The 230,686-nt window shown below is 40.5% G+C and carries 197 protein-coding genes (2 of these 197 only partly in view); 111 read left to right on the forward strand and 86 right to left on the reverse strand.

Annotated elements, in window-relative coordinates:
* The 5 genes from RIC88_RS04610 to RIC88_RS04630 all read left to right on the forward strand — a co-directional run.
* Positions 1-514, forward strand: partial view of an HD domain-containing protein gene (locus tag RIC88_RS04610; RefSeq protein ID WP_350216314.1) — the 3' portion only. Its footprint begins 719 nt before the window's first position; only the last 514 of its 1,233 coding nucleotides appear in the window; the start codon falls outside the window, past its left edge; it ends in the stop codon at positions 512-514.
* Between the two features lie 126 nt (positions 515-640).
* Positions 641-1,219, forward strand: coding sequence for an ABC transporter ATP-binding protein (locus RIC88_RS04615; RefSeq protein WP_350216315.1), 579 nt, complete (start codon positions 641-643; stop codon positions 1,217-1,219).
* Positions 1,220-1,338: 119 nt separating this feature from the next.
* Positions 1,339-1,803, forward strand: a complete 465-nt coding sequence (locus RIC88_RS04620; RefSeq protein ID WP_350216316.1) for a hypothetical protein — start codon at positions 1,339-1,341, stop codon at positions 1,801-1,803.
* Between the two features lie 49 nt (positions 1,804-1,852).
* The gene (locus RIC88_RS04625; protein WP_350216317.1) at positions 1,853-2,353 is read left to right on the forward strand and encodes a hypothetical protein; all 501 of its coding nucleotides are present in this window, start codon (positions 1,853-1,855) and stop codon (positions 2,351-2,353) included.
* Positions 2,354-2,390: 37 nt separating this feature from the next.
* Positions 2,391-2,519 (forward strand): hypothetical protein, encoded by a 129-nt coding sequence (locus RIC88_RS04630; protein WP_350216318.1) that lies wholly within the window; start codon positions 2,391-2,393, stop codon positions 2,517-2,519.
* Positions 2,520-2,637: 118 nt separating this feature from the next.
* Here RIC88_RS04630 and RIC88_RS04635 read toward each other — a convergent pair whose 3' ends face one another.
* Complete coding sequence (locus tag RIC88_RS04635) at positions 2,638-3,012, reverse strand: hypothetical protein (protein WP_350216319.1); 375 nt, start codon at positions 3,010-3,012, stop codon at positions 2,638-2,640.
* 153 nt (positions 3,013-3,165) lie between these two features.
* Here RIC88_RS04635 and RIC88_RS04640 point away from each other — a divergent pair, with 153 nt between their 5' ends.
* Positions 3,166-3,744: a hypothetical protein gene (locus tag RIC88_RS04640; protein ID WP_350216320.1), complete on the forward strand. Its 579-nt coding sequence runs from the start codon at positions 3,166-3,168 to the stop codon at positions 3,742-3,744.
* Positions 3,745-3,790: 46 nt separating this feature from the next.
* Here the strand turns inward: RIC88_RS04640 and nspC are convergent, their stop codons facing one another.
* The 6 genes from nspC to RIC88_RS04670 all read right to left on the reverse strand — a co-directional run bounded on the left by nspC (position 3,791) and on the right by RIC88_RS04670 (position 11,238).
* Positions 3,791-4,906, reverse strand: a complete 1,116-nt coding sequence (nspC, locus tag RIC88_RS04645; RefSeq protein ID WP_350216321.1) for a carboxynorspermidine decarboxylase — start codon at positions 4,904-4,906, stop codon at positions 3,791-3,793.
* The gene (locus RIC88_RS04650; RefSeq protein ID WP_350216322.1) at positions 4,903-5,409 is read right to left on the reverse strand and encodes a DinB family protein; all 507 of its coding nucleotides are present in this window, start codon (positions 5,407-5,409) and stop codon (positions 4,903-4,905) included. Before RIC88_RS04650 ends, nspC begins: the two co-directional genes overlap by 4 nt.
* 1 nt (position 5,410) lies before the next feature.
* On the reverse strand, positions 5,411-6,616 hold the full coding sequence (locus RIC88_RS04655; RefSeq protein WP_350216323.1) for a saccharopine dehydrogenase family protein: 1,206 nt from the start codon (positions 6,614-6,616) through the stop codon (positions 5,411-5,413).
* Positions 6,617-6,657: 41 nt separating this feature from the next.
* Positions 6,658-9,279: a DUF5916 domain-containing protein gene (locus tag RIC88_RS04660; RefSeq protein WP_350216324.1), complete on the reverse strand. Its 2,622-nt coding sequence runs from the start codon at positions 9,277-9,279 to the stop codon at positions 6,658-6,660.
* 113 nt (positions 9,280-9,392) lie between these two features.
* Complete coding sequence (locus RIC88_RS04665; RefSeq protein ID WP_350216325.1) at positions 9,393-10,700, reverse strand: hypothetical protein; 1,308 nt, start codon at positions 10,698-10,700, stop codon at positions 9,393-9,395.
* Positions 10,681-11,238 carry an RNA polymerase sigma factor gene (locus RIC88_RS04670; protein ID WP_350216326.1) on the reverse strand — a complete coding sequence of 186 codons (558 nt, stop codon included), beginning with the start codon at positions 11,236-11,238 and terminating at the stop codon, positions 10,681-10,683. Before RIC88_RS04670 ends, RIC88_RS04665 begins: the two co-directional genes overlap by 20 nt.
* A gap of 79 nt (positions 11,239-11,317) precedes the next feature.
* Between RIC88_RS04670 and RIC88_RS04675 the strand changes: the two genes are divergently transcribed.
* Positions 11,318-12,610 (forward strand): type IX secretion system plug protein, encoded by a 1,293-nt coding sequence (locus tag RIC88_RS04675; protein WP_350216327.1) that lies wholly within the window; start codon positions 11,318-11,320, stop codon positions 12,608-12,610.
* On the opposite strand, the gene ychF is transcribed toward RIC88_RS04675, so the two are convergent.
* The gene (gene ychF, locus RIC88_RS04680; RefSeq protein WP_350216328.1) at positions 12,611-13,708 is read right to left on the reverse strand and encodes a redox-regulated ATPase YchF; all 1,098 of its coding nucleotides are present in this window, start codon (positions 13,706-13,708) and stop codon (positions 12,611-12,613) included.
* A 131-nt stretch (positions 13,709-13,839) separates the two neighbouring features.
* Positions 13,840-14,193: a DUF3276 family protein gene (locus RIC88_RS04685; RefSeq protein WP_350216330.1), complete on the reverse strand. Its 354-nt coding sequence runs from the start codon at positions 14,191-14,193 to the stop codon at positions 13,840-13,842.
* 111 nt (positions 14,194-14,304) lie between these two features.
* On the opposite strand from RIC88_RS04685, the gene RIC88_RS04690 reads away from it, so the two are divergent.
* Positions 14,305-15,204, forward strand: coding sequence for a DUF58 domain-containing protein (locus tag RIC88_RS04690; RefSeq protein ID WP_350216331.1), 900 nt, complete (start codon positions 14,305-14,307; stop codon positions 15,202-15,204).
* Here the strand turns inward: RIC88_RS04690 and RIC88_RS04695 are convergent, their stop codons facing one another.
* Complete coding sequence (locus tag RIC88_RS04695) at positions 15,205-15,549, reverse strand: 4Fe-4S binding protein (RefSeq protein WP_350216332.1); 345 nt, start codon at positions 15,547-15,549, stop codon at positions 15,205-15,207.
* 99 nt (positions 15,550-15,648) lie between these two features.
* Between RIC88_RS04695 and RIC88_RS04700 the strand changes: the two genes are divergently transcribed.
* Complete coding sequence (locus RIC88_RS04700) at positions 15,649-16,647, forward strand: acyl-CoA reductase (RefSeq protein WP_350216333.1); 999 nt, start codon at positions 15,649-15,651, stop codon at positions 16,645-16,647.
* 6 nt (positions 16,648-16,653) lie between these two features.
* On the forward strand, positions 16,654-17,283 hold the full coding sequence (locus RIC88_RS04705; protein WP_350216334.1) for a septal ring lytic transglycosylase RlpA family protein: 630 nt from the start codon (positions 16,654-16,656) through the stop codon (positions 17,281-17,283).
* Here the strand turns inward: RIC88_RS04705 and RIC88_RS04710 are convergent.
* A complete protein-coding gene (locus RIC88_RS04710) occupies positions 17,280-18,683 on the reverse strand; it encodes a serine hydrolase domain-containing protein (protein ID WP_350216335.1) in 1,404 nt (467 codons plus the stop codon). The two genes, RIC88_RS04705 and RIC88_RS04710, sit on opposite strands and share 4 nt — an antisense overlap.
* 192 nt (positions 18,684-18,875) lie before the next feature.
* Between RIC88_RS04710 and RIC88_RS04715 the strand changes: the two genes are divergently transcribed.
* From RIC88_RS04715 to RIC88_RS04725, 3 genes are all read left to right on the forward strand, one after another.
* The gene (locus RIC88_RS04715) at positions 18,876-21,656 is read left to right on the forward strand and encodes a bifunctional aconitate hydratase 2/2-methylisocitrate dehydratase (RefSeq protein ID WP_350216336.1); all 2,781 of its coding nucleotides are present in this window, start codon (positions 18,876-18,878) and stop codon (positions 21,654-21,656) included.
* A 423-nt stretch (positions 21,657-22,079) separates the two neighbouring features.
* The gene (acnA, locus tag RIC88_RS04720) at positions 22,080-24,815 is read left to right on the forward strand and encodes an aconitate hydratase AcnA (RefSeq protein ID WP_350216337.1); all 2,736 of its coding nucleotides are present in this window, start codon (positions 22,080-22,082) and stop codon (positions 24,813-24,815) included.
* A 105-nt stretch (positions 24,816-24,920) separates the two neighbouring features.
* Positions 24,921-25,718, forward strand: a complete 798-nt coding sequence (locus tag RIC88_RS04725; protein WP_350216338.1) for a phosphopeptide-binding protein — start codon at positions 24,921-24,923, stop codon at positions 25,716-25,718.
* 144 nt (positions 25,719-25,862) lie between these two features.
* On the opposite strand, the gene RIC88_RS04730 is transcribed toward RIC88_RS04725, so the two are convergent.
* Positions 25,863-26,945 (reverse strand): TolB family protein, encoded by a 1,083-nt coding sequence (locus RIC88_RS04730; protein ID WP_350216339.1) that lies wholly within the window; start codon positions 26,943-26,945, stop codon positions 25,863-25,865.
* A gap of 231 nt (positions 26,946-27,176) precedes the next feature.
* Here RIC88_RS04730 and RIC88_RS04735 point away from each other — a divergent pair, with 231 nt between their 5' ends.
* The gene (locus RIC88_RS04735; protein ID WP_350216340.1) at positions 27,177-28,403 is read left to right on the forward strand and encodes a M20/M25/M40 family metallo-hydrolase; all 1,227 of its coding nucleotides are present in this window, start codon (positions 27,177-27,179) and stop codon (positions 28,401-28,403) included.
* A gap of 204 nt (positions 28,404-28,607) precedes the next feature.
* On the opposite strand, the gene RIC88_RS04740 is transcribed toward RIC88_RS04735, so the two are convergent.
* Together RIC88_RS04740 and RIC88_RS04745 are read right to left on the reverse strand one after the other, a co-directional pair.
* Positions 28,608-30,503 (reverse strand): ATP-binding protein, encoded by a 1,896-nt coding sequence (locus RIC88_RS04740; protein WP_350216341.1) that lies wholly within the window; start codon positions 30,501-30,503, stop codon positions 28,608-28,610.
* Between the two features lie 4 nt (positions 30,504-30,507).
* Positions 30,508-30,864 (reverse strand): hypothetical protein, encoded by a 357-nt coding sequence (locus tag RIC88_RS04745; RefSeq protein ID WP_350216342.1) that lies wholly within the window; start codon positions 30,862-30,864, stop codon positions 30,508-30,510.
* Between the two features lie 185 nt (positions 30,865-31,049).
* Here RIC88_RS04745 and RIC88_RS04750 point away from each other — a divergent pair, with 185 nt between their 5' ends.
* The 11 genes from RIC88_RS04750 to RIC88_RS04800 all read left to right on the forward strand — a co-directional run bounded on the left by RIC88_RS04750 (position 31,050) and on the right by RIC88_RS04800 (position 46,729).
* The gene (locus RIC88_RS04750; RefSeq protein ID WP_350216343.1) at positions 31,050-32,294 is read left to right on the forward strand and encodes a TPR end-of-group domain-containing protein; all 1,245 of its coding nucleotides are present in this window, start codon (positions 31,050-31,052) and stop codon (positions 32,292-32,294) included.
* 33 nt (positions 32,295-32,327) lie between these two features.
* Positions 32,328-32,651, forward strand: a complete 324-nt coding sequence (locus RIC88_RS04755; protein ID WP_350216344.1) for a YciI family protein — start codon at positions 32,328-32,330, stop codon at positions 32,649-32,651.
* Between the two features lie 331 nt (positions 32,652-32,982).
* On the forward strand, positions 32,983-34,227 hold the full coding sequence (locus RIC88_RS04760) for a hypothetical protein (protein WP_350216345.1): 1,245 nt from the start codon (positions 32,983-32,985) through the stop codon (positions 34,225-34,227).
* Positions 34,228-34,277: 50 nt separating this feature from the next.
* Complete coding sequence (locus RIC88_RS04765; RefSeq protein ID WP_350216346.1) at positions 34,278-36,716, forward strand: ABC transporter permease; 2,439 nt, start codon at positions 34,278-34,280, stop codon at positions 36,714-36,716.
* A gap of 112 nt (positions 36,717-36,828) precedes the next feature.
* A complete protein-coding gene (locus RIC88_RS04770) occupies positions 36,829-39,261 on the forward strand; it encodes an ABC transporter permease (protein WP_350216347.1) in 2,433 nt (810 codons plus the stop codon).
* Positions 39,262-39,372: 111 nt separating this feature from the next.
* Positions 39,373-39,699 carry a GIY-YIG nuclease family protein gene (locus RIC88_RS04775; RefSeq protein WP_350216348.1) on the forward strand — a complete coding sequence of 109 codons (327 nt, stop codon included), beginning with the start codon at positions 39,373-39,375 and terminating at the stop codon, positions 39,697-39,699.
* A 144-nt stretch (positions 39,700-39,843) separates the two neighbouring features.
* Entirely contained in the window at positions 39,844-44,076 is a 4,233-nt protein-coding gene (gene dnaE, locus RIC88_RS04780) for a DNA polymerase III subunit alpha (RefSeq protein ID WP_350216349.1), read from the forward strand.
* Positions 44,077-44,300: 224 nt separating this feature from the next.
* Positions 44,301-44,624, forward strand: a complete 324-nt coding sequence (trxA, locus tag RIC88_RS04785; RefSeq protein ID WP_350216350.1) for a thioredoxin — start codon at positions 44,301-44,303, stop codon at positions 44,622-44,624.
* Positions 44,625-44,693: 69 nt separating this feature from the next.
* The gene (locus RIC88_RS04790) at positions 44,694-45,053 is read left to right on the forward strand and encodes a VOC family protein (protein ID WP_350216351.1); all 360 of its coding nucleotides are present in this window, start codon (positions 44,694-44,696) and stop codon (positions 45,051-45,053) included.
* 3 nt (positions 45,054-45,056) lie between these two features.
* Entirely contained in the window at positions 45,057-45,773 is a 717-nt protein-coding gene (locus RIC88_RS04795) for a sulfotransferase-like domain-containing protein (RefSeq protein WP_350216352.1), read from the forward strand.
* A 56-nt stretch (positions 45,774-45,829) separates the two neighbouring features.
* Entirely contained in the window at positions 45,830-46,729 is a 900-nt protein-coding gene (locus tag RIC88_RS04800; protein ID WP_350216353.1) for an aminotransferase class IV, read from the forward strand.
* Between the two features lie 60 nt (positions 46,730-46,789).
* On the opposite strand, the gene RIC88_RS04805 is transcribed toward RIC88_RS04800, so the two are convergent.
* Genes RIC88_RS04805 through RIC88_RS04815 form a run of 3 tightly spaced genes read right to left on the reverse strand, consistent with a single transcriptional unit; the run spans position 46,790 to position 55,776 of the window.
* On the reverse strand, positions 46,790-47,203 hold the full coding sequence (locus RIC88_RS04805; protein ID WP_350216354.1) for a hypothetical protein: 414 nt from the start codon (positions 47,201-47,203) through the stop codon (positions 46,790-46,792).
* 56 nt (positions 47,204-47,259) lie between these two features.
* Positions 47,260-55,056: a T9SS type A sorting domain-containing protein gene (locus RIC88_RS04810; protein ID WP_350216355.1), complete on the reverse strand. Its 7,797-nt coding sequence runs from the start codon at positions 55,054-55,056 to the stop codon at positions 47,260-47,262.
* A gap of 15 nt (positions 55,057-55,071) precedes the next feature.
* The gene (locus tag RIC88_RS04815) at positions 55,072-55,776 is read right to left on the reverse strand and encodes a hypothetical protein (protein WP_350216356.1); all 705 of its coding nucleotides are present in this window, start codon (positions 55,774-55,776) and stop codon (positions 55,072-55,074) included.
* Between the two features lie 568 nt (positions 55,777-56,344).
* Here RIC88_RS04815 and RIC88_RS04820 point away from each other — a divergent pair.
* Both RIC88_RS04820 and RIC88_RS04825 read left to right on the forward strand, forming a co-directional pair.
* A complete protein-coding gene (locus RIC88_RS04820) occupies positions 56,345-57,781 on the forward strand; it encodes a hypothetical protein (protein ID WP_350216357.1) in 1,437 nt (478 codons plus the stop codon).
* 167 nt (positions 57,782-57,948) lie between these two features.
* The gene (locus RIC88_RS04825; protein WP_350216358.1) at positions 57,949-58,167 is read left to right on the forward strand and encodes a hypothetical protein; all 219 of its coding nucleotides are present in this window, start codon (positions 57,949-57,951) and stop codon (positions 58,165-58,167) included.
* Here the strand turns inward: RIC88_RS04825 and RIC88_RS04830 are convergent, their stop codons facing one another.
* Both RIC88_RS04830 and RIC88_RS04835 read right to left on the reverse strand, forming a co-directional pair.
* Positions 58,168-58,926, reverse strand: a complete 759-nt coding sequence (locus RIC88_RS04830; RefSeq protein WP_350216359.1) for an MBL fold metallo-hydrolase — start codon at positions 58,924-58,926, stop codon at positions 58,168-58,170.
* A 96-nt stretch (positions 58,927-59,022) separates the two neighbouring features.
* Positions 59,023-59,457 (reverse strand): peptidylprolyl isomerase, encoded by a 435-nt coding sequence (locus RIC88_RS04835; protein WP_350216360.1) that lies wholly within the window; start codon positions 59,455-59,457, stop codon positions 59,023-59,025.
* A 108-nt stretch (positions 59,458-59,565) separates the two neighbouring features.
* Here RIC88_RS04835 and RIC88_RS04840 point away from each other — a divergent pair, with 108 nt between their 5' ends.
* Positions 59,566-61,947 carry an ABC transporter permease gene (locus tag RIC88_RS04840; protein WP_350216361.1) on the forward strand — a complete coding sequence of 794 codons (2,382 nt, stop codon included), beginning with the start codon at positions 59,566-59,568 and terminating at the stop codon, positions 61,945-61,947.
* 51 nt (positions 61,948-61,998) lie between these two features.
* Here the strand turns inward: RIC88_RS04840 and RIC88_RS04845 are convergent, their stop codons facing one another.
* Positions 61,999-64,161 carry a glutamine synthetase III family protein gene (locus RIC88_RS04845; protein WP_350216362.1) on the reverse strand — a complete coding sequence of 721 codons (2,163 nt, stop codon included), beginning with the start codon at positions 64,159-64,161 and terminating at the stop codon, positions 61,999-62,001.
* A 138-nt stretch (positions 64,162-64,299) separates the two neighbouring features.
* On the opposite strand from RIC88_RS04845, the gene RIC88_RS04850 reads away from it, so the two are divergent.
* Positions 64,300-64,998 (forward strand): RsmE family RNA methyltransferase, encoded by a 699-nt coding sequence (locus RIC88_RS04850; RefSeq protein WP_350216363.1) that lies wholly within the window; start codon positions 64,300-64,302, stop codon positions 64,996-64,998.
* 5 nt (positions 64,999-65,003) lie between these two features.
* On the opposite strand, the gene RIC88_RS04855 is transcribed toward RIC88_RS04850, so the two are convergent.
* From RIC88_RS04855 to RIC88_RS04865, 3 genes are all read right to left on the reverse strand, one after another.
* The gene (locus tag RIC88_RS04855) at positions 65,004-74,114 is read right to left on the reverse strand and encodes a T9SS type A sorting domain-containing protein (protein ID WP_350216364.1); all 9,111 of its coding nucleotides are present in this window, start codon (positions 74,112-74,114) and stop codon (positions 65,004-65,006) included.
* A 134-nt stretch (positions 74,115-74,248) separates the two neighbouring features.
* A complete protein-coding gene (locus RIC88_RS04860) occupies positions 74,249-74,680 on the reverse strand; it encodes a hypothetical protein (protein WP_350216366.1) in 432 nt (143 codons plus the stop codon).
* Positions 74,670-76,469, reverse strand: a complete 1,800-nt coding sequence (locus RIC88_RS04865; protein ID WP_350216367.1) for a hypothetical protein — start codon at positions 76,467-76,469, stop codon at positions 74,670-74,672. Before RIC88_RS04865 ends, RIC88_RS04860 begins: the two co-directional genes overlap by 11 nt.
* A gap of 128 nt (positions 76,470-76,597) precedes the next feature.
* Here RIC88_RS04865 and RIC88_RS04870 point away from each other — a divergent pair, with 128 nt between their 5' ends.
* Positions 76,598-77,173, forward strand: a complete 576-nt coding sequence (locus tag RIC88_RS04870; RefSeq protein WP_350216368.1) for a TlpA family protein disulfide reductase — start codon at positions 76,598-76,600, stop codon at positions 77,171-77,173.
* Between the two features lie 14 nt (positions 77,174-77,187).
* Here RIC88_RS04870 and RIC88_RS04875 read toward each other — a convergent pair whose 3' ends face one another.
* The 3 genes from RIC88_RS04875 to RIC88_RS04885 are packed head-to-tail and all read right to left on the reverse strand — an operon-like array spanning position 77,188 to position 79,184.
* Positions 77,188-77,634 carry a hypothetical protein gene (locus tag RIC88_RS04875; RefSeq protein WP_350216369.1) on the reverse strand — a complete coding sequence of 149 codons (447 nt, stop codon included), beginning with the start codon at positions 77,632-77,634 and terminating at the stop codon, positions 77,188-77,190.
* Between the two features lie 51 nt (positions 77,635-77,685).
* Positions 77,686-78,696 (reverse strand): agmatinase family protein, encoded by a 1,011-nt coding sequence (locus RIC88_RS04880; protein ID WP_350216370.1) that lies wholly within the window; start codon positions 78,694-78,696, stop codon positions 77,686-77,688.
* Positions 78,696-79,184 (reverse strand): SixA phosphatase family protein, encoded by a 489-nt coding sequence (locus RIC88_RS04885; protein WP_350216371.1) that lies wholly within the window; start codon positions 79,182-79,184, stop codon positions 78,696-78,698. The genes RIC88_RS04880 and RIC88_RS04885 overlap by 1 nt, the downstream gene beginning before the upstream one ends.
* A 166-nt stretch (positions 79,185-79,350) precedes the next feature.
* Between RIC88_RS04885 and topA the strand changes: the two genes are divergently transcribed.
* The 4 genes from topA (at position 79,351) to RIC88_RS04905 (ending at position 83,050) form a co-directional block, all read left to right on the forward strand.
* Positions 79,351-81,702, forward strand: a complete 2,352-nt coding sequence (gene topA, locus RIC88_RS04890; protein WP_350216372.1) for a type I DNA topoisomerase — start codon at positions 79,351-79,353, stop codon at positions 81,700-81,702.
* Between the two features lie 41 nt (positions 81,703-81,743).
* Positions 81,744-82,244, forward strand: a complete 501-nt coding sequence (locus RIC88_RS04895) for a GNAT family N-acetyltransferase (RefSeq protein WP_350216373.1) — start codon at positions 81,744-81,746, stop codon at positions 82,242-82,244.
* A 142-nt stretch (positions 82,245-82,386) separates the two neighbouring features.
* Positions 82,387-82,635: a DUF6364 family protein gene (locus RIC88_RS04900; protein WP_350216374.1), complete on the forward strand. Its 249-nt coding sequence runs from the start codon at positions 82,387-82,389 to the stop codon at positions 82,633-82,635.
* Positions 82,625-83,050 carry a type II toxin-antitoxin system VapC family toxin gene (locus RIC88_RS04905; RefSeq protein WP_350216376.1) on the forward strand — a complete coding sequence of 142 codons (426 nt, stop codon included), beginning with the start codon at positions 82,625-82,627 and terminating at the stop codon, positions 83,048-83,050. Before RIC88_RS04900 ends, RIC88_RS04905 begins: the two co-directional genes overlap by 11 nt.
* Positions 83,051-83,090: 40 nt before the next feature.
* Here RIC88_RS04905 and dnaN read toward each other — a convergent pair whose 3' ends face one another.
* From dnaN to gldA, 5 genes are all read right to left on the reverse strand, one after another.
* Positions 83,091-84,215 (reverse strand): DNA polymerase III subunit beta, encoded by a 1,125-nt coding sequence (gene dnaN, locus RIC88_RS04910; protein WP_350216377.1) that lies wholly within the window; start codon positions 84,213-84,215, stop codon positions 83,091-83,093.
* A 91-nt stretch (positions 84,216-84,306) separates the two neighbouring features.
* Positions 84,307-85,200 (reverse strand): DUF4340 domain-containing protein, encoded by an 894-nt coding sequence (locus tag RIC88_RS04915; RefSeq protein WP_350216378.1) that lies wholly within the window; start codon positions 85,198-85,200, stop codon positions 84,307-84,309.
* Positions 85,197-86,876: a gliding motility-associated ABC transporter substrate-binding protein GldG gene (gldG, locus tag RIC88_RS04920; protein WP_350216379.1), complete on the reverse strand. Its 1,680-nt coding sequence runs from the start codon at positions 86,874-86,876 to the stop codon at positions 85,197-85,199. The genes RIC88_RS04915 and gldG overlap by 4 nt, the downstream gene beginning before the upstream one ends.
* Positions 86,873-87,601 (reverse strand): gliding motility-associated ABC transporter permease subunit GldF, encoded by a 729-nt coding sequence (gene gldF, locus RIC88_RS04925; RefSeq protein WP_350216380.1) that lies wholly within the window; start codon positions 87,599-87,601, stop codon positions 86,873-86,875. Before gldF ends, gldG begins: the two co-directional genes overlap by 4 nt.
* Complete coding sequence (gene gldA / locus RIC88_RS04930; RefSeq protein WP_350216381.1) at positions 87,598-88,497, reverse strand: gliding motility-associated ABC transporter ATP-binding subunit GldA; 900 nt, start codon at positions 88,495-88,497, stop codon at positions 87,598-87,600. Before gldA ends, gldF begins: the two co-directional genes overlap by 4 nt.
* Before the next feature lie 133 nt (positions 88,498-88,630).
* On the opposite strand from gldA, the gene RIC88_RS04935 reads away from it, so the two are divergent.
* Positions 88,631-89,155 (forward strand): NADPH-dependent FMN reductase, encoded by a 525-nt coding sequence (locus RIC88_RS04935; protein ID WP_350216382.1) that lies wholly within the window; start codon positions 88,631-88,633, stop codon positions 89,153-89,155.
* Positions 89,156-89,157: 2 nt separating this feature from the next.
* Positions 89,158-89,700 (forward strand): DUF1572 family protein, encoded by a 543-nt coding sequence (locus RIC88_RS04940; RefSeq protein ID WP_350216383.1) that lies wholly within the window; start codon positions 89,158-89,160, stop codon positions 89,698-89,700.
* Between the two features lie 12 nt (positions 89,701-89,712).
* On the opposite strand, the gene RIC88_RS04945 is transcribed toward RIC88_RS04940, so the two are convergent.
* The 3 genes from RIC88_RS04945 to RIC88_RS04955 all read right to left on the reverse strand — a co-directional run bounded on the left by RIC88_RS04945 (position 89,713) and on the right by RIC88_RS04955 (position 94,818).
* Positions 89,713-92,781: a T9SS type A sorting domain-containing protein gene (locus RIC88_RS04945; protein WP_350216385.1), complete on the reverse strand. Its 3,069-nt coding sequence runs from the start codon at positions 92,779-92,781 to the stop codon at positions 89,713-89,715.
* A gap of 2 nt (positions 92,782-92,783) precedes the next feature.
* Complete coding sequence (locus tag RIC88_RS04950) at positions 92,784-93,149, reverse strand: hypothetical protein (RefSeq protein WP_350216386.1); 366 nt, start codon at positions 93,147-93,149, stop codon at positions 92,784-92,786.
* 67 nt (positions 93,150-93,216) lie between these two features.
* Complete coding sequence (locus RIC88_RS04955) at positions 93,217-94,818, reverse strand: NAD(P)/FAD-dependent oxidoreductase (RefSeq protein ID WP_350216387.1); 1,602 nt, start codon at positions 94,816-94,818, stop codon at positions 93,217-93,219.
* A gap of 69 nt (positions 94,819-94,887) precedes the next feature.
* On the opposite strand from RIC88_RS04955, the gene RIC88_RS04960 reads away from it, so the two are divergent.
* The 5 genes from RIC88_RS04960 to RIC88_RS04980 all read left to right on the forward strand — a co-directional run bounded on the left by RIC88_RS04960 (position 94,888) and on the right by RIC88_RS04980 (position 98,184).
* Entirely contained in the window at positions 94,888-95,247 is a 360-nt protein-coding gene (locus RIC88_RS04960) for a cupin domain-containing protein (protein ID WP_350216388.1), read from the forward strand.
* 108 nt (positions 95,248-95,355) lie between these two features.
* The gene (locus tag RIC88_RS04965; protein ID WP_350216389.1) at positions 95,356-95,868 is read left to right on the forward strand and encodes an RNA polymerase sigma factor; all 513 of its coding nucleotides are present in this window, start codon (positions 95,356-95,358) and stop codon (positions 95,866-95,868) included.
* Positions 95,855-96,430: a hypothetical protein gene (locus tag RIC88_RS04970; protein WP_350216390.1), complete on the forward strand. Its 576-nt coding sequence runs from the start codon at positions 95,855-95,857 to the stop codon at positions 96,428-96,430. Before RIC88_RS04965 ends, RIC88_RS04970 begins: the two co-directional genes overlap by 14 nt.
* 222 nt (positions 96,431-96,652) lie before the next feature.
* Entirely contained in the window at positions 96,653-97,186 is a 534-nt protein-coding gene (locus RIC88_RS04975; RefSeq protein ID WP_350216391.1) for a hypothetical protein, read from the forward strand.
* A 176-nt stretch (positions 97,187-97,362) separates the two neighbouring features.
* Positions 97,363-98,184 (forward strand): peptidylprolyl isomerase, encoded by an 822-nt coding sequence (locus tag RIC88_RS04980; RefSeq protein WP_350216392.1) that lies wholly within the window; start codon positions 97,363-97,365, stop codon positions 98,182-98,184.
* 1 nt (position 98,185) lies between these two features.
* Here the strand turns inward: RIC88_RS04980 and yidD are convergent, their stop codons facing one another.
* Positions 98,186-98,404, reverse strand: coding sequence for a membrane protein insertion efficiency factor YidD (gene yidD, locus RIC88_RS04985; protein WP_350216393.1), 219 nt, complete (start codon positions 98,402-98,404; stop codon positions 98,186-98,188).
* A gap of 123 nt (positions 98,405-98,527) precedes the next feature.
* Here yidD and RIC88_RS04990 point away from each other — a divergent pair, with 123 nt between their 5' ends.
* Positions 98,528-99,916: a BamA/TamA family outer membrane protein gene (locus tag RIC88_RS04990; RefSeq protein WP_350216394.1), complete on the forward strand. Its 1,389-nt coding sequence runs from the start codon at positions 98,528-98,530 to the stop codon at positions 99,914-99,916.
* Here the strand turns inward: RIC88_RS04990 and RIC88_RS04995 are convergent.
* Positions 99,913-100,530 (reverse strand): toxin-antitoxin system YwqK family antitoxin, encoded by a 618-nt coding sequence (locus tag RIC88_RS04995; protein ID WP_350216395.1) that lies wholly within the window; start codon positions 100,528-100,530, stop codon positions 99,913-99,915. The two genes, RIC88_RS04990 and RIC88_RS04995, sit on opposite strands and share 4 nt — an antisense overlap.
* 262 nt (positions 100,531-100,792) lie before the next feature.
* Here RIC88_RS04995 and RIC88_RS05000 point away from each other — a divergent pair, with 262 nt between their 5' ends.
* From RIC88_RS05000 to RIC88_RS05010, 3 genes are all read left to right on the forward strand, one after another.
* Positions 100,793-101,602: a PorV/PorQ family protein gene (locus RIC88_RS05000; RefSeq protein WP_350216396.1), complete on the forward strand. Its 810-nt coding sequence runs from the start codon at positions 100,793-100,795 to the stop codon at positions 101,600-101,602.
* Positions 101,599-103,695, forward strand: coding sequence for a ComEA family DNA-binding protein (locus tag RIC88_RS05005; protein WP_350216397.1), 2,097 nt, complete (start codon positions 101,599-101,601; stop codon positions 103,693-103,695). The genes RIC88_RS05000 and RIC88_RS05005 overlap by 4 nt, the downstream gene beginning before the upstream one ends.
* Before the next feature lie 64 nt (positions 103,696-103,759).
* A complete protein-coding gene (locus RIC88_RS05010) occupies positions 103,760-104,659 on the forward strand; it encodes a mechanosensitive ion channel family protein (protein WP_350216398.1) in 900 nt (299 codons plus the stop codon).
* Here RIC88_RS05010 and RIC88_RS05015 read toward each other — a convergent pair.
* From RIC88_RS05015 to RIC88_RS05030, 4 genes are all read right to left on the reverse strand, one after another.
* Complete coding sequence (locus RIC88_RS05015; protein ID WP_350216399.1) at positions 104,643-105,569, reverse strand: sterol desaturase family protein; 927 nt, start codon at positions 105,567-105,569, stop codon at positions 104,643-104,645. The two genes, RIC88_RS05010 and RIC88_RS05015, sit on opposite strands and share 17 nt — an antisense overlap.
* Before the next feature lie 111 nt (positions 105,570-105,680).
* Positions 105,681-106,613: a sterol desaturase family protein gene (locus RIC88_RS05020; RefSeq protein WP_350216400.1), complete on the reverse strand. Its 933-nt coding sequence runs from the start codon at positions 106,611-106,613 to the stop codon at positions 105,681-105,683.
* A gap of 81 nt (positions 106,614-106,694) precedes the next feature.
* Positions 106,695-107,642: a DUF3078 domain-containing protein gene (locus RIC88_RS05025; RefSeq protein ID WP_350216401.1), complete on the reverse strand. Its 948-nt coding sequence runs from the start codon at positions 107,640-107,642 to the stop codon at positions 106,695-106,697.
* A 2-nt stretch (positions 107,643-107,644) separates the two neighbouring features.
* Positions 107,645-109,333, reverse strand: a complete 1,689-nt coding sequence (locus RIC88_RS05030) for an AMP-binding protein (protein WP_350216402.1) — start codon at positions 109,331-109,333, stop codon at positions 107,645-107,647.
* 403 nt (positions 109,334-109,736) lie between these two features.
* On the opposite strand from RIC88_RS05030, the gene RIC88_RS05035 reads away from it, so the two are divergent.
* From RIC88_RS05035 to RIC88_RS05075, 9 genes are all read left to right on the forward strand, one after another.
* A complete protein-coding gene (locus RIC88_RS05035; RefSeq protein WP_350216403.1) occupies positions 109,737-110,216 on the forward strand; it encodes an Lrp/AsnC ligand binding domain-containing protein in 480 nt (159 codons plus the stop codon).
* 103 nt (positions 110,217-110,319) lie between these two features.
* The gene (gene sufB, locus RIC88_RS05040; RefSeq protein ID WP_350216404.1) at positions 110,320-111,765 is read left to right on the forward strand and encodes a Fe-S cluster assembly protein SufB; all 1,446 of its coding nucleotides are present in this window, start codon (positions 110,320-110,322) and stop codon (positions 111,763-111,765) included.
* A 17-nt stretch (positions 111,766-111,782) separates the two neighbouring features.
* A complete protein-coding gene (sufC, locus tag RIC88_RS05045) occupies positions 111,783-112,538 on the forward strand; it encodes a Fe-S cluster assembly ATPase SufC (protein ID WP_350216405.1) in 756 nt (251 codons plus the stop codon).
* On the forward strand, positions 112,508-113,719 hold the full coding sequence (gene sufD, locus RIC88_RS05050) for a Fe-S cluster assembly protein SufD (protein ID WP_350216406.1): 1,212 nt from the start codon (positions 112,508-112,510) through the stop codon (positions 113,717-113,719). Before sufC ends, sufD begins: the two co-directional genes overlap by 31 nt.
* Positions 113,719-114,954: an aminotransferase class V-fold PLP-dependent enzyme gene (locus RIC88_RS05055; protein WP_350216407.1), complete on the forward strand. Its 1,236-nt coding sequence runs from the start codon at positions 113,719-113,721 to the stop codon at positions 114,952-114,954. Before sufD ends, RIC88_RS05055 begins: the two co-directional genes overlap by 1 nt.
* Positions 114,954-115,385, forward strand: coding sequence for a SufE family protein (locus RIC88_RS05060; RefSeq protein WP_350216408.1), 432 nt, complete (start codon positions 114,954-114,956; stop codon positions 115,383-115,385). The genes RIC88_RS05055 and RIC88_RS05060 overlap by 1 nt, the downstream gene beginning before the upstream one ends.
* Positions 115,382-115,714: an iron-sulfur cluster assembly protein gene (locus tag RIC88_RS05065; RefSeq protein WP_350216409.1), complete on the forward strand. Its 333-nt coding sequence runs from the start codon at positions 115,382-115,384 to the stop codon at positions 115,712-115,714. The genes RIC88_RS05060 and RIC88_RS05065 overlap by 4 nt, the downstream gene beginning before the upstream one ends.
* Before the next feature lie 151 nt (positions 115,715-115,865).
* The gene (locus RIC88_RS05070) at positions 115,866-116,282 is read left to right on the forward strand and encodes a BrxA/BrxB family bacilliredoxin (RefSeq protein WP_350216410.1); all 417 of its coding nucleotides are present in this window, start codon (positions 115,866-115,868) and stop codon (positions 116,280-116,282) included.
* 490 nt (positions 116,283-116,772) lie between these two features.
* Positions 116,773-117,261, forward strand: a complete 489-nt coding sequence (locus tag RIC88_RS05075; protein ID WP_350216412.1) for a VOC family protein — start codon at positions 116,773-116,775, stop codon at positions 117,259-117,261.
* Between the two features lie 47 nt (positions 117,262-117,308).
* On the opposite strand, the gene RIC88_RS05080 is transcribed toward RIC88_RS05075, so the two are convergent.
* The 5 genes from RIC88_RS05080 to RIC88_RS05100 all read right to left on the reverse strand — a co-directional run bounded on the left by RIC88_RS05080 (position 117,309) and on the right by RIC88_RS05100 (position 124,006).
* Positions 117,309-118,643 (reverse strand): RagB/SusD family nutrient uptake outer membrane protein, encoded by a 1,335-nt coding sequence (locus tag RIC88_RS05080; RefSeq protein WP_350216413.1) that lies wholly within the window; start codon positions 118,641-118,643, stop codon positions 117,309-117,311.
* Positions 118,644-118,653: 10 nt separating this feature from the next.
* Positions 118,654-121,533: a SusC/RagA family TonB-linked outer membrane protein gene (locus RIC88_RS05085; RefSeq protein WP_350216414.1), complete on the reverse strand. Its 2,880-nt coding sequence runs from the start codon at positions 121,531-121,533 to the stop codon at positions 118,654-118,656.
* 159 nt (positions 121,534-121,692) lie between these two features.
* Positions 121,693-122,670 (reverse strand): NADPH:quinone oxidoreductase family protein, encoded by a 978-nt coding sequence (locus tag RIC88_RS05090; protein WP_350216415.1) that lies wholly within the window; start codon positions 122,668-122,670, stop codon positions 121,693-121,695.
* Positions 122,667-123,008, reverse strand: a complete 342-nt coding sequence (gene arsC, locus RIC88_RS05095; protein ID WP_502879995.1) for an arsenate reductase (glutaredoxin) — start codon at positions 123,006-123,008, stop codon at positions 122,667-122,669. Before arsC ends, RIC88_RS05090 begins: the two co-directional genes overlap by 4 nt.
* Positions 123,005-124,006, reverse strand: a complete 1,002-nt coding sequence (locus tag RIC88_RS05100; protein WP_350216416.1) for an acetamidase/formamidase family protein — start codon at positions 124,004-124,006, stop codon at positions 123,005-123,007. Before RIC88_RS05100 ends, arsC begins: the two co-directional genes overlap by 4 nt.
* A gap of 180 nt (positions 124,007-124,186) precedes the next feature.
* Between RIC88_RS05100 and RIC88_RS05105 the strand changes: the two genes are divergently transcribed.
* The 3 genes from RIC88_RS05105 (at position 124,187) to aac(6') (ending at position 127,892) form a co-directional block, all read left to right on the forward strand.
* Entirely contained in the window at positions 124,187-127,081 is a 2,895-nt protein-coding gene (locus RIC88_RS05105; RefSeq protein WP_350216418.1) for a VPS10 domain-containing protein, read from the forward strand.
* Positions 127,082-127,105: 24 nt separating this feature from the next.
* The gene (locus RIC88_RS05110; RefSeq protein ID WP_350216419.1) at positions 127,106-127,336 is read left to right on the forward strand and encodes a DUF1059 domain-containing protein; all 231 of its coding nucleotides are present in this window, start codon (positions 127,106-127,108) and stop codon (positions 127,334-127,336) included.
* 118 nt (positions 127,337-127,454) lie between these two features.
* Complete coding sequence (aac(6'), locus tag RIC88_RS05115; protein ID WP_350216420.1) at positions 127,455-127,892, forward strand: aminoglycoside 6'-N-acetyltransferase; 438 nt, start codon at positions 127,455-127,457, stop codon at positions 127,890-127,892.
* 2 nt (positions 127,893-127,894) lie between these two features.
* Here the strand turns inward: aac(6') and RIC88_RS05120 are convergent, their stop codons facing one another.
* Together RIC88_RS05120 and aroQ are read right to left on the reverse strand one after the other, a co-directional pair.
* On the reverse strand, positions 127,895-128,437 hold the full coding sequence (locus RIC88_RS05120) for an EF-hand domain-containing protein (protein ID WP_350216421.1): 543 nt from the start codon (positions 128,435-128,437) through the stop codon (positions 127,895-127,897).
* 66 nt (positions 128,438-128,503) lie between these two features.
* On the reverse strand, positions 128,504-128,944 hold the full coding sequence (aroQ, locus tag RIC88_RS05125; RefSeq protein ID WP_350216422.1) for a type II 3-dehydroquinate dehydratase: 441 nt from the start codon (positions 128,942-128,944) through the stop codon (positions 128,504-128,506).
* Positions 128,945-129,067: 123 nt separating this feature from the next.
* On the opposite strand from aroQ, the gene xerD reads away from it, so the two are divergent.
* The 13 genes from xerD (at position 129,068) to RIC88_RS05190 (ending at position 141,276) form a co-directional block, all read left to right on the forward strand.
* Positions 129,068-129,991: a site-specific tyrosine recombinase XerD gene (gene xerD / locus RIC88_RS05130; RefSeq protein ID WP_350216423.1), complete on the forward strand. Its 924-nt coding sequence runs from the start codon at positions 129,068-129,070 to the stop codon at positions 129,989-129,991.
* A complete protein-coding gene (locus RIC88_RS05135; RefSeq protein WP_350216425.1) occupies positions 129,991-131,019 on the forward strand; it encodes a quinone-dependent dihydroorotate dehydrogenase in 1,029 nt (342 codons plus the stop codon). Before xerD ends, RIC88_RS05135 begins: the two co-directional genes overlap by 1 nt.
* Positions 131,020-131,057: 38 nt before the next feature.
* Positions 131,058-133,595, forward strand: coding sequence for a DNA translocase FtsK 4TM domain-containing protein (locus RIC88_RS05140; RefSeq protein ID WP_350216426.1), 2,538 nt, complete (start codon positions 131,058-131,060; stop codon positions 133,593-133,595).
* A gap of 11 nt (positions 133,596-133,606) precedes the next feature.
* A complete protein-coding gene (gene lolA1 / locus RIC88_RS05145) occupies positions 133,607-134,233 on the forward strand; it encodes an outer membrane lipoprotein periplasmic chaperone LolA1 (protein WP_350216427.1) in 627 nt (208 codons plus the stop codon).
* Between the two features lie 78 nt (positions 134,234-134,311).
* Complete coding sequence (gene rbp, locus RIC88_RS05150) at positions 134,312-134,557, forward strand: RNA-binding regulator (RefSeq protein WP_350216428.1); 246 nt, start codon at positions 134,312-134,314, stop codon at positions 134,555-134,557.
* Between the two features lie 108 nt (positions 134,558-134,665).
* A complete protein-coding gene (locus tag RIC88_RS05155; RefSeq protein WP_089357033.1) occupies positions 134,666-134,881 on the forward strand; it encodes a hypothetical protein in 216 nt (71 codons plus the stop codon).
* 100 nt (positions 134,882-134,981) lie between these two features.
* Positions 134,982-135,797: an orotidine-5'-phosphate decarboxylase gene (gene pyrF, locus RIC88_RS05160; protein ID WP_350216429.1), complete on the forward strand. Its 816-nt coding sequence runs from the start codon at positions 134,982-134,984 to the stop codon at positions 135,795-135,797.
* Positions 135,798-135,827: 30 nt separating this feature from the next.
* Positions 135,828-137,096, forward strand: a complete 1,269-nt coding sequence (locus RIC88_RS05165; RefSeq protein WP_350216430.1) for a DUF2851 family protein — start codon at positions 135,828-135,830, stop codon at positions 137,094-137,096.
* Between the two features lie 8 nt (positions 137,097-137,104).
* On the forward strand, positions 137,105-138,259 hold the full coding sequence (locus RIC88_RS05170; RefSeq protein WP_350216431.1) for a hypothetical protein: 1,155 nt from the start codon (positions 137,105-137,107) through the stop codon (positions 138,257-138,259).
* Positions 138,260-138,294: 35 nt separating this feature from the next.
* Positions 138,295-138,933, forward strand: coding sequence for a NeuD/PglB/VioB family sugar acetyltransferase (locus RIC88_RS05175; protein ID WP_350216432.1), 639 nt, complete (start codon positions 138,295-138,297; stop codon positions 138,931-138,933).
* A gap of 19 nt (positions 138,934-138,952) precedes the next feature.
* A complete protein-coding gene (locus tag RIC88_RS05180; protein ID WP_350216434.1) occupies positions 138,953-139,300 on the forward strand; it encodes a four helix bundle protein in 348 nt (115 codons plus the stop codon).
* A gap of 73 nt (positions 139,301-139,373) precedes the next feature.
* A complete protein-coding gene (trhO, locus tag RIC88_RS05185) occupies positions 139,374-140,336 on the forward strand; it encodes an oxygen-dependent tRNA uridine(34) hydroxylase TrhO (protein WP_350216435.1) in 963 nt (320 codons plus the stop codon).
* Positions 140,337-140,415: 79 nt separating this feature from the next.
* Entirely contained in the window at positions 140,416-141,276 is an 861-nt protein-coding gene (locus RIC88_RS05190; protein WP_350216436.1) for a nucleoside phosphorylase, read from the forward strand.
* Here the strand turns inward: RIC88_RS05190 and RIC88_RS05195 are convergent.
* The 3 genes from RIC88_RS05195 to RIC88_RS05205 form a co-directional block, all read right to left on the reverse strand.
* A complete protein-coding gene (locus RIC88_RS05195; protein ID WP_350216437.1) occupies positions 141,273-141,542 on the reverse strand; it encodes a hypothetical protein in 270 nt (89 codons plus the stop codon). The two genes, RIC88_RS05190 and RIC88_RS05195, sit on opposite strands and share 4 nt — an antisense overlap.
* A gap of 179 nt (positions 141,543-141,721) precedes the next feature.
* The gene (locus RIC88_RS05200) at positions 141,722-142,735 is read right to left on the reverse strand and encodes a glycoside hydrolase family 113 (RefSeq protein WP_350216438.1); all 1,014 of its coding nucleotides are present in this window, start codon (positions 142,733-142,735) and stop codon (positions 141,722-141,724) included.
* A 38-nt stretch (positions 142,736-142,773) separates the two neighbouring features.
* Positions 142,774-146,823 (reverse strand): AsmA family protein, encoded by a 4,050-nt coding sequence (locus RIC88_RS05205; protein WP_350216439.1) that lies wholly within the window; start codon positions 146,821-146,823, stop codon positions 142,774-142,776.
* Between the two features lie 287 nt (positions 146,824-147,110).
* On the opposite strand from RIC88_RS05205, the gene RIC88_RS05210 reads away from it, so the two are divergent.
* The 5 genes from RIC88_RS05210 (at position 147,111) to RIC88_RS05230 (ending at position 151,018) form a co-directional block, all read left to right on the forward strand.
* Positions 147,111-148,337: a DMP19 family protein gene (locus RIC88_RS05210; RefSeq protein WP_350216440.1), complete on the forward strand. Its 1,227-nt coding sequence runs from the start codon at positions 147,111-147,113 to the stop codon at positions 148,335-148,337.
* Positions 148,338-148,477: 140 nt separating this feature from the next.
* Positions 148,478-149,014, forward strand: a complete 537-nt coding sequence (locus RIC88_RS05215) for a hypothetical protein (RefSeq protein WP_350216441.1) — start codon at positions 148,478-148,480, stop codon at positions 149,012-149,014.
* A gap of 20 nt (positions 149,015-149,034) precedes the next feature.
* The gene (locus RIC88_RS05220; protein WP_350216442.1) at positions 149,035-150,402 is read left to right on the forward strand and encodes an ApeA N-terminal domain 1-containing protein; all 1,368 of its coding nucleotides are present in this window, start codon (positions 149,035-149,037) and stop codon (positions 150,400-150,402) included.
* A gap of 78 nt (positions 150,403-150,480) precedes the next feature.
* A complete protein-coding gene (locus tag RIC88_RS05225) occupies positions 150,481-150,729 on the forward strand; it encodes a type II toxin-antitoxin system ParD family antitoxin (protein WP_350216443.1) in 249 nt (82 codons plus the stop codon).
* Entirely contained in the window at positions 150,722-151,018 is a 297-nt protein-coding gene (locus tag RIC88_RS05230; protein WP_350216444.1) for a type II toxin-antitoxin system RelE/ParE family toxin, read from the forward strand. The genes RIC88_RS05225 and RIC88_RS05230 overlap by 8 nt, the downstream gene beginning before the upstream one ends.
* Positions 151,019-151,106: 88 nt before the next feature.
* Here RIC88_RS05230 and RIC88_RS05235 read toward each other — a convergent pair whose 3' ends face one another.
* From RIC88_RS05235 to RIC88_RS05250, 4 genes are read right to left on the reverse strand one after another with little or no spacing between them, the layout of a single operon-like run.
* The gene (locus RIC88_RS05235; protein WP_350216445.1) at positions 151,107-151,889 is read right to left on the reverse strand and encodes a queuosine precursor transporter; all 783 of its coding nucleotides are present in this window, start codon (positions 151,887-151,889) and stop codon (positions 151,107-151,109) included.
* Positions 151,879-152,802, reverse strand: a complete 924-nt coding sequence (locus RIC88_RS05240) for a ribonuclease Z (RefSeq protein ID WP_350216446.1) — start codon at positions 152,800-152,802, stop codon at positions 151,879-151,881. Before RIC88_RS05240 ends, RIC88_RS05235 begins: the two co-directional genes overlap by 11 nt.
* Positions 152,803-152,805: 3 nt before the next feature.
* Positions 152,806-153,177 carry an STAS domain-containing protein gene (locus tag RIC88_RS05245; protein ID WP_350216447.1) on the reverse strand — a complete coding sequence of 124 codons (372 nt, stop codon included), beginning with the start codon at positions 153,175-153,177 and terminating at the stop codon, positions 152,806-152,808.
* Positions 153,178-153,183: 6 nt separating this feature from the next.
* The gene (locus RIC88_RS05250; protein ID WP_350216448.1) at positions 153,184-154,143 is read right to left on the reverse strand and encodes a phosphoribosylaminoimidazolesuccinocarboxamide synthase; all 960 of its coding nucleotides are present in this window, start codon (positions 154,141-154,143) and stop codon (positions 153,184-153,186) included.
* Between the two features lie 27 nt (positions 154,144-154,170).
* Here RIC88_RS05250 and RIC88_RS05255 point away from each other — a divergent pair, with 27 nt between their 5' ends.
* Positions 154,171-154,989 carry an alpha/beta fold hydrolase gene (locus RIC88_RS05255; protein WP_350216449.1) on the forward strand — a complete coding sequence of 273 codons (819 nt, stop codon included), beginning with the start codon at positions 154,171-154,173 and terminating at the stop codon, positions 154,987-154,989.
* Between the two features lie 191 nt (positions 154,990-155,180).
* Here the strand turns inward: RIC88_RS05255 and RIC88_RS05260 are convergent, their stop codons facing one another.
* The 4 genes from RIC88_RS05260 to RIC88_RS05275 all read right to left on the reverse strand — a co-directional run bounded on the left by RIC88_RS05260 (position 155,181) and on the right by RIC88_RS05275 (position 158,837).
* Positions 155,181-155,345, reverse strand: a complete 165-nt coding sequence (locus RIC88_RS05260; protein WP_350216450.1) for a hypothetical protein — start codon at positions 155,343-155,345, stop codon at positions 155,181-155,183.
* A gap of 185 nt (positions 155,346-155,530) precedes the next feature.
* Positions 155,531-155,689: a hypothetical protein gene (locus RIC88_RS05265; protein ID WP_350216451.1), complete on the reverse strand. Its 159-nt coding sequence runs from the start codon at positions 155,687-155,689 to the stop codon at positions 155,531-155,533.
* 182 nt (positions 155,690-155,871) lie between these two features.
* Positions 155,872-156,879 carry a 3-oxoacyl-ACP synthase III family protein gene (locus RIC88_RS05270; protein WP_350216453.1) on the reverse strand — a complete coding sequence of 336 codons (1,008 nt, stop codon included), beginning with the start codon at positions 156,877-156,879 and terminating at the stop codon, positions 155,872-155,874.
* A 38-nt stretch (positions 156,880-156,917) separates the two neighbouring features.
* Positions 156,918-158,837, reverse strand: a complete 1,920-nt coding sequence (locus tag RIC88_RS05275) for an OmpA family protein (RefSeq protein ID WP_350216454.1) — start codon at positions 158,835-158,837, stop codon at positions 156,918-156,920.
* A 539-nt stretch (positions 158,838-159,376) separates the two neighbouring features.
* Between RIC88_RS05275 and RIC88_RS05280 the strand changes: the two genes are divergently transcribed.
* The 5 genes from RIC88_RS05280 (at position 159,377) to RIC88_RS05300 (ending at position 164,287) form a co-directional block, all read left to right on the forward strand.
* Positions 159,377-159,931, forward strand: a complete 555-nt coding sequence (locus RIC88_RS05280; protein WP_350216455.1) for an RNA polymerase sigma factor — start codon at positions 159,377-159,379, stop codon at positions 159,929-159,931.
* Positions 159,924-160,439 carry a hypothetical protein gene (locus RIC88_RS05285; RefSeq protein ID WP_350216456.1) on the forward strand — a complete coding sequence of 172 codons (516 nt, stop codon included), beginning with the start codon at positions 159,924-159,926 and terminating at the stop codon, positions 160,437-160,439. Before RIC88_RS05280 ends, RIC88_RS05285 begins: the two co-directional genes overlap by 8 nt.
* Positions 160,411-161,472 carry a DUF4097 family beta strand repeat-containing protein gene (locus tag RIC88_RS05290; protein ID WP_350216457.1) on the forward strand — a complete coding sequence of 354 codons (1,062 nt, stop codon included), beginning with the start codon at positions 160,411-160,413 and terminating at the stop codon, positions 161,470-161,472. Before RIC88_RS05285 ends, RIC88_RS05290 begins: the two co-directional genes overlap by 29 nt.
* A 126-nt stretch (positions 161,473-161,598) precedes the next feature.
* Entirely contained in the window at positions 161,599-163,086 is a 1,488-nt protein-coding gene (locus RIC88_RS05295; RefSeq protein ID WP_350216459.1) for a S10 family peptidase, read from the forward strand.
* Positions 163,087-163,123: 37 nt separating this feature from the next.
* Positions 163,124-164,287 (forward strand): TraB/GumN family protein, encoded by a 1,164-nt coding sequence (locus tag RIC88_RS05300; RefSeq protein ID WP_350216460.1) that lies wholly within the window; start codon positions 163,124-163,126, stop codon positions 164,285-164,287.
* A 71-nt stretch (positions 164,288-164,358) separates the two neighbouring features.
* Here the strand turns inward: RIC88_RS05300 and RIC88_RS05305 are convergent, their stop codons facing one another.
* Positions 164,359-165,309 (reverse strand): L-threonylcarbamoyladenylate synthase, encoded by a 951-nt coding sequence (locus RIC88_RS05305; protein WP_350216461.1) that lies wholly within the window; start codon positions 165,307-165,309, stop codon positions 164,359-164,361.
* A gap of 84 nt (positions 165,310-165,393) precedes the next feature.
* On the opposite strand from RIC88_RS05305, the gene RIC88_RS05310 reads away from it, so the two are divergent.
* A complete protein-coding gene (locus tag RIC88_RS05310; protein WP_350216462.1) occupies positions 165,394-165,549 on the forward strand; it encodes a hypothetical protein in 156 nt (51 codons plus the stop codon).
* On the opposite strand, the gene RIC88_RS05315 is transcribed toward RIC88_RS05310, so the two are convergent.
* From RIC88_RS05315 to RIC88_RS05330, 4 genes are read right to left on the reverse strand one after another with little or no spacing between them, the layout of a single operon-like run.
* The gene (locus RIC88_RS05315; RefSeq protein WP_350216463.1) at positions 165,546-168,317 is read right to left on the reverse strand and encodes a WD40/YVTN/BNR-like repeat-containing protein; all 2,772 of its coding nucleotides are present in this window, start codon (positions 168,315-168,317) and stop codon (positions 165,546-165,548) included. The genes RIC88_RS05310 and RIC88_RS05315 overlap by 4 nt on opposite strands.
* A complete protein-coding gene (locus RIC88_RS05320) occupies positions 168,318-168,671 on the reverse strand; it encodes a peptidase associated/transthyretin-like domain-containing protein (RefSeq protein WP_350216464.1) in 354 nt (117 codons plus the stop codon).
* Positions 168,672-168,679: 8 nt separating this feature from the next.
* Positions 168,680-169,273: a hypothetical protein gene (locus RIC88_RS05325; RefSeq protein WP_350216465.1), complete on the reverse strand. Its 594-nt coding sequence runs from the start codon at positions 169,271-169,273 to the stop codon at positions 168,680-168,682.
* Positions 169,273-174,438 (reverse strand): PKD domain-containing protein, encoded by a 5,166-nt coding sequence (locus RIC88_RS05330; protein ID WP_350216466.1) that lies wholly within the window; start codon positions 174,436-174,438, stop codon positions 169,273-169,275. Before RIC88_RS05330 ends, RIC88_RS05325 begins: the two co-directional genes overlap by 1 nt.
* A 227-nt stretch (positions 174,439-174,665) precedes the next feature.
* Between RIC88_RS05330 and RIC88_RS05335 the strand changes: the two genes are divergently transcribed.
* Both RIC88_RS05335 and RIC88_RS05340 read left to right on the forward strand, forming a co-directional pair.
* Positions 174,666-175,694, forward strand: a complete 1,029-nt coding sequence (locus tag RIC88_RS05335) for a PorP/SprF family type IX secretion system membrane protein (RefSeq protein WP_350216467.1) — start codon at positions 174,666-174,668, stop codon at positions 175,692-175,694.
* A 25-nt stretch (positions 175,695-175,719) separates the two neighbouring features.
* A complete protein-coding gene (locus tag RIC88_RS05340) occupies positions 175,720-176,952 on the forward strand; it encodes a M48 family metallopeptidase (RefSeq protein WP_350216468.1) in 1,233 nt (410 codons plus the stop codon).
* Positions 176,953-176,963: 11 nt separating this feature from the next.
* On the opposite strand, the gene RIC88_RS05345 is transcribed toward RIC88_RS05340, so the two are convergent.
* Complete coding sequence (locus RIC88_RS05345) at positions 176,964-178,046, reverse strand: hypothetical protein (RefSeq protein ID WP_350216469.1); 1,083 nt, start codon at positions 178,044-178,046, stop codon at positions 176,964-176,966.
* A 298-nt stretch (positions 178,047-178,344) separates the two neighbouring features.
* On the opposite strand from RIC88_RS05345, the gene RIC88_RS05350 reads away from it, so the two are divergent.
* Positions 178,345-179,370: a Kelch repeat-containing protein gene (locus RIC88_RS05350; protein WP_350216470.1), complete on the forward strand. Its 1,026-nt coding sequence runs from the start codon at positions 178,345-178,347 to the stop codon at positions 179,368-179,370.
* Complete coding sequence (locus RIC88_RS05355; protein WP_350216471.1) at positions 179,367-180,116, forward strand: glycosyltransferase family 2 protein; 750 nt, start codon at positions 179,367-179,369, stop codon at positions 180,114-180,116. The genes RIC88_RS05350 and RIC88_RS05355 overlap by 4 nt, the downstream gene beginning before the upstream one ends.
* Before the next feature lie 6 nt (positions 180,117-180,122).
* Here RIC88_RS05355 and RIC88_RS05360 read toward each other — a convergent pair whose 3' ends face one another.
* Complete coding sequence (locus RIC88_RS05360) at positions 180,123-181,190, reverse strand: NAD(P)H-dependent glycerol-3-phosphate dehydrogenase (RefSeq protein WP_350216472.1); 1,068 nt, start codon at positions 181,188-181,190, stop codon at positions 180,123-180,125.
* Positions 181,168-182,841, reverse strand: a complete 1,674-nt coding sequence (locus tag RIC88_RS05365; RefSeq protein ID WP_350216473.1) for a 1-acyl-sn-glycerol-3-phosphate acyltransferase — start codon at positions 182,839-182,841, stop codon at positions 181,168-181,170. Before RIC88_RS05365 ends, RIC88_RS05360 begins: the two co-directional genes overlap by 23 nt.
* A 162-nt stretch (positions 182,842-183,003) precedes the next feature.
* Here RIC88_RS05365 and RIC88_RS05370 point away from each other — a divergent pair, with 162 nt between their 5' ends.
* Entirely contained in the window at positions 183,004-183,978 is a 975-nt protein-coding gene (locus RIC88_RS05370; protein ID WP_350216474.1) for a polyprenyl synthetase family protein, read from the forward strand.
* Here RIC88_RS05370 and RIC88_RS05375 read toward each other — a convergent pair whose 3' ends face one another.
* On the reverse strand, positions 183,979-184,719 hold the full coding sequence (locus RIC88_RS05375) for a TspO-related membrane protein (protein ID WP_350216475.1): 741 nt from the start codon (positions 184,717-184,719) through the stop codon (positions 183,979-183,981).
* A 102-nt stretch (positions 184,720-184,821) separates the two neighbouring features.
* Here RIC88_RS05375 and RIC88_RS05380 point away from each other — a divergent pair, with 102 nt between their 5' ends.
* Positions 184,822-186,009, forward strand: a complete 1,188-nt coding sequence (locus RIC88_RS05380) for a phosphoglycerate kinase (RefSeq protein ID WP_350216476.1) — start codon at positions 184,822-184,824, stop codon at positions 186,007-186,009.
* Between the two features lie 105 nt (positions 186,010-186,114).
* Here RIC88_RS05380 and RIC88_RS05385 read toward each other — a convergent pair whose 3' ends face one another.
* Both RIC88_RS05385 and RIC88_RS05390 read right to left on the reverse strand, forming a co-directional pair.
* Positions 186,115-188,001, reverse strand: coding sequence for a RecQ family ATP-dependent DNA helicase (locus RIC88_RS05385; RefSeq protein WP_350216477.1), 1,887 nt, complete (start codon positions 187,999-188,001; stop codon positions 186,115-186,117).
* Between the two features lie 23 nt (positions 188,002-188,024).
* Positions 188,025-189,278 (reverse strand): MFS transporter, encoded by a 1,254-nt coding sequence (locus RIC88_RS05390; protein WP_350216478.1) that lies wholly within the window; start codon positions 189,276-189,278, stop codon positions 188,025-188,027.
* 125 nt (positions 189,279-189,403) lie between these two features.
* On the opposite strand from RIC88_RS05390, the gene RIC88_RS05395 reads away from it, so the two are divergent.
* Positions 189,404-192,676 carry a S41 family peptidase gene (locus RIC88_RS05395; RefSeq protein ID WP_350216479.1) on the forward strand — a complete coding sequence of 1,091 codons (3,273 nt, stop codon included), beginning with the start codon at positions 189,404-189,406 and terminating at the stop codon, positions 192,674-192,676.
* Between the two features lie 290 nt (positions 192,677-192,966).
* Positions 192,967-193,851 carry an amidohydrolase family protein gene (locus tag RIC88_RS05400; RefSeq protein WP_350216480.1) on the forward strand — a complete coding sequence of 295 codons (885 nt, stop codon included), beginning with the start codon at positions 192,967-192,969 and terminating at the stop codon, positions 193,849-193,851.
* A gap of 59 nt (positions 193,852-193,910) precedes the next feature.
* On the opposite strand, the gene RIC88_RS05405 is transcribed toward RIC88_RS05400, so the two are convergent.
* A complete protein-coding gene (locus RIC88_RS05405; RefSeq protein ID WP_350216481.1) occupies positions 193,911-197,354 on the reverse strand; it encodes a pyruvate carboxylase in 3,444 nt (1,147 codons plus the stop codon).
* Positions 197,355-197,452: 98 nt separating this feature from the next.
* On the opposite strand from RIC88_RS05405, the gene RIC88_RS05410 reads away from it, so the two are divergent.
* The 8 genes from RIC88_RS05410 to RIC88_RS05445 all read left to right on the forward strand — a co-directional run bounded on the left by RIC88_RS05410 (position 197,453) and on the right by RIC88_RS05445 (position 203,880).
* Positions 197,453-198,841 (forward strand): serine hydrolase domain-containing protein, encoded by a 1,389-nt coding sequence (locus tag RIC88_RS05410; RefSeq protein ID WP_350216482.1) that lies wholly within the window; start codon positions 197,453-197,455, stop codon positions 198,839-198,841.
* Between the two features lie 72 nt (positions 198,842-198,913).
* The gene (locus RIC88_RS05415) at positions 198,914-199,399 is read left to right on the forward strand and encodes a MarR family winged helix-turn-helix transcriptional regulator (RefSeq protein ID WP_350216483.1); all 486 of its coding nucleotides are present in this window, start codon (positions 198,914-198,916) and stop codon (positions 199,397-199,399) included.
* Complete coding sequence (locus RIC88_RS05420; RefSeq protein WP_350216484.1) at positions 199,392-200,831, forward strand: pyridoxal phosphate-dependent decarboxylase family protein; 1,440 nt, start codon at positions 199,392-199,394, stop codon at positions 200,829-200,831. Before RIC88_RS05415 ends, RIC88_RS05420 begins: the two co-directional genes overlap by 8 nt.
* 9 nt (positions 200,832-200,840) lie before the next feature.
* Positions 200,841-201,359, forward strand: a complete 519-nt coding sequence (locus RIC88_RS05425) for a GNAT family N-acetyltransferase (protein WP_350216485.1) — start codon at positions 200,841-200,843, stop codon at positions 201,357-201,359.
* The gene (locus RIC88_RS05430; RefSeq protein ID WP_350216486.1) at positions 201,356-201,847 is read left to right on the forward strand and encodes a GNAT family N-acetyltransferase; all 492 of its coding nucleotides are present in this window, start codon (positions 201,356-201,358) and stop codon (positions 201,845-201,847) included. The genes RIC88_RS05425 and RIC88_RS05430 overlap by 4 nt, the downstream gene beginning before the upstream one ends.
* A gap of 158 nt (positions 201,848-202,005) precedes the next feature.
* A complete protein-coding gene (locus tag RIC88_RS05435) occupies positions 202,006-202,737 on the forward strand; it encodes an AraC family transcriptional regulator (RefSeq protein ID WP_350216487.1) in 732 nt (243 codons plus the stop codon).
* A gap of 92 nt (positions 202,738-202,829) precedes the next feature.
* Positions 202,830-203,531, forward strand: coding sequence for a DJ-1/PfpI family protein (locus tag RIC88_RS05440; protein ID WP_350216489.1), 702 nt, complete (start codon positions 202,830-202,832; stop codon positions 203,529-203,531).
* Between the two features lies 1 nt (position 203,532).
* Entirely contained in the window at positions 203,533-203,880 is a 348-nt protein-coding gene (locus tag RIC88_RS05445) for a cupin domain-containing protein (RefSeq protein WP_350216490.1), read from the forward strand.
* 263 nt (positions 203,881-204,143) lie between these two features.
* Here the strand turns inward: RIC88_RS05445 and RIC88_RS05450 are convergent, their stop codons facing one another.
* A complete protein-coding gene (locus RIC88_RS05450) occupies positions 204,144-204,311 on the reverse strand; it encodes a hypothetical protein (RefSeq protein WP_350216491.1) in 168 nt (55 codons plus the stop codon).
* Positions 204,312-204,380: 69 nt separating this feature from the next.
* On the opposite strand from RIC88_RS05450, the gene RIC88_RS05455 reads away from it, so the two are divergent.
* The gene (locus RIC88_RS05455) at positions 204,381-205,283 is read left to right on the forward strand and encodes a hypothetical protein (protein ID WP_350216492.1); all 903 of its coding nucleotides are present in this window, start codon (positions 204,381-204,383) and stop codon (positions 205,281-205,283) included.
* A 126-nt stretch (positions 205,284-205,409) separates the two neighbouring features.
* Here the strand turns inward: RIC88_RS05455 and RIC88_RS05460 are convergent, their stop codons facing one another.
* Complete coding sequence (locus RIC88_RS05460) at positions 205,410-206,000, reverse strand: LysE family translocator (protein ID WP_350216493.1); 591 nt, start codon at positions 205,998-206,000, stop codon at positions 205,410-205,412.
* Between the two features lie 255 nt (positions 206,001-206,255).
* Entirely contained in the window at positions 206,256-206,633 is a 378-nt protein-coding gene (locus tag RIC88_RS05465; protein WP_350216494.1) for a DUF2784 family protein, read from the reverse strand.
* Positions 206,634-206,976: 343 nt separating this feature from the next.
* On the opposite strand from RIC88_RS05465, the gene RIC88_RS05470 reads away from it, so the two are divergent.
* Entirely contained in the window at positions 206,977-207,378 is a 402-nt protein-coding gene (locus RIC88_RS05470; protein ID WP_350216495.1) for a DUF6326 family protein, read from the forward strand.
* A 153-nt stretch (positions 207,379-207,531) separates the two neighbouring features.
* On the opposite strand, the gene RIC88_RS05475 is transcribed toward RIC88_RS05470, so the two are convergent.
* The 3 genes from RIC88_RS05475 to RIC88_RS05485 form a co-directional block, all read right to left on the reverse strand.
* Positions 207,532-208,104 carry a hypothetical protein gene (locus RIC88_RS05475; RefSeq protein ID WP_350216496.1) on the reverse strand — a complete coding sequence of 191 codons (573 nt, stop codon included), beginning with the start codon at positions 208,102-208,104 and terminating at the stop codon, positions 207,532-207,534.
* A gap of 96 nt (positions 208,105-208,200) precedes the next feature.
* Positions 208,201-208,740, reverse strand: coding sequence for an ATP-dependent protease subunit HslV (gene hslV, locus RIC88_RS05480; protein WP_350216497.1), 540 nt, complete (start codon positions 208,738-208,740; stop codon positions 208,201-208,203).
* Between the two features lie 129 nt (positions 208,741-208,869).
* On the reverse strand, positions 208,870-210,501 hold the full coding sequence (locus RIC88_RS05485; protein WP_350216498.1) for a pyruvate dehydrogenase complex dihydrolipoamide acetyltransferase: 1,632 nt from the start codon (positions 210,499-210,501) through the stop codon (positions 208,870-208,872).
* 111 nt (positions 210,502-210,612) lie between these two features.
* Between RIC88_RS05485 and RIC88_RS05490 the strand changes: the two genes are divergently transcribed.
* From RIC88_RS05490 to RIC88_RS05510, 5 genes are all read left to right on the forward strand, one after another.
* Positions 210,613-211,296, forward strand: a complete 684-nt coding sequence (locus RIC88_RS05490; RefSeq protein WP_350216499.1) for an SOS response-associated peptidase — start codon at positions 210,613-210,615, stop codon at positions 211,294-211,296.
* 141 nt (positions 211,297-211,437) lie between these two features.
* Positions 211,438-212,007, forward strand: a complete 570-nt coding sequence (locus tag RIC88_RS05495) for an RNA polymerase sigma-70 factor (protein ID WP_350216500.1) — start codon at positions 211,438-211,440, stop codon at positions 212,005-212,007.
* A gap of 55 nt (positions 212,008-212,062) precedes the next feature.
* Positions 212,063-212,947 carry a FecR family protein gene (locus RIC88_RS05500; RefSeq protein WP_350216501.1) on the forward strand — a complete coding sequence of 295 codons (885 nt, stop codon included), beginning with the start codon at positions 212,063-212,065 and terminating at the stop codon, positions 212,945-212,947.
* A gap of 102 nt (positions 212,948-213,049) precedes the next feature.
* Complete coding sequence (locus RIC88_RS05505; RefSeq protein ID WP_350216502.1) at positions 213,050-215,596, forward strand: TonB-dependent receptor; 2,547 nt, start codon at positions 213,050-213,052, stop codon at positions 215,594-215,596.
* On the forward strand, positions 215,597-216,427 hold the full coding sequence (locus tag RIC88_RS05510) for a DUF4249 domain-containing protein (protein WP_350216503.1): 831 nt from the start codon (positions 215,597-215,599) through the stop codon (positions 216,425-216,427).
* A 363-nt stretch (positions 216,428-216,790) separates the two neighbouring features.
* Here RIC88_RS05510 and RIC88_RS05515 read toward each other — a convergent pair whose 3' ends face one another.
* Genes RIC88_RS05515 through RIC88_RS05525 form a run of 3 tightly spaced genes read right to left on the reverse strand, consistent with a single transcriptional unit; the run spans position 216,791 to position 218,942 of the window.
* Positions 216,791-217,231 (reverse strand): DinB family protein, encoded by a 441-nt coding sequence (locus RIC88_RS05515; RefSeq protein WP_350216504.1) that lies wholly within the window; start codon positions 217,229-217,231, stop codon positions 216,791-216,793.
* Between the two features lie 2 nt (positions 217,232-217,233).
* Positions 217,234-217,833 carry an IMPACT family protein gene (locus tag RIC88_RS05520; protein WP_350216505.1) on the reverse strand — a complete coding sequence of 200 codons (600 nt, stop codon included), beginning with the start codon at positions 217,831-217,833 and terminating at the stop codon, positions 217,234-217,236.
* Positions 217,830-218,942, reverse strand: a complete 1,113-nt coding sequence (locus RIC88_RS05525; RefSeq protein ID WP_350216506.1) for a hypothetical protein — start codon at positions 218,940-218,942, stop codon at positions 217,830-217,832. The genes RIC88_RS05520 and RIC88_RS05525 overlap by 4 nt, the downstream gene beginning before the upstream one ends.
* A gap of 98 nt (positions 218,943-219,040) precedes the next feature.
* Here RIC88_RS05525 and RIC88_RS05530 point away from each other — a divergent pair, with 98 nt between their 5' ends.
* Positions 219,041-219,928: a GNAT family N-acetyltransferase gene (locus RIC88_RS05530; protein WP_350216508.1), complete on the forward strand. Its 888-nt coding sequence runs from the start codon at positions 219,041-219,043 to the stop codon at positions 219,926-219,928.
* Here RIC88_RS05530 and RIC88_RS05535 read toward each other — a convergent pair.
* Positions 219,906-221,090 (reverse strand): glycosyltransferase, encoded by a 1,185-nt coding sequence (locus RIC88_RS05535; protein WP_350216509.1) that lies wholly within the window; start codon positions 221,088-221,090, stop codon positions 219,906-219,908. The genes RIC88_RS05530 and RIC88_RS05535 overlap by 23 nt on opposite strands.
* Before the next feature lie 23 nt (positions 221,091-221,113).
* On the opposite strand from RIC88_RS05535, the gene RIC88_RS05540 reads away from it, so the two are divergent.
* Positions 221,114-222,010: a glycosyltransferase gene (locus tag RIC88_RS05540; RefSeq protein ID WP_350216510.1), complete on the forward strand. Its 897-nt coding sequence runs from the start codon at positions 221,114-221,116 to the stop codon at positions 222,008-222,010.
* A gap of 2 nt (positions 222,011-222,012) precedes the next feature.
* Here the strand turns inward: RIC88_RS05540 and RIC88_RS05545 are convergent, their stop codons facing one another.
* The 6 genes from RIC88_RS05545 to RIC88_RS05570 all read right to left on the reverse strand — a co-directional run bounded on the left by RIC88_RS05545 (position 222,013) and on the right by RIC88_RS05570 (position 228,129).
* Positions 222,013-224,640, reverse strand: a complete 2,628-nt coding sequence (locus tag RIC88_RS05545; protein WP_350216511.1) for an FtsX-like permease family protein — start codon at positions 224,638-224,640, stop codon at positions 222,013-222,015.
* On the reverse strand, positions 224,637-224,975 hold the full coding sequence (locus RIC88_RS05550; RefSeq protein WP_350216512.1) for a PadR family transcriptional regulator: 339 nt from the start codon (positions 224,973-224,975) through the stop codon (positions 224,637-224,639). The genes RIC88_RS05545 and RIC88_RS05550 overlap by 4 nt, the downstream gene beginning before the upstream one ends.
* A gap of 207 nt (positions 224,976-225,182) precedes the next feature.
* On the reverse strand, positions 225,183-225,968 hold the full coding sequence (locus RIC88_RS05555) for a DUF4197 domain-containing protein (RefSeq protein WP_350216513.1): 786 nt from the start codon (positions 225,966-225,968) through the stop codon (positions 225,183-225,185).
* Positions 225,969-226,006: 38 nt separating this feature from the next.
* The gene (gene rsgA, locus RIC88_RS05560; RefSeq protein WP_350216514.1) at positions 226,007-226,921 is read right to left on the reverse strand and encodes a ribosome small subunit-dependent GTPase A; all 915 of its coding nucleotides are present in this window, start codon (positions 226,919-226,921) and stop codon (positions 226,007-226,009) included.
* Between the two features lie 105 nt (positions 226,922-227,026).
* Positions 227,027-227,656 carry a peroxiredoxin gene (locus tag RIC88_RS05565; RefSeq protein ID WP_350216515.1) on the reverse strand — a complete coding sequence of 210 codons (630 nt, stop codon included), beginning with the start codon at positions 227,654-227,656 and terminating at the stop codon, positions 227,027-227,029.
* Between the two features lie 29 nt (positions 227,657-227,685).
* Positions 227,686-228,129, reverse strand: coding sequence for a Fur family transcriptional regulator (locus RIC88_RS05570; protein WP_350216516.1), 444 nt, complete (start codon positions 228,127-228,129; stop codon positions 227,686-227,688).
* 147 nt (positions 228,130-228,276) lie between these two features.
* Here RIC88_RS05570 and RIC88_RS05575 point away from each other — a divergent pair, with 147 nt between their 5' ends.
* The 4 genes from RIC88_RS05575 to RIC88_RS05590 all read left to right on the forward strand — a co-directional run.
* Entirely contained in the window at positions 228,277-228,795 is a 519-nt protein-coding gene (locus tag RIC88_RS05575; RefSeq protein WP_350216517.1) for a hypothetical protein, read from the forward strand.
* 22 nt (positions 228,796-228,817) lie between these two features.
* The gene (locus RIC88_RS05580; protein WP_350216519.1) at positions 228,818-229,864 is read left to right on the forward strand and encodes a DUF6588 family protein; all 1,047 of its coding nucleotides are present in this window, start codon (positions 228,818-228,820) and stop codon (positions 229,862-229,864) included.
* Positions 229,865-230,002: 138 nt separating this feature from the next.
* Positions 230,003-230,473, forward strand: a complete 471-nt coding sequence (locus tag RIC88_RS05585) for a low molecular weight protein-tyrosine-phosphatase (protein WP_350216520.1) — start codon at positions 230,003-230,005, stop codon at positions 230,471-230,473.
* On the forward strand, positions 230,470-230,686 hold the 5' end (the start) of the coding sequence (locus tag RIC88_RS05590; RefSeq protein ID WP_350216522.1) for a fructosamine kinase family protein. The gene runs 644 nt beyond the window's last position; the window shows 217 of its 861 coding nt (coding positions 1-217); it begins with the start codon at positions 230,470-230,472; its stop codon lies beyond the right edge, outside the window. The genes RIC88_RS05585 and RIC88_RS05590 overlap by 4 nt, the downstream gene beginning before the upstream one ends.

Raw genomic sequence — 230,686 nt, forward strand, 5'->3', positions numbered from 1 at the left:
GAAAGAACTCACACAAAAAGGTGAAAATGTAATTGCGACTCCTGCACTTTCAATATTTCTGGAGCAAAGCATCACAGCAAAGGATTTCGAAGAAGACAGAGACATCCTCGAAGTATATGCATTGTTGGATGACAATGATATTTGGGGATCTATCAAGTTTTGGCAGGATCATCCGGACTTTGTGCTTCACACACTAAGCAAGATGCTTTTGGAACGCAAGCTTTTAGGAATTTCTTTCTCTAATGATGCCATCGGCAGAATTGTCACAGATGATCTGGTACATAAAGCCATGAAGGAGTATGATATTTCGGACAAAGAAGCAGCCTATTTTGTGAAGACAGGTTCGGTTAGCAATTCGGCATACATTGCATCAGGGCAATCAATTAAAATACTCCGAAAACATGGAGATGTAGTGGATGTAGCTGAAGCATCGGATTTACCAAATATTAAAGCCATGAGTAAAATTGTGACCAAACATTATCTCTGTGCACCTAAAACATTGATAAAGGATTGAAAACACATGGAAAGAACACCCCTATGGTCCAGAATCGTCTGACCGCCTCAAGGGGACAATTGAGAAGAGAAACGCTTTGAGGTTAGGAGGGTTTACTGGAATACATTTTGCGAGTGAACAACATTAATGAAAATAACAGGGAAAGACATAGGGAAAAAATTTGGCCGTAACTGGATATTCAGAAATCAGAATTTTGAAATAGCATCAGGAGAGCCTGTTGCTATAACCGGGAAGAATGGTGCCGGAAAATCAACACTCCTTCAAATCATTGCAGGGTACCTAACCCCCAGTCATGGTGATATCTTTATGGATGGTGTAAAAGTGGATGATAGTACACACTCAAGCGTATTTATAGGGCCATACACGGAAATAATTGAAGAACTCACCCTTAATGAGTTCCTTAACTTTCATAGTAAATTCAAAGATTCCAATTGCTCAATCAAAAAAATGGCTGACTCTGCCTCCCTTCCACTAAATAAGGTTATTGCCGAATTCTCCACAGGCATGAAACAGCGCACAAAACTGCTCACCGCTTTTTTCTTTGAAAACGATGTGATATTTATGGACGAGCCAACTTCTAACCTTGATGATGAAGGATTTCAATGGTGGGAAAGCAATATTAGCCTTTTAAAAAAACGACTGATCATCCTTGCATCCAATGATAATAGAGAGATAGCGGTATGCGAAAAACAGCTAAAACTTTAAAAAAAAAGAGGTTGTAAAATAATTTTCACACGTTTTTGCTGTTAAGTAGGTATAAAAGCCAAAAAGTTCTACTTTTGAAATACTTAAAATCTAATCAAGACTAACATTTAGATCGAATTATGAAAAGATTATCAAACTTACTAGCTGCCTTAGTTTTTGCTTCCTTAGTTATTTTTATGTCATGCGGTGGCGGAAGTGATGATCCACCACCAGATCCATTGGTTGAAGTTGCAGCTAATTTGACTGGTACAGCTTATGCAGAACCGAGCAATGTTCAAACAGATGGAGGTGCTGCTGACGGTGATTGGTCTGGTTTTGGTATCAATTTCAGTGGAAATCAAAACGGTGGAAGCTATACTGTAAGTGGAGTTCCGGATGGATTTGGTGATGTTTGGACAAATGGTACATGGGAATTCGGGAACGCTTCTGGTTCCGTAATAACAAAAACCCATACTGGAAGTACAACATCAACAGACATGACAGCCACAATAGCTTCGGGTAGTTTGACATTAACCTTTGATGTTGACGAACCAAGCGCACGCACGAACGGTATCGCTGGACAATGGACGTTTGTATTTAATTAGTATTTAAAAAATTAAAGTTTAAAGGGTAACTTTGTGTTACCCTTTTTTTATGCTTATCGAAGAAAAATACTTCCCACAGGACAAGAACTATCTACTAAAGTCCGTGCAGGCATTCTCAAAAGCAGCCTTACTGAAAGATTGGCTCCAACAAATTTTAAGTTCTTACAATCTTCAGCACAACCCGATGGGACTGGAGGATGACTTTATCATTGAGTTGAAAAAGAAGATTCATTTTGGTCAGGAATTATTGGAGGATAATTATGACATTCTTGCAGCAGTTTTTCGTCACGATCATTCGGACAATCAACTGGAAATCATGTGGGATGGACGCTCACATATGGAAGCATATGACCATGACTGGAAAGGCATGTATGCCAAGTGGACTGCTGAGCTTTCACTTATTAAAGAAATCCAAAGGCCTATTATCAAGTTTGCAGTGTCAGAAGGAGGTATAAATCATACATTTCTGAAGCTATCCATTCGGCGAGCTATTCTATCCCATTTTGATTTGAGGATGCGATCACAGAACCTGTATCGGGTAAGTGCTTGAGTTTTAACTATATTTATTCTGTTGACGTTATAAGATTATGACAATCGATGAAATCAATAAGAAAGTAGAAGGACTTAGGATGATCACAGATGACAAGTTGAAGTACTTGCGAGATCATTCTAAATTTATGGAACAGGCATTCCAGGAACTGAAGGAGGTAAGTTAGGATGAGTTAGACCTTATTTATAATAAAATCCGAGAGCTGGACAACCGAATGGATAAAAATGGGTTGTCTAAATAGGAATTTTTTCCGAATCACCCCCTAGCCCCCTAAAGGGGGAAATCTAATGTTTCATTTTGCAGACATTGCAAAACTTCTGTTTTCCAGGTGGACGCTTTTTAGGAGGCCGTTTGTGTCCATGAAATTTTTCTCCTTTCTTAGCTTCACGCTTTTTTACCTTTTTTACCTTACGATCAACCTTTGCATTTTCTGCATAAGCTTTACTTACCCTTTTTCTGAAGGCAACCAATTCTTCCTGTGAAGTCTTTAGTTCCTTGCTTTTATCCTTCTTCAGGAAATCGAAAAAACCTTTTTTCTCTTTTTTTACCGACTGATATTGTGGTCTGGGTGGTTTACGAGTCTCAGTACTACGGGTATCCTGGGCATAGGAATATGTAGCAAAACATGCAACCAGTAAAATCAAACAATTTTTTTTCATCACACCTATCTTATCCTCTCAACGATCTTAGATCAAAATATTGTCAAAACTGCCAAAAGATTACCGTCTTTCATAAAATTGGTTAATCTTTTGCATCAATAAGACGGAAGACCGGCAAACCATTTTATTTTTCCGGTCGTTTAGCATTTGCGCATGAAAAAACTATTTCTCTGTCTACTTTTTATTTGGTCTGTTGCAAGTTATGCTCAGATTGTTCGTGAGTCTGAGCTGATAGGAAAAATGGAAAAAGGTGCCGAGTTGATGGCGCTTGGTAAATATGATAGTGCGCAAATACTTTTTCAATTTGTGCTTCAAAATCAAGACAAGCTCCCATCTGAAATGGCTTACTTTTTTGGGCGAAATAGTTTTCACCTTGGTAAATACAAACAAAGCATCAACTGGCTCAATAAATACATTCAGCTTAAGGGAACAAAGGGGATGTATTATGAACCCGCCATTCAGTTTTTGCAGTATGCAGAGGATGAATACTTAAGAATACAACGCTCTCAATCAGAGCAATTTGAGAAAGATTTGCAATCAGCTGAATATGACTGTGGTGGACTGGAAAAAATGCTTTGTCCTGTTTGCCATGGATCAGGAGTAGTGGTTCAGGCAGGAATATTTGATGAGGTATACAAAACATGTCCCTACTCGCTAGGTGAAGGGTACCTTTCATGTGAAGAATATAACCTCTTTATGAGAGGTGATCTGGAACCGAAGTTGAGGGATTGAAATTATATAAAACCCACCCCTGCCCCTCCAAGGAGGGGATTGTAAGCTATGAAAGACGGTTTTTGAAATCCAGGTAACCAAACTCTTTAATCAGGTCAAGATCTCCACTTTCTCTCTTTATGGCTATAGAAGGATGTTTGACACCATTGAATGTACTGGTTTTCACCATCGTATAATGGATCATGTCCTTGAATATGATTGAATCCCCGGCGCTCAGAGGTTTTTCAAACCAATATTCATCAAGAAAATCCCCTGCAAGACAGCTAACACCTCCCAACCGGTGCGGATGCCATCCGCCAACTTCTACATCCGAACCGTTTTCCAATTTAGGACGATAAGGCATCTCCAGGCAGTCTGGCATATGGCATGTGAAAGACCCATCAAAAATGGCAGTCCTTTTTCCACCATTTTCCACAACATCCAGTACGGTAGTGTGCAAATCACCCGTTTGCCAGGCAAAAGCACTTCCTGGTTCCAGTATGACATCTACATCATGTTTCTTTTTGAACGATGTTAGAAGGTCTACCAGATGATTGGTATCATAGCCTTTTTTAGTCATCAGGTGACCTCCCCCCATATTGACCCATTTTACTTGCCGAAGCAATGATCCGAACTTACTTTCAAGAGATTCCAACACCTTTTCGAGCGCAAAGGAGTCAGATTCGCATAGAACATGAAAATGAAGTCCTTCCACACGATCTGGCAGCTTCTGAAGGTTTTTACTTGAAATGCCCAATCTTGAAATAGGACTGGAAGGATTGTAAAGATTCGTTTCTACATCAGACCACTCGGGATTCACTCTTAAGCCAATACTTACATCCTTAGGCACTCTGTCAATAAACTGATGGTATTGATTAAGTGAATTAAAGGTGATGTGAGAAGAGTTTGCAACGATTTCATCAAACTCGTTTTCATCATAGGCAACACAATAAGTATGAGATTTCACACCCATTTCCTCGTTACAAAGCCTGACTTCATTCAGTGAACTAGCGGTTGCCCCTTTCACATATCTTCTCACAACAGGGAAGGCACTCCACATGGAAAAGCCCTTAAATGCGAGAATAATCTCAATTTCTGCTCGCTTTTGTACATCGTCGATCAGCTTCAGATTTTGGATGAGTTTCTTTTCGTCAAGCACAAAACAAGGAGAGGGAATTTTCACTTTGAATAACGTTCGTAAATAATATTTAAATGATGATTGACATGGCCGGATATAATATACCCTAGTGCTTCAACAGACATCTCTACTTTATTGGAAACACCTCTTCTTTGCCTGATATCCTCACTGAATGAGGTGAATAAATCAACCGTGGAAGCTCGTAGATTCGTGAATTCTGTCATCAGACTATGTATCGTTCGTTTATCCGCATAGGATTCAGGCACATAGTCATTTTGCTCAAATCCATGAAGTTCTGTTTTGTCATTTCTGGCAAATCGCATCGCACGATAAGTAAAGACCCGCTCAGCATCTATTACGTGCTGAATAACCTCTTTGATGCTCCACTTTCCTTCTTCGTATCTGTAAAGTCCTTGTGCCTCTGTTAATTTTCGCCCAAATTCAATGAAATCATCTCCGGTTTTAAGGAGCAATGGCACAAGCTCTCCTTCTCCTAATGATAGAACATAGCCTTGATAAAATTCAGGTACTTTCTGAATATCTATCATATCAATCCATCCCTAAGTCCAAATCATGCTTTTCATGCCATGGAAGACCGGATATGGCTAATTTCTCAAGGAATGGGTCTGAATCGAATTCCTCCACATTGAACACCCCGGCTCCTGTCCATTTATCAGTCATCATCATGTAAGCACCTATCATGGCCGGAACCCCGGTAGTGTAAGAAACGCCTTGTGCTCCTGTCTCATCATATGCCGCCTTGTGGCTACAGTTGTTCCAGATGTAATAGGTCTTTTCTTTTCCATCCTTCAGTCCTTTGATTCGACATCCAATAGACGTTTCACCTTCATAATTCTCACCCAAATCACCAGGGTTAGGCAGTACAGCCTTTAAAAACTGAAGTGGTACAATTTCCTTTCCTTCATAGTTGACCGGATGAATAGATGCCATCCCAATGTTTTGGATTACGCGGAGGTGAGTAAGGTATTCATCCCCGAATGTCATCCAAAAGCGCGCTCTCTTAATCGTTGGATAGTTTTTTACCAATGACTCTAATTCTTCATGATAAAGCAGGTAAGACGGTCTTTTACCAATATTAGGATAATCCAGATCTTTTCTAAACTCAAATGGCTTGGTCTCCACCCATTTTCCGTTTTCCCAGTATTTCCCTTTTTGTGTGATCTCCCGGATGTTAATCTCAGGGTTAAAATTGGTAGCAAATGCCTTTCCGTGATCGCCCGCATTACAATCAACGATATCCAAATAGTGTATTTCATCAAAAAAATGCTTAGCTGCCCGTGATGTAAACACTCCAGTTACGCCCGGGTCAAACCCACAACCTAAAACAGCTGTCAATCCTGCTTTTTTGAATTTATCCTGATAGGCCCATTGCCATTTGTATTCGAATTTTGCCTCCTCAGGTGGTTCATAATTAGCCGTATCTAGGTAATGTACTCCGGCTTCTAAACAGGCATCCATAATAGTAAGATCCTGATAAGGAAGTGCCACATTGATGACCATTTTTGGATTGTGCCTTTTAAATAAAGCCACCACCTGATCTACATGATCAGCATCCACTTTATCGGTTTTGACCTTTACTCCATGTGCTTTCTCAATATCCTTCGCGATATCATCGCACTTTGATTGTGTACGAGAAGCCAGAACAATTTCAGAAAATACATCAGTGTTTTGAGCACATTTGAAGGCGGTAACCCGACCTACACCCCCGGCTCCTATTATTATTACTTTGGACATATTGCTTATTTAGATTTAGCCCAAATTTAGTAGGAAGTCAATCAAAGTATAAATCGATAGGTGTATTTAATTAGAAAGGTATTGTTACCTGCTAGTCCGGACAACTGAGAAGATAAATCACTAAAGCTATTTTCCCTGGATTGGCTAAAAGTAGATCCGTTATTCGCCCACACTAAAAATAACGTAGATCCAGGAATGTATTCCCATCGCATGACAAAATTTGATCGGAACTGTACGATATTAAAATTGGGATCATCAAAAGTATAATCCGCTTCAGACCCGCCACTTTCAAACACTTCATAAATACTATTTTCTTCATCAAAGATCACTTCTGATTCAGTGTAGCTGTGGAACCGATTGGAATAACTCTCAGCATTTGGTTGGTTAGTGCGCTTAAACTGGCTGAACTCGCCTGCAGCTATAAAAGGTTGCCCCCAAAATTCAAGTGTAAGGTTCGGAGTGATATTATAGTTAGCACGCACAGACATTCCATACGTCTCCTGTTCAACCCTTCCTAAAATATAACGTGTGTCCCCATTGAACTCTGTTTGAGTTATATATTGCAAGTCATCACGATTCCAATCAACATTTGGTGAAAATGATATTTGCAACGCATCCATTGGTCTCAGATTAATATTTACAGAAATACCTGAGCTTTTAGTGAAATCATTTTGTCCCCAATTGAACCAGTTGTTGAAAGACACCCGCACCTTTTTTCGGCTATTTGTACCGATCCAGTACCAATAATTGATATTACCAGGATACAGGATGGAGGGACCACCTCTTAGATCTGCATTGGACACTCTACTACCACCGAACCACACACCCTGACCAAATCCCCAATAGTTATTAAACTCCCAATTCATGTTGAAATTTATCCCTCTGTTGGTCACTGCTCCACCAAAATCATTGTTATACTCCGCGTAGACATTATAGTTCTGCCAACGAAAAACATTTGTGACCTTATTCACGCGATATTGCGTCCATACCCAATTATTTACATCATCGGTCTGACGTAAAAAGCCAGCATCATTGAGCACCAATTCGGGTGATTTAAAATTGGAACCTATTGTCCATCGCCAATTGCCACTGCGCTTTCCAAATGCTACTGTTCCGGCAGTCCCAACGAGACTAGTCCTTGTGGAATCAACCTCTTTATGGATATTATCAGGTCTTTGAAAGTAGCGCTCTGATGCCCTTTGTGTTCTGTAAATAGCACCTTGAGTTCCTTCAACTTTACTAAACATTGCTCTTACTTCAATTCCATATTTTCGATCTTTAAAATTATGATCGATATCGATCCCTGCACTGGTTGCATTGTCGTGCAAGTATTCCAGTTCATTTCCCCTGTTATCAAATCTTTTTACATTGGTGGCCATTGCCCCAATCACAGTCTTCCCGCCATCAATATCTTGTTGTACCCGAGCTACCAAAAAATTAGTGAATGGTTCAACCACTTCCTTTCCTCGACTATCATCCTCATAAACCACATCTGCTCTCTCCTTATTCGTTACAGATTCTAAAACTCCCCATGAGAATCCTTTCGCATTCTTGCCTGTTACTTTTGCTGCCCCAAGAATCCTGGTATTAGCTGGAAAATCCATGTATTTGACATTGTCGGAGCTACCATGAGGCCTGCCGCCTACTCTTCGTGAATAAAAAAGGTTATTTGGTCCTCCACTAGTTCTAAACGAAAGCAAATTGCTTCCTTCCAGAAAAAACGGTCTTCGCTCTTGAAAAAACAATTGGAACGCTGATAAATTAACCCTTGAAGGATCTGCATCCACCTGACCAAAATCAGGGTTTACAGTTAGATCCAATGTAATATCAGAAGTTATACCAACTTTTGCATCTAAACCTACATTGAGGTTCTGTTCATTACCATCGTCTCTAAACGGATTGCCTTCTTCTTTTGGGTAACTCTGGGTAGATCCAAGAACGTAAGGTTGAATTTCCAATTGTTTTTGAGGCTTAATCCCTTGAATGCCATTCAGCTCTCCAAATAAGTGAACCCACCCCGGTGCGTTGGGGTCTACAGGTTGCCAGGTTGATCGCTCTTCATCTCTAAATATCCTTCTTGTAAACTGTATGCCCCAGGTGTGATTCTCCTTGTTCGCAAATCGAAGTTGGGACAATGGAATCTTAAATTCAGCGATCCAACCTTTATCATCAACACTGGTCCTTAGGTACCAAATCGGATCCCATGTACTATCCCAATCATCTCCATTGTTGGAAACATATTCATCTCCTTTAACACCCGAAACTGAAGCTGAGAAAGAAAATGCTGTGCGTTTATCATTATAACTGTCAATGTTGATCTCCACAAAGTCACCGTCAAATCCGTCCCGACGAGACATGCGTTTAACAATTTTTTCAGGTTCAGTATCCCAGGCTCTGATTCCCACATATAAAAATTTTGCATCGTAAAGAATCTTAAACTGGGTCTGCTGTGATGGTGCTACATTATAATCCGGTCTGTGCCCAATGAAATCGCCTCCCCAATCTACCTGATCCCAGGCAACATCATCAAGTAAGCCATCTATAACAATTTCGCTTGCTAAGCGATCTGTAGTGTACGATTTTTTTGGAGGTAATTCTCCCTGAGAAAATAGGATATAGCATGTACAGGCTAGAAAAAAAGCAAGCGTCCCTTTATATAACATTTTGAGTTAGTTGACAAAAAAACCTGTGAAGGGTTTCTTATACAAAGGAATACTGGATATAGGCCGAACGGTTACATCTTTTATGCGAAATAGGATATTTCAATGATAGAAGGCTACCTAAGTGTGTATCTAAGGCCTGTTTGAACCAGGATTCTTGAAGGTGAATTTGCTGAATTGCTAATTGGAGTAATGGAATGTCTATAGTTTGGTTCTACGGTTATATCAAATTTTTCGAAAATAGCGTACCCTAACTCTAAGCCTCCAATTCCATCAAACGACCAGTCGTTATAAAGACCAAGATCATTGTTGTTCACAATCTTTCTGGAAGGATCAGAGATGCTTCCATCCATAAAATAGTTAGCTGATAGGCCTGCATTTACCCGCATACTAAACCGATTATTAACAATAAAATAGCCAGCCTTAATTGGTATTGAAGCAAACTGAACATTATTGTTAAGTTCTATCTCATGATCAAAATTTTCTTCGATTTCCCTAGACCCCTCCCTTGAAGAAATTCCAGGATTATTGACTTCCCCTACATTCGTCCCATTTCCATTTGCATCCTGACTGATCAAGTTGCCTTTATCGATGGAGTAAATATCTATGACGTTTATTGATGCCGTCCCATTGTTCTCAACAGAGGTATAGGCCAACCCACTTTCCAAAGTCCACTTTTTCCCGAATTGAACTCCAAAATCAAAACCAATGGTTGTAGCAATCGCATCATTCATGTTTTGAGAAACATTGGTTGTTGGATTAACGAAACTACCCGATCCAACAGCAGCAGCTAATCCGAGTGGATTCAATGAATTTGCTAAAGTCCCTGATCCTCCAAAATCCGTATTAAATGTTCCTGCTCCTGCTTCTACTCCTGCCCAAACTTTTTTGTCATCCTCATGACGTGATCTTCTGGCAGAGAGAATCACCCCAGAATGATAAGGGTAAATTTCATTGCTTACTTGTGCCAATGAGGCAGAGGGTCGCTTACTTCTTAAACTCTTTAATTCATTTAATTTAAAGTTGCTACTTTCTTTTCCATCTTCTGTAACCATTTTATGGTTTGTAGGATTGACCCTTTCATCTGGCTGAAACCCCAAATCCATATTTTTAGTACCTCTAAAATTGTGGCTGTAGTAACTATTAAAGTCAATGTCGTTTGACAGCAGGGCGTTGTAGGAAGCAATCTGTCCCTTATCATCTTGAAGCACTGAAGTAGGTAAATAGAGGATTCCGAGTAATAGGACAACCACCAATACAGCAGCGATAGAAATGGCTTTATAAATTGTCTGCTGAGAAGCATACATAGAAACCAAATCAGCATTTAGGGAATTATTTATGTTTTCCCAAATGCCACCTGGAGTCTTTATTGTTTGTCCTTCAAACTTCCTCCGGACCTTATCCTCAAACTTCCCGCGATCCATATCTTATAGTATCTCTCATCCTAATCTTTTCAGCCAGCAGTACTTTAGCTCTAGAATATTGCGATTTTGACGTGCCTTCACTGATATTAAGCTTTTTTGCTATTTCGTGATGTTTATACCCTTCCACAGCAAAGAGGTTAAATATAACCTGGCATCCTGTAGGTAACTCTTGAATCAAAGTCAATAGTTCCTCGTATCCCAACCCCGCAATTATGCTTTCCTTTTCACTCCAATCATCCAAATCAGTTACATCCACCATTGGGTAGAGGTAAAGTTTGCTTCGTTGATGATTAAGCGCCGTATTAACCACAATACGCTTTATCCAATATGCCAGTGAAGAGTCTTTTCTGAACTTATCGATATTCTTAAAAACCTTTATAAAAGCTTCCTGAATGATATCCTCAGCTTCTTGTTGCATCTTGGAGTATCTAAGTGCTACCAGATACATACCGTCACAATACTTATCGTAAAGTGCTTGCTGAAACTCTTTCTTGCCTTTTTGGCAACCTTTGATCAATTTTTCTTCAGAAACCGACATTCACGTTGGCATTTAATTAGACCCAGGGGTGATAATTATAGTTGTAATCTCTAATTTGGACTTTTGTCCTCCTAAAGTTATGAAGAACCTAGCTATAATAACAATTACTTTTTTATTAGTACAATGCGAACCTGTTGTACCCCAACAATCTACATCAAATAAAAAAATAGTTTTTGACAACTTCGATTATGAAGGTTTCATTGGAAATGTGAAGATCGTACCTGTCGAAGGTGGTCAAATCAAGGAGCTGGAAAATCAAATTGTGAGTCTCAATGAAAGTGATCAGCTTTTTCTATCCTTTGATTTGTTAACTGATCAATTCGAAAACCTCAGTGCTAAAATTTACCACTGCAATAAAGACTGGAATAAATCTGTGTTGAGGGATATGGAATTTCTAACACAGATAAACAACTTTCGTATCACAGACTTTGATTATTCTGTAAATACGGTAGTGCCGTATATCAATTACAGGTTCGATATTCCCAAACCATACCTTTCCGGCAATTATATCATTGCTGTTTTTAGGCGAGCCAATCCTGATGACCTTATTCTAACGAGAAAGTTCATGGTGGTAGATAATAAAGCCAGCATCGACCATACTGTGCGTGTAAGCACAACTATTAATATGCGGGAAGAAAATCATCAAATAGAGTTCGGGGTAAGTTATGGTAATCTCCAGGTAAATGCGCCGGCACAAGACATCAGTCCCGTCATACTTCAAAATCATAATTGGAATACAGCTATAAGAAATATCAGACCAACACTTATACGTACAAATGAGGGATTTGTAGAATATCGCCATCTCGACTTAACTACTAACTTTTCAGGTTGGAACGAATTTAGGTTTGCTGACTTGCGGACGCTGAATGTGGCAGGAAGAAATGTGGGTAGAATCACCAATACCGGATCAAAAATCAACGCGCCTTTAAAGTTAGACGGCTCAAGGGGTGGATTGACCTACACCCAAAATTTTCAGGATATAAACGGTAATTATATCATCCAAAATACGGATCCGGGAGAATCCAACTTAAATGCTGACTATGCCCAAGTAACCTTTTCGCTTAAATCAGAACCAATAAATGGAGACGTGTTTGTGATTGGGCGATTTAACAATTGGCGATTAAACGACGATAACCGTATGAAATACAGTGACAATAATGGGCTTGGTCGCTATGAAACAACTTTAGAGTTGAAACAAGGATATTACGAATACCTTTATTTAGTAAAAAGCGATGATCACCCACCCTATTACTATGAGGGTAGCCATTTTCAGGCTGAAAATGAGTATGAAATTCTTGTGTACTATCGCAAGCCAGGAAATGTGAATGATGAATTAATCGGATATAAGCGATTCAGGTCGATCGAGCGCTAACTACACATTGAATCGAAAATGCATCACATCTCCATCTTTTACTACATATTCTTTCCCTTCGATAGCTAGTTTCCCGGCTTCCCTACATCCTGCCTCCGTTTTATATTGCTGATAGTCTGGGATTTTGATCACCTCGGCTTTGATAAACCCTTTTTCAAAATCAGTGTGAATGACACCAGCAGCTTGTGGTGCTTTCCAGCCTTTCTTTATAGTCCATGCTCGAACTTCTGTTTCGCCTGCTGTGAAGTATGTGATGAGATCCAATAATGAATAGGAAGTCTTAATCAGACGGTTAAGTCCAGATTCTTTCAACCCGTACTCTTCCAAAAACATTTGCTTCTCTTCCGGATCATCGAATTCCGCAATTTGCTCCTCCAAACCAGCTGAGACCAAAATCAGCTGTGCGTCTTCGTTTTTGATATTTTCCTCTAACTTCTTGCTCCACTCATTGCCGGTATTGATTGACTCTTCATCCACATTTGCTACATAAATGATGGGCTTATCGGTCAGTAGCTGCAATCCTTTGATCCATTTTCGCAACTCTTTTTCCATCTCCAATGAACGAGCATTTTGCCCACTTTCAAGGTGAGTTTTGAATTTGACCAAAACCTCATATTCAGCTTTTGCATCCTTATCGCCGGACTTTGCAATCTTTTCCACTCGTTGGATTCGCTTGTCCACTGAGTCTAAATCCCTTAGTTGAAGTTCTGTGTCAATAACTTCTTTATCTTCGATCGGGTCTACTTTTCCGGATACATGGACAATGTTATCGTTATCAAAGCATCTAACCACATGAATAATCGCATCTACTTCCCGAATATTCGCCAGAAATTGATTTCCTAACCCCTCTCCTTTACTTGCTCCTTTCACCAGGCCCGCAATGTCCACAAATTCCATCACAGTCGGCAAAACTTTCTTTGGGTTTACCAAATCCGAAAGTATCTGAAGCCGCTCATCCGGAACGGTGATCACACCGACATTTGGTTCTATTGTACAGAATGGAAAATTAGCCGCCTCCGCTTTAGCGTTGGAAAGCGCATTGAAAAGAGTGGATTTACCAACGTTAGGTAACCCAACAATACCGCATTGTAGTCCCATATAATTTAATCTTGCTGTTGAAAGAGTAAAACTCTTTCGGGGCGCAAAACTAGTTTATTTATAAAATAAAAAAGCCTCCCGAAATTAATCAGGAAGCCTCTCTCTTCATACTTAAAAAAAAGTTACTTAGATCAATCCCACTTTAGTTCTGAATCAGATTCTGACACGTCTGCATTTGCGATTTCATGCTCGTCATTATCTCTGTCAAACTGTGTAAAATCAACTTCCGGCATCAATTCATCCTTTACGTGATTTACAGTAGAATTCAGGGCGTTTACAAATTTATTGAAATCTTCTTTGTACAAGAAAATTTTATGTTTCTCATAGAAAAAGCCATCATCCTTAGGCTTTCTTTTACTTTCCGTAATGGTTAAGTAGTAATCATTCGACCGTGTCGCTTTCACATCAAAAAAGTAAGTACGCTTTCCCGCCTTTACTCTCTCAGAATAGATCTCGTCTCTTCCTTTTTCGTTATTATCTTCCACTTGCTTAAAATTTGTGTTAGGTGTTAGTTTTAACTAAAATCGGGGCTAAATATAGTGCTTTATATTTTTTATCTACAAACATGAAGCTGTTTCTCCGTTGAATATCAGAATATGACCACAAACATTTCAGAAATTAATCAGTACGACAACCTTGGTTTAATAGCAAAACAGCTAGTTGATGGATTTATAACCGGGCTGCATAAATCGCCTTATCATGGGTTTTCGGTTGAATTTGCAGAGCACAAGCTTTACAATTATGGAGAAAGTACCCGACACATAGATTGGAAGGTTTTTTCACGTACAGATAGATTATACACTAAACAATACGAAGAGGAGACCAATTTGAGGTGTCGAATATTGGTTGATAATTCTGCATCTATGCACTATCCAGCTCCGGGTAAAGACAAGCTAAAGTTCTCTGTTTTTGCGGCTTCTGCATTAGCTTATCTATTAACCAAGCAAAGAGATGTTGTAGGTCTTTCTGTATTTTCTGATACAATAGAGCAGGAAACAGATTTAAGAAGCACAAAAGCTCATCTCAACACTATTCTGACAAAATTGTCAGAATTGGAAAAATCCAAACCCTCGAAAAAAACAAACATTTCCTCGGTATTACATGAAATGGCTGACAAAATCCACAAAAGATCCTTGGTGGTTATTTTTTCAGACATGTTTCAAAACACCAGAGAAGACGACCTACTAAATGCGATGCAACATCTCAAGCATAACAAACATGAAGTAATTCTATTTCATGTATCAGATTACTCCAGTGAGCTTCACTTTGAATTTGAAGATCGTCCCTATCGTTTTATAGATATGGAGACAGATGAATCCATTAAGGTAAACCCACATGATGTAAAGGATCTTTACCGAAAAGAAATGGCAAAATTTTACCAGAACCTGAAGATAAAATGCGGGATGATGAAAGTAGATTTCGTCCCTGTAAATACGAACGATTCCTTTGATAAAATTTTAGGCGCCTATCTAATCAAGCGAAAGAAGATGAGGTAATTACAGGTGTAACCACTCCTTCTTAGCTGTAAGTTCTTCTTCAGACTCTACATAATCGGGATCAGGAACACAACAATCTACAGGGCAAACAGCCGCACATTGTGGCTCCTCGTGAAATCCGGTACACTCGGTGCACTTCCCGGGCACGATATAATAGAACTCATCTGAAACGGGCTCCTGTACTTCTTTGGCATCTACCTTCGAACCATCTTCCATTTCAATATCCTGAAGATCGGTACCATCTGCCCACTTCCATTCTACTCCACCTTCATATATTGCCGTATTTGGGCATTCTGGTTCGCAGGCACCACAGTTGATGCATTCATCGGTGATCATTATAGCCATAAGAAAAAAACGCTTTTTGTCGTGTTCTAAATGAGGGAACAAAATTAATCGCAATAAGTTTGCAGCCCAACCGGTTATACCGGACAATTTTAATTTTTTATGAATATTCAGGAGAAAATAGCCGCATTTACCCAACTTCAGAAGAAAATAAGCCTCCTTACTGAGGATGAACTCCAAAATCTGGCTGCACAAGCAAAACAAAAAAATGGTTGGTTTTCCTATGACAGTGTGAAGAATGCCCTTGAAGGAATTGCATTCATGTTAGAAAAGGAGAAACTTAAAAAATGGGTGTCGTCTTATGAATTACAAGAAGTATCACCTAAGATTATTGGAATTGTCATGGCCGGCAACATTCCTCTGGTTGGATTTCATGATCTTTTATCTGTCCTTATTTCAGGTCATTTTGCTGCAATAAAACCAAGCTCAGATGATGATTTTCTAACAAGAACGATGGTTAACTGGATCATTCAGGTAGAACCAAGATTCAGGAAGAATATTGAAATTCGAGAGAAATTGACCAATATCGATGCAGTGATTGCCACCGGTAGTGACAATACAGCCAGATATTTTGAATATTATTTCAAAGACATTCCCAGTATTATTCGAAAAAACAGAACCTCAGTAGCAATTTTAAACGGTAAGGAGAGTGAAGTAGAGTTAAAAGCCCTGGGTGAAGATATATTCTCTTATTTCGGACTGGGTTGTAGAAATGTATCCAAAGTGTTCACACCCAAAGGATATGATTTCCGTGATGCATTCCCTCATTTTGAGCCATTTAGTGATGTTGCTAATCATAATAAGTATCGCAACAACTATGACTATTATAAGTCCATCTACCTGGTTAACAAGACGCCTCATTTAGATACCGGTTTTTTATTGATTAACTCCACAGATGATTTAGTATCACCTATTGGCGTACTTTTTCACCAGGTGTATGATTCAATCAAAAAACTGGAATCCATCCTTACTGACCAGAAAGAAAAAATCCAATGCATAGTGGGCAAGGATTATATCCCATTTGGAAAAGCTCAACGACCCGAGTTGTGGGACTATGCAGATGATGTGGATACGCTCGCATTCCTATCTGGACTTAAATAGCGGGTATTGAAAACACACACATTACTGCTTGCCCTTCTGTTGACTTTCAGTTGTAAAGTCAGCAACAATCCCAGAACTTCTAAAACAGAAATATTTTTAGAGGATGGTGTTGCCAGCTGGTATGGGCCCGGCTTTCATGGAAAGCAAACAGCCAATGGAGAAACCTTCAATACTAACCATCTGACAGCCGCTCACCGAACGCTACCTTTCGGAACGAGAGTAAAAGTGGTCAATATTCAAAACCAGATTTCTGTTATCGTACGAATAAATGATCGTGGGCCTTATGCAAATGATCGAATCATTGACCTATCCAAGGCAGCTGCTAAAAGACTTGATATTATTGAGCAAGGTACAGGGCAGGTTAAGCTCTATTTACTGGATCAAAATCCTGAGGATATAGCAATTGATAATATCAAAAAACCAACATACACGATTCAATTGAGCTCATTTTCTGATGAATATTCAGCAAAGAAAGAGGCCAATAAATACAATGATGGATGGATTAAACCATCGAAAGTTGGAGGAAAATTGGTTTATCGTGTTTTTATCGGAAAGTTCTATACGGTTGAATCAGCAAGAAAGCGAAAAAAGGACTTAGGAGATACAATCGGATTCATCAAACAAATAGAGAATTAATTTTCTACACCCATTCCTGTCACTTTTCCATTTTGAATAATCATCAATACGGTCAATGGACCTCTTCCAGATTCGTAAAAAACACTCACCTCATCCAAAGCCGACCCTGCTTCTTTAAAAACAGCATTCTCCAAATCATTTCTCATTCTACCAAGAATTTTTCTGTGCTCAGACATTGGTGCCATGTCTATCATTCCTTTTTCAAAAAATTCATTAACAAAATCATCGATTGTCTGATCATCCGATCCTTCGAGCATCTTCTTAAATCCGTTTACAACCTCCTCCTGCTGAGCCGATAAGGGTCTTAATTCCAAATCATCGGCTGTCGCCTGATATTCCGCATCAAAAATCATTCGAGCTACTTCCCAGGCCACATCTCTATTTTGTGGGCTCACAGAATTGGTCGTATAGTAAATAACAACCTCCTCTTCTGGGTATCTGAGAAAATCAGCTAGAAAAATGCCATTACCTCCATTATGTGTTATCAGATTCGTTCCTCTCGGTGTTGGGAAAATGGCCCAACCATAACCATAATAACTCTGAGCTTCAGGGCCTTCAGCAACGTGCTTGGTATAGTATTTCTTTTTTGCTTCTTCAGACAAAATTTTATTACCCATTAAAGCCTGATGCCATCGATACATATCGGAAGGGGTTGATAAGATTCCCCCATTTCCCTTCAAATGCCAATATGGACCCTCTTCACCCCAATTTTTCTCATTGAGCTTACCCCACTTTTTATCCTTTCTGTACCCAACCGCCATTTTTTTTCCTGTCCACAGCGGTAAAACATACCCGGTATTCCACATTTCAGCGGGTTCAAATAATTCCTTATTGAGAAACTGCTCATACGTCTCCCCGGAAAGTTTTTCAACCAGTATAGCGAGGATCGTATACCCAACATTGCTATACTCATATTGACTCCCCACCTCAAATAGCAAAGGAGTTTTCATGGCCAAGTTCATAAATTCATTGCTTGTGATGGATTCATAATCATCCCCAATAGCCCCGGGGAATCCGGCAGAATGAGTCAGTAAGTGATGAAGTGTCATTTCTGACTTGTCTGAAGGAACATTTTCAAAATGATCAGAAACTAAATCATAAACAGATAGTTTTCCCATCATTTCCAGTTTAAGAATGGCTGCACCGGTAAACTGCTTTGTAATAGAACCTATTCCTGAAATGGTCTCAGGCGTAAACTGTTCTTGTCTTTCTCTATCAGCCATACCATATCCCTTGCTCCACACTTTTCCATTCATGGATACTAGCAATTGCCCGGCATTCCCATTTCTGCTTAAACTAGCAACATAGGATTCTATTTTTGGTGTAACGTTTTCAAGGGTAATCTGAGCGCTCACACTGATTGTAAACAACAGATAAATGGCGGTTAAGGCTGTTTTCATTTTAATAAATATTATGATTCAAACCTAGTGATCTAATTTATTAACTACTGTTAATGTCAGTTAAAAGATGTGAACTCAAATTTTCATTTATCAATCCCTAAATCAATTATCTTTGTTGGCTTTTGATAGCAGCATAATGGTGATATAATTATCGACTTTTTTAGTCTGCCTTAAATACTGAAAAGATTTAGAATGAATACATACAAGGATTACATCAAGGAGATCGAAGAACGAAAAGCTCAGGGTCTACAACCAAAGCCAATCGATGGCAGTGAATTGCTTAGTGAAATCATTGAGCAAATCAAAGATGCAGGTAATACGCATAGAGAAGACTCACTGAAATTCTTCATTTACAATACGCTTCCCGGCACTACACCAGCCGCTGTTGTAAAGGCGAAGTTTTTAAAGGAAATCATTCTTGGTGAATCAGTTGTAGAGGAAATCACTCCTTCTTTCGCCTTTGAATTACTCTCCCATATGAAAGGCGGGCCTTCAATCGAAGTACTGCTTGATCTTGCTTTGGGCGACAATAAATCAATTGCCAAACAAGCTTCAGATGTATTAAAAACGCAGGTATTCTTATACGATGCAGATTATGACCGTTTGAAAGTAGCATTTGAAAACGGAAACACAATTGCGAAGGACCTATTAGAAAGCTATGCCAAAGCTGAATTCTTCACGCAACTCCCGGAGGTGGAAGAGGAAATCGAGATCGTCACCTTCATTGCAGGTACTGGCGATATTTCAACAGATTTACTTTCCCCTGGAGCCGATGCACACTCCAGATCAGATCGGGAGCTTCACGGACAATGCATTTTTGAGCATAACAAAGAAATGCAAGCTGAGCTTTCGGCCCTAAAAGAAAAGCATCCTGATAAGCGTGTGATGTTGATCGCTGAAAAAGGCACCATGGGTGTTGGTTCATCCAGAATGTCAGGGGTAAACAATGTGGCATTGTGGACAGGTATCGAATCCAGCCCATATGTTCCTTTCGTCAACATTGCACCAATCATTGCAGGTACTAACGGCATCTCCCCTATTTTCCTAACTACCGTTGGTGTAACCGGAGGTATTGGAATTGACCTGAAAAACTGGGTGAAGAAGACAGATGCAGATGGTAATGTAATCGTAAATGAAGATGGCGAACCCGTACTTGAAGAAGCTTATTCTGTGAAAACAGGAACGGTTCTTACCATCAACACCAGGAAGAAAAAATTGTACAATGGAGATCAGGAGCTAATAGACATCTCCTCTTCACTAACACCTCAAAAGGTAGAATTCATCAAAGCTGGTGGATCATATGCGGTAGTCTTTGGCAAAAAGCTTCAGACGTTTGCAGCGAAAACCTTAGGCATTGAAGCTCCGACAGTATTCGCTCCGTCGAAAGAGATTTCAAACGAAGGACAAGGGCTTACAGCTGTTGAGAAAATTTTCAACAAAAATGCGGTGGGTACTACTCCTGGTAAGACATTACATGCAGGCTCTGATGTGCGTGTAGAAGTAAACATTGTAGGGTCTCAGGATACAACAGGTTTGATGACTGCTCAGGAATTAGAGTCGATGGCAGCTACCATTATTTCGCCAATCGTGGATGCAGGCTATCAGTCAGGCTGTCACACGGCTTCCGTTTGGGATAGCAAAGCTCAGGCAAACATACCGAAACTGATGAAATTCATGAACGACTTTGGGCTGATCACAGGCCGTGATCCTAAAGGCGTTTATCCAGCGATGACGGATGTTATTCATAAGGTATTAAACGATATCACAGTGGATGACTGGGATATCATTATCGGAGGAGATTCCCACACACGAATGTCAAAAGGTGTTGCATTCGGTGCTGATTCCGGAACGGTTGCACTTGCACTTGCTACCGGTGAAGCTTCCATGCCGATCCCGCAATCCGTAAAGGTGACCTTCAAAGGAGAAATGAAGTCTTACATGGACTTCCGGGATGTTGTTCATGCGACACAACAGCAAATGCTGAAGCAATTCGGCGGTGAAAACGTATTCCAGGGTAGAATTATTGAAGTACACTTAGGCACATTGACTGCAGACCAGGCTTTTACCTTCACCGACTGGACCGCTGAGATGAAAGCTAAAGCTTCCATCTGTATTTCAGAAGATGAGACATTGATAGAATCACTGGAAATCGCCAAAGGCAGAATCCAGATCATGATCGAGAAGGGAATGGATAATAAACTGAATGTTCTCCAGGGACTTGTTGATAAAGCTAACAAGCGAATTGCAGAAATCAGATCAGGTGAAAAACCGGCATTAACTCCGGATTCCAACGCAAAATATCACGCTGAAGTAGTTGTGGACCTTGATGTCATTGGTGAGCCAATGATTGCTGACCCGGATGTAAACAACGATGACGTTTCGAAGCGATATACACACGATACCATCAGACCGCTTTCATTCTACGGTGGTACTAAAAAAGTAGATCTTGGTTTTGTTGGGTCATGTATGGTTCACAAGGGTGACATGAAGATATTGGCTCAGATGCTTAAGAACATCGAACAGCAACATGGTAAAGTTGAATTCAAAGCTCCTCTAGTGGTAGCTCCTCCTACGTACAACATCGTAGATGAGTTGAAAGCTGAAGGCGACTGGGAAGTATTGCAGAAGTATTCAGGTTTTGAGTTTGATGACAACAATCCAAAAGCTGCCGCACGAACAAAATACGAAAAGATGTTGTACCTGGAGCGACCTGGTTGTAACCTTTGTATGGGTAATCAGGAGAAAGCTGAGCCGGGTGACACAGTAATGGCTACATCCACACGATTATTTCAGGGAAGAGTCGTGAAAGATTCAGGAGAGAAGAAAGGTGAATCACTTCTTTCATCCACACCGGTAGTGGTGCTATCAACCATCCTTGGTCGCACTCCTACCATGGATGAATACGAAGCGGCAGTTCAGGGAATCGACCTGACCAAGTTTAAGCCTTCCAGCAAAAAACTAGTAGCGGCCTAGTTTAACTGACACTTGAAATCAGAAGCCCGGGTCATTGACTCGGGCTTTTTTATTCAGCAGTATTCCCTTACAAGACTGAGATTCCCATAACTCGGAAGCTATCGCTTTTCCTCCCAAGAGAATAGGGTAGTTATTATACAGATGATTTTGAGTCGAAATCAAGACTTGGTTTATTCCGTATTCCCTTGTGAGAGAGGCACGAACGAGACTTGGGAATCCCAAAAAACTAAGAAGCTGTACATGAGATTCCTGAATTCCGCTGCGCTGCATCAGGAATGACGAACAAAATAAATATGAAGCGTTTTGTCAATTCGAGTCATGGGAATCCCTAACCACCATAAGCGCAAGGAAATTGTCCCAGAAACTAAACAACGCTAATTCCTGTTTATCTTTAGAATCGTAAACCTTTAAACCAAGAAACGTATGCCTCAGGACTTTTTAGGAATCGAAAAACAACTATCCACTCAACTTGGCAACCACAAATACTTCAGCCTGAAGGATCTTGCCAAAAAGGAAGCAGTAGTGAACAAGCTACCGTATTCCATTCGCATCCTTCTCGAAAATGTCATCAGAAACTACGATGCATTCGCGGTTACAGAAGATCACATTAAAACTGTATTAAACTGGAAGGAAACAGCAGGTAAAAAAGACATTCCTTATAGCCCTGCCAGGGTTCTAATGCAGGATTTCACAGGAGTTCCAGCAGTGGTGGATATTGCTTCCATTCGTGCTGAGGTAGGTAGAAAAGGAAAAGATACAGGTAAAACAAATCCGGTCGTGCCTGCGGATATGGTCATTGACCATTCAGTAGTGGTGGATCACTTTGGTACGGCAGATGCGTACCAGAAAAATGTAGATCTTGAATATGAACGAAACGATGAGCGATATAAGCTTCTAAAATGGGGTCAACAAGCATTCACAAACTTCTCTGTTGTTCCTCCGGGCATGGGTATTTGCCACCAGGTAAACCTGGAGTATCTGGCAAAAGGAGTTATCGAAAGAGATGGATATCTATTTCCTGACACCCTCGTAGGTACAGATTCCCACACACCGATGGTCAATGGCATTGGTGTACTTGGCTGGGGTGTTGGAGGAATTGAAGCAGAAGCGGCCATGCTTGGACAGCCGATATATATGATTCTTCCACAGGTAATTGGTCTGAAGATCACCGGTAAGATGAAAGAAGGAACAACTTCCACTGACCTTGTTTTAACCATTACGAAGTTGCTACGAGACTATGGAGTGGTAGGTAAAATCGTAGAAGTATTCGGGCCTGGCCTTGAAAATCTTGCCGTTACAGACCGAGCAACTATCTCAAATATGTCCCCGGAATTTGGATGTACCGATACCCATTGGCCGATTGACCAACGCACACTTGATTATATGAGAAATACCAGCCGTACCGAGGAGCACATCGATATGGTGGAAGCGTATGCGAAAACTAATATGCTTTGGAGAGATGATAATGCCGAAATTGAATATACTGATGTTGTAGAGTTGGATTTAGGAACAGTAGAACCCACAATCTCCGGACCTAAGCGACCACAGGACAAAATCCTTTTGAGAGACGCTAAGAGCAAAATGGTTGAGCTCCTAAAACAACAGGGAAGAGAATACATCGCCATAAATGAACGAGTGGCTGACTGGGCCAATGAAGGTGGTCAGCCTGCACCTACGGTCAGTAATAAAAATGGAATAAGAAGTGTAGATGTTGAAATTGATGGTCAAACACACTGTATATCAGATGCATCTGTTGTGGTTGCTGCAATCACCTCATGCACCAATACCTCCAACCCTAGTGTGATGATCGGCGCAGGATTGGTTGCTAAAAAAGCCTCCGAATTAGGACTGAAAGTAAAACCATGGGTAAAGACATCTCTGGCACCCGGATCGCGTGTAGTTACCGAATATCTGGAGAAATCTAAACTGCTTCCTTACCTGGAGGACCTTAAATTTTATACCGTTGGATACGGTTGCACAACATGCATTGGTAATTCAGGAGATATGATTCCAACGGTTCAAAAGGCGGTTATAGAAAATGATTTGATTGTAAGTTCTGTGCTTTCCGGCAACAGAAACTTCGAAGCGCGTATTCACCCGAATATTAAGATGAACTTCCTCGCGTCACCTATGCTGGTTGTGGCCTATGCACTTGCCGGGCACACCGACTTTGACATGAACAATGAGCCACTAGGGAAAGATAAGGATGGAAATGAAGTTTATCTAAGGGATCTTTGGCCTACCTCACAGGAAATAGATGAAGTGATGACTTCTGTACTTAGTCCGGAAGACTATAAGAAAAATTACGAAACGATTTTTGCAGGTGATGATACCTGGAAAAATCTGGCCGCTCCAACAGGACAAACCTACGAGTGGGACAGCAAGTCCACCTACATCCAGGAGGCGCCCTTCTTCCAGAATATTTCTGAAGATGTGCCTAATCCTGATGATATCAAAGGCGCTAAAGTGCTGTTACAATTGGGCGACATGGTTACAACCGATCACATCTCCCCTGCTGGTAAATTTTTACCTGAACACCCAGCAGGACAATACCTTGTTGATCACAATGTTGACAAGAAAGACTTCAACTCGTACGGTTCCAGAAGAGGAAACCACGAAGTAATGATGCGTGGAACATTCGCAAACGTACGAATCAAGAACAAGCTGGCTTCCAGAGAAGGAGGCTGGACAACCTATCAGCCAACCGGTGAAGAAATGACAGTTTTCGATGCTTCCATGAAATATCAGAAAGAAGGGACTCCTTTGGTTGTGATTGGTGGAAAAGAATACGGTTCCGGTTCGTCCAGAGATTGGGCAGCTAAAGGAACAACACTTCTGGGCGTGAAAGCGGTGATAACGGAAAGCTATGAACGTATTCACCGTTCCAACCTTGTAGGAATGGGTGTATTGCCTCTACAGTTTCAGGAAGGTGAAACGCAGGATACGTTAGGCCTGACAGGTGAAGAAACTTACGACATCTCAGGCATCTCAGATAACCTAACACCCGGAAAACTGGTGGATGTGACTGCAACGAAGAAAGACGGCTCCAAAGTAGACTTCAAAGCGATGGTGAGACTAGATTCCGGTGTAGATGTAGAATATTACAAGCACGGAGGAATCCTGAACTATGTGCTTAGGAATTTCCTGAAGGATAATTAGGCCATATTTAACAATCTCAAAAAAAACCGGATCAAAAGCCCGGTTTTTTTTGTTGTAGCCCACAGACAGTAACTTTAAACAAACTGAAACAACCTGAATATGAAAATGAACAAGCTTGGATTATTAGCATTTTTTATGATTGCCCTCATCGGGTTTTCATGCACAAACACTAAAAAATCAGAAGAGAGTAGTGATGCCTCTGAGGGAGTAATGGAAGCGAAAGCAGCCGTTACCTTAACGAAGGCTCCTCCATCACCGGAATATCCAGATGCCCGACTGCTTAAAATGGCATCTACTTCCACACCTACGGATAGTGGAAATGTGGTCAATTACACATTTGATGTTCAAAACTATGAATTAGGAGTGCCTACTTCTGATTATGAAACCCGTGGAATCGCGAACTCAGGCAAAGGACAACACATACACTACATCGTAAATAATGGCCCATATGCAGCTCATTACATGCCGGGGGTGAATGACATCCTGGATGATGGTAACTATGTGGTACTGGCATTTCTTTCACGTTCGTATCATGAAAGTGTAAAAAGTGATGAGGCCTATTATGTTGAGAACCTCACCGTAGGAGATGTTGAAGTAAGTGAAGCGGATCTTACAGCTCCGCACCTATTCTACAGCAGGCCAAAAGGAACTTATACCGGAGCAGATGCTAAGAAAGTAATGTTGGATTTCTACCTGCTAAATACGGAGCTTTCTGTTGATGGAAACAAAGTGAGAGCCACCATCAATGGAAATGAATTCATGATCGACGAGTGGGCACCTTACTACATCGAAGGATTGCCAATGGGTAGAAATGAAATCAAACTTGAGCTGTTAAACGCTGAAGGTAACCTCGTTCCCGGACCATTCAATTCAGTAGAGCGAACGGTTACTCTGGAAGAGTAAGATTAGGAGATTATATAAAGTCCCGATCTACAGAAGATCGGGACTTTTTTTATGCTTTTTTGTCATTCCGAGTCACGAGGAATCTTTACGCTCATGGGGATAGATTTCTCCTAGCGTCGAAATGACATATTAAAAAATAATTCCTTAATCCACCCACTCAGCTACAAAGAGATTCGTATCTCTATTGCCGCCATTGTATCTGTTTGAAGCCCAAACCAAATACTTGCCATCTGGACTGAACATTGGGAAAGAATCGAAGGTGTCGTCGAAAGTGACTTGCTCCAATTCGGTTCCATCCAGATTGATCATGAAAAGATTGAAAGGGAATCCTCGCTTGGAAGAATGGTTGGAAGAGAATAAAATCTTCTTTCCATCAGGGGTGAAGAAAGGTGCCCAATTAGCGTTTCCTAAGCTGGTAATCTTCTTCTTATCCGTGCCGTCAGCATTCGCTACATACAGTTCCATTTTGGTTGGCTGAACTAAACCCTGTTCCAATAATCCTTTGTATTCTGCTATTTCATCATCCGTCTGTGGTCGTGAAGCTCTCCATACAATTTTGCTTCCATCCGGTGAAAAGAAAGCTCCCCCATCATAGCCTAGCTCATCAGTCAATTGCACTACATCCGAACCATCCAGATTCATAGTGTACAACTCAAGGTCACCGGAACGGGTTGAAGTAAATATAATTCGATCACCATTAGGTGAGACGGTAGCTTCTGCATCATACCCTTCTTCTGAAGTCAATTGATCCACGATATTTCCTTCAAGATCCGCAACGAAAATGTCGTATCCTTCATAGATTGGCCATACATATTTACCACTGGTTCGCTCAGGAGTAGCTGGACAAAGACTATCTGCTAAATGGGTAGACCCATATACAATTAATGAATCTCCGGGCAGGAAATAAGCGCAGGTAGTTCTCCCAAGGCCAGTACTCACCATGCTCGGTCGCTCACCTTTTTGAGGATCATTGACATCTAAAGTGAAGATTTGATCGCATTCCACACCCCATTCTGAGTAGTCTGATTGGAATACCAGACTTTTTCCGTCAAAACTCCAATACGCCTCTGCATTGTTACCACCCCAGGTTAGCTGACGCACATTTTTAAGATGTACCTCCTGCTCATATCTTAGAGAATCGGTAATCGTTGTTTCTTGTTCAGAATTGGAGGATTGCTGACATGAAATGATGGCCAGCGATAGAAATAAAATCGTAAAGTTCTTCATTCATTGGTATTTTCGAGATGCGAAAGTAATTCCTAAATTGAATTGACATAAATAGAATCAACAAAAACTTAACACGTCACTCAGAGCCTTTCCTAGAAAAGGGAAGAGGTGCAGGAAAAGGCGTGGAGCCTTTTCTATCAAGGAGATTCTTTCAGCTTACACACACAAACCTACCCAATGAAGCTTCAGAATGACGTTTTTGTTGGAAGAATAAACTTAAGATTTCAACCTATGAAAAAGCATTTATCACCTCTTCTACTGACTTTCCTTATTTGTTCTTGTTCACAAACCGAACAATACAATCCAATATCAGCTATTGAAACAGACATTTCCATTCTGGCAAGCGACTCACTTGCTGGTCGGGAAGTAGGAACCGAAGGGGAGAAAATGGCGGCAGATTACATTGCAGCTGAGCTCAAAGCAACTGGTGTCCAGCCCAAAGGAACGGATGGCTTTTACCAGTCCTTTTTTGTGAAAGATGCGGATAACCCGCATGCTCAACCATCTGAAGAGACTGGTGAGGATGGGATCACTGGATATAATGTGGTGGGAATGATCGACAATCCGGGTGATGAGTTGGTTGTTATAGGCGCCCATTATGATCACCTGGGAATGGGCGATTTTTCGTCGCTTCACAGAGGTGAAAAAGCAGTACATAATGGTGCAGATGACAATGCTAGTGGCATTGCCGCAATGCTTCATTTGGCGAGAGTGTTATCAGATCAGGAGTTAAATCGAGATATCCTTTTCATCGGATTTTCCGGTGAGGAAAAAGGGCTTTGGGGTTCGAATTACTACACAAAAAATCCAACGGTTGACTTGACTAAAGTCAATTTCATGATCAATATGGATATGGTGGGGCGATTGGATGAATCCAAAGGGCTGGCTGTAAATGGAACCGGCACCTCTCCTATCTGGAATTGGCTATTGGATGAAGTGAATGCGGATAGCTTGAAACTCATCAAAAGTGAATCGGGTGTCGGTCCATCTGATCATACTTCCTTCTATCTTCAGGATATTCCGGTATTGCATTTCTTCACTGGTCAGCATGAGGACTACCACAAGCCAGGTGACGATCCTGAGAAAATCAATGAAGAAGGCATCCTTAAAGTCGCTTCGATTATAGAACGGATGATCGTGTTGATGGATTACGATGAGAAAATCGCTTTCACGAAAACCAAAGACGAATCTGATAACCCGAGGTTCACGGTGACTCTAGGTGTGGTTCCTGATTACATGTTTGATGGTGAAGGCATGCGCATTGATGGGGTGAGTGAAGATAAGCCGGCCATTAAAGCCGGAATTGAAAAAGGTGATATAGTTGTGCAGCTCGGTGATAGCACAGTCACTGATATGATGAGTTACATGCGTGCGCTCTCCACTTTTGAGAAGGGGGACAAAACAACAGTAGTTGTTGATCGTGGTGGTGAGCAGTTAGAATTTGAGATTGAGTTTTAATCAATACAAATCCCCTCCTCGGAGGGGCTGGGGTGGGTAAACATTCCCAATCCTTATCCCCCTGCCTACCGCAGGCAGGCTTGCGAACGACGCAGGAGTGAGACTTGGGAATCTCAAGAACCTGCATTCACGCTCAAGTGATTCCCTTGACTTGGATTAGGTTCTTAAAATCTTAAGATCGCTTCACTGCGTTCGCGATGATGCTTATTGTTTAGTTACAGACTCACCCACCGCCTCAAACAACGGCAACCACAATGTAAAGGTGGTGCCCTTTCCTTCTTCACTGGTTACTTCGATTTTGCCATTGTTCATCTCCATGAACTCGTGAACGAGTTGAAGGCCAAGACCCAGCCCTTTCTCTCCAGAGGTTCCATAGGTGCTCTTCTTATCCTGTAATTGAAATAGCTTCTTGAGTTTATCCTGTGGCATCCCTACACCGGTATCATAGATCTCGATTTTTGCCATTTCCCCATCTTCATCAGCACGAATTCCTACTTTCCCTCCTTCCGGTGTAAACTTCAGCGCATTGCTGACCAGGTTTCTTAGGATGGTCATCGTGGTGTTCTTATCGCACCATAATTCCAAATTTTCAGGAACATCTGCATCCAACTCAATCGACTTTCCTTGTGCCATGGTAGACAAGGTTTTTACCAGATCTTCAGACATTTCTTTCAGACTGAGTTTCTCCGGCACATTAGGCACATGGCCCTGCTGTTGCATGGCCCAGTTTAGCAGGTTGTCCAGCAACTTTGAAAGCTGATCTACCGAAGAATCAATATGTTCAGTCATTTCCAGAAGCTGATCTGTTTGCTTGGTTTGCACCATCATTTTGATCATCTGGCTGATCCCATTAAAGCCCGCAACCGGACTTCTTAAATCATGAGAAATAATGGAAAAGAATTTGTCTTTTGTACTGTTCAGCCGCTCCAGTTCTGCTTTTTGCTCACCCAGGATACGATTGATTTTCGCCTTGGAGCGGTAGTATTTATAAATGATAGCTGCCAGTACAATGAGAATAAATGCAAAAGCCCCTATAGCAATGGTGATGATGCGTTGCGTTCGCTTTTCAGCAGTTAGGAGATCAACCTCAGCTTGTTTCTGACCAACTTCAAATTCGGTGCGGAGATCAGCCATTTCCTGAACAGTTTCAATATCAGTCAGACTGTCCTTATAAATTAAATAATTCTCATGAAAGCGAAGAGCTTCATTTGAGTTACCTACCTTCTTATAAAGCTCATATAGCTTTAAATTAGCATCACGAATTTGTTGTTTAAGCTTATACTCCTTTGCCATATCAAGGCTTTCGTGAGCATACCTAAGAGCTCTATCATATTGTTTTTTTTCAAAATAGATATCTGCCATGTAGGTGTAAAAAATAGAGATGGCGTAATAATCCTGATAATCGATAAGAATCGTAACAGCCTTTTCTATCGAATTCTCAGCTTTTTCATATTTTCCCAAACCTGCCAAAGCCAAACCGATATTTCCATGAGTATATCCAATAGCCATTTCATTAGAAATAGATTCCCAAATTGCCATGGCTTTTTCAAAGTATTTTAGGGCTGTATCTTGCCTATTTGTTATTAGGTATCCATCACCAGAATTAGTATAGGCAAGTGCAAGTGCCCATTTTTCGCCAGAGTAAAGGCTATCCTTTTCGCCAAATATTTCAATTGCTTTGTCATATTGTTTAAATGCATTTCTATAATCATTGTTCTGCTTGTAAACATCTCCTATAGCTGTATGGATTTCACTTTGGGTCTGAAGGTCATCGGCAAAATCAAGAGCCTCATAAAAAGTTGAGATAGCTTCAGAAAGGTTTCCTAAATGTTTCTCAGCAATTGCTTTATAATAAAGTGCATTATAGAAGAAAATCGGTTGATTAGTTGTTTTTGCAAAAGTGTGAAGTTCTTCTGCATACTTCTTCTGTTCTACTGGATTACTTTCATAGTAGGCCAGTCTACTCAAAACGATACCTTTTAGAGAGTCACTTAATGATTCAGAATCTAATAAATGGAGCAGACTATCCACCTTTTCATTCGATTGTGAAAAGGTGGATCCTGCCAATAATAGCGTTATGATGAAAACGGCCTCCCGCATTGATTTAAGGATTACCTCCTCCTTTAAAATCTGGATCCGCTATGATCGGTTGACCTCCACCATCAGGCATTACCTTTATGCTATAAGCATCTACATCAGATGTGCTGGTAGTATCTATAATTGTCACAATTACAGTATTTGAATCCTCTCCACTTTTTGATTTGATCAATTTTTTACCTGTACCTTTTTCATCAATTTTCTGAATTTTCTTAATTCCAGAGCCTCCATGGAAAGTGACAGTATCAGTTCCATTAACTGTGGTGGAAGGGCTATTAGGTCCTACTGCTGTATAAGATCCTCCATCGGTAGAAGACCATTCTAATGTTGTTCCATTAAGTCTTAAATAAATATCATGATTCATCTTTCATATAGGTTATTGGTGAAAAAATGTTTAAGGCCTCAATATATCAAATGATAATGTGATTATTCCAAATAGCTAATCAAAATCGGCTATCAGATTTCACACATCCGAATATTTCAGCATTTTTACAGACGGTTAATGGTTTCGTTTTAATGTACTGTTGTGGGTTTGTAATCAAGACGACTATGCGAAAGACAATTTATTTACTATTTACACTCACAACTTTTAGCTGCTCGGCTCAAAGTCTCAGTGAAATCTACCAGGAAGGACTAAAGGCGTATGAGGAAAAAAACTATGAAGGCTTCAAAGAAAAGATGTTTACCATTGATACCATGCGACCCAACTACCCTGCCGTAGTTTATAACCTTGCCGGAGGATATGCCCTAACTGGAGAGTTAGCTAAGGCTATTGAAACGTTGGAAAAGTATATTTTGATGGATGCCACCCAAGACTTTTCAGAGGACGCTGACTTTGCTTCCCTTCTTGATTTAGAAAATTTTAAAACCATCAAAAAGAAACAAAATTCGTTAAGTGAAACGATAGAAATTGAACAAACCTATTCCATTCTATTACAGGAGTCACATCCTGAATCAATGGCTTATTCAAAAAAGCAAAAGACCTTCTTCATCGGAGGAGTACGAGATGGAACCATTTGGGAAGTGAAGGAAGGTCGTGAACCAAAACTGTGGGCAGGGTCAGCTAAAAACTCCTGGAGCATAATGGGTTTACAGGTTTCATCTGACGAAAAAACACTTTGGGCCTGCACTTCTTCCATGAACAATTTTCAGGAGTACAATCAAAGTGAAGAGGGATTCGCTAGTGTTCTTAAATATGATATTAAAAACGGGAAGCTATTAGAAACATATGCTCTTCCTGGGGGCCATAATTTCGGCGACCTGATAACAGATAAAGCAGGCAACATCTTCATCTCTGATGGCACAGCCAATAAGCTCTATTGGATCAGCAATAAAAAAGGTGAGCTGGTAGAATTTGCAGATCTTTCACGTGAGGTTTTTAACCTACAGGGCTTGACGTTTGATGATTCAGAAGAATACCTTTATTTAAGTGATTACATTGACGGTATCTATAAGATCGACATCAAAACGAAAAATCTGGAAAAACTAAAAATTGAAGCTGAAGATGTACTTATAAAAGGAATTGACGGATTGTATTTCACGGATAATTCACTCATTGCGCTACACAATGGAACGAACCCCAATCGTGTGGTAAAGTATACACTTTCCGTTGATCAGCGTGCAATCATTGGTAAAGAAGTCCTGGCTCAGGGTGGAGTTTTGGGTGAACCAACTCAGGGTGTTTGGCTGGAGGGTCAGCTTCATTTTATCATGAATAGTCCTTGGGGTGCTTATGACCGAGATGGAAATTTCAATCCTGAGGGTGAATCAGTAATTATTGGGGTAATTGAATAGTCCATTTTAACTATACACATTCGTTAATAATACATGTCAGAATATCTAATCGTAATAGCAGCAGAAAGCAAACGGGGACTCTCAGCATCAGAAGAACAACATTGCATCACCGAATATGGTAAGTGGGCGGAGGCCCTTATTGAGAAACATATTGTTGCAAGACGTCTTTCGCTGGAAAGTGGCGAACTGATTCCAAGCAAAAATGCGGTAACCACCGATGGGCCGTTTGTTGAAGCCAAGGAGCTCATAGCTGGATTCGTTTTGATCGAAGCTGAGAGTCAAACTGAAGCTGCTAAAATTGCCTCATCCTGTCCATTGAATGAATATTTCCATTTGTTTGTGAAAGCGGTTAATTGATTATACCCTCCCTATCCCCTGCCTACCGCAGGCAGGGTACGGTAGAAGAATGAAGTGTCCCTATTCCCTTGCAAGCGAAGAATGAGCGCGACTTGGGAATCTAACATCCTTAATCAAGAGATTCCCATGACTCGAATGACTATCATCATTCTCCCAAGGGAATACGGGCAATCGAGATAGAATTCCTATCAAAAAACAACATTCTGTTTAAGTCTCCGTATGTACTATGCATTAACAAGTACCAATCAATGCAAATAAAAGAAACCTTTGATGCAACCTTTTGTCTTTAGTTGACATCAAATGCCTAAAGAAAACCTAAACTCAAACTACTATGACAGGACTAACTAATTATTTAAAGCCAATGATAGCGGCTTTCACACTCATGATTTTTGTGACAGCCTCTGCCCAGGATGAAGGATTCATCTATGGAAAAGTTACAACCGAAGATGGGGAGGTGTATGAAGGACCACTGCGGTGGGGTAAAGAAGAAGTGTATTGGACAGATATGTTCAATGCATCCAAGCGGGAAAACAAAAATCTGGACTATCTCTCAAGTCGGGAATTGGATCGATTAGAAGATCGATACGATAATAATAGTGATCTAATCTCCCGTTTCATAAACATTTCATGGGACGATGATGACAATCGTTTTGTGCATGAATTTTCAACGGAATTCGGAAACATTGCCGCATTAAGAATGCGATCTGGCAGTCGTGTAGAAGTAAAGCTGAAAAACGGTGATTATGTAGAAGTTGATGGTTCCGGCTATAATGATATCGGAGCTAAAATTACGGTGCTTGATCGTGAACTAGGCAGCATCCGTTTATCATGGAACAATCTGGATGAAATTGAATTTCTTCCTACCCCCTCTTCCCTAAATGAAAAATTCGGCGAACCGCTTTATGGCACAGTAATCTGTGATTTGGGAGAGTTCACAGGTTTCATTCAGTGGGATCATGATGAGCGTGTGGGTACTGATGTCCTGGATGGTGAAGAAGACGGTGATGACTATGAAATCGCGTTTGATAAGATCGAATCGATTGAGCGGGATGGTTACAGCAGCAGCATTGTACGCCTTAAATCAGGAAGGGAACTGGACCTGAGAGGCACCAATGATGTAGACGATGATAACAAGGGAATCATTGTAACTGTGAAAGGACTTGGTAGAGTGGATATCGAATGGGAAGATTTTGATAAGGTCACATTCACTCAGGCACCAAACAGCGGACCATCCTATAGTTCTTTTTCTACACCAAAAAAGATCAGTGGGACTGTTTTGGTTGACAATGGTGATCGTCATTCCGGTGAGATAATCTACGATCTCGATGAGGAATATACGTTTGAGCTTCTTAATGGCGAAAAGGACGACACAAAGTTCATTATCCCTTTTAGCAATATCAGAGCAATAGAACCACTTCGATCTGATGAAGCACGAATCACTTTGATTAGTGATGATGAGCTGACGCTAGAGGATGGTCAGGATGTAAGCGACAAGAATTTAGGTGTTCTTATCAAAACGAATGCAGATCGCGTTTACGTGCCATGGGATCGAATAAAGAAGATCACACTGGACTAAACGTGATCAGGACGAACAAGGACTAACTCAAAGGACAAAAACTCAAAATCATGATAAAGAACTATCTAAATGTTGCACTGCGCAACCTGTTTAAGCATAAGTTTTACTCGCTAATAAACATTTTAGGTCTGTCAATCGGGCTCACCTGCTTTTTGATGATCTCGCTTTATGTAGTGGACGAGCTTAGCTATGATAATTTCCACTCAGATGCCGATCGCATCTATCGAATGGATTTTACCGGAAACATCAATGGATCCGAATTTATAACTGCTCTTGCCAGCGCGCCAGCAGGCCCAACTATGCCGCTTGAATTTCCCGAAGTGGAAGCTGCTACCAGGCTGAGAAGTACTGGTAACTGGATCATCAAGGAGAAAAATACGGAAGATGCTTACAATGAAGATGCTGTAGTTTATGCCGATCATAACTTCTTCCAATTCTGGGATTTCAATTTGACGTCTGGTAATCCGGAAACCTGCCTCGAACGCCCGAATACACTCGTGATAAGTGAATCATTAGCCTCCAAGGTATTTGGTGATGAGAATCCGGTAGGAAAAATGGTCGTTTTGGATAATGATGACGATTGGGAGGTTACAGGAGTCTATGAAGACATGCCTACCAATTCTCATTTCAACTTCGAAATGATGCTCTCCATGGAAAGCAGAGAAGAATCCAAATCTAAAATGTGGATGAGCTTTAATTTCAACACTTACTTGAAATTGCAAGAGGGCTATGATCCAAATGATCTGGAAGTCAAATTTCCGGGATTGATTGAAAAGTACATAGGTCCTGAGATTCAAAACTTTATGGGTGCTTCTCTTGAAGAATTCTATGAAGCAGGAAATGATGCCGGATTCTACCTCTTCCCTCTTTTAGACATTCACCTTAAATCAGATAAGCTCGGTGAACTGACCGTGAATGGTGATATGAAATACGTGCTGATATTTACTGCAATCGCTATGTTCATACTGATACTGGCATGTATCAATTTTATGAATCTATCGACTGCACGCTCAGCAGGACGGGCCAAAGAAGTAGGCGTAAGAAAAGTGATGGGTGCATACAAGAGCCAGTTAAGAAAGCAATTTCTCACAGAGGCTTTCTTAATTACTTTCATCTCAATTTTGATAGCATACGGGCTCTCCTTTTTATTGCTTAATCAATTTAATACACTTGCTGACAAAGCAATGGTATTCAATAGCCTGCTCTCTCCCGCTTTCCTTTTGATCATGCTTGGTGTTTTGATCGTGGTGGGATTTCTCGCAGGAAGCTACCCGGCTTTCTTCCTATCCAAATTTCGTCCGGTTGAAGTCCTTAAAGGCAAGCTAAATCTTGGACTCAGAGGTGGCGGATTGAGAAGTACATTGGTAGTCCTTCAATTCTGCGTGAGTATCATTATGATCATTGGAACGGCGATTGTATATCAACAGCTTTCCTACATTCAGAATAAGAAGTTAGGATATAGTAAGGATCACATTTTGATGATCCATGACCCCTGGTTAATGGACGATAAGGCTGATTCTTATAAAAATGAAGCGTTGCAACATTCGAACATATTGTCCGGAACAATGTCCAGCTTCTTACCCGTGAATACAGCAGATAACAATAATGCCTGGTTTCCGGGATCTAACTCTACTAAAAGTGAGACATATATCTTTCATGAATACCGAGTGGATCATGACTACATGGAAACACTTGGCATTGAATTGAAAAGTGGAAGAAGCTTCTCGAAAGATTTCCCAAGTGATAGCCTCGCAGTAGTGCTCAATGAAGCTGCTATGCACAAAATAGGATGGACACTGGAGGAAACCATTGGAAAAACAATATCCACTTTCGATGGCTTTCAGGATAGCATTTATACTGTCTCATATAAAGTGATAGGTATTGTGAAAGACTTCCATTTCACCTCACTAAGAGATCAAATCGAGCCACTAATTTTCAAACTTGGAAGAAGCAGAGGATTTGTTTCCTTCAAGATCACAAGTGAGAATATTCCTGCTACTATTGGATTTTTAGAAGATAAATGGAATGAGTTTGCACCTAGCCAGCCATTCGCGTATAGCTTCCTTGATGAACGATTTAATGAGATGTATGAGAATGAGCAGAAGCTAGGGAAAATATTTGGAGTTTTTGCCTTCCTGGCCATTTTCATTGCATGTCTTGGTCTTTACGGACTAGCCGCTTTCACAGCAGAGCAGCGTAGAAAAGAAATTGGTGTCAGGAAAGTATTGGGAGCCTCAATAGCAAGCATTATCACATTGCTATCTAAAGAGTTTTTGAAGCTGGTTGGTATTGCTTTTTTAATTGCTGCACCCATCTCCTACTACTTTATGAGTGAGTGGCTTCAGGATTTCGAAAACAGAACAAATATTAACCTTATGGTTTTCTTATTGGCTGGAATTATAGCTCTGGTGATTGCATGGGTCACCATGGGCTTCCAGTCATGGAATGCGGCACGGATCAACCCTGCCAGATCCTTGAAAGATGAATAATTTCACCTACTCTACTATGGAAGCCCTGTCCGCCAATCGGTGGATGGGCTTTTTTACATCAGGCAACCATCAGATAAAATAAGCATCATTACTATAACTAACTCCTACTATCATGCTTAAAAACTATCTCAACGTTGCGCTCCGTAATCTGCTAAAACACAAGTTCTATTCTTTCCTCAACATTTTCGGATTAGCCATCGGGTTAGCCTGTTTCATGCTCATTTCTTTGTTTATCAAAGATGAGATGAGTTATGACACGCATTTATCAGATGCTGATCAGATCTATCGGGTTGATTTTGCAGCAACGCTAAATGGTTCTGATCATATATCCGCAACTGTTGGTGCTCCCACAGGGCAAGCACTCAAAAATGACTATCCGGAGGTAATAGACGCCATGAAGGTGCGCGAATCAGGGAATTGGTTCATCAAAAGAAAAGGACAAACCGAGACCTTCAAAGAGGAGCATGTGCTCATGGCAGACTCTAATTTCTTTTCTTTTTTCGGAATTCCACTGGTGTATGGTAACCCGAAAAATACGTTGGAAAGACCAAACACGCTCGCGTTGGATTTGAGTACATCAAAGAAAATCTTTGGTGACATCAACCCGGTTGGAGAGGTAGTTATATTGGATAACCAGACTGACTATGAAGTGGTGGCTGTGTACAATGATCTACCAGCAAACACTCACTTTCGCCACAATATGTTGTTATCCATGACCTCTTTTGGATGGGCAAACAATCAAAACTGGCTTAGTACGAATTTCAACACCTACATTAAACTAAAGGAAGGGTCTACCAAAGAGGAACTGGAAGCCAAATTTCCTGAAATGATCGAAACGTACTGCGGTCCGCTCATTGAGCAGTTTTTGAATATGAATCTGGAGGAGTTCAGGAACAGCGGCAATTCCCTTGCGTTCCCCTTATTTCCTTTGACTGATATACATCTTCATTCAAATAAGACAGATGAGTTGGGATCCAACGGAGATATAAAATACATCTATATATTTTCAGCTGTAGCGCTTTTCATTCTCATTTTGGCCTGTATCAACTTTATGAATCTGGCGACCGCCAGGTCTGCCAACCGTGCAAAGGAAGTTGGTGTAAGAAAAGCTATGGGAGCGTTTAAAAAGCAGCTTATTAACCAGTTCATTTCGGAAGCCATGGTGATCTGCTTTATTGCTTTTCTGTTCGCATATGTCATCTCTCTATTAGCCATTCCCGGATTCAATGCGCTGGCTGGCAAAGAACTTTCATTTTACAGCCTCCTGGATGAGGGATACATTCTGTTTATGATGGGAATAATGGTACTTGTTGGGCTATTGGCCGGAAGCTATCCTGCATTTTACATGACCATGTTCAAACCGGTGGAAGTGTTGAAAGGAACCATTCGTCAGGGACTAAAGAGTGGCCCCATACGGAGCACGCTGGTGGTCTTTCAATTTTCCATATCCATCATTATGATTATCGGAACAGCAATCGTTTTTGATCAGCTTTCCTTCATTCAAAATAAAAAATTGGGTTACGAAAAAGATCAGGTACTGATGGTCAATGATGCCTGGATTTTACGTGATCAGGCCGAAGCATTCAAAAATGAAGCATCCAGAAACTCCAGTGTGATCAGCAGCTCACTTACAAGCTTCATCCCTGCCGGAAATTACAACAACTCAAATCTCTACTTTAAAAACGCTACTGCAGCTTCAGATGAAAGTCTGGTTATTGGTACCGCTACCGTAGATCATGATTACATGAGCACCATGGGTATTTCCATGAAAGAGGGACGATTCTTTTCCAAAGAATATACGAGCGATTCAATGGCGGTGATCATTAATGAAACAGCAGTTCAGAAATTTGGCTATGAAAATCCGCTCGAATCAAAGCTTTATACTCACGATGGACCCGATGATAGCCCGGATGTTGTTGGCTATCGGATCATTGGCGTTGTGAAAGACTTCCATTATCAATCACTGAGAAGCAATATTGAACCACTGGTGCTTCATCTGGGACAAAACGCCGGATACGCTCTCTTCAAAATTCACATGGAAAATGTAGATGAGACCATAGCAGATCTGGAATCAACCTGGGATAAGTTCGTTCCCGGGCAGCCTTTCGGATACCAGTTCATGGATCAACGATTTGATCTCACATATAATGCAGAACAAAAGGTAGGGCAAATATTTACCGTGTTTGCTGTTCTGACGATACTTATTGCGTGTCTTGGTTTATTTGGGCTTGCCGCATTTACAGCAGAGCAAAAAAGAAAAGAGATTGGCATTCGAAAAACGCTAGGTGCCTCAGTCACAAGTATTGTAAATCTCTTGTCGAGAAACTTCATTAAGCTGGTGGCGATATCATTCATCATCGCAATTCCGGTTGCTTCAATTGCTATGAACTACTGGCTGGATGATTTTGCATACAGAACAGAGCTCAAACCTTCAACATATATTGTATCCGGGATTGCAGCTATAACCATTGCATGGATTACAATCAGCTTTCAATCCTGGAAAGCTGCACGGATTAATCCGGCTCAATCGCTGAAGGATGAGTAAGATTCGAATGAATCTTTAGTTTCTTAAAACATAAAAAAGGCTGGCATCACATCAATTTTTTGTTAGCATTATAAATTCAAAGTCACTCCCGAAGGGAGTCTATAAATTGCTATGGGAAACTTCTTTGTCTACATAACCACCAACCCACGAAAGAGTGTATTGTATACCGGCATGACAAACTCGCTCGAACAACGTTTAGTGGAGCATTTCCTGAACAGAGGGAATCAAAAGACTTTTGCTGGCAAGTATTATTGTTACTTTCTTATTCATTACGAACGTCTTCCTACACCATCTAAAGCTATTGAGCGAGAAAAAGAAATTAAAGCGATGAGTAGAGCACAAAAAATAAAACTTATTGAAACTGAAAATCCAAAATGGCATTTTCTTAATAAAAGTATCATGGACTGGCCTCCTGATCCGGAAATTACTTCAAGGTAGTCGTCCAAGAGATAGATTCCCTTCGGGAATGACTGGATTGGCTGAATATATCCACAAGTTATCCACAGCTCTGATTCTTCGGGGCTTTTTTTATTTTCATAGGCTGTGTTTGTGTTATTTTGAATAGCAATTTAAACCACCCCTATGTACCTCATTTTTGATACGGAAACAACCGGACTTCCACATAACAAAACAGCTCCTGTTGAAGAGTTGGACAATTGGCCCAGATTGGTTCAGATTGCCTGGCAATTGCATGATCATTCAGGTAAGCTGCTGTCTACTGGCAATCATATCATTAAGCCGGAAGGTTTCACTATCCCTTTTAACGCCGAAAAAATTCACGGTATTTCTACCAAACGAGCATTGGAAGTTGGTGAAGATTTAGCAGAGGTACTTGATAAGTTTTCAACAGATGTCAAAAAAGCTGAGGTGCTGGTCGGTCATAACATCGAGTTTGACAATAAGATCATTGGTGCGGAATACCTGCGGACTGAAAAAGAGAACCTCCTCGCTGATGCGAAAAACATAGATACGGCAGAAGACACAAAAGAATTCTGCCAGCTCCAAGGTGGTCCAGGTGGACGCCTCAAGTCTCCAAGACTGATTGAACTTTATGAAAAATTATTTGGTGAACCATTTGCAGACGCCCATGATGCTGCCTATGATGTAGATGCCACCGCTAAGGCATTCTTCGAGTGCTTAAAACGCTCCATTATCCCAACCATCGATGATACCAATCCGGGTGATATCACCTATGAAAGTCCGGATCTGGATGATGCCAACTTTGCTTCAAAGCGTGAAAAGTCTTCCGGTAAAATTGGAACAGAGGAGGTAAAAGCGGAAGATATCAAAGGAGCGTTTTGTCATCTTCATGGTCACTCACAGTTCTCTGTTCTTCAAGCCACACCTGACGTAGGAGCAATTATAGCTAAGGCCAAAGCATACGACATGCCTGCAGTCGCAATGACGGACCTGGGTAACATGTTTGGTGCTTTTAAATTCGTAAAGGCTGCTAAAGGTGCCGGCATCAAACCCATTATCGGTTGTGAATTTTTTGTGGCTGAAGAAAGATTAAAACTTCAGTTCACAAAGGACAACCCCGACAAAAGATTCAAACAAATCTTGCTTGCTAAATCAAAGAAGGGGTATGAAAACCTGATCAAGCTTAGTTCCATCGCTTACAAGGAAGGGAACTACGGATTGTATCCCCGAATAGATAAAGCTCTTATAGAGAAGTACAAAGAAGATGTTATAGCGCTTAGCGGTAGTCTGGGCGGAGAAATTCCACATCTGGTTCTAAACGTAGGTGAAACCCAGGCTGAAGAGGCGGTGCTTTACTGGAAAAACTTATTTGGAGATGATTTCTACCTGGAGATCAACAGGCATGGACTTGAAGAAGAGAACAGGTTAAATGAAATTCTTGTTGGCTTTGCTAATAAACACGACATAAAACTCATAGCAGCAAATGAGTATTTCTACCTTGACAAAGAAGATGCGAAAGCACATGATGTTCTGATTTGCATCAAGGAAAACGAAAAGCAAAGTACCCCTATTGGAAGGGGGCGTGGATTCCGTCCCGGCCTCCCCAACGATAACTACTACTTCAAAACACAGCAGGAAATGAAGGAGTCTTTTGGAGATATTCCTGAGGCCATCGAAAACATTTCCGAGCTTGTCGACAAGGTCGAGACCTATAGCCTTGAACGGGAGGTACTCCTCCCTGCTTTTGACATCCCGGAAGAATTCATTGATCCAGAGGACGGAAAAGATGGAGGCAAACGAGGAGAAAATGCTTATCTGCGTCACCTGACCTATCAGGGTGCTGAAAAAAGGTACGAGGAAATCACAGATGAAATCCGTGAACGAATTGATTTTGAACTGGAGACCATTGCCAATACCGGATATCCCGGATACTTCCTGATTGTTCAGGATTTCACTGCTAAAGCCCGGGAAATGAACGTTGCGGTAGGTCCGGGTCGGGGGTCTGCGGCCGGCTCGGTGGTCGCTTACTGCATTGGAATCACCAATGTGGATCCGATTGCATACGATCTCCTTTTTGAGCGTTTCCTGAATCCGGATCGGGTATCCCTTCCCGATATTGATATTGACTTTGACAATGAAGGCCGTGAAAAGGTTATCAAGTATGTAATAGACAAATACGGATTTGATCAGGTGGCTCAAATCATTACGTATGGTACCATGGCTCCTAAATCAGCAATTCGTGATGCTGGTAGAGTGATGGAACTCTCACTCCCTGAGACAGACGCTATTGCCAAGCTTGTTCCCGAAAGACCAGGTACCAAGTTCACAAAGGTTTTTGAGGAAGTAAAGGAGCTGGAAGATCTGAGAAAAGGCAAAGACCTTCCCTCTCAGGTATTGAATCAGGCGATAGTTTTGGAAGGCTCTCTTCGTAACACTGGCATTCATGCATGTGGAGTGATCATTACTCCTGCAGACATGAGCAACTATGTGCCGCTCGCCAAATCGAAAGATTCCGATCTGTTGGTTACGCAATTCGACAACAGTGTGGTTGAATCAGCAGGAATGCTGAAGATGGACTTCCTGGGATTGAAAACCCTTTCCATCATTAAAACGGCCGTGGAGAATGTGGAGAAACGGCATGGAATCAAAATCGATATCGATAAGATTCCACTCGATGACCAGAAGACCTATGAACTGTATCAGCGTGGTGAAACCAACGGTACATTTCAGTTTGAGTCGCCGGGTATGCAAAAACATCTTCGAGCGCTAAAGCCAGATAAGTTTGAAGATTTGATTGCCATGAACGCCCTGTATCGTCCGGGCCCGATGGAATACATTCCTAACTTCATTGCCAGAAAACACGGAAAGGAAGCGATCTCCTATGACATTCCGGAGATGGAGGAATACCTGGCAGAAACATACGGCATTACAGTCTACCAGGAGCAGGTAATGCTTCTTTCCCAGTCCCTTGCTGGATTTACCAAAGGTGAGGCGGATGTATTGCGTAAAGCAATGGGTAAGAAAAAGCGGGATGTGCTGGACGAGATGAAGCCCAAGTTTATCGAGCAAGCCAAAGAGAAAGGCCACCCGGAAGACAAACTTGAAAAGGTCTGGACCGACTGGGAAGCTTTTGCAGCTTATGCATTTAACAAATCACACAGTACTTGCTACTCGGTGGTGGCCTATCATACCGGCTACTTGAAAGCAAATTATCCTGCTGAATACATGGCCTCTGTCCTTACACACAATCAGAATAGCATTGACAAGGTGAGCTTCTTCATGGAGGAATGTAAAAACAGAAGCATTAATGTGCTGGGCCCACACGTGAATGAGTCTGATAAGGACTTTGCGGTAAATGCCGAAGGAGAAATTCGATTCGGGATGGGTGCAATTAAAGGAACCGGTGAATCTGCGGTGATGGCGATTATCGAAGAGCGCGATGCAAAAGGCCCTTTCAAAGACATATTTGATTTTGCTAAGCGGGTTAACCTGAGAACCGTAAATAAAAAATCATTTGAAAGTCTGGCTAAGGCTGGTGGATTTGATTGCTTTGAAGAATTCCACAGACGTCAATATGTGGAGCCCGATGAAGAAGGTAACTCTTTGATTGAAAAATCCATCCGGTATGCAAACCGAATGCAGGAGGAAGAGGCGAGTAATCAATCGTCCTTATTCGGAGGTGCATCCGGCACAGACATAGCCAAACCAAAGGTTGGAAGAATAGAACCTTACGGTGATATTGAGAAGTTGAATATCGAGAAAGAGATGGTTGGGCTATACATATCCGGCCATCCGCTCAATCAATTCAAGTTTGAAATGGATCACCTCACCAATGCGGGCATCCATCAGCTTTCTGAACCTGAGAAAATGCAGGGAAGGGAAATTCGAATCGGTGGGGTGGTGAGTGATGTTCAACATCGTACCTCCAAAAAAGGAAATCCGTTCGGACAGTTCACTTTGGAGGATTTTAATGATAACTACACTTTCTATTTGTTCGGACAGGATTACCTGAAGTTTAAGCCTATGCTTGAGAAAGGCTGGTTTCTGTACTTATCAGGAAATATTCAGAACCGCTGGAACAGTGAAGAGCTTGAATTCAAAATTCAAAACATTGAACACCTCAGTGAAATTCGAGATAAGATGACGAAGGGATTGGAGCTCAAAATGAGGCTTGAGGACGTCAATGCAGTAATTGTGGAGGAGATCGAACGTATTGCAGAGCAGCATCCCGGAAAGTCCTTGTTGAAAATGTCTCTGGTAGGGGTGTATGAAAACAGGGCTATCAATCTGGAAATGCTGAGCAGAAAGTTCACCATTGATCCGACAGATGAGTTGATCAAAGAGCTTCAGGGAATTGAGGAGTTGCATTATCGGGTGCTTCTACAAAAAGGGTAATGGAAGTTTAACCACAGAGAGCCCGGAGTTTTACGCAGAGTAAACGGAGGCATTGATGGACTTTCTCTGGTTTCTCCGCGATTAATCTCAGATATCTCAGCGGTTAAGGGCCAAGCTAATTGTCAATCACACAACAAATACCTCTTTTATCAAAAGAGAATAAACTATTCAAATTACTTTTGTGTTCGAAACACAAGCAATCAAAAACATTCAATAATAATACAATGGCAAAAGCAGTAGAAATTACGGATAGCAACTTTGAAGAAATTATCAATTCAGATCAGCCTGTGTTGGTTGATTTCTGGGCAGAGTGGTGCGGTCCATGTAAAATGATCGGTCCTGTAGTGGAGGAGTTAGCAGGCGATTTTGAAGGAAAAGCAGTAGTTGGTAAAGTAGATGTTGACGCAAATCCGGAGGTTTCTGCTAAGTTCGGTATTCGTTCCATCCCTACCCTTCTTGTTTTCAAAAACGGAGAGATCGTAGATAAGCAAATCGGAGCTGTGCCGAAAAATGTATTGAGCGACAAGCTTACTGCACAGATGAACTAAGAATTTAAAGACATATTTTTTAAGCCCTATTCATGGTGTTGAGTAGGGCTTTTTTATGATCTTTAGTTTATGAAACTCTTTTCACACTCCTCAATCATACTGCCTGTTAATGATATTGCACTAACTGCCAACTATTATCGCGATAAACTTGGTTTCGATATTTCTTTTCTTTGGGAAGACCCTCCCTCCTATGCCGTACTAAACAGGGATGATGCGGTTGGTATTCATCTTGTGAAATCTGATGAAGCACTAGATACATCGTACCCACGGCTATACATATTCGTACGTGACCCTGACTCGGTTTACAAAGAATACTTGAAAGCAGGTGTCAAAATAGTAGAGCCAATTAACGATACAGACTACAAAATGCGAGAGTTTGTAATCGAAGACATAAACAGGTATAAATTGGTCATCGGAAAAGGAATTTAATTTATGATCATCAATCTGATTTCCGGTCCAAGGAATATTTCCACAGCGCTGATGTATTCATTTGCCCAGCATTCCAAAATCAAAGTGGTGGACGAGCCGTTTTATGCACATTACCTCATCCATACCGGATTAGATCATCCGGGACGTGAAGAAACCATTGCCAGCATGTCGGCAGATGCCGCTGAAGTGCTGAAAGAAATTCATGCACTCGAAAAAGCGCATGAAATCGTTTTTCTTAAAAACATGGCGCACCATCATGAGGGCCTGGAATGGAGTTACCTAAACAATATGCGCAATGTTTTTTTGATTCGGGATCCGAAACAATTGATTGCATCCTTTGCTCAAGTGATTCCCAATCCAACCATCCAGGATATTGGACTTAAACATGAAGTTGAATTGTTAGATTATTTAATAGAAAATGGCACTAATCCCCCTGTTGTAATAGACTCTAATGATATCTTAAAAGATCCCTCTGATGGCCTTTCTTCACTTTGCGGACAACTTGGCATTAGTTTCGAAAAACAAATGCTGTCATGGAAAAACGGGGCTATTCCGGAGGATGGAGTATGGGCAAAGTACTGGTACAAAAACGTGCATAATTCTACGGGTTTCGCAAAACAAAAAACCAGTGAGCGGCCATTACCAACACATTGTGAAGGTTTGTATGAGGAATCTTTGCCGTTTTATGAAAAGTTGAGAAAATTAACCAACCCCCTATAGTCCCCCTTTCAAGGGGGACAGCTGAAAGCAGGGGATACTAAATTTACATTTTACATATGCTACAGAAATACAATCCGAAAAATGAAAACATACAGGTTTGGGTAGGTGATAAACTTTATCATCGAAAAGACGCTAAAGTCTCAGTCTTCGATAGTACTGTACAGGGAGGTGATGCTGTTTGGGAAGGTCTAAGATTGTATAAAGAGGGAGTTTTGCATTTAGACAAGCACCTCGACCGACTGTTTGCCTCAGCAAAAGCACTGGCATTTGAGCATGTACCCACCCGAGCATTTATAAAAGATGCGATCAAACAAACATTGGAAGCCAACCAAATGACAGAGGACACCTTGATGCGTTTGACACTAAGCCGCGGAGAGAAGATCACTTCCGGAATGGATCCACGTCTAAATCAAAAAGGGAGTTGTCTGATTGTACTGGCAGAATGGAAACCTTTAGTCTATGACAATGATTCCGGCATTCGGGTGATTACCTCGACCCAGCGTAGAAACGGACCACAATTTCTTGATAGTAAAATTCATCATAACAATCTGCTCAATAATATCCTGGCAAAGATTCAGGCCAACTTCGCGGGTGTGGATGCAGGAATCATGCTGGACGAGCGAGGTTTCGTGGCTGAACTCAATGATACCAACTTGTTTATGGTAAAAGATGGACGGCTATACACACCATTTGCCAATGCCTGCCTGCATGGAATTACCCGTGGATTTGTACTTGAGTTAGCAGCCGCCAACAGCATTCCGGTGCAGGAACGAAACCTGAGTTTAGTAGAGTTTTATGATGCGGACGAGGTATTTGCTACCGGTACCATGGGTGAGCTAACCCCGGTGAAAGAAATTGATGGAAGGGCAATAGAAAACAAGTCTGGCTCAACTATAAGAAAGCAACTCAACCAACTCATGCATGATAGCCTGACAGAGCGATGTGAAAAGCTTTAGGATAACGATAAAAAAAAGCGAATCTTTCAGATTCGCTTTTTAAAATACTGCTAGTTGCTATTAATAATCATCATTATCAAATCGATTGTTTAATAAATATCTAATTTCTAAATCACCAGTGGATGAGTTAGATATAGTTTGTAGCAATTGCATCTTACTATAGGATTGATAAATAATGGTGAAATCAAAAACAGTACCATCAGCAGCACTTAGCGTAAGTTGGCTAGTGGATGCTGTCCAGTTACCTGCAAAGAAAATTCCATTTTCATCTTCCAATACAAATGAGCCATCTCTTTCCAGAATAAACCGTGTGAACAAGTCAACACCGGCCTGCGTCTGACCATTTACAAAGACTTCAACAACTTCCCACTCTCCTGGCGCCATCTGAGTTGGCGTAGGAGCAGAAGTCTCAGCGCAAGAGTATGATAGTAGCACTACTCCCGCTAACATTAAAATATTATATAATCTTTTCATTTTATTGATGTTTTAAGGGAAGCAGTAGGGATTAAGTCCCCTACTGCTTTACTCTATTATTTTTTAACAATTCTAAAGGTTTGAACGGTGTTTCCTTTACTTATAATCAAGGTGTAAATTCCTTTTTCAAGCGATCGAATATCTACCGTCATTGCATCATCTTCTTCCGTTTTTTCAAACTCTTCGGAAAGCACTACCTGCCCAGAAAGACTGGCAACACTTACGTTGTATGAACCAAGATCTCCTCCTTTCATATCCACATTAATGAAATCAGAACTTGGGTTCGGATAAGTAGAAGCCTCCAGTGATCCAAAGAACGTTTGAATTCGTGCACCTTCTATGGCTACTGAGTTTGAACTAATTGTACATCCAGCATCATATTCAACTTCTACGGTATAATCAGCTGCATCTGTAACAACAATGGATGATGCCCCACTTCTGTTTTGCAAGCGCACACCATTTCTAAACCATTCAATTGTATTGTAATTACCAGATATTTCGGCTTCAATAGTGTTTCCTTCAAGAACTAGGTTAACATTATTCACGGCACCAAACTCAGAATCTGAAGATGTGAAAGGACATCCTTCCCCATCAGCGTACATTACCATTAAGTTGAAACGAGTACTCTCCTCAACTGGGTCAGAAGTAAGGAAGATATCATTTGTGGAGCCTTGTGTTCCACGAACTGCGACCCCACTAGGTAGCCCAGTATCCTCATTAATCAGCTGATACATGTTTTGATCATCTGTCCAACTTCCAAACACTCTGAAAGTAATGGTTCCAGCGCCACAAGTTACTCCTTCTTGTTGAAGGGCACTTGTCGCATCAGTCGTAAGACCCTGTCTTATATTAACTGTTATTGTATTTGACTCATCACTGAAACAATCTTCTGTATCTACAAGATTGGATACCTGAACAGTATAATCTCCCTCATCAGCAACAGTGATTTCATCATTGGTTGAATCAAACCCATCACTATTTGAACTAATCTCAGATCCGTTTCTGAACCATCTATATTGAGCAAATCCAGCTGGTGCGGTTATCGTTACCGAACCTTCTCCCTCACAGAAAGATAAGTCGTCAGATGTCGTGATAACTACCGGATCAGGTACATCCACCAGATTAAGCGTAAATGACACTGAAGCCTCGACACATGAAGTTCCTATTGGCAAATCGTCATTGATCCAATTAAAGCTATAAACACCAGAACCTAGTGAACCAAGATCATAATTATTTGCAGTAGTAAAACCTTCACTTACTCCATCTTTTATGATCTCAATAGTTCCACCATTTGCCGTCTGCGTATCGTTAAATCCATCATAGAAGTATACAATGAAACTATCGCTACATCCATCAAATACTTCTCCTTCTACAATTATTGAAGCATCTGATTGTAGATTACCCGTTGTGCCAATCAAGAAATCAGACAGGTTATGTCTTTCAACATACATTGGATCTGAAGTACTGCTAGCACAACCTGAATTAGTACCACTAAATGGTTGATTAGAGACACTAACGGAATAACTTCCCTGATCCTCAGCTTCAATCACACGTGTGGTCAATGTACCACCAGGTGTGTTCCATTGATAGAAAGCGAACCCAGTCGGTGCTTCCATGATAACAGGGTCTGCCCCTTCACAATCAGATAAGCTACCTCCTGTTGGGTCAATAGTAATCAAAGGCTTATCAGGAGACGCAATAATTGTAACTGATATTGCTTCTGTCAGATATTGACATTCACCATCGGTAATTCTTGCGAAATAATCGCCCGATTTATTATTGATATCGTCCTCATCGATTGAGTTACCGGTAGCAATCGGCGTGTTGATATCATCACGGAACCATTCTACCAATGTTGCAGTAAATCCACCAGCGTCAGCTTCCTCAGCATCTCTAGCCACTTCCAAATCAATTGATGAATCTTCGCATAAATCAACTGTTTGTCCAGTTGAAACTAACTCGTATAGATCCAGATTATCATTATAAAGGAATGAAAGTCCATTCTCAACCAATTCAACTTCGAGTTCAAAAGTAGAAGTAAGTGTTCTACATGCTGAACCAGAAGAAGTATTCGAAGTGATTTGTAAGCCAAGAACTACATCTGATGTAATTGGACCTAAGTCAACTTCAGTATCTCCTACTTCAGGATCGTAAGTCAATGTCCCAAGCACACTGTCATCTGATGTATCAATAATCTCATAGGTGAAGTAATTCTGAACATTGTCTACATTCACAATTAAGCTCTCACCTTCACATGCCTTGTCACCTGAAGAAACAGATATTTCCGCATTAAGGTTGATTTTAGCTACTACCTCAACGCTGTTTTCACTCAACGGCTGGCCGGAATTATCGTAATCCTCACCGATATCCATGAAAGTGTCATCATCATAATTCAACCTAAACCTGAAGTTCTTGTTATTGTCATTTGTTCCAAAAACAGTACTTGGTAGTGTAAATCCATCAAGTGTCCCTGTTCCAGAAACAATACCATCAAATTCTTGAGTTAATGTGCCATCAGACGATCCATTGATCTGATCATAAGAAACAGTTACAATATTGTCTGCTCCAAATGAACCTCTTACTTCATATCCTAGGACAATCTCATCAACCAGGCAAGATTCCTCAGCACTAATAGAAGTAACTAATAATGCTTGATTAGCGACCATTCTTGAATCGGATTGATAATCAAATGGTAGAACCTCTGTTGGTAAGAATGAGAAATTATCAACAAACACATCAATTGCATTTCTTTCTTCCTGTCTGAATCTGAAGATGACATTATCATTATCTACATCCATAATATCAGACAATGTGTAGATGAAAAGTTCATCGTCTAAAGTATTCTCATCCTCATCGACATCCGGATAAGATTCTATTTCAGTGTAATTAGTTCCACCATCAATAGAGAACTCAAACACTAAAAACTGATTAGAAGTAATTTCCTCAGCAAGCTTTCCAAATGTCAAATTGAATTCTAATCTGGCTGAAGATGACAATTCACCCGCTTCAAACATGCGAGAAGTAATTATGCCTCTGCCAAAATCATTTTCAAACTTCATTTCACCTTCAATGTCTAATTCAGAATCAGCAACAGTGACATCTCTAAAGTAAACATTTGAGACTTCTACAAAAGCACCACTCTGAGTAGCTGCATCAACAATCCATCTGATTTGAATGTTATCATTTCCTGACAAATCTTGTAAATCTCCGGAAACAAAATAACCTGTAGAAAATGAACTACTTCCTCCAAAACTGGTAATATTGGACCAGCCTCCACCATTTACATTCTGCTGAAGTCTAATTACTCCGTCTTTTGCATCATAGTTTAAGGTAAAGAATACAGCCTCATTAGAATTATACCCCAGTTCAGATTCTGTATAAACAGGTGTTGTAATTATCTGAGGGTTTAAACCATTACTGATAAAGTTTCCATCTTCATCTTCTAGGTTTAACAACTCTTCACTTCCAACAATGTCACCTGGCTCGCCAAGTGCAGCATTTTCTGTCAACTCTACTTTGAAGGTAAACGACTGGCCTCTCAAATAAGGAGGAAGGTCAACTGTCATGTCTGCAATGCCTTGCTGATTAGCAAGGACTAAATCTCCATCAGCACTGTAGTTTTCAACAACAAGTGTTGCAAACAGGTCTGCAGTGTTATCCGAAGCAGCATTTTCTAAATCGATGGCAAATGTTGCCTGACTACCAGCATAGAGCACATCGTTTTCATCGAAAGTCAATGTTGTCCTAAGAACTCTTAGGAAAACTTCAATTGTTCCAAGATCCTCTGCAGTTGTCTCACTGCCGAAGTAATAATAAGGCTCTTCAGCTCCATCTTTCTCCGAAACAAGTGAAACAGTATAAGTTCCATTTTCGACAAAGAATGGAATGGTTGCAGTAAAGTCACCCGTAGAAGTAGCTGTTCCAAGAACAATGGCATCACCTGACGATGGATCAACCACAAAATCACCCATATCATCTTTCAGATAGTAGGTAAACGTTGCGCTCGCAGGGAACTCATCACTTGTTTCAAATACCGGGGCAAATGATAACTGAACATCTTCTCCATTGAATACAGCAGCACTTGGATCAACTGGCCCGAACGAATACTGACCACCTGAAATATTTGGATGACTTACAGAAATCGCTTGATCATCGTTTACAATTTTGTAATCTGACTCAATTTCGTTTCCGTTTACTAGTTCAACCGAAATTCCATTGATTGTCCATGTATCCGTTCCAGCTCCTAAGTTCAATGTTTGAACCCATCTGAAATGTGTTGCAGAAGTAACTGCAGCAGATGGCAATTCAACTGCATATGTATTCGAACCTACGAGGTAGCCTCCTTCTAATCCACTTTCTTCGACTTCAATGTTTACGAAAGTAGCACCATCATCGATTGAATACTGAAGCTGAGGAATAGTTGATAATTGATCATCTTCATCAATAGTTGAACTATAAGTAAAATTCAAAATTACTGATTGAGTACCTGTTAAGTCAAATGCTTCTGTCAATAATCTTCTATTTCCTGCTAGATCAAATGTATAGTTTCCATCTTCCTCATCTGTGCCAGTAATAACTAAAAACTGGTCATCTTCATCTATATTGACTTTTTCGTTTGGAAGAAAATCCGCTCCACCAGTCGCATCATATGCGACTACCGACATTTTAGAATATAGCGTGAATGTCGCATCTGTGCCATCAAACTCGAAGGCCATATCTGGAACATTAAATGTGAATGATCCTGAACCCTCATCAGTACTGGTAGCTAAAACAGTAAAGAAGTCCTCACCAGAATTAGCATCACCTGTAGTTCCCGGATCACCATCACCATCCAGATTACCTTCAAAAAGAAGTGCAAATCCTGTGTTAGCAGGGAATGAACCTTCAGTGGTGTACTCTACGGTTACTTCCTCACCTACTACAAAACTGGTTTCACTCAACACCTCAAGAGAGATTGTATAACGTCTCAGTTGACCGCTAATATCAAATTCATCTGAATTGGCAGAAACAGCCTCATTTATCAAAACTTCAATAGAAGTAATCTCTAATTCATTTTCGAATTCAGCCGCAGCACCATCTTCGTTGTAAACAACTTTGAAGATTACTGCATCACCCCAAAGCGCTTCCGGAATAGCATCAGTGGATACTGTAACCCCTGCTCCCTCGTTCATTTGCACATCTAGCTCAGTGAAGTTTGCACCTTCATCATTGGAAGCCAACAACTGAACGTCCTGATCAAAATCATGAGAGACATTACTTAAAGTAATGGTAGCATTTCCACCAAATGGCATTTCAAATGCGATAGTGGTAGCCGATCTTTCACCAGAACCAATTAGATTATTGATGTCTGTTGGATTGTTTCCTTCTATTGATTCTTCATCAAATACATCAAAAATATATCCATCATCATTTGTGTTATTTCCATTTTCAGGAGTATTAACAATTGAATAGGATCCATCAATAGGCTCTCCGTCTAAATCTTCAGCAGCAACACTTGACATGTTTGCCAACAGACCATTTCCAATTCTCAGTCTAATCTTTGCATTAGAAGGGTCATCATAGTTAATACCAGTAGGTAGCGTTCCCGTGATGGTACCATCGATATCAGCACCAGTCGCAGAACTCAATACAACCCACTCATCGTCTTCTGTTGTTGAATTGTCACCCTGATCCCAAACTTCAAAGAAAAGCTCAGCACCTGTACCAACAGAACCTGTGATTTCATAAGTAGCTGTAATGTTATCACCAGGGTAGAAGATATCAGTAGCTCCATCAAAAACTCCATTGTCAGAAGACACTTCAGTGATTTCTACCTCTGTATTAAATACAGGTATTGTAATGGAATTTGATTCAGGGTTAGTTGTCAATTTCAATGAATAATCTCCACCAATAATAGGAGGAATTGTTACTGTGATAGTATGATCCTGATCGTCTCCAGGGGTAATAAGTGCAGACGTACCAACCATATAATCAAACACACCACCTTCCAAGATTGCCTCGAATTCTGTCCCGGAAGGAAACTCACCCTGAGTAATATTATAGGTAAGATCTACTTCATCGCCCGGATAAATGAAATCATCTGGCACATCGACAGGATCTAGAACTATAACAGGAGGGTTAATTGTAATTCCTGAAACTGATCCATAGGATATGGTACTGTTATTCTCAAGAAGTGATCCTTCGGTTGATAAACTGAATTGGCCTATGCCCCAAGTATCCAGATTCAAGCCACTATTGCTAAGTTGACGTACTCTGAACTGTGTAGTAGTTGAAATTAATCCGGTTTCAGAAGAAAGGTCATACGTGAATGGATCAAACCCACCATCTATCGTGTCATTTAAGCTAATTGCAGCTTCAGTTCTTCCTTCAGCAACTAATTGGGTAAAATCTGTACCATTCGTAGTATATTCTAATACTACTTCGGTACCGCTCGGGTAGAGCTGACTTAAATTTTTATTCAAATCAAGTGTAATAGAAGCACCTGAAACTGTTTGAATATCTGATTCATCAGTTAAATAGAAACGATCTTCGTCGGCATTAAAATTAGTTGCGTTTGTTCCTCCAACTACAGTACCTGAAGACAATAAATTTTCAGAATTTCCAACAGTTGCAGTAGCTCCAGTAAACGCTTCAACTGAAACATCCCAATCATCATAGGAAGTATTATCAGAATAATCTATGTTAGTTGGGATAACACCATCTATTTCGAAATCATATACAAATTCACTTGGATTGTTTTCTGTTTCACCAAATGTCATATCAGTATTAACAACAGAAAAGGATTGTCCAGTTGTTGTATTTCTAAAAATAGCTACATAGCTAAAGTTTGATACTTGATCTTCGAACCCTGTGAAGGTTGCATCAATCTCAAATCCACCACCACCATAGTAGTTTTGATTTCCAGTAGTATCGGTTAGTACAATTCCAGTAAAAGGTCTATTTATTGAATAGTTCACAGCAAACTTATCAACAGAAACTGCTTGATTTCCAACGACAACCTGGAAGTTGTCCGGATTTATATACCATGCTGCCTCTCCTTGGGTATAATCACTGCGCTGAGTTGTAGAGGAAGTAGGTCCTTGTACAAATCTGAAGCGTGTATTTGGATCCTTGGCTTGATTAGGTAATTCGTATGAAACATTAATTATTCTATTAGAAGTTTCTCCGAGATCATCATAACCATTATTTAATGAATCGATTAATGTAATCCAAGTTGATCCGTCTAGCGAGTATTCTAAAACCACAGAATCATCAGAATTTTCCGGAATATCTGTTAGATAAAAATCAAAATTTATACTTGCTGTAACAGAGTTATCTACATCCAACTCCGGAATAACACCGGTTCGTAATCCCCTGAACCCTACATTATCGAAAGAGTAATAGTCATTCGTTGCAAATGGAAAAGTAATACTTCCGTATGTAGCTCCATTGGTTCGTGTTACTGCATCATTAGAAGGTACCCCTGTAATGGTAACATCTGTAATGTCTGTTGATTGATTAGAGCCAAAACCAGTAATTGCTGCCACACGATAGTTAGCACCAGTTAAACCTGACTCATCCCAAACATATGTTAGCGTTGTGTCTCCATTTGAGGTACTTGTGTCAAGTATATCATCTCCATCTGTGTAGCTTCCGCTGATGTCATTATCCCTATAGAGGTAATATCTTGTGCCTGTGGAGAAGAAGGTGGCTGAGGTATCGATCAAAACGGTATCCCTTTCACCCAAGTAGGAGGAGTTAAACGTTTGTACAACGTTGAAATCCTGTGCATTCGCACTAAAAGCAAAAATTCCGGCCATTAAGGCCAGCATAAATGCCCTTAGATATAAAATATTATAATATAATTTTTTCATTATTCTAGACGTTAGTTATAGTAGTTTGAATCCTATTCTGAAAGAATTGCTGGTTTTGACACCAGACTCGAAAAATTTGATTCCTTCTTGATAAAGTGTTCCATCGATTTCTACATCCGAACTTTTACCAGTCACGAAGTAGAATCCAATTTCTGCCCCCATGTAAAATCTGGAAGTAAAATGAAAGTCAGCTCCAACCGCACCCATAGCACCAATACCAAAAAAACCACGATTTTCGAATGAAAATGATTGGTTAGGCTGTGTTGGGGTAAACCCAGATCCAGGCAATGCACCTGAAATATCTGAATCCGTTTCACTTAATTGTTTTACAGATCTCCCTGTTATGATTACATCTAATGCTGCATAAGAAGTAAACCCATTTTCATTTATAAAATGGTATTCCATGCCTGGTGTAAACATGTATTGAGAGATTGTCACTGTAGCATCAGGGGTTGTCATCCCATCTTTATTGTCGTCGATGGAAAACCAAATCCCTAAGCGCGGCACAAGGGCCTCATTCAGAAAATATCTCGCTCTGAATTGGCCGAAATTTAGCAGAGTCGTATTGGAGGAATATATATTTCCATCTCGGCTAAATGGTGATGTGGTGATCTCAATTAATAGTTCCCCTGACTCAGGACTCGTCCCACCGGAATCGTCCTGAGCATACGTGATGCTAGTCAAGAAAACCATTAGAGAAACCATAAGAAGTTTCTTCATAATGATTGTTTTGTGATTAGTAAACTATTTAAGGCTAGGCCAAACTAAGGATACTTTGAATATTATACAAAACACTCCTAGGGGTATATTACCAATAATTTCCTGTTTTTTGAAGCTTAACTACCCAATAATACTTGTAAAACGAATGCTATGCGATCACAGAACTAAATTAAATCTTTTCATAAAAGTCGATGAACATACTGTTTGACTAGATTAAAGAAATCTACAGCTAAAATTGACGAAACAATGGAAACTACTGCTTATCGGCCTAATTGGAATTAAAACAATTTCCCCGATTGTCTGATAGATGCTGAAACTTGATTATTTGTGTTTGCAATTTCAGATTAGGGCCGTCATTGCTGTGACATTCATCTACATAAGGATTCAATCATTAAAAGTTTCCAACATTAATCCTTCGGAGGCTTTGCGGTGGAGTAAGGCAACAAAAAAAAATTATCATCCAGAATGAAAGTGAATTAAATCAGTTATCACACAATTTCGTTAGATTAGTATTTGTTCAGATAATTCGATCTTTGTTATTTGATCGATTGCCAAAACACAACAAATTATGAAAAGAAAAAATCTAGTATCCACTCTCTTTACTATTCTGGGCCTTTCACTTTGTATAGATGGATTTTCACAGATCGAAATTCAAAAAGTACCATTGAATTTGCTAACAGGAGAACAACCCAAGCTTTTAAGTGCTATTGCAAACTCACCTTCTGCTAGGGAATCACTAGAAGGAAACAGCTTGAGCTTAACAGCAATAGCTGGAGGTTGGCATGCACAGGCAATCAGTCAATATAAGGACTATGTATATGTGGCATTCAGTGATGGGACAAAAGGAAAAGGAGATTTAGCTGTCGGAGATAAAGACCCGGCAGGAAAGCTTTGGATATATAATACAAAAACTAAACAAAGTCAGGTAAAAGACCTTGAAAAAGGCTATGCGCATCCATGCTCCATTCAAATTACAGGCAACTACTTAACCATAACCACTGAAGCAGAATATGGCATAAGCCAGGCAGGACTTGGAACAAAACGAGATGCAAGATCGCTGATCCAAATTTTTGATTTGGCGAAAGATCCAAATTGTTCTATTGAAGTAGGTAGAATTGCTCAGGATAATACCAACAGCGGAGGAGCGGGATTAACATATAGTCCAATCAATAAGTGCTGGTATATGTTGGTTGATCAAGACAATCAGGATAATAAAGTAGTTATTTACAAAACAGCAGATGACAGGTTGGATTCATGGCAAAAAGAACCAGTAGCGAGGTACCGACGATTTGGTTCAGGGGCTGGGTTGAACCTCATTACAGCATCGGATAATTCAATTTGGGGTTTGTTTTTTGACAATGATGAACTTCATGCACCAGGTCTTTCAAATTATGATATTGTAAATGACCATGTGAGGCTTTTCAAGCTTCTGGATGAAAACGGAAAATTGGTTGAGAAACGTGATGTGTACAAACAAACCGTAAATATCAGTTCACCAAGGGTTAAAGGAGCAGGCGAGTTGTTAGCAGATCGGCCAAGTATGAGGTTTGGAGCAAGCCTGCGCAATGAAAATGGCAACCTTGAGGTTATTATCTGCCAGCGTAACATGAATAAGGCTTTCAACATTGACCGGATTCCATTAAAGACCGGAGATCGAACACAGGTTATGTTTGCCAATCTTGCAAAAGCGAAAGGAGAGATCAATTGTTCATCCGTCTCAAATCCATCTCAAACTTTCAACCTCAAGAAAAATCAATCAGAATCAGAAAGTGTAATCTTACAATCACCAGTGAAAGGGGACATGAATTACTTTTCCGAGAAAAATGTCACTTCTTCCGGTTTTAGTGGCTTGAGTAGTATCAAAAAAGTAGCTGAATGGACGGACGCACTTGAAGCTCAATCAAATGCTCCTCTTGTTTTCTTTTATCTTGAAGGTTTGACGGACATTACTGGTAAGATGATGGAATTTAAAGCTGAGAAAACTACTGACAACAAAAGCAACTGAAATATACTAATAGGAATATGAACTTCAATTTAAAAGAAGTTCATATCCTGTTATCTTTTCTTCCTGCTTCATACGCAAATCACGTAATCTTTCTAAATACCAAAATCACGCTACCATAGATTTTTATTAGCCTGCATCTTTGATTTATAATTAAAAAACTAAAAGTCATGGAAGCAATCTACTTTAACCAACTAATGGAAATGTCAATCGAGTATAATGTGAATGGAACATTGCTCAGAAGAAATGTAGTAGCAGGTAAAAAAGATGAATATGGGACTATGTGGGTCCTTGTGGAAACAACCGGTGATAGTCATTCAGCAAATAAGCAATGGGTGGAGCTGAGTTTCTTTAAAATGTGGTTAGATCAAATGGGAGCAGCTGCTTAATCACTCCATATACCAGTTCCTCAATCTCACCTCAATAGATAAATCAACGGATTCAATCTGCTGCTTGAATCCTTCCACATCACTCAAGCCATCCTTACCACGGTAGTGATATGGGTAAACAATAGAAGGTTGGAATTCAATAACTGCGCTAGCGGCCTGATTTACATCCATTGTATATGGCAGATTCATACACACAAAAGCCACATCAATGTTTTGGAGATTTCTCATCTCGGGAATATCTTCGGTATCACCGGAAATATAGAAGCGCTTTCCTCCTATGGTTAGTACATAGCCGTTTCCCCTACCCTTTGGATGACGAGAGTCCTCGGTTTCAGGTAAGTTGTACATTGGGATAGCTAATATTTCAATTCCTTCGAAAACAATCGTTTGGCCGTTTTCAATTGGAGCAGTTCTTCTCGCCATCTCCTCCGGAAGCTTTTCTTTTACTGCCTGAGGTGCAATAAACTGTGCTCTATCTGTTTCTAAAGTGTCTAGCGTCTTTTGATTTAAATGATCCCCATGAATATCTGTAATCAATATTAGCCTAGGATCTTTTAATCCATCAAACATTTCAATGCCACCATACGGATCTATATAAACGGTCTGATTGTTCCATGACAGAACAAGCGTGCCATGTAGGATGGGTTGAATGATCACCTCTCCATCATTAGTGGCAATTGTATCAGCTTCCGCTCTTTGCTGAGCTAACACAAAAGTGATAGAACAATAAAATATAACTACGGTGAGTATTTTCTTCATGACTTAAACTTTTTGATGCATTGAAGTTAACATTGAATAAACGGAAACAAAAAAGGCTTACACCTCTGCAAGCCATTCCATCTGTTAAAAAGGAAATTATTCTGAAACAACAACTTTCTCCATCACATCATCTTCTTTGATCTGATCGATCACATCCAGTCCTTCTACTACTTTACCGAATACCGTATGATTTCGGTCGAGGTGAGCAACATTATCTCTGTTGTGGCAAATGAAGAATTGAGATCCTCCCGTGTTTCTTCCTGCGTGCGCCATGGATAAAACCCCTTTATCATGGTATTGATTCTCGCCATCCAGTTCGCAATCGATCTGGTAGCCGGGTCCGCCGGTTCCATCTCCCTTCGGGCATCCGCCCTGAATGACGAAATTGGGAATTACACGATGGAAGGTGAGTCCATCATAGTATCCATCGTTGGCCAGGTCAATAAAATTCTTTACTGTGTTTGGGGCATCTTTCTCGAAAAACTCAATTTTCATTACTCCCCTCTTTGTGTGTATTTCTGCTGTTTTCATATCTGATGGCAAAGGTAATCCATCTGTTAAAAATTCTTAATTCTTATATACTGCTGAAACTATTGGTATTGAGCCGGGTATCTTACGTACGTCACAAAACTCAAACCCATGTTAAAGAACTATTTCTTGGTGGCCATCCGTCACCTCAAACGCCAGCCCGGCTATGCACTGCTTAATATTCTAGGATTAACTATAGGTATCGCTTCAGCCTTGCTGATTGTTTTATACCTCAATCAGGAAACCAGCTTTGATAAACATCATCCGAATGCTGAGAATATTTATCGCATCTCTGCAGACATTACTGAGCCTGATAATGCCTTCCGGTGGGCAGTAAGCCAGCCGCCTTTGGGAAAAACTGTCAATGAAGAATTTCAGGAAATCAAACAGTTTACTCGGTTTGCCGGTGGAGGAAATGTACGTTTCCGATATGATGATCGAAATTATGAAGCTGAAAACTGGTATCTGGTAGACTCAACTGTATTTGAAGTTTTTGCTGTGAACTTCTTACAAGGCGATCCGGTAACTGCACTCGATGCTCCCAATAGTGTCGCAATAAGTAAAACTCTCGCGGAGAAAATCTTTAAAGGAGAAAACCCTATGGGAAAACTGCTGGAAACTGAGCAGTTCTCGTACAAAGTTACGGGTGTCTATGAAGATATCCCGGTTACGTCTCACATCCGCCCGGATGCGATGGCGTCATTCAGTACAAACGAGCGATATGCAAATTCCCAAAGTTGGGGTGGCTTTGGCTTATACACCTATGTGGTATTAAACGATGGCGTGGATCCAACATACGTTGAAAAACGACTCAATGCTGAAATCATACCGAAGTATGTTGCTACCATTTTTGATCAGTTTGACATCAAGATCAAATATGAAATGATCAATATTCAGGACATTCACCTCTATTCAGATTTTCAGAATGAGCCATCTGCCCTTGGAAATATTGACTACATCTACATCTTTCTGGCAGTAGCTATTTTTCTGGTTCTGATCGCGTGCATCAACTACATGAATCTTGCTACAGCTCGATCGATGAGGCGCTCGTTAGAGGTAGGGATCAGGAAAGTAATGGGTGCGGTGCGCACTTCGCTTATTCGTCAGTTCATCATGGAGTCTGTGCTTATTGCATTAGTTTCAATGGCTATTAGTATTTTATTGTTGCTGGTAGTTGTACCATTGATCAATGATCAGCTAGGCACTTCACTGATGCTAAGTGATCTCGCTTCCAAAGAAATTATTCTGACTTTAATTGGAATTTTAGTTTTTACAGGTCTGGTGAGCGGTTCATACCCTGCATTCTATCTCTCAGGATTCAGTCCCATTAAAGCAATAAAAGGTGGAGCCGGAACTAAAAGAACGGGGAATGTTTGGTTACGAAGAGTACTGGTGGGTATCCAGTTTGCCGTTTCCATATTTATGTTGATTGGCACTCTCGTGATCTATCAGCAAATGCAATATGTAAGGAACGCAGACCTTGGTTTCAACAAGGATCAGGTAGTAAATTTCAGCCTAAATCGCACTACCAGTGAGCGGTGGGAAACATTAAGGACCAAGCTTTTAGCTAACCCTAATATTGAAAATGCCTCAACTTCCACCACAGTTCCGGGGAATGGATTTGGGAAGAACGTAATACAGGTTGAAACCAAAGAAGGTGTAATGGAAGAATATGGAGTTGATTGGTTTGGTGTTGACTATGACTACCTGGATGTGTTGGATCTGGAAGTTGTAAAAGGACGAGGGTTTTCAAGGGAATTTGTGAGTGATACCGCCTCTGCTGTTATTGTTAATGAGTCTATGGTAGAACGTTTTGGATGGGATGATCCCATTGGAAAACGATTTCAGTTTGATCAGGATAGTACCGTATTTCATAAAGTGATTGGGGTAATCAAAGATTTTCATCACCAGTCTATGTATAACCCTATCGAGTCGTTTATGATTTATCCGAGCCTTAACAACAGACAAGCGATGGTAAAAATCTCCGGCGACCTGGAAGAGGGAATTGATCACCTTCAAGCCTCCTGGGAAGAGCTTTTTTCAAACGCTCCGCTGGAATATCAATTTTTGGATCAAAACTTCATGCGTGACTATGAGAGCGATCAATTGAGGGGTCAGCTTTTCCTTGGGTTTGCTTTGATGATGATTATCATCTCCGGCCTTGGACTCTTAGGGCTGGCTTCCTTCACTGCTGAGCAACGAACCAAAGAGATCAGTGTTAGAAAAGTACTGGGTGCAGATGTGAAAGGTCTGATCCTTCTTTTAGTAAAAGATTTTATTTGGTTGGTTTTGGTAGGAGCTCTGCCTGCTTTTATTATAGGTTATAAAATCATGAACAACTGGTTAGGGGATTTTGAATATCACACAGAAATTAATCTCGCGATTTTCGTAGTAGTGCTATTGATTGTGACTGCTTTCGTGATGCTTACAACAGGGTTTCAAGCTTATAAAGCTGCGACTGTTAACCCTGCTGATAATTTAAAATATGAGTAAAGTAAAAAGCCCCTGTCGTTTCCGGCAGGGGCTTAATTACAACTTTATCTATTACCTTAAAAACAATAACTCTCTGTATTTTGGCAAAGGCCAATCCTCATCGTCCACCAATAGTTCCAGCTTATCTACTGCGTATCTTAAGGGTCCAAAGTATTTCCCCTTTACATTGTCGCAGTATTCGATAGCCATCTCCCGGATGTCTTCAATTTTATTGATCCGCTTACGCTCTTCAGTCATTTCATGAGACAATCTCCGTACATTGTTTATATGTGTTGAAACTTCCTCGATCGTCTTTTTGATTTCCGTCGCATCAATTCCCAATTCTTTTAAACCTCTAGCATTTTCAATCAGTTTCGTTTGGTATTTTGTCGCTGTAGGAATAATCATATTACTTGCTATATCTGCCATCATCCTGGATTCTATCTGCACTTTCATGATGTAGTTTTCCAGCCTGATTTCATGACGAGCATGAACCTCTGTTTTGTTCATCACTTTATGTTTTTCATAAAGTTTTATCGCCTTTTCTGTAATAGAGAAATCTAATGCGCGAGGTGTTTCTCTCTCATTGGAAAGCTTCCTTTTATTAGCCTCCTTCACCCAGTCATCAGAATATCCATCTCCTTCAAATCTGATTGGTTTTGACTCTTTGATATACCCTCTCAGTACATCAATGATGGCCAATCTCTTTTCGCGTCCTCCATCCGTCAGCTTATTCACCTTCTTATAAAAATCTGAAAGCTGCTCTGCCATGATAGTGTTTAGTACCATCATAGGATCAGAAACATTCGCATCCGATCCAACTGCTCTGAATTCAAACTTATTTCCGGTAAATGCAAACGGGGAAGTTCTATTTCGATCAGTATTATCCAATATTATTGGAGGAATCTGGTCGATTCCTAACTTCATGTAAAGGTTTTCACCTTTTTCTACCATTACATCACCAGACTTTTCCAACTTATCCAACACTTTGGTAAGCGTAGATCCAATAAAAACTGAGATAATTGCCGGAGGTGCTTCGTTAGCACCCAAACGCCAATCATTTCCAGCAGAAGCAATGCTAGACCTTAGCAAATCTGCATACTCATGAACTGCTTTTATGGTTGTGATGAAGAATGTAAGGAAAAGCAAATTGTCCTTGGCACTGGAGCTAGGTTGATAAAGGTTAACTCCCGTATCTGTTACCAGTGACCAGTTATTGTGTTTGCCACTTCCATTGAGTTCAGCAAAAGGCTTCTCGTGAAACAAAACCCTTAGATTGTGTTTATTAGCCACCTTCTCCATTACATCCTTTAGCAACTGATTTTGATCAGTCGCTTCATTCACATGGCCGTACATTGGAGCAGCTTCATATTGTGCAGGGGCTACTTCATTGTGACGGGTCATCAAAGGAATGCCCAATTTGTGAGCTTCGATTTCATAATCTTTCATGAAATCATAAATACGGGTAGGAATGGATCCAAAATAATGATCATCCAACTGCTGTCCACGTGCCGGATTGTGACCGTAAAGCGTTCTTCCACCCATCACTAAATCAGGGCGCGCATTATAAAGTGCTTTGTCTACAACAAAATACTCCTGCTCCCAACCCAATGAAGCGTTCACTTTGCTCACATTTCGATCGAATAACCTACAAACTTTAACAGCTGCTTTATCTACGGCTTCTAATGCTTTCAGCAACGGAGCTTTATGATCCAATGCCTCCCCTGTGTAGGCTACAAAGATTGTTGGAATACAAAGGGTCTTTCCATATATGAAAATCGGTGATGACGGATCCCACGCCGTGTAGCCCCTCGCCTCAAACGTACTTCTTATTCCTCCATTTGGAAATGAAGACGCATCGGGTTCCTGTTGTACCAGGGCTTCTGCACGAAAATTTTCAATCCCCTTACTTGGATCGAAGAAAGAGTCATGTTTCTCTGCCGTAGCACCCGTTAGTGGTTGAAACCAGTGCGTGTAGTGTGTTACACCTCGCTCTAAAGCCCAGTTTTTCACAGCAGCTGCTACTGCATCTGCTGTCTCAATGTCAACTTTTTTACGATTCCTGATACTGTCTGTAACCCGTTTAAATACTTCAGGCGATAAAGTCGACTGCATTTGAGCCTTGGTGAAGGCCATTTCTCCGAAATACTCGGAGATACGCTTAGAAGGAGCCTGTACGTCTACCTTCTCTCTAGTTTGAACTAAATTAAGAGCTTGGTGTCTTAGTTGTGCCATGGTTTATAGTTTTCGGAATAATTTTACCGTACAAAACTAACGACTTTTTGTAAATCTATATTTTTATGGTTCAGTTTTAATCCAAAAAATATATCATTTGCATAAAATGCACTTAATTGAGGTGATATTTTTAAATAAATGACCATTTTTTACGCAAAAAAGCTTAATAACGGAGTTAATTCCCTTTCTGAAGAAGAATCTAAACACTGTGCCTTGGTGTTGCGCCATAAAAACGGTGATCAAATAGAGGTGTTTGATGGGATTGGGGGAAAGCACCTGGCTGTTTTAACCCTTGTTAATAAAAAATCTTGTGAATTTGAAATTATCAAGTCCGAAATCAGCCCAAAGAAGTCCTTTAGTATTCATTTAGCTATCGCTCCAACTAAGAACATGGATCGAATGGAGTGGCTTATTGAAAAATTATCGGAAATTGGTGTAGACAAAGTGACGTTCATTCAAACCAAACACAGCGAGCGAAAGAAGCTGCGAATAGATAGATTGGAGAAAAAAGCTGTTTCTGCAATGAAGCAATCCGGCAACCCTTTTCTTCTGGAATTAAGCGACCTCACTCCTTATAATAAGTTCATCGATTCTGTAAACAGCGAATTGAAACTAATCGCACACGTGGATGACAGCTATAAGTATATTCGAGAGGCACTTGATCCAAACAAGTCAACAACCATTCTTATTGGTCCTGAAGGAGATTTCAGCCTGGATGAAGTTGAACAAGCGAAGAAAGCAGGATTCCATGCCACATCACTTGGGCAAAATACCTTGCGAACAGAAACAGCAGGCTTTGTTGCCTGCTGCGCTGTAAATTTTATAAACAATTTTTGATCTATTTATTTAATATAGACCTTATGCTTTTGCACATTTTGTCCCTGCTCTACTAACAAAAAGTAAATACCTGATCTCATGGCTGACAAGCCTTCAATTTTCTCATCGATAACAAACGTACCATCATATCTTTTTTGGAAATACGGCCTGCCGGCCAAATCAATAAGCTTGACTGAAATTGGAGAATGATTATCGCCTGATAATATCCTCAAACTAATATTGTCAGAAAAGGCAGGATTTGGATAGGTCGATATCTTAATCCCTTTTTGTTTGAAATTATTTTCAACCAGAATAACAGGAAGAAGCTCCTCCGCTCCATCAAAATCAACCTGACGTAATCGATAATAGCCAAGTCCTAAAAACGGCTTCTTATCAATAAAGGAGTACTCAATTTCTTCATTACTATTCCCATTTCCAGATACCACCCCAATAGGCTCAAAGGAAACCCCATCCGGAGAACGCTGCACTTCAAAGAAATCATTGTTAATCTCGGATGCTGTAACCCAATTCAATATTACCCTATTATCCCGTGCCACTCCGGTAAAGGAAATTAATTCTACAGGTAATTGCGAGGTTAATGATTCAGAACCATATGTAAAGTAATTCTCACTAAAAGATGTCCCAAGTGTTGATACAATTGATGCATTGGAAGGAGTTCCCGAGGCGACTCCACCTAGATCATCCCATTCGGTTCCGGCATCATCCCATACTAATACTCTTAATTCCTGATCATCAATTTCATCTTGAGTCATGGTATTAATACTTCCATCCAATCTGAATGTTGCACCGTTGGCCGGACTCGCTGTATTCACCCGCCAATACTCGTCCGCTACAATATGTTGAACGTTACTACTCGCTTCTACTGTAAAATTATCCACTGCCGCCTCGTTAGTAACCGGGGATAGTTCATAGAACTCAACCTCCCAAACCTGAACACCTCCCTGACCACTAGTTGTATTTACTCTAAAAGGCTTATAATTGGTAATTTTCCCAACCGGAAAAGTGAATGATTTACCGTTTCCAAGTTCAACTAACAATGGTCCGTTCACAAAGCCATTCGTTCTGGTATAGTTTCCAGACCCTGTGCCCACATCGCACAATAGAAGAGCTGCATTTGTTGAATCTGTTGTATTGAACCTTCCTTCTGTAAGTGTAAGCGTATTTGCAACCGCAATGGTATCCACGTTTCCAATATAGACCTGCCCTGAAGTTTTGTTGATTTCAACATTAAACATCTTATTTGATTTGAAATTGCCATTGACGATCTGGTTACTCGTTCCGGAAAAAATTACATTTCCGCTACCGTTGTTGTATGCTCCCGAAGTAAAGTCTAAATCTCCATTTAATGTTATGTCTCCTATCCCTGCATTAAAGGATCCGCCAGTTATACTAAGATCTCCGGATACTGTGAGGTCGGCTCCATTTCCATTATAAGCACCAGAAATCAATGAAAAATCATTCGCTAAAACCACAGTTGTAGCATCTCCGGCATTTAATGTACCATTAGTGATAGTAATCGGACCATCGCTGGAAAAACCAATTCTTCCAGTGTTGGAAAGTGTAGCGCCATCTTCTATAAAAATCCCATAGTTTCCAACAGTGTGAATAATTGCCGGAATCTTCTTAATGCCACCATCACTAATAACTAAACCTCTAATGTCAGTAAAATCTGCTGAGAAGGTATAATCATTACTTCCACCAAAATCTATTATTCCTCCTGTTGTATTAAAGAAGGCATCTAAATTCCCACCTGGAAGCGTTCCAGTCTCCAACTTTAAGGTACCTGATCCACTTATTTCGCCAAAATTATGACCATCAGAATCTCCAACATTTAAGAATCCCTCTATATCTACGCTGAATATATTTTGATTGTTATCAGTTGCAGATGACATGGTAATTGACGCATCACTAAGAATGTCTACAACAGCTCCAGCACGGGGAACCTCACCAGCAGGTGAATAGCTTACCCCACCATTAGTTGAAACTTCCCAAAGGGCCGTATTTGACCAATTTCCATTAGCACTAGAGACTGTTCGGTAAAGTAGGAGGTCATCAGGTATTTCATCCGGGTCTCCAATCGTAAATTCTCCTGTAAAATTGTTGTTGCCCAGATCGGTATCATCCCAGGTTATGGTATTATTTGCAGAATTAATTCCATTACCAGAGATCGGAGGTTGGATTTTAGTCCATGTAGGTGTTTCTAACCTGGCGTTTGCATAATTATTGATGTTTCCATTTATATCACTTCCTATATAGTGAAAAGTGATTGAACTTCCGGAAAATCCTGATATATCGCTATCGGAAGTGGTGACAACCCAATAATAATCTAACACATCTGTGCCTGTAGCAGAAGGGTGCGGAGCATTTATTGTTTTAAATAAAATAGTAGCTGTTTCACTGCTATTAACCACCACATCAATAGGAGTATATTTACCAGGCACACCCATTGGAATAGTAAATGATGTATTCCCATTTATTTCCTTTTCTACTCCGTCACTTTTCTTAACTCCATTAACAGAGATCATCGTATTTTCATCAAAACCTCCTGAAGTTGTTATTGTAGCATCCCCATCAATAAACAGGCGATTATCTGAAAGAGTAAATACACCATCATCAATAGCCAATTCATCGTCAATGGTGAGGGTCACCACTTGACCACCTCCGGTTTGGGCAAGTGTTACACCATTTGGATTATCAATAACCAATTTACTCACTGTACCGTCTCTGTCTGTTGAGGTTATTTCCTGATGGATGGAAGTGTTATTCATTGTAAGCCCACCCAATCCTGAATAGGTCGTTAAGATATCTGCGTCACCTTCTAGATTAGTAGGGATACCCTGATCATCAAAAATTCCTGTGTTAATGAGTAAATCATTAGTCAATGTAATTCCTGATCCAGGAACGGTTAAGTTATCAATTGAGACGGTACCGGATGAATTAATCGTCACGTCATAAAAGGTGCTTGCAGTAGTTCCGCTAATAGACTGGTTTGAGCCTTCGAATACGACGAGATTATTGTTTGCCGTGTAGGTTCCGTCATTGATGAAATCGCCTGAAATATTTAGTTGAAGGCCATTGGCATCAAACGTTCCATTATTATTGATCTCAAGGTCATTGGTTAATGTTAGTTCATTAATGACCATCTGTACAGTTGGGCTATTTGCATTGCTGCTATCAACTCTAATATTCGAAAGTGGTTGATAGGAATTCAATTCAAAAGTTGTTGAAGCCGGGGTGGTATAGGTTCCATCATCATATCCAAAATCGATATAGACGTCAGAAGCCATATTTACCGTCGGAGTTGTACTTGAGGTACCCACCACAAAACTTCCTATGGTTGGATTAGTCTGAGCATCCACTAATGCCAAAATAGAGGCGTTATCATCATTATTGAAAGTGAAAGTACCATTCGCTATTTCGAATATCCCTCTGGTATTTACGAATGTTGCTGTTGTATTTGCCCCAAACAATGCTGTCCCGCCTGTCTGAGTATAGGTTATAGTTCCATTCGATGAGAGGGTAGACCTCCGTAGATGAGATCCAACTATAAGTGAACCCGCAGATAATTCAATTTCAGAAGAACCTCCGGAACCATATTCAATGTAATTGTCTCCGCTGACTCCATCAGCAAAAATTGCATTACCGCCATTAATAGTTAATTTACCATCTAACTGAATTCCATTTCCAGAACCTGAGCCAGTAGCACTAACCCGAACAATTCCATCCGTTACAACCAATCCTGTAGTTGAAGGAATATCAAAATCTCCTCCTCCTGTATTCAGCTCAATATCAAGTCCGCTATTGTTTATCTGTAACGTTCCATTCTGCAGCTCCACTGCTTTTGTGATACCACTAGCGGTTCCATTTAAATTGAAATCCGTCTGAATATCTATGGTATCTGAGGCGCTGGTTCCTTTATTGACTACAATACGATAAAGTTCTGGTGTAATACCTGCTGCATTTGTGAAGCTGTTGTTTTGGGCACCTCCAAATTCCAGGTTGACACTCGTTGCTCCCGAATTATACAGATTCATAGAACTCATTAACTGCAACACCAGGTCTCCATTAACAACCAAATTGTGCTCATCTAAGCCTGCATTTTCAACAGTTATTGCACTTGATGCATGATTAAAAATGAGTGAATCAGAACTGAAAGTAACATTGGTTCCAACATCTTCAAAGTTTAATGTGCCTAACCCATTTTGACCAAACTTAGCAACACCATTAATAGTCATGTTGTTTGCTACATATAGATTTGAGTTATTATCACCAACAAATAGCTTTGCCGTTATTGGATTGCTGAATTCAACATCTCCTGTTCCGAATAAACGAAGACCTGGGAACTCGCTTCTATCGATAACTATTCGATTCGTATTTGCTCCTACAATCCAGTAAAAAAATCCGCTACTATCCTGCTCAATAAAATCACCCAAATCACCTGTAATCAAGCCTTCTGATTGAGTGCCTGTATTACTAATTCGCGGAACCAATTCACCTTTTCCCGAAACCTGGTCCAATGTAGCTGTATATGTTCGGTCAACCCTTAGCCTGGAAAGACTAGTGACATCCAAAGGATATGCATCCGCCTGAGAATCAAAGATGAGTTGAGCTACACTGATGTCAGCATTTGTAAATATTTGGTGCCTTCCTGTTCCTCCACCCTCATATACACTACCAATAACGGCAATATCGCCGGCTTGAGGATAGGTTCCTGTATTCGTAGTACTTGTATGACCTACCGTCGACCATGTGCTTGCCAGATTCCAATTAATCCATGATCCATCCGGAACACTACTATAATATACTTCAGGAAGCCCGTTCCATGCATTACTTCCCGCTGCACTGAAGTTAGCATTGATTAATTCGAATCGATTACCCGGAAAAGCTCCATTATTACTTGTACCATTAAAAATTAATTCGTTTGTATTTCTGTCGTCATCATTGGCATCCTCCTCCACGCGAGTAAATGGTGCTTCATCCAACACATATCCTCCATTGTATTGATTCTCATTACCAACAATATCCTCATCATCATAGAAAAACTGAAAAGAGATGTCCGGTAGTGTTCCTGCATTAAATTCAGAATGGTTTACCCTCCAGAAATAGCTTAGTTTGGCCGTCTCTGTAGGGTCAATTGTTGGAAGAAACTGATCAGCAACACTAATCTTCACATAGCCACTATCAATTCCATTAGCTCCTAAAATAGAAAGAGTAGCTGGGGTATATTTATCAGTACCTGACTCCTTATCCGTACCAATAGGAAAGAGGTAATCATCACGATCATTAGCAATGAACATCGAAATACCCTCATCTGAAGCATTTCCAGCAGTTCTAATGTATTTGGTTGTGCTATAACCTGTTCCGGAAATTCCTGATGAGTCCGTAGCTAGAATAAGTCCATAGATATCAATATCCAGGATACCTGTTGTCATTGTAAGCGTATCATAGATATACATATCTTCCTGAAAAATGGCCCCATTTGCATCATCCAGTTCAAGGTTGCTGAAAGTACCAGTTCCATCTCCATCTACAATGTGGGTAGCTGTACCTCCGGTTAATTCTATTTTCCCCACACCAGTATGAGTACCAGCATTATAAATATCTCCATTTACTGCTATATTGAATCCATTATCATCGAATGTTACCCCTGATCCGATAACCAAACTATCACCAATTTCAAAAGGATCAAGTGTTCCTTCAATACGTTTGGTTCCTCCTCCACTTAAAACCATCTGATACATCCCATTCATGTCTGACAGTGGCCCGTAAACTAGCTCTCCCTCTACCGAAATCCGCTGGACTGCAGATGTCCCGTTAAAGGTGATTGTATTTGTGATGGTTTCAATGTAGGTATTGGGTTCAATATAAAATCCATTTCCAATTGTCATGTCCCCTCCGTTAGCGTCAAAACGAACCCGGTTAAAGCCAGTACCACCATTATCCAGCATTCTGAAATCATTCAGTACCACTAAATCTTGCAGCGAGGCAGCTGGAGTAAACGCCGACGCATCCACAGCGCCATTGTAAAACTGGCGGGTGTTACCATCTTCTTTATTCAGTGTTAAATCCCAGAATGGTGCTGTTGAGTTTATGATCCCATCATCTTCATCAAAAGTTCCTGTAAAATTTCTTATTTCAACATTTATTGTTCCACCGGAAACACTGTAATTACCCTCATCCACTCCAATCTGAATTAATACGTCATCTCCTCCTGTCTCCTTGGGTTGATCATCATCATTATCATCTTCCATGATGATATTTAAAATGGTGGGATTGGAAGGATCTTCCTCCATTACTGTGAAATTCATTTCCGGATAAGGTAAACTAAACAAGGCGTGTGATCCATTTGCTCCATCCCCTATATCGTCAACTGGATATTGAGCTGAATTATTGTATGGGTTCACTGTTACCGTTCCCCCCGTTTGGATATAAGCCCCTCTAGGATCAATTGGGCCTCCCACGGTTCTTATCTGACTAACCGAAGTAGTTCCCCCTTCTACCAACATAATTGCCGAATCATCAAAAAGAATCTGACATGTTCCTGTTCCTTTGGAAAGGGTAGCATTGTCGCTGATTTGAAGTTTACCCATCACCTGAATACCTCTCTGTTGTTCAGATGTTAATGAAGAAGTACCGGATAGCCACAATCTTGCGTCCGGGAAAATGGCGAAATCAGTATTACATGTTCCGGAGCATACCCTGGCCACATTGCCATTCAAGTCACCTGTGGTAACCTCAGGTATCACAATATTATCCGACAGTTTCAAAGTACCCTTTTCAAGGCCCAATGCTTTTGGATTTACATATTCAGAATCATTTGAACCTACATGCTGGGCAAATGCTACCCGACCTAATAATTCAAAATTTGCCGAGCTATTAGCCATGATTTCACATATATAAGTGTCATCCGATCCTTTATCTATTTCAATTCGATAAAAAGTGGTAGGACCATTACAGGTAACAAGCTGATCTTGAGATGCTGAAGTGAATAATACCTCTACTACTCCATACTGAGTTGCACCTCCCGCAAATCCATCAGGATCGATAGCCATTGGGTATTGATCCAAATTTGCTGCTGGAAGGTTAGTGAATGAAACGGTTCCTTCGTTAGTGAAATCACCTTTGATTTCAAATTGATGAAACTGATATACCTCAACTACATTACCTCCCGGCCATAAGGTTTGCGCGTCTCCGGTTCCTGTGGAAATGGTACCTGATGAATTAACCGTTACATCTCCATTGACCAATAAGGATAAGGTAGTTGTTGCTGTGTTGTCATTGATTCTAAATGTTCCATCTGAGACCAATAAGTCTCCTAAGAGAACAATATCATCCAATAAGGTCAGTGTGCCATCTAATGTTTCAGCATCATTGGTCATATGAACTGTCAAGTCATTGAAAGTCTCTGCTGTGGAAATACTATAATCAGTAGATCCATCATAATAAAACTCATAAGTACCACCTGATGTAGTAATAAATGAATTAGTGGTATTTACTGTGGGAAGACTGAAGCTATGCAAACGAATGAACCCTTTACCACTAAGGTTTTCAAACGTATGTCCGGACGTTCCTTCTAAATCTAGAATCCCTCCCAGTCTAATGGTAACATCACCAACAGTATAAGAGCCACCATTGGAGGTTACTGCATCAGCATCCAGATCAATTTCATCACCATTAAGAATAAAAACATTATCTGTTGCCTGGTTGGGATATCGATTATCTGAATTGATGCGCAAAGAGCCTGAAGGATCAGTTGTCCAGTTAAGTGGATCATCCCAATCTCCTGATTTGTATGAATAAAAATTCACAGTCTCGGTAACCCCTAGGGTGTAGTAACCATCAGCTAAATCTGCATCCGGAATCGTGAATGTGACCTTTTTATTTCCATCGGTGAATGAAGCCGTAGGCCCCCCTGATACTTCCGTAAAATCTATTGAGGTCGGATCAGTTGTATAAAGCACCTTAAAATCTGCTGTTGTTCCAATATCATCAGCATCTCCAAAACCCGCTTCATCTGTATCAAAAGAAAGCGTAACATCGACTGCTCCGGTTTTTTCCATGTACCAAATACGATCCCAACGACTAAAGCCAATAAGTGACGCATCAACATCATTTTTTGTTGTACCATGACCTACTCCATTGTGACCAACAAATAACCATTCGTCATCCGCATCCAAAGAAGATCCACTTTCATCTAAATACAGTGCCCCTCCAGATCCTGTTACAGAAGTTGAAATGTTCCCAGCTGTCTGCCGCCCAATACCCACGAGTTCCATTTCGTAACCTGATTGAGCATACTCATCATCGGCGGAGAGAGTGATACCATATTTTTCCCCCAAATAATTATTGATAACTGTAATCTCGCCATCATTAAGCGTGACATTATAATAAATTGCCTCCGTGATTAACCCGGTAAAACCTGAGGAGCCACTTGTAATAGTAGAGCCGCCACTTATCCGATTGCCATCACCACTTTCACCAAATGTAATATCTCCAGCATTTCCTGGAACAGAGCTTAGTGCAGAGGTATTTGTCCCGATAGAACTATTGTCAATAAATGCCTCAATGCTTGTAGATCCACCATCGAAAGTGAACGCTAAAATGTAATTTGTGCTTACCGTTAAAACAGAAGAAGTAATGAAATATTCATTACCAGAATCGTAAATACCTGCATTTAATTGGCCTGACGCATCCAAATGAATAATAAGACCATCCGTGGCATTTCCCTGTTCATAAATCACCTCCGTGCCACTAAAAGAGCTGGGTGTTTGAAAAACTAAAAAGATGGTTCGATTACTAAAAGTGGAAGTATTTATACTTCCGGAGTTTCCAATACTCAATTCCTTTCCCGATGAAAAGGTCACCCCTTCAATTCCATTAATGGCAGGGTCTGTAAATGCAGGTTCTTGAGACACTGGTGGCGTTGCATCATTCGTAGCAGCTTGGTCTTCCCAAATACTTACCAAACCTCCTGATTCGAATAAGCCAACATCCCCTCTTAACCAAAAAATGTTTGATGAATTGTCTCTTACACCAGCAGGTCCACTTTGGGAAAACAGGGTGATAGGAAAGCAAACAATTGCTAAAATTAGAAATTGACGATAGAAAGCTTTCATAGTTTGTGGTATTACACTAAGGTATTAATGGAAAAATACCAAAACAATATCATCATTTGATACTTTTTTCGTTTAAGGAAGCTCTTCTATTGATGGAATGGTCGAAAATAAGTCAAAATGCGCCTTTTCTTAGACTAGTTGTAAGCGTTGTAGCTTAAAAAACTACCATCTACCTCTATCTGTAATTGTTCAGAGGTAACGTTATGTACGATCCAGAAGTCACCAGAACCAAAAATTAAACTATCTGAAAACAGGTTTCTTTCAGCGAACCTAGAAGCATTTGCCCTTCCTATGTAAGTCGTGTCAAAGATCTCACAATTGTCTGCTCTGACCAGGCTTGAAATATCAATTGAATCAGCGGACGCATTGGGAATCAACTCAATGTGTAGTATAGCTGAGTCAGCACAATTTTGTGAATTTACCAATTGATGCCAATCCTTTGTTCCCGACTGACCGCTCAATAGTCTTTCAATCTGATAATGATAAAGTCCAGGTGGTAGGCTCTCTTCTGAACACCCTAGTAGTAGTAAAATGAAAAAGAAAACGCTGAAAATCCTACCTTGCATTTCCTGTACGGTCGATCACCACATACCCAAGCTCATCAGAATCAAGCGGAAGTTGCTCCTCAGGATAAAGCAGAATAGTCAACTCCTGGGTTAAATCATCAAATTTGAAATCAACTGGTTTTTTAGAAACGGATACGACTGTTCCCCAATTTAATTGGCCACTTGGCGTATAGCTCACAACTACAAAATTGTCGGTTTGAGCTGCTGTATTGTAAATGTAAAAGCTCTCAGAGCCCGCAATTGTTGGTAATGAATCGCTTTCATATTGCACAGCCTCTGATCCTGGTAAATCAAATGCTAGTTTCCATTTTGAAATCCGATCTGGACCGAATGATGCCACATATCCTTTTTTGTCACCAAGGTTAGCACCATAAGCTACTATTTCATCCGGAGTTTTAACAGGCACACCCATAGTCATAAACCCTCCTTCAGGGGCATCCTGTACAAACAAAGGATATCTTATATCAGCATTTTCTGCGTCCACCCCCCACCTGTTCTTTTCACTCCAAAATTCTACAGCATCACCCAGCCAGCTTACCTGTCTTCTAGACCAGGCCTGCATGTCTGTCACATACTTGGATGCAGTGACATACTTCTGGAAAAAGCTTTCGATATAGTCTTTGTATTTCTTCTTGGCAAGTTCTAAATCATCAGAAGAAATAGATTCAATCAGCATGTTCATTTCCTTGGCATCAGCAAGTGCACTTTCAAAAATGGCTAGCTGTGATCCAATCAACAAAGAATCCATTAACGCTGGATTTAACTGTAGATCTATTTGCTTGATGATCCGCGCCTCATACATTTCCGTCTTTAGTAACTTTTCTACTGTAGATTTTGGATCATATTTTTCAAACTGAGCAGCCAGATTTTCAGGAAAAAATCCAATATCGGCATCCTGGCTATTTTTTACTTTGGCTTTTTTATCTCTTATTTCATCTGCATAGTTCTTTACCATTGTCTTGAAGAGTGCCACGCCTCCCAATATTTCGGATTGTGCCTCTCTTGCCCATTCCTCAAAATTCCATATCTCAATTGTGCCAGAGCGCATATTCGATGCATTCATCCCATCTACTCCAAATTGCTCTATGGTTTTCAAGGTCAATTCCTGATATTTATCAGACCCAAGCTTCTCGGCCAACTCCTGAACATTTCTCGCATTGTCTACACCAACCCGCCCATTCTCTTCAATAATTGCAAGCTTCGCTTTCGTATCCTCATCAGCCCCGATCAACATACTATTATAAAGATTAAACTGCGAGGTGAGGGATCGGTATGCTTCCATCGCCACTTTCTGATTGTTTTCTACCTTCATTACGCTTCTGTGCATTTCTTTCACATTGGCAATGCGTTTCTCAATAGCCTCCATCTTTTTCTCAATATCCAAGTGTACATCTGATACTTTAATACCAAATTCACCTGTACGTAAATCCCTTCTGAAAAAGGCTTGATAGTATTCATCCCTCTTTTTGAGCTCCTTTTCATCGATCAATGATTTTGCTTTCTCGAGATAAAAAATGGCAGAATCGCCCACTTCATAAACACGTGATGAATCATCAACAACATCATATTTCAAAAATCGATCTTCTAACCACAAGCCCATCTGCAAGTTAGGATTTGCTTCATCCTGATTCTTTTCATCAGAAAGGTATTGGATGAGTTGAGGTCCGCCATCAGTGTAGTTCTTAGCAGCCAGGATTGGATAGAGATCTTTGTACTTGACCTTTTGAGCTTCCGCTGTGAATAATATTAATAGACTAAGCAGGAAGATAGCTGTTGGCTTAATTTTCATGGGTTTGGTGAGATTTTTTTTGCAACTGCTAATTTATAAAAATACTAAGTGGATTTATAAGAATATTTAGATTGTCTTAGGGGAATCATTTTTCGCGTTTGATTGTAATAGCACCGGAAACAATGGCGATGAAGAAAAAAATAAAGAAAGAGCTGATAGAATGGGTGATACTTATTTCAATAATTGGTGTGATCTATTTTACAGGATGGCACACAGAGCTTATAGGAAGGGTACAGCAGGCTGTTTTAGCTACCGGAATTATTCAGCCCAGCATTATTGAAGAAGAAAAAACAGCTTCTTATGATTTTTGGCTCGAGGATCTTGAAGGGGATAGGATTTCTTTTGATTCCTTTAAGAACGAGATAGTATTTATAAATTTTTGGGCTACCTGGTGCCCTCCTTGTATTGCAGAAATGCCAGATATTCATGAATTATATAAATCTGAGAATGATCAAGTCAGATTTGTAATGATTTCACTCGATAAGGATGAAAATAAAGCTCGTGAATTTATTAAAGATAAGAAATTCGATTTTCCCGTTTACTTCCTTAGATCCTCACTGCCTGATAGCTATGATACTCACTCAATTCCTACCACCTATGTTCTGGATAAAATAGGAACAATAAAAGTAGAGAATCATGGAATGGCGAAATACAATACAGAAAAGTTCAAAGACCTGTTATCGGAGCTTGCAAGCATGCAATAGTTTCCGAAAAATTGCTACTCCTTTCTTTGCCTGATGGCCGCAATCCTTTTTTCAATATCCAAATGAACGTCAGACACTTTAATGGCAAACTTTCCACTTCTTAAATCCCTTCTCACAAATTCTTGATAGTAATCCTTTTGCTTCTTTACCTCTTTATCGTCAATTAAGCTCTTCGCTTTTGTTAGAAAAACAATGGCTGAATCTCCTACCTGCACTAGCATCGCCGAATTTGACCCATCCAAATTATTAAACCTTTCGTGCAGCCAAATGCCCATCTGATAATTCGGATTGGCCTCACTTTGGTTTTCAATATCTGTCAGGTATGCTTTAAGCTTTGGGATTCCTTGCTTATAATTTTTTGCTTCCAGGTATGGGTAGATATCCTTATATTTTAGTTTTTGTGCCAAACATACTGTTGATATAAACGTCAGTGCTATTAAAATTATCGACTTAAACTTCATTTTATCTTTATTGAGTTAGGCTAATTTAATGATAAACCACCTGATTTATTCTTATTTAAATTCCAACAATTTGTGAGAGACACCCGTCAAAGTAGCAATTCTGAAAAGGATACGTGCTGCCACATTTGCATCCCAGGAATTGTTTCCTGTTTCGCAAACGTCAAATCCTATAATCTTGCGTCCTGATCTAACTACCTTCTCCATCAAATACACCGCCTCATTAAATTTCAGTCCTCCCGCAACTGGGGTGCCCGTGTTTGGACAAAGTGATGGATCCAGCCCATCCATATCAAAGCTGATGTATACATTCTGTGGCAATGTCTCTACTATTTCATCCACCTGCTGACTCCATGAAATACCATTAATTTGATTCCGGAAGATTTGCTCGTCATAGAAAACATGAACAGGCTTTGAAGAGACTTTAATATAGCTTTCCTCTTCTTCACAAAAATCACGAATGCCGACTTGAGTAACAGAGGTGACCCCTTCTTCCTTCAGGGCATTATACATAATGCTGGCATGGCTGTATTCAAATCGCTCATACGCTTGTCGCAAGTCCATGTGAGCATCAACCTGCAAAATCCCGAAATCACCCCTTTTCGCAAGTGTCCTGATCAATCCTAATGGTGAACTATGATCACCTCCAACAACACCAACTAGCTTGCCTAGATTTATAAATGAGTCTGCTGTTTCTTCAATTTTAGCATGCGTATTTTCACAATACTCATTTACAAATCCCAACTGGTCCGCCTCCGGCTCTTTGCCTGCCTCTAATGCTTTTATGACGTTAACAGCTCTTCCACGGTGAATCTCATTTTGACTAGCTACAATTGTGCGATCAAACATAGCCATCTTCAATTCCCAGGGATTTTTGACACTTAAAAGAGAAAAATCGAGTTGTGAAGACTCATCCAGAATCAATTCTGGGCCTTTGGAAGTCCCTTGTCCATAGGATACAGTTACATCCAGATGAACAGGAATAAGTATTAAATCTGATTCTTCAAGACTGTAAGGCAAACCGAAAATGCTGCCCTTTTTTCCAACATCGCTAGGGTTGTACATTAGTGATTGGGATGGTAATAGGCTTCAAAAATACCCGTGCCTTGTGAAATTTCAGACCACTTTAGCTTTTCAATTCTTATTGTCACAATTCCTGCCGGATCCATATTTCCAATGATTGAACCAGAAAGGTACTCTCCAAAAAAAGTAATAGTCGGGTTATGACCAATGATAGTCACCTCGTTATGATCTTCGGGCAGTCCGTTCAAAACACTAAGCAGTTCCCGTACGGAGGCATTATAAATAACATCCTGATAATCGATTACCTGTTCACTCATCTCCAACTCCTCCACCAAATTCAAAGCCGTTTCCCTGGTTCTTTCAGCTGTGCTACAAAGTATGATATCAGGATTGAAGTTTTGATTGATCAGATGTCGTCCTAAAGCCCGAACGGTGCTTTGTCCCTCATGTGTCAGTCTCCGATTAATATCTTTTTTTTCATTGGGATTTTCGGCATACGAATGTCGGATCAGATGAAGTTTTTTGCTCATCGGTTTTAGTTGGTTAGGCTTAAATATAATCCAATCAAATGGCTCTTGACAAATGGATGAATTTTAGTTTTTTCAATTTTGTTTTGAACAGGATTTAAATAGTCGTGTTATGTTTACGCGCTAATTGAGTCAAGCTCGATTCATTTTTGATAGAAAAAATTCATTCATGGGAAAAAATCTTGTAATAGTTGAGTCGCCTGCCAAGGCAAAAACAATTGAAGGGTATTTGGGGAAAGATTTTGAAGTAAAATCATCGTACGGTCATGTCCGGGATTTACCAAAGGATGATACCGCTATCGATATAAAAAATGGTTTTAAGCCTACTTATGAGATATCAAAAGACAAGAAAGAGGTAGTAAAGGAGCTCAAGAAATTAGCGAAGGCAGCTGAGACAATCTACCTCGCATCTGATGATGACCGTGAAGGAGAAGCTATCTCATGGCATCTGTCGGAAGCATTGGACCTGGACAATGCCAAAACCAGAAGAATCGTATTTAGAGAGATTACAAAAAACGCGATTCAAAATGCAATCCAAAATCCAAGAGGTATAGACATAGACCTGGTGAATGCCCAACAGGCCAGAAGAATCCTTGACAGATTAGTGGGATTTGAGTTGTCTCCTATCCTGTGGAAAAAAATCAAAGGAGGACTTTCAGCAGGAAGAGTACAGTCAGTAGCTGTACGCTTAGTGGTGGAGAGAGAGAGAGAGATCGCCAGTTTTACACCTGAGTCCTCTTTCCGAATTACTGCTGAGTTTAATCTGGAAGGTGGTAAAACTCTCAAATCAGAATTACCAAAAAAATTCAAGTCCGAAGATGACGCAATGAGCTTCCTTCAAAAATGCATAGGGGCCGAATTTGTGATTGAGAATCTGGAGACAAAGCCTGCTAAAAAATCGCCGGCACCTCCGTTTACGACTTCCACATTACAGCAAGAAGCGAGTAGAAAACTTGGTTTTTCCGTGGCACGAACTATGTCGGTGGCACAGAAACTTTATGAGGCAGGTAAAATCTCATACATGAGAACTGACTCATTAAACCTCTCAGAAGAAGCACTCACTGGAGCTGCCTCGGCAATCAAGTCAAACTACGGAGACAAGTATGCGAAACGGAGAGTTTTTAAAACTAAAAACGCCGGTGCTCAGGAAGCTCACGAAGCAATAAGACCTACCAATTTCGGAGCGCAGAGTGCAGGAAAAGATGACGCTGAAAAAAGACTTTATGATTTGATCTGGAAGCGAGCGATTGCTTCGCAGATGTCGGAAGCTCAGCTCGAAAAGACAACCGCAACGATAGGAATTTCCAAAACTGATGAGAAGTTAGTAGCTAAAGGTGAGGTAGTAAAGTTTGATGGCTTCCTGAAGGTGTACATCGAATCCACTGATGATGAAAATGGCGAGGAAGAAAACACTAACATGCTTCCGCCACTGAGTGTCGGGCAGGTGCTTGATTTAAAAGAAATCTTAGGCAAGCAAGGGTTTACAAGGCATCCGCCGAGATACACAGAAGCCAGCCTTGTGAAGAAACTGGAAGAGATGGGCATTGGACGTCCGTCCACTTACGCTCCTACCATTTCGACAGTGCAGAAACGAAACTATGTAGAGAAAGATTCACGAGAGGGACATGAAAGAACCTCAATTGAGTGTAGACTGAAAGATGGTGAGATTAAGCGTGCCGAGGTTACGGAAATAACAGGCGCAGAAAAAAATAAACTCTTCCCCACTAACACCGCGATGGTGGTGAATGACTTCCTTGTAGATAATTTTCCAAATGTGATCGACTACAGCTTTACCGCAGATGTGGAGCAACAGTTTGATGATATCGCTCAAGGGAAGACCGTTTGGAATCAAATGATCGACAAGTTCTACGGTGGATTCCACTCTACGGTAGAAAAATCGGCTGATCTTGATAGGGCCTCTGTTAATCAGGTGAGGGAGATTGGTGAGGATCCAAAGTCGGGAGAAAAAATCTATGCACGGCATGGAAAATATGGGGCGTACGTTCAGAAGGGAGAGCTTGTAGAAGGTGAAGAAAAACCACAATATGCCAGCCTGAAGCATGGCCAGTTTATGGACACCATCAATTTGGAAGAAGCGCTTGAGCTTTTTAAGCTACCAAGAGAAGTTGGGACTTTTGAAGACAAGCCAATGGTTGCAGCTGTGGGACGGTTTGGCCCCTACATTCGTCATGACGGGAAATTTGTTTCAATCAAGAAAGAGCAGGATCCCCTGACAATAACGGAGGAAGAGGCAGTTCAATTGATTCTGGATAAAAGAGAATCGGACGCTAATAAATACATCAAGACTTTTGATGAAGATGAGAATGTAGCGGTGCTAAACGGACGTTGGGGTCCTTACATCAAATTTGGTAAGAAGAATGTGAAAATTCCTAAGGATGTAGTGCCTGAAGAGCTAACCTTCGAGCAGTGTAAAGAGCTTGCAGATAAAGCACCTGAAAAGAAAGGCCGGGGCGGTAAGAAGGCTGCTGCAAAGAAACCGGCAGCCAAAAAGAAAAAGTAATTTAAAGGCCCGAGCAATCGGGTCTTTTTCATTTTTCACTAATGCAGATTAAAACTGAGCGACTTTACATCAGAGAAGCCACTTTGGGAGATGCTTCATTCTTCTTTGAGTTAATGAATTCTCCCGGCTGGATCAAGTATATTGGTGATCGTGGCATCAAATCACTGGATGACGCTAAGACATACATAGAAAGCTTAAATAAAGGATATACCAAAAATGGATTCGGACTTTACCTGATTTCGGATACTAGCAATTCAATAGGTGTCTGTGGGCTGCTGAAAAGAGATTATTTGGATTATCCTGATCTAGGTTTTGCGCTACTACCAAAATACACGGGTCTGGGATACATTCAGGAGGCTAGCGCTGCTGTGTTAAAAAAAGCTTTTAAAAAGCTTCTACTGCCAAAGGTGCTGGCTATCACTTCAAAAGAGAATTTTGCTTCACAGTCAACTTTGGAAAAGCTTGGATTTGAAAAAATGAAGCTTATTAAAAACCCTGAAGGAGAAGAAGTCCTCTTGTATGAGAAATTAAAAGCCGTCTGACGAATTTCTAAATGAAAGCTCGAGATATGAATGGCTCTGCCTATTGTAATAATTGATTCGTCTGACGGCTATCAGTTAAACCGTTGATCGTTTCTAACAACATTATTTGTCGTTACACGTGTAATAAAGTAAATTTACACGTATGTCAACGAAGCTTACACTGACAATAGAGGAAGAGGTAATCGAAAAGACGAAGAAGTATGCAGCTTCTACAGGTAGTAGTCTATCAAAAATGGTTGAAGATTACTTTCGCTCCATCCTCGCAGAAACCGAGACTAAGAAACCATCCTCAAAGCGAATTAGGAAGCTAAAAGGAATCATTGCTTACGACTCGGATTCCGATTATAAGAAGGTTTTGGAAGAGGGCTTAATTGAGAAATATGATCAATAAAGTATTTCTTGATACAGATGTCATTCTGGACTTCCTCATTGATCGTGAACCGTTCTCATCTCATGCTACAGCGATCTTCAATTTAGCCGAAGAGAATAAGATTTCACTTTTCACCTCCTCATTGTGTATTCATAATGTGCACTACTTTGTAAGAAAAAAACTTGGAAACAAAAAAGCACTTGAAGTCATTTCTGAGTTAATCCAGATGATAACCATTCAATGTACATGCTTAGATCATATATCCGAGGCTATAAACAGTGGCTTTTCAGACTTTGAAGATGCCATCCAAAATGCCGTGTCAAAAGAAAATGGAATAAATCTGATACTAACCAGAAACATCAAAGATTTTAAGAAATCTAACCTACTTATTCAATCTCCGCTGGAGTTTATTGTTGCCCAAAAACAAAAAAAGTGACGCCTCTCAGCATCACTTTAAATCTTAAAATTCCTTTCGATTAAACCTGATTATTCAGCATTACAGGCATTACCAACATCAAAATATCTTCCTCCTCATCTTTATCGTTTGGCGTAATGATGCCTGCTTTGTTTGGTGCGCTTAATCTGAGCGTAATGTCATCAGAATCGATATTGGCCAGCATTTCAACCAGGAACTTGGCGTTGAATCCGATTTCCAAATCTTCACCATCATGTTCGCATGATAATCGTTCGTTTGCCTCATTGGAGAAATCCAGATCTTCTGCAGAAATCATCAACTCACTTCCGGTGATTTTTAGCCTTACCTGATGCGTGGTTTTGTTGGCGTAAATAGCAATTCTTTTCAATGAACTAAGCAGCTCATTTTTCTTAACTACCACGGTGTTGTTATTATCCAATGGAATAACATTCTCATAATCCGGAAATCTTTCGTCAATTAATCGGCAAATCATTTTCACCTGATTGAAGCTGAAGAATGCATTGGATGCATTGAACTCCACATTCACATTGGTAAGCTCTGATGGAAGCGTTGCTTTCAAGAGCGTAAGTGCTTTTCGAGGGATGATCATGCTGTGGCTCATATCTGCAGCTACATCTACCCTTCTATATCTTATCAGTCTGTGACTGTCAGTCGCCACAAAAGTGGTGTTCGTCTCATCTAATTTCACAAACACTCCCGTCATTGCCGGTCTCAACTCATCGTTTGATGTAGCAAAAATGGTGTTGTTAATTGCCCTTCCTAATACTTCGGATGACATGTTCACTGCATAACCGTCCGATACAGTTGGGATTTTCGGAAAATCTGTCGCATTCTCTCCGGCAAGTTTATACCTACCATTATCAGAGTTGATCTCGATGCTATAGGTATTGCTGTCAATTGAAAAGGTTACTGGTTGCTCCGGAAGGTTTCTAAGTGTCTCCAAAAGAATCTTAGCAGGAATGGCAATGCTTCCATCCTCTTTCGCTTCAACCTGCAACTCAGTGATCATGCTTGTTTGAAGGTCAGAAGCTGTAACGGTCAGGTTTCCATCATTAATTTCGAAAAGGAAATTCTCCAAAATCGGAACAACGGGGTTGGTTGTAATCACGCCATTGATAGCCGATAGTTGCTTTAAAAGGTAGGATGATGAGACAATGAATTTCATATGTTATAAAGCTTTGTGATTTAGGCAATCGCCTCTTTTTTTCGGGTGGCTAATTTAAGCACAAATTATGAGATAAGCAGTTGAAATATGATCAGTTAAGACCATCAGGATTAGATAGAATCTGTTGCACCCTTCTGCCATCAATTACCATTTGCTGACCTGTGTGATCAATGACTAAATGATAGCCACGTTTTTCATCATCAGGATAGATTTGCAATAGCGTTGGATTTTCATCCTTCAGGTCATCAATAAGAACCCTGGCCAATGGCTCTGAATCCGAAAGGCTATCCAAATCAGGGAATCTTCTCTTTGAAATCATTTCATTCGCCTGGAATTGCTGAAACTGATTAAGGTAATCTACAACTGCAGAGCTATCATACGGGGCATCTCCATTAACCGTGAAAAAATTATCATTGAAAGCGATTTCAAAGCTTTCACCGTTCTGTTTTTCAACTTTTATTTTCTGAATGGTCCTCCAGCTTCCATCTACAATCGTTCGATCTCTCCATTGATCCGGATGTAATGTGAAAATATCTATGACATTATCTCGATAGCCCGGAACAGCTACTTCCTTAGCTATATCATTTGTAATAAAGTAAGATTTCGTTTTGGTTGGATTCGTGGCGATTTGAAACCGGTAGCGGGTGTTAAAATCAAACTCTACTTCAACATTTCCAAGTACCTCTCTATTCCAATCATCAATGGTCCTGCCCACTTCAACCTTCTCTAAAATAGAAATAAGGGTATTGATAAATCCTTCATCAGCTTTGTATTGATCATTGAGTATCCATCCTTGCTCTGAACGTTCAATAACTACGCTATCCTTTTCTATAGCAAAAGTGAACCTGCTAACACCTTCTAAATCCTCACTCAAAAAATACTTTTCAGCTTTGGGCGCATCATTTGATGAATCATTCAAAAAAAGCGCAAGATTCAATCCCAGAAGAATTGCGACAGCTATGGCATATTTGATTGTCTTGCTCATTGCTTTGCAAATTTATTTTTCCTGATATACCATTTAATGCCACCAATTAACAACACAAGTAAAACCGGGGCAACTAAGTTGACCAATTGCCATTTGGTTCGCTCTTGCTGAACTTTCACCCTATCCAGTGGACGAATTTTTACCTCACGAGACCTGGTCTCAATCAACCCGGAATCGTCAACCATATAGTCCAGAATGTTTAGGATAAATTCTTCATTTGCATAGGTAGTCTTCGTAAAAGGCTCCACCCCTAAACTCAAAGGTTCATCTGTCTCGGGATCAAAGTCATTTCGGATGATGTCTCCATCTCCAATGACAATTACCTTTCCAGGATCACCTTTTTCAATAAAATCAGTCTTGTCAAAACCTTTTGGCACAAGTCTGTTAGCATAAAGTGACATGAACTTTCCTTCCAAAAGATAACCAACTGTTTTCGGTCCATCGGTAAATCTTTCAGGCCTAAGCTTATCTCTCAAATCATTGAATGCCACCCTGACCGGCGGCCCCAGGAGTTTGGTATACTGGCTGGTGTTTATCAAGGGTGTCTTAACTATTCCTTCAGCTTTCACCGTATCGATTTCTGAAACAAATCGACCAAGGATTGCATCAAGATTTCTTACGGATGGATGCTTGCCGAAATTGGTGAGTACTGGGAAAAATGGCCATGGGATCATCTGAATTTGAGGCTGGCCGCCCACATTTCCTGCCACAACAGGAAATTGCCCACTGTTTACATCAAGAACATAATTCTGATTTATTCGAACACCGTACTTAAACAATTGATCCGCAAGATTGGTCTTGTAAGAAATAGCTACTGTTCCCTCTCCTGAGGCACTATCCATGTTCACTCGCAATGCATCAATGAAGTAAATCAGATTTCCACCTCGCATCAGGTACTGATCCACCAAATATTTTTCCCTTTCTGTAAAAGGCTGTGTGGGCTTGCCTATTACAACAGCATCGTATCCGCTTAGCTCGTTTCTATTACTTAGTGAAACATTAAAAAGATCAAATCTTGATAAAACCGCACTCCTGAAGCCGGCAACCTCCAAACTGTCGGGAGAACCATGGCCAGTGATGTAAGCTACCTTTCTGGTGCCTCCACCCACAAGTTGAGCGATAGCTGAGGCGAGCTCATATTCCAGACCTTCAATACTTTGGTTTAATAAAATATCTATTTCAGCAGCGCTATTCCCTTTTACGAGGTTTGCAGCTACTTCATTCATTCCTTTTGAAACAATTGCTCCGGGGAAAAGAAGTTTCTCCATTCGGTCACCATCTGCATTCTTGTAGTTTAGATTCGAAGGCTCGATCCCTTTATCAATCAAAGACTGATAAAACTGATTTCTAGCTTGTTGATTTGTTGCTTGTGCCGGGTCAGTGAATTTGTATTGGATGAGGTTGTCACTCTCCATAGCAAACTGCTCCAGCATTTCACCAATGGATTTTTGAAAACGTTCAAAATTGGATGGTAATTCACCCGCTAAATACACTTCAAAAAATACCTGCTCGTCAAGTGATCGCAAAAGCTCTTTTGTTGCCTCAGAAATAGTGTAGCGTTTCTCCTCTGTCAAATCAAACTGCACCCGAAACCTATCCGCCAGCTGATTTACCAGCCAGACACTGAGTAGTAAAGTCAGCGTTTGAAGTATGATTATTTTCCTTCCTTCACTCATCCCTTTTGCACATTTAAAATGATTCGGGTAACATACAAAAACAGTGCGATCATGCTCAAAAAGTAAACCACATCGCTCATATCAATCAACCCTTTGCTCAATGTCTCATAATGAGCCAAAATGCCGATTTGCTCAATGATGAAGGAAGTCTCAGACCATATATTGATGGATGCGATGGAATCAAACCCGGCATAAAAAGAAAAGCATAAGAATGCTGCCAGAATGAACGAGACAATTTGATTACCTGTAAGTGCTGAAGCAAGTATTCCGATGGAAGTAAAAATACCTCCAAGTAAAATCAGCCCAATATAGGAACCTATGATGCCCGCAGTGTCAATATTGCCAACCGGGTTTCCAAGGTATGATAGCGTGAAATAGTATACTAACGTTGGGATGATTGAGAAAACAACCAAAAGAAACCCCGCCAAAAACTTTCCGATCACAATTTCAATGTCTCTGAAGGGCAGTGTATAAAGTAATTCAATTGTCCCATTCCGCTTCTCCTCTGCAAAAGCCTTCATGGTGATGGCTGGAATCAAAAACATAAAAACATAAGGAGCTACGGAAAACAAGGTTTCCATGCTGGCATATCCATAGTCGAGCACATTCGTCTCAGGAAAAACCCACATCAGCAGTCCTATCCCAATCAGAAAAATCCCGATCACTACATACCCTATGAGTGAATCAAGGAATTCGTTTATTTCTTTTTTTAGGATTGCGATCATTTCTCTTTGGTCAGTTCCTGAAAAACATTCTCAAGGGATTGTTCTTCTTTTAAGATGTTGATTAATGGTAAAGCATGCTCTCCGGCTACTTTCATGATGATCTTTCTCGGATCTTCTTTGGCAGAAATACGATAGCTATTCTCTCCTACTTGAGAAACGTCAAGATCTTCATTTTCGAAAAGAGCTTGATCAACAGGATCCTCAAACTCCACCCAGTAACTGATCACGTCAGACTTCATTGACTTCAGATTTTTAACTTCGTCATCCGCCACAATCTGACCTTTATTGATAATCACCACCTTATCACAAAGCGCTTCTACCTCCTGCATAATATGAGTGGAAAGAATAACCGTTTTGTCCTTACTAGCCTCTTTGATCACCTTTCGAATCTCAACTAATTGATTGGGATCAAGACCTCCTGTAGGTTCATCCAAAATAAGAACCTTGGGATCATGGATCAATGCCTGAGCCAATCCAACCCTTTGCCTGTATCCTTTGGAAAGCGCTCCAATTTTCTTGTGTTGCTCTCTTTCCAGCCCACACGTTTCGATCATCTCGTCAATTCTTGCTCTTTGATTTCCAATTCGATAAGCTGACGCAATAAAACCGAGATACTCTTTTACGTACATATCCAGATACAGCGGATTATGTTCCGGTAAGTAGCCTGTAAGTTCTTTTACCTTCAAAGGTTCCTTGGTAACATCAATGCCCTCCACTGAAATTGCACCCGAGGTTAATCCAATGTAGCCCGTCGCTATCTTCATCGTTGTAGATTTTCCAGCACCATTAGGGCCAAGGAAACCGGTTATTTTTCCTTTGGTCGCTTCAAATGAGATTTCATTCAATGCTTTTTGAGTGCCGTAAACTTTAGTAAGTTGCTCTACCTTGATGGACATTTGAACTAAAAGTGGTTCTTGAGGTTTACAGGTTTGTGTTTCTTTGTGGTCTTTGACAGACCTGAAAACGCAATTATCGGGCAAATATTCTTATATGCGCCCATAACTACAATATTGATTTAGAAAATCCTGTATGATCACAATCATAAGCGGCACTAATCGTAAAAATTCCATCTCAAAACAGGTGGCATTACTGTATCAAGAAATACTGAAAGAACATGATGTAGAAAGCACCATTGTGGATCTGGAAAAGCTACCTGCAGATTTCATTGCTTCTGCCTTATATGAAAACCAGGGCACGAATGTAGACTTCAACCCTGTAAGAGAGCACATGAAGGAAGCTCAAAAATTTGTATTCATCGTTCCTGAATACAATGGTTCCTTTCCAGGAATACTTAAAACCTTCCTGGATGCGCTGGAATTTCCAGGAACATTAAAAGGGAAGAAATGTGCAATTGTTGGACTTTCTTCAGGGATACAAGGTGGAGTGATGGCTATGAGCCATTTAACAGACATTTTCAATTACCTTGGTATGCATGTGCTGGCACTCAAGCCCAAATTGATTCGTATCAACGGCAAAATGGAAGGTGGTAAAATCACTGATGAGACATATGTAAAGAGGCTTAAGGATCAAGCAAAAGCAATTATTGAATTCTAGAAATGACAGAAAATCTCATTAAACTATTGGCATATTATAAGTCGCTAGGTGAGCGAACTTTCAATGCATTATCTGATGATGAGCTCCATCTAATTCCGAATGACGGATCCAATAGTATCCCAATGTTGGTAAAACATATGAGTGGAAATATGCTTTCCAGATGGACCAACTTCCTGACCGAAGATGGCGAAAAAGACTGGCGAGACAGAGAGGGCGAATTCGAATCTACTATCAAGACAAGAAAAGAGATGATCGAAAAGTGGGAAGAAGGCTGGACCTGCTTCTTCAATGCGATTAAAGATTTGAAAACTGATGACCTGAACAGAACTGTGTATATCAGAAACGAAGGGCATACTGTAATTGACGCCATCCACCGACAGCTTGCCCATTACAGTTATCACATTGGTCAGATGGTCTATCTGGCAAAGATTATAAAAGGTGAAGACTGGGAGTCACTTTCTATTCCGAAAGGTGGCACTGCAGCCTATAATCAAACGAAGTTTTCGGCTGAAAAATCAGAAAAACACTTTACTGACAAGGTATAGTGGTAGAACTGATTATTGTTTAATTATCCTTACCAACTTGTCTGATTCTACATTGACTAACTTGAGGAAATAAACACCATCCGGATAGGCATATAGCGAAAGAGTTCCCTCAAATGATCCTCCATATCTACTCAGCTTTCTATACTGAATAACACGTCCGTTTAGGTCTAAAACCTCAATTTTCAGAAAGCCATTTATATAAGTATGATCACTCAATGAAATCTTAAAAACTCCGTTTGTTGGATTTGGGAATATTTTTAATCCTTCTATTAGGTTTTCCTGTGCTCCAAGGATGTAAAAAATATCAACTGTTTCCTCATACACACACTGACCATCATCAGAATTAATAACCACCTGATACGTGCCTTCTTCCAAATCAGAAAACATTGGATCTGTTACAAAGGTCTGTCCACCATCAATGCTATATTCGTAACCAAAACCACCGCTAGCAGAGATATTTATTGCTCCACCTTCAGTGCTGCTGGCATCTACTTTGGTAATTGCTGCGGTCAGATTACATACATATTTAAAACAAAACTCTGTGCTCTCGACTGATCCAAATTGACCATCATCTTCAAAAATTACCTCTCCATCTTCACCGTCCATATAATAAGATCCTTCGCCATAATCACAACAAATACCATCGCCTTCTGAATCTGTTATTTCGAAGGTGTAGCACTTATCCGTTTCTAAACAAACTACATGACTGTAAGTTGTGAGGTTACTTGTATATGGACCGCCCGATTCTACAACATTATTTTCTTCATCCAGAATCTCCCACGTTGTTTCTTCGGGGTAATTATCCGTAGTTAGGTAGAGGGTTATTTGCTCGGATTCTAATGAATGATTTACTGATTTAACTAATTCATTATCAGCTGGTAATTGATCCTCTTCGCTATTCGGATTTTCAATTGTAACCTTCAAATCATTATTTCCTTCATCAAGACTTTCAAAAGCAATCTCTACTAAATCAATTTCGTTTGTTTCCAAAGATCCGATCCATTCAATAGTTTCCTGAAGATCATCATTTACGAAAAGGTTAATATCTAATGAAGTCATAGTCGTGGCGCCATTATTTATGATACTCAAATTTCCAGACAGAACATCCGTACACGACTCATCCGGCAAATCCATATCAACTCCTGCATCAAAAGTTGGAATATTTTTAACAACTACAGAGTAGCTGTCATTTTCTTCAGCCTCATCAGCATCGTAAATTATTTTAAATTGGATACCATATTCACCTAAAGCACCTAAGTCTACAGGTGAAGAAAAGGTGTACTCAATATCCTCTTGAGGATCTAATGAACCTGTATAGGTATCTGTAACAATATCAACACCATCTACTATTAATTGAATATCAAAATTGGAAGCTACCATTTCTCCCGTATTGCTGATTTCTACCGTGATAGATTCTGATGATGATAAGCTTGCGAAAGGTTCAGGTGAAATGACCTTCACTGCAGCAAGATCATTATCTCTTCTTTCCAGTTGAAAAGAAAAAATCCGGGTGGTGGCATCATCCGTACCGTTTCCAGCGTATTCGGAAGTGTACCAAAATGTCAAATCATCCGAAGGGTCAACATTCATTTGAGCATAATCACCAAAGCGAGTTCCGGAAATAATCGGATTTAATCCCGCCACAACTTCATATTCTTGAACAGTCATAATCCCGAGTGGATCATTGGCAAATCTTCCGGTGAAACGAATACCAACATATTCATCATCTCCACTTACATTGTACGCTAATCCAATATTGCCATTTCCATCCATGGCTATTGACCCCATGTAGCGATGCAAACCATCATCAGGAGCGAATGTTCCTTCTTGATAAAGCTCCCAATCTCCACCTGATCTTCTTAGCTCCATCCATCTAATACCTGAAATATTTTCACCATCGGTTGCGTCTGTTATGAAATTCAGCACTATAGATTCGTGTGTGTCAAAATTCCTATAATGAGGTACATTCATAATAACCTCTGGTATTGCATCTAGTCCATCTCCATCTTTCTGTGGGACACAAGCAAAACCCGCACCTGCAGCAGCACATGGATACCCATCAAAAGGTGTAGTAATTATAGATGTTAGTGTAGTTGTCGTATTATCAGGATCATCAAAATCAACTTCGAAAGTGTATATTTCCAGCACATCTTCCTCCACATCGCCCCATGAGGAATCATTGATTTTTACAACCATAGGCTTGTTATCCACCGGAGCGGTATCTCCATTCCAGTCAACAGGAGTGGTTACATAAAATCCTGCCTCTGTATTTGTATTACCTCCAATTTCCACTCTTTGGATGGTAACATCCTCATTACCGGCTATCAATGCATCTCTATCGATAAAATATTGATGTAAGGCATTAGTACCTGATTCATTTGTTGTAACAGTATATGAGTCACTCCAAATAGCATATTTAGGATAGTCTGGAAAGTCAGGAGTTGAAAATGAGTATACATAGTATGATCCTTGAGGATCGTTTGTCTCACTCATGGCAATTAGCAAGTTTGCAGGGTCAGCAAACTCAGTTATTAACCATCGATCTGCGGCTTGATCAAAAAGAATAATAGGATCTCCTAAAGATGATTCCCCTAGTGGTGACCAAAGTGTATTTGCAGAAAATTCCTGCTCCAATGTTCCATCTTTTTGAAAAATCCCGATTGAAGTTGCATTTATAGCTTGTAAGTAATAGTTAGACCCTATAGCCCCAGTCGGATCCTGGGGGTCAGATCCATTGGTGATTCCTTCAATATTTACTATTGGCTCAATAATCACTCGAGTTCGGTCAGGTGTCTGGATTTGTCGAATCGGATCGGGTCCCTGATGCTCGACTTCTGCAATCTTTACTTTGCTTGTTCCTCTACCGAAAAAGTTAGGTTGGGCTTTTTTTGCTTTATTCTTATCCCGTTTGGTAGAGCTAGTTGTGGGTACTCCAACCAGCTTATCTATCCTTTCTGTTTTTCCAAGAAAAACTGCGTTTGTATTACTGGAATTGATGTCTTTAATCGACTCAGTCTTAGTCTGACCAAAACTGAAAATAGCCATGAAGATGCTAATGGCTAATAAGTATTTTCTTCTCATAATTAATTCTTTATTGGTCCTGACTTTCCAGACTTGGAATTTATGGGTGTATGTAGAGCTTCATCAGATACCCTTGAAACTTCAATTACCCCCTCATCTTTACCTAGTTTCTCTATTGTCTCATTTACCACATATTCATTCGCTATTTTCACCATCCACTTATTCTGCGAACGGCTTATTCGTTTCATGCTTTCAACCTTCACGGATTTGATGGCCTCCAAATCTGATGGAGTCAAATCATCTTGTAATAGTAAAAGGATAGGAATAGCTTCTTGATTTTCCTCTAAAGACTGTGTTTGATTAGCAGATTTGCATTGAACAAGTAACAGTGTTGTAATAGCAAATAATAGGGATATACTATTTTTCATGAAGGTGATTATTTAATCAAAAATAACATCAATTATCTCAGAAAACTGTTAGCTAAAAAAAATATAATTAATGGTACATTTTCAGCACACCATCCATACATCTCTCCCCATCCATGGCTGCAGATACAATACCTCCTGCATATCCAGCTCCTTCCGCGCATGGAAATAATCGCTTGACTTCAATATGCTCGCAGGTTTCACGATCACGTGGAATTCTAACTGGCGATGATGTTCTGCTTTCTACACCAATGATCTGCGCCTCATTTGTGAGGTAACCCTTCATTTTCTGACCAAAATACTGGAAGCCTTGCCGTAATCGTTTCCCAATAAAATGAGGCAAAACCTCCATCATATCTGCAGATTGGACTCCCGGTTGATAAGAGGTTTCCAGCAAATCACTGGATACTTTGCCATTTACAAAATCAATCATTTTCTGAGCTGGAGCCATTTGAGTTTCTCCTCCAAGCTTCCAGGCCTGCTTTTCCACATCTGCTTGAAACTCCATTGCAGCCAGTTCACCAAATTTTCGGTACTCAGGTATATCATCCAATTCTACTGCCACCACCATACCGGAGTTTGCATATTTGCTATCCCGCCTGGATGGACTCATTCCATTCACTACCAATTCACCCGGAGAGGTGGCAGCAGGAACAATGAAGCCTCCCGGGCACATACAGAATGAGAAAACCCCACGCTCCTTCCCTTTCAAGGTAGTTTGAGAAACCAGGGAATATGCAGAAGCAGGCAAGTATTCACCTCTGTTATCACATTTGTACTGAATTTGATCGATGAGTTGCTGTGGATGCTCAATTCGTGCACCCAAAGCAAAAGGCTTAGCTTCAGTTTTTACTTTATGCTTTTGACATAATCTAAAAATATCACGAGCTGAATGTCCGGTAGCGAGTACCACAGCAACTCCTTTGAAATTACTCTGCTCAGCAACTACTCCTTTAATCTCTCCATCTTCAATAATGAAATCAGTAACCTTGGTGTTGAAATGAACTTCCCCTCCTGCCGCTTCTATTGTTTCCCTCAGAGCTGTTACCAGCTTAGGAAGCTTATTTGTTCCAATATGCGGATGTGCTTCAAACAAGATGTCAGGTGTAGCTCCATGTGCTACCAGTATTTCAAAAACTCTACGGATACTCCCTCTCTTTTTAGAACGGGTATAGAGCTTTCCATCAGAATAAGTTCCGGCACCTCCCTCTCCAAAGCAATAGTTGCTTTCCGGGTTTACTTTGTGTTCCTTATTGATTGCTGCCAGGTCCCTTCTCCTGGCCTGAACATCCTTTCCTCGTTCCAGCAGGATAGGTTTTAAGCCACCCTCAATTGCTTTGATGGCAGCAAAAAGACCGGCCGGGCCCGCTCCCACGATTATGACTGGCTCGGCATTGCTGACATTATGATTCTTTTTGAAATACTCTACATACTCCACCTCCGGTGGCGTATCACGTACGTCTACCTTTAGATTGACTTTTATTGTTTTTTGACGCGCATCAATTGACCGACGGAGGATATCAACATACTGACCGTCCTTTAACTGACCGGAAGATTTCAAATGATTCTCAAGTGCTTCAGTATCGAAACCAATTTCAGGAGTTACTACCAGGTCGTGGATGGGCATGGTGCAAAAGTAGTTTCCTATGAGATGCTGAAACAAGTTCAGCATGACAGAATATAAAATTTAAGTCACCCTGATTATTTCAGGGTCTAAATAGGCTCTAGCTATCTTTAAGCCATGAACATCCAAGAACATTTATCCAAAGTCACAGAATACTTCTCCCCAAAAGTCATTGGTGAAGTGAATGATGTATATGTGAAAGTGGCGAAAATCAAAGGAGAAGATATCCCTTGGCACAATCACGCCCATGAAGATGAAGCATTTTTCATTCTAAATGGAGAGCTGCTTTTTGAAGAAGAAAATAAAAAGCCTTTTATAATGAAGCAGGGAGATTTCTATGTGGTGAAACAAGGCGTAAATCACCGAGTTTCATCAGAAGAAGAATGTCAGATCATGCTGATTGAAAACAAATCCACCGCTCATACCGGCGAAGTGAAGAGTACCGTAACAAAGAGTATTGAAGAGCAACTTAAGTAACGCTCACTTCAAACTATTTCATGGTCCATTTATGAGACGATTGAGAAAACTTTTCCTTTTGTGTAAGAAATCTAATGGCCCGGGTACTAATGAGGTATCGATTCGAAAATGAAAGAAAGCGAACAGCGTAAAATTTTCAATGAATGGCTGGATGGTCATAGGGCATTACTTTTCAAGGTGATACGATCGTATGCATTTTCAACCGAGGATCAGAATGATCTATTTCAGGAGGTGTGCATACAGATGTTCAGATCCATTCCCAATTTCAAAGGCTCATCAGCTGTTTCTACCTGGCTATATCGTATTGCATTGAATACTGCAATCAAATGGAGCACGAAGGAAAAGAAGCATATAGATGGGCATCAGGAAGTAGACAAAATGGGCAATGTGCTGGTAGCGAAGGATGAAGCTGAGGATGAGCGAGTTTCATGGCTATATGAAGTCATCAAGAAGTTCAATGAGATTGATCGCTCGCTTACGCTTCTCCTGCTGGATGGATACAGCTACAAAGAGATGTCTGATCTTATGGGCATTTCTGAAAGCAACATTGGGGTGAAGCTTCATCGGATCAAAAAACAATTGACTGAAACCTCTAAAAGCTACGAGTATGATGGAGTTTGAGGAAATGCAAAAAATCTGGAACGAACAAAAAGGAGAAACTATGTATGCAATAGATCAACAAGCACTGCACAACAGTGTAGGACGTAAAAAAGATGCGGCCAGCAGGCGTATCAATAAAGTAGAAATAAGTCTGATGATAATTAATAGTATAGTTACAATCGTATTACTGACAGATGCGATTATTGACAAAGAAGGACTTTGGGACTATGCCGGTGCGGGTGTGATGGGCCTTACAGTGTTATTTCTCTTATTCTTTCGAAGAAAGAGAAGGAAGAAAGAGAACAGCTTTGACAGATCGTTGATGGGAGAACTGGAACATGCCATATCCAACAGTGACTCAATGATCCGGATTGCCACCATTATGATCTACTACTACCTGATTCCTATTGGAATTTTCACCCTTGCCAAAATGATCTATTTCGGTGCTTCCATTGAAAAGTGGTTATTGATTATCGGCATGTACGGGCTTGCATTCTTTTTAGTTCGATGGGAACGGAAAGCATATCACATCCCACGCAAACGAAACCTGATGACGCTGAAGAAAAAACTGATGGAAGAGTAAATTCATCTAATTAAGCAAATAAGGTATATTCGAAATAGGCCTTATGATTATAGAGGTGCTGTTCATATCCCAGCCTTTGCCGGCAGACAGGCGATTAGCAAGCGCTTTTGTTTTTGTAAATCAATGCGTTAGATGAAAGGAGTGGCAAAAAATATAAGGTAGCTAAACGCCACTAGTGGCGTTTACATTAATGTTGTGCTTCATTTGAAAAAAAAACGGAGAATGAAATACGTTTTATTACTTCTAACAATATTGACTGCAAATGCTGCCTTTGGACAGGATGAAAGACGAATGAACTTTTTTGGTATTAACCCAAGTGTTACTGTAGAGCCATATTACAACTCAGGCGAACTTGACATTAATGTCTTGCCGATAGTTTATCAGAGAAGTTTTACTAATCGTATTGATTTTAGATTAATAAGTATTTTGAACTACGGCATTAGAAACGGAAATGATAAGTTAAGTCATATTGGTGCAGAAATCGGGACACCAATTTTTTTAAAGAAAAAAAAAGATAAGGTAGAAATATCAAAGGGATTTTTCATTTCGCCAATACTAAGTTTGACAAGAAATAATGAAGCTAATCATACGAACATTGGAAGCTGGATTGAATCAGGATACAACATTCTATTTGAAAATAAATTCTCTTTGTCGTTGGGACTTCAAATAGGTAAAACCTATTTCATTAATGACAATTCAGCCGACACTTGGGGAAATCACTTTGGAGTCAAAGTAGTATTCGGAAAATGGATTTAAAAAAAGCACGAAAGTTTAACAAAAGCTACGTAATGCAGGTTTTAGTGCTAAATTGAATGTAAATCGGTGGCGGACAGTATAGTGCATTCTAATCCCACATTACACATAGCCAAACCGTTACCTCCACAACCACAAACCAATTTTTACTATCTTCATCGCTCTAAAACCTTTGACCAATGAAGTACCTAACCTACCTATCCATTGCTTTGATGTTATTTGCCTGCACCACTAACCACCAGGAAACAGAAGAACCTTCACTAACTAAAGTTAAGCTGACCACCAACAAAGGTGATATCATAATACAGCTATATAACGAAACACCGCTACATCGGGACAACTTCATCAAAATCGTAAATGCAGGTGTACTGGATAGTGTTCTCTTTCATCGGGTCATCGAAAACTTCATGATCCAGGGAGGTGATACGGATAGTAAAAACGCTCAGCCCGGCGATACACTTGGTAGTGGTGGCCTGCCCTACACAGTACCGGCAGAGTTTGACCTAAACTTGTTTCACAAGAAAGGTGTACTGGCTGCTGCAAGGGGAAACCATCCTGATCGTGTTTCCAGCAGCACGCAGTTTTACATTGTACAAGGCAAGGTGTTCAATGACAGCTTGCTCAATCAGGCGGAGACCCGCATCAATGGATGGCTGGCAGAATATTATGTGAAACATGATTCAGCTTATAGTGAGGACCTGGACTCGCTAATGGTTGCCATGGAAGCAGAAGACTGGCCTACTGCAGTTCGCATCAATAATCGGTTTAGAGAGTTGGCCAAAAACTATAAAGATTTTGAACCTTATCGCATACCAGACGAACATTGGGAGGTCTACAAAACAATCGGAGGCACTCCTCATCTGGATCAGAACTATACCGTATATGGAGAAGTGGTTTCCGGATTGGAGGTGGTGGATTCCATTGCATCAGTATCCACCAATGAGCTGGATCGTCCGCTCGAGGATGTGCGTATTTTGAAAGCTGAGGTTTTAGAAGAGTAACTTATTTCACCGGATCATAACCACTCCCACCCCAAGGGTGGCACCTGCTAATGCGTTTCAGTCCCATCCACAGTCCTTTCAGTCCATACTTCTGAATGGCCTCCTTGGTATACTGAGAACAGGTGGGTGTATATCTGCAGGAATTAGGGAATAGCGGAGAGATCGAATACTGGTAGATCAGCACAGGTAAAATGAGGATTTTCTTAAGTATCCGATTCACTTCGTAAAAGTATGAATCAAAATTTGCACACCCACTAAAAAATCATTCTGTTTGTCAATTACTCCATATTTAGAAGCAGCTAGATCTTTCACTTTGATACAATCTCTTTTAAAAATATGCGCAATGACCTTTGCGTTTCTCCTTTCGGCTGCAAGCCATGCCCAGGCAGATTCCAGCGAGGTGCTTACTATACGCAATATTGAGATCGTAGGTAATTTCAAAACCAAGGCGAGAATTATTACTCGAGAGCTCAGTTTCCAAAAAGACAGTACCTATCAGCGTTATCAACTGGACAGCATGTTTGTTTGGGATCGAAATCGCATCTACAATACCAATTTGTTCAATGAAGTCTCGATAGATCTGATGGATGTTACGGATGGAAATGCGGATGTCCTGATTACGGTGGATGAAAGATGGTACCTCTACCCATTCCCCATATTTCGGCTGGTAGACAGAAATTTTAACGACTGGTGGGTTAACCGTGATCGTGATCTCAGTAGGGTGAATTATGGGCTTAAGGTCACCCAGTTCAATTTTCGAGGTAAAAATGAGATACTGCGCTTATGGCTACAAACGGGATTTGAAACGGTACTTAATCTCTATTACGACATCCCCTACATTGACAAAGCTCAAAAAAATGGTTTATCATTTAGCTCCAGCTATTTTGAGGCGAAGAATGTTCCGGTTGTTACTGTTGAAAATATCAGAAGATTTACCTCATCGCAAGAACATGTGCTCAGAAGGGCCTATACGAACTCCATTTCGCATTCTTATCGCAGTTCATTTTATTCATTTCACAACACCAGCATTGGCCACCTTAGGGTTGATGTAGCTGATACCGTGGCTAGGCTTAATGAAAATTACCTGGGAAATGGAAGGACTCAGCAGCAATACCTTTCATTTGGATATACCTACGTATGGGATAAACGAAACAATCGAAACTATCCGACCAAAGGTTCATACTACCGTGCCGGGCTTTCCAAAGTAGGCTTAGGAATCTATGATGATGGTGTAGATTATTGGCGGGCACGAGCGAATTTGACAAAATACACTGAGTTTAAAGACAATTTCTTTCTCGTCAACAACCTGTCGGTGCTAAGTACTTTTCCGGCAAAAAACAGAGCCTATTTCAATTATAGCTCCATTGGTTTCCTGAAAGAAGTAATTAGAGGGTATGATCTTCGCATCATTGAGGCCAGCTCCTATGTATTACAGCGAAATGAATTTAAGCATCAGCTATTCGGTAGAAAATATGACATTAGCAAAGCAATGCCCCTTCGACAATTTCAAACTTTTCCAATCACTATATATGGAAAAGTCTTCTTCGATCAGGGATATGCCGTTGGTTTTCCAAATTATGAAGGAAGCAACCTTTTGACCGATAAATACCTATACAGTTTTGGAACAGGGATCGACCTGGTGCTGGTCAATGACATCACCTTTAGATTTGAATTTTCGAGAACCGGTGAAGATGAAACACACTTTTTCATCAACCTGCTATCCCTGTTTTAGTCAAAATTTTTCCATTCCTTCTTCCTGCCTTTTCTAAAAGTGTACCACTGTCCTACTTTCTCCCCCTGCTCCCATTTGCCTTCATAAAGTTGGTTTCCATCTTCATCAAAATAGATCCAAAGCCCATCCTCTAACCCATCAACCAGTCGACCTTTCTGATTCAGTTGACCATTTTCAAAGTAAAACTCCCATTCACCATTGGGGCTTCCATCCTTATATGCTCCAATTCTCTTCAGATTCCCATTCTCGTGATAGAAAGTCCATCTTCCTTCATATAGGCCATTTTCATAAATTCCATGCTTTTCCAACTGACCGTTGGGGTAATAATATGTTGCTGAATCTTCCATCAGACCATCCACATAAAATTCTCTCCCAATCAATTTTCCATCAAATGAATAATACATTTGAAATCCATCCAGTTCATCTTTTTTGTAAGTGAGTAGCGCATTCAATTCACCGCCAGGATAAAAGTGTCTCCACACTCCTGATTTACCTTTTTCACCTGTTTCTCCAATACTTTCAATGGTTCCATCTCCAAATCGGGCGGTATCTGTTTTCTGCCCAAACAATTGGTGAAATTTAATAACCATCAGAAGAAGAGTTGTTAATTTCATTTACCTATAATTTAACAGGAGTTCGAAACATGAATAAAGAAAACAGCTTCAAGTCCCCTCCTTGGAGGGGTAAGGGGTGGGTTAGAAAACTGTTTTCTTGATCAATTTTATTCCAAAATGAATTTTTTTGCATCAACCCACCTACCTCCTCCCAAGAGAAGATTAGTTAGCTTCATTTTGCAATAAAATTTTACACACATAAACGAACTCATCTTAATTTACAATTATTGACATAAATCTTCCAAATGCATATTTTGCAATTATGAAGCTGCTGACCTTCCTATTCGCCTTACTCCTATGCTTTACAGTAAACGCACAAACAGGCACGTTTAATCTAGGGGCAAGAAATGCAGCCATGGCCGGAGCGTCGCTTACATTCGGGGATGAATACAGCCTCTTTAACAATATAGGCAGTTTAGGTAGGGTTGAAAATCATGCTGCCTTTGCTTCTTACCAAAACAGGTATGGCGTATCACAATTTCAGGTGGTGGGTGCCGGAGCTATCTATGCGGCACCTTTTGGCAGTTCAGGTATAGGCTTTTATAAGTTTGGTGATGACCTCTACAGTGAGCAGCGGGTTCACCTTGCTTTCGGGAATAAATTTCAGATGGTCAGCCTGGGTGTAGGTGTGGATCTCCTGCAATACAATATTTCAACTATTGGTACCAATCGGGCTCTTGCAATCCAGTTTGGAGGAGTGGCCGAAATCAATACTCAGCTTCGCTTTGGGGCACATATTTTCAACCTAAATCAAGCTGAAATCAATAGTGAGACCGGAGAAAAAGCACCTACCGTAATGAAGGCCGGCATTTCATTTCTTCCATCAGAAGAGCTGATTCTGAATGCGGAAGTAGAGAAAGATTTGGACTTTGATGAAGTGTTCAAGGCAGGTATTGAATATCGGATCGTTGATAATGTTTATGTCCGTACGGGAATTAGCACAGAACCATTTTTGGGAGCCTTTGGTGTAGGATTCCATCCAAAAAATTTAAAGTTTGATTATGCTTTTTCGAATGATTCCAGGCTTGGAAGTATCCACGAAATTTCAGTAGCCTATTCATTTAAAAAATGAGGAAAGCACTGATCATATCGCTCATTCTAATGAGCTATTTATCCACTGCTCAAAACGAAGAAATTGATCTCGAATCATTTGCAGAGCGATTATTTCAGGTTCAGGATGAGGATGTTGCTTACGAGGACATTTACGAATCCCTCCTACTGTATTATAGCAGCAAGCTGAATCTCAACAAGGTAGAACCTGAGGAGCTGGGGTCTCTCTACATCCTTAACCCCGCTCAACTCTCTAACTTTTTCATTTATCGTGACCAATTTGGAGATTTCCTTTCCATCAATGAGCTGCAGGCCATTCCTGAAATGGATCTGGAAACTATCAGATTGTTGCTTCCCTTTGTTACAGTGGAAGAGTCATTGGCGGATACCCGGCCGTTGCTGAAACGGATTTGGAATGAAGAAAACAACTACTTTTTATTGAGGTATTCACAAAGGTTAGAAGAACAAATAGGGTACACTGAAGCACTTCCACTTGACACCACATTTATTAGGGACGAAAATGATATGATCACAGACACAGTCACAACTCCACCTTCCCGATATGTTGGCTCTCCTAATAAAATTTACGGACGATTCCGGACCAGCCACCGTGGAATTTTTAGTTTAGGTTTTACGTTTGAAAAAGATAACGGCGAGCAATTCAGCTTCGATGATGGTCAAAAAGGGTTCGACTTTTATTCCTACCATCTAATGCTGGGAAACAAGTGGGGCTTTGAGAAAATCATGCTGGGTGACTTTCAGCTTCAAGTAGGTCAGGGAGTTGTGTTTGGAGCCGGATTTAATGCCGGTAAGGGAGCTGAAACCGTAAATACCACCAAACGAAACAGCCTGGGAATCCGGCCTTATACATCTGTGCTAGAGTCAGGGTTTTTTAGAGGTGCAGGGCTCACTCGTTCAACAGGTGATTTTGAGATCACCGTATTCTATTCTTATTTGAATCAGGATGGCAATATCCAAACGGATACCACTTTTTCCGATTTTGAAGAGTTTATCAACTCTATTCAGGGAACAGGTTTCCATCGTACTCCTTCGGAAATTGCATCAAAAGATCGTATCACGGAAGAATCAATCGGAGCGGTGGTTGAGTACAGTCCCCATAGAAGGTTGACAATAGGAATCTCAGGGTTAAACAGTCAATACAGCACACCACTTCAGCGAAGGCCAAATAATTACAACCAGTTTGAATTTAAAGGGGATCATAATTACATCACCTCGGCGTATGCTAATTACACCTGGCAAAATTTTTCCTTTTTTGGTGAAGGCGCCCGATCAAAGAGCGGCGGGATTGGGGCTGTTGGCGGTTTGGTTGCCAGCCTTTCCAGAACAGTAGACATGGCCATGGTTTTTCGAAATTACGATCGTGACTTCCATTCCTTCTATGGAAATGCCTTCTCTGAAAACTCCCGGAACATCAATGAAAGAGGAACTTATTGGGGGCTATCCGTTAAACCAAACCGGAGACATAAGCTGAACCTTTATTATGATCGTTTCAAATTTCCATGGTTGAAATATCAAACGGAAGCACCATCTGTTGGCTATGAGTGGCTGGCACGATATTCACATTTTCCATCCAGGCAAGTCACGCTCTATGCACAGGCCAGACAACAAACCCGACAAGTCACAGTGGCTAATGAAAACCTGAATGAGCTGGTTGATCAGGTGAAACGAAATTATATTTTCAATGTGGACTATGAACTTAAACCATGGTTGAAGTTGAAGACCAAAGTGCAAAGCAGTACTCAAAATGAAGCTGAGGAATTCACAAAAGGCTTTGCTATTATCCAGGATGTTAATTTTGAGTGGTGGCGATTGAAGTTCAATACCCGGATGGCCCTTTTTGAAACAGACAATTTTGATAATGCCCAATACGTGTATGAAAACGATGTACTCTACGCTTTTTCAATACCTGCCTACAATGGTAAAGGAGTTCGGACATACGCTATGGTGCGATACGATCCAATGAGAAATGTATCTCTCTGGTTGAGATATGCCCGGTTTAATTTCAGAGATAGAGAGGAAGTTGGCTCTGGGCTCAATGAATCACTTGGCAATACCTCATCAGAGGTGAAAGCAATGCTTCGAATTAAATTCTGATTGAAGTGAAATTTCAAATCTGATCTTTCTGAACTAGGTTTACTTATTTATAAGAAATTATTAAATGGAATCATTAAGAGGTGTTTGGGAAAGTCTGATTGAATTTCTGACAAAAGTTGGTGAATTGTTTACAACCAATCTTTTTGATCTCGGGAATAGTAAAATCACTCTTGGTACTATTATCTATTTCCTGGTCAGTTTCATCATCCTGACTTTTGTCGCAAAGCGCTTTCGAAACTTATTGGTGAATAAAATATTGGTGAAAGCCAATATGGAAAAAGGAGCCAGAAACTCCATTGGCCTGATCACACGCGTGATGATCATGTTTATCGGCTCAATCTTCATCATCCAAAGTGCAGGAATAGATATGAGCTCACTTAGCCTTTTGGCTGGGGCTTTGGGCGTGGGCATTGGGTTTGGCCTTCAGAACATTACAGACAATTTCATCTCAGGAATCATCATCCTTTTTGAAAAGCCAATAAAAGTCGGTGATCGAATAGTGGTAGGTGACACTGAAGGTGATGTGATCAATATTTCCGTTCGGGCTACTACGATCCTGACCAATGAAAATGTTTCCATCATCGTTCCTAACTCTGAATTTATTTCCTCACGAGTAATCAATTGGAGTCATAATGACCGAAACATTCGATTTGATATTCCTGTAGGTGTTAGCTATAAGGAAGATCCGGAGGAGGTGAAGGACGTTTTGCTGAAAGTAGCGGATGAAAATGAACATGCTCTCAAGCACCCGGCACCACATGTCTTTTTTGATGAATTTGGAGATAGTTCTCTCAACTTCACACTCGCCATTTGGACATCTACTCACACAGATAAACCAAGAAGACTTAAGACCGAGCTTTACTTTGCAATCTTCGAGAAGTTCAAAGAAAAGGGAATTGAAATTCCGTTCCCGCAACGTGATGTGTATATCAAGTCGCATGTAGCCTCTACGCCGCAGCACTAGCTGGTTCTTCCTCCTTTGGAGATTCCCCGGCTTGTATTTGCTTTGCTGTCAATGTACTGTTATCCGGACTCCATCCCGGAGGGCCAAAGATGTACATGAACTTTTCTTTAAAGCTTTTCGACCTTTTTACATCTCTGAAAATATCTTCAAACTCGTGTGTATTTAGTTTGATCGGATTGTAAGTCTTAGGATCTTTCAGGATTCCATATTTAGGCTTCACCCCGGGAATGATGTTTTGCCATGTCCCAAACACATGATCCCATAAAAGGAAAATCCCACCATGATTTTTGTCCAAATATTCCACATTGCTGGAATGGTGAACGGCATGGACGTGTGGATTATTAAAGATTTTACCTAAGAACCCGAGTGACCCTAATAGCTTGGTATGTAAAAAATACTGGTAAGTAGAATTGATAATCAATGCCGTTCCTATCATGATTGGCTCAAAGCCAACACAAGCCATCCATAACCAAAACACGGGCTTATATAACGTAATAAACCATCCATTTCTAATGCTTACAGCAAAATTAAAATTCTTAGAAGAGTGATGAGGTACATGTGCTGCCCAAAGCAATCTTACAGTGTGACTGAAACGGTGATGCCAATAAAAGTTAAAATCATCTGCTAAAACAGCTAAAACCCATGCCCACCAGGCAAACCCAATAGATGCATACCCAAGGTATTGCGCTCGAAATGGTGCCAGAACATCAAAAAACCATTGGAATACGACTAATACCGTAAATACTTTTGTAAAGGCTGCCACGACGGAAGCACCCAAAGCAATACCAAAGCCCGCCAAAGAGTCTTTTAATTCATAATTCTTCTTTGCTACCAAATACTCTAATATCATAAACCCAACCAAAATTGGGTAGATGTATTTCATCCCTTCTACCGCACTAAATTCTTGCATATATTTTTTACTCTGTTTTAAATTATTGAACTAGAGTGATGGTGATATAGGTACCGATAATCTGGATCAGTTTCCAATTATCAGTTTTCATGATTAGGTATTATTTGAATCTTAAGCTGCTTCAGAACTGGTGCTTGAAGTCTCTCCCTGAGGGGTTGCTCCAGATTGTATTTGTTTTACAGTTAATGTGCTGTTATCCGGACTCCATCCCGGAGGACCAAAAATGTACATCAATGCTTCCTTAAAGCTTTTTGCCTTTTTTACATCTTTGAAAATAGCCTCAAATTCATGTGTGTTTAATTTGATTGGATTGTAGGTCTCAGGGTCTTTCAAAATTCCATATTTCGGCTCAACACCCGGAATAATATTTTGCCATGTCCCAAATACATGATCCCAGAAAAGAAAAATGCCTCCGTGATTCTTATCTAAATACTCCACGTTGCTTGAATGATGTGCCGCATGCACATATGGATTATTAAATATCTTTCCTATAAACCCTAGAGAACCGAGCAACTTGGTATGGAGAAAATACTGGTAGGTAGCATTTATAATTAAAGCAGTACCTATCATGATTGGCTCAAAACCAATACAGGCCATCCAAAGCCAAAACACAGGCTTATATAGCGTAATAAACCATCCATTTCGAATGCTAACAGCAAAGTTAAAATTCTTTGATGAGTGGTGAGGAACGTGGGCTGCCCACAAAACTCTGACTGTATGACTCAATCTGTGATGCCAGTAGAAATTGAAATCATCTGCTAGCACAGCCAAAACCCAGGCCCACCAGGCCCAGCCAATTGAAGTATAGCCCAGGTATTGTTCACGCAATGGTGCAAGTGTGTCAAAAAACCACTGAAAGATTACGACTACAGTAAATACTTTAGTGAAGGAAGCAACGATGGAGGCTCCTAGTGCAATTCCAAATCCTGCAAGTGAGTCTTTTAATTCATAGTTCTCTTTGGCGACAAGGTATTCAACAACCATAAATCCGATCAGGATCGGATAAATGTATTTCATACCTTCCACAGCACTAAATTCTGGCATCTCTCTTCTTTTAATTAAATTTTATTGCTTGATCGGCAAGGATACATCAAAATCATTTTTGATCTCCTCCACATCAAGGTTTTATTGCTTTTTCTGTTTTCCAAACTTATAAGTAAGCCCTACTCCAAGCACATTTTTAAACTGAACCCGATCTTTCAATTCCCCATCAGATTCACTGATTTCACCATCTCCATTATCATCGGCACCTATTTTAATATCCTTATCATATATTAATTGCGTAAAAACATTCGCTGAAAGTACTTTGGTTAGTTGCATCACCAATGCGTTTTGCCAATTCACATCTATGGTCCCGAAATCCTCCAGGTAGCTTGTGAAAAGCTCCAGTTTACTTTCAAAAATATCGTTTTTGTACTTTGCTCTAAAAAAAGAACCGAATTCAGCTCGTGACTGCTTGCCCGGCGTAATGATAGCTGTTGTATCTGCATTAAACACCGCAGGATCCACACCATAAGCGCCTTGATTAGCTAACTCCTGATTATTTACAAAAGTAAATTTGCCGGTAATCGGTTTGTAGGAAAAACTTAATTGATCACTTGGATCATAGGAGACTCCAAGACCAATAGTCAGGTATCCTGGTGCCATGAAATCGGAAATAAATACTCCCTCTTCATCAAACCCTTCATAAAACTGCGTCCTAAAGTCTAATAGCGAACTGTAAAACCATTTACCATTATCCTTATTTACCTTATAGCTATACTTGGTTGCAAAGTTGATTAAATCATCAGATTTATTAAATCCAGCAGTCCCTTGTTTAATTAATCCATAAGCCAAATCCATTGAGTTTTCCCACTTACCACGTCCTTTTACGCGGTTAGCGAAAATGCTGAAATTTGAATTGATAGCAACCGAGTTTTGTCCACCGGCAGACCAATTTGTCAATGACACCTGTGAAAAAGTGAGGGAACTTGTACCGCCGATTCGCCAGTAGGTAGTATCAGTATTGGTTGTATTTTGGGCAAATAATAAAGTTGAAAAAAAAGTGATTATAACAGTAAAAGTTAATCTCATTGTTAATCGTAAGTGTTTGTTTTTAAATCATTTTCTTTCAGTATTCGTCTCAAAATTTTCCCTACATTCGATTTTGGCAATTCATCTATGAAAGCAATGTATTTAGGCCGTTTATAGCCTGTTAGGTTTTCCTTGCAATGCTCCCTTATCTCATCTTCAGTCAGACTTTCATCAGCTTTTACAATGTAAACCTTTACAGCTTCAGTAGATTTCTTGTCCGGCACCCCTATAGCTCCTACTTCCAAAACCTTGTCATGCAGTGCTATGCAGTCCTCTATCTCATTCGGATACACATTGAATCCGGATACTAAAATCATTTCCTTCTTACGGTCAACAATTTTAAAGAAGCCTTGTTCATTTATTACGGCAATATCTCCGGTTTTAAACCAATCTTCATGAAAACAGTTTTTAGTTTCTTCTGGTCTGTTCCAATATCCCTCGAATACCTGAGGGCCTCTTGCACACAACTCACCTCGCTCACCGGTTTTCATTTCTTTTCCATCATCATCCAGTATGACTATTTCGGTACTTGGTACCGGCATACCAATAAAACCCGTCTTGGCATCTTTTCTCAGCGGGTTTGCCGTCAAAACAGGAGATGTTTCCGTGAGCCCATACCCTTCTGAAACTGGCGTGCCTGTGACCTCAAACCACTTATCAGCAACATATTTTTGGAGCGCCATCCCTCCAGCAAAAGAAAATTTGACTTTTGAAAAATCAAGATTTTTGAAATTAGGTTGGTTTAGCAACCCATTAAATAATGTGTTTACACCTGTAAGTATGGTCCATTGATGTCTACCCAGATCCTTTAAGAATGCCTTCATGTCCCTTGGGTTGGTTACCAATACATTCCTTGCACCAATTCTTACCGTCATCAATGCATTACAAGTCAATGCAAAAATGTGATACATCGGTAGTGCGGTTATAAAAATCTCCTTTCGCTCGACCAGCCCACCATGGAGCATCCATTCGCAAACCTGTTCGATATTTGCGATTACGTTTCTGTGAGTTAGCATAGCGCCTTTAGATACGCCTGTTGTTCCACCTGTATATTGAAGAAAAGCGATTTCAGAGCTTTCAATAGCCACTTTGGACGGATCTTTTTCAGAACCAAGCTTCAGCGCATCCTTAAAACTGACTGCTTCAGGTAAATTGTAAGACGGCACCATTTTTTTGATGTTCTTAACTACGAAGTTGACAATTCCACCTTTCAGGCCTCCGATCATATCTCCAATCTTAGTAAGAATCACTGTTTCAATTTGTGTCTCTTTCAAAACCTCTTCCAGATTAGAGGCGAAATTTTCCACGATAACAATTGCTCTTGCTCCGGAATCATTAAACTGATGGAGCATTTCACTCGGTGTATAAAGCGGATTGGTGTTTACAACCACCATTCCAGCTTTTAAAATACCATAAAGTACTACAGGATACTGGAGCAAATTAGGCATCTGAATGGCTACACGATCACCTTGTTTTAGATTGGTATGATTCTGAAGATAAGAAGCAAATTGATCAATGGCCTGACCCAACTCAGAGAAAGTCATTTCCTTTCCCATATTTTCAAAAGCTACCAGATCGCTATATTCTTTGATTCGTTCATCTACCATTTCCGGTAATGAACTGTAACTATCTGGGTTTATTTCCAAACTTACACCATCCGGGTAGCTGGCGTGCCAAGGTTGTTTCTTCATATTTGGGTGTGTTGATTTTAAGAGCTCCTAAAGATAAGGTATGCGGTTTACTGAAAAAGTATTGGCCACAAAAAAAGGTCTTGGCACCCCTACCAAGACCTCAAAATAAACAACATTAACCCAAAGCTGTAGAGGGAGGATTCGAACCTCCAAGGAGCAGTTAGTCCCGAGCGTTCTCTCTTGATGTTTTCATGAGAGAACATACCGGGATTTATCCCTTATCTCCACCCCCGAGAGAGGAGGGCATGTCTGCCAATTTCACCACTCTACAGTGTGTTTGATGATTCAAATTTAATAGAAAGACTACTTTATTAAAATTTATTCAATAATTTGCATTAAAATTTACATTATAAATAAATTAATTATTGATTTGTTAACAATTTAATAATATAAAGAATAGTAAATGAGTAAAAATTATGAGATTGATAACGTGGATCTTAAGATTCTGAATATTTTATCAGAAGATGCCAAGATGCCATACACTGAGGTAGCTAAAAAAGTGTTCGTTTCCGGAGGAACGGTTCATGTAAGAATGCGGAAATTAGAGGAAATGGGCATTGTTCGCGGCACTACTTTAAAGATCGATTACAGTAAACTAGGTTATGACATCACTTGCTTTTTGGGTATTTACCTTGAAAAAAGCTCGCTTTACGATCGGGTAGTGAGCGAATTGAGGAAAATTCCGGAGATTGTGACGATTCGATATACCACAGGCAATTACAACATCTTTTGTAAAATCTACTGCAGGGACACACAGCATTTAAGAAACGTACTCCACGATAAAATCCAAAGTGTAGATGGAATTGAAAGCACTGAGACATTTATTTCACTAGAAGAAAGTGTGAATAAGCATTTGGGATTTGATAAGCTTATTGACGTATAAGAATAACTTATCATATCGCTGAACCATCTTATAACTTCGTTGTTCTTATTTAGAATTACTATAAATAAGGTGTACCTTTGCACTTTGAAACGAAGCGTAATTAATGAGCACTGACGAACAAATATTAGAAGAATTTACCTCCAGGGAATACGAGCACGGTTGGTCTGTAGATTTTGAGGCAGATGAGGCTCCTTTGGGGATCAATGAAGATATCATTCGTTTCATTTCGGCTAAAAAAGAAGAACCGGAATGGCTGCTGGACTGGAGGCTGAAAGCTTTCCGTCAATGGGAGAAAATGACTGAGCCCAATTGGGCTAACGTCAAATACCCTAAAGTAGACTATCAGGGTATCCGGTACTATTCTGCCCCAAAACAAGATAAAAAGCCAAAAAATCTGGATGAGGTAGATCCGGAATTGCTAAAGACATTTGAAAGACTGGGTATTTCATTGCAGGAGCAAAAGCGATTGACAGGAGTAGCTGTTGATGCGGTAATTGACTCTGTGTCCGTTGCTACTACTTTCAAGGAAAAGCTTTCTGAGCTAGGTGTGATTTTCTGTTCATTCAGTGAGGCGGTTCAGGAACATCCTGAATTAGTTAAAAAATATTTAGGTTCTGTTGTACCTATGAACGACAACTATTTCGCAGCGCTAAACTCAGCGGTATTTACAGATGGATCATTTTGCTACATCCCAAAAGGAGTAAGATGCCCGATGGAACTTTCTACCTACTTCAGAATCAATGCGGCGAACACAGGACAGTTTGAAAGAACTTTAATTGTAGCTGAAGATGAAAGTTATGTTTCATATCTCGAAGGTTGCACGGCTCCACAGAGAGATGAAAATCAGCTACACGCTGCAGTAGTAGAAATCTATGCCGCTAAAAAAGCAGAGGTAAAATATTCAACCGTACAAAACTGGTACCCGGGGGATAAGAATGGCAAAGGAGGTATTTACAACTTCGTAACCAAGCGTGGAATCTGCGCTGGTGACCATGCTAAAATCTCGTGGACACAAGTAGAAACAGGATCTGCCGTGACATGGAAGTATCCGTCTTGTATACTGAAGGGTGATCATTCAGTTGGTGAGTTTTACTCAGTGGCCGTTACTAACAATCACCAGCAAGCAGATACAGGTACGAAGATGATTCACATCGGGAAAAACACCCGATCAAGAATCGTATCAAAAGGAATATCAGCCGGTAAATCTCAAAATAGCTACAGAGGACAGGTGGAGATCATGAAGCGAGCAGAGAATTCGCGAAACTTCTCACAATGTGATTCTCTACTCATGGGAGACAAATGCGGCGCGCATACTTTCCCGTACATAGATATCAAGAATAAATCAGCACAAATAGAGCATGAGGCTACTACCTCGAAAATTGGTGAAGATCAGATTTTCTATTGCCAGCAAAGAGGCATAGATGAAGAAACTGCTGTAGCTCTTATTGTGAATGGATTTGCAAAAGAAGTAATGAATAAGCTCCCAATGGAGTTTGCAGTAGAAGCTCAAAAATTATTGGCGCTGACCCTTGAAGGTAGCGTAGGATAAGTCAATTCAACATACGTATGATAAGCATTAAAAATTTACATGCCTCGATTGAGGACAAGGAGATATTGAAGGGAATAGACCTGGAAGTAAAAGCAGGTGAGGTTCATGCCATTATGGGACCAAATGGTTCCGGCAAAAGCACCCTCGCTTCAGTATTGGCAGGAAGAGAAGATTATGATATCACTAAAGGTTCAGTTACTTACGAAAACGAAGATTTACTTGAGCTGAGCCCTGAGGAAAGAGCGCAAAAAGGTATTTTCCTTGCATTCCAATATCCGGTTGAAATACCTGGCGTTTCCACGACTAACTTTCTGAAGACCGCAATCAATCAGGTGAGAGAAGCTAGAGGTGAGAAAGCCCTTGATGCGGTACATTTCTTAAAGTTGATGAAAGAGAAAATGAAGCTTGTCGATATGGATCAGGCTTTATTAAGCAGATCATTGAATGAAGGCTTCTCTGGTGGAGAGAAAAAGCGAAATGAAATATTTCAAATGGCAATGCTTGAGCCTAAACTTTCCATTCTGGATGAAACAGATTCCGGATTAGATATTGACGCGTTGAAGATTGTAGCTAATGGCGTAAATAAATTGAAAAGTGATACTTCTGCAACGATTGTAGTGACACACTACCAGCGCCTACTGGACTATATCATTCCTGATTATGTGCATGTGCTTTATCAAGGAAGGATTGTCAAATCAGGAGATAAAAGTCTGGCGCATGAGCTGGAAGAAAAAGGATACGATTGGATCAAAGAAGAAGTAGCAGCAGTATGATCATGGATGCACCTGCCATATTAGAACATTTAGCGAGTAAGTTTCAAGGTAACGAGTCACAAAAACATGCGCTTGAAATGCTGAACGAAGTGGGGCTACCTCACCGAAAGTCAGAGGCCTACAAGTTCACGCCCATTACTTCTTTATTGGAAAAGAACATTGACTTTGAAGCTAAAGGAAGTGAAATCTTCAACGCAGATAAGTTATATAAAGAAAACGGTAGCCATTTGGTTTTCATCAATGGATCACTTTCAGTGAAGAAATCGACTATTTCAGAAGATTTAACCTATGAAGTAGCAGAGGTTTCGGAAGGAAAACATGACCCGTTTAGCTTGCTGAATGCTGCTTACGCTACAGAAGAACTGAGAATTACCTCAGGACATAAGGAGCCGGTTTTCATCTATCATTTTAATTCGAATGGATTCTCAAATCCTCGAATTAAAGTCAATGTCAAGGACGGTCAAACCTTTAGAATTGTAGAGAAACTTATCACTCCGGAAGGCACTAAGACATTCACAAACTCGTACATAGGTTTCACAGTAGGTAAAAATGCATTTGGATACCATACCAAAGTGCAGAATTACAACACTGATACTTACAGTCATGAAACGGTTGTGGCCAGTGTTTCCCGAGACTCCCATTTCTACAACAACACGTTCTCCTTTGAAGGTGCGATGGTTAGAAATAACCTAACCATCAATCTGGATGATGAAAACTGTGAAGGTCATATGTATGGCTTATTCCTTTTGGATAAGAAATCACATGTTGATAACAATACCTCTGTAGACCATCTAAAGCCAAATTCATTTAGCAATGAGCTTTATAAAGGTATTTTGGATGAGAAATCTACCGGTGTGTTTAACGGGAAAATTTACGTTCGTCAGGATGCACAGAAGACCAATGCCTTCCAGTCGAACAACAATATCCTTCTTTCGGAAGATGCAACACTACACACCAAACCTCAATTGGAGATTTGGGCGGATGATGTGAAATGCTCACACGGTTGTACTTCAGGCCAATTGGATGAAGATGCAATATTTTATTTAAGAGCCCGGGGTATCAATGAGAAAAATGCCAAAGCAATGATCTTGAATGCATTTGCACTGGAAACCATGGGACAAGTGAAAATTGAATCTGTGCGGGAAGAGATTCAAGGTTTGATTGATCAAAAACTAAGCTAATGAGTGTGGCATCCGCATCGTTGGATATTCAAAAAATCAGAGAACAATTTCCGATCCTAAATCAGGAAGTGAATGGTAAGCCTTTGATTTACCTTGACAATGCTGCTTCATCACAAACTGCAAAACGAGTTATTGATTCTCTAATTCAGTTTTACGAAAAGGATCACGCTAATATCCATCGAGGCATTCATACGCTTGCAGAAAGATCCACTAAGGCTTTTGAAGAAACACGCGAGCGAGTACATGAGTTTATCAATTCTGCGGAGGCAGATGAGATTATTTTCACAAAAGGCACCACAGAAAGCATAAACCTTGTGGCGCAAGCCTGGGGTTCTAAATACCTGAAAGAAGGAGACGAAATCCTAATCTCCCAACTGGAACATCATTCCAATATTGTTCCGTGGCAACTGGCTGCAGAGCGAACAGGGGCCATCATAAAAGTGATTCCAATCAATCAGAAAGGAGAAATCCTGTTGGAGGAATATAAGAAATTGCTAAGTGAAAGGACGAAGCTTGTTGCTGTGAATTATGTTTCGAATTCACTCGGTACCATCAATCCGGTAAAAGAAATAGTTTCTGCAGCATTGGATGTTGGAGCCACAACCCTGATAGACGCTGCACAAGCCGCTCCTCATATCAAAATTGACGTTCAGGAGCTTAACTGTGATTTCCTTGCACTGTCCAGTCATAAGATGTATGGTCCAACCGGAGTTGGTGTACTCTATGGGCGAAGAGAAATACTGGAAGATATGCCTCCGTATCAAGGCGGTGGTGAAATGATCAAAGATGTTTCCTTCAACGGAACCACCTATAATGATATTCCTTACAAGTTTGAAGCAGGAACTCCTAATATTGGAGAAGTGATTGCCTTCAAGTACGCAATGGATTTCATTGATGAAATGGGTCATGAAAACATCCAGGCTTACGAGCATGAGTTGCTGGAATATGCCAACAAAAAGTTAAGATCAATCAAAGGTTTCACGCCTATAGGCACTTCCGATGAAAAAGCCAGCGTCATTTCATTTCTGATTGAAAATGTTCATCAGTATGATCTAGGGCAACTGCTGGATGTGAGAGGTATAGCTGTCCGAACTGGACATCACTGTACTCAACCCTTAATGGATTTCCTGGAAATAGATGGAACTGTGCGTGCATCATTTGCAGTTTACAACACCAAAGGAGAGATTGATGTTTTTTGTGATGCGCTGGAGAGCATTGTAAAGAAATTTAGCTGATGGACCTAATCAAACAACGTCAGGAGGAGATTATAGAGGAGTTTTCCATGCTGGATGGAGATATGGAAATGACGCTGGACTACATCATGGAACTAGGTGCTGAGTTAGGACAATTTCCAGAAGAATCACGCATTGAGGACAATATTGTAAAAGGGTGTCAATCGAAAGTATGGATGCTGGCCGGTCTGGATAATGATCGGGTTCAGTTTAAAGCCGACTCCAACACAGCGATTACGAAAGGACTTGTGAGTCTTTTGGTTCGAGTATTGAATCAATCACCTCCACAGGATGTTATGAATGCAGAGATTTATTTTCCAAAACAGATTGGAATGGATCGATTCATTGGAACTCAGCGATCCAATGGGTTTGCTGCTATGATCAAACAGATGAAAATGTATGCGCTGGCATTAACAGCAAAACAAGAATCATGAGTGAAACGAAATCAAATAACGATACCCTGGCACTAAAAGAAGATATTATTCGTGCAATCAAAGGCGTTTATGACCCTGAGATTCCGGTTGATGTTTATGAGCTGGGATTGATTTATGAAATCAATATTCTGCCTGTGAATAACGTGGAGATCATCATGACATTAACTTCTCCATCGTGTCCTGCGGCAGAGAGTATCCCGAGTGAGATTGAGGCCAATGTTCGGGCGGTTAAGGGTATTAATGACGTGAATATTGAATTGACTTTTGATCCACCTTACGCAACAGACATGATGTCTGAAGAGGCAAAGTTGGAACTTGGTTTTATGTAATGAATTATGAAAATTTTCAATTGAGGAGATATTTAGAAGGCTCAATATGACACGACAAGCTCAATATTACAGAAGGCATTAAGCTTACCAGCTTCAATTGAAAATGACCGAATAAAAAAAAGAATTAACTAATTAATTAAACAATAAGAATATGTATCCAGCGGAATTAGTAGCTCCGATGAAAGCTCAGCTTACCCAAAATGGTTTCGAAGAATTAACTTCTGCAGAAGCTGTTGAAAAGCATTTAACAGATCATAAAGGAACATCTCTTTTAGTGATCAACTCTGTATGTGGATGTGCGGCAGGTACGTGCAGACCAGGCGTTTTGCTTTCGCTAGAAAAGTCAAGCAAAAAGCCGGACAATCTAACTACTGTATTTGCAGGTTTTGATACCGAAGCAACACAGAAAGCTCGTGAATTCACGTTACCTTTTCCTCCTTCCTCTCCTGCCATCGCCCTTTTCAAAGATGGTGAGTTGGTGCATATGGTAGAGCGCCACCACATTGAAGGACGATCAGCGGAAATGATTGCTGGGCACCTGGAGCAGGTATACGAAGAGTTCTGCTAGTCAGCTATTAGCTAAAATGGCAGAAAAAAAAAGAGGGGTGTCTTTTGAGACATCCCTCTTTTAAGTTACATATCAAATAACTTCTATTTTCAGTAGAAGGAGTTGGAACCTAGCTTATTCTGGTATCTCCAGATAAGGATTTTTCCTAAGAAAAAAGATATCACGCCCCAATTCGATTAGAAAGTATTTGATCCTGCTGATCAGAAAAATAAACTTCAGATGGTTACTTCTCCAAAAGATGATGATGCATTTTGATAGATCAGGAAGCCTGGTATCCTCTAGCTAATCTGAAATCCGACGCATCTTTGAATTATATAAAGTGCATCATGATGGTAATGATGCTTATATTTTGTCATCGAAGGAAAATTGAAATTGATAATAATAAACTAAATCAAAGAGATGCTTTTGTAATTTCTGATACTGTCTAGATGAGTGTGAGACCAGATGGTGATTCGAATTGACATTCACAGAAGCCCCAATGAATCAAAATATGGAAACATATAAAATACCTACTGCAACGTCTATTGGACATGTTCACTTGAAGGTATCAAATATCCAAAGATCCCTTGAGTTTTACTGTGATCTACTGGGGTTTGAGCTGATCACTACATATGGAGAAGATGCGGCATTTATTTCTGCAGGTGGCTATCATCATCACATTGGCTTAAATACCTGGATGAGTAAGGATGGGAATCCACCTCCAAGAGATTCAACCGGGCTATTTCATGTGGCTATTCTCTTGCCAACCAGAAAAGATTTAGCTACTCTTCTCAACCGTTTAAGAGAAGCAAAATATCCTATATCAGGAGCATCCGATCATGGTGTGTCAGAAGCTATCTACCTAAATGATCCTGATCAAAATGGGATTGAACTTTATTGGGACAAACCAAAAGAAGTGTGGCCAATAAATGCAGATGGATCATTGAACATGTATACCAGACCGCTGGATTTGGCTAATCTGCTAGAAGAATCAGCATAAAAAAACCCGCTCAAATGAGCGGGTTTTATTTATAAAGTGTAATCCTTTTAGCTTCCTATTTCTGTTAACGGAAGTGGAAACTCTGTAAAGACTTCCTGATCTGCTGGTATTACATTACCATCCGCATCAGTAGTCGTGATATTATCAAAAGTAATGTAAGACTCATTTAGATTTCCTGTTCTTCTCAAATCAACCATTCGATGACCTTCACACCAAAAAGAATATCTCCTTTCGTCCAAAATATCTTCAACTGTCACAGTATATGTTCCAGGATAGGTAGCAAGACCAGCTTCTGTTCTTATTCTATTGATAGCAGCAAGTGCTTCATTGTTATCAATTCCAATATTGGCTTCCGCATATATCAGAATTAGTTCCTCATTACGAATAATATCAATGGAGCTAATTGATGAAGCATATAGCTCTGTCTCATAATTAACGGTAATTCCAGAAGCCGTAAAAGCCTGATCTCTTTGAACGACTTTATTCAGTCGCAAATCACTGGGATCCATTGCTTCATTTACCCAGGTATCGGAAGCAAAAATCTGATTACCGTTTTGATCGGACGTTTTGAATAAATCATTTAACAAATCACCTGGACTTGTACTGAAAGGCATCTTAGGACCCGTTGTGAGGTCACCATTGATGTCATAAAATGAATCTCCCAAATGTGTAATTGCATCTGCCATGTCCCCAGCATATAGTGCTGCTCTAGCTGCTAATGCACGATTAAACTGAGAAAATGTAGCAGGTGTATCAAATCCTTGGAATCCACTAGAAAGTGCAAATGCAAATGATGCTCCAGAAAGATCATTTGCTCCGTCATCAAGCATGTCTCTGATAGCTTGAAGAACAGCATCAGGGTCTGTAATTACTGGTCCTGGATTATCAGGATCAGAAACTTCCAAACGAACACCACTATTGTGGTATGCGCCCCAAAGTACAAGAAGTTGATGCGCCATAATGGTCTTTGCAAAACCTCTATAACCTTGCTTTTCAGCTTCAGTTACATCTGCCTCTGCAACTGCAAGTGCATCTAACAAGATATTACAGTTCTTTATTACCCTGTACCTACCCGTCCAATTTGCTGTGGTATAGAAAGAGTTATTGTCTAAGGAACCCTCAGTGCCAATAAGATCAGTTCTATTACGTGGATCTGCGTCAAAAAGATATAACTCTCTTGTGATCGTTCCTGTTGCTGTAACATAAATAGAATGTCCATTTCTCATTCCGGCAATAGCACCAGCGGTTAGGTTATTTAATTCCGACTTGGAAGCGCTCTCCAGAATGTCATCTAAAGCAGGTGCATTGATATTGATCTGTTCATCTATCTCACAACCAAATGCAACTACTACTGCAATTATTACTATTAATATTTTTTTCATTTCAGTATAATTAAAAGTTAACATTGAGATGGAAGAAAATTTGTCTGTTGTTAGGGTATGGCCCTACATCAAGACCTGTTCCTAATGCGTTTGTTCCATTTGTAGATACCTCCGGATCATATCCTAAGTAATCTGTCTTTGTCCATAAATTCCTTCCCGAAGCTCCAAGCTTTACACCCTCAATTGTTCCATTAAAAATATTTAACGCTGATTTTGGTATCGAATAATACAATGCGACCTCCCTCAATCTTAAATAGCCTGCTGGCTGAATCCATGATCCAGCATACTGAGACCCACGTGCATCAATGGCAGGGTTTGTACCCCCATCATCAAACAATAAGTCAGACAGGTTCAGGTTTTCACTTCCTTGTTTCCAATGAAGCAAGAATGAAAAATCGAAGTTATCTAAGAAGTTAATCGTATTATAAAAAGACATCTGAAAATCAGGCTGCACATTGCCCACCTCAGTAGGTGTTCCATCTACGTTTTGATAGATTCCTGTCACAGAACCTCCATTTTCAATATAGAAGGTACCAAGTCCCAGACCGAAACCATTGCCTGGTGCAGTGAATGGAGGTACACCTAAACGAGTATAAGTTGCCTCATTCTTCCACCAGTTGATCGTAGAATTCCATGTGATACTTTCCGTACTTACAGGCCTGGCATTTAATGCAATTTCGATTCCTTTATTTTCTAAATCCGCATCGTTTAGCACTTGAGTTTGAAACCCAACAGATGATGGCAAACCACGGTCAAAAAGTAAATCTTTTACCTGACGATTGTAGGCAGTAAACTCAAGTCCCACAATCCCGTCAAACAATCCAACATCGAATCCGAACTCTAACTCTTGTGAAGTTTCAGGCTCTAGTCCTGGAGTGCCTCGCTGCTGATCGATGATACTACCACCAATACCCCCAGAACTATTACGATCAAATGTTGTGTATAAAGACCCATATGTAGCACTTGAACCCGTCTCTCCATAGGCTACACGTACTTTTAATTGACTTATCTGATCTACACTCCAAAAATCAAAGTTATGGATATTAGCAGCAAGTGAACCTTTGAAGAATGAATAGTATTTATTTGGATCACCATTCAAGCTTGACTTATCCAAACGAATGCCGACAGTACCAATGATTTGATCATTATAATTTGCTTGCTCTTGAAAAACCATTCCAAATTCTTCTTCATTCTCAAACGTATGTATAATATCATAAGCAGTTGCCTGAGTCTGGACAGTCTGCCCTTGAATCAATTGAGTTGCCTCATTATAAACGAATTCCCTTTTGAAATTAAGGTATGAAATACCTGCACTTGTACTTAATGATAAGTTTCCAAGAAAAAGATCATGTACCAAGAATGCTGTATAATTTAAGTTAGTAAACTTATTTTTACCTACACCGATGTAACCATTTTGATTACCTTGTTGTGCTTGGTGGTATTCTGGCACATAAACATAGGTTTCATTGGTGAAATGATCCAATCCGCCTTGCCACTTGAACTTTAAAACCTGATCATCAGACTTAATCAAGTCTGCTTCAAAGCTCAAAGCTTGCAGCGTTCTGTTCACTTTATCATCATTTCTTGCTTGATCTCTAACTAGCAACATGTTTCCTGAGGCTGATGGATTACTTGGATAATTCCCATTTGCGTCTGGAAATAAGTTGTACCAAGGTCTCGTATAAGCAAGATTGTAGATCACTGCTAAACCACCCTCATTTTCATTTCCAGTAAAGCCTCTTGCCGTTTCAGAACGGATGAATGATGAAGAACTGGAAATCTTAACACGATCACTGATACGATGATCAACGTTTGTTCGAATATTATATCGCTTAAATCCTGTATTTTTCATAATTCCTTCTTCATCACGAACCGATCCTCCAATGAAAAATGAAGTCTTATCACTTCCTCCTCTTGCTGAGAAATTTGTATTCGTAATCATACCGGTTTCTCCGAACAATTCTTTTTCATAATCAACAACATTTCCCGAATTAAATGCAGCAACTTCTCCGTCACCGAAAGTTGATGCCACATTTGTAGCATTCCAATCTCTAAGTCCTTTCAGACGTACAACCTTGCTAAACCCTACATCTTGTGATAAGCTAAATGATGTTTTCCCCTGACTTCCCCTCTTCGTTGTGATAATCACCACTCCAGCGTTTGCACGAGTACCGTAAATAGCAGCAGCTGATGCTCCTTTTAGTACTTCGATGTTTTGAATATCATTCGGATCTAAGTCAGCTAATCTATTAGATGATTGTTCCTCATTTGGTCTATTAGCTCCTGAAGCAAAACGTAACCCAGAAGGAATTTCCGCATTGCTCATATATATTCCATCAATAATTATCAAAGGCTGGTTATTGCCTTTAATCGATGAAATACCTCTTAGTCGCATTGCAATTCCTCCGCCTGGGGCACCTGAAATAGAAGTCAAATTTACTCCAGTCAGCTTTCCGTAAAGAGCTCCATCGACTGTTCCTTGATTTGTCATACCTGTCAGTTGCTCCGAAGATACTGTACTCACAGAGTTAGCCAGGTTTGACCGCTTCACCGAAGTAGCAAGACCTGTCACGACCACTTCATCCAAATTGGTTACATCCGTACTCATGGCTACATCTCCAGCACTAGAAGCCGCTACTTCCTGACTTGAATATCCGATTGAAGAGAATACAAGAGTAGAACCTGAAGGTACAGCTAGTTCATATTCTCCATTTATTCCTGTAATGGTACCATTTGTAGTCCCCTTTACCAATACAGTAACACCCGGTAACGGCTCACCATTAGAGGCATCCGTAACCGTTCCGCTGACCCTTACATCCTGGGCCATCAAAAAACTAATGGGCACCATAAAGGCTAATACCATCAGTTTTCTTTTTAAGTAGTTTTTCATCATAGTAGAGTTTTTAACTTAAAAATTGATTTAACATTCTGATAAAAATCACGAAATATCGGATGAATACCAAAAAATCATCGAGGAATAAAATTGTTAAAACAACAACTAACGGTGAAGAATTACGTTTTCAGAATATCATTCTGAAGTTTTAAAAATTTAGATATTTGTTAAAAGAATCTTCCCTTTAACTTTTCGATTCTCAATTTTTTCTAACGCATTTTGGGCTTGCTCTAGTGGGAATTCCGAGTCTATGACTGGGTTAATCTGTTGTTCTAAAATCATCTTTAATAGCTCTTGAATATTGGCTTTATTTTCATCCGGATAGTTGCGGAAAAAGTTACCCCAGAACACGCCTGTAAGGGAGGCGCTCTTTAAAAGAGGCAGATTCAGTGGAATTGATGGAACTGAGCCTGACGCAAAGCCAACAACCAAATACCTTCCCATAGGCGCGATGGCTCGAAAAGCTTGTTCAGTGTAATTACCTCCAATGGCATCAAAGATTACGTCAGCTCCTTTTCCTCCTGTTAAATCCTTCAAAGCAGACTTAATATTATCAGGAGAATATTTATGAAGAATATCTGCCCCAATACTTTTACAGAAGTCTAGTTTTTCATCGGTTGAAGCACATGCAATTACATTTGCCCCTACTAATTTTCCGAGCTGAATGGCGGCCGTCCCAACTCCCCCCGAAGCTCCCAAAATAGCAAGGGTTTCTCCTTGTTGAAGTTTAGCGCGATCCTTTAAAGCATGAATGACGGTACCGTGGGTCATTAAAACAGCCGCAGCATCGCGAAAACTGACATCATCAGGTAAATGATGGGTGTTAAAAGCAAACCCCTGCACCTCTTCAGCAAAGCCACCCCATGACGTGCCTGAAACAACCCTATCACCTACTTTAAATTCTGTAACATCAGGTCCAACATCTTTAATCACTCCAGCAACTTCACCACCGGGAGAGAAAGGAAGTTCGGGCTGGAATTGGTATTTTCCTCTGATAATCAGCGTATCGGGAAAATTAACCCCAGCATATTTGACAGATATGGTGACCCTCCCCGGCTCTGGTGGCCCAATCTCATGATCCCTGTAAACTAGCTTCTCCGGCCCTCCTAATTCTTCGACTAATATGGCCTTCATAAAATTTTAAGCACATTTTCTGGCGGACGACCTAATACAGCTTTATCTCCCTCAATGACAATTGGACGTTCGATCAATTTCGGATAGGCAATCATAGCATCAACCCATTCATCATCTGTCAGCTTCTTCCCCTTAAAATTTTCCTTAAACTCTGGTTCTCCTTTTCTTATCAGTTGTTCTGGTTTGATCCCCAACAAATCTATGACTTTCTTCAACTCCTCCTTGGTAGGTGGATTTTTCAAATACTCTTTTACAATAAAGTCCCGTCCATTTTCTTCAAGCAAACCAAGCGTTTGTCGGCTTTTGCTACATCGGGGGTTATGGTATATGGTTATCATTTGGATAAAACTTCTTTGTTTATTGACATGGTCACCAGCATATGAGGAACATCTACCACCTCAGCAATTTTTAAGTCTCCAGCTAAAGAGCAAAGCATATAAGCATCATTTCGGCTAAGTCCATGATTTTTTATAAGATAATCAATCATATAACGAGTTGCCTTTTTGGCAGCTTCATCAATGGTCGTTGCAAAGGCGGTAACAGCATATACCTCTTCATTTTCATATTGAGGCTCTTCGATCGACGATCCCTTCAGCAACTCAATTTCAACCAAAAACTTCATGGGTGCCTCTATGGCTGTACCACACACTTCACCTAGTCCTTGTGCTGCGTGAGCATCACCTATGGAAAATAATGCTCCATCTACAAAAACAGGTAAATAGACTGTCGTGCCTTCCACAATGTTTGGATCATCCATATTTCCACCATTAGCACGGGGTGGTATTGTTGAAAGCAAAGAGTCTGTATCTGGTGCTACTCCAAGTACTCCGGGGAATGGTTTTAAAGGAATGTTGATACCATCGGCAAACCGAACATTATTCTTTCCGGCCAACTCGAATGTTTTCAAATGTGGTTCAGTAAACTCATCAGCTAAAAAACCAAATCCGGGTAGAATGGCTGTCCAACCCCACTCACCGATTTCAATCTTATGTAGGGTGACAGCAATGACATCTCCTGGCTGAGCGTCATTGATGTAAATAGGACCCGTAAGTGGATGTATTGGGTCAAAACTCAACTTCATTAAATCGGATGTATCAGAGTCGATTGTCAACTGGCCATCTGTTGCCTCCTCCGTACTGATTTCAACCACCTCCCCGGAGTTGATTGTTAATACAGGGGCGATCGCCCTGCTCCACTTATTATGTGTTTGATCTGAAGTTAACGTGTGATCTGCTTTTGGCATCACAACATCCGCAAGTGCCTTACTATTTTTTTCCGTAGAGGGTAAGCAGCTACTCATCAAGAGTACCGCTAAAATCCAGATATGCTTCTTCATATATCTTAAGGTTGGTTTCAGAGGATTAAAAGTTTTATACTTACTAACTTATTAAAAAATCTAACCTGATGAAATGAGTATTATTAATAAAGTACTGCAAAGAATGAATATTAATTGTGCGAATTCCCTGTCTGCAGACAAGTCAGGCATGTCTCCTATAAAAAAGCAAAACACATCCACATGAAAACCATTTATCTACTTCTCTTTCTGAGTATGTCGATTATTCTGCCTGCTCAGCGAAAGAAAAAATCTAACGACATACCTCCGGCCACTCCTGCAAGTGAACGCTGGGAAGGTTACCAGCAGCGGTTAAAACTGGAAAATAATTCGCTGGTAAAAAATGTCCGATTTAGAAATGTAGGGCCAACTGTAATGAGCGGTCGGGTTGTTGACCTGGCAGTCGATCCAGCAGACCCGTCACACTTCTATGTGGCTTACGCTTCCGGCTCTCTTTGGGAGACAAAAAACAATGGAACCTCATTTGAACCTCTTTTTGACAATCAGATTGTGATGACCATCGGAGACATTGCTGTGAATTGGACCAATAACATTATCTATGTTGGCTCTGGTGAAAATAATTCCAGTCGATCTTCCTACTCTGGATACGGCATGTTCAAATCAAGTGATAATGGTGCCACTTGGGAAAATATAGGCCTAACAGAAACCCATCATATCAGTCGTATCCTGATTCATCCATCTGATCCAAATACAATCTGGGTAGCAGCACTAGGTCATCTATATTCAGAAAATGCTGAACGTGGCGTTTACAAATCTACTGACGGTGGCAAGACCTGGAATAAAACTCTTTTTGTGAATAATAGAACCGGAATTGTGGATCTGATCATGCATCCGGATAACCCAAACACTTTAGTGGCTGCTGCCTGGGAGAAAGATCGAAAAGCTTGGAATTTTGAAGAAGCAGGTCCGGGAACTGCACTATATCGCTCAGAGGATGGTGGAACCAACTGGTCTGAAATTGCTGATGATTCAGGCTTTCCGGACACGGATGGAACCGGACGCATCGGATTATCCTTCGCGCCATCCGACCCAAATATCGTGTATGCTATTCTTGACAATCAAGATCGAAGACCGAAAGAAGATGATGAAGATGATGGCCTGACTAAGGATGAATTAAGGACCATGAGCAATCAACAATTCCTTGCCCTTGAGAATAAAGACATCAATAAGTTTTTGGATAACAATGGTTTTCCAAATGAATATAATGCTGTTGACATCAAAAAAGATATTGAAAGTGGGAAAGTGAAACCACTTGATTTGGTGATTTATACCGAGGATGCCAATTCACTTCTTTTCGATACACCTGTAAAAGGTGGTGAAATGTATCGTTCTGATGATGCTGGAAAAACATGGGCCAAGACCCACGAAGATTACATCGAAAGTATGATTTTTTCTTATGGTTACTACTTTGGTCAGGTACGTGTAGATGCTCAAAACCCTGATGTGATTTATACAATGGGTGTACCAATTGTCCGATCAGAAGATGGTGGTAAAACATTCAAAAGTATCAATGAAGACAATGTCCATGTAGATCATCACGCACTATGGATTAATCCTGAGGACCCAAGGCATCTCATACTTGGAAATGATGGTGGAGTGTACGTAAGTTACGATACCGGAGCTACGTGGATCAATTGCAATTCTCCTTCTGTTGGGCAGTTTTATTCAATTGCTGTTGATATGGCAGAGCCCTATAATGTATATGGTGGTCTGCAAGACAATGGCGTTTGGAAAGGCCCGAGTACCTATGAATATTCCAGGGGGTGGTACCAGGAAGGTAAATATGCTTATGAGCGACTCATGGGTGGAGATGGTATGCAGGTTGCCGTGGATACAAGAGACAACACCACTGTATATACCGGCTACCAATTTGGTAATTACTTTAGGTTAAATACCGAATCAGGTGATAGAAAATACATCACTCCAAGGCATAAACTCGGTGATGCTCCTTACAGATGGAACTGGGAAGCACCTATTACTTTGTCCAGTCACAATCAGGACATTGTTTATTTCGGCAGCAATCGCTTTCACAGATCCATGGACAAGGGTGAAAATTTTGAAACGCTGAGTGACGACCTAACTCAGGGAGGAAAAAAAGGTGATGTGAGCTATGGCACACTTACCACTATTTCCGAATCTCCAACCAAGTTTGGATTGATCTATGTGGGGAGTGATGATGGGCTAATTCATAGGTCTAATGATGTTGGAGCTAGTTGGACCAAAATCACAGATGGTCTTCCAGCTGATTTCTGGGTTAGCACAGTTCAGGCTTCAGCACATAAAGAAGGGCGTGTGTATGCTTCACTTAATGGCTACAGGTGGGATAACTTTCAGCCGATGGTTTACATGAGTGAGAATTATGGTCAAACCTGGAAAAACATTTCTGCAAACCTACCCCAAGAGCCAGTGAATGTGGTGAAAGAGGATCCTGTAAATGAAAGCATAATTTATGTGGGGACAGATCATGGGGTATATATTTCACTTGATGGAGGAAAAAATTATCAGGCATTTGCAAAAGGACTTCCAAATACACCGGTACATGACCTAATTGTTCACCCTAGAGAAAATGACCTGGTTTTAGGTACACATGGACGAGGAATTTATATCGGGGATGTTTCTTTAGTGCAGCAAATGAACGATGAAATACTTGCCAAAACTCTTCATGCCTTTTCAATTGACCCGGTCACGTATAGCTCAAGATGGGGAAGTAAAACCTGGGCTTGGGGTGAACTGATCGAAGCGAAGACTGATATTTCCTTTTATTCAAATAGTGCTGGCAATGGCAAAATAGAAGTGGTGTTTAAAGATCAGGTTGTTTCATCGATAAACATTTCTGCTGACAAAGGGCTGAATATTATAGAGTTGCCATTAGAAACAGATGAGTCTTTCAAAAACCTACTGGAAGATGAACAAAAAGAAGACTATAAAGCTGCAGAAAATGGTGACTACCATTTAATAGCGGGCGAATACACTGTAAGAATAACTGTAGGTGACACCAATGTAGAAACTCCGTTGACAATCAATCCACCACGGGAGAGACCCGGAAGAAAAGAATAATTTACTAAATAAAAAAACACACTCATGAAAACAATGACATGCAAACAACTTGGAGGAGCATGTGATCTGGAATTTCACGCGGATACTTTTGAAGAAATGGCGGAACAAAGTAAACAGCACGGAATGGAGATGTACCAAAAAGGTGATGAAGCTCACAAGAAAGCAATGGGGGAAATGCAAAAATTGATGCAATCACTTGAAAAAATGCAAGAATGGTTTGAAGGAAAGCGCAAGGAATTTGAAGCGCTACCTTGAGAATTAATTTCTATCGATCTTCATTAAATCAGCCTTCTCTATGAAGGCTTTTTTATTTACATAAAACAATAAGTGAGCTTTTGCAGTAAATTAGAGAACACCGTTTATGTAATGCGCCATGACTATCGAAGAAATATCAAAAGACAATGTTTCGGATTTGGCTCAACTTGTTCTATTCCTGTGGCCGGAATGTAACTATAAAGAAGAGTTTCAAAATGGATTGAAAATTTTAAACTCTCCAACAGAAACCGCTTTTATAGCCAAAAATCACGGTATCTATTTAGGATTTATACAACTTTCACTCAGATACGAATTTGTGGAAGGCACCACCACAAAACCCGTCCTTTATATGGAGGGTATTTACGTAGATCCAAGTCACAGAAAAGAAGGAATCGCAAAAAGGCTTGTTGAAATGGCTGAAAGCTGGGGTAAGAAAAGAGGCTGTTCTGAAATGGCTTCCGATACTGAGATCACAAATAAATTAAGTATTGACTTTCATCAATCGGTAGGTTTTGATGAGGTAAATCGATTGGTGACTTTTCGGAAAGATTTATAGAATTACCCGTTTCTCCAATCCCCAAAAATCCAGTTTCCGGGTGAGTTTGTATCTGCTGATAGAAAAAAGTCTTCAAAAGCTTTGACCAGCTCACCCCCACTGATTCGGCCATCTCCATTTATATCCAAAAGATCAAAGGCTTTTTTAGCTACAGACATATAAAGTCCGTATGCTTTGAACATATCCAGGTATTCCCGCTCATCAATATGACCATCCATATCCTGATCAAATAAAGAAAAAAGGTAAGTGGCTGACTGGTTGATATAATCGTTTGGTTTGGATAGCACAACTTCATCAAAAAACTGAATCCATTCATCCAATGTAAGTTCCGCTTCATTTTTTTGGATGTCTTTGAGAATCTGTACGAAAAGTCTGTGGGCACGTAGTTTCAGTTCTAGACGTATAACAGAATTATCTTCCAGCCCTATAATATCACTCATGGTTTCACCCACCAGCTCAAAGTCATCTTTTTCCAGGATACCATTTCCGTTGTTGTCCAGCACATTGAAAAAGTGAGTGATTTTCTGTTTTTGTACGTCTGTCATGAGTGGCTATTTGAAAGGAAAGATAAGAATATAGATGAATAAAACATCCCCCTCCTATCACACAATCTACGCACTCCCCTTCAAAGGAGGATTCATTTGAAGCTCTTCAATCGCTACAGCATACCCCTCCAGACCCAATCCATTAATAGAGCCTATGCACACGTCTTTCACATAGCTTGTCTGACGAAAATCTTCACGTTCTGCCAGATTAGAAATATGTACTTCAAATACCGGTGTTTCTATTCCTGATATTGCATCCCTAAGTGCAATGCTGGTATGGGTATATGCCCCAGGGTTAAATACGATCCCATCGAAGCTAAACCCTACTTCATGGAGCTTGTCGATCAATGCACCTTCATGATTCGATTGAAAATACTCAAGACTATGGTCTGGAAATCTGGATACCAGTTTTTTGAAATAATCCTCAAAAGATTCACTCCCATAGATTTCGGGTTCGCGTTTACCTAGTAGGTTTAAGTTGGGTCCATTTAGAATGAGTATTCGCATATGATTTCCGGTCGCACTAAATTAGGGACTTAAAATTAGCACCGTCATCGCGAACGCAGTGAAGCGATCTCAATATTAAGATTTCTTCGTCATTCTTCCCTGCCTGCGGCAGGCAGGCTCATGATGACAATCATTAAAACCAATCACGTGTCCTGGCCAACTTATACTAAACAATTCAAAAGCTACCTAAAGCTGGAACGATCACTGGCTCAAAACTCGGTTGATGCATATCTCGCTGATATTGCTAAGCTTCAGCAATTTCTTGAGATCAAGGAACGAGATGTCCCTCCTACTAAAATTGTTCAGCAAGATTTGATAGATTTTCTGGAATTTATCAATGAGCTGGGGATGTCTGCATATACGCAAGCCAGAATGGTTTCAGGATTAAAGGCCTTCTTCCGATTCCTCGTTTATGAAGAAGTGATCACGAAAGACCCTTCCGAATTATTGGAAGCGCCCAAATTGGGGCGAAAGCTCCCTGATACGCTGGACCTGCCTGAGATAGAACAAATATTTGAGGCTATTGATATGTCCACTCCAGAAGGGACAAGAAATCGTGCCATGCTGGAAACTCTTTATAGTTCCGGATTGCGCGTCTCAGAGCTGATCAATCTAAAGATCAGCAACATTCATGATGATATAGGTTTCCTTAGAATCATAGGAAAAGGAAGCAAGGAACGACTGGTTCCGATCGGGCGCTCTGCACTTAAGCACATAAAAATTTTCAGAGATGAGGTTCGTGTGCATATTGACGTAAAATCTGGCTTTGAAGATCACCTTTTTGTGACCAAGAGAGGTAAAGCTATTAGTCGGGTCATGGTATTCATGGTTATCAAAGACCTGACTGCCAAAATTGGTTTGAAGAAAAACATCAGTCCCCACACATTTCGTCATAGTTTTGCAACACACCTGATCGAAGGAGGCGCAGATTTACGGGCGGTGCAAGAGATGCTTGGGCACGAATCCATCACTACCACAGAAATCTACACACATCTTGATCGGGACTATTTAAAACAGGTCATTACCCAATTCCATCCAAGAAGCTGATGTACAAACTCCTAAAGCCCATACTTTTTTTATTCCAGCCGGAGAAAGCTCATAAAATCACGACCGGATTATTGAGATTCATGTTAAAAATTCCATTAGGAAAATCTATTATTCGAGGCATGTTCTATTTTGAAGATCAACGACTGGAGCGTGAAGTATTTGGACTAAAATTCAAAAATCCGGTAGGTCTTGCTGCGGGGTTTGATAAAAATGCAGAGCTGATTGATGACTTTTCAAACCTTGGTTTTGGATTTATTGAGATCGGTACGATAACTCCAAAGGGTCAGCCCGGCAATCCTCAACCTCGACTCTTTAGATTACCACAGGATGAAGCACTAATCAATCGAATGGGATTCAATAATGAAGGTGTGGAAGAAGCAGTGGGGCGATTAAAAAATCGGAAATCAAACATTATTGTAGGTGGTAATATTGGCAAAAACAAGGTTACGTCCAATGAAAATGCACTTGATGACTATCTGATTTGCTTCGAAAAGCTTTATGATTATGTTGATTATTTCGTGGTTAATGTGAGTTCACCAAATACACCAGAATTACGAGAACTTCAGGAAAAGGAACCACTTATGAAGCTCTTAAAAGGTCTGCAAGATGTGAATAATAAAAGAAAATTGCCTAAACCAATACTCCTAAAGATTGCTCCGGACCTTATAGAATCCCAATTGGATGACATTATTGACATTACTAAACAACTCAGCTTAGATGGATTGATCGTTTCCAATACCACTATAGATCGATCTGGGTTAACTACAAATGCTGAAAATATCGAAGCAATTGGGGCTGGAGGGCTTAGCGGTAAACCAGTATTCAATAAATCAAATGAGGTATTGAAGTATATAAGAAGACATAATCCAACCGTTCATATTGTTGCAGTGGGAGGAGTGCATTCAGGACAGGATGCAGTAGAGAAAATTCGATGTGGGGCTAACCTTGTACAGATTTATACCGGTCTTGTTTATGAAGGACCAAGTTTGGTCAAACGAATCAACAAGGAACTACTTAAGCATGTTTGATCCCCGCTGAAAACTCCATTATTTTTGGGAGATAATCTATGGCACAAAATACCTATAAGAAGAAGGGCGAGAAGAAAGAGAAGGCGAGCCTTAAATTCAACTTCATCACCGACCGAAAATTCCATTTATTCATTGGATTTACCTTGTTGTTGATTTCCATTTTCCTCGGCGTTTCCTTCATTTCATATCTCAGCACAGGTCAGGCCGATCAGAGTGTGGTGGAAGCATATACCAATACCAACGTGAAAGAGTCAGGCGCAGAGGTTCAGAACGCTTTTGGACTTATCGGAGCGATAGCTGCACACTATTTTATTTTTCTTTGGTTTGGCATTGCAGCCATTCTCATTCCTCCATTTGTTTTCATCGTCGCTTACAAAATCATTTGGTATCGTGCACTCCTGCCAATCACGAAAACATTCAACTTTGTAGTATTTTATCTGATCTGGATTAGCATGGTGATGGGGTATTTTCTTCTTTCACAGGAAGAAATATCCATGCTTGGATTTCTGAGTGGCGGTATCGGTTATGAGCTGGCATTGATCGCTCAAAGCCTGATGGGCTGGGGTGCTGTCTTGTTTCTTATCTTTCTTTTCATGGTGTTTAATATGTTTTTCTTCGACATTACACGGATACCGGCATTCAGCGGAATCGTCCCTTCGATGGAGAATATGATCAACCAAATCAAAGCGCTTATACCTGAGAAGAAACCAAAAGCGAAAACAGCAGACATATCCTCGGTTTTAGATCAGATCAAAAAAGAGGTGGAAAACGAAGATTCAAATAGAGATGAATCCGAAACCTGGGTGGTGAAAAAGATTCCACCAAAACCTGTAAATAAGGAAAGGTCGAATCCTGAGTTTACCATTGATCTTCCTGAGTTTAAGAAGGAAGAGGAGCCGCTCCCAAAAGAAGTTGAGGAAAAAGTATTCGCCCCCAAGATGGAGAAACCAACACCTCCATCAACAGAATCTGAAAAGCCTTCTTCTAAAAATGAAGAACATGAAGATTTGTCTTTTGAGGTAGAACAAAAAGAATTCGAAGAGGCGGTTACAGATGAAGCAATAAACTATGACCCAACGCTCGATCTCCCGAGATACAAGTTTCCGACTGCTGCCCTGCTGATTGATTATCCTGAAAAAGATGTTAAGGTTTCAAAAGATGAGCTGGAACAGAATAAGGATCGAATCATTGAGACACTGGTCAATTTCAAAATTGGAATTTCAAGTATCAAGGCCACTATCGGACCAACAGTGACACTCTATGAGATCGTACCTGAAGCTGGTGTGAAAATTTCCAAGATTAAGAATCTGGAAGATGATATTGCTCTTAGTCTTGCGGCATTAGGAATCAGGATCATTGCTCCAATTCCAGGTAAAGGGACCATCGGTATCGAGGTACCTAATAAAAATCGTGAAATGGTAGACGCCCGTTCGGTCATTACCACCAGCAAGTTCATGGAAAGCAAAATGGATTTGCCTGTGGTACTAGGAAAAACGATTTCAAATGAAGTATTTGTAACCGATCTGGCCAAAATGCCTCACTTGTTGATGGCTGGTGCCACTGGTCAGGGTAAGTCGGTCGGATTGAATATTATTTTGACTTCACTCCTTTACAAAAAGCATCCGTCTCAATTGAAGCTTGTTTTAGTCGATCCAAAAAAGGTGGAATTGACATTATTCAATAAAGTGGAGAAGCACTTCCTGGCCAAGCTTCCTGACAGTGACGAACCGATTATTACAGATACTTCAAAAGTTGTGAACACCCTTAATTCACTCTGTATCGAAATGGATAATCGATACGATTTACTAAAGAATGCAGGATGCAGAAATCTAAAAGAGTACAACAAGAAATTCACTGAGCGAAAGCTTAATCCGAACAAAGGACACAGATTTTTACCTTACATCGTGCTGGTAATAGATGAGTTGGCTGACTTAATGATGACGGCCGGCAAAGAGGTGGAAACACCGATCGCAAGACTTGCACAGCTAGCGAGAGCAATTGGTATTCATTTGATTGTGGCTACACAGCGACCATCTGTCAATGTCATCACGGGTATCATCAAAGCAAACTTCCCTGCAAGACTTTCATTCCGTGTAACCTCAAAAATCGATTCAAGAACAATTTTGGATGCAGGGGGTGCAGATCAATTAATCGGTATGGGGGATATGCTTCTTTCAATGGGCTCAGACATGACACGTCTGCAATGTGCATTCGTGGATACCCCTGAAGTGGAAAGAATTTGTGAGTTTATTGGTGAACAAAGAGGCTATGATGATGCTTATCTACTACCGGAGTATGTTGGAGAAGGTGAAAGCGGGATAGGTGAAGTAGATTTATCAGATCGGGATGCACTCTTTGCGGATGCTGCTCGTTTGATTGTTATGCATCAGCAGGGATCAACCTCGCTAATCCAACGTAAAATGAAGTTGGGCTACAACAGGGCTGGCCGATTAATCGATCAACTAGAGGCAGCAGGAATCGTTGGTCCTTTTGAGGGTAGTAAAGCGCGAGAAGTATTAATACCTGACGATCATAGTTTGGAACAGTTATTGTCTGAAATAGAAATCAAATATTAGAAACCAAGAACATGAAAAAGATATATATCACATTCTTATCACTCATCGTGCTTATGCAGGCACATGCACAGTATGATCCGGCAGCACTGGCTGTCTTGGATGCAATGAGCAGTAAGTATAAGAAGGTAGAGGCATTTAAGGCTTCATTTTCTCAAAAACTCACCAACGAAAGCGCAGGACTGGATGAGACTATTTCAGGAGACATAGCTGTAAAAGGAGATATGTATGTTTTGGATGTTGCTGGTCAGAAAATTTTCAATGATGGCACAGACATATACACCTTCAACGCGGAAGCAAACGAAGTAACCATTAGCTCTTACGACCCTGAAGAGTCGGAAATTACGCTTAGCAATGTTTATGATTTATATAAAGATGGATTTAAGTATGCTTTAGCAGAAAAAACATCCAATGGAGATCGAATCATTGAATTAGACCCTGAAAGTAGAGAGAAAACCTATTTCAAGATCAGAATGAACATTAACGCTAAAGATGAGCTAAAGTCTTTCACAGTTTTTGAGCGCACCGGCAATAAATACGTGTATTCAATCAATTCTTTTACACCTACCAGCCTGAGTGACAGCTATTTCAAGTTTGACACCTCAAAATACCCAAATGTTGAGGTGATTGATTTCAGATAATTTATAATCTCAAGAAAAAGCATACCTTTGCTACGTTCAGAACAAGTCTGGACGCATTTTAATTTTTTATCTTTTTTAATGAACATTTTTGTAGCTAAGCTTAACTATGCAACTTCAGAAGACGCATTGAGACAAGCATTCGAAGAATTCGGAACAGTAGATTCCGCTAAAGTTATCATGGACAGAGACACTCAGAGATCGAAAGGTTTCGGTTTTGTTGAAATGCCAAACGATGACGAAGGTAACCAGGCTATCGCAAGCCTAAACGAAACAGAATTAGATGGTAGAACCATCGTTGTAAAAAAAGCAAACCCTAGAGGGTAAGCGCTAGAAACAGATTCTAAGTTTTTGATTTTATATAATTGCTCGTGTGGAAACTTTTCCGCACGAGCATTGTTTTATATACTTACGCACACATAAAATTTTATTGATTTGGCTAGACCTGCAACTACTCCAGTAAAACTTAAAGACGGATATTACATAGAACTCCGACACAAGGGTGAAAGAAAAGGAATTAAGCTTAGAAGTGATACTATTCCTGAATTACACCAGTCGATCAAAAAATACGAGAAACTATACGATGTACACTTCTACGGTGAAGTGAAAAAAGGTAAGGTCGTAAACGATAAGCTTCCGGAGCTTAAATAATCGCTGATTTTTATGGCGTTTTCAAACCTTCCTATTTTGAGGAACAGGATAAGTACGTCCACACTTTTTATCTTAGCCAAAAATCACCTGATCTGATCCTATGACGCGACAGCAGCTATTCGAGCAAATCAAAGAGAAAGAGTCTTTCTTGTGCGTGGGGTTAGATACGGATATAAAAAAAGTTCCTCATCATCTTCTCTCTGAAACAGATCCTATTTTTGAATTCAATAAGCAGATTATTGATGCTACTCATCAATATGCTGTTGCATATAAGCCCAATACAGCCTTTTATGAAGCTCAGGGAGCAAAGGGTTGGGAGTCACTCCAGAAAACGCTCGAGTACATCCCAAAAGACATTTTCACAATTGCTGATGCCAAGCGTGCTGACATAGGTAATACCTCCTCGATGTATGCCAGAGCATTTTTCGAAAACATGAATTTCGACTCTGTTACAGTAGCACCCTACATGGGATCTGATTCTGTAAAGCCATTCTTAGAATTTAATAGAAAGTGGGTGATCATACTCGCCGCTACCAGCAATCCGGGCGGACTTGACTTTCAAGATATAATTATAAGTGATGATGGAGAAAAACTGTACGAGCGAGTAATTCGAAAAAGTGCTGAATGGGGCAATGCTAACAATATCATGTATGTGGTTGGCGCAACAAGGCCGGAGGCACTAATCGGCATACGAAGAATAGTTCCCGAGCATTTTTTGCTGATACCGGGAGTTGGTGCACAAGGTGGTGACCTGAATGCTGTCTGCAAATATGGAATGAACAAACAGTGTGGGTTACTGGTGAATTCATCCAGAGGTGTTATTTATTCCGACGATTCTGAGAACTTCGCCAAAGCCGCTGGGAAAGCAGCTCACAAAATTCAGTTAGAAATGGCTGAAATCCTTCAGGGATTATAGCACACGTCGTATCTTAGAAGGCTAATCGCTATGGACGAGCAGTTTCTACACTACATCTGGAAACATCAAAAATTTGAACCTGGAAAGCTAAAGCTTGCCTGTGGCAAGCAAATGCTTGTTTTCAATCCAGGTAGTCATAATCAGGATTCCGGACCTGACTTTGAAGAAGCCAGAATAAAAATTGATAATATTGAGTGGGCCGGGCAGGTGGAGCTTCATATCAATTCCTCTGACTGGTTTCATCACAGGCACCAAAACGATACTGCTTACGACAATGTAATCCTTCATGTAGTGTGGAATCACGATAAGGAGGTGAAAGTGAATGATGAACCTTTGCCTACATTAGAACTCAAGGAGATCATCAATCCACTACTCGTTAAAAAATACAAATCTTACCTTCATGCTCCAGATGAGATTCTTTGCAGAAATCAACTCAAGGATGTCTCTTCAATTTCCATAAACAACATGCTGGATCGGGTACTGGTAGAACGGCTGGAAGAAAAGGCTGAAAGAATTTTATTGAGCTTGGAAAACAACTATAATAACTGGGAGGAAACAACTTACCATGTAATTGCTGGCAATTTCGGCTTTTCAACGAACAAAGATGCTTTTGAGCGATTGGCTAAACTCCTTCCATTTTCCAGCTTAAAAAAGGTTTTGCAGAGTCCATCACAAACTGAAGCCCTGCTTTTTGGGCAAGCCGGGTTTTTAGAAAAAGAAACAGATGACTATCAGAGAAGCTTAAAATCTGAATTCACCTATCTCATAAAGAAGTTTCAATTGTCCGAAAGTATGATGAAAGCTCAATGGAAATTCGGGAAACTAAGACCTGCAAACTTTCCGACTGTACGATTGGGACAGTTAGCTTCAATACTTTCCCATCAGCCACAACTTTTCTCACTCCTTACAGAAACCGAAAGTATTAAAGAGTTGAAAAGGAAATTGCAAACGCCGCTGAGTGAATACTGGCAGGAACATTATGATTTCGGGAAAGCAAGAAGCAGTAAATCAAAAGCAATTGGGGAAAAATCCTTTGAGAACATTTTAATAAATACCGTCGCTCCCCTTTTAGCCGCATACTCCAAGTACGTTGGTGATTCAAAATATATGGATCGAGCTATTGAGCTCCTGGAGTCGATTCCGAAGGAAAATAATCGAATTACTAAAAAATGGGATGATCCAGGCTTATCGCCAAAAACAGCTTTTGATTCCCAGGCGTTAATTCAGCTATTTAAAAGCTATTGTCAAAAGCGAAAATGCCTCCAATGTAACATTGGTGTAGAGATACTCAACAAATGATCAACTGGATGCTCCATAGTGGCCTCATTGCATTCCTTGCTTTTCTGGGATTTCGTTTCGTCAAAACCGAGTTGCCTGGTTGGGTCTACTGGCTTGGGTTGCTATTAAAGCTATCTGCCGGGATTGTTTTGGGATTAATATTTTATGAGTATTACGAATCTGGTGATACGATAGCTTTTTTTGAAGCAGCTAAAAATCTTACAGAAGTTGAGAATCAACCAAGGACGCAGTTTTTCCTGAAAATCCTCAGACCAGTTGTAGTTTTTACAGATGGCTCATATTGGATTACATCCCTGTACTTTTCATTTATCAGTTTTATCAGTTTTTGGTACGGTTTAAAAGTCTTATCTAACCTTTATCCAGACATCAGGTGGCTAATTACCATTTGCTTTTTAATTATTCCATCAATTGTATTCTGGTCTTCGGGAATCATCAAAGACAGCATGGCAAGCGCTGCGTTGATCGTTTTTGTTGTATCAATGATCCAGACTTACAAACTGAAACGACTACTAATCCCTGACTTAATCCTAATTCTTATTGGAGGATTTATTCTGCTTTATGTAAAGCACTATCTATTTATCACTGCAATCATCTTCAGTGCAGTCCTTTTTTCATTGAGTTTGTATAGGCAGTTGCAGCCTAAATGGCGTTTTGCATCTATTCTGGTTATTTTCATTGCATTAGTGGGTACTCAGTTTGTGCACCCATATTTGGCCATCAATCGAATCCCATGGACGCTGCAACAAAACAATCAGGCGATTCTTGAAAAATCTGATTCGGAGGACCGATTAAACATAGTCCTTGAAGAAGATAGCTGGACTGAAGTGATATCCAATGTTCCGAAAGCACTTCATGCTGGGTTATTTCGGCCATCACTATTCGATCAAACACCAGTCTGGGGGTGGATCCATCGAGTAGAAAATTTTCTGCTAATCATCCTGATGATGATGTCAATCATACTTTTTTTCAAGAAAAAGCACAAAATCGATTGGGCGCTTTTTGTAGGCTCACTTTGTGGTATTCTATTACTCGCAATTATGCTCCCCCTCTCGACACCAAATTTCGGCACACTGGTGCGCTACAAAAACTCATACATGCCCTATCTCTTTCTAATCTGCTCCGTTCTCCCCTATCACTACTTTACTTCTCAAGCGCACAAATAATCACTAATTTTGCGCCTCCAAAAACAAAAAAGGACATGGAAAAACCGGTAATCATTTTAGGCTCAACTGGATTGGCAAAAGCCGCACTTGAAATTTTCAACTCCAATAGCATAGTAGTATATGGATTTCTGGACGATGATGAAAAACTTCACAACACTGAGGTCAACACTGTTACCGTTTTAGGCGCAACCGATGATCACGGTTTCACGAAACTAATCGGACAAAAGTGTGAAGCTTTTGTAGCCACAGATGACAACAAACTGAGAAAGAAGTATGTGGAGTACTTGAACGAAACCCGAAAGATTATGCCGATGAACGCTGTTCATCAATCAGCATCCATTTCAAGTTCTTTCAGTATTGGACATGGCAATTTTGTGAATGCAGGAGCTATCCTGTCCAACGATTCCAAAATGGGCAATCACAATGTGATCAATTCTAAAGCCATCATCGAGCAGGATGTAGAAATAGGTGACTTTGTACAAATCGGTGCTGGTTCTATCATCAATACAAAGGTGAAAATTGAGAATGAAGTGTTTATAGGTTCAGGTGTAACAGTAGTAGCAGGTGTGAAAATAGAAAAAGGGGCAAGAATTGGTGCGGGATCTGTTGTGGTTGGCGATGTGAAGAAAGGACAAACAGTCTTTGGCAATCCGGCAGTTGAGATAAGTAAGTAGAAAGTTAGCAGTAGAAAGAATGAATAATTTCAGAGAATTGAAAGTATGGCAAAGAGCTATAGATTTAGCCACCTTAATCTATTCGCTGACCAAGTCATTTCCAGAATCAGAAAAGTATGGCCTTACTTCACAACTTCAGAGAGCCGCAATCTCAGTTAGCTCAAACATTGCTGAAGGTAGCGGGAGGCAAACAAAACCAGACTTTAAGCATTTCTTATCTATTGCCTTAGGATCACTATATGAAATAGAAAGTCAGCTTGTAGTGTCTCAAAAGCTTAATTATATATCTGAAGAAGCAGTGAATACTGCTATTTCTGAGGTCACGGAAATTCAGAAAATGATCTATTCATTACGATCAAAACTTTAAATTTTCTACTCAAAAACTTAAGTCTTTCTACTTTTGCACTTTAACACCCTGCTGAAACAGGGCTTGGTTCATTATGGAAAAACATTACGTCTTACTCTATTACTGCTATAGTAAAATTGAAAACCCTGAAGAATACAGGGAGCAGCACCACAAACTTTGCTTAGACCTTAATCTTAGAGGTCGTATTATTGTTGCCTCAGAAGGCCTGAACGGTACTGTATCGGGAACGCAGGAAGCATGTGAGCAATACATGGATGCTGTAACGAGTGATCCAAGATTTGCCCACACCGAATTTAAGGTAGACACCAATGATCAGCCTGCTTTTGAAAAACTGCATGTTCGGGTAAAACCTGAAATCGTCCATAGCTCGTTGCGACATGTTGACCCATCTAAAAAAACTGGCGGATATGTTGAGCCTGAGGAGTTCAGGAAGATATTGAAGGATCAACCCGAGGATACGATTATCCTGGATGTACGATCAAACTATGAGCATATGATCGGAAAATTCAAGAATGCTGTCACCCTGGATATTGACAATTTCCGTGATTTTCCCGAGAAGATAGAAGAGCTGAAGCAATACAAAGACAAAAAAATTGTCACCTATTGCACAGGTGGGATTAAATGCGAAAAAGCAAGTGCTTACTTACTCGAGCAGGGGTTTGAAAATGTGCACCAGTTGCACGGAGGCATCATAAAATACGGGCTTGAGGCCAAAGGAGAAGATTTTGAAGGGAAATGCTATGTGTTTGATAACCGAATCGTTAAGGAAGTAAATCAGGTGAACCCTACCATCGTTTCCAGGTGCTATGTTACGGATGAGCCCTGCGATCGAATGGTGAATTGTGCAAACCCACATTGCAATATGCACATCCCTATGAGTGAGAAAGGCGCTGAGATATACAAAGGATGTTGCTCGGAAGAATGCATGAATAATCCTGATACCCGTGAGTACGATGGTACGGGATTCTATCAGAAAAAAATGAATGGGTATAACCCATATAAAGGTTTGAAACGAAAGACAACACCACAGGATTAAGATTAAGTTTTCGTAAATTGAGCTGCTCAAAGAAGTTTCCTGATTAGTTTTAGGATGCTTTAGAAATTTTGACCTAGCTATGCCTCACACCTTTTCAGAGACTGATCTGATACTCAACCCTGATGGGAGCGTGTACCACTTAAGCCTTCGCCCAAAGGACGTCTCTGATAAAATCATTGTGGTCGGTGACCCTGGTCGTGTACATCGGGTATCACGGCATTTCGATTCCATAGAATTTGAAATGAATAAACGGGAGTTTATCACTCACACAGGTGACTATAAAGGCAAGCGACTTACCGTGATTAGCTCTGGCATGGGCACTGACAATGTGGAAATCCTGATGCAGGAATTGGATGCGTTGTTTAACATCGATTTAGTGCATCGGGAGCCAAAACCCAGAAAGAAAAAACTTCAAATAATCAGAATTGGCACTTCCGGAACCATCAGGGATGAAATAAAAGTAGGTAGCCATCTGGCCACAGAGTACGCTATAGGAATGGACCCCCTAATTCATTTTTATGATTTTAAGCATAAGGGTAAGGAGCGTCGAATAGTGGAAAAATTTCAGGAGGAAATTGGCATCCCCTACCTCCCATACTGTTTTAAGGGGTCAACTTCACTTTTTGAAAAATTCAAAGATTGCACAATAGCGGGTAATACCGTGACTTGTCCGGGCTTTTATGCCCCACAAGGGCGTGAACTTCGTGTGCCCATCCGGTTCAAGGAAATCATTGAGAAGATGCAGTACTTCCATGAAGAAGATGTGTGGCTTACTAATTTGGAAATGGAAACAGCAGGCTACTATGCCTTTGGCAAACTAATGGGTCACGAAATGCTTAGTCTGAATGCAATCATGGCCAATCGGGTAAAGTCTCATTTTGCCAAAGATCCAAACAAGGTTATCGACAGCCTGATTTTGAAAGTGCTGGAAAGAATCTAAGATTTGAAGAAAACGCCCAACGCTTTGTTGATAGCAGCGGCAGCATCATTCATATGCTCACGAGCTTCCACCCATTTCTTTCCTGATTTAGTAGTTCGATCATTGATTTGATTTTCCAGCTTCTCTTTTTGGGCTTTTAGCTTGGCTATCTGTTCTTCCATATCTTCCGAAACTTTACTTCCAGCTTGCTTCGTCTCCTCTACCAAATGATCAATCTTTTTGCCTAGCTCCGCCAGGATATCTTCTACTTTGCGCTTCTCACTCATAGGTCAATGGGTTGAAGTGGAAATTTAAGTAATTCGGCTCATTAAAAAAGCTCCTAATACGAAAAGACTCCCCTCCCTGGAGGGGCTGGGGTGGGTTAATCCTAACTCATTCAAAAGAAATCTCTTTAACCCACCTCCAACTCCTCCCAAGAGGAGATTAATGGCATCTTTCGAATGAGTTACTTGGTTTGTTTCCCGTACCACCGTGCAATCACCTTTTCAGCAGGTTTGTTTTGAGGTGTCCATTCTGTACCTCTCCATTTGCCATAACGAGAAGTAAAGTGCCATTTCCAGAAAAAGCCCCCTGCCCACCATTTTTCGTTTTCAAAAGCCTGAAAAGTAGCCTCATAGGCATCTGCCTGTAGTTGGTGATTCGCATTCTCTTCTGATTCATCCACTTCCCAGTGGTTTCCTGCCGCACCATTCGCACTCTGAAAGCCATACTCGGTGAAAAGAATAGGTTTATTCCATTTTTCGGAAAACGCTGAAAGGTTTTTCTTTATCGGGTCCCAGCCTTTTTTGATTTCCTCTATGTTTGGATGAGCTCCACTCGCTAGTGGAAAATATGCATCAATTCCAATATAATCGACGGCATCCCACCAGGTAATATTTTCATAATTATCCCAGTTAGCTGCATAGGTAATTTTACCCTTATAAACCTCCCTTACCTGTCGAATCAATGAGCGCCAGAATTCCGGACGCTCCTTTGAGGGGATTCGGTATTCGGTACCAATGCAAAACAGTTCTACATTCATGGAATCTGCTTTTACCGCATGATTCAGAATGTATTTGGTGTAATCCGACTCCCAGATTTTCCAATTTTCCTCCGAGTCTAAATCAAAATCCCCAACCCAGCCGGCTCCCCTTGCCCATACATGCGGCTTCACCATCACTTTGAGCCCGTTGTTTTTAGCATACTGTATGAGCGTGCAGTTCCCATCTGTATGCTCTCCCCACCACTGACGAGAATGATCAAAAGACACCTGTGGCTCCCCATCGCGTGAAAACGCATAAGGAATAAGTGCCACCCATTTCGCATTGATCCGTTTCACCTCTCCCATCTTGTCGACGGTTATCTCCCTGGGAGGATTTACCAGACTAGCGCCATGAATCCGGACTTCTTTATTTGCCGGTAACAGCACCATGGCTACCCCACCAAAGACAAGAAAAAGTAAAAGGACAAATAGACGCATGATGGAAAGATACGGGAAGATTCTGATGGAAGTTTGATCTAATCTTCTTTATTCCGCTCAAACTTTTTCTCAGCTTTATCAGATTTGTGTACGCCGACACTACTCACTGCACCACTTAAAAGTGCCTTACCCCAATAGTTAAATATGGCTCTGGAGGTGTCACGCTCTTGAAAAATAGTGCCTCTCCTTAGGAAGACAAGGTAGCTTGGGTTTTTGCTCTTCACCACGAACGTGTTGGCAAAAAAGGTCTTGATACCCTGTCCTAAACCATGTGTGTCATGGGTTTTGGTATTTAAAATCTGAACTTTTAAATCATCATAACGGAATCGCATATTCCCCCGAGCGAGCGTATCATTTGCTTTGAAGTTAAAATACAGCTCCGTCGCATAGCCACTCTTAATGTTCACATTCGCTACCGGTCCCAGCATTTGATTCATAGAATCTAAAGGGAACTCTTTTATGCTCCCACTTAATGAGAATTCTTCATCTGCCGCATTCATATTAAACACGCCTTTTACCTCAAAATTCCCAACTTCCATAAGCTTTCCACTTGCGCTGAGTATCATGTGTTCGTTTTCAGCAATATTGGCGTTACCTACGTTTATCAGGCTTGCATCCAGCTCATCAAAGGAAATTTCACCATGAGTGAAATAATCGTCAGGCTTTTCCTGATATCGAATGGTACCCTTTACATTAATCGTGTCAATTAGGAAGGCATGGGATATGTTTCTAATTGTTTGTTGTGGCAAATTTCGAACCTGATCTTCCGGGAAAGGAACTCCTTTATCCCGGTAAATCAAGGCATCCACTCCATTGATGAACATTTTATTTGCCATGTATTTCTGTTTCGTAATCAATTCAGACAGATCGATTCCTTCGACGGTGACATCATCAATTTTCACATTGAACCAGTCATTTTGCTTTTCGATGACATTAGAATACTCCATTGGCGTATATGAGGGGATTAATTGTATATCGTCCAGTCTCAAGGCAGTATTTGGGTAACTGAAACTATAGTTATCAACCAGCAATCGATAATCATCAGACAATGACATTTCAAATGGGCCTGCCTCAAACGATAGGTTTCCAATCTTTTCTGTCAGGGTGCTTAGTGTTAAAGTATCCAGGGATTCGAATTTCTCAACTCTAAGGAAGCCATTGTTCAGGTTTAGATCCTGTTCATTTTTCTTATCACGGTAGCTCCACGAAATATTATTTACAGCAATATGATTAGCTACAATCGGGGTAACGAATGGCTGCTTTTGACCGGCAGCTTCGCCTGGCAGGTTTATCCCGATAGGACGCTCAATGATCAATGAATCCAACCGGAATTGACCATCCTGATAGAGGGATTGAATATCAAGTCCAATGATATCAATCGTTGGAACATCAAAAAACATTCGTTTATCAGCCGATACAAAATGAATGGATTGAAGCTGAATATTGCTTGAAACACTTTGGTATTTAGTATTTTGAATATTTAGAATATCCCCGGATGTTAGATATGGATTTATGCCTTCGATAGACAAATCAATGGAGTCTGAAAACATGATTGCTCCATCTTCAAACGGATCAGCCTTTGGGAAATCAATACCATAAAGTGTGCTATTAATTCCTTTTAGCTCAAGAGAATGAAGTTTATCATCCCCATCTCTTTGCATTGAAACACTTCCTGAATCCAGTCGAAATTGTTGAATGGCCATGGTGAATTGATTTACAGAAGTGGTCGTATCGGAACTCAGCTTAGATTTCGGGATTTTGATTTGAACATCGGGTCTAATCATTTGTACCAGGCTGGCGAACAGGTGATTTTCATCAAAGAATTTGGCCTGTTCAAAATCAACTAAACGTAAGACTGGAATATTTGCATTCAATCGAATTTTGGAAGTGTCATGAATATCGATTGGGGAAATGACAATCCCATTAAAATTCATTTGACCATCCAGGGTATCATACTGCCACTTTTTTAGCTCCACAGAATGATTGTACTTAGGAGCTATCAATTCAATGTTTTCAACCCCCAACCTTCTAAATGCTGTGGAGTCTCCCACAAACACATCGGCATCAAGCCCATCCATGCTCATCTGAAGGGAATCCAACTCACCCCTCAGTCTTCCTCCCGAAATGATGACCTCTTTTTCAATACCAACATTCAACTGTTGTTTACCGTCCTCTTGTGAACGAACATTCAACTCAAAATCAGGATTTATTAATTTAGCTTTGGTGAAAGTGGTGTAATCACCTCGTACTAAACTATCAATCATCAAACCACTCACCAGAAGCGTATCGAATTTTCCGTTGATGTTTTGATTGGCTTTTTCGACCTTCAGGTTCCAGTCTACAAACTGAAAAGCAGTCATATTAGCTTTGGTCGTAAGCTTTGCGCCTTGTATTTGAACACTATCCTGATTGAGGGAAAAACCGTCAGCGCGAAGGGTGGCATATCCATAAAGATCCTTGAATCTCCTGGTTGCCGAGCTCATGTGCAGACTGTTTATACTCAGGTTCACCCGATTAAGGTTTATTCCATTCGGTAGATCTAAACCCCAATTGGTAAACTGCATTTTATCTATTGATATTTCTCTGAAAAACGGAAGTATGGCTTTATAGATAGCTCTGACAGTTGGCGGGGTTTTCTTTGATGTACTTCCTGCATGCCTTACCGCTAAAGAAAGGTTGGGGATTTCCAATGTTCCCATATTCAAAATCTTATCGGCTATTGCTCGCTGAAAATCAATGTATTTCAATTTCAAACTTGGCGCCAGGACGTCTACTAACACTTTCGAATCGTCACCTCCTCTTTCATGACTGACGGTTACATTTTCAAATAAAACTTCTGAAGAAAATGTGTTGACTCTTAACAAGTCAAAATGAGCGGTATGGACACTATCCGGTAATAGGTAGGTGTAATTGTGAATGTCTAATTCTATGTCTTCAAAATACTTGAATCGGTGATCGAATCGGTAATTGCTTGTGTCTAAATGGATGTTGTAAAACACGATGTTGGACTCTTCAACCTTAAATCGCTGATACTTTTCTGCTCCTTCAATTTTTAAATCCACATGCGCATTATTGATGCGGAGCTTGCCAACATCCAGTGCGCCGAAAATGTTAAATATCAGTGAAAGCAATGAATTATCAACATCTTTATTTGCAGTGGCAGCATGAGACTCATCATCCACAAAAACAGTGGGTTCATCCAGGATTAGCTCTTCAATTTTTAAATGATTATCCTGATATGCCGCGATGTAATCAACGCCTTTAAAACTTAGCTTAGGGACATGAATTTCATAGACATTGATGTCATTCTGACCTTTGAAAGTCACTCCCGATGAAGCCATCGGGTTGACTCTGAGGTTTTCAAATGAAAGAATCGAATCTGCGGTGGATAAAACAAATCTGTCGAAGGTCACCTCATGAATACTGTCAGGCAGATGGAATTTCTGATTCCTGATCTCCAATTCAATGGATTCGGAATAGAACACTTTATTTTCATTGGACGTAGAATCCATCACCAGGTTCTTTACTAGGAAATTGATGCTGCCGAGTGAAAACTCGTTTCCGCCATATTTCAATTCACCATCCTGAATCCGGAAATAATCGATCTTTAAAACCTTCAGGTAATCTGAGATGGCGCGGTACATATTTCCGGCCTCAAAGCTGAAGTCTCTTTTTTGACCATTATTCAGACTTACCATGTCAATATCCGGATCCACCACCCGCACGCTTTTAATCACCAATTCCTTTTCCAGGTAAATAGCCCAAATCGATTCCAGATCAATGATGAGTTCATCCAGACTGATTTCATAGATATTATTGATCCCAAGACTGCTCATGTCTTTGGTAGAATCTACACGCAGGGCAAGCTTGTGGACGTTTATACGCTTATCCAGTAGTTTAAAATCAATGGATTCAAAATCAAGCTGATAAAAACCGTTAGTCTCCCGTTTGATCACTTCATTTAGGATGGTGGCGGCATAGTTTTTCCCTACAAAGAATATTGCAGCGCCCAGCCCAAGAATAAACAGTATTATCCCCATGCTCCAGAGGAGAGACCTCTTTGAAATCAGCTTAGGTGGGTTAGGCATATTTTAGTGCCGATTTGGCGGCAATCTAAAATACGAAAAGAAACGGAGAACCTGCTAGCTTCAGCTTAATAAGGTAGCAAATACATATTATCAACTGGTCATGCTAAGTTCATAGTATTATTAACCGTTTAAAAAATGCTTAATTAAACCACATAGCACATACATCTACTATATTTAAAAGGTAAATAAACGCCATGCGGTGTTTACGTTAATGTTGTGCGTCATAATGCAAAATGAAAATTCTCTCTCGATACTTACTAATTGCCCTCATACTTTCAAGCTGCGATATGTTCTTTAAAAAAACCAAAGCGCAAGATTTTGATCCTTTTGATGGATACGAATCAGAAAACCAATTGCGACCTGAGATTGCAAAAGCAGACTTTTATAGAACAACAGGCTTTGACTTTGGCTGGTTACTATTAGAACCAATCGCTATAGTTGACTCCCGAAGTGATGAACCCGAACTCTCAAAGAGATTCTCAAGGGGCCAAAAGGCTCTTTACTTCTGGTGGTACCTAGATGCTCAAGTTACGAACGGTGGATTCGTTCAATTCTACTATAACGATTATGAAATCTATGTGCCAGCAATAATTAAAGGGCTCGAGAGTATTGGAGATCAAGAAATGGCTGATCTGGTAAGGTCTGCTAATGAGATTTATCTATCCAACAAAAAGATCATGGATAAGGCCAAGAAAAAGGATTTATTCGATAGTGACCTTTATGAGCGGTTGGATCAACTTGGCGAACTAGATGAAGAGTACTATGATCTTCATGAGAACACAATGGCCATTCTCGAAAAATACGCAAGGCAACATCCAAATGAATTTTGTGTAGATGAATTCGGACAGCCATTTGATACTAGTTTTTCCGGGACTTTATCTACCAAATATTCGAATGGAAAACTTAAGGAAGAATTTCAATTGTCTAATGGCGTCATAAATGGATTTCTAAAAACCTATTTCGAAAATGGTCAGATAAAATCATGGAATGAATTTTCCAATGGAGAGCAGTTGGGAGAACAAAAGGAGTGGTACGAAAACGGAAACCAGAAGAAGATTGTCACAATTGACATTAAAACTTCTACTGTAAGGGAACGGCTTTACTACGATAACGGGCAACTTGAGGAAGAATATACCTCTGATAAAAATTCACAGAGAATTGGGAAATGGCTCAAATTCTGGAAGGACGGCAGCAAGAAATCAGAGGCTGAATTCAAAGAAGGCATGGCCTATTTCCAGAACTATTGGAACGAAGAAGGTGATCAACTTCTAATAGATGGAAACGGACTTTATATCAATGAGTATTCAATATTCGAAGGTCAGCTACAACGAGACGAACAAGAGTATAAGAACTATAAAAGAGACGGAAAGCAATGGTCATACACTAACGACGTATTAACCCTTTACCAAGAAATGAAAGATGGTAAGGAACATGGAATCACACGGGTTTACGATGATGACGGAAATTTGAAAGAAGAAACCCGCTATGAAAATGGACGACCAATCAATCAGTAAAACGAACGCACAACAAACACTATCATCCATAAGCTAACTGAGCTATTTGCAAAGGCTGGTGCGATGGGATACTTTTATAGAAATTTGGAAAGTCCAGCTTACGGATGATAGTTGGACGTTGGTAGTCATAAACTGCATCTATGAAAAATTTCCTTTACTCCTTAAGCATCTTACTTCTTGTCTCCTGCACAACTGGCCCAACTAAAGAACAAGCTGCTGAACAAGAAAAATCTGAAGAGGTTGCTATCGAACAAACTCCTAACAAGGATAGTAACGAATCCAAAATAACTGAAGAAACTGTTGAACTGGAATACACAACATACTTTTATGAGGACACAATTGATATGAGTAGCCAAACTCTGGATATTTATTGGATTTCTGAAGACTCAATTAACTACAGGCTTTACCATGAGAGTCAACTTTGCACCTACGAACAAGAAGGGTTAGCGATTAACAAATATCCAGGCATGGATGGTGAATCTGATGAGGGTGAAAATGGAACGATGTACTTCTCAACTGAGTATGAGGTAACTGAGGAAGGACAGCTGTTTAGCATACGAATTGAATCACCTGAGCCTAACAGAGTTAAGATCAACTACATCTACGAACAACCAAGAGACGAGTGTAGCCCTGAAAACAAATTCATCATGAAGAAAACGACTACCAACAAGCGGTAAAAACCATTACTTCACACGAAATGTTTACAGATTTTGAAATTAAAGGACAGTGGTTTCTTCCTAACGACTCGGAAAATGCAGTTATAGGAACCCTCAAATTTCAAGTCGGAAAAGACATAAGTCTCGAGACAATTGGCAGTCTATCAGGCCATGATGAAGACCCAGAAATAATATTAGGAATATCTACTGATGGGCATCTTTACACTCTTGTAGATAGCTTAACTGTCAGAAGTCGAGACAGTAGTCGAGGGATATCTACCAGAGCATATTCGGTTCACGAAATGATCAAAAATGGACACTTTACCAGTTTAGATGCACTCCAATTTGATCACGTCCACTTTCAATATAATCTATTCGAAGAATGGCTTGGGAAAAGTGTGTTTGATATTAACGAGAGTTTTGAAAACAGAACTTTTGAGGTCAAAGTAAATGAACCAGATTCAATAGAGTTTTCAATCGACGATATAACAAAAGGTCAAATTCATTTCTACAGAACGAATTTGTTGAGACAAAGACTTCAAAAAAAAATTGAAATAGAGCAAGAAAACGTACTAGCGTTGGAATTTACTCAATTAATTAGTCTCAAATCGTTACTTGAATATCAGCACAAATTTCAGAACTTTCTGACACTGGCCACAGCTGAAAATGTATTTCCTAAAAGGATAGATGCTTGGAATACTTACGACGAAAATCAGGACCAAAGTTTAGAAATCTACTTTATCCCATATGCCAAAGGAAAGACTTCAACTGAATCTAAAATAGATAGATTTATGTTATTTACCTATAGTGACATAGAAAATCGGTTCGAGTCAATTTTAAAAAACTGGTTTTTAAAATGCGATGAATTACAGCCTGTAATATTTCTCCTTTTTAACAATCTCTATAATAAATCAAAATTTAGCTCATTCTCATTTCTAGGAATTATTCAGTCATTAGAAACCTTTCATCGATATCTTATTCCAATTCCTAATAGCAACATTCAAAAACATGAAGAACGTGTTAAGAGAATTTCTGACTCGCTAACAGGCAAAGACAAAAGGTGGGTAAAGTTCAAATTGAAATATGCTTTTGAGCCTTCACTACAAGACAGATTGAACTATATTTTGGATAATTATCCGACGGAAATAGTTCTAAAACTGATTGGAAATCGAGATGAATTTATTAGATCAGTGGTCAATGATCGGAACTTTTACACTCACTATGACAAAAGACTAGAAAAAACCAAGATGGACATGCCTGAACTCATGCGAATAACCGGAATCTTACAATTACTTTTGATTTCAAGCATCCTAGTTGAAATTGGTTTCGACCAAAACCAAGTAAGTCAAATTCATAAAAACGGCCGACATGTAAACCATCTAGTTAAACAGATTTCTAAAAAAGGCTAAACGAGCTAGACTATATGGAATTAAAGAATTTGCTTATAGTACCAATTTTTGGTAACTTTGAAGGTAAAGCAAATTACTATGAGCAAGAATACTTCTATATCACTAGGAAACTACTTTGAGAGTTTTGTTCAACATAGCGTTTCTGAAGGTAGATTTAAAAACGCTAGTGAAGTGATTCGGGCTGGCCTCAGACTCCTCGAAGAAGAAGAAAATAAAGCCATTGCACTTAAAAAGGCTATAAATGATGGTATTAATAGTGGTATAGCCCAAGACTTTAACCCATCAACTCATTTAGAAAAGTTAAAGTCTGCCAGATCTAATGGCTAATTATCAACTCACTAACCTAGCTGTACAAGATTTAACTGACATCTGGAATTACACTTTTGATAATTGGTCTGAACAACAAGCAGATGTTTACTACCAACAACTTGTTACGGGCTTTGAGAATATAACTGCAAACCAAGATATAGGCCGTAATTATGATGGAATAACGAAAGATCTATACGGATTCAAAGTGAATCGACATATCATCTTTTATCGAGTCATAACAAATGAGCTTGTAGAGGTAACTAGGATTTTGCATGAACGGATGGAATTAAAAAGCAAACTAGGATAAATCCACACAACATGCGATATAAGCATGGCCTTACTCAGCTTTTTAATCAGAATTTAAAAAGCTCAGGTCACAGCTTTCTACTTGGACGTTAAAACCCACTCTCACTTGCCTCTTCCTTGATCCGATCAGCCTCCTCTTTTCCGAGGTATCGGTCAATCAAAAAGTGGCCCAGATAGATCACTGGAGTGAGTGCAATCGCAACGATAAACTTATAGATATAATTGAGCGATCCAACAGACATAACCTGTGAGAAGTCCCACCGGCTCTCCGCGGGTACAAGGAGGTAGAACGCAATTGCCAGCACTACAAAGCTGTCAATGAGCTGAGAGATGAGCGTAGAGCCCGTAGCTCTCAACCAGATCATCTTCTCTCCGGTAATTTTTCTCAAACGCTGAAAGATGATCACATCCAGTATCTGCCCAACCAAAAAAGCGATAATGGAGCCTACGATGATACCCAGCCCCTGTGTGTATATCTTATTGAAAGCAAAGTTCATATTGAAGTAATTGCCATCCGGGTCTGTACTGTTCACATCCATCCAGAATCCGGCCGGACTCAGCTGGGTCACCACCCAGATCATCAGAAAAGCATAGGAAATACAGCCCACGGCAAGGAAACTAATTTTCCGTACCCCGGCCTTCCCAAAGTATTCATTGATAATATCGGTAGTGATGAACACCACCGGCCATATCATTACCCCAGCGGTGAGGTTGAAATCCAGCGTATACCCAAATATGTCAAGGTTTGCTGGTTCCCACCCAAGAGATTGTTCCAGTGAAAAGATCTTCACTCCTATGAGCTCCGCGAGGATCGCATTGGTCAGGAAGATGGCTCCCAGAATGATAAACAGGTTTTGCTTCTTATTTCCCATCTACCACAAATTTGGTTCCTTCAATCGCAAGCTCCGTATTCTTAAAAACAGCTTTTGCTTCATCAATGATCGGGTCCAGCTCTTTATACCGGGCAGAAAAATGTCCAAGTATGAGTTTGCCTACCCCTGCTTCTTTTGCATACTGCGCAGCTTGCTCTGCAGTGGTGTGATAGGTCTGTATCGCCCTGTCTTTCATATCATTCGCGAAAGTGGCTTCATGATACAGCATATCCACCCCTTCGATCATGGATTTTAGCTCTGGCCTTAATCGTGTATCTGAGAAAAAGGCATAGCTATAGCTGGGATTCGGATCCAGGGTCAGTAGTTTATTTTCATATTTCACTGATCCGTCTGTATTCAGTACATCTTCCCCATCCTTCAATCGTAAAATATCCAGATTGGAAAGCTGCACTTCAGGCAGCTTATTGCGATTTATTCGACGCTTTTTTGGCTTTTCTTTAAACAAATAGCCGGAACATGGTACCCGGTGATCCATCGGCATGGTGGTCACTGTAAATTTAGGGTGATCCAAAACCATTTCAGATTCATTCGGAGTAAACTCCACAAACTGAATATGAAAATTGAGTGAAGTCTCCGAATAACGTAGTTGCAGTTGCAATATCTCTTTCAGCCCCGGAGGACCTACCAGCAGCAATTCCTTTTTCCTTCCAAACAAATGCATGGTGGATAACAGGCCAATCAGGCCGAAGTAATGGTCCCCATGCAAATGCGAAATGAAAATATGATCAATTCGTGAAAGCTTCACTTTGTGCCGTTTCATCAGCAGCTGTGTGCCTTCCCCACAATCAATTAAAAAATGCTGATCCTGAAGTTTGAATAACTGCGCAGTATGATGCCGGCGATGTGCAAACGCCGCAGAGTTAGATCCTAATATCAGTAATTCAAGGCTCAAGTTTTATTCTGCTGCGCCTTGCCCCTTGTTTATCTCAGTCAATAAAACTGCATCGGCTGCTTCTTCCTGGCCAGCCACAATGGTCATTACCTTATCCAACTGGCTGATAGAGATCAACTTCATCACGTGATCAGTGACATTGTAAAGTACAAATGCACCTGATTCACCAAATGATCGATTGCCCACCAAAAGCGCGCTCAATCCACTGGAATCTACATATTTCACATCCTCCATATTCACGATCAGGCTTTTCACACCATCCTGTGCCAGGTTCATAAACTCAGTTTTCAGCTCAGGCGCCATCGTAGAATCAACCTTTTCCTGGTTGATTTTGGCCATCGAGTAATTTTCGTATTTGTCTACTGTAAATTCCATAATTCTTTATTCTACAATTTGGGCAATATCCTCTTTAATTCGGGCTAATTTATTTGAGTATTCGTCTTTAACAAACTTTTCACCGGAGATGTTCTCATAAAGCTCAATATAGCGATCAGAGATCATCGTGATTCTTTCTTCTGGCATTTCAGGTATTTGCTGTCCGTCTTTCCCCTGAAAACCTTCAGATATTAGCCATTGTCTTACGAACTCTTTGGAAAGTTGTTTCTGAGGCTCGTCTTTTTCCAACAATGACTGATAGGGTTCTGAATAAAAATAACGTGAAGAGTCGGGCGTATGCACCTCATCGATGAGGTAGATTTCTCCGTTGTACTTTCCGAACTCATACTTGGTATCCACCAAAATCAACCCTCGCTCTGCGGCTATTTCCGTTCCTCTTTCAAAAAGCTTTTGCGTGAAGTTTTCCAACTGCACATAATCTGCTTCCGAAACAATTCCCTGTTTCAAAATTTCTTCCCGTGAGATGTCTTCATCATGTCCCTCATCCGCTTTCGTGGTTGGCGTGATGATAGGAGCATCAAATTTTTGATTTTCCTTCATTCCGTCAGGCATGGGAACCCCACAAAGGATGCGTTTGCCATCCCTATATTCTCGCCAGGCATGACCTGTCAAATATCCACGTATGACCATTTCCACCTTGAAAGGCTCACATCTTTTACCAAAAGTGACATTGGGGTTTGGAGTTGCTTCTACCCAGTTAGGAACAATGTCTTTGGTGGCCTTTAGAAACTTAGCTGCCAATTGGTTCAGCACCTGTCCTTTATAAGGGATAGGTTCAGGCAGGACCACATCAAAAGCAGAGATACGATCCGTGGCAATCATGGCCAGTTTGTCGCCAAACTCATATACTTCGCGAACCTTTCCGGTGTATTTTCCGGTTTGTCCTTTAAATTGAAAATCGGTAGAAATGATGCCTTTTGACATAGATCGCAAATATAGCTTCATGCACACGATTGGACAGACACTCATCCCATGAAAAAAGCGCTTGGTATTCTTCTTCTTCTATCGGCCTGTGAGTTTCGGATGGATGATGAAACAGCACGAAAAAACCTGGAGCCCAGTGTGAAAATTCAGTTTGGTGATTTAGCTGTTGGTGACCGAAACGTTCACTATGCCTTTGTTGATAGACAAAAAGAGCATCTGCTGGTCTTCGTTCACGGTTCACCCGGATCATGGAATGCATTCATTGACTTTTTTAAAGCTGATACCTTATTGCATGAGTTTGACATGATAGCTATTGATCGTCCGGGATTTGGCGGATCAGGTTTTGGTGCTGCTGAACCTTCACTGGAAAAGCAAGCCTATCAAATGAATGAGGTATTGAAGGGTTTTAGCGGGAAGCAGATAATACTGATAGGTCACTCGCTTGGCGGACCAGTCATTGCCAGGATGGCTATGGATTATCCTAATGCTTACAAAGGATTGATTTTAGTTGCTCCTTCTATCGATCCGGAGCTTGAAGAAGAAGGGTGGTACCGTAAGGTTATATCAACTGAGGTCGGCGCATTTTTTACACCAAAAGAATTTGAAGTGAGCAACGCTGAGATTTTAACGCTTAAGAAAGAATTAGAAGAAATGCTTCCACTGTGGAAGCAAATAAAAATACCAACGATCGTCATTCAGGGAACGGAAGATGCGTTGGTATCTAAAGAAAATGCAGCTTTTGCAAAGACAATGATTCCAGATTCGCTATTATATGTGAATTTGTTGGAGGACGCCAACCATTTTATTCCATGGTCTCATCCGGAAGAGATAGTAAAAGCGATCCGCCAGCTGGCGGATCGCAATTAATCTATCTTCCATAGCTAGACGCTTAGCGTCTTTCTCATAAATGTCTCGCACTTTTCTTTGCTGCCAATATATAGGATGCTAAAGCCTTTCTTTACCATCCAGTCACCTGTTTGGGATTTTGTTAACCGAACTTTGTCGTCGTTCCTTTTTGCGAATAATCTAAAAAGATTCATGGTGAGTATATTTTAGTTTTACATAAGCAAAGCATTCTCCAGGTACTTTTCACATTTTCGCTTTGATCCGATGTACAAAATCCGATAGCCTTTCTTCACCATCCATTTATCACCCGTTTCAGTCTTGGTGATCTTGATCCGATTCTGATTTCGCTTACCTGAAAAAAAGTCTAAAATGCTCATTGTAATAAAAGAAGCGTTAAAAATTGCATCATTTATATATTAAACATTAATATACTAATTTTTGTTGTGTTAAAGTGCAATTTTTTATAAAAATCATCATATTTTCGACGAATAAAGCAAAAATAAAAGGGCAGCACCTGGTGAGAAGTGCTGCCCTTTTGGTGAGAATTTTTCTTTAGCTGCTTCTACATGGCGTGACTCATGTAGGTCTCGCATTTGTCTTTTGATCCGATGTATAATACAGTTGATCCCTTCCGAACAACCCATTCCCCAGTCGCCTCTTTTTTAAGCTTTAGTTTGTTCTCATCGGTTGATTGTCCTAGTAGTGCTTTAACAAATTTCATCTGCTTTCTATGATTACGGTTGATTTATACTTTGTTGAGAACAAATTTAACTATTCTAAGTGAATAATTAAAATAATTAAATAAGTTCTTCTTAAAATACAATTTATTAATTCAAAAACCGCTATTCGTCGATGAAATCGTATGATTTGTCCAATTTGAACTTCTGGAAAGGTGATATACTATTACCAGCTGATAAGTGCAGATGCCCAGGTAAATCCACTGCCAAATGCAGCAAGACAGATCAAATCTCCCTCTTTTATCTTGCCCTCCTGAAAAGCTTCACTCATGGCGATGGGAATGGATGCGGCGGTGGTATTGCCATACCGCATGATGTTGTTATAAACCTGATCATCTGAAAGGCCCATCTTCTTTTGAACAAACTGACTGATCCTGAGGTTGGCCTGATGAGGTACTAATAAATCAATATCCTCAGGTTTGCGCTGGTTTGTAGCTAGTGCTTCACTTATTACTTCCATGAAGCGGGTCACCGCATGCTTAAATACAAAATTGCCATTCATATATGGATAGTAGCTAGAATCCTCCGGATCACTCTCTGCTATGATTTCCGGTACCCATCTCCCCGTATTCGGACCAATCAGGGCTAATTCCTCCGCATGTTGACCTTCTGAATGTAAATGCGTTGACAATATTCCTTTCGTGGGGTCTTCACATCTTTGTACCACTGCTGCACCGGCCCCATCTCCAAAAATCACTGTCACTCCACGTCCTCTATCAGTCTTCTCCAGCCCTCCAGAATGATTCTCAGCTCCAATAACAAGGACATTTTTATACATTCCTGTTTTCACAAACTGGTCTGCTACAGAAAGGCCGTACACAAATCCGGAGCATTGGTTTCGAACATCCAGCGCGCCTATTTCTTTGATTCCCAATTGATCCTGCACCATTACTCCGGGACCCGGAAAATAGTAGTCAGGACTGAGTGTAGCGAAAATGATAAAATCGATATCATCGGGAGTAAGTCCTGCATTCGATATTGCCATTCTTGAAGCTTTGGTGCCCATGGTTGATGGACTATCATCTGTCTTTGGATCTATCCACCTACGCTCCTTTATTCCTGTTCGTTCTGTGATCCACTCATCACTCGTGTCCATCATCTTTGACAGATCGTCATTGGTCACGACATTATCGGGTACATAATGTCCAAGACCTGCAATAATTGAGGTATACATGCTGTTTATTTTGACCTAAGATAAGAAATGAACGACTATTATCTTACGATAAACTCGATTCTTCGATTGAGCTCACGTCCTTCTCGTTCATTGTCATTGGTGGCCAATGGCTGGGTTTCACCATAACCTTTCGCTAAGATTCGGTTCTCAGAAATACCATTTTCAACCAACCACTTCTTCACAGCTTCTGCTCTTTTTTGAGACACCCATTGATTCGTTTGCTCATCACCAATGCTATCCGTATGTCCGGCGATCTCAATATTCAATTGTGAATACTCGTTCATACGTTTCAAGATGACTCTTAAAACCGGAAGGCTTTCATCAGTAACTTTTGTATCTCCAAAATCAAAATAGATATTCCGAACGACCGCACGATCGCTGGTATTGTTCATTTTACCAAGATTCTCAATGCTAGATGATTTTTGAGGGGTTGGTGGTTGAGGTCTTGTTTCCGGTGTTTTTTCTGGCTTGCGACGGGTCACTACAGGTTGTAGAGGTACCTCCCCAATGTAGAAATCTTTCAGATATGTTGTGTTGGTTCCCCCTGTCGCATGGATTTCGAAATCTTCCAGCCTAATAATTTCTTTAGTTTCATCCATTTTGATCTCCACCTCATAAACATCATCTGCATTGATGATCATTTCATATTGGCCTTTTTCATCAATTGGAGAGAAGAAATACATGTCTGTATACTCAACCGGTCTAAAGAATATTCTTGCATTAGTTATTGGCTTACCTGTTGGCCCATCGATAATTCTTCCTTTCACTTTCACAGTATGGATTTCCCAGAAAAAGAAAATATCGTAATCACCTAGCGTATGAAGCCTGTTTGAGGTGAAGTAGCCGGACATTTGGTCGTTGTTGAGTTTGAAATGTATTTCATCATCCGGAGAGTTTACAGGAAATCCCATATTCTCGGGCTCTGACCATGTCAGCGTAGCAGTATCAAGTTCAGACTTGAAAATGTCATAGCCACCCATGGTTTCATGTCCATCAGATGCGAAATAAAGCGTTCTCTCATCCGGACTCAGATACGGGCTATCCTCATTGTATTCGCTATTTATAGTGGTTGCAAAAAGAGCCGGCTTGCTCCAATCCCCTGATTCTGGATCTTTGAATGATTGAAATAAATCAAGATTTGGTTCTTTTTTGGTGCCCACATCCTTTGCAAAAATGATGCGATCTTCATGCTCGTTAATGAAAAAATGAGAACTCAAATGAGTAGCTGATATTTTACTGTCGAATTCAACGGGTTCAGACCACCCGGTTTTTGCTCCTGTAGGTTCACTGTAAAAAAGATCTCCACCTTTTTTAGTTCTAAACTGAAACAAGCGTCCATCTTCTGCTACTACTTCAATATTTGAATTGTCACGTGTAAAGGTGCCAACATTGTATATTACCTCCGGCTCAGACCATGACCTACCCCCGATATGTTTTGTATGATAGATTTGATATTGATCTGGCTTTGACTCATCCCTGTTTGAAATGAAAAGAAGTTCCTCATTATCGGTAAAGTAAACCGGACTGAGTTCGGCTTTTGGCGTATTGATTCCTTCTTCTAAAAGATGAATTTCATAATACTTAGGATTGTCCATAAATTTTTTAGCTGCAATAGACCAATTGATCCATCTTCGGGCTTCCGACAAAATCTCTTCGCTTTTCCGTTCTGGAAGCTTAATGAATTTTTGAAGGGACTCGATAGCCTCTTCAAACTCATATTCTTCCAATAAAATGCGTCCTTGCCAGTAATAATAAAACTTATCCCTTTTCGACATATCTGCTTCATAAGCATTGAAAGGACCCATATCTATGTATTGCCGATCTGAAAGTAACTGACATACTTCCATTTTATATTGTATATCCTCATAAAGAGAATCGATCTCCTCAATTTCACGATACAGTGTTAGTGCTTCACCAAATTTTTCTTCATAGAAGGTTTCTTCTGCCTCCTTATACATTTTAAAAATTCGTTGCGCCTGAGTATCCGTAAAAATGATTAGCGTAAAAACAGTGCAAAACACGCGAAACACTCTCATCATATTTCCCAATAGTAATTCTTGTACAAGTTTAATCAAATAAGCCTAAAGCCCTATTAATAAATAAGTTATTGATTAAAGTAACCCATCCGTATTCCTACTCCAAAAAAATGTCATGAAAAATTTTCAGTAGGTACAATGGTCATACCAAAATTTTGCGTTTCTTGATATCCCATCATTCCATTTATTAGTTTAACATGCCTGAATTGTGAAAATTCACCAAAGAATTCAATAACCAATTCTATAATTACGCCCATCCCAAAAAAAGTAACCGCATTCTGATCCAGCGTGCTCTGCTAAAGGTAGATACTACAATTTTAAAAAAAATCGCTCGATAATATAGGTGCCAGTACAATCGCCCGGAAAAGTTTTTTCATATATTTCATTCCAATCGATTAAAATTAACAACCCATGCAACCCATGCCTCCTTTACAAGTCTTTACTACATACTAACCTTAAAATTGGAAGCAAATACGGTAAATATTCACGCCGACCTGATTGCCAGGTGCAGAGAGGATGATCGCAATGCGCAGTTTGAGATTTACAAGCTGTACAATAAAGCGATGTACAATACTGCACTGAGGATCACGGGTGATGAAAATAATGCTGAAGATGTATTGCAGGATGCATTTGTAAGCGCTTTTCAAAACCTGGCCAGCTATCGTGAAGATGCATCATTTGGTGCATGGCTGAAACGAATCGTAATTAACAAGGCTTTGAATCAGGTGCAGAAAGCTAAAAAAGACCTGATGCTGGCAGAGGATATGAAAGCAAAGGCTAGTGAGTTTGAGCCTGAACAGTCAGAACCAAACTACACGGTGGAGCAGGTGAAAAAAGCAATGAATGAATTGCCTTCTGGATTTAGAACCGTGCTATCGCTCTACCTTTTTGAAGGGTATGACCATAAAGAAATAAGCGAGATACTGGGAATAACGGAATCAACTTCCAAGTCTCAGTACAAGCGAGCAAAAGATAAATTGAAAATGATTGTAACACAGGAGGTGAACTATGGGTGACCAATTTGAAAAATTCATCATGGACAACAGGGGTGCATTTGACGATGCAAACCCTTCAGAAAAAGTATGGAATAGAATAGATCAAAATCTTAGCAAAAAGCAAGTGATCTGGCCTGCGATCTGGAAAGTAGCAGCTGTACTCTTCATGGTTTCCACGATCTATCTGATAGTAGACAGGAATACCAGTCAAAATGAAGGGCCGGTATTGAGTGAGGAATTTACCCAGGCGGAAGATTACTATGTCAAACTGATATCGCAGAAAAGACAGGCGATAACAGAACAGTTAACTCCTGAACAACATGAACAATTTTTGGTAGAAATCGACCAACTCGATTCTATGTATGTGGAACTGAAGAAAACCTACCAAACCAATGCTTCCAACGACCGTGTGATGGATGCCATGATCAGCAACCTGCAGCTGAGGCTAGACATCCTGAACAGGCAGTTGGACATCTTACAAAACATCAAAAACCAAAACAATGAAAACGACATATCTATTGAAATATAAGATGCTAGGACTGTGCCTGCTGCTTGCCATAGCAGCGGTGGCCGGTGACCAGGATGAAAAGAAGAAGTACGTTGAGAAAAACTATAAAGTAAGTGCTACAACTAAGCTGAAGATTGAAAACAAGTTTGGAAAAGTAGAGATCAACTCAACCGACAAAAGCGAGTTTGACATAAAAGTCGAAATCATCGGCAAAGGAAGAAATGAAGAGCGTGCTCAACGTATCCTTGATGCAATTACCATCGACATCACTGAAGGCAGCTCAGAGATTGTTTTCGAAACAGAAATTGAAAACAATAAAAACAAAAACGAAGAAGGCTTTGAGATCAACTATACGGTTTATATGCCCAAAAAAAATCCGCTTGAAATCAAGAATAGTTTTGGAGACGTAACTATGGGTGATCGTGACAATGACCTGGATATAAACGTAGCATACGGTTCTATGAAGGTGGGTAATGTTTCAGGTGACGCTAATATCAAAGTTTCTTTTGGAAGCGGAAGCATCGGTACCATCAACGACGGGGAAGCTACCATCAAATACAGCAATTTCGAGATTGATAAAGCAAAAAACCTTGATCTCACTCAGGGGTTCTCAGATATTGAAATTGGAGAAGTGGAGATGTTGGATCTTGAAAGTAAATACGGAAAAGTAGAGATCGAAAAAGCAGGGAAAGTAGATGCTGATGCTCATTTCTCAGGGTTGGATATTGAAGAACTAACAGGCAGTCTGGAACTTGACTGCAGCTATCTGGGTGATTTTAAAATTGACAAAGTAGCTAAGTCTTTTACGCTTATTGATATTGATGGTAAGTTTGGTTCCTATGAAATAGGTCTTGAGGAAGGCTTCAATGCGGATATAAATGCGGAGTTTTCTTTTGCTGATCTCAAAGTGTCATCAGATGTAGATGCTACATTTAACTACCGGGTAAAGGAATCTAACAAAAGCACCTATAAGGGAAAAATTGGAAAGGGGGACCCAAACAAAATGATTCGAATCGACTCCAGCTATGGTAATCTCCGTTTGAAAATGGATTAGATTTCAATAAAAAGTAATATCAAAAATGTACCGAAAGACATGCTCATTTACCGAGTGTGTCTTTTTCATTTCTAGGACATTCGTTTATTTGGTACATTTCCCTTCTAAATTCAAAAATCCTAGAATATGAAGAGTGTCCTCACCATTTTAACGTTAGTGCTTTGTGCCGCTCTCTTTGCACAAGATCGATCCATCCCTGCCAATGAGACCATTGCAACTACACATCAGGTAACCATCAAAGGGAAAGCAGTCCCCTATAAAGCAACCACCGGAACACAACCTGTCTGGAATAAAGAAGGAAAGGCTATTGCTGCGGTTCACTTTACCTACTATGAGCGATCAGACATTAAAGACAGAGCCAGCAGGCCTCTACTGATTTCATTTAATGGAGGGCCGGGATCTGCTTCCGTTTGGATGCACCTGGCTTACACAGGACCTAAAATTTTGAAGGTGGATGACGAAGGTTTTCCCATCCAGCCTTATGGCGTGAAAGACAATCCAAACTCCATTTTAGATGTAGCAGATATTGTATTTGTAAACCCAGTCAACACCGGGTACTCACGGATTCTTGATCCTGAAAATACCGATCGGGAATTTTTCTTTGGGGTGAATGAGGATATCTCCTACCTCGCGGAATGGATCAACACATTTGTGACCCGGATGAATCGTTGGGAGTCTCCCAAGTACCTCATTGGAGAGAGTTATGGAACTACTCGTGTTTCAGGATTAGCTCTTGAACTGCAAAACAGGCAGTGGATGTATCTTAATGGAGTGATACTGGTCTCCCCCACCGAGCTAGGCATCCACAGTGGACAAGGAAGAAGAGACGGGCCTCTGGGAGCTGCTTTGAGAGTTCCCTATTTTACTGCAGCAGCATGGTATCATGAAAAGCTACCCTCAGACTTACAAAGCAAAGATTTACTGGAAGTACTGGACGAGATTGAAACCTATTCCATCCAGGAGTTGATGCCAACCCTGGCGAAGGGTGGTTTTGTAAGCGAGGAAGAAAAGAAGGAAGCAGCCCAGGTGATGGCACGCTACTCCGGCATTTCTGAAAAAGTGATTCTTCAATATAATTTGGATGTCCCTACTTCATTTTTCTGGAAAGAATTATTACGGGAAGAAGGCTTTACTGTCGGGCGCCTTGATTCCAGGTACAAAGGTATTGACCGCACAGAGGGGGGTGACAGCCCGGATTTTAATTCGGAGTTGACCAGCTGGTTGCATGCTTTTACTCCGGCTATAAACTACTACTACAAAAATGTCTTGAACTACCAGACAGACATGAAGTACAATATGTTCGGACCGGTCCATCCATGGAATAGAGATGATAACAACACAGGTGAGAACCTGCGACAAGCCATGGCCCAAAATCCGTATCTGCATACCATGATCCAAAGTGGGTATTATGATGGCGCCACCAAATATTTTGATGCGAAATACACCATGTGGCAGATTGACCCAAGTGGTAAAATGAAGGATCGGCTTTCATTCAAAGGTTATAGAAGTGGTCATATGATGTACCTTCGAAATGAGGATTTGATCAGCAGCAATGATCACATCAGGGAGTTTATCAGGAAAAGTCTGCCGGGAAATAAGCCGGCAAAATATTAATGCAATTTCATAATCTAAGTTTCGTTGCTCTCACCGAATGAACATCAGACTGTTTTTAATCATATCAGTTCTTTGGAGTAGTTATGGTTTTGCTCAAACCTCACCAAATATCCAATCCGTCACCATTGAAAATGATGACAATTTTGATGGATATGATCTCATAGAAATCGACAGCAATCAGGTATTTGTGCTGGCGGAGCATTGGCATAACATTCGATCTGTGCCCAAGACTACTATAAAGCTGCTTCGTTACCTACATAAAAATGGGAATGTCAGAATTTTAGCTATTGAGCAAGGTGCAAGCGTGGCTCACATGATCAATAATTACCTTCAATCAGGAGATACTACCAAGCTTCGGCATGTGATTAGAAACACCATGTTTTGGGGGAAAGAAAACTGGAGATTTTTTGAGGAACTCTATCAGTTCAATCAATCGCTTAACTCTGAGGATCGAGTCTTTGTCAGGAGCATTGATATTGAGTACAAAATGGAGTCGGCCATTTTCGTAATCAATGAACTCATTGGGGATCGCTCCATTCCAGAATCTCTACAAGGCACGCTAGGTGTTTTTAAGAAGATTTTTGAAGAAACAAGAGCGCATCGTGAATCCTATCAGGGCTTGTCTGTCATGTACTATTATGATCGGGAGCTGATTGAGAGTTTGGTGCTAATTACGATTGATGAGCTTGAGAGGAAGAGCGAAGCTTATACAGAATTTTTTGGTGATGATTTTGTTCAGTTTGCGACCATGATTCTGGAAATGGATGATGGACTAACATTTGACTACACTAACCCAAACAATAACTACAAATTCAGGGATCGATTGATTTACCGCAAATTTGAATCGCTATTAAATGAATTTCCGGACACAGGGATTTTATGCGTGATTGGAATGCGACATGCCACCAAAGGATCTTCCATATATAAGCTGGATAAGTTGGGCTTTTCTCCCCTTTATGGGAAGGTTTCTATTATAAAAATATCTGCACTCTTCAATAAACTGATCATATCCAGTGATTTGAAGAAATTCAACTTCAATTATCCTCAGCAGCTTAAAGTCAATCCAGCTACGCTCATTAAACATACCAACGATGATGCTGCTTTGCGCTCAAGTAAGGATTTTGATTACACACTATTTATCAATGGAAATGGTGAGTTGACACCTTTTGAAAAAGTGTATAAACGTGAGTATGGGGAGTAGAATGAAAACAAACACCCCTATAATCCCCTGAAGGAGATAATCTTCAAAGCAAAATTTACAATTTACTAAAATCAGACTGCAGCTCTTCGTAACCGATCGTTGATAGCTTTTCCCAAGCCTTCCTGTGGTAAAAATTCAGACAAAATCACTTCGATGTGAGGCTGGTCCATTTTGCGAAGAGCAGAAAAAATATTCCTGGCTGCTTCTTCCAAATCTCCGGCAGTTGAAAGGACGGCCAAATTCTCATCTGAAACCTCGAAAGATTCGGTGAACGAAATGATGCCAGTTGTTTTTGGATTAAGTTCGGATAGATTTTTCTCAATATCTCCAAGAATCATTTTCCTACCCGGTGAATAGTGTGATTTTAACATACCCGGAGCAGCAGGATTAGAGCTTTCATTCACCTGTATCCTCACCTTCCCTACAACTTCTTCGATCGCCTCAACCTTGGTGCCGCCTAATCGATAAACAATCACTTCTTCTCCTTCAAACCCAACAATCGTAGATTCTAAGCCTACCCGACACATACCACCATCCAAAACATATGGTATTTTCTCCCCCAGCTGATCCTGCACATGCTGAGCAGAAGTAGGTGATACATAGCCAAAGGGATTTGCGCTGGGTGCCGCTAAAGGAAACTCAATCCCTGACAATAGTTCTAATGTGAGCGGATGATCCGGTATCCTCACAGCTACCCGATCCAGTCCGGATGTCAAAAGATCCGGAACGACGGTTTTCTTCTCCAATAAAATAGTCAATGGCCCGGGCCAAAATGCCTGTGCTAATTCATGAGCCTGAGGAGGAATTTCTTTTACCAGCTTCACCAACTTTGCCAGTGAATCAGTGTGAGCTATGAGCGGATCAAACTTTGGCCGGTTTTTTACAGAATAGATTTTAAGAATGGCATCTTCATCCAATGCGTTCCCTGCCAGGCCATAGACCGTTTCAGTAGGAATGCCTACAACATCACCTGCACTTAACAGTGCTTTTACTTTTCTGATATCTATTCCAATTTCTGCCATTAACTCAGATGTTGCAAAGATGAATCAACCAATTCAATTTGCCATGTGGCGGTGAAATACTTATTTTAGTCTAAAACCTATACCATGACGAAAAGCACAAAAAATACTTTACGAATTGCATCATTCATTTTAGCAATTGCTGTTATCCTGATGGATCTTGGGATCATCCCAAACATTGTAAACTACCATTTTTGGGTAATGGTCATCGCGTACTTTTTATTAGTACTCAGCTTGCGCTAACGCCTTAGTATCAGCCTGCCGGATTTCGATTGTCCCGCATATCGAATGCGATAAAAGTAAATACCATTCGAAAGCGTAGTGCCAGATGGTGTTGTACCATCCCATGTTACTGCATTAGTTCCGGCTACCTGATGAGCCCATAGGATAGTATTTATTAATCCTCCGTTCGGATTTAATACATCAATTCGCACTTCACCATCTTCTGGCAATGTATACTGTATTTGCGTCTTGTCTTGAAAAGGATTGGGGTAGGTTGCCAGAACGTTAAATTGCTCACCTATAGGATTCACCGGCTCAATCTGTTTAAAACCTGAGATATTCGTTGCATAAACGCCATTACCATGGGTAGCTATGACTAAACGTCCATCACTTGGCCTGTAATCCATCATCGGGATGATCGAGCTGCCTATCAGGTTTGGTGATTCCTTTATCCAAATAGTAGAACTTCCGTCCGGATTCTCTGTACCATACAATCCGGTGCTTGTGCCAACCAGAATTAAATTCCCAGAATTCTTTGGAATAATCTCGGCCCATCTGATACTTGGTCCACTTCCAGAACCATCCGGATTTTCCTCCAAATTTCCACTTATATCAACAAAGCTCTCTCCGCCATCCTGGCTTTCAAAAATGGATGGAATGTTGTAATTCGAGAAAATGACAATGATATGATCGCTGTTCTCCGGGTTAACACCAATGCTAGAAACATACCCATTTGTCAAAGAATCAAGCACTACAACTTCAAACAAGAGCTGATCATTTGCATTATCCAGTCTGAATAGTCGACCGCTGCTTGTTCCATAGTAAACTTTACTTGCGTCTGCACTCACCTCTACTGCACTTACCTGATCATTATCCAAAGGCTCTTCATTGACTTTTACCCACCCCAGGCTGGTAGGTGTCTGTGATCCGCCTGGAATCTGAGATACGTTTGGGTGATAATAAAGATGATTGCCCCCTGCACAAAACATTCGATTTGGATTAATCGGATCCAAGGCGAATGGATTGATGAACAAATAGACACCTCCGGCTTTGGAGACCAAACCTCCAGGATCAACCCGACCAAAAGAAGTGATATCGTATTTATTGTTCAGCGTCAACCTCAAGGTCTGCCCCCTTTGAAAAGATGAGAACCAAAGAAAATTGTCATTGGTTGTAGCAGCATACCCGCCATCACCACCTAAAATCCCTTCCCAAAAAGTGCTACCGCCCGCAGAAAGATCGGTCCCATTGTCCTGCATTCCACCAATAACCGTAGGATCATTGGAGGTTTTCGATTGTGCAATTGTAAAAAATTGCGAAGTGATGAAACCGCTATTTCTGCTTTGCCACTCCACCGTATCAGCTGTTATGTCCTGACTTAAAATAAGTCCTCCATCACTGGCAGACAGGGCTACATTGGGATTGCTAGGCAGAAACAACAAGTCATGCTGATCAGGATGATGATTGGGATAAATTCCACTACCTCCTTCCGGATTATATCCTCCAATCCAACTGATGTTTTCCTTAGTCTTGAATCCATCGGTAGAGCGAAACAGGTTTGTCCCACCTACAAAAACCATGTTTGGATCTTGTGGATGCACACGAATCATCATATTGTATGACCCTTGGGTATTTAGAATCCCCAGGTCTTCATCAAAGTCAGGCACTGTACGAGGTTGTGGGTCAAAACCATTTATCCTGCTTGGACTATTGATTCCGGCCAGGCTGTGATTCAGAATAAAAACAGGATTGGAGTCCACCATGAAATAGGTAATATCGGGATTGGATGGACTGCTACCTATGACAACCCTGCGGTATTTAGATTCTTCGGTCAGCGGGGTGATGTTGACCCACTCTTGCCCATCTAAAGAATAATAAAAGCCAGCTTCAAGTGATGGATCGTCTGAAGGACTCTCAGTTGATAGTGTTGCGTAAAACACATTATTTTCAGATCGTTCAATTGAGGTATAAAAAGAAGCTTTAGAAACATTCAGGTCTGCTGATTCGTCAAGATTGAACAATTGCTGCCCTATCACCACTTCCCATGTATCACCACCATCAATAGATCGTAGTATTCCTCCGAAAGCCGCAACCAACACTTCGTCTTCTGACAGGTTTGCAGGATTTATTTCAATATCCCAGATGTACTGAAACTGGCTATTGAAAAGGTTGGGCGAAGAATCCTGCGTAGCTGGAATGGGATTCCACGTTTCCCCATTGTCGGTAGATTTATAAATGCCGTTTCCTCGAAATGGAGCTCCGCCTCCACGAGAAGAGTTTCCGACAATTTCACCCGTCCCGTGATACCAGGTATCTTCTCTACCGGGCCGAACATCCTGGACAATACAGGTTACACTGTTTCGGTTTTCTGGATTACTTTTTTTAGACCATGTAATTCCTCCATCTAAACTCTTCCATACACCACCTGACACCCCACCGGCTAAAATGATGTTTTCATTGCGAATATCGAAAGCTACTGCTCGTGTGCGCCCACCAACATTATTGGGGCCAAGCGATTGTATATCCAGCTGTTGTGTCCTAAACCTGGCCGTTTTGATCAAGTGTTCTTCTGAAAAACGTAACTCAGCCTTGGCAATACCTGCTGGAATTTGTCCAGTGTAGGGGTCAGCTGTCAGCAGTCGCAAATATTCGTTTCTGCCCATCACATCCTCCCTGCCACCAATCTCAGATGGCTCTTCATTTATAGAAATTGTATAAGAAGGATCAGGAAGAAATTCAGAATCGCTAAAAAGGAAAAAAAGAAAAAGTGGTAGTATGGATTTTCTCACCTATTCAATCACAGTGTTAACCTTGTTTATTTTACCTTCGGAAAGCTCACCTGTTTTCACCCCTTCCCCATTATTATTTTGATCCTCAAACTTCGCTTCCACAAAGTAGGCCATTGGCTTAACATCTTTAAACGTAACTCTTCCCTTTTTGTCTGTTTTCAAAGTTGCAACAGCGTTTTCACTCGCGAGATAATCTTTTTCCGTCTCATAAATAGAGACAGTCGCACCCTCCACAAAATTTCCTAATCCATCGATTACGGTAATTCTAAGTTTAGTAGGAAGTAATTGTGCCTCTGCTGTTTGAAAAGCAGTAGAGCCAACAAAAAGTAGTGTAATTAATGCTAGTATTCTCATGTCTTTATTTAATTGTTTTTCTTAGTTGAAAATATGTATTCTGCTAAATCTTCGAAGTTATCAGCTTTCTTGTATTTCCTATCGGGATACGAATTTACCAGCAATTTGATGCGAGTCGGCTGATCATTTTCTTCAATATACTCGATTTGAACATTGCCAAATTTTTGATCAATAGGTTCTACCCAGTTACGCTTTGGTTTTAGGTAGTGCATTTCCTTCATCTCCACTACATCGCCTTTTTCTTTCATTGTCTGGCGACTTACTACAAGCCGATAGTCCAATTTTTTAATCTCCTCCGCAAAGTAATCGAACAGGTATCTGAAACTACTCTTTCCATACTTCGCTTCATAATCTATAGCAAAACCATTGCTGTAGGTAGATTCCAAAAGCATGATTTGCGGATCATTGTCCAGACCTTGTTTACGCCACGTATATGATTGCCATAGATCATTTAAGAAGTCCTCGCAAGTATCTGATTTACTCCATGCATTGAATTTATCAAGAAAAGACTGACTTCTTTTTATAATTTCATTTACCAACACTTTGGTTGGTGTGGGGCTCTGGCCAAAAAGTCGATTGTAAATATGATCGAAATAACTCATTACCTTATAAGTGTAACAGAGCCATATTGTTCAATGGTTCCCAGGCTTGACGCCAAAGAGCTTGAAAACTTCATGATATAAGCATAGGTCCCCGGGGGAAGTAATGCTCCTTTGTAGATTCCATTCCATCTAAAATCTTGAGTGTTGGATCTGTAAACCAATTCTCCCCAGCGGGTATAGATCAGAATCTCGAATTCTTCCACATAGTCATTTGGGAAAACAAAAAACTCATCATTTACTCCATTGCCATTCGGTGAAAATGCATTTGGAGCGACGATTACCGGTGTACAATCTTCAACGACCTCCACTAGATCCCTGGTGCAGGTGAACCCGTTATAAAGCGTAACCTCATAGGTACCGGAAGTTGAAACCGTAAGTACTTGATCAGTGGATATAACCGTATTGTCCGGAAGCAAGCGCCACTCATAGGTATTAAAAATACCCGGGTCAAGGTCTACAGTAGGATTGACAGGATCGGCTGTACAAAAAGCAGCCCTTTCCGGTAAGATTAAATCTTCAGGATTGATTGGTACAACTGCAACGTCAAGAGCATCTGTTGCGGTACATGTCCCAGATTCATTGGTAGCGGTTACGGTATATCTTCCAGATTGAGTTACTACTAGTATTGAGTCCGTGTCTGAGAGAACATTTCCTGCAGGGTCCTGCCATTCGTACGTGACTGAAGGATTGTAATAATTGGTTGTTGCAATTGCATAAATTCTTCCATCATTATTACAATCAGGATCCAAGGTCATATCAACGGTGAATCTCGGCTGAATTTCAATATTGGTGTCGCCGGATGTAATCTCACACCCTGTGAACTGATCCGTGACTGTAACACTGTATGTGCCTGATGTAGTAATGGTTCGCTGCATCGCACCTCCTCCGTCGCTCCAATTATAGATATAGCTTCCACTTCCTCCGGTTACATTAGCGATAAGGGTTATCTCACCCTCACATGGATCTCCATCAACAACTACGTCAACTGCTGGATCTCCATTAAAATTGACCTGAATATCTTCTGATCGAGGGCAAAAAGTAGCGGCAGATGCTGTTACCGTATAAGTCCCTGACTGATCCACTTCCACAGATTCTCCATCTGGAGGAGATGTGATAATATTTCCATCTGAGGTTGCCCAGGTATATGTAACACCAGGTGTAGTTCCAGCATCAGTAACTGTTACAAACCCTGTTGCACCACATATCTCCTGAATTGCATCAAAAGTGAATACCGGTTCGTTTCCGGGATTTACTGTAATCTGTGCTGTCTCAACACAACCCGGAGGATTGTTATCTGTTACCTGAACAAAGAACGTTCCTGTATTAAGATTTGAAAATACAGACTGATTTGTACCAGCTTCTATGATTACTCGATTATCATTTTGAATCTCATATGTAAAATCAGCCGGAACTGAACCTAATGTTAATTCCACATCTCCATCACAATTACCCGTGCTGCTGACTGTAAAATTGAAACTACCCGGATCCTCAATCTGAACAACTTCGGAGTAAACACATCCTGAAACCAGATTTGTTGCGGTAAAATTGTAATTGCCCGGAGCTAAATTTCCAATTGTTGGAGGTACTCCTGCAGGAATAGTAACGGTTGTTGGTCCATCCGCATTAAATGGACCAGCATTACTAGGTCCTGAGATTTGATATGAATAACTACCTGGGCTATTAAAATCAATCGAAACAAATCCATCGCCATTGCCACACCCTGTTGTTTGATTGGGTGTGACTGTTACATCAGGAGCTTCCAGAACTGAAATTTGTACCGTATCACGACCAACACAGCCAAAAGAGTTTGTGACTTCCACCGTATATTCAAAAACACCTGCTGTAGTTGTATCGACATCAAAGGTTCTATTCGAGCCCAGAACCACCCCATCAATCGCCCATGAGTATGTCCCCCTGGCCACCTGGGCATCTAATGTTATAGTTGGGTCATTTTGGCAAATGGTGCGATCTGGACCCAGATCTACATCCGGACGGGCATCAGCCATGAAAACACTAAGTGTATCCGAAGTACAGCCTGTCACGGTATTAATAATTGCTACATCGATAATTCCCGGGCTTGAAACCGTAATCTCACGAGTGGTCTCACCAGTACTCCAGTAGTATGCAAAATCAGGGTTATCAGTTGGCCAGGCAGTTAATATAATGGGTTGGTCACATAATGCTGTATCTGTTGGGACGGTTGGGCTTTCCGGAATGTTGTTAATAGTGATTGTTTGTGTAAGGGTGGTATCCATATCACATCGATTGCTTAAAACAAGCTGAACCGTATATGTTCCGGGATTGTCATACGTGTGTGTTGTATCCTGAATAGCGGCTGATGTGCCATCTCCGAAAATCCAGAGATAGTTTTCTATTGAGTTATTGGGGTCTCTGCCTACACCTGAAAAAGTGGATAACTGACCTGCACAACCTGCGGTAACTGTCATGCTTGGCTCCTGGATAGGGTCAGATTGATTTTGAGCAAAATTTGGAAGACCCAGCCTGCTAGTACGTCCTGAAAGATCAAAACCTGCCGCATCGAAACCAGCGCCTGCATCATCTGCGTCTGGGGCACTGATGGTTCCGATGGTAGGTGAATTATCGACCGCCATATAGATAGTACCATCTGGTCCTAACTGAAGAGCTCCATAATTAGGTCCTTGAGGGTAACCGTCAAATTTGGTGGCAGAAATATCCGCAGCAGAATTGGCCGAATTCAAACTATCCAAATCAAACTGAATCAGTTTCGAGGTACCAGATGAAGTTGTAAGGTATAGTTTTAGCCCACCAGGTGAAAATTCCATTCCGTATAGGTCACTGTCACCTGTATCTATCAACCGAGGGTTCGATACTTCCCCTTGATTAAAGTCCAAAATCTCTACCTGATTAGTGCCTGGAATATTTACTGCAATTTGATTAAGTGTCGGAGAGATTTTCATGTATCCTGTCGCACTTAATTCCTGCATAAAATCATGCACTTCACCAGATGGGGAGAAAATCGCCCCGCTTAAACCAGCAGCACTTGTTCTGAAAGATCTAAACGTGTTATTTCCAAATTCATGAGCAGTTATGATATCATTTCCGGTAAAGCCGGATCCTGTAACCCGCTCAGTACTGTTATCCATCAATTTAACGTTCTTAACAATCACTTTTCCTTTTGCAGTATCACCTTTCATGTCTACGATTGAATATCTCAATGCATATTCATTATCACCATAAACACGCTCAGTCGTAAATATGTAAAACATGGTTTGGTCATCCCCATATGGCATGATTAGTGCGTTTTGGGCAGATTGTTGATCCCCTCCAATTGTATCCCCATTCATCATCACATCATGGTCTTTATTCCATACCGTATATCCATTGGTGTAGAACAGCAGATCACCATTTACATCTGAGATTGTAGCACATCCTTCCAGGGCATCCTGTTTATTGTCATCCAAAATTGCAATGGGGCCATTGGTAAATTCGATTCCTGCCTGCTCACCAAAGTACCATTGATTGGAAGTTTGGGTTGTGATGCCATATTCAAGTACTTCAATATCATCAAAGCCCGTACAACCTGTTGCATTAGTCACTTCTACCCAATAAGTTCCAGCAGTATCAATATCAATTGTCTGTGTAACCTCCCCGGTACTCCAGACAAATGAACTGCCCGCACCAGCATCAAGTGTCAAGATTTCATCCACACAGATGGTGGTGTCATTACCCAAATCCACCATTAGATCATTCGAAAAGATTTCCACCATCTGACTTATGGTTTGTCGGATTCCATTTACTTCTGCTGTTAAGCTAACCGTGTATCCTCCAGCAGCAGAAAACTGATAATTAGGAATCCACGCATTACTTCCTGCTTCCTGAAAATCCCAGGTGAGATTGTTCGGTACAGGCTCAACCACGGGAAAAAATTTGGTAACATTCGTTTCGCAGCTATCAATCCAGTAGAAATTCAGCGTGTCGAAAGTGAAATTGTACCCGGGTGTAAACTCAGGGAATTGTCTAGCGTTGAAATCATCAGCGAAAACGATTGATTGGTATTGAATAGAATCCAAAATACTATCCGGACGATTGATTCTTCCCAAGTTGAAAGGGGATGCATTGGTTTCCTGATACAAATGATAAATACGATTATCGGGAGCTCTTTTTAATCCATAACTTCTAAAAATAGGTGATGGTAAAATTGGATTTACAGCAAGCGTGGTGTCGTTGAAGTCCAGTTGGTATAGCTGTCCGGTAGTCCCGCTGCTGCCAAATCTTGAGATGTATATTTTAGATCCATCCTGAGACCATTCCAAATCATAGATGGATTCATTTTGATCGTCATTAAAACCTGTTCCTGTTAGCGTGCGATCAAAGGTTGGAACTCCTGTTGCCGGATCAAAATCCATTAACCAGATATTCCTGTTGGCTCTTTTTGGTGCCATGACCAGTTGTGAGGAGTCTGCATTAAAAGCGAAATGAGAGGCCTCAAAGCCGGGTGTAGTTCCATTCGTGAAATCATAATTTGTGGTAGCTCCTATACCTCCACCATCAATCTGGGTAACCTGAATCTGAAAAGTAGCTCGGTTTTGAGAAACCAGCCAAAACAACTCACCATCTCCAGAAGGAATAATAAGCATTCCTTCAGAAGGATTTGTAAGCCCTGTACCGGTATTTGAAGAAACAACATCTCCATAGGGAAACTGTGCTGTCCCGTTTCCCTGCAACGTCGCATCAACAATGGTGTATTGAATCTCATTAGGGCCTGTTGTACCAGAATTGGTAAATAAATAATATTGACCCGGGCTATCAGTAACTGGGCAAGTGACAACAGGAACGTTTATTGCAGAATTGCCATTTAAGCCTGCTCCACCTGGCAAAAGAGTATGTGACACATCATAGATATTAACCCCATCCGAATAAAAAAGCAAATTGCCGGTAAACTGATCCGTAATGGTGGCAGCTCCGGCAGAACCAAACGGAGTAAACTGGTCTGTCTGCAGGTAAACATCCCTCCCGTTTCGATCAAAAACGAGGTTCTCATTAGAGTTACCAAAATACCACCTGGTCTCGGTAACATCTTGTGCGCAAAGTATGAGAGAAAAAAGAGAAAGCAGGACAGGTAAAAGCAATCTGCAAACAACAGACCCATAGGGGATACGAATCATAAAAATGTCCTTATACATACACAACACTTTGTAAAAATACGGTTAACCCGAATAATTCAAGGTTTATTCATTAATAATGTAGAGTCACTTGAAAATGATTTAAAATATTTAACTCTAAATAGTATCAACAACATCAAAATACTAACGGTTATATGGTCGTTACATTACTCATGTAACACACAAAACTTGAGCCGATTTGTATTAATTGTATAATTTGCTCAACGATTTCTAATCTACATTTTTACATGATCAGAAAGGTCATCTTTTTTACATTGATCACAAGTGCCCTTTGTCAAGGAAACACTTTGCACGCGCAAGACCCTCAGTTTTCGCAGTATTACGCTGCACCGTTGTATTTGAATCCCGGACTTGTTGGAATTAATCAAAAAGGCAGAATGGGTATTAACTATCGGACGCAATGGCCAAATCTTGATGCTAACTTTGAGACTTTTTCTGCCTATTTCGATTATCATTTTGAAGATTACTATAGCAGTGCAGGACTTATATTCACCACCGATAAAGCAGGTAGTGCCGGATTAAAATCTACTACTATTGGGCTCCAATATGCTTATCAGTTACAAATCAACTACCAATGGACATTCCGGCCAGGAGTAGAAGCAGCTTACACCTTTCAGGATTTAAATTTTTCAAATCTGATTTTCGGAGACCAACTAAGCGGTTCCGGATTTACAGGAAATCCTACTCAGGAAGTATTTGACAATGGCCTTAACGCACGGTTTTTTGATCTTGCTTTTGGGGGTGTGTTTTACAATCCTTCTATTTGGATAGGAGCGGCCATGCATCACATATTAGAACCTAATCAAAGCATTGACGATGGAGACGCTCCGCTTCCAAGAAAATTTTCCGTGCATGGCGGCTACCGGATTCCTCTAAATCCCGGCTCCACCAGAACCGGAATAGGCGAGCGAAGTATCACACCAAGCTTTAATTACCGCTCGCAAGGAAATTTTGATCAACTTGATCTGGGTGCATACTTTACACTAGATCCTATATTGGTCGGACTCTGGTACCGTGGCATTCCCATTAAAAACCTGGATGGGGTAGTAAACAATGAATCCCTCATTTTTATGATCGGAATGCAAACCAACCGGACCACTTTTGGGTACAGTTATGATTATACACTTTCTGATTTAGGTGTAGGCACAGGTGGAGCGCATGAAATCAGCATTGCCTACTCTTTTAGTCTTGGTGATCCGTTGAAGCCTTCGGCTGATGTAAGAAGGTTGAAGTGTCCAATTCCGTTTATTTTTTGAAAATATAGTCGCTTAATTTTGTCCTATGACTGAACAAACCCTCTTCACCATTCTTCTGGTGATCATCACTTTTGATTTCACACTTGAGCGTATCCTGAATTACCTCAACAGGAAAAGCTCTAAAAAGCCTATCCCGAAAGAACTGGATGGTATTTATGATGAAGAAAAATATGCTAAGTCGCAAGCCTATCAGGCAGAAATTTCCAGATTCAGCACCTTCTCAGCAACCTTCAGTTTTGTTGTTCTCTTGTTGGCTATTTACAATGGTTGGTTTGGAATACTCGATCAGTGGATTCGAACTTTTTCTCCTTTGAGCCTGATTTCGCCACTTATCTTTTTTGGGATTCTTTTCGTAGTGTCCGATCTGATTAACACCCCTTTTTCCATCTATCGAAACTTCGTAATCGAAGCGAAATACGGGTTTAACAAGATGACGGCTAAAACTTATATCCTCGACAAAATCAAGGGGTACATTCTCACCATTATCATTGGTGGGCTGCTGCTTGGAGTGCTAATCTATTTTGTGAATGCCATTGGAAGTGAATTCTGGTATTATTTCTGGGCTGTCATGACTGCTTTTGTCTTGTTTGCAAACCTGTTTTATACCTCATTGATTTTACCGCTATTCAACAAGCTCAAGCCAATGGAAGAAGGTGAGTTAAAGTCTTCAATCCAGGCTTATTGCGATAAGGTGAATTTTCCATTGAAAAACATCTTCATCATGGATGGATCTAAAAGATCGAGCAAAGGAAATGCGTTTTTTAGTGGACTTGGCAAAAAGAAAAAGGTTGTGCTGTTTGATACTCTGGTAGAAAAGCATTCTGTTCAGGAACTGACTGCTGTATTTGCTCATGAAGTAGGACACTTTAAGAAAAAACATATCCTTTTTAGCACGGTTTTCAGCATTATGTTAATGGGATTCATGTTATTCCTTTTCTCACGAATGGCCTATAGTGCTGAAGTGAGTTGGGCAATGGGGGGACAGACCTCTGCCTTGCATTTGAATCTCCTTGCTTTTGGAATTCTTTACTCTCCTATTTCTACTATTTTGGGAATCATAGGCAATGTGATCTCCAGGAAAAATGAATATGAAGCGGATGCTTATGCTAAGGAAACTTATGATGGCACCCCATTAATAACAGGATTGAAAAAAATGAGTGCAGATCATTTATCTAACCTCACACCACATCCTGCATTTGTTTTCGTTCATTATTCTCACCCACCTCTGAAGGAAAGGGTGAAGGCTTTGGAGGGCTGAAACAATTATTGCTATAGCTCAAACACCATAATAGTCTCACTTTCATAAATAGGTTGACTTTTATTGATTATTGAAATAATTCTATTACCGCAATCAAAATTCCTTTCTTTCTGAATCGCAGGTTTATCAACTATTAAATATTTGACTTTGAATCCCATATCCTGGATTAATTCATCACAGGTTGGTTCCTGTATATTGAAATTATTGAGACGAACTAGAAGCTTGTAAGTATGGGTATCATTGATGAAACTAAAAGCTTCAGAATTAGCGCCAAGTGTTAAATAGTTTCCTTTTTGGAAATCATAATTGTTATCCAACTTCTGAAATTCTCTCTTTTGATTTTGAAAGGTACGGTGATTTGAGAAAGCGTCGAAGTAGAATACCAGAACCAGTAAAAAAGTCAAGACTTTAAAATCCATTTTTCTTTGCACAAATGCCCACTCATATAAATACCCAGACCACAATACCAAAATTCCCAGGATCGGAATTAAATCCCGATACCCATATTCTTTGAAAAACAAAAGCACCCAAATCAAAGTGAAAATGAGTAGGTTTTTAGTTTGACTATCAATACGTTTCCTCAGAATTGGAATAAAAAACCCCAAAAACATTGCTAAATAAATGAGAAGATCAGATTGATGAAATTTGAAAGGATTGTAAAGAAACTTAAAAGGTAAGATGGGCATATTAGAAGTACCCAGTTGAATTCTACCAACCAGACTTTGCTGATAAAAATCTCCAATTTGGTCAGTAACAAAAAGATAAACTAATGATGGAAGCGAAGCAACTAGAAACCCCAACAGAACTGGAATAATTCTCTTAAACTCACTCTCCTTAAAAAACATGAATCCAAGAAAAATGAAGTTCACTCCTGCCGGTTGCCATGTCCAAAATCCAAATGCTAAAAATAGACTAGACAGTAAATAGTTGTTTTTAAGAAGAAAGTAAAATCCACCTATCGTGGCTAGGCAAACGAAAAGCTTTGGGTCAAATCCAATAACAGAATTGTTGCCAACAACCTCCAAACCAATTAAAGTAAGCACGATTAGAAAGGCTATTCTTCTTTCGAAATAAATAATTGCAGTTTTAAACAAAAAAAAGATAATTAACCAAAGGTTGATGATCCCAAGTATTCTGTAGAGGATTAAACTGCTTATGAAAGTGTTCCCTAGTTTAAAAACATAACCCGGAATTATGACACTCAATGGTGTGTAACCCAAACTACTGTTCGTATAGATCAGATGACCATCACTCACCATGTTAGAAAAAAAAGCAAAATAAGCTAAGTCACCATACAATTGCGGGTCTGATTTTAAATAAAAAAAAGTTGCAACTAATACAACTACACATGAAATTAGAGTCCAGTTTTCACCATACCGTATCACACTTTTAATGTTAAAATCTATACTTAAGTTCTTACTGGTCATTTTTTTTGTTGCTTTAGCTGGACTGCTCTCAATATACCTTTATTGGTTTAGATCTATTTCATATGCTTCTGAAAAAGTCATTACAGAAAAAGGCGTATTTACCTTAGGAAGGGATTTACCAAAGGCGCGAACTGAAGCTGGAGGTGCAGCCATAGGCACTAAAATGTATGTTCTCGGGGGGATTGATTCGTTTGCTCAAACCTTGAACGATTTTTACGAATACAATTCCACTAACGATGAATGGGTTCAACTTGATGACATCCCCCATTATGTAAATCATCCTGGTGTTGTTACTGATGGGAGGTATTTGTATGTATTGGGTGGATTTAAACCTCTTGGCATCCGCCTGAGAGGATTCATGTTCGCTGAGTGGAATCCCTACGATCTGTTTTTCAGGTATGATCCGGAAGCTAAGAAGTGGGAACCATTCCCTTCAATGCCAGCATCTCGTGGTGGTGGAGGAGTATGCTATGGGCAAGGCAAAATCTGGTATGTTGGTGGAATCGATGAAAATAAGGAAATCACCAATGATCTGTTTGCTTATGACATCCAAGCCGGTGTATGGACAGAATTTGCCCCAATGAAATATGCCAGAGATCACATGAGGATGGAATATCATTCAGGAAACCTATATGCCATTTCGGGCAGAAAAGACGATCTTAGATTCAACCTGGACTATTTAGAAAAATATAATATTGAAACAGGTGAATGGACAACATTGGATCCAATCCCGACACCTCGAGGTGGATTTGCAAGTGTTCTTTACGATAAAAAGATTCTAACTTTTGGTGGCGAAAACGTATGGACTTGTTTTGATGAAATAGAGGCTTTTGATATTGAAAAGGAGAAGTGGATACAATTCGATTATTTACCCGAAGGAAGACATGGAATAATCGGTGGAGTTATTGGAAATAAAATTCATTTAGTATCTGGGGGTAAACATCCGAGAGTTTCAATTAGCGATCTTCATCGTATTTATTCTATCAAATGAATATTTCATTTATCGTTCTTTCGTTCAATGATAGTGGGACGTTAAAGCCACTTATTTATGGGCTTAATGATGTACTTTCTAAAGTATCAGATGATTATGAGATTATAGTAATTGATGATTGCAGTCATGACGGATCCTTTGATTTGCTTAAGTCCATTAAAGAAATTGACAAGCTTATCGTCTTTCAAAATTCGACTAATCTAAACGTTGGTGGGAGTTTTCAAAGAGCTGTGTCGGTAGCAAAATATGAATACATTGGCTATACGGATGGTGACCACCAATATGAACCTGAAGATTTGTTTAGCTATAAAGAATACATTGGAAGCTATGATGTAATCACTGGCTTTAGGGTGTCACGAAAAGATTCATTTAAAAGACGCATATATTCCAAAGTTTTCAACTTTTTAGCCCAACAATTCTTCCGGTTAAATCTACAAGATGTAAACTCTGCGCTCAAAATCTTTAACGGAGCAAAGTTAAAAAGCCTAATCCACTGGGATTCAGGAGCATTTTATGATCTCGAAATCCTCATGAGATTAAAATTTGACTTAAATGCGTCAATAAAAGAAATCCCCATTACACATAGGAAAAGACAATTTGGAACTGCCGGAGGATTTTCAAAAAGGAATTTAATCAACATAATTACAAACATGATTGATCCTAAATTTGACCAATACCGACATAGGTCTCTTCTCACAATTTTTCTGAAGAAAATCTTACGAATAAGCTTTACAATAATTAAATAGTTTGATCTACTTAGCTTCCAAAAAGTCAATTTCCGCACGGAAAGGAAAATTCATAAGATAGCCGTGCGCTTCCTGAATGGTCATTTGATCATGAATGATCTTGTAAAGCGTTTCGGTAATGGGACATCTAACCTTATAGGATTCTGCAAGTTCATTAACGATGTTAATGGTTTTTACACCCTCTGCTACCTCTTCCATTGAATCAATGATTTCCTTCAAAGATTCTCCTTGTGCAAGGCGATATCCCACAGTGAAGTTTCGACTTAAGTTAGAAGTGCAGGTAGCAATCAAATCTCCCACTCCAGCAAGTCCCAGAAAAGCTTGCGCATTACCACCAAGCGCCTTACCTATATAAACCATCTCCACTAACCCCCTACTGATAAAGAGTGATTTGGCATTTTCACCTAAATTCATGCCTGCAATGGTACCAGCCCCCACTGCAATAATATTTTTCAAAATACCACATAGTTCTATCCCAATTAAATCACGACTGCCGTAGATCATAAATCGATCATTCTTTAGCAATCGCTGACCGATTTTAACCACTTCGTCAAAATGGGATGCCACAACAGTTGCCGCTGGTTTTCTTTGGTCTAGTTCACGAGCCAAATTTGGTCCGGCCAGACACCCTACTCTCAACACGGAAGTCTCTTCTTTAATTACTTCAGAAATTGTTTTAACATGCTCGCGTGTAAGTGGATTATTAGCTGTGATTTTTTGCTTCTTAGGCACATAAAGATCAAATCCCTTCGTCCCATGTATAAGTACATGAAATGGGCGAAGATGAGGGGCCAACTTTATTACCATGTCCCTGAAATTAGCCGAGGGAACCATTGGGAAAATGATTTCACATCTTTGTGGAACCTCCTCCAGATTGTTGGTTACTTCAATGTTCTCATGAAGCTTTTGACCGGAACTGACACGTTCTTTGGCAATCTTTTTTGTCTTTTCGGGATCACGAATGAATAAAATTACCTGCGCGTTATTCTCAGCCAAAATATTGGCAATAGCAGTTCCGAAACTGCCTGCTCCAATTACACCTACAACTTCCTTAGATGTACTTTTCAAGCCCATAGCCATTCATTCGGTTGTGGTAATAATACAATGTATTGGTGTCCTGAACGATTATTTTATCGCCTTTCTTGATAAGTGGTCTTTGATCGTGATATAGCCCTACGTTTTGTAAGCCATGCTCGATCGCATCTGTTGCCCGGTGCTTCATATGGTCAGCCATATCCACCCCCCCTTTCTTGTGAATTTTCTCTAGTCTATTTCTCAATTTCTTAAAGTTGGTTTTAAACTCTTCATAATCCAAGATCAAATCCTCGTCAGGTAACCTTAATACATTGTACAAATCGAGTTTTGGGTTTTTCCTTTCCAGCATTTTGAATGCTGTAAAAGCTACCAGGTGACTTGCGAAAACGCGATTGTATTTGTGATATTCCTCCACAATTCGTTTGGACAGTACACGCACATATTCTTTTTCCCGCTGGGCATCAAAGGTGATTTTCTTATCCCTTAGAAAGTAGTCACGGACATTAATGGGGTTCCCGTTTTTGTCAAAGCTATTTCCCTCTGAATCCACGTAATTTCCAAGAATATCAATTCCTTTTCCGACGTTCACAGAAATATCCGATCCTTTGGTGAAGAATTTGAACATGAACGTTCCCAACTTGTAGGAAGTGGAAAATTCATCCGCCTCTACGTAATAGCGTTCACGTCCGGTCCTTTTCAGATAATCCCGAATCAGCGAAGGAGCCTCAAGGGTAAAGTGATAATTAATCACAACAGGAACGATGAACACCTTTCTTACTTCCTCCCCTTCTTTTGCATTCAGGTACAGCTCTCTTTGTGCTTCAATTGCCGTGCCTAAAAGTCCCATTCTGAGCGTTGTTTCAATTTCTCCGGATCGCGACCTGGTTCCACCAGGAAAAAAGAGCGAGTGACACCCTCTTTTAATAGCATTTCTGGAATAGGTTTTTAAGGTTTCCAAATAGATGGGATTCTTTTTTCGTCTATCTACTTTGTACGCACCCAGGCTATTCATAAAATAGGCGAGTATTTTGATGTTGAACAGATTTAACCCGGCTCCATAGATGAATGGAGGTAAACCGAGGTACTGAATCGCCCATCCTATAAGGATCGAATCTAAATTGCTGAAATGCGTAGGAACCATCACCACAGTACCTTTCTTGGCAAGTGACCTAATGTGCTCGGTCTCTCCAATCACGTGCACTTTATCATCCACGTCTAATTGCCTACTAAAAAGAGACAGCAGCCCTTTTACGCGCGTTGCATTAAGCAACCTTGCGAAACCAAAAGTGACAAAGCTTTGAGCAAACCGATAAGCAGATTTCTTGAAGTTTCCGGCAATTTCTTGCGTATATCGCTGAATGATCTCATTTAATAATTCCTTTTCCAGCTTCTTGGCTTGCTCCTTTTCATCAGGATTGATATCCAACAGCCTGGCCTGTATGTTTTTCCAGTAGACTCTTTCATCAGGCGGATCCACCCTCCAGGGATTGGCCTTCATTCTTAGTTTCTCGCGATGAATAGTCATTTCTATCTCCTCACGAAGTGATCCATTCTTTGAGTTAACTAGATGATTGTATGTTTCTGCAGTTACTTCCTCAACAAATTCTTTGCGCTCCCTGGACAGTTTTACGATTGGCCATTCGTTCTTATTCGGAACTATTTCTGAATACCTGACTTTCTTTCTACGCATTTTCCTGATTTAGAAATTGGCGGAAAGATAGCCTTTACCCCAATAATTTGGGGATTGATTATCAAGAAAGGTCAATTATCTATTAACCTGTTGGATATTGTATAGATAGGGTTGCATTTTATATGAATGCAAAGCGCTAACATCTGTATAATTGCACCTGAAATGCCACTTACCTTAAAAGATATCCAGGCCCCTGTAGCAAATGAAATGGAGGAATTTGAAAAGAAATTCCGCCAATCCATGAAAAGCAAAGTGATGTTGCTAGATAAAATTACTGGCTATATCGTTCGCCGCAAAGGCAAACAAATGCGTCCATTGTTTGTGTTTTTAAGCGCAGGAACTGCAGGATCAATCACTGAATCAACCTATAGGGGGGCGTCATTGATTGAGTTACTCCACACAGCTACGCTTGTGCATGATGATGTAGTTGATGATTCGGATATACGTCGTGGCTTCTTCTCCATCAATGCCCTGTGGAAAAACAAGATAGCTGTACTTGTAGGGGATTTTCTTCTTTCAAGAGGCTTAATCCTTTCCATGGAAAATGGGGATATTAACCTTCTACGTATAACTACAGAGGCAGTAAAAGAGATGAGTGAGGGAGAGCTTCTTCAAATGGAGAAAGCCAGGAAGCTTGATATTAGTGAGGACATATACTATGAAGTGATCCGGCAAAAAACGGCCAGCTTGATTACCTCATGTTGTAAAGTTGGAGCTGCATCTGCAGGTGCTGATGAAGAGACTATCCAAAAAATGGGTGAATTTGGGTTGGCTGTAGGAATGGCTTTCCAAATTAAAGATGATCTATTCGATTATGGGACATTTGAAATAGGGAAACCCAGAGGGATAGATATCAAAGAAAAGAAAATGACCCTCCCTTTAATTTATGCCCTTAATCAAGCTTCAAAATTAGAGCGAAGGAGAATTAAGAAACTGGTAAAAAGAGCAGAGAAAAAACCAAAATTAGTTTTTGATGTAATTGATTTTGTGAAGGCTTCCGGAGGCATTGAGTATGCCATTTCAGTCATGGAAGAGTATCACCAAAAAGCAAAGGACATTCTACAAACTCTCCCGGAATCTACCTACAGAAATTCGCTTGAGGATTTGGTACAGTTTACTATTGAGAGAACGAAATAATTACTTAAAAAAAACGCTTCTAGTTCCTTCAATAACTAAAATCACAAGAATCAAAATCATAACTACTGCTGCTGCCCCAGCCACTTCAGGCGTGTCGGCTTGATTTTCTGTTATTCCCCAGGCAGCCCATGCTACTACCCCACCAAAAATTTGATCTCTATATCGAATCACCATAACTGTCGCAATCGCACCAGCCAAAGCTAGTTCAACAAATACCCAGACTGTCTTAGTCATGATCCAGTCATCCATCCCAATAAACGTTTGTTCAACACTAATATTAGCTAATGTGGCAACAGTAATCCATCCAAAATACAAGCTAAATGGTGCTCTTACGAATAAACGATCTTTAAATCCAACGATATTACCTGGCAACACATGTCTGTAAATACCAATCAATGAGCTCAGAATTACAACCATCAAAATCAGCGATAATGTTATCAGTTCATAGTGCCATGCAAATATCCAAAGCGTGCTAGCGGCACAATTGACCACAAAATGACGATTGATTCGATCAAATGTCTTATTATCTCGATTTCGTGGTAAATATTGATAAATGACATAAACAACAAGACATGTAAAAATCACTCCCCAGATTGAAAAGGTGAATCCAGCAGGAGTAAATAGTGTGGGGTAAGCCTTTGAAACCTCCGCTGTAGTTCTGCCACCAATAGGTAAGTAATTAGCCAAAAAGTTGACAATTAAAACAACACTTAGGGCCATTACCGGCATCAGTCTATGCATGGTACAAATTTAGCCCTTCAAACACGGATGGATTCAGATTGTTTAAAGTGAACATAATTAGCATAGGCTTCTTAAGTTTGCGGTCTCAAAAAAACAGACCCAATGAAAACCATCCAGGATTACAACTTTGAAGGAAAGAAGGCATTGATCAGAGTGGACTTTAATGTTCCGCTTAATGACCAGATGGAAGTAACTGATGAAACGCGAATCAATGCTGCCATCCCTACGCTGAAAAAGATTCTTAATGATGGTGGATCATGCATTTTGATGTCTCACCTGGGACGACCGAAAAACGGGCCTGAAGATAAGTTTTCACTTCGTCATATTATTCCCAACCTGGGGCAAAAACTTGATGTTCCGGTTAAGTTCGCGGATGATTGTGTCGGGCAATCAGCAACAGATGAGGCACAAGCACTTCAACCCGGGGAAGTCCTGCTACTGGAAAACGTACGCTTCCATAAAGAAGAAACAGCTGGGGATGAAGCATTTGCGCAAAAGCTGGCAAGTCTTGGTGATATTTATGTGAATGACGCTTTTGGTACTGCTCACAGAGCCCATGCTTCTACTACCGTTGCTGCTAAATCATTCGAAGACAAATGCTGTGGATATGTGATGAAAGCGGAGCTTGAGAATGCTCAAAAAGTATTGGAAAAGGCTGATAAGCCTTTCACCGCTATCATGGGTGGAGCGAAGATCTCAGATAAGATCATGATCATCGAGCAACTACTTGATAAGGTAGATCACCTGATCATTGGTGGTGGGATGAGCTACACCTTCTTCAAGGCAATGGGTGGACAAATTGGAAACTCCCTGGTAGAAGAAGATAAGCTGGATCTTGCGAAAACATTGATCTCCAAAGCAAAAGAGAAAGGTGTTGATCTTCAGCTTCCAAAAGATTCCATCATAGCTGATAACTTCAGCAATGATGCTAACACCCAAACCAGTGATAATTATGCAATTCCTGCAGGGTTTATGGGATTAGACATTGGGCCTGAATCAAGAGAAGTATTCTCCAAAATCATCGAAAACTCCAAGACCGTCCTTTGGAATGGGCCGATGGGCGTATTCGAAATGAGCAACTTCGCTGCTGGGACCAACACCATTGCACAATCCGTTGTAAAAGCAACTGAAAACGGGGGCTTCTCTCTGATCGGTGGTGGGGACTCTGCTGCTGCTGTGAACAACCTTGGATATGGCGATAAGGTCTCTTATGTATCTACTGGAGGTGGAGCATTGCTTGAGTACATGGAAGGGAAAGTACTGCCGGGGGTGGCGGCTTTGGAAGAGTGATTTTTAACCACAGAGAAAGCTGAGAAAATCCCACAGAGAAAGCTGAGTTGCTATTGTAGTTCTTAACCTCTGAGACCTCCGTGTATCTCCCAGTGAACTCTGTGGTTAAACTAAAGAAAACCTCCCCCCACACTCAACCACCTTCTTGTCATTAATCAGAATTCTCAGCGCTTCCATGATCTGATCCTGGGTATAACTGGCCATTAGGGCACGCAACTCTGACATATTGCGTGGAGATTCCAATACCTCCTCTACCCTTTCAATTGGAATTTCGCTGGCTTTTAGCTGCTTTTTCTTTTCCAGATCATTGTCACAAATGCCACAGGTAAGGGAAGTCTCTTCATCAAAGTATCGTTGAAAAATTTGGGTGCGACATTCGGTTGACTTCATATACTCAATCACCGAATTAGCTTTTTCCAATGCCAGCTTCCTTCGCCACTCAATCTGCTTATTGTCAATCGGTAACTTTTCAGGATCAAGTCGAGGAGTCAGAAACGTAATAGTGGCAGAATCCATTGCGGGTTGATAGTCAATTACCTCACTGTCATTCAAAAATTTCAGCCACTTTCTAACCTGCACTTTATCCGTTTTCAATAGCGAACCAACGTCTTTTTCTTTGATTTTGGCATATCCTGCAAACACCTCACCTCCATACAGCCGAAGAAGTGTTTTGATGACCGTGTCCAGCTTTGGATTAGCGATTTGAAACTTGTAGGTCTCACTTTTATCCAGAAGGAAGGTAATCTTAGAATGCTCATAAAATCCCTCCGTCATCTGAATGAGACCCTCATCAGTCAGTTTTTTCAGCGCTGCATAAGTCTCTACGACAGGAAGGTTATACGTATTTATAAACTGCTCATAATTGAATGGGAAGCTGGATAATGCATGACTCCCAATCGCCATCTTAAAGAAATTGGCCAGCGCCTGATAGGTACGTTTGATCTGCTCCAGCGAAACCACCGATCGGTTGGTCCGATCCTTTAATTCATCAATATCCTGATCGTGATAAAGTGCGACAGCATAGGCTTTCCTTTCATCTCTGCCTGCCCTGCCAGCTTCTTGATAATACGTCTCTAACGAATCCGGTAGATCCAGATGTATGACCGTCCGCACATCTGGTTTGTCAATCCCCATCCCAAATGCATTGGTGGCTACCATCACCCTCACTTTATTATTGATCCAGTCGGTTTGCTTTTCTGAACGTTCCAGGCCGGAAAGACCTGCATGATAATGGTCTGCCGAAATATGGTTTCTTCTTAACAAATCAGCAATCTCTTTGGTACGCTTGCGGCTCCTCACATACACTACCGACGTTCCCGGCACATTACCTAAAATCTCAAGAAGTTTTCCTTCCTTGTTTTCCAATCGGAATGCTGAATAGGAAAGATTAGCCCTTGCGAAACTTTTTTGGAAGATCTGCACATCTTTTAACTCTAGCTTCTCAGTAATTTCTTCCTTTACTTCCTTCGTAGCTGTAGCAGTCAAAGCAATCAACCGCTCAACTCCTATCTCTTTTTTGAATTCTGCTATCTGCAGATATGGGGGCCGGAAATCATAGCCCCACTGTGAAATACAATGTGCTTCATCAATTGCCAGCAAGCTGATATTCATTTGCTTTGCCCGCTCCAGAAATATCTCCGTTTTCAGCCGTTCAGGAGATACATACAAGAACTTGAAATCCCCATAGATACAATTATCCAGCGTTATATCTATCTCTCTTCGACTCATCCCGGAGTAAATAGCCGCAGATTTAATTCCTCTTCGCTGCAATTGATCCACCTGATCTTTCATCAGTGAAATCAACGGAGACACTACAATGCAAACCCCTTCAAGTGCTAAAGCCGGAACCTGAAAACAAATGGACTTTCCCCCTCCGGTCGGCAGCAACGCCAGCGTATCCTTTCCATCCAGCACTGACTGGATAATCTCCTCCTGCATAGCTCTGAAAGAGTCATATCCCCAATACTGCTTTAGGATTTCCGAAGGGTTCATTTCGCTAAGTTATGCGCCAATGATTAAGCTCCAATACCTGTTTTGCTAATCTTGTGATATCTCCATGCGCATAAGCCTCCGATTACCGAGAAAGCTGCCAACAACAAGAATACATGCTGATGACCCACCACTCCCGGATTGGCATCCAACAAGTATCCAATAACCACACCTGCAAATACATCCGGTGTAAATCCAATTACTGAAACTAAACCTACCGCTGTGCCGGTTAGGTGAAGAGGAATGTTCCCTTCTTTCATTACGGCAAAGTACAATGCCCGTGCGGCATAAACTCCACCTGATATGGTGAAGATGGACACCAAGAAGATCGCTAAGTAACCATGACCTAATCCACTTGCAAACCACAGCGAGCCCAGCAAAACGATCAAAAAGCTGATAAAGAGCCATAAAGTTGTTCTCGATCTGTCGGCAAGAAAGCCAACCAAAACACCGGATACCGGTCGCATAAACAATAAAAAGGTACCAATTCGAGCAGAATTGATTTCATCGTGCAATAAAACTTCACGTGCATAAAGCGAAACCACATCGGTGGTTTTGTACCCCATATACGCGCATAAAATAATGACCATCAGTAACCAAACGGTGGGAAGCTTAACCACTTCACCAATTTGTTTGATCGATATGTGATCAATCTTCTCATCTCTTCCAGCATCTGATTTCAGAAGAAACCAAATAAGTACACCTATAATGACAATAAGTCCGGTTGATCCATAAACAGCCCACCGAAAGGCTTCTCTTCGTTCATCAAGATTTATTTCAATATTCTCAGCGAGCGAATTGGCAAACAGCAAGACTGCAAATAAACCGAACAACGCGCCAATCAGCCCTCTTCCACCATCCAGCATTCCAAACGCCTTACCCTGATCGCCGATACCTCCCCAAATACGAGTAGCCTTGATCATGGGTGACCAGAATAGAAAGATGGTAGTGAACCCCCAATAGCCATACAATAGCTGCAACGCAAAAAAACCGGGATACAGTGCATATACCAATCCTCCCAATGCGGTTGACCATAATGAAAATGCGATCAGTTTTCGAGGTTCAAAGCGATCTGCGATGGGTCCTCCAAAAAAATATGAAACCATGGCGGTGATGCCGTAATAGGCAAAGCAGAGTCCTAGCTCCGTATTATTAATTTGAAATACCTCGAGTACAGTTGATCGGAAAACACGCTGAAGTACAAACGGCAGCACGAAGACAGCCTCGCCAGCAAGTATGAGAAGTATTAGGTAGGTCCAGTTGGTTTTGGCTTTTTGCACGATGGAATTTATTGAAATTCTTTAAGTCCAACCGTTCATCCTAAGTAATTTCCTAAATACAGTTAAAAATTGAATTGTAACTCAAAAGAGAGTTAGATTTAGTACTCCAACAAAAACCTAAAACTATGCTTTCCACTTCACTACGATTAATAGTAGCGTTATTTTGTTTATTCTCAATAACTACTATCCAGAGTCAGGGATTTGAAGGGTATTATCAAAACCCTGATGTACACAATGATCAAATTATATTTTGTGCTGAAGGTGATATTTGGTCTGTTCTACTTTCCGGAGGTCTGGCGCAACGACTAACGACTCACCCTGAAGAAGAACGATTTCCAATCATCTCACCGGATGGAAGGACGATACTTTTTTCAGCGAGTTATGAAGGGCCCACTGAAATCTATACCATGCCTATTAATGGTGGAATGACTACAAGATGGACGTATGAGAGCGAACCGTCCGTCGCTACCACATGGACACCTGATGGTAAAATCGTTTACGCCACCTGGGCCTACAATAAAAAGCCGGATGAACGACTGGTTACCATTGATACCAAGACAAAGGTGAAAACAATAATTCCACTTGATCAGGCAAGTGAGGCTTCATTTAGTGCGGATGGTCAAACCGTATTTTTTGTGCGACCGGCAGACCATGGAAATGTTACCAAAAGGTACAAAGGAGGTACTGCAAGACAAATTTGGAAATTCACATTTGGTACAGATGAAGCCATCAAGCTCACCACAGACTATGATGGAGAAAGCCACCACCCGTTGTGGCATGATAGCCGAGTTTATTTTCTATCCGACAGAGATGGTATTATGAATGTATGGTCCATGGATGAAAATGGTGGCGACAAAAAGCAGCACACTACGCACCAAGACTTTGATGTTCGATCCGCTAATATTTCTAATGGAGTTGTCGTGTACCAGGTTGGAGCAGACCTTTGGAAATACACCATTGCATCGAACACTTCTGAAAAAATATCCATCACGCTCGCTTCTGACCTGGATCAGCTCAGAGAAAAGTGGGAGGAAAACCCTTCACAATACATCACTTCAGCAAATCCTAACATGGATGGATCTAAAATTGTAATTACGGCCAGAGGTCGGGTCTTTGTGGTGCCTACAAAAACAGGCAGAACCGTCTCATTTACTGAAAAGGATGATGTGAGGTATCGGGATGCAACATTCTCTGCAGATGGAAAGTCAGTCATTGCACTCTCCGATGAATCTGGTGAATTTGAGTTTGTGAAAATGCCGACCGATGGGATGGGTGCTGAAACCGCAATCACCTCAGATGGTAACTTATTGAGATATGGAGGCAAACCATCTCCGGACGATAAGTGGATTGCTTATGATGACCTGGAGAGCAATATGTATGTGCTCAATGTAGCTTCAGGCGTAAGCACCAAAATCTCCACGAATCAGGAAGGCATCTGGGACTTTTCCTGGTCGCCTGACAGTCAGTGGCTGGCGTATGTACAAGCCGCTGCAAATAGTATGGTTCAAATTCGAGTATACAGTGTCAATACTAAACAACAGTTTGAACTCACTTCTGATCGGGCCAACAGTTTCAATCCACGCTGGAGCCCGGACGGAAAGTTTATCTACTTTATCTCTGATCGAAACTTCACTACGCTGGTAGGAAGTCCATGGGGTACACGTCAGCCTGAACCCTATTTTGATGTGAGTGAAAAAATCTATCACATTCCTCTTCAGAAAGGAACCCGATCACCTTTCAGACCTGCAGATGAGCTTTATTCCGGAGATGAGGAGAAGAAAGATGACGATGGGGATAAAAAGAAAAAAGGAAAGGACGAAGAAGAGGACTCGGGTGTTAAGGTTGTAGTCGATCAGGCAGGCATTCAGGGACGTCTCATGGAAGTGCCTGTAAAACCCGGAAACTACTTTGGATTGGAAGTAAACGATAAAGCACTTTATGTGATTTCCAGAGAAACCGGGGTAGATGCAAAAAGCCACCTGGCTGCTGTCAAAATCACCAATGAAGACCCTGAAGTAAAAACCATAGTAAATGATATAAACTCATTTGATTTAACAGCAGATGGTGAGAAGCTTTTGGTAGCAAAGCAGCGAAATTTTTATGTAGTTGATGCAGGCACGAGCCCCATTAGTGATTTGAATGATAGCAAGGTCGATTTAAGTGGATGGAAATTCCCTATTGACCCGAAAGAAGAATGGAGGCAATTGTTTACGGATGCCTGGCGGATGGAAAGGGATTATTTCTATGACAAAAACATGCACGGTGTGGACTGGGATGCTATGCATGCTAAGTATCTTCCATTGGTTGATCGGGTGACCACTCGAAATGAATTATCTGATTTGATCGGTCGATTTGTTGGTGAGCTGGCGGCACTGCATACGAGTGTTAGAGGTGGTGACACCCGAAGTGATGAAAAAAACATCCCTGTTGCAACTCTTGGAGGGATATTTACGCGTGATGAAGCTGCAGGCGGCTTCCGCATCGACTACATCTACAAAGCAGATCCTGACTATCCGGATGAAAAATCCCCTTTGGATGATCCTTATCTGGATGTGAAGGAAGGAGACATTATCACAAGTGTCAATGGTCGTGCGGCTCTTTCAGCCAATGATATTGGGGAGCTAATTCGGAATCAGGTAGGAAAGCAGGTCAGACTAGCGATAAAGCGAGGTTCCAGTATTCGGGACATCATTGTCACTCCGATAGGTAGTGCATTCAACCTAAGGTATCGGGATTGGGAATATAGTAACCGAAAATATGTAGACCAGCAGTCTGATGAGACTATTGGTTATTTGCACCTTCGCGCCATGGGTAGCAACGATATAAATCAATTCTACAGGGAATTCTACCCGGTCTTTAACCGTCAGGGATTAATCGTTGATGTGCGATACAACTGGGGAGGAAACATTGACAGTTTCATTCTGGAAAAACTTCTCCGCAAGGCATGGATGTACTGGCAGGCACGTTCTGGAGAACCCTATTGGAATATGCCGTATGCATTCAGAGGACATATTGCTGTTTTAGTAAATGAAAACACTTATTCCGATGGTGAGGCGTTCGCCGATGGGTTTACAGAATTAGGTTTAGGTACTACTATTGGAACCAGAACCTGGGGTGGTGAAATATGGCTTCATAGTGGCAATCGACTCAGTGATGGTGGGATTGCACGAGCTCCAATGTTTGGTGTGTATGCAAACGGCGAATGGCGCATTGAAGGACGTGGCTTTGAGCCGGATATCGAGATTGATAATTTACCGCATGCTACTTTCAATGGCAAAGATGCCCAGCTAGATAAGGCGATCGAACACTTAAAGCAGAAGATTCAAGAAGACCCTCGACCTGTTCCCCCACCACCGGCCTATCCGGACAAGTCGTTTAAAAACAACAAGAAAAACTAGATACAAAAGCCTCTCAGAAATTGAGAGGCTTTTTTGCTGATCAAATCATTTCTCATATTCGTTTGACACAAGGATGAATAAATGAATAGTATGCTTCTGACCCACCCCTAGCCCCTCCAAGGAGGGGAATTATCAAAATTCCACAACCAAATCATCCTGCTCTATAAGTTTCCAGCCCCGAAGTGTTGCTTTAGGATTCTCGTTAACTACGAGCAGGAATATTTTAAACTTTTACTATAGCTTACATATATGCTTTTCTATTACTAATCAAACGCTCTCTTAGCAATCACATGGATTATAAATCTATACTACTGTCCCTCTTAGGTACATTTATCGCAACACTGGGCAATTCTCAAATTTTTGATGTCCACTTACACAGTTACACAGATAATGATTACTGGGGTGGTCAAACACATCCTACAGGTATTTTATCTCCCTCCTCTGCTCAGGAACATCTAGCTCGAACGATTGAAATGATGGATAAGCATAATGTCCAATATGCTATAGTATCTGGCTCAGTTGAAAGTATTTCTAAATACGTTGAAGCGGATTCGAGATTTATACCCGGATACATGGACGAAGAAGAATTAATTCCAATTAAGGAGTTTGAAACCCATGTGAAAGAAGGAACTATTCGCGTTTTTGGAGAAGTCGCAGGGGTATATTTTGGTCGCACGTTAAATGATCCTATATATGCACCGTATCTGAAAATTTGCGAGGAATATGGAATTCCAGTCGCATATCATACTGGTGGGGGGCCACCTATGACTCCCTATCGATGCTGCCCCAAGTTTCGTATTTCGCATGGAGATCCGTTGCTGATAGAAGATGTCCTTATTAAGTATCCAAAACTTCAGGTTTATCTTATGCACAGTGGAGAAGTGTTTTTTGAAAACGCTGTTCGTATGCTGAATCTTTACCAGCATCTTTATGTCGATCTTGGTGTGCTGCTGTGGGTAAGTCCACTTACCCAAGATTATGCTGTCAGATTCTTAAAATCGGCTAAAAATTCCGGAGTTTTAAATAGAGTCATGTTCGGTACCGATCAAATGGTTTGGCCGGGAGCTGCAACAAAATCGATTGAGTTTCTAAATTCACTGGAATTTTTAACTCCTGAGGACAAACAAATGATTGTTTATCATAATGCCATCCGCTTTTTCAAAATTGATGAATAATGTGACCATCTATCATTTCATTCTTTCTAACCACCTATAGCCCCCCAAGGAGGGGAATTCTACCCCATCTCCACCACCAAATCATCCTGCTCTACCAGTTCGCCGGATTGCAAGTGGATTTTCTTCACTGTTCCCGAAACCGATGAAGAAACGGTCGTTTCCATTTTCATGGCCTCAATCACAAACAGCACATCGTCCTTCTTCACCTTGTCGCCTTCTTTCACTTTCACCTCGGCAATCTTACCCTGAAGTGGAGATCCGATCTCGTTATCAGCATCCGCTTTTCGGTTGGAGATTTTCTTAACGGCTACTTTCTTATCCCGTATGCTGATCCGTCGTGTTTGTCCATTGAGTTTGAATGAAACCGTTCGCATGCCTTCCTCATCCGGCTCAGTGATGAAACCCATCTCAATGATGATGTTCTTGCCTTTAGCAATCTCCACAATCACCTCCTCGCCTCGTTTCATTCCATAGAAGAAAACAGGAGTGGGTAAGTGAGTCACTTCATCGTACTCCTGAATGTGCTGGTAATATTCCTTGAAGACTTTAGGGTAAAGCTTAAACGATAAGAAATCGTCGAAATCTGTTCGAGGAAACTCCTTTTGAAAGGCCGCAAATTCCTTCTCAAAATCTACCGGATCCATGTTGTCATTGGCTCGGCCTTTCAATGGTTTTTGATTTTTTAGGATCAACTTGCTGATCTCCGCAGGGAATCCACCCGGTGGCTGTCCTAAATCCCCTTTGAAGAATCCGATCACCGATTCAGGGAATGAAAGAGAAGCTCCTTTTTCAAATATCTCTTCAGCACTAAGATCATTGGCCGTCATAAACATCGCCATGTCTCCCACTACCTTGGATGAAGGAGTCACCTTCACGATATCACCAAATAGATCGTTGACGATCTCATAGTTTTTCTTGATCGTCTCAAACTTATGTTCCAATCCCAGGGCGATTGCCTGAGGTCGTAAATTAGAGTACTGACCTCCAGGAATTTCGTGATCGTATACTTCTGCTGTTCCCGCTTTCAATCCCGACTCAAACGGGTAGTAAAATTCTCTTACATCCTCAAAATAAGTTGAGTGTTTGTTCAACGATTCCAGATTCATTTCCCTTCCTCTTTCATGGTACTTCAGAGTAGCCACAAGTGAATTGAAGTTAGGCTGAGAGGTAAGCCCTGACATGGAAGCTAGTGAAACATCCACAATATCAACCCCTGATTCAATGGCTTTCAGGTACATAGCCGCCTGCATGGATGAGGTGTCATGCGTATGCAGGTGTATAGGTAAGTCCACCGCCTTCTTCAACTCAGACACCAATAGCTGAGCACTGTATGGTTTCAACAATCCGGCCATGTCTTTAATGGCCAACAGGTGTGCTCCTTCATCTTCCAACTGACGCGCCATATCCAGGTAGTACTGAAGCGTGTATTTCTTCTGATCATCGTCCTGTAATTCCCCGGTATAGCAAATGCAAGCTTCAGCTAACGACTCTGTTCGTTCACGGACTGCTTTTATGCTCACCTTCATGTTTTCAATCCAGTTGAGTGAATCGAAAATACGGAAGATGTCCATGCCGTTTTCAGCTGTTCGCTCGATAAACCGCTCGATCAGGTTATCCGGATAGGCAGTATACCCTACTCCATTCGATCCTCTCAAAAGCATCTGAAATAAGATGTTTGGTGCCGCTTCCCGCATGAGCTGAAGTCTCTTCCATGGGCTCTCCTTCAGGAATCGCATGGATACATCGAAGGTAGCGCCTCCCCACATTTCCATGGAAAACACATCAGGATTTTGCTGCGCATAGCTTCGGGTCACCTTCAGCATATCTTCCGTTCGGAAACGTGTAGCCAACAAGGACTGATGTGCATCTCGCCAGGTGGTGTCTGTAAAATGCACCTTCTGGTCGTCTTTGATGGATTGCACAAATTTTTCTCTACCCAGCTTCTTTAATCGATCTCTTGAACCTTCCGGAATGGAAGCTCCTTTCTGAACAGGTGGTAGTTTGGGAGTCCTGAATGTTTTATTTGGATCGAAAGATTTTACATCAGGGCTGCCATTGACAGAAACCTCACCAATGTAATTGAGTGTTTTCGTGCCCCGATCAAAGCTCTTTTTAATCTTGAAAAGATCAGGATGACTATCAATGAAATTGACGGTGGCCTTTCCATTGAAAAAGTCTTCCGTGTAGATCACATTCTCCAGGAAACCAATATTCGTCTTCACACCACGGACCCTAAACTCCCTCAGTGCCCGATGCAATCGTTGGGCCGCCCCTTTCAAGGTTCGACCTTTTGCCGTCACCTTCACCAAAAGCGAATCAAAGAATGGAGAGATTTTTACTCCGTTGTACACATTGCCTGCATCCAGGCGAATGCCAAACCCACCGGCAGATCGGTATGCAATGATGGTTCCATAATCCGGCTTGAAGCCATTTTCCGGGTCTTCTGTGGTCACCCGACATTGGACAGCAAACCCCCGAACCTGAATATCTTCCTGCGACTGAATGAAAATCTGTGGATGCGAAAGCTTGCATCCTGCCGCGATCAAAATCTGTGTTCGAACAATGTCTATACCTGTCACCTCCTCAGTAATGGTATGTTCCACCTGCACCCGAGGATTCACCTCTATGAAGTAGATGTTCTCATCCGGATCGACCAGAAACTCGACGGTTCCTGCGTTGTTGTAGTTTACCTGTTTCGCAATGCGCAAAGCATATTCATACAACTTTTCCCGGGTTTCATCTTTCAATCCCACACTTGGAGCTACCTCCACTACCTTCTGAAATCGTCGCTGAACAGAACAATCCCGTTCATACAAATGCACAATATTTCCGGCACCATCCGCCAGAATCTGCACTTCAATATGCTTGGGGTTCTCTACATATTTCTCCAGGAAAATCGTGTCGTCTCCAAATGCCTTCCCGGCTTCAGATTTGGCTTCATTAAATGATTTGATCAGGGTCTTCTCATTCCTTACCACACGCATGCCTCTACCTCCACCTCCGGCAGAAGCTTTTAAGATCACCGGATACCCAATGCGCTTCGCTTCGCTTTTGGCTATTTCATCATTCTCCAAAACCTTAAGATTGTCTTCAATAACCGGGACTTTCGCTGCACGGGCCACTTTCTTAGCCATCACTTTGTCTCCCAATTGAGACATCACCTCCGGCTCAGGGCCAATGAATGTGATTCCTTCTTCCTTACATCGTGTAGCAAACGTTACATTCTCTGAGAGAAAACCATACCCCGGATGGATTGCGTCCACACCGTTTTCTTTTGCGACAGAAATGATTTCTTCAATATCCAGATAAGGCTTCAACGGTTCGTCATCCGGACCTATTTGATAGCCCTCATCTGCCTTGTATCGGTGCAATGAGTAGCGGTCTTCGAAGGTGTAGACCGCCACAGATCGAATATGCAGCTCCGATATGGCACGTAGTACACGGATGGCTATTTCGCCTCGATTGGCGACCATGATCTTTTTGAAGAACTTCTGATTTTCCATATTGAATTGGAAATTAATAAAAAGCTGTTTCAATCAATTTGCTTCTGAAGAAATCCCGTCGATTTTTCTTAAATTGAATAGCAACTCACCTATTACACATGAAGAATCTTACCCTAATCTTAGTGTTGGCAATGATTACTTGTTGCTCATCACCGGAACAATCCCAGGAAAATTCTCTGTTAACAAGACTTGATTCCATCGGCGAGTCATTCATTAAAAAAAAACAGGTGCTCGGAATATCCGTCGCAATCATGCAGAAGTCAGACACCTTGTACGCCAGGGGATTCGGATATACTGATCTGGAACAAACAAAACCAGTAACCAATCAGAGCCGATTTCTGATGGCTTCTGTTTCAAAATTGATTGGGGCTGTAATTGTCATGAAACTAGTAGATGAGGATAAGGTTTCTCTGAATGACACACTCATTAACCTACTTCCGGATTTTCCAAATAAGCAGCAAGGCCAAACTATTACGCTTAGACACTTACTTTCCCACACTTCAGGTTTGCAGGATTATGCTTCTGAAATAGACTCAGCCTACCTGAAGACAGGTCAGAATCCAACTAAGAATGATATTTATACCTTCCTTAAAGACAGGAGTCAGGTTTTTGAAGCTGGTAGTGACTATAGCTATTGCAACACAGGTTTTTACTTGATGGGCCTGATCGTTGAAAAGATAACCGGCAACACCTTCCAACAAGAGGTTGATCGCATTATCAATCAGCCTACCGGGATTGATCTGGAGCTTATCGCCACCGCTACCAGCGACCCTGAAATGTCCCCTTATTGGGAATTAAAGGATCAGGAGTTTATCTCCTATCCTCACTGGACATGGATTAAGGGGGATGGCGGATTAACAGCCACTTCCATCATGCTAGCTCAGTTTCCCAATAAATGGGCGAATGGTCGAATCATAAGTCCTGAGTCGTTTCAAGCAATGACTACTCCCATTATTTTGAACAATGGCATTCAAACCGGATATGGTATAGGAGTAAGGAATGGTGAGTTCATGGGTGAGCGAATAATTGGACATACAGGTGGTCATAAATCCACATACGCTATCATGGTATACTTCCCGCATAGAGACCTCACTTTTGTTGTATTCATCAATACTGATAATTCACCTATTAGTGTCAGGGAAATATTTGCAGAATATGTCAGAGCTGTGCTCGATAAGGAAATTCCAAATCATGCAACGGAAGAAATCCCTCCGATCGATCTCTCAATGTATGAAGGAACCTATCGCAACTTCGATCACAAAATGAATAATATCACCACCATTAAGTTAGTGGACAACAATCTTCACTATTGTATGGGAGATGATTGTGTTAAAATGTATTACCTGGATAATCATCGGTTTTGGATATCAGAATGGCCCTATGATTTTGTCGACTTCCATGTTGACCAAGACGATGAAGTGCTGGCTATCAAGGAATATTACACCGGCTTTTATTCCGTATTAAGGCAAAGAATCCCAAACGAATAAACACCAATTATTCAAAAACTATGTAGGCAACTACATTTATTTTTATATATTTACGTAGTTAACTACATTATTATGCAATACGATTTTGTAAATGAACTAGGCTACCTGGGGCTTGCTGTCAGATTGAAACGATTAAGTGACGCCATGGTCCATAGCGGCAGACAGATGTACAAGGAGTTGAGGTTGGATATTGAGCCCAATTGGTTCCTGATATTCAGGCTTTTAAAAAAGTATGATCAGCTATCAGTGACAGAAATGGCATCCAAACTTCATTTCTCTCACCCTTCCGTCATTACTATGGTTGGAAAAATGGAGAAGGCCGGCTACCTCAATTCTACAATCGATAAGTCTGACTCCCGGAAAAAGCATTTTTTCTTATCTGCGAAAGCTGAAGAAAACCTACCGCGTTTTGAAGAAATATGGGAAGCGGGAACCGAAGGAGTGAAAAAACTCTTTTCGGAGGACAGCAATTTTCTGAACCTACTGGAGGCCCTGGAGGTGCAGTACAGTCAACAAGATTTTAAAGAAAGAACCCTAAACGAATTAGGCAATGAATAACACACTCGATTTCTCTCCGGAGCAATTTCAGAAGCTCCTCAATAAAACCTCTGATCTGGTTATCCATCAGCTTTCCGATTTAGAAAGTAAAAAAGCCTACCATTACCATCCTCAAAAAGAGGTCGAAAGCTGGTTTGATGAGCCCCTACCTAAAGAAGGAATGAATCCTGAAGAAGTGATTGACTTGTTCAAAGAACTGGTCATGGATACGGCCACCAACAATGTGGGACCATACATGTATGCCTATGTTATGGCTGGCGGCTCACAAATGTCACTGCTTGCAGAGAAATTGACAGCCACCATCAATCAGAATGTGGGGAAATGGCACCTCGGGCCTGCCGCCAGTGAAATTGAAAAACGAGTAGTACAATGGGCGGGTGAGCTTACCACTTTTGGAAAAGACTGTGGAGGTGTGATGGTTAGCGGTGGTTCTGCTGCCAACCTGGCCGGACTGACAGTCGCCAGAAACATCTTCTTTGAAAAAGAAAATATCCGGGAAAAAGGGCTATTCGGCATGAAGCCTTTTACCGTTTATGCCTCAACCGAAGTGCATGGCTGTGTAGACAAAAGTCTCATGGAGCTGGGCATTGGCACCAATCAGCTCCGAAAAATTGCTGTCAATGAGGATTTTACGATCAATATAGACGCACTTAAAACAGCGATAGAGCAGGATAAAGCAGCCGGCTTCACTCCTTTTTGTGTGGTTGGTACTGCCGGAACAGTGAATACTGGAGCAATTGATGATCTGACTGCTTTGGCTTCAATCGCGAAAGAACATGACATGTGGTTTCATATTGATGGGGCCTATGGAGGATTGCCAGCCGGCTTAAAAAGCATACAGAAAGAATACAAGGGCATTGAGCTGGCCGACTCGCTGGCACTGGATTTTCACAAATGGATGTACCAGACATTTGAAGCGGGTTGTTTGCTGGTAAATGACTTCAGTATTCTGCAACGAACGTACTTCAAACAAGCTTCCTATCTGGATACCACACTGGAAGAGCAGGGACGCACCAACTTCAACGAGCATTATTTTCAGTTAACACGAAATGCGAAAGCCATCAAGGTGTGGATGAGTCTGAAAACCTACGGCATGAAAAAGCTAAAGGCGATGATTCAGAAGGATATAGATCTGGCGCACTACCTAGGTGAACAGATTGAAAAGGCGGATGATTTTGAATTGAAAAGCACTTCTCATCTGGCGGTTACCAGCTTCCGGTATACGAATGGACTGACCGACGAGAAAGCCATTGATGAACTGAACAGAAAGTTGATCCCCGCTTTAGAGAAAGATGGGCGTGTGTTTATCACGGGCACTACCTTGCACAATCAATTTGTAATTCGTGCCTGCCTGATCAACCATCGCATGCATGAAGGAACTGTAAATTACCTACTGAAGGTTATTAGAGAGGTTGCAGCTAACCTAAACTGAATCCACCGAATGAAGGTAACAATCGAAAGCATCAGTACAGACCAACTTGATCCTCTGCAAGCATTATGCATAGCGACGTTTACAGAGACCTATGGATCTCAAAACACCAAAAGTGATCTCGAAAATTACCTGGAGACGAACTTCAATTCAGCTCAATTAAAGAAAGAGCTTGAAAACCCTCAGTCGGAGTACTACTTTGTGAAAGTTGATGGAGCCATAGCGGGTTATCTGAAAGTGAACGTAGGAAATGCTCAAACAGAGATTAAAGAACAAAACGGTCTTGAGATTGAGCGTATTTATGTTTCCAGAGCCTATCAGGGAAAGAAACTGGGGCAGGCGTTGTTTGAAAAGGCAATGGAACGAGCACGATTTCATAAAACAGCATTTCTGTGGCTGGGAGTGTGGGATCAGAACACCAATGCCATCGGTTTTTATGAGCGTAATGGATTCAAAACCTTTGATACCCATGTATTTCAACTAGGTGATGACATGCAAACGGACCTGATGATGAAACTGGATCTGGCATGATGCTAATCAGAAAAGCTACCGAGACGGACCATGATGGAGTTTGGGAGATTTTCTCAGAGGTTGTCAAGAAAGGCGACACCTATGTTTTTCCGGATGATACTCCAAGGGCAGATTTGAAGAAGTATTGGTTTGCACCGGAGATGGAGACTTATGTGGCTGAAAATGAAAACGGAGAAATTGTAGGCACCTACTTTCTAAAACCTAATTATCCCGGACGTGGCAAACACATTTCGAATGCCGGATATATGATAAAGCCATTTCATCAGGGAAAAGGCATTGGCAAACAGCTTTGCGAGCATTCCATACAAATAGCTAAAGCAGCCGGCTATCACGCCATGCAATTCAACATTGTCGTATCAACGAATACGGCAGCCGTTAAGCTTTGGCAAACCTTCGGTTTTAAGATCATCGGTACCACGCCCAAAGGATTTCAGCACAAAGAACTGGGGTTGGTGGATACATATGTGATGTGGAGAGGGTTGAAATAGGTCGAATATTTAGCACTCCGCTATATTTGAAAGGTAGATAAAGGCTATATGGCGTTTATCCAAATGTTAGCATCCATCCCCTTCAATTCGAAAATTATGATCTTATGGTGGAACTGAAATCGTTAGACTCTATCAATATTGACCAACCCAGAAGGGTAATGAAATATGTCTTGGTCTGGTGCCAATCGGGAAGCCTCACCCTCCAGATAGATGGTAGCGACTTCTCATTGTCTCAAAGGGAAGCTATAACAATCACTTCTGGTCAAATTCATTTTATAAAAAAAAATCGAGCAAAGGGTTACATCCTTGAATTTACCTATGATTTTTTCTGCAAGGACGATAACGATGTTGAGCTGATCTTTGAGAATGGATTGTTCTGCCACTTCGATGACAACCAGATCATTGAACTCGTCAATCATAAAGCGGTACATGAACAGCTCGAACTGATTGAAAAAGAACTTCATGAACGACCCTATCAATACCTCACTTCAGTCCATTCACGAATTGAACTTATCCTGGTGGAAATCAACCGCTCGAAAGTGGCACGTGGAGATGAAATATGGAAACCGGATGCATTATTCCTTAAATTTCTTGAGTTAGTTCGTGCCAGCTTTGACACGAACCAGACTTTAGCAAATTATGCTGATGAGTTACATACTTCTGAGCAAAAACTAAATGAGCAGGCCAAAACCCATACAGGAAAGACCGCTCAGATGGTCATTTATGGATTAATCGCTTCAGAAGCAAAGCGGCTTCTCACTTATGAACCTTCGTTAAGTGTTAAGGAAATAGCCTTTCAACTAGGGTTTAACGACCCCTTTTATTTCTCCAACTTCTTCAAAAAGCACATTGGCGTATCTCCAAAGGCCTATCGCGAACAAATAGATTAAAAATTACATGCTTTTCCCGAAATCGTCCATTCCTCACGAATCTGGACTGTACCAACTTTGTATTGAATCGATTCAAAAATCAAAAAAAAACAATGAAAACGATTATTCAAATGGTTCTGCTAACTGGAATTGCATTCGCTTGCAGCAATCAAAAGCCGGATTTGGAGCCACAACCGCAACACAAAATGCAAAAAGAAATAAACCCGGATATTCCGACAATCGGTATCCTCATTTTTGAAGGGTTCCTAACAAATGAAATTGCTGCCCCTCTAGATGTTTTTACTAAGAGCGATGCGAATGGAAACGTATTATTCAATGTGATAACAATCGCAAAAGAGACTAAGACCTATGTTAGCGAAGAGGGACTGGGCATTGTCCCTGATATGCTGATTGAAGAAGCTCCTGAACTTAAAGTGTTAATCGTCCCAAGTTCATTCAGACCGGATTTGCAGGTTGCTGATTCAGCAATGATCCAATTTATCAGGAAACAAAACCAATCGGCCGATTATATCGCAAGTCATTGCGCAGGGGCCTTAATGCTTGGCCAGTCTGGAATCGCCAACAACAAGAAAATTGTCACCTATGTAGGCGGTGCTGAAAGGCTGCAAGAAAACTACCCTGCTCTTCTTGTTCAGAATGATGAAGAAGTGGATTATATCCTTGATGGAAACATCATGTCCTCTAATGGCAGCTTGGTCAGCTATCCTGCCTCTTTGGCGTTATTGGAGAAACTTACAAGCGCCGAGCATCGAAAGTATGTAGAAAATGAATTGCTATATCATAAACTGAAATAACATGAGCACTGATATTCAAGATTTTATTGTTAAAACAACATCCACGGAGTGGTCGCCTCTGGAAGAAGAAGGCATTGATTGTACAGGTATTAACTGGATGCCACTGCGATGGGAAGAAAACCGTCCAGTTACCTTCCTATTGAAGTTCGACCCGGGGGCAAGCTACCCATATCATAATCATCCGGCTGGAGAAGAAATACTCGTACTGGAAGGTAGCTGCGAGTTGGCGGACATAATTTTCAACAAAGGAGATTACCTCTACACACCTCCCAATTTCAAACACTCGGTTAAATCTAAAAATGGATGCACCTTGTTTTTGATGGTACCGGAGGAAGTGGAGATTTTATAATGCAAAAAACTGATTTGCACGACCTGCGGGACTAACATACCCACAGGTTTTCTTCCAAGGATGTTTGCCCTATGTCAGACAGTATGTACATACGGGCAACTTTTGAATCAGCTTACTCCTACGCACGTGCATACGCACCACCATTTCACCAAGTGTTAATTTTTTCTTAATGCACATCAATTGGTTCTAAGCGAGCGTTTAATCAGACTGAAAAAGTTGAAACTATGCGCCAAATCACCACCTCATTACTGTCGATTGCAACGCTATGTCTGAGTGCCCAATCGTTTCAATCGCTCCGGACCCACCCGTTTGAAATAGATGCTGATAAACCGGAAGCGCTCGAGTGGTTGTCCGAAGACCTCAATAGGTACAATTTTATCTGTACCTCCGAATTTCACCGTACCGAACTGGCTATTGCCCAGTACAAGCAATTCATCTCGTTTTTACTTGACAATGGAGGGTTAGACAAGCTCGTGATGGAGCGTCCGTATGCCTACGGCGTGTGGCTCACACGGTATCTCGAGACGGGAGACGAAACGTACTTAAAAGTAGCCACCGATAGGTTTTGGTCGTTTGACAAATTTCGAAAAGAAGACAAAGTGGCCCATGATGCCTATGGCTTGTTCAACTGGCTGTATGCCCTGCTCATAGAGAAGAACAAATCGTTGGAGGTGGTGGGCATTGACCTGGATGAAAACCGGCATGCCAGCCTCGAACTCTGGTCGATGCTCCATTTTATTGAAAAATACCAGCTGCACGATCATTTCCCCGGGAGTACCCCCACCTTGCACGAAATGGTTACAAAAGAAGATGAAAATTCCATTGCCAGCCTTAAAAAATGGATGAAGCACTTTGAAACGGAATATTCATTGAAAAGAGAGGTTATTTCGAATTCAATGGGTGCCGATTTTGAACTATTCGATCGGATTGTGCAGAGCCTGCGCGACGTATGCGAGTATGGAAACGGCAACAGTCAATCGTCGCGTGATTATCGTGAAGCTGTGATGTTGCGGAATTTTAGGCGAGAAGTAGCCCCTACCGATCGGGTGTATGCACAATTTGGATTTGGCCATATTGCAACGGCTCCTCTTTCAAATAAGTACACCGGATTTATGGCCATGCTGCAAGATGATGCACCGTATGCAGGACGTACATTGGCCATCAATATACATTGTATTGCTTGCCGCGTGAGCACAATTCCAGATGCTTATATTCCCTATCGCCAAAAGGAAGATGGAAACTATTACTACAGTGATGCGGCCTACTCCATTGCCGACGGTGACCTTAGACATGCACTTTTCAAACATGTTAGTAATCAATCTACGGCCATCGATGTACGAACAGCCGAAGGAGCGTTAAAGGACCTGGAAAACCAGTTTCAATGGATGATCTTATTATTTTGAACATGCGATCCATTAGTATCCTTTCTCTACTGACGCAAGCGACTCGCTTGTGCTTGTGTAATACATCCCCCTACTCCCCACATTCTTTCGCACCCCCTTCAAAGGGGGAATTGCCTTCGCAAGAAATTAAAACAAATCCAAAATCTTTAATGCTGTGTAAACAAGCCCTAATGACAGAATAATGTTGATGGCTTTTTTCAACGTACTATTCTGCATGTACTTCTGAATAAAACTGCCAAATAAGGTCCAGACTGAAACTGCGCTAAAGCACACAACAGCTAAAACAAATATCCATGGTGCATGTGAAAGTATTTGCTTGTTCGGGTTATAGAGAAAGGTGGTGAAAATGGTCATGCCATAAAAGATGCCTTTTGGGTTCACCATTTGCAGCAAAAACCCTCTGCTAAACTTTGCCAATTCCTTTATTTCTGAAGATGAAGTATAGCTGGCTTTCAGCGTATGATAGGCTAGCCATAAAATGTATGCCGCCCCAATATATTTCATATAGGTGTTGATGAATGGCGCTACTTCTAAAAGTACGGAGGACAGTAAAACACAAATCCACAGCACGGTAAAGAAACCTGCCACTATTCCCATTAAAAACTTAAACGTTTGTTTATAGCCAAGGTGCATTCCAAATGATGCACAAGTAATATTATTAGGGCCCGGTGTATAGCTGGTAATAAAAATGAAAGATAGAAATGCGACCATGTTCATATAGGTGCTTTTAGCGCGCCAAGATTACACAAAATTTCAGTCTATTCCATTCTTTATTTTCGAACCAATTGTTGTTGTCACCTTCTGGTCTAAGTGGCTAAATAATCTTGTTCTAAGGTTGTAAAGATCGATTATGGCATATGGAGATTTGTTGACGAGCCTGTCGAAGGGTGGGGATGAAGGGCGGGTTGATTAATCGGTCATTGTCTCCTTCGATAAACTCAGGATGACAATAGTTATTATCCATGGGAATCGCTAATTCCTTTTAGAAATTCGTGAACGCAGATTCACATATCCCGCACACAAAACACTCAGAATCAGTCCTGCTGCAGTTCCAACATCTACGAGTTTTCGGTTAAGATCTATGCCGGTGATTTTCTCCAGCATGTATTCTATGAATGAACTCGAAATGTTTCGTTCACCCAGTTCCCGCTTAATGTCCCAATGCCAGTCTGTGAGAGGACAGTAACCGATCACACCTTTGTACCATCCAATACCCAGCCAGGCGATTAGGATGAGTCCAATAGCGATTATATGGGCTTTTCGAGTGGATTTGAGCATCCATCCGGTCAGGACGAATAGCACAAAAGCGCTATGGAAAAACGTTAAGAAATAGTCTAAGAATACGTTCACGATTTCAAAGTTGCTAAGATGGTGCCAGAAATTTCTTCCGATGGTTAGACTACAGTATGAGATAGGAAAACACATCCCCCTCCAGCCACACCCCCCATCTCACCCCCCTTCAAAGGGGGAATACTGTTCATCTCAATGCGAGTCACTCTGCCATGCCTTTCGGGTAAGCCACTTGAGGCAGGGGGAGCCTGTCGAAGGGTGCGGGATAGTGGGCGGGTGATTGATCCGTAATTGTCTCCTTCGATAAACTCAGGATGACAGATTATTAATTATAACTTTATACGCAACCATTCTTTATCCACCCGCATCAATCTGTCAGTAATCCCAAAATAACAAACCTAACATGCTAGACAATCCAAAAATCAATATCAAAATCAAACTATCTGCGTTGTGGGCTTCATTGGTATTCTGCTTTCTGTACGGAGACTATTTCGAGTTGTACACTCCGGGTAAAGTAGATAGCCTGCTAACAGGCAACAATGTGCTTGACAGCCCCATGACACTACTTATCGCATCAGTCATTCTTTCCATCCCATCGTTGATGGTGGCATTGTCTGTTTTACTCAACGCCAAACTGAACAGGGTCCTCAATATCTCTTTCGGTATACTATTTACACTGATGATGCTATTAATTGGAATCAACTCGATGACTCCCTGGTATTCATTTTATGTGTTCCTTGCTTTTTTGGAAAGCCTGATAACCATCGTTATTATCTGGCTGGCCTGGAAGTGGCCAAAAGTTTGACTTTGATCAATCAACGACTTGTCTCCTTCGATCAACTCAGGATGACACCTCGATAAGTGATCCCGTCATTGCGAACCTGAGGTACGAAGGTGAAGCAATCTCCTTATTGTGAGATCGCTTCGCATAGCTCGCGATGAAGTTCCAAAAAAGAGTTTAGCTTCTCCGCTCGTTCAACTGATTGACGGCTGTTTGTAGTTCACGCTTCAGTTTCACCTGCGTTTCACGTGCTTTGGTTTTATGCTCTTCATATTCCGCTTGAAGGCTGTCAAACTCACGTTTGGCTCGTTTCGTAACACTATTGCTTCGGATAAACATGAAGTAGGCCATGACGCCAAGCACTGCCAATGCAATGATAATGACCCACACCATGATGTGGTATCCTACTTTGGAAAACGGAATGCCCAGGAAATAAATGGTATCGTTCAGCTCCAGACTTTCATCCAGCCTGGCCTGCACCTCAGCCAGCTCTCCGCGTGCTTGCTGTGCTAGAGACTTAGCATCAGCAGTTTCAGATCTAAGCTCCCTGATACTTCTCTGTTTCAAATTCAAGGAATCCATCGCCTCAGACCAAAAGGCATTTAATCGTGTGCGTGGAATGACCTTATACTGTTCATAGGTCTCGGTTTCTTCCAGCATAGCATCATATTTGTCCTGCAAGGTTTCCTGCGCGAAGGTCGGAACGATAAATAAAACAAGTATTGAAAGGGTGAGTACTAGGTTTTTCATTTTTGAGTTTGCTGGTTAATAGAAATTCACATTACAATTCTAAAAAAGTAACGGGTGTGGTGTCCTGAAATTATTCTTATTACTAAATCTGAAAAGCTATTCTACAACCTCAACAACCAAATTATGGTTGGTGTAAATGCAAATATCTGCAGCAATTGTCAGCCCCTCACGTACCATTTCTTCAGCAGAAAGATTGGAAGCATGCTTCTTTAATGCCAGAGCTGCCGCTCTTGCGTACATGCTGCCCGATCCAATAGCTGCTACTTCTTCGTCTGGTTCTATTACATCACCAGTTCCGGATACGATGAGCACTTCTCCTTTATCCGCCACAATCATCATAGCTTCCAGCTTACGTAAGTATCTGTCTGTTCGCCAGTCTTTAGCAAGTTCGACTGCTGCTCTTTTCAGGTTTCCTGAATAATTGCTCAGCTTTTCATCAAACCGATCTAAAAGAGTAAAGGCATCTGCCGTAGAACCTGCGAACCCTGTCACGATCTTTCCGTCGGCAAGCTTGCGTATTTTTTTTACGTTTGATTTTGCAACGGTATTTCCCAGGGTAGCCTGACCATCTGCTCCGATGGCTACTTTGCCATTGTGCTTGATTGCCAGGACGGTTGTTGATTTTATTTTTTCCATAGAATGTTGTCTAGCTTTAATAAAGGAAAAGATGCTTCACAGAGTTCAAAACAATTACATTTTGTCAGGTTGAGCCTGTCGAAACCTCACAATGGGAAAACACATTTCGACAAGCTCAATGTGACAGCACTAAATCAAAATCCTAACCGGATCTTCTAAGAGCTCCTTGAATGTTTTCAGAAATGCTGATCCTACTGCACCATCTACTGCACGATGATCACATGAAAGTGTCACCTTCATCACATTCCCAGCATACATTTCACCATCTTTCACAACAACCGTTTCCTTGATACCACCCACTGCCATGATGCATGCATCAGGCGGATTGATGATCGCTGTAAATTCTTCGATCCCAAACATTCCCAAATTAGAAATGGTGAATGTGTTTCCGGAAAATTCTTCAGGTTGTAATTTCTTGTCTTTGGCTTTTTGTGCTAGCTCTCTTGCCTCGGCAGAGATATGAGAAAGCGATTTACTATCAGCAAATCGAACGACCGGTACGATCAAGCCTTCGGGGATAGCTACAGCCACTCCCATGTGAATATGCTGATGTTTCATCATGTGATCTCCATGCCAGCTGACATTTACATCGGGATGCTGGCGCAATGCCGCTGCTGCAGCTTTAATCACCATGTCATTGAAAGAAATCTTTACAGGAGCAATCTCATTCATGGATTTTCTGGCTTCAATGGCCTTATCCATGTTGATCTCCATCGTTAGATAGAAATGTGGTGCAGCAAATTTGCTGTCACTCAATCGCTTGGCAATCACTTTGCGCATTTGCGAAAGCTCTACTTTCTCTGATTTCTCTTCTCCAACCACTTTTGGTATGCTGATTGAAGGTTGGCTCACATCCTTAGCTTTTTCTTGTGCTTGAGAAGGAGTAAAGTTCTCTACATCTGCTTTTACAACTCTTCCATCTGGCCCGGATCCATTCACTTGAGACAAGTCGATTCCTTTGTCTGAAGCGATCTTTTTAGCTAAAGGAGATGCTTTTACTCGTCCGTTGCTCGATGTAGTGGTCTGGGAAGGCTGAGAAGAACTACTTGAAGTGCTCGCTGGTGAAGAACTAGTCTCCGTTTTTTCTTCCTTTTTCTCTTCTTTAGCTGGTTCTTCGTCTTTCTGATCTTCAGCTTTGAGTAGCGCTTCGTAATCTGCTCCCTCTTCACCAATAATCGCTATTATACCATCAACGGCCACACCATTGCCGGCCTCCACAGCGGTATAAAGAAGTATTCCGTCTTCATATGCTTCCAATTCCATGGTAGCTTTATCCGTTTCAACTTCGGCAAGTATATCGCCTGCTTCCACTTTGTCTCCTTTTTTCTTCAACCAGGATGCAATCACCCCCTCTTCCATCGTATCGCTCATCTTCGGCATTCGCACAACAGTGGCGTTGATATTGCTTGTGTCAATTTTTTCAGTTGATTTCTTTTCAGACTTCTCTTCCTTCGCTTCTTCCATATTATTCTCTTCTGGCTGACCATTGCTAGCTTCCTCCAGCAAATGCTTATAATCCTCACCTTTTTCACCAATCACAGCCAGAATACCATCAACAGGAACAGACTCCTTTTCTTTCACCCCAATGTGTAAAAGCACCCCATCCTGGTAAGATTCCAGTTCCATAGTTGCCTTATCCGTTTCCACTTCTGCCAGTACATCGCCTGAGCTCACCTCATCGCCCTCTTTTTTCAACCATGAGGCGATCACACCTTCTTCCATGGTATCGCTCATTTTGGGCATTCTTATTACTTCAGCCATTTAGATCGTCTTTAATTCTAAGTCAAAATTAACCCATCCATCAAATAAAAATTTTGTTTTGGCACAAAATGAAAATTGAGTAAGCGATGTTCTCGTGTTAAATTGCCATAAATGTTGGATCGATACACGATAACACTCAACTCAGATGAGTTAGCACTTGTTTTAGGAGCCGAAGTTCCAGAAACATACCAGCCCCAATTTAATGCTGCCCCCACTAAGATCCTACCTACCATTACCAGTAATGAGGTTGATAAGATTTCATTTTTCAATTGGGGTTTAATGGCTATGTGGTCAAACAATCGTGCTATGAGCCCGAAATTCTTCAACCTCCCGATGGATTCGGTTATTAATAAATCAAGCTATCGGAAAAAGTTGGCAACCAATAGGTGTGTAATCCCTATGGACGGTTTTTATTTATGGAAACAAGTGGCTAAAAAACAACTGGTGCCGCATTACTTTTTCTTCCCTGATAAAAAAGTTTTTTCTGTTGCGGGGTTGTGGGAAGAAGGAGAGGACGGAACTCATTCATTCATTATGATCACCAGACCAGCAAACGAGCAGGTGAGTGATTTTCAGGAAGACATGCCGGCAATTCTTGACGCTGCATCGACCAGAAGATGGCTAGAGTCCGACAACCTGAACGAACTACAAGATTTACTTAATAAAGAAACTAAAGAAGCGTTTGTTTCTCATACTGTTACTCCAAAGATCAGGGACATTGATGGAAATGATGTTTCTTTTATGAAACCGGCTCCACCGTCAGACCAGCACGGAAATTATACTTTATTTGCCTAGCTTATTCACCCAAGAAACAAGGATAACCAACCTGAGCAGTACTTTATGTGTCAGTATTCACATGTTGTTCCTAATTTCGTCCTAATTTCAAACACTGATCACTCAGTATTTGTCACCTAACAGTTAGCAATAAATATTTACATGAGTTCTGACAATGACCTTTTACTTTTCCAGCAAGTGAAGAGTAATGACTTCTCCTCCTATGAGGTCATTTTCAAGCGATATTATAAAGAGCTGTACCGATTTGCGTTTACCTATGTTCGCGATGCAACTATAGCTGAAGAAATGGCTCAAGAAGTTTTTCTTTATATCTGGGAGAAACGGAAAAATATTGACATTCAAACAACATTAAAAACCTACCTCTATTCAGCAGTTAAAAACAAATGCCTGAATTATATCAAGCTTGAATTACCCAAACAACAATCCATGGCAGATGTTAGTGAAGTCATGCTGAGCGTGAGCATGCCGAAAAAGGATGAAGGCGAGAACGAAAAATTGAAAAGGTATATTCAATCTGCAGTTGACGCATTACCTAAGAAATGTAGGAAGATATTTATCCTAAGCAGAAATGCCGGAATGACGTATGAGGAAATAGCTGAGGAATTGGATTTATCTAAAAAAACAGTGGAGAATCAGATGGGAATTGCCCTGAAAAAATTGAGGGAGTCACTGGAACATGTGTACAAACATTACAAAGAGCACATGAACTGAAAAAAAAGTGAAAAAACTTAGGGGTTAGCACCCTTCTTATTGACTGATAATAGAGATGGCAAACGACCTGAAAGTATATAACTACCTGAACTACAAGGAGCAGCCTTTTGAAAAAGAAGACGGTTTTGTAGAGTTCTTATTTCAGCATTCGAATATGGATGCCCCTGAAGTAAACGAAGACGCGGCATGGAACGCTCTGAATAAAAAGGTTTATAATCCTAACAAAGCCTTTACATGGATGAAAATTGCAGCTGCAGTAGCTGTTCTGGCTGTTCTCACTTTATCAGTTTATCTATACAATCCTGAACCTTCCCAAATTCATGTAGCATCTAACACTGAAAAATTAAGTGTTACATTTCCTGATGGCTCGCTAGGTGTATTAAATGTTGGCTCCAGTTTCACTTACCTTGAAGAGTTTGGAGATGAAAGGAATGTCTCATTTACTGGTGAAGCCTATTTCGACATCCAAAAGAGTGAAAAGCCATTTATCATCGATGTAAATGGTGTAAACGTAAAAGTTTTAGGTACTGCTTTTAACCTCGTCACAACAGAAAAAGATGTGAAGCTCTATGTGGACAGAGGATTGGTTGCTTTTGAAAAAGACGGTGATCTGACAGAAGTCCCAGCTGGTATGGAGGCTATTTTTAATAGAAGTGATGCAAGCGTTCAATTCAATAACATTCCTTCAGAGAACATCATGAGTTGGAGAAATGGTGTATTCAAGTTTGACAAAACACCTTTAAGTAAAGCTTTAAACGAATTGAGTGAATATTATGATGTTGAATTTAGGCTCTCCACTGAGAAGCTTGAATCATGCAGGATATCTGCTACATTCAATAGGCAACCACTAGCAGAAGTTCTTGAAACTCTCGGAACGATCCTCAATGTTAAGACAACCTTAAAGGATAATACTGTAAAAATTTCGGGACAAGGCTGCTAATCTCTAGCATAAGCTTTTATTACTTTTGTGGGCGTGTTTATCGCCCCTTATTCCCAGTTACGTAAGATATTAGTTTGCACAGCATTGTGTTGCACATTGGCTATGCAAGCGCAGCAAAGTGCACTTCAAAGCAATTTGATATTTTGGGGCGAAATATCCCTTTTCAAATCACTTGACTCGTTAAGGGGCATTGGAATGCCTATCGCTTATAGCTCAGATAAACTCACCAATCAATCTTTGACAGTTGAAAAAGGCCTGACGGTGAAGGATTTTTTTGAGTTCCTGTCTAAAAACCTGATTGCCGATATCAGCTACGAAGGACAGCAAATAATCATATCGCCTCATATTGCCAAAAGCTATACGGTTCATGGAGTACTCAAAAATGTAGAGTCAGGTGAGCATATCATTGGGGCTACAGTACAGGTAATGGGGACAAAACTGGGCACGACCACAAACGGTTACGGATACTATTCACTTACCCTGAAGGAAGGGGATTATCGATTGCAATTTTCCCATCTTAGTTATGAACAAAAAAAGGTCGAAGTTTCTCTATATCGCAACACATATCTTGAAGTGTCCATCGCCCCACGGATCACTGAACTTGATGAAGTGGAAGTAAGCTCCCTCTCCGATGATGTCAATCTCATTGAAAACATTCCCTCAATCAATAGAATTTCAATCTCCGGTGCAGATAGTCAAATTCCTTATTTACTGGGAGAAGTGGATATAATTCAAAATGCCCTGCTAAAACCGGGCATTAGGGCGATCGGTGAAGATGCCAGCGGTATACACATAAGGGGGGGAGGTGTGGATCAGAATCTGATTTTATTAGATGAAGCGATTATCTATAACCCTAACCACTTTTACGGATTCATCTCAGTATTCAATCCTGAAGCAGTCAATGATGTTCGAATCATGAAAGGATTTATCCCACCCTCTTATGGTGGAAGAACCTCCTCTGTTATTGAAGTAAGACAAAAAGAAGGGAACATAAATAAGACAAGTTTTTCAGGAGGAATTGGAGCTGTATCGGCACGTGCACTACTCGAAGGCCCCATCCATCAAGGCAAGAGCTCCTTTCTAATATCAGGGCGACAAAGTCTGCTCAATCTTTCAACGGAAGATTTTGCAAGCACTTCAGTAAGGCGAAATCGTATTAGCTTCCAGGATTTGAATGTAAAGTTGAATTTTAAATATAGTCAGGCCAGTACATACTACTTATCCGGATACCTGGGTAATGACAGAAACCTTGTCGGGCTAAATACAACTAGGAATTGGGGGAATAGAATGCTGAATTTCAGGTGGAATTACTTGTTCTCACCAAGACTTTTTTCAAATATTTCAGCATTTGTTTCAGAGTACAACTATAAGATTGAAAGCACGGAGGAACCCGGAGCTTTCGTTGGTCGATCAAAGATTGCAGATTACAGTGCGAAAATGAATCTGACCTATGTTTTCAACCCAAACAATGAGTTGACTTTTGGTTTTGGAACGGTCTATCACCGCTTGCTTCCGGGCTCACGTGAACCATTGGATCAAAGCGCAACCACCAACAAGGTGGAGCTGGAAAATGAGCAGGCTTTTGAGTCCGCGATACATTTAGGGCAGGAGACGAATGTTGGCGATTTTTCATTCAACTATGGATTTAGACTTAGCAGCCTTCATAACCTTGGAACCGGGACTGTGTTTCAATATAGGGGAGATAATCCAAACGCCGATTCGTCCATTGTAGACACTTTGAGGTTTAGCAAGGCAGAGCTTATCAGTTATGACTACAATCTTGAACCAAGAGCTTCAGTAAATTGGAGATTGAATAGAAAATCATCCATCAAGCTATCATTTTCGAGAACAGCTCAGTATTTACACCTGATCTCCAATACAATATCTCCATCACCAACAGACATTTGGAAACTTAGCGATACATATATTCCTCCGTCAACAACCAATCAATACACACTAGGTCTTTATAAAAACTTGAAAGGAAACATGTGGGAGCTTTCCTCTGAAATCTATTTTAAAGACATAAGCAACAACATTCAATACAAGAATGGAGCAGATTTAACCTTCAATGAAAACATTGAAACTGAGCTAATATTCACTGAAGCTCGAGCCTATGGTTTAGAACTTTACGCTCGGAAAAAAACCGGAAAACTCAAAGGTTGGATTAGCTATTCACTCTCTCGTGCAGAGAGCAGGATACCGGAAAACAATAGTCAAAGGTATATTGTTGAGAACCATGATAAAACGCATGACTTTTCCACCTCCTGGAGCATGCAGCTTTCCACAAGGCTAAGTGCATCTGCGAATTTTGTATTTAACACAGGAATACCTGTGACCCTGCCAACAGATAAATATGTCTTTGAGGGAAATCTAGTTCCACATTTTCAGTTTAGAAATAATGCCAGATTACCTCACTATCACCGTTTGGATTTATCGATAAAATGGGATGGTAAGGAGTATAAAAAAGATGGCTCAAGAAGAAAAAATAAGGACTATTGGATATTTACCATATACAATGTTTATGCAAGGCAAAATGCGTATTCCTATTTCTTCAGGGAGTCCCCAATTGATCCGGGCACTGCGCAAGTAGTTAAATACTCGATTTTTGGAACCATTATTCCGGCCATTACCTATAATTTCAGATTTTAAGTGAAACGGCTATTATACATATTGCTCTTTATCTTTTTTGCTTGTGAAGAGGTAGTAATAGTTGAATTGCCTGCTTCACAAAACCTGGTGGTAGTGCAAGGTTGGGTAACCGACTCATTAGGCAGCCAGCCAATCAGGATTACTAGATCCAATAGCTTTGCAAGTGATTCTTCTGTGGATATCATAGAACATGCTGAGGTATTCGTGGTGTCGAAAGAAGGTGACACCATTCATTACTCATATGAGGCTAATGGCTTTTATCATTCGAATACTCCTTTTCGTGGTATCAATGGCGTGGAATACCGTGTTCTAATAACTATAGACACTATGGAAATAAAATCTGAATGGGACAAAATGCCAGAAAATGTCCCAATTGAAAACCTTCAATTCGATTTCTTCGAGGAAAATGATCCTAATAACCCCAGCCAGCAAATCACCATTTTCTATCCTAAAATCACCAGCAGGGATCCTGGTGATGTGATGAATTTTTATCGTTGGGTTTTCTACAAGAATGGGGAAGTTTTTAATGATCCAGATCCCATAGTGATCCAAAATGACCGGCTTTTCAATGGCAATCTCATTCCTAATAATTTCCAAAACTTTGGCTATGACTCTGGTAATGAGATGACAGTGCAGTTAGTTTCAATTTCTGAAAATACGCACAACTACTTAAAGATTTTAAGATCTCAAATTACAACTCTGGGAACCTCTTCAGGCACTACTCCTGCCATTGTCAATGGAAACTTGTTTTTTACTAACAACATGGACCAGCAGGTCTTAGGGTTTTTTGGGGCAGTATCCGAGAGCACTGAAACGATTACGCTACCGTGAAAAACTCATTTCATAAGCATGCACGAAAGCATAATTAACTTTCTTCGTCGAACTCAGGTTAATTCTATTCTAAAGTAACAAGAGCTAGAGAAAAACATCAATAAGGATTTTTATGAGATAAATATTGGGGGGGGGGTAAAAAAGCAAACGGAGCGCCCTCACCAAAGCAACTCCGTTCTAATTCAACCAGCTATGGATTGTTTTGAATTTCTTTGATTCAAGGTTAGCTAAGATTTATGTAACCATCACCCCTGATTCGTTTATTCCACAAAATTATTAGATAAACCAACCCTAATTCCCGATTAAGGCTTCTCTCATTGAAATATTCAATGAACAAAGAGTGTTTTTGGTACTATTTAGGGGTTAGAATAGTATTCTTCGGTGATAGTTCACCTGGCCGAGATGATAATTTAAGTGGCCTAGCAAGTGCATTAAAAAGTAGTTAACAGTCATTGGATAACCAAACGGCTCCAGAGGATACTCCTCTTCTAAATCACTGCTGTCTACTTGATCAAAATAATCACCAATTACTTTGGCTGTCAGGTTTATTTCTTCATTTAGCTCCTGGAAAGAAACCCTTCCGCTAAACTCAAAATCACGTTTTCTCTTATATCCTGTATTTCCAAGCACAGCGCCAATAAAGTGTTGCAGGTTGCCACACAAATGCATGATTAGATTTCCGGCAGAGTTGTTAATACCATCAACTTTTTTCCAAAGCGATTCTTCTTTCGAATAAGCTTTTAGCTCTGTCATTAGTTTATCCAGGTCTCTTATGAATAGTTTTTTGAACTCTTGTGCTGCCATCTTTATTCTTTTATTTCAAAGTCAATAGCATAAAGATCGGAGGTTTTTTCTCTAAACACATCCAGCATATCACTTTTTATGACTCCCTCTATTCTGCAAGACATTTGAAAATCCCTTTCTATGATAGAGATATTGAACTCCACTATTATCCGCTCCACTACACTCATCATTTCATAAGAAAAGTTCATTGTGATTTGACTTGTCTCGTAAATAGCTTTCTTATCTGCATTTGATAATGCGGCTTCAGTTGCAGTTTTGTAGGCATTGATCAGGCCTCCCACTCCCAGTTTGGTGCCGCCAAAATACCTGATCACAACTACCAAAACATTAGTGAGCTCAAATGACCTAATTTGACCAAGTATTGGATCACCTGCTGAATGCGCAGGTTCCCCGTCATCATTGGCTCGATACGATTGATCATCCATTCCCAGCACCCATGCAAAGCAATGATGCCTGGCATCATAATATTCTTTGCGAAGTGATTCCTGAATTTCCTTTATCTCAACCTCAGATTTTACAGGGTAAGCGAAAGCCAAGAATTTGCTTCCCTTCTCCTTGTAAAGTCCTTCTGATTTTTCCTTGATTGTGTGGTATATACTCAAAGTTCTGATAAAAGCTTCCTGGCTTCTGATTCAACCTGCTCTGTTTCAGCATAGGTTAAAGCCAAATCTAGCAATTCCCTGGCTTCTTCTTTTTCTTCCTTGTTTATCAGTATTCTGCTTAAACCTAAATAACCAAAGCTCTTGAAAAACTCCCCATGATTGGGGATGGTATCGCCATATTCCAAACCCTGCCGATAGGCATATTCTGCCTTCTTTTGGTTTTTTATGATTTTTTCCTCAAAATACCCGAGAAATACATATCCAGCAAGCTTAAAGTATGAGCTTTCATGTGTGATTAAATCATAAATAATATCCACAGGTGCATTCTTAAAGTCGGTAGGGTTGGCCAAAGATTCAACATACTTTGCCTTAGCGTAAAAATTATTCGGGTAGAGTTCACATAGCTCTGATAAGTACTTTTGGGCCAGTTCCGGTTTGTATTCATACCTGAGATATATGTAACTCAAATAAACATGTGCCTCTACACGGGTTAGGAAAGATTCAGTGCAAGCTTTTTCTAGCTGCTTTAAGCCCAGTTCCATATCACCACTCCGAAAAAACCATAAAAGTGGCTTATATATCGGGTGTTTTTCTGGATACTTTTCTATGAAGTAATTGTATAGACCCGTAGTTAGCAAAAATTCAGGATGCTCATCAACTATTTCAAATCCTTTTTTCATAAGCGCATAGGCTCGGTTTGCCTCTCCTACCGCTTTCATGGTTGAGCCCTGCTCAGCGTAATATTCAGCTAACAAACCGTATGATGCCATCGCAAAAAAAATCATTTCAGGTTCTTCCAGGTTGGGATCCTTTTCCCTAGCTAAAACAATTGCAGAATCCAACTGATCTTCTATTTTGAGAAATAGATCATCCGGAATAAGGGGGATATTTGCCCACAACATGGACATTGCCCTCATTAGCGGAATAACAGGATGATCGGATAGATACTTCTCGGCTTTGGATATATAGTATTCAGCAGAGTCGGGTGATGCATTATATATATGATCCGTTCCCTTTTTTACAAGGTTCTGGACATGCCCTTTCTCAAAAACCTGTGCAGACAGACCAAAACAAAGAAAAATGAGCGTGCTAGTGAATATCTTTTTCAAGGTGAACTTTTAAAGATTTTATTGTAAAAATCTAAGATGCAAGATAACGCTCGATTTGAGCTTACAAAAGTGGCATTGGTATTTAATTTTGTAACCACATGGCTTTTTCAATTCATACTTCGACCAAGAAACTTCCGAATCATTTTTCAGTTGCTTATTATGAAAAAGGGTATTTCGATTCACATAGTTATTCAAACTTTCATGCATTTTCCGAAGAGCACTTCTTCATTGCATTTGATTTAATCAACAATGAGGCAATTAGCATACCAAGGAGTCCTTTTGGGTCAATCTTTTGCAAAGGTGCACAGAAAGAAGCGGTATATTTTTTAGGGAAAATATGGCAGTATTTAAGGAGCAAAGGCATTCTTAAAGTCATTATCAGCCACCCCGCAGAGTTTTATTCATCATTTGTACCTTCACAAGACTTGCTTAAATCCGGGTTTAGCCTCTCCTTTAGGGACGTAAATCAGCAAATTGAATTGACTTCTGATTGGGAAGATAGAATACACAAAATGCAACAGCGGAAGCTTCAGTCCTTAAAAGCGGATGGGTTTCAATTTCGCAAAATGAAAGAAAATGAACTTGAAACAGCCTATAAGTTTTTGACTGTCTGCAGACAAGCGCAAGGTTTACAGATCAACATATCATTGGAGCAGTTGCAAACACAAAATGAAAATTTGCCCAGTAAGCTTGAATGTTTTGGTGTTTTCAGAGATGAAAAAATTTCAGCACTTTGCATTGCGGTTAATGTTACTTCTGATATAGCCTATTATTACCTACCTGCTACCAGCCCGATGTTTCGCAATCAAAGTCCTATGGTACTGCTGATAGCCGGGATGGTGGATTATTACAGAGAAAAAGATTTCAAATACCTTGATTTGGGTGTTTCTTCTATTCAGGGAAAACCTCAGGAAACTTTGATGAAATTCAAGGAGCGAATGGGAGCTGAAGTTTCCGATAAACTTACTTTGGAACTATCTCTTTAAACAATGATTCAAGTTGTGCTAGCCAAACTTCAGGGCTGAAATTTGTTACAACCTCTTTTCTAATTTCTTCCGAAGAAAATTGGCTGTGATTGTTGATCATAAGTTTGATCTTTTCAGCCAGGTCTTCAACATTCATATTCTCACACAAGTAACCAATCTTATCATTTAAAATATCTTCAGGGCCACCACACCTTGTAGATACAATAGGTTTGCCACAGGCCATGGCTTCCGGGATCACATTTCCAAATGTCTCATGTCTACTGGACAATACATAGAAGCTGCACGCTTGCATTTCATCCCTTACTTGCTCTCTTGACAGGATTCCTAACCAGATGATCCTCTCATCAATTCCTAGATTTTTGGCAAGCTTTTTATATTCATCAGTCTTGCTGCCATCACCTCCGATTCTCAATTCAAATGGGATTTCTAACTGACTCAAGGCTTTTATTAACAGGTCATACCCTTTTTGTTCTTCTATTCTCCCAATGGTCAATATTCGGCACTCATTTGCTTTTTCCCTTGGGCTCATGTGAAAGAACTCGGTATCTACAGGATTATTAATTACCCTTACTTTTTTGAATCCAAAATCATGTAATCTTTCTTGAAGTGAATTGCTTGTGGCAATTAGATAATCAGCTTCTTCAAGCGGTTTTTTAATAATCTCCTTGATTGACCCTTTTCGTGTTAGAAATTCAGTAAATGGAAAAGGGCTCATCCTCACGGTTACCACAAAAGGAATGTTGTATTCTTTGGAAAGCCTATTAGCGATAACCGCTGCTGGGTAGCTTGCTTGAGCGATTAAAACGTCTGGTTTTACGAAATCATTGATAAATGAATCAAGGTTTACTGCATTCGATTTTATAATGCCCTCAATGTTTCCTTTGCACCATTTTCTTGTCCAGGTAAAAGCTGGATTAAAATACTCTGTGAAGTTTTGGGTTATATGTGTTTTCGACTTTTCTCCCTTTTGGAATAATTTAAATATGGAAAATGGTGACGATGCAGGTATTAAATAAGAAGAATCACCCTGTCCCCATGTACTTACACCGATGTTCCAATCCTGTTTACCTCTGGCTATCAAGCCTGCCTGTTCCTTATTGAAAGTACCATAAATAGGATTGGATGCGGATGGATACCACGATGGGATGATGAAGAGATTCATTTCCCCGAATTTAACCTTGGTGATTGAAAACCAATTCAATTTTTGCTAAAAACAATCAGAGACATGATATTACCAGAATGAATCAATTGCCATTGGTTTCTGTCATTTGCTTATGTCACAATCACGCACCTTTTGTTCGTGAGTCTATTAATTCTGTATGGAAGCAAAGTTATCCGAACATTGAGCTAATCGTGGTTGACGATGGTAGTTCTGATGGAAGCAAAGAGGCAATCAAAGAATGTTTCAATGGGAAGGACGTTTCATTTATCGATCTTCCAACCTCCATTGGCAATTGTGCTGCTTTTAATAAAGGCTTCTTCAAATCTTCCGGCAAATACATCATTGATCTTGCAGCGGATGATTGCTTAATGCCGGAAAGAGTGTTGAAAGGAGTAAATTCTTTTATACAATCCGATGCTGGTGTTACTTTTTGCGATGTTTTGAATGTTGATAAAGATTGCGCCCCACTAAATACTCATTATAAACGAAATCAAAAGGATGAATTAATAGAAAAAGTGCCTTATGGAGATGTATATCTTGAATTAATAAAACGTTACTTTATTTCTCCTCCATCCATGATGATCAAGCGGGATGTCTTAGAGGAGCTAAATGGGTATGATGAATCTCTTTCCTATGAAGATTTTGATTTCTGGATCCGCTCTGCACGTAACTGGAATTATGCATTTACGGATGAGGTGTTGGTTAAGAAAAGAATAGTACCCGGCTCACTTTCTGACATGCAGTTTCGCTCTAAATCCATTCACCAGAAAACAACCTTAAAAGTCTGTCAAAAAATAAAAGAGCTGAACCGTACAAAAGCGGAAGATTTAGCTCTTAGAATAAGATGTCTTTATGAGATTAAACAGTGCATCGTTCAAAGAAATTTCAGCTTGATTCCAGGATTTATAAAGCTCATTTGAGCCTACTCATACTTAAGCGTATTAGCTGGATTTAAAGATGCTACTTTGAGAACTCGCGCACTAACAGTAATCAACGAGCAAATTATGACCACTAAAAGCGATAAAACTATTACCAACCAGGGGAAACTGATTCGGTAGGCATAATTATCCAACCAACTATTCATACCAAAAAACACAATTGGAATCCCAATGACGGTAGCAATTCCAATCAGAATCAAAAACTCACGATAGAATAACGAAACAATGTGCATTTCAGAGGCACCCAATACCTTTCTTACTCCTACTTCTTTGGTTCGCTGCGATGCTATAAAAGATATAAGGCCAAACAAGCCTAAAACCGCAACCATCAAGGCAAAACCCGAAAAAACACTAAACACTGCACCGAACCTTCTATCCTCTTTATACAAGCGATCAAAACGCTCGTTGATGAATGTATATTCCAGTGTCGCTGTAGGGAACATTTGACCCCAGACAGTCTCGATATGATTCAATCCTTCTTCAATGGATTGAGGAGCAAACTTGACCAACGAGTTTTGCAAAACAGGTCCATGGAAATAGCAAGTTGGTTCCGTTGACTTTTTAAGTGTTGTTCTATTGACATCTTCAATAACACCAATGATGTGGTATTTATCGTTTTCAGGATCTCTTCCGAATTGGATTTTTTCGTTAATCACACTCCCCACAGATAAATGGAAGCGATCCAAAAATGCCTGATTGACAATTACAGCAGATGAGTCAGTAGCTAAATCCTTTTCAAAATTCCTTCCTTCCAGAATTTGTATGTCCAATAACTCAAAAAACCTCTCATCAACTGTCTGAATATATGTAGTAGCATCCAATCTATCCGTTATCCCAACGATTTTGACGCCTCCGCTTGTAGATGCAATTTCATCACTTTCCCCGCCTGGTACAGCTGTAGTTGTAGCAACTCTGGAAATGCTTGAATTAGCTATCAATGACTGCTGAAAAGCCTTTACTTTTTCCCTCATGGCCTCATAGTCTCCATTCTCAGCTCTCGGATTTCTGAAAGAGACTACCTGATCAATGTTCATCCCCATGTCCATGTTCCTCATAAAATCAACCTGACGAATGACTATCAATGTACAGGCAATGAGCACAATAGAAGTGGCGAATTGTAGAACTACTAATCCTTTCCTTAACCCCACTCCACTTTTGGTATTCCTGAATTTTCCTTTCAGCACAGTTATTATCTTAAAATTGGATAAGAAAATAGCCGGGTAAAATCCCGAGATAAAAGTTCCGACTAAAGCAAATAGACCAAGCATAGAAAGAAAAGAGGCGTCTTTCCAGACAGCATCTAATATGGTCGTTTCTACAAGTGCATTGAAGCTTGGAGACACTAATTGTGCAATGAATAGTGCGACGACAGCCCCAATGACATTTATTAAAAGAGCTTCGATCAAAAACTGTAGCCTAAGCTGTTTTTTACCAGCACCAATTACTTTTCTTAGTCCAACTTCCTTTGCTCGGTCAACCGCTTTTGCTGTAGAAAGGTTGATGTAATTGACCCAAGCAATTATTAGGATGAAAATCGAAATGACTTCCAAGAAATCGACTGATTTCTTACTCCCGGTTACTTCAGGCTCAAAAGTCATATCTGAATTCAGGTGAATGTCCTGTATTGGCTGCAAATTGAAAAACAAAGTACTCTCCTCTCCCATGTGCTTATCCTTGATAGGAATAAGTTTTTCTTCCAGCTTTGCAATGTCTGTCCCTTCATCTACACGCACATATGTGTAGTAATTAAAGGCTCTCCAGCTCTCATTATCCAATCGTTCCTGGATAGTGGAAATAGAAATTAGCAGGTCAAACTTAAAGTGCGTGTTTTCAGGAACATCTTCAATAACCCCTGTTACCTTAAAATCTCTATCAAATCCAGAAAAAAGGTGGAGTGTATTCCCAACTACATCATGATCTCCAAAGTAAAATTCCGCCTTGGATTTGGTAAGTACAATTGAGTTAGGCTCCTTCAGCATTGTTTGTTTATCACCCGAAATGACCTTATGTCCAAAAAACTCAATGAAGTGTTCATTGGCCATTTTCACCGATTCCTCGTTGATGATTGACTCACCTTTTAGAATTGTAGCATTACCAATATTATAGGTCACAGTATACTCACTTATTTCCGGTACCTCCTCAGTCACTACTTTTCCCGTTGGATTAAAGGACATGGCATCACGAACACCAAGCTGACCATCCACAATCTGATCTGTCGTCAATCGATAGATTGTCTCAGGATTTTTATGAAATGAATCATAGCTTCTTTCAAACCGGATGTATTGATTAATCAAAAGAAAAGCAGCTAACCCAACCGCAACACCAATAACATTGATCGCAGTATATCCCTTGTGTTTTATCAGGTTTCTAAAGCTGATTTTGAAATAGTTACTAAACATACCTGTGCCTTTAAATATTGAGTCTTTTAACATTGGTCTTAAGAGTGAAATTCGAAATAGAAGAACAACGTCTATCAAGTACCTCCATTGAGAAAGATTTCTTTTTTGATCTTTATGATTCGCATACAATTCCTCGAGATCACCTTTTATATCCGGATAAAAATCAGGATGGCAAAACCACCGAAACATTATATCTGCAAATGTTTTAATCATGAAAATTTCAACTCAAGTGCAATTTCCGGAATAGCATCCCACAGTTGAGTGCGCACATCCTTAGAGTATTTTAAAGCCTCTTTGCCGTGAGCGGTTATTGTGAAAAAACGCTTAGGCTTACCTCCTCTTTTTTCATTCGCCTCCCCTGTTCTACTGTTCAGATAACCTTTCTTTTCCATTCGCCTCAGAGCAGATTGCAAAGCGCCTACACTAACTTTTCTTTTTAACCGTGATTCGATTTCTTCTTTAATCGCCACTCCATAAGCTTCATTGTATAGCACCCCGACTGTGAGCAATACGATTTCTTCGAATTCTCCTAACTGAAATTTTTTCATCCTTGAATTTCCTAAATGTAGTATTCGTAATCAAAGATAAAAAGTTTCAAGAATTTCCTAAATGTAGTATTGATGTGATCTAAAAGATTTAACAATCCAACCGAACACTATTAAAGTTTCGTATGTTATACAACTACACTAGCAATAGTGAGTTAGGTTGGTTGTGTGATGGGGCCGCTCGTTCTGAGCGGTCCTTTTTTTTGGTTATTAATTACCTCCGAATACGCGTTCTATGATCGAACTCCCCCAAGCAAAAGGATCTTCTCTAATTTTCTTCTCCTCCTCTCCCACAAGATAAAACAAGCCGTCTACAGCTTTTCCAGTAGCATACTCATCTAATGTAGCGGGTAAATTTGGGTCTGAATCCAATGCTTGACCTACAGTTGTTCCGAACACCGGATCAAACTCATAATTCAGTAGTGCGACTATATCTGAGTATAATTGACTGGCTTGATTATCACCTAATGCCTTTTTTACATTAGGGCTAAAGGAAGATATTAACTCTGATCTTGTTTCAGCTTCAAAAAAGTCGGTTGCCGCTTGATCATTCTCACTATTCAAGATATTTCGAGCATCATCAAATGTCATATTAGTAATAGCATTTCCGAAAATGGGTAATGCCGTACCTGCTGCATCTTCAGCTCCACGGTTCATAGCTGTAATCAATCCATCAAAAAGATCATCGCCATCATTTTCAATATCAATATAGGTATTGTAAGCAGCCGAGAGTATTGTACTTGAGTTGATTTGACTTTTCAGATTTGCCACCTCCTCCGGAAGCAAAATTTTAATTACCTCATTTTTCAAATAACCGTCAACAGATGATGCGCTGGTTACTGAGTTATCTAACCCGATATTTAAGGCCTCTTTCAGACCCTGAATAATCTCTCCTTCCGAAAGTGGATTAGTAGCATCTTCAAAAAGCTCACATGAGACTATTGTGCTGGTTAGAGCTATCAAACTGACTATTAGTGTTTTCCTATAATTTTTCATTACTGGTTTTTATGGGGTTAAAGAATCAACGTTAATATTTATCTCCTGTTATCTTCAGTTCTCAGAATTGAAAGATAACTTTCATATCTGACTGGAGATATCTGATCATTCAAAGCATTTTTTACGGAACATCCGGGCTCATTTTCATGCAGGCAATTATGGAATTTACAAGTTCCGAGAAACTGACGCATCTCGGGGAAATAGTGAGATAGCTCCTCATCTTCTATTTCTGAAAGACCAAGCTCCTTAATTCCCGGGGTATCAATAATTGCTGACTGATCATCAAGAAAAAATAACTCTGCAAAGGTAGTAGTATGAACCCCTTTGTTGGCAAAATCGGATATCTCACTAACCTCCTGACGAGCATCCGGTATCAGTTGATTTATCAATGTTGATTTACCTGAACCACTATGACCTGATAATAAACTGGTTTTATTTTCAAGCAGACCTTTTACATCATCGCTTACTTCCTTTTCAAATTGACATAAATGCACCCTATATCCTATCGCTTCATAAATACATTTTAACTCTTCATATTTCTCAATTTCCTTTTTCGAGTAAAGGTCTTTTTTGTTGAACAAAATGACACCCGGTATTCTGAAACTCTCCAGAGTGATCAGAAATCGGTCTATAAAACCAATTGAAGTTCGAGGTTTTTTCAAGGTTACAATTAAAACTCCCTGGTCAATGTTGCAGGCAATTAAATGATCATGCCCCTTTTTTCGGGGACTTTCCCGCATGACATAGTTTTCCCTGTCATAGATTTTTGTGATCACCCATTCATCACCTGTTTGAGGATTCGCTTCCACTTCCACCCAATCGCCTACAGCCAAAGGGTTAGTTAGTTTTTTGTCTTCAAGCTTAAATTTTCCTCTAAGTCTGGCAATCAACCTTTTCTGTTCAGCCTGTACCTCATACCAGAGTCCTGTAGATTTTATAATTAGCGCCTTCAACCTATTCTACGATTATGATCATTGGTGCAAAGTAAAGAAACAATTAAAATGAAAAAGGCTGACCACTAAGTGATCAGCCTTTCAAAAAATTCTTTCTCTTGAGAATTAGCTATTAGATAGATATTCAGCAACTCCTTCTCTTGTAGCACTCATTGCTGTTTTACCTTCTTCCCAGTTTGCCGGGCAAACCTCTCCATGCTTTTCTACATGCTTCCATGCATCTACAATTCGCAGCATCTCGTCAATGTTACGTCCCAATGGAAGGTCATTGATGGTTTCGTGTCTTACGATTCCCTCTTTATCAATGAAGAAAGTACCTCTGTATGCAACTGGTGCTCCGGTAAACTCAAGGTTTCCTTCTTCGTCGTAAGACCAATCTCCCGCCAAAACACCAAAGTTTGAAGCCACTGTTTTAGATGAATCTGCAACCAATGGATACGTAACGCCTGAGATTCCGCCTTTATCTTTATCGGTCATTAACCATGCAAGGTGCGTTTCTTCAGTATCGCAAGAAGCGCCCACAACAGCTACCCCTCTTTTTTCAAACTCTTCTAGCTTTTCCTGAAATGCGTGGATTTCTGTAGGGCATACAAACGTGAAATCCTTAGGATAGAAAAAGAAGATCACTTCTTTCTTACCAATATATTGATCCAAAGAAAAGTTTTCAACGATCTCTTCGCCGTTGATTACTGCTGGCGCGTTTACAATAGGTGCATTTTTTCCTACTAATGACATGTTCTGTTTTTTGTTTTAAGTGTTAATTTTTAAATAATTGTTACATCAACTTCAGGATCGATGCGTTCGCCATTTACCTGAAGTTTAATTTCATTGATTTTAAAATTCCTAATTCGCTTCTTTCTGAAGAATTCATTGATTAGCCCATAAAGCTCTTCATCATAAAAATCCTGGATTTTATTCGTCTTAAGGCAATAAATATGACCATGAGGGCTCATGTTGGCATCATAACGTTTAGAACCTGACCTAACAGATACACGCTGAATCAATCCAGCATCCACAAGCACATCCAATATACGATAGACACTTCCCAATGAAATCGAGGGGTTGTCTTCTTTTATGATCCCGTGAATCTCTTCCGCTGTTGGATGATCATGAGACAGCATCAGCTCCTTTAACACCACAATTCTTGGATGTGTTGCCTTCAGCCCTGCTTCACTAAGATGGTCTTTTATTTGACTAATAACTTCCATTTAGGAATTTTTCTTATTTGCGAAATAAATACAAATAAATGTTCTAGCCAAACTTTTCGACTAAAGAGTAGGCTTGGGCTTTAAGCTTCGGTCTATTATTGATATTTCTTTTTAGATTTACTGAGTTCAATTGAAATCAAACAGATAATGAAACAAGTAAAATTTATATGTATAGGGCTAGGAATGCTCAGCTTTATGCTCTTGACAAACTGTGGCGATGCAGGCGTTCAGATTAAAGTAGGTGGTGATTATGAAACAGTGTTTAACGCAAATCAAGCAGGACTTGAATTTCTTCAAAGTTATAGTGAATCAGCATCTACCACGGTAAACTCAGAAATAAGAGAGTATGGTGATTTCATAACTCAGTTAGAAATCAAATCTTTTACGATTACAATGAAGGATTTTGATAACACTGTAACAGGCGAAATTATAATAGATCTCAGTGGAAGTACATTTAGTACTGATGGTTCAGTTACTATTACTGATGGAGCCGTAATTCCTTTGACCCCAGATCAAGCCAATGGACTGGAGATTGCTAGTAACCGGCTACAGCAGGGAGATGTAAGCATTGGGTTAACACTTAATACTGACAGCCCTATTGGAGACAATGCATTCGATATGAATCTTGCTATTCTGGCATTCGCAACCGTCCAAGTAGATGAATAATTTCAAAATAATACAGCCAATAATGAAAAATTCAATTAACCGATCAATCATATTTTCCCTCTTTATCGCATCTGGCTTTTTATCAAGAGCTCAATCAATCGATTTTGGCACGTTCCTGGAAGCAGGAGCAGCTGATGCAGAGTCTCTTATGGAAAGCTATCTTGAGCCAGCATTTTTAGGGTTTGGATATGGTATAAATAGTGGATGGTATAATACCGCAAAACCACACAAATTGCTCGGATTCGATATCACTCCTACCATGACGCTCGCAATGGTCCCATCAAAGGGTGAGTTCTTCACTATAGATCCAAATAATTATAGTAATATTTCATTGAATCCTGATTCACCTACCAATCGGGCACCTACTCTTTTTGGCCCCAATCTCCCTGCTGATCAACTACCCTTGCTGGACTATACATCAACAGACCCAACAACTGGTGAAGAAAGGACCATTTCGATTACATCACCGACAGGTCTTGGTCTAAAGGAAGTAATACCGATTAATGCGGTTCCTTCGGGAATGGTTCAAGTAGGGATTGGACTTATCAAAAACACAGAATTAAAAATAAGATTTATTCCAAAGATTACGGAAGATGAATTTGAATTCGGAATGTTTGGTATTGGGTTTATGCATGACCTGAAACAGTGGGTTCCGGGATTGAAGCAGATTCCTTTTGATGTTTCAGGATTTGCCGGATGGAACAATATGAATACTTCCATATTTTTGGATCCGGAAAACAACCCTGATCAGATAGCCTCCCTAAAAATTAGCTCTGTGACTATGCAGGGCCTCATCTCTAAAGAGCTTTCTATTCTAACTGTTTTTGGAGGGGTTGGCGTTGCAACAACAACGACTAAATTCGATCTAAAAGGAACATATGAAACAGAAGTTTCAGAAGAAGCCCCGACCGGGGAATATACAGACCCACTTGACTTTAAGTTTATCTCTACAGGTCCTCGAATTAATTTAGGATTTAGACTTAAACTTCTGGTTTTCACACTACAAGCTGATTATGCGATCCAGAAGTACAACACCTTAACACTTGGGGCAGGTATAAGTATAAGATAACGTTTTCAGAACCGTATATAAAAAGAAAAGTCCCGTCAAAAACGGGACTTTCTTTTTTACTTGTCAAACAGGTGTATGAATAAATTTGTGTTATGCATTAGGTATATACTAGTTATGACAAAAAGGTAACCACCCATTATGATAAAAGTTTTATTTGTTTGTTTGGGCAACATATGCAGGTCTCCTTTAGCGGAAGCTATTTTTAAGAAAAAACTTCAAAAAGAGGGTTTAATTAATAAAATAGAGGCAGATTCTGCTGGTACCGCCAACTACCATGTAGGAGAAAATCCAGATCCACGAACAATTGAAATTGCTGCAAAACATGGTGTGTTTTTTACTCACAAAGGACAGCAATTCAAAAAAAATCATGTTGTGGAGTTTGATTACTTAGTTGCAATGGATGAATCGAACATTCAGAATATGGTTTTAGAACTGGGGGAAAAACCAGAAAAACTTCTTCTGATGCGAAACTTCGATCCTTATGGCAAAGGTGAGGATGTACCGGATCCATGGTATGGAGGTATGAATGGGTTTGAAAATGTTTATCAAATTCTTGATCGGTCTTTAGATAATTTTTTGTTATTCCTGAAAGCAAAGCATCAACTATGAGCGACTTTATCAAAAAAGTCATTCAAACCCATTATCCAGATACAAAAATTCTTTCGACTCAATCTGTTTCAGGAGGTTGTATCAATAATGCTGTTCAGGTAATAACCGACAATAATCCATACTTTTTAAAATGGAATAGACCTGAATTATCGGGTATGTTTTCCGTTGAAAAACAAGGCTTGGCTATTCTCAATAAACACTCTTCTATTATTT

The organism is Ekhidna sp., assembly GCF_040220215.1.
GTDB lineage: Bacteria > Bacteroidota > Bacteroidia > Cytophagales > Cyclobacteriaceae > Ekhidna.

Excerpts from the sequence above, each read along its gene's own strand:
- RIC88_RS05110 (WP_350216419.1), top strand. The coding sequence starts at position 127,106 with ATGAAAACAATGACATGCAAACAACTTGGAGGAGCATGTGATCTGGAA.
- RIC88_RS05190 (WP_350216436.1), top strand. The coding sequence starts at position 140,416 with ATGCCTCACACCTTTTCAGAGACTGATCTGATACTCAACCCTGATGGG.
- RIC88_RS05080 (WP_350216413.1), bottom strand. The coding sequence starts at position 118,643 with ATGAAAAAAATATTAATAGTAATAATTGCAGTAGTAGTTGCATTTGGT.
- RIC88_RS05250 (WP_350216448.1), bottom strand. The coding sequence starts at position 154,143 with ATGAAGCTATATTTGCGATCTATGTCAAAAGGCATCATTTCTACCGAT.
- RIC88_RS05225 (WP_350216443.1), top strand. The coding sequence starts at position 150,481 with ATGAGCAAGAATACTTCTATATCACTAGGAAACTACTTTGAGAGTTTT.
- RIC88_RS05055 (WP_350216407.1), top strand. The coding sequence starts at position 113,719 with ATGAGTGTGGCATCCGCATCGTTGGATATTCAAAAAATCAGAGAACAA.
- RIC88_RS04750 (WP_350216343.1), top strand. The coding sequence starts at position 31,050 with ATGCGAAAGACAATTTATTTACTATTTACACTCACAACTTTTAGCTGC.
- RIC88_RS05410 (WP_350216482.1), top strand. The coding sequence starts at position 197,453 with ATGAAGAATCTTACCCTAATCTTAGTGTTGGCAATGATTACTTGTTGC.
- RIC88_RS04980 (WP_350216392.1), top strand. The coding sequence starts at position 97,363 with ATGAAGTACCTAACCTACCTATCCATTGCTTTGATGTTATTTGCCTGC.
- RIC88_RS05425 (WP_350216485.1), top strand. The coding sequence starts at position 200,841 with ATGAAGGTAACAATCGAAAGCATCAGTACAGACCAACTTGATCCTCTG.
- RIC88_RS05025 (WP_350216401.1), bottom strand. The coding sequence starts at position 107,642 with ATGAGATTAACTTTTACTGTTATAATCACTTTTTTTTCAACTTTATTA.
- RIC88_RS05300 (WP_350216460.1), top strand. The coding sequence starts at position 163,124 with ATGAACATCAGACTGTTTTTAATCATATCAGTTCTTTGGAGTAGTTAT.
- RIC88_RS05470 (WP_350216495.1), top strand. The coding sequence starts at position 206,977 with ATGCTAGACAATCCAAAAATCAATATCAAAATCAAACTATCTGCGTTG.
- RIC88_RS04855 (WP_350216364.1), bottom strand. The coding sequence starts at position 74,114 with ATGAAAGCTTTCTATCGTCAATTTCTAATTTTAGCAATTGTTTGCTTT.
- RIC88_RS05105 (WP_350216418.1), top strand. The coding sequence starts at position 124,187 with ATGAAAACCATTTATCTACTTCTCTTTCTGAGTATGTCGATTATTCTG.
- RIC88_RS04660 (WP_350216324.1), bottom strand. The coding sequence starts at position 9,279 with ATGTTATATAAAGGGACGCTTGCTTTTTTTCTAGCCTGTACATGCTAT.
- RIC88_RS05215 (WP_350216441.1), top strand. The coding sequence starts at position 148,478 with ATGAAAAATTTCCTTTACTCCTTAAGCATCTTACTTCTTGTCTCCTGC.
- RIC88_RS04990 (WP_350216394.1), top strand. The coding sequence starts at position 98,528 with ATGACCTTTGCGTTTCTCCTTTCGGCTGCAAGCCATGCCCAGGCAGAT.
- RIC88_RS04805 (WP_350216354.1), bottom strand. The coding sequence starts at position 47,203 with ATGAAAAGATTATATAATATTTTAATGTTAGCGGGAGTAGTGCTACTA.
- RIC88_RS05435 (WP_350216487.1), top strand. The coding sequence starts at position 202,006 with ATGAAATATGTCTTGGTCTGGTGCCAATCGGGAAGCCTCACCCTCCAG.
- RIC88_RS04845 (WP_350216362.1), bottom strand. The coding sequence starts at position 64,161 with ATGGCACAACTAAGACACCAAGCTCTTAATTTAGTTCAAACTAGAGAG.
- RIC88_RS04830 (WP_350216359.1), bottom strand. The coding sequence starts at position 58,926 with ATGAAGAAAATACTCACCGTAGTTATATTTTATTGTTCTATCACTTTT.
- RIC88_RS05460 (WP_350216493.1), bottom strand. The coding sequence starts at position 206,000 with ATGAACATGGTCGCATTTCTATCTTTCATTTTTATTACCAGCTATACA.
- RIC88_RS04695 (WP_350216332.1), bottom strand. The coding sequence starts at position 15,549 with ATGGCTATAATGATCACCGATGAATGCATCAACTGTGGTGCCTGCGAA.
- RIC88_RS05330 (WP_350216466.1), bottom strand. The coding sequence starts at position 174,438 with ATGTATAAGGACATTTTTATGATTCGTATCCCCTATGGGTCTGTTGTT.
- RIC88_RS04815 (WP_350216356.1), bottom strand. The coding sequence starts at position 55,776 with ATGAAGAAACTTCTTATGGTTTCTCTAATGGTTTTCTTGACTAGCATC.
- RIC88_RS05370 (WP_350216474.1), top strand. The coding sequence starts at position 183,004 with ATGCCACTTACCTTAAAAGATATCCAGGCCCCTGTAGCAAATGAAATG.
- RIC88_RS05365 (WP_350216473.1), bottom strand. The coding sequence starts at position 182,841 with ATGCGTAGAAAGAAAGTCAGGTATTCAGAAATAGTTCCGAATAAGAAC.
- RIC88_RS05295 (WP_350216459.1), top strand. The coding sequence starts at position 161,599 with ATGAAGAGTGTCCTCACCATTTTAACGTTAGTGCTTTGTGCCGCTCTC.
- RIC88_RS05405 (WP_350216481.1), bottom strand. The coding sequence starts at position 197,354 with ATGGAAAATCAGAAGTTCTTCAAAAAGATCATGGTCGCCAATCGAGGC.
- RIC88_RS05065 (WP_350216409.1), top strand. The coding sequence starts at position 115,382 with ATGAGTGAAACGAAATCAAATAACGATACCCTGGCACTAAAAGAAGAT.
- trhO (WP_350216435.1), top strand. The coding sequence starts at position 139,374 with ATGGAAAAACATTACGTCTTACTCTATTACTGCTATAGTAAAATTGAA.
- RIC88_RS04935 (WP_350216382.1), top strand. The coding sequence starts at position 88,631 with ATGATCACAATCATAAGCGGCACTAATCGTAAAAATTCCATCTCAAAA.
- RIC88_RS05020 (WP_350216400.1), bottom strand. The coding sequence starts at position 106,613 with ATGCCAGAATTTAGTGCTGTGGAAGGTATGAAATACATTTATCCGATC.
- RIC88_RS05400 (WP_350216480.1), top strand. The coding sequence starts at position 192,967 with ATGGATTATAAATCTATACTACTGTCCCTCTTAGGTACATTTATCGCA.
- sufC (WP_350216405.1), top strand. The coding sequence starts at position 111,783 with ATGATAAGCATTAAAAATTTACATGCCTCGATTGAGGACAAGGAGATA.
- RIC88_RS04635 (WP_350216319.1), bottom strand. The coding sequence starts at position 3,012 with ATGAAAAAAAATTGTTTGATTTTACTGGTTGCATGTTTTGCTACATAT.
- dnaN (WP_350216377.1), bottom strand. The coding sequence starts at position 84,215 with ATGAAATTCATTGTCTCATCATCCTACCTTTTAAAGCAACTATCGGCT.
- RIC88_RS05360 (WP_350216472.1), bottom strand. The coding sequence starts at position 181,190 with ATGGGCTTGAAAAGTACATCTAAGGAAGTTGTAGGTGTAATTGGAGCA.
- RIC88_RS05270 (WP_350216453.1), bottom strand. The coding sequence starts at position 156,879 with ATGTATACCTCAATTATTGCAGGTCTTGGACATTATGTACCCGATAAT.
- RIC88_RS05575 (WP_350216517.1), top strand. The coding sequence starts at position 228,277 with ATGAAACAAGTAAAATTTATATGTATAGGGCTAGGAATGCTCAGCTTT.
- RIC88_RS05120 (WP_350216421.1), bottom strand. The coding sequence starts at position 128,437 with ATGACAGACGTACAAAAACAGAAAATCACTCACTTTTTCAATGTGCTG.
- RIC88_RS05180 (WP_350216434.1), top strand. The coding sequence starts at position 138,953 with ATGAATAATTTCAGAGAATTGAAAGTATGGCAAAGAGCTATAGATTTA.
- RIC88_RS05430 (WP_350216486.1), top strand. The coding sequence starts at position 201,356 with ATGATGCTAATCAGAAAAGCTACCGAGACGGACCATGATGGAGTTTGG.
- arsC (WP_502879995.1), bottom strand. The coding sequence starts at position 123,008 with ATGATAACCATATACCATAACCCCCGATGTAGCAAAAGCCGACAAACG.
- RIC88_RS05445 (WP_350216490.1), top strand. The coding sequence starts at position 203,533 with ATGAGCACTGATATTCAAGATTTTATTGTTAAAACAACATCCACGGAG.
- RIC88_RS04840 (WP_350216361.1), top strand. The coding sequence starts at position 59,566 with ATGTTAAAGAACTATTTCTTGGTGGCCATCCGTCACCTCAAACGCCAG.
- RIC88_RS04915 (WP_350216378.1), bottom strand. The coding sequence starts at position 85,200 with ATGAGCAAGACAATCAAATATGCCATAGCTGTCGCAATTCTTCTGGGA.
- RIC88_RS04620 (WP_350216316.1), top strand. The coding sequence starts at position 1,339 with ATGAAAAGATTATCAAACTTACTAGCTGCCTTAGTTTTTGCTTCCTTA.
- RIC88_RS05440 (WP_350216489.1), top strand. The coding sequence starts at position 202,830 with ATGAAAACGATTATTCAAATGGTTCTGCTAACTGGAATTGCATTCGCT.
- RIC88_RS05175 (WP_350216432.1), top strand. The coding sequence starts at position 138,295 with ATGGAAAAACCGGTAATCATTTTAGGCTCAACTGGATTGGCAAAAGCC.
- RIC88_RS05485 (WP_350216498.1), bottom strand. The coding sequence starts at position 210,501 with ATGGCTGAAGTAATAAGAATGCCCAAAATGAGCGATACCATGGAAGAA.
- RIC88_RS05375 (WP_350216475.1), bottom strand. The coding sequence starts at position 184,719 with ATGCATAGACTGATGCCGGTAATGGCCCTAAGTGTTGTTTTAATTGTC.
- RIC88_RS04860 (WP_350216366.1), bottom strand. The coding sequence starts at position 74,680 with ATGCAAGGTAGGATTTTCAGCGTTTTCTTTTTCATTTTACTACTACTA.
- RIC88_RS05230 (WP_350216444.1), top strand. The coding sequence starts at position 150,722 with ATGGCTAATTATCAACTCACTAACCTAGCTGTACAAGATTTAACTGAC.
- RIC88_RS04900 (WP_350216374.1), top strand. The coding sequence starts at position 82,387 with ATGTCAACGAAGCTTACACTGACAATAGAGGAAGAGGTAATCGAAAAG.
- RIC88_RS04650 (WP_350216322.1), bottom strand. The coding sequence starts at position 5,409 with ATGATAGATATTCAGAAAGTACCTGAATTTTATCAAGGCTATGTTCTA.
- RIC88_RS05380 (WP_350216476.1), top strand. The coding sequence starts at position 184,822 with ATGAAAACCATCCAGGATTACAACTTTGAAGGAAAGAAGGCATTGATC.
- RIC88_RS05395 (WP_350216479.1), top strand. The coding sequence starts at position 189,404 with ATGCTTTCCACTTCACTACGATTAATAGTAGCGTTATTTTGTTTATTC.
- RIC88_RS05235 (WP_350216445.1), bottom strand. The coding sequence starts at position 151,889 with ATGGGAAATAAGAAGCAAAACCTGTTTATCATTCTGGGAGCCATCTTC.
- RIC88_RS05515 (WP_350216504.1), bottom strand. The coding sequence starts at position 217,231 with ATGGCAGCACAAGAGTTCAAAAAACTATTCATAAGAGACCTGGATAAA.
- RIC88_RS04810 (WP_350216355.1), bottom strand. The coding sequence starts at position 55,056 with ATGAAAAAATTATATTATAATATTTTATATCTAAGGGCATTTATGCTG.
- RIC88_RS04710 (WP_350216335.1), bottom strand. The coding sequence starts at position 18,683 with ATGAAAACAGCCTTAACCGCCATTTATCTGTTGTTTACAATCAGTGTG.
- RIC88_RS04885 (WP_350216371.1), bottom strand. The coding sequence starts at position 79,184 with ATGAGCAAAAAACTTCATCTGATCCGACATTCGTATGCCGAAAATCCC.
- RIC88_RS05545 (WP_350216511.1), bottom strand. The coding sequence starts at position 224,640 with ATGATTAAAACATTTGCAGATATAATGTTTCGGTGGTTTTGCCATCCT.
- RIC88_RS04725 (WP_350216338.1), top strand. The coding sequence starts at position 24,921 with ATGAACAAGCTTGGATTATTAGCATTTTTTATGATTGCCCTCATCGGG.
- RIC88_RS04995 (WP_350216395.1), bottom strand. The coding sequence starts at position 100,530 with ATGAAATTAACAACTCTTCTTCTGATGGTTATTAAATTTCACCAATTG.
- RIC88_RS05290 (WP_350216457.1), top strand. The coding sequence starts at position 160,411 with ATGAAAACGACATATCTATTGAAATATAAGATGCTAGGACTGTGCCTG.
- RIC88_RS05210 (WP_350216440.1), top strand. The coding sequence starts at position 147,111 with ATGTTCTTTAAAAAAACCAAAGCGCAAGATTTTGATCCTTTTGATGGA.
- RIC88_RS04970 (WP_350216390.1), top strand. The coding sequence starts at position 95,855 with ATGATGGAGTTTGAGGAAATGCAAAAAATCTGGAACGAACAAAAAGGA.
- RIC88_RS04630 (WP_350216318.1), top strand. The coding sequence starts at position 2,391 with ATGACAATCGATGAAATCAATAAGAAAGTAGAAGGACTTAGGATGATC.
- RIC88_RS05000 (WP_350216396.1), top strand. The coding sequence starts at position 100,793 with ATGAAGCTGCTGACCTTCCTATTCGCCTTACTCCTATGCTTTACAGTA.
- RIC88_RS05170 (WP_350216431.1), top strand. The coding sequence starts at position 137,105 with ATGCTCCATAGTGGCCTCATTGCATTCCTTGCTTTTCTGGGATTTCGT.
- RIC88_RS04755 (WP_350216344.1), top strand. The coding sequence starts at position 32,328 with ATGTCAGAATATCTAATCGTAATAGCAGCAGAAAGCAAACGGGGACTC.
- RIC88_RS05530 (WP_350216508.1), top strand. The coding sequence starts at position 219,041 with ATGGCTTTTTCAATTCATACTTCGACCAAGAAACTTCCGAATCATTTT.
- RIC88_RS04770 (WP_350216347.1), top strand. The coding sequence starts at position 36,829 with ATGCTTAAAAACTATCTCAACGTTGCGCTCCGTAATCTGCTAAAACAC.
- RIC88_RS04865 (WP_350216367.1), bottom strand. The coding sequence starts at position 76,469 with ATGAAAATTAAGCCAACAGCTATCTTCCTGCTTAGTCTATTAATATTA.
- RIC88_RS05200 (WP_350216438.1), bottom strand. The coding sequence starts at position 142,735 with ATGCGTCTATTTGTCCTTTTACTTTTTCTTGTCTTTGGTGGGGTAGCC.
- RIC88_RS05320 (WP_350216464.1), bottom strand. The coding sequence starts at position 168,671 with ATGAGAATACTAGCATTAATTACACTACTTTTTGTTGGCTCTACTGCT.
- RIC88_RS04700 (WP_350216333.1), top strand. The coding sequence starts at position 15,649 with ATGAATATTCAGGAGAAAATAGCCGCATTTACCCAACTTCAGAAGAAA.
- RIC88_RS05140 (WP_350216426.1), top strand. The coding sequence starts at position 131,058 with ATGGCACAAAATACCTATAAGAAGAAGGGCGAGAAGAAAGAGAAGGCG.
- RIC88_RS04880 (WP_350216370.1), bottom strand. The coding sequence starts at position 78,696 with ATGTACAACCCTAGCGATGTTGGAAAAAAGGGCAGCATTTTCGGTTTG.
- RIC88_RS04655 (WP_350216323.1), bottom strand. The coding sequence starts at position 6,616 with ATGTCCAAAGTAATAATAATAGGAGCCGGGGGTGTAGGTCGGGTTACC.
- RIC88_RS05195 (WP_350216437.1), bottom strand. The coding sequence starts at position 141,542 with ATGAGTGAGAAGCGCAAAGTAGAAGATATCCTGGCGGAGCTAGGCAAA.
- RIC88_RS05135 (WP_350216425.1), top strand. The coding sequence starts at position 129,991 with ATGTACAAACTCCTAAAGCCCATACTTTTTTTATTCCAGCCGGAGAAA.
- pyrF (WP_350216429.1), top strand. The coding sequence starts at position 134,982 with ATGACGCGACAGCAGCTATTCGAGCAAATCAAAGAGAAAGAGTCTTTC.
- RIC88_RS05535 (WP_350216509.1), bottom strand. The coding sequence starts at position 221,090 with ATGAATCTCTTCATCATCCCATCGTGGTATCCATCCGCATCCAATCCT.
- RIC88_RS05580 (WP_350216519.1), top strand. The coding sequence starts at position 228,818 with ATGAAAAATTCAATTAACCGATCAATCATATTTTCCCTCTTTATCGCA.
- RIC88_RS05220 (WP_350216442.1), top strand. The coding sequence starts at position 149,035 with ATGTTTACAGATTTTGAAATTAAAGGACAGTGGTTTCTTCCTAACGAC.
- RIC88_RS05310 (WP_350216462.1), top strand. The coding sequence starts at position 165,394 with ATGACGAAAAGCACAAAAAATACTTTACGAATTGCATCATTCATTTTA.
- RIC88_RS05285 (WP_350216456.1), top strand. The coding sequence starts at position 159,924 with ATGGGTGACCAATTTGAAAAATTCATCATGGACAACAGGGGTGCATTT.
- ychF (WP_350216328.1), bottom strand. The coding sequence starts at position 13,708 with ATGGGACTACAATGCGGTATTGTTGGGTTACCTAACGTTGGTAAATCC.
- dnaE (WP_350216349.1), top strand. The coding sequence starts at position 39,844 with ATGTACCTCATTTTTGATACGGAAACAACCGGACTTCCACATAACAAA.
- RIC88_RS04940 (WP_350216383.1), top strand. The coding sequence starts at position 89,158 with ATGACAGAAAATCTCATTAAACTATTGGCATATTATAAGTCGCTAGGT.
- topA (WP_350216372.1), top strand. The coding sequence starts at position 79,351 with ATGGGAAAAAATCTTGTAATAGTTGAGTCGCCTGCCAAGGCAAAAACA.
- RIC88_RS05075 (WP_350216412.1), top strand. The coding sequence starts at position 116,773 with ATGGAAACATATAAAATACCTACTGCAACGTCTATTGGACATGTTCAC.
- RIC88_RS05090 (WP_350216415.1), bottom strand. The coding sequence starts at position 122,670 with ATGAAGGCCATATTAGTCGAAGAATTAGGAGGGCCGGAGAAGCTAGTT.
- RIC88_RS05035 (WP_350216403.1), top strand. The coding sequence starts at position 109,737 with ATGAGTAAAAATTATGAGATTGATAACGTGGATCTTAAGATTCTGAAT.
- RIC88_RS04965 (WP_350216389.1), top strand. The coding sequence starts at position 95,356 with ATGAAAGAAAGCGAACAGCGTAAAATTTTCAATGAATGGCTGGATGGT.
- RIC88_RS05260 (WP_350216450.1), bottom strand. The coding sequence starts at position 155,345 with ATGAGCATTTTAGACTTTTTTTCAGGTAAGCGAAATCAGAATCGGATC.
- RIC88_RS04745 (WP_350216342.1), bottom strand. The coding sequence starts at position 30,864 with ATGAATCATGATATTTATTTAAGACTTAATGGAACAACATTAGAATGG.
- RIC88_RS04790 (WP_350216351.1), top strand. The coding sequence starts at position 44,694 with ATGAAACTCTTTTCACACTCCTCAATCATACTGCCTGTTAATGATATT.
- RIC88_RS04730 (WP_350216339.1), bottom strand. The coding sequence starts at position 26,945 with ATGAAGAACTTTACGATTTTATTTCTATCGCTGGCCATCATTTCATGT.
- RIC88_RS04820 (WP_350216357.1), top strand. The coding sequence starts at position 56,345 with ATGAAAAGAAAAAATCTAGTATCCACTCTCTTTACTATTCTGGGCCTT.
- RIC88_RS05245 (WP_350216447.1), bottom strand. The coding sequence starts at position 153,177 with ATGGAATTTACAGTAGACAAATACGAAAATTACTCGATGGCCAAAATC.
- RIC88_RS05335 (WP_350216467.1), top strand. The coding sequence starts at position 174,666 with ATGATCAGAAAGGTCATCTTTTTTACATTGATCACAAGTGCCCTTTGT.
- RIC88_RS05505 (WP_350216502.1), top strand. The coding sequence starts at position 213,050 with ATGCAAGCGCAGCAAAGTGCACTTCAAAGCAATTTGATATTTTGGGGC.
- RIC88_RS04765 (WP_350216346.1), top strand. The coding sequence starts at position 34,278 with ATGATAAAGAACTATCTAAATGTTGCACTGCGCAACCTGTTTAAGCAT.
- RIC88_RS05555 (WP_350216513.1), bottom strand. The coding sequence starts at position 225,968 with ATGAAAAATTATAGGAAAACACTAATAGTCAGTTTGATAGCTCTAACC.
- RIC88_RS05340 (WP_350216468.1), top strand. The coding sequence starts at position 175,720 with ATGACTGAACAAACCCTCTTCACCATTCTTCTGGTGATCATCACTTTT.
- rbp (WP_350216428.1), top strand. The coding sequence starts at position 134,312 with ATGAACATTTTTGTAGCTAAGCTTAACTATGCAACTTCAGAAGACGCA.
- RIC88_RS04735 (WP_350216340.1), top strand. The coding sequence starts at position 27,177 with ATGAAAAAGCATTTATCACCTCTTCTACTGACTTTCCTTATTTGTTCT.
- trxA (WP_350216350.1), top strand. The coding sequence starts at position 44,301 with ATGGCAAAAGCAGTAGAAATTACGGATAGCAACTTTGAAGAAATTATC.
- RIC88_RS05015 (WP_350216399.1), bottom strand. The coding sequence starts at position 105,569 with ATGCAAGAATTTAGTGCGGTAGAAGGGATGAAATACATCTACCCAATT.
- RIC88_RS04850 (WP_350216363.1), top strand. The coding sequence starts at position 64,300 with ATGACCATTTTTTACGCAAAAAAGCTTAATAACGGAGTTAATTCCCTT.
- RIC88_RS05415 (WP_350216483.1), top strand. The coding sequence starts at position 198,914 with ATGCAATACGATTTTGTAAATGAACTAGGCTACCTGGGGCTTGCTGTC.
- RIC88_RS05565 (WP_350216515.1), bottom strand. The coding sequence starts at position 227,656 with ATGTCATTAGTAGGAAAAAATGCACCTATTGTAAACGCGCCAGCAGTA.
- RIC88_RS04675 (WP_350216327.1), top strand. The coding sequence starts at position 11,318 with ATGAAGAACCTAGCTATAATAACAATTACTTTTTTATTAGTACAATGC.
- RIC88_RS04795 (WP_350216352.1), top strand. The coding sequence starts at position 45,057 with ATGATCATCAATCTGATTTCCGGTCCAAGGAATATTTCCACAGCGCTG.
- xerD (WP_350216423.1), top strand. The coding sequence starts at position 129,068 with ATGACAATCATTAAAACCAATCACGTGTCCTGGCCAACTTATACTAAA.
- RIC88_RS04615 (WP_350216315.1), top strand. The coding sequence starts at position 641 with ATGAAAATAACAGGGAAAGACATAGGGAAAAAATTTGGCCGTAACTGG.
- RIC88_RS04715 (WP_350216336.1), top strand. The coding sequence starts at position 18,876 with ATGAATACATACAAGGATTACATCAAGGAGATCGAAGAACGAAAAGCT.
- RIC88_RS05325 (WP_350216465.1), bottom strand. The coding sequence starts at position 169,273 with ATGAGTTATTTCGATCATATTTACAATCGACTTTTTGGCCAGAGCCCC.
- RIC88_RS05005 (WP_350216397.1), top strand. The coding sequence starts at position 101,599 with ATGAGGAAAGCACTGATCATATCGCTCATTCTAATGAGCTATTTATCC.
- RIC88_RS04955 (WP_350216387.1), bottom strand. The coding sequence starts at position 94,818 with ATGCTGAACTTGTTTCAGCATCTCATAGGAAACTACTTTTGCACCATG.
- RIC88_RS04740 (WP_350216341.1), bottom strand. The coding sequence starts at position 30,503 with ATGCGGGAGGCCGTTTTCATCATAACGCTATTATTGGCAGGATCCACC.
- RIC88_RS04670 (WP_350216326.1), bottom strand. The coding sequence starts at position 11,238 with ATGTCGGTTTCTGAAGAAAAATTGATCAAAGGTTGCCAAAAAGGCAAG.
- RIC88_RS04640 (WP_350216320.1), top strand. The coding sequence starts at position 3,166 with ATGAAAAAACTATTTCTCTGTCTACTTTTTATTTGGTCTGTTGCAAGT.
- RIC88_RS05475 (WP_350216496.1), bottom strand. The coding sequence starts at position 208,104 with ATGAAAAACCTAGTACTCACCCTTTCAATACTTGTTTTATTTATCGTT.
- RIC88_RS05500 (WP_350216501.1), top strand. The coding sequence starts at position 212,063 with ATGGCAAACGACCTGAAAGTATATAACTACCTGAACTACAAGGAGCAG.
- RIC88_RS04960 (WP_350216388.1), top strand. The coding sequence starts at position 94,888 with ATGAACATCCAAGAACATTTATCCAAAGTCACAGAATACTTCTCCCCA.
- RIC88_RS04775 (WP_350216348.1), top strand. The coding sequence starts at position 39,373 with ATGGGAAACTTCTTTGTCTACATAACCACCAACCCACGAAAGAGTGTA.
- RIC88_RS05420 (WP_350216484.1), top strand. The coding sequence starts at position 199,392 with ATGAATAACACACTCGATTTCTCTCCGGAGCAATTTCAGAAGCTCCTC.
- RIC88_RS05010 (WP_350216398.1), top strand. The coding sequence starts at position 103,760 with ATGGAATCATTAAGAGGTGTTTGGGAAAGTCTGATTGAATTTCTGACA.
- RIC88_RS04975 (WP_350216391.1), top strand. The coding sequence starts at position 96,653 with ATGAAATACGTTTTATTACTTCTAACAATATTGACTGCAAATGCTGCC.
- RIC88_RS04875 (WP_350216369.1), bottom strand. The coding sequence starts at position 77,634 with ATGAAGTTTAAGTCGATAATTTTAATAGCACTGACGTTTATATCAACA.
- RIC88_RS05255 (WP_350216449.1), top strand. The coding sequence starts at position 154,171 with ATGAAAAAAGCGCTTGGTATTCTTCTTCTTCTATCGGCCTGTGAGTTT.
- lolA1 (WP_350216427.1), top strand. The coding sequence starts at position 133,607 with ATGAAAAAGATATATATCACATTCTTATCACTCATCGTGCTTATGCAG.
- RIC88_RS05490 (WP_350216499.1), top strand. The coding sequence starts at position 210,613 with ATGTTGGATCGATACACGATAACACTCAACTCAGATGAGTTAGCACTT.
- RIC88_RS05305 (WP_350216461.1), bottom strand. The coding sequence starts at position 165,309 with ATGGCAGAAATTGGAATAGATATCAGAAAAGTAAAAGCACTGTTAAGT.
- RIC88_RS05385 (WP_350216477.1), bottom strand. The coding sequence starts at position 188,001 with ATGAACCCTTCGGAAATCCTAAAGCAGTATTGGGGATATGACTCTTTC.
- RIC88_RS05275 (WP_350216454.1), bottom strand. The coding sequence starts at position 158,837 with ATGTATAAGGAGGCAGAAGAAACCTTCTATGAAGAAAAATTTGGTGAA.
- RIC88_RS04800 (WP_350216353.1), top strand. The coding sequence starts at position 45,830 with ATGCTACAGAAATACAATCCGAAAAATGAAAACATACAGGTTTGGGTA.
- sufB (WP_350216404.1), top strand. The coding sequence starts at position 110,320 with ATGAGCACTGACGAACAAATATTAGAAGAATTTACCTCCAGGGAATAC.
- aroQ (WP_350216422.1), bottom strand. The coding sequence starts at position 128,944 with ATGCGAATACTCATTCTAAATGGACCCAACTTAAACCTACTAGGTAAA.
- RIC88_RS05550 (WP_350216512.1), bottom strand. The coding sequence starts at position 224,975 with ATGAAAAAATTTCAGTTAGGAGAATTCGAAGAAATCGTATTGCTCACA.
- RIC88_RS04825 (WP_350216358.1), top strand. The coding sequence starts at position 57,949 with ATGGAAGCAATCTACTTTAACCAACTAATGGAAATGTCAATCGAGTAT.
- RIC88_RS04665 (WP_350216325.1), bottom strand. The coding sequence starts at position 10,700 with ATGGATCGCGGGAAGTTTGAGGATAAGGTCCGGAGGAAGTTTGAAGGA.
- RIC88_RS05355 (WP_350216471.1), top strand. The coding sequence starts at position 179,367 with ATGAATATTTCATTTATCGTTCTTTCGTTCAATGATAGTGGGACGTTA.
- gldA (WP_350216381.1), bottom strand. The coding sequence starts at position 88,497 with ATGTCCATCAAGGTAGAGCAACTTACTAAAGTTTACGGCACTCAAAAA.
- RIC88_RS05060 (WP_350216408.1), top strand. The coding sequence starts at position 114,954 with ATGGACCTAATCAAACAACGTCAGGAGGAGATTATAGAGGAGTTTTCC.
- RIC88_RS05085 (WP_350216414.1), bottom strand. The coding sequence starts at position 121,533 with ATGAAAAACTACTTAAAAAGAAAACTGATGGTATTAGCCTTTATGGTG.
- RIC88_RS05205 (WP_350216439.1), bottom strand. The coding sequence starts at position 146,823 with ATGCCTAACCCACCTAAGCTGATTTCAAAGAGGTCTCTCCTCTGGAGC.
- RIC88_RS04690 (WP_350216331.1), top strand. The coding sequence starts at position 14,305 with ATGACCACAAACATTTCAGAAATTAATCAGTACGACAACCTTGGTTTA.
- RIC88_RS05070 (WP_350216410.1), top strand. The coding sequence starts at position 115,866 with ATGTATCCAGCGGAATTAGTAGCTCCGATGAAAGCTCAGCTTACCCAA.
- RIC88_RS04895 (WP_350216373.1), top strand. The coding sequence starts at position 81,744 with ATGCAGATTAAAACTGAGCGACTTTACATCAGAGAAGCCACTTTGGGA.
- RIC88_RS04835 (WP_350216360.1), bottom strand. The coding sequence starts at position 59,457 with ATGAAAACAGCAGAAATACACACAAAGAGGGGAGTAATGAAAATTGAG.
- RIC88_RS05495 (WP_350216500.1), top strand. The coding sequence starts at position 211,438 with ATGAGTTCTGACAATGACCTTTTACTTTTCCAGCAAGTGAAGAGTAAT.
- RIC88_RS05100 (WP_350216416.1), bottom strand. The coding sequence starts at position 124,006 with ATGAAGAAGCATATCTGGATTTTAGCGGTACTCTTGATGAGTAGCTGC.
- RIC88_RS05265 (WP_350216451.1), bottom strand. The coding sequence starts at position 155,689 with ATGAAATTTGTTAAAGCACTACTAGGACAATCAACCGATGAGAACAAA.
- RIC88_RS05165 (WP_350216430.1), top strand. The coding sequence starts at position 135,828 with ATGGACGAGCAGTTTCTACACTACATCTGGAAACATCAAAAATTTGAA.
- gldG (WP_350216379.1), bottom strand. The coding sequence starts at position 86,876 with ATGAGTGAAGGAAGGAAAATAATCATACTTCAAACGCTGACTTTACTA.
- hslV (WP_350216497.1), bottom strand. The coding sequence starts at position 208,740 with ATGGAAAAAATAAAATCAACAACCGTCCTGGCAATCAAGCACAATGGC.
- gldF (WP_350216380.1), bottom strand. The coding sequence starts at position 87,601 with ATGATCGCAATCCTAAAAAAAGAAATAAACGAATTCCTTGATTCACTC.
- RIC88_RS04760 (WP_350216345.1), top strand. The coding sequence starts at position 32,983 with ATGACAGGACTAACTAATTATTTAAAGCCAATGATAGCGGCTTTCACA.
- RIC88_RS05585 (WP_350216520.1), top strand. The coding sequence starts at position 230,003 with ATGATAAAAGTTTTATTTGTTTGTTTGGGCAACATATGCAGGTCTCCT.
- acnA (WP_350216337.1), top strand. The coding sequence starts at position 22,080 with ATGCCTCAGGACTTTTTAGGAATCGAAAAACAACTATCCACTCAACTT.
- RIC88_RS05350 (WP_350216470.1), top strand. The coding sequence starts at position 178,345 with ATGTTAAAATCTATACTTAAGTTCTTACTGGTCATTTTTTTTGTTGCT.
- RIC88_RS05570 (WP_350216516.1), bottom strand. The coding sequence starts at position 228,129 with ATGGAAGTTATTAGTCAAATAAAAGACCATCTTAGTGAAGCAGGGCTG.
- RIC88_RS05030 (WP_350216402.1), bottom strand. The coding sequence starts at position 109,333 with ATGAAGAAACAACCTTGGCACGCCAGCTACCCGGATGGTGTAAGTTTG.
- RIC88_RS04950 (WP_350216386.1), bottom strand. The coding sequence starts at position 93,149 with ATGAAAAATAGTATATCCCTATTATTTGCTATTACAACACTGTTACTT.
- RIC88_RS04625 (WP_350216317.1), top strand. The coding sequence starts at position 1,853 with ATGCTTATCGAAGAAAAATACTTCCCACAGGACAAGAACTATCTACTA.
- RIC88_RS04945 (WP_350216385.1), bottom strand. The coding sequence starts at position 92,781 with ATGAGAAGAAAATACTTATTAGCCATTAGCATCTTCATGGCTATTTTC.
- RIC88_RS04905 (WP_350216376.1), top strand. The coding sequence starts at position 82,625 with ATGATCAATAAAGTATTTCTTGATACAGATGTCATTCTGGACTTCCTC.
- RIC88_RS04870 (WP_350216368.1), top strand. The coding sequence starts at position 76,598 with ATGAAGAAAAAAATAAAGAAAGAGCTGATAGAATGGGTGATACTTATT.